General features: G+C 73.4%; 218 protein-coding genes, 3 pseudogenes and 1 riboswitch (2 of these 222 only partly in view). Of the genes and pseudogenes, 142 read left to right on the plus strand and 79 right to left on the minus strand.

The genetic code is table 11. The features are described 5' to 3' along the window. From fusA to ACLQ22_RS05600, 36 genes and pseudogenes are all read left to right on the plus strand, one after another. Positions 1-429, plus strand: partial view of an elongation factor G gene (gene fusA / locus ACLQ22_RS05425; protein ID WP_121399891.1) — the 3' end only. Its footprint begins 1,668 nt before the window's first position; 429 of the gene's 2,097 nt are visible here — the last part of the coding sequence; its start codon lies beyond the left edge, outside the window; the stop codon is at positions 427-429. 220 nt (positions 430-649) lie between these two features. After that, the gene (gene tuf / locus ACLQ22_RS05430) at positions 650-1,843 is read left to right on the plus strand and encodes an elongation factor Tu (RefSeq protein ID WP_425691309.1); all 1,194 of its coding nucleotides are present in this window, start codon (positions 650-652) and stop codon (positions 1,841-1,843) included. Between the two features lie 350 nt (positions 1,844-2,193). After that, a complete protein-coding gene (rpsJ, locus tag ACLQ22_RS05435) occupies positions 2,194-2,502 on the plus strand; it encodes a 30S ribosomal protein S10 (protein ID WP_007073037.1) in 309 nt (102 codons plus the stop codon). Positions 2,503-2,513: 11 nt separating this feature from the next. Then, positions 2,514-3,179, plus strand: coding sequence for a 50S ribosomal protein L3 (gene rplC / locus ACLQ22_RS05440; RefSeq protein ID WP_121399890.1), 666 nt, complete (start codon positions 2,514-2,516; stop codon positions 3,177-3,179). Then, on the plus strand, positions 3,176-3,826 hold the full coding sequence (gene rplD, locus ACLQ22_RS05445; protein ID WP_151453328.1) for a 50S ribosomal protein L4: 651 nt from the start codon (positions 3,176-3,178) through the stop codon (positions 3,824-3,826). Before rplC ends, rplD begins: the two co-directional genes overlap by 4 nt. Continuing rightward, the gene (gene rplW / locus ACLQ22_RS05450) at positions 3,823-4,125 is read left to right on the plus strand and encodes a 50S ribosomal protein L23 (RefSeq protein WP_088998352.1); all 303 of its coding nucleotides are present in this window, start codon (positions 3,823-3,825) and stop codon (positions 4,123-4,125) included. The genes rplD and rplW overlap by 4 nt, the downstream gene beginning before the upstream one ends. Positions 4,126-4,137: 12 nt before the next feature. Next, the gene (rplB, locus tag ACLQ22_RS05455; protein WP_425691310.1) at positions 4,138-4,977 is read left to right on the plus strand and encodes a 50S ribosomal protein L2; all 840 of its coding nucleotides are present in this window, start codon (positions 4,138-4,140) and stop codon (positions 4,975-4,977) included. 12 nt (positions 4,978-4,989) lie between these two features. Continuing rightward, on the plus strand, positions 4,990-5,271 hold the full coding sequence (gene rpsS, locus ACLQ22_RS05460; protein ID WP_088647003.1) for a 30S ribosomal protein S19: 282 nt from the start codon (positions 4,990-4,992) through the stop codon (positions 5,269-5,271). Between the two features lie 40 nt (positions 5,272-5,311). Next, a complete protein-coding gene (gene rplV / locus ACLQ22_RS05465) occupies positions 5,312-5,779 on the plus strand; it encodes a 50S ribosomal protein L22 (protein WP_091627711.1) in 468 nt (155 codons plus the stop codon). Next, positions 5,779-6,636: a 30S ribosomal protein S3 gene (gene rpsC / locus ACLQ22_RS05470; RefSeq protein ID WP_088998355.1), complete on the plus strand. Its 858-nt coding sequence runs from the start codon at positions 5,779-5,781 to the stop codon at positions 6,634-6,636. The genes rplV and rpsC overlap by 1 nt, the downstream gene beginning before the upstream one ends. Positions 6,637-6,639: 3 nt before the next feature. After that, positions 6,640-7,065 (plus strand): 50S ribosomal protein L16, encoded by a 426-nt coding sequence (gene rplP, locus ACLQ22_RS05475; protein ID WP_007465292.1) that lies wholly within the window; start codon positions 6,640-6,642, stop codon positions 7,063-7,065. Continuing rightward, a complete protein-coding gene (gene rpmC / locus ACLQ22_RS05480; RefSeq protein ID WP_007073028.1) occupies positions 7,065-7,301 on the plus strand; it encodes a 50S ribosomal protein L29 in 237 nt (78 codons plus the stop codon). Before rplP ends, rpmC begins: the two co-directional genes overlap by 1 nt. Then, positions 7,298-7,573 carry a 30S ribosomal protein S17 gene (rpsQ, locus tag ACLQ22_RS05485; RefSeq protein ID WP_121399889.1) on the plus strand — a complete coding sequence of 92 codons (276 nt, stop codon included), beginning with the start codon at positions 7,298-7,300 and terminating at the stop codon, positions 7,571-7,573. The genes rpmC and rpsQ overlap by 4 nt, the downstream gene beginning before the upstream one ends. Before the next feature lie 97 nt (positions 7,574-7,670). After that, entirely contained in the window at positions 7,671-8,039 is a 369-nt protein-coding gene (rplN, locus tag ACLQ22_RS05490) for a 50S ribosomal protein L14 (protein ID WP_007465279.1), read from the plus strand. After that, positions 8,036-8,356 carry a 50S ribosomal protein L24 gene (rplX, locus tag ACLQ22_RS05495; protein ID WP_007465276.1) on the plus strand — a complete coding sequence of 107 codons (321 nt, stop codon included), beginning with the start codon at positions 8,036-8,038 and terminating at the stop codon, positions 8,354-8,356. Before rplN ends, rplX begins: the two co-directional genes overlap by 4 nt. Then, on the plus strand, positions 8,356-8,925 hold the full coding sequence (gene rplE, locus ACLQ22_RS05500; protein WP_132230905.1) for a 50S ribosomal protein L5: 570 nt from the start codon (positions 8,356-8,358) through the stop codon (positions 8,923-8,925). Before rplX ends, rplE begins: the two co-directional genes overlap by 1 nt. A 1-nt stretch (position 8,926) precedes the next feature. Next, positions 8,927-9,112 carry a type Z 30S ribosomal protein S14 gene (locus ACLQ22_RS05505; protein ID WP_007465272.1) on the plus strand — a complete coding sequence of 62 codons (186 nt, stop codon included), beginning with the start codon at positions 8,927-8,929 and terminating at the stop codon, positions 9,110-9,112. 117 nt (positions 9,113-9,229) lie between these two features. After that, positions 9,230-9,637 (plus strand): 30S ribosomal protein S8, encoded by a 408-nt coding sequence (rpsH, locus tag ACLQ22_RS05510; protein ID WP_013288624.1) that lies wholly within the window; start codon positions 9,230-9,232, stop codon positions 9,635-9,637. Between the two features lie 16 nt (positions 9,638-9,653). Next, positions 9,654-10,196 carry a 50S ribosomal protein L6 gene (gene rplF, locus ACLQ22_RS05515; protein WP_121399887.1) on the plus strand — a complete coding sequence of 181 codons (543 nt, stop codon included), beginning with the start codon at positions 9,654-9,656 and terminating at the stop codon, positions 10,194-10,196. Beyond that, a complete protein-coding gene (gene rplR, locus ACLQ22_RS05520) occupies positions 10,193-10,582 on the plus strand; it encodes a 50S ribosomal protein L18 (protein WP_088998360.1) in 390 nt (129 codons plus the stop codon). The genes rplF and rplR overlap by 4 nt, the downstream gene beginning before the upstream one ends. 33 nt (positions 10,583-10,615) lie before the next feature. Beyond that, complete coding sequence (rpsE, locus tag ACLQ22_RS05525) at positions 10,616-11,230, plus strand: 30S ribosomal protein S5 (RefSeq protein WP_007073019.1); 615 nt, start codon at positions 10,616-10,618, stop codon at positions 11,228-11,230. Beyond that, on the plus strand, positions 11,230-11,412 hold the full coding sequence (rpmD, locus tag ACLQ22_RS05530; RefSeq protein ID WP_074314584.1) for a 50S ribosomal protein L30: 183 nt from the start codon (positions 11,230-11,232) through the stop codon (positions 11,410-11,412). The genes rpsE and rpmD overlap by 1 nt, the downstream gene beginning before the upstream one ends. Then, on the plus strand, positions 11,412-11,855 hold the full coding sequence (rplO, locus tag ACLQ22_RS05535; protein ID WP_121399885.1) for a 50S ribosomal protein L15: 444 nt from the start codon (positions 11,412-11,414) through the stop codon (positions 11,853-11,855). The genes rpmD and rplO overlap by 1 nt, the downstream gene beginning before the upstream one ends. Before the next feature lie 235 nt (positions 11,856-12,090). After that, the gene (secY, locus tag ACLQ22_RS05540) at positions 12,091-13,419 is read left to right on the plus strand and encodes a preprotein translocase subunit SecY (RefSeq protein ID WP_132230908.1); all 1,329 of its coding nucleotides are present in this window, start codon (positions 12,091-12,093) and stop codon (positions 13,417-13,419) included. Beyond that, positions 13,420-14,073, plus strand: coding sequence for an adenylate kinase (locus ACLQ22_RS05545; protein ID WP_091627746.1), 654 nt, complete (start codon positions 13,420-13,422; stop codon positions 14,071-14,073). It abuts the gene before it with no gap. 93 nt (positions 14,074-14,166) lie between these two features. Continuing rightward, a complete protein-coding gene (gene map, locus ACLQ22_RS05550) occupies positions 14,167-15,018 on the plus strand; it encodes a type I methionyl aminopeptidase (RefSeq protein WP_425691311.1) in 852 nt (283 codons plus the stop codon). Between the two features lie 416 nt (positions 15,019-15,434). Next, a pseudogene (locus tag ACLQ22_RS05555) lies at positions 15,435-16,010 on the plus strand (DUF1707 SHOCT-like domain-containing protein); the annotation flags it as partial. A gap of 348 nt (positions 16,011-16,358) precedes the next feature. Then, on the plus strand, positions 16,359-16,580 hold the full coding sequence (gene infA / locus ACLQ22_RS05560; protein ID WP_007073013.1) for a translation initiation factor IF-1: 222 nt from the start codon (positions 16,359-16,361) through the stop codon (positions 16,578-16,580). Between the two features lie 93 nt (positions 16,581-16,673). Next, positions 16,674-16,787: a 50S ribosomal protein L36 gene (rpmJ, locus tag ACLQ22_RS05565; RefSeq protein ID WP_012184307.1), complete on the plus strand. Its 114-nt coding sequence runs from the start codon at positions 16,674-16,676 to the stop codon at positions 16,785-16,787. A 263-nt stretch (positions 16,788-17,050) separates the two neighbouring features. Then, entirely contained in the window at positions 17,051-17,431 is a 381-nt protein-coding gene (gene rpsM / locus ACLQ22_RS05570; protein ID WP_088998365.1) for a 30S ribosomal protein S13, read from the plus strand. A gap of 17 nt (positions 17,432-17,448) precedes the next feature. Continuing rightward, positions 17,449-17,856 (plus strand): 30S ribosomal protein S11, encoded by a 408-nt coding sequence (gene rpsK, locus ACLQ22_RS05575; protein ID WP_014440747.1) that lies wholly within the window; start codon positions 17,449-17,451, stop codon positions 17,854-17,856. Between the two features lie 13 nt (positions 17,857-17,869). Continuing rightward, entirely contained in the window at positions 17,870-18,496 is a 627-nt protein-coding gene (gene rpsD / locus ACLQ22_RS05580) for a 30S ribosomal protein S4 (RefSeq protein ID WP_121399881.1), read from the plus strand. Positions 18,497-18,594: 98 nt separating this feature from the next. Continuing rightward, positions 18,595-19,617, plus strand: a complete 1,023-nt coding sequence (locus ACLQ22_RS05585) for a DNA-directed RNA polymerase subunit alpha (protein ID WP_013735931.1) — start codon at positions 18,595-18,597, stop codon at positions 19,615-19,617. A gap of 34 nt (positions 19,618-19,651) precedes the next feature. Beyond that, complete coding sequence (gene rplQ / locus ACLQ22_RS05590) at positions 19,652-20,212, plus strand: 50S ribosomal protein L17 (protein WP_132230911.1); 561 nt, start codon at positions 19,652-19,654, stop codon at positions 20,210-20,212. Between the two features lie 70 nt (positions 20,213-20,282). Beyond that, a complete protein-coding gene (gene truA / locus ACLQ22_RS05595) occupies positions 20,283-21,113 on the plus strand; it encodes a tRNA pseudouridine(38-40) synthase TruA (RefSeq protein ID WP_425691312.1) in 831 nt (276 codons plus the stop codon). A 140-nt stretch (positions 21,114-21,253) separates the two neighbouring features. Then, positions 21,254-22,306, plus strand: coding sequence for a P1 family peptidase (locus tag ACLQ22_RS05600; protein WP_425691313.1), 1,053 nt, complete (start codon positions 21,254-21,256; stop codon positions 22,304-22,306). Positions 22,307-22,405: 99 nt separating this feature from the next. Here the strand turns inward: ACLQ22_RS05600 and ACLQ22_RS05605 are convergent, their stop codons facing one another. Next, the gene (locus ACLQ22_RS05605; protein ID WP_425691314.1) at positions 22,406-23,569 is read right to left on the minus strand and encodes a hypothetical protein; all 1,164 of its coding nucleotides are present in this window, start codon (positions 23,567-23,569) and stop codon (positions 22,406-22,408) included. A 230-nt stretch (positions 23,570-23,799) separates the two neighbouring features. Between ACLQ22_RS05605 and ACLQ22_RS05610 the strand changes: the two genes are divergently transcribed. From ACLQ22_RS05610 to ACLQ22_RS05625, 4 genes are all read left to right on the plus strand, one after another. Further along, a complete protein-coding gene (locus ACLQ22_RS05610; protein WP_425691315.1) occupies positions 23,800-24,405 on the plus strand; it encodes a class I SAM-dependent methyltransferase in 606 nt (201 codons plus the stop codon). Positions 24,406-24,446: 41 nt separating this feature from the next. Beyond that, positions 24,447-26,126 carry an ABC-F family ATP-binding cassette domain-containing protein gene (locus tag ACLQ22_RS05615; RefSeq protein ID WP_425691316.1) on the plus strand — a complete coding sequence of 560 codons (1,680 nt, stop codon included), beginning with the start codon at positions 24,447-24,449 and terminating at the stop codon, positions 26,124-26,126. Next, a complete protein-coding gene (locus ACLQ22_RS05620) occupies positions 26,123-26,920 on the plus strand; it encodes a nucleotidyltransferase domain-containing protein (protein WP_425691317.1) in 798 nt (265 codons plus the stop codon). Before ACLQ22_RS05615 ends, ACLQ22_RS05620 begins: the two co-directional genes overlap by 4 nt. A gap of 183 nt (positions 26,921-27,103) precedes the next feature. Next, positions 27,104-28,066 carry an aldo/keto reductase gene (locus tag ACLQ22_RS05625; RefSeq protein WP_425691318.1) on the plus strand — a complete coding sequence of 321 codons (963 nt, stop codon included), beginning with the start codon at positions 27,104-27,106 and terminating at the stop codon, positions 28,064-28,066. 398 nt (positions 28,067-28,464) lie between these two features. Here ACLQ22_RS05625 and ACLQ22_RS05630 read toward each other — a convergent pair whose 3' ends face one another. Beyond that, positions 28,465-29,127, minus strand: a complete 663-nt coding sequence (locus ACLQ22_RS05630; RefSeq protein ID WP_425691319.1) for an endonuclease domain-containing protein — start codon at positions 29,125-29,127, stop codon at positions 28,465-28,467. 364 nt (positions 29,128-29,491) lie between these two features. Next, positions 29,492-29,600: riboswitch (TPP riboswitch) on the plus strand. Here ACLQ22_RS05630 and thiE point away from each other — a divergent pair. The 7 genes from thiE (at position 29,595) to thiC (ending at position 35,522) form a co-directional block, all read left to right on the plus strand. Then, the gene (gene thiE, locus ACLQ22_RS05635) at positions 29,595-30,221 is read left to right on the plus strand and encodes a thiamine phosphate synthase (RefSeq protein WP_425691320.1); all 627 of its coding nucleotides are present in this window, start codon (positions 29,595-29,597) and stop codon (positions 30,219-30,221) included. (Overlaps the previous riboswitch by 6 nt.) Beyond that, the gene (thiO, locus tag ACLQ22_RS05640; RefSeq protein ID WP_425691321.1) at positions 30,215-31,414 is read left to right on the plus strand and encodes a glycine oxidase ThiO; all 1,200 of its coding nucleotides are present in this window, start codon (positions 30,215-30,217) and stop codon (positions 31,412-31,414) included. Before thiE ends, thiO begins: the two co-directional genes overlap by 7 nt. After that, a complete protein-coding gene (thiS, locus tag ACLQ22_RS05645) occupies positions 31,405-31,605 on the plus strand; it encodes a sulfur carrier protein ThiS (protein ID WP_132230919.1) in 201 nt (66 codons plus the stop codon). The genes thiO and thiS overlap by 10 nt, the downstream gene beginning before the upstream one ends. Next, positions 31,602-32,381, plus strand: coding sequence for a thiazole synthase (locus tag ACLQ22_RS05650; RefSeq protein ID WP_425691322.1), 780 nt, complete (start codon positions 31,602-31,604; stop codon positions 32,379-32,381). The genes thiS and ACLQ22_RS05650 overlap by 4 nt, the downstream gene beginning before the upstream one ends. A 95-nt stretch (positions 32,382-32,476) precedes the next feature. Continuing rightward, positions 32,477-33,127: a thiamine phosphate synthase gene (locus ACLQ22_RS05655; protein ID WP_425691478.1), complete on the plus strand. Its 651-nt coding sequence runs from the start codon at positions 32,477-32,479 to the stop codon at positions 33,125-33,127. Next, positions 33,124-33,912 (plus strand): bifunctional hydroxymethylpyrimidine kinase/phosphomethylpyrimidine kinase, encoded by a 789-nt coding sequence (gene thiD, locus ACLQ22_RS05660; protein ID WP_425691323.1) that lies wholly within the window; start codon positions 33,124-33,126, stop codon positions 33,910-33,912. Before ACLQ22_RS05655 ends, thiD begins: the two co-directional genes overlap by 4 nt. A 17-nt stretch (positions 33,913-33,929) precedes the next feature. Further along, positions 33,930-35,522: a phosphomethylpyrimidine synthase ThiC gene (gene thiC / locus ACLQ22_RS05665; RefSeq protein ID WP_425691324.1), complete on the plus strand. Its 1,593-nt coding sequence runs from the start codon at positions 33,930-33,932 to the stop codon at positions 35,520-35,522. Between the two features lie 141 nt (positions 35,523-35,663). On the opposite strand, the gene ACLQ22_RS05670 is transcribed toward thiC, so the two are convergent. From ACLQ22_RS05670 to ACLQ22_RS05685, 4 genes are all read right to left on the minus strand, one after another. Next, on the minus strand, positions 35,664-38,231 hold the full coding sequence (locus ACLQ22_RS05670; protein WP_425691325.1) for a hypothetical protein: 2,568 nt from the start codon (positions 38,229-38,231) through the stop codon (positions 35,664-35,666). 76 nt (positions 38,232-38,307) lie between these two features. Then, a complete protein-coding gene (locus tag ACLQ22_RS05675) occupies positions 38,308-38,610 on the minus strand; it encodes a cupin (RefSeq protein ID WP_088998381.1) in 303 nt (100 codons plus the stop codon). Beyond that, a complete protein-coding gene (locus tag ACLQ22_RS05680) occupies positions 38,607-39,557 on the minus strand; it encodes an LLM class F420-dependent oxidoreductase (RefSeq protein WP_425691326.1) in 951 nt (316 codons plus the stop codon). Before ACLQ22_RS05680 ends, ACLQ22_RS05675 begins: the two co-directional genes overlap by 4 nt. A gap of 2 nt (positions 39,558-39,559) precedes the next feature. After that, positions 39,560-40,342, minus strand: coding sequence for an ABC transporter ATP-binding protein (locus ACLQ22_RS05685; RefSeq protein ID WP_425691327.1), 783 nt, complete (start codon positions 40,340-40,342; stop codon positions 39,560-39,562). Positions 40,343-40,609: 267 nt separating this feature from the next. Between ACLQ22_RS05685 and ACLQ22_RS05690 the strand changes: the two genes are divergently transcribed. Further along, positions 40,610-41,641: an ABC transporter substrate-binding protein gene (locus tag ACLQ22_RS05690; protein WP_425691328.1), complete on the plus strand. Its 1,032-nt coding sequence runs from the start codon at positions 40,610-40,612 to the stop codon at positions 41,639-41,641. Positions 41,642-41,740: 99 nt separating this feature from the next. Continuing rightward, entirely contained in the window at positions 41,741-42,586 is an 846-nt protein-coding gene (locus ACLQ22_RS05695) for an ABC transporter permease (protein WP_425691329.1), read from the plus strand. 109 nt (positions 42,587-42,695) lie between these two features. Here ACLQ22_RS05695 and ACLQ22_RS05700 read toward each other — a convergent pair whose 3' ends face one another. Beyond that, entirely contained in the window at positions 42,696-43,877 is a 1,182-nt protein-coding gene (locus ACLQ22_RS05700; protein WP_425691330.1) for an ABC transporter substrate-binding protein, read from the minus strand. A gap of 446 nt (positions 43,878-44,323) precedes the next feature. Between ACLQ22_RS05700 and ACLQ22_RS05705 the strand changes: the two genes are divergently transcribed. The 4 genes from ACLQ22_RS05705 (at position 44,324) to ACLQ22_RS05720 (ending at position 48,976) form a co-directional block, all read left to right on the plus strand. Then, the gene (locus tag ACLQ22_RS05705) at positions 44,324-47,515 is read left to right on the plus strand and encodes a sensor histidine kinase (protein ID WP_425691331.1); all 3,192 of its coding nucleotides are present in this window, start codon (positions 44,324-44,326) and stop codon (positions 47,513-47,515) included. Next, complete coding sequence (locus ACLQ22_RS05710) at positions 47,512-47,919, plus strand: roadblock/LC7 domain-containing protein (RefSeq protein ID WP_067359650.1); 408 nt, start codon at positions 47,512-47,514, stop codon at positions 47,917-47,919. Before ACLQ22_RS05705 ends, ACLQ22_RS05710 begins: the two co-directional genes overlap by 4 nt. A gap of 87 nt (positions 47,920-48,006) precedes the next feature. Next, positions 48,007-48,372, plus strand: a complete 366-nt coding sequence (locus ACLQ22_RS05715) for a DUF742 domain-containing protein (RefSeq protein ID WP_091627805.1) — start codon at positions 48,007-48,009, stop codon at positions 48,370-48,372. After that, positions 48,353-48,976 (plus strand): GTP-binding protein, encoded by a 624-nt coding sequence (locus ACLQ22_RS05720; RefSeq protein WP_088998389.1) that lies wholly within the window; start codon positions 48,353-48,355, stop codon positions 48,974-48,976. The genes ACLQ22_RS05715 and ACLQ22_RS05720 overlap by 20 nt, the downstream gene beginning before the upstream one ends. Positions 48,977-49,004: 28 nt before the next feature. On the opposite strand, the gene ACLQ22_RS05725 is transcribed toward ACLQ22_RS05720, so the two are convergent. Genes ACLQ22_RS05725 through ACLQ22_RS05745 form a run of 5 tightly spaced genes read right to left on the minus strand, consistent with a single transcriptional unit; the run spans position 49,005 to position 56,628 of the window. Next, positions 49,005-50,093 (minus strand): uroporphyrinogen-III synthase, encoded by a 1,089-nt coding sequence (locus ACLQ22_RS05725; RefSeq protein WP_425691332.1) that lies wholly within the window; start codon positions 50,091-50,093, stop codon positions 49,005-49,007. Then, positions 50,094-50,462 carry a nitrite reductase small subunit NirD gene (gene nirD / locus ACLQ22_RS05730; protein WP_425691333.1) on the minus strand — a complete coding sequence of 123 codons (369 nt, stop codon included), beginning with the start codon at positions 50,460-50,462 and terminating at the stop codon, positions 50,094-50,096. It lies immediately after the preceding gene. A gap of 34 nt (positions 50,463-50,496) precedes the next feature. Further along, a complete protein-coding gene (gene nirB, locus ACLQ22_RS05735; RefSeq protein ID WP_425691334.1) occupies positions 50,497-53,031 on the minus strand; it encodes a nitrite reductase large subunit NirB in 2,535 nt (844 codons plus the stop codon). Further along, positions 53,028-54,467, minus strand: coding sequence for an FAD-dependent oxidoreductase (locus ACLQ22_RS05740; protein WP_425691335.1), 1,440 nt, complete (start codon positions 54,465-54,467; stop codon positions 53,028-53,030). Before ACLQ22_RS05740 ends, nirB begins: the two co-directional genes overlap by 4 nt. Positions 54,468-54,504: 37 nt before the next feature. Further along, on the minus strand, positions 54,505-56,628 hold the full coding sequence (locus ACLQ22_RS05745; protein WP_425691336.1) for a molybdopterin oxidoreductase family protein: 2,124 nt from the start codon (positions 56,626-56,628) through the stop codon (positions 54,505-54,507). Positions 56,629-56,776: 148 nt separating this feature from the next. On the opposite strand from ACLQ22_RS05745, the gene ACLQ22_RS05750 reads away from it, so the two are divergent. From ACLQ22_RS05750 to glmM, 7 genes are all read left to right on the plus strand, one after another. After that, positions 56,777-57,472 (plus strand): class I SAM-dependent methyltransferase, encoded by a 696-nt coding sequence (locus ACLQ22_RS05750; RefSeq protein ID WP_425691337.1) that lies wholly within the window; start codon positions 56,777-56,779, stop codon positions 57,470-57,472. 51 nt (positions 57,473-57,523) lie between these two features. Next, positions 57,524-57,781, plus strand: a complete 258-nt coding sequence (locus ACLQ22_RS05755) for a DUF6364 family protein (protein ID WP_088998395.1) — start codon at positions 57,524-57,526, stop codon at positions 57,779-57,781. After that, positions 57,771-58,064, plus strand: a complete 294-nt coding sequence (locus ACLQ22_RS05760; protein ID WP_425691338.1) for a type II toxin-antitoxin system PemK/MazF family toxin — start codon at positions 57,771-57,773, stop codon at positions 58,062-58,064. The genes ACLQ22_RS05755 and ACLQ22_RS05760 overlap by 11 nt, the downstream gene beginning before the upstream one ends. 125 nt (positions 58,065-58,189) lie before the next feature. Continuing rightward, entirely contained in the window at positions 58,190-59,578 is a 1,389-nt protein-coding gene (locus tag ACLQ22_RS05765; RefSeq protein ID WP_425691339.1) for an MFS transporter, read from the plus strand. Positions 59,579-59,770: 192 nt separating this feature from the next. Further along, positions 59,771-60,214, plus strand: a complete 444-nt coding sequence (gene rplM / locus ACLQ22_RS05770; protein ID WP_088998398.1) for a 50S ribosomal protein L13 — start codon at positions 59,771-59,773, stop codon at positions 60,212-60,214. A gap of 20 nt (positions 60,215-60,234) precedes the next feature. Continuing rightward, entirely contained in the window at positions 60,235-60,702 is a 468-nt protein-coding gene (gene rpsI, locus ACLQ22_RS05775; protein WP_121399850.1) for a 30S ribosomal protein S9, read from the plus strand. Positions 60,703-60,812: 110 nt separating this feature from the next. Next, positions 60,813-62,168, plus strand: coding sequence for a phosphoglucosamine mutase (gene glmM, locus ACLQ22_RS05780; RefSeq protein WP_121399849.1), 1,356 nt, complete (start codon positions 60,813-60,815; stop codon positions 62,166-62,168). 202 nt (positions 62,169-62,370) lie between these two features. Here glmM and ACLQ22_RS05785 read toward each other — a convergent pair whose 3' ends face one another. Further along, on the minus strand, positions 62,371-63,117 hold the full coding sequence (locus ACLQ22_RS05785) for an ABC transporter ATP-binding protein (protein WP_425691340.1): 747 nt from the start codon (positions 63,115-63,117) through the stop codon (positions 62,371-62,373). A 2-nt stretch (positions 63,118-63,119) separates the two neighbouring features. Further along, positions 63,120-65,948 (minus strand): FtsX-like permease family protein, encoded by a 2,829-nt coding sequence (locus ACLQ22_RS05790; protein WP_425691341.1) that lies wholly within the window; start codon positions 65,946-65,948, stop codon positions 63,120-63,122. Between the two features lie 97 nt (positions 65,949-66,045). Here ACLQ22_RS05790 and ACLQ22_RS05795 point away from each other — a divergent pair, with 97 nt between their 5' ends. After that, positions 66,046-66,651: a helix-turn-helix transcriptional regulator gene (locus tag ACLQ22_RS05795; protein WP_425691342.1), complete on the plus strand. Its 606-nt coding sequence runs from the start codon at positions 66,046-66,048 to the stop codon at positions 66,649-66,651. Between the two features lie 65 nt (positions 66,652-66,716). Here the strand turns inward: ACLQ22_RS05795 and ACLQ22_RS05800 are convergent, their stop codons facing one another. Beyond that, positions 66,717-67,907, minus strand: coding sequence for a pyridoxal phosphate-dependent aminotransferase (locus ACLQ22_RS05800; protein WP_425691343.1), 1,191 nt, complete (start codon positions 67,905-67,907; stop codon positions 66,717-66,719). A gap of 204 nt (positions 67,908-68,111) precedes the next feature. Here ACLQ22_RS05800 and glmS point away from each other — a divergent pair, with 204 nt between their 5' ends. Continuing rightward, positions 68,112-70,025 (plus strand): glutamine--fructose-6-phosphate transaminase (isomerizing), encoded by a 1,914-nt coding sequence (glmS, locus tag ACLQ22_RS05805; RefSeq protein WP_088998405.1) that lies wholly within the window; start codon positions 68,112-68,114, stop codon positions 70,023-70,025. Positions 70,026-70,091: 66 nt separating this feature from the next. Here glmS and ACLQ22_RS05810 read toward each other — a convergent pair whose 3' ends face one another. Both ACLQ22_RS05810 and ACLQ22_RS05815 read right to left on the minus strand, forming a co-directional pair. Continuing rightward, the gene (locus ACLQ22_RS05810; RefSeq protein WP_425691344.1) at positions 70,092-72,011 is read right to left on the minus strand and encodes an alpha/beta hydrolase; all 1,920 of its coding nucleotides are present in this window, start codon (positions 72,009-72,011) and stop codon (positions 70,092-70,094) included. Further along, the gene (locus ACLQ22_RS05815) at positions 72,008-72,304 is read right to left on the minus strand and encodes a type VII secretion target (protein ID WP_425691345.1); all 297 of its coding nucleotides are present in this window, start codon (positions 72,302-72,304) and stop codon (positions 72,008-72,010) included. The genes ACLQ22_RS05810 and ACLQ22_RS05815 overlap by 4 nt, the downstream gene beginning before the upstream one ends. 175 nt (positions 72,305-72,479) lie before the next feature. On the opposite strand from ACLQ22_RS05815, the gene ACLQ22_RS05820 reads away from it, so the two are divergent. The 14 genes from ACLQ22_RS05820 (at position 72,480) to ACLQ22_RS05885 (ending at position 86,824) form a co-directional block, all read left to right on the plus strand. Further along, positions 72,480-72,848, plus strand: coding sequence for a holo-ACP synthase (locus ACLQ22_RS05820; RefSeq protein WP_121399845.1), 369 nt, complete (start codon positions 72,480-72,482; stop codon positions 72,846-72,848). Between the two features lie 49 nt (positions 72,849-72,897). Further along, entirely contained in the window at positions 72,898-74,367 is a 1,470-nt protein-coding gene (locus ACLQ22_RS05825) for an NAD(P)H-hydrate dehydratase (protein ID WP_425691346.1), read from the plus strand. Between the two features lie 99 nt (positions 74,368-74,466). Then, positions 74,467-75,585 (plus strand): alanine racemase, encoded by a 1,119-nt coding sequence (gene alr / locus ACLQ22_RS05830; protein ID WP_425691347.1) that lies wholly within the window; start codon positions 74,467-74,469, stop codon positions 75,583-75,585. Next, positions 75,582-76,673, plus strand: coding sequence for an alpha/beta fold hydrolase (locus ACLQ22_RS05835; protein ID WP_425691348.1), 1,092 nt, complete (start codon positions 75,582-75,584; stop codon positions 76,671-76,673). Before alr ends, ACLQ22_RS05835 begins: the two co-directional genes overlap by 4 nt. Further along, positions 76,670-77,152, plus strand: a complete 483-nt coding sequence (tsaE, locus tag ACLQ22_RS05840) for a tRNA (adenosine(37)-N6)-threonylcarbamoyltransferase complex ATPase subunit type 1 TsaE (protein WP_121399842.1) — start codon at positions 76,670-76,672, stop codon at positions 77,150-77,152. The genes ACLQ22_RS05835 and tsaE overlap by 4 nt, the downstream gene beginning before the upstream one ends. A gap of 60 nt (positions 77,153-77,212) precedes the next feature. After that, positions 77,213-77,914 (plus strand): uracil-DNA glycosylase, encoded by a 702-nt coding sequence (ung, locus tag ACLQ22_RS05845; RefSeq protein WP_425691349.1) that lies wholly within the window; start codon positions 77,213-77,215, stop codon positions 77,912-77,914. An 83-nt stretch (positions 77,915-77,997) separates the two neighbouring features. Next, on the plus strand, positions 77,998-78,849 hold the full coding sequence (locus ACLQ22_RS05850) for a maleylpyruvate isomerase family mycothiol-dependent enzyme (protein ID WP_425691350.1): 852 nt from the start codon (positions 77,998-78,000) through the stop codon (positions 78,847-78,849). A gap of 70 nt (positions 78,850-78,919) precedes the next feature. After that, complete coding sequence (gene tsaB, locus ACLQ22_RS05855) at positions 78,920-79,597, plus strand: tRNA (adenosine(37)-N6)-threonylcarbamoyltransferase complex dimerization subunit type 1 TsaB (RefSeq protein ID WP_425691351.1); 678 nt, start codon at positions 78,920-78,922, stop codon at positions 79,595-79,597. 114 nt (positions 79,598-79,711) lie between these two features. Beyond that, the gene (rimI, locus tag ACLQ22_RS05860; protein WP_425691352.1) at positions 79,712-80,167 is read left to right on the plus strand and encodes a ribosomal protein S18-alanine N-acetyltransferase; all 456 of its coding nucleotides are present in this window, start codon (positions 79,712-79,714) and stop codon (positions 80,165-80,167) included. Then, the gene (gene tsaD / locus ACLQ22_RS05865; protein ID WP_425691353.1) at positions 80,164-81,210 is read left to right on the plus strand and encodes a tRNA (adenosine(37)-N6)-threonylcarbamoyltransferase complex transferase subunit TsaD; all 1,047 of its coding nucleotides are present in this window, start codon (positions 80,164-80,166) and stop codon (positions 81,208-81,210) included. Before rimI ends, tsaD begins: the two co-directional genes overlap by 4 nt. A gap of 18 nt (positions 81,211-81,228) precedes the next feature. Next, positions 81,229-81,483 (plus strand): hypothetical protein, encoded by a 255-nt coding sequence (locus ACLQ22_RS05870; RefSeq protein WP_091627865.1) that lies wholly within the window; start codon positions 81,229-81,231, stop codon positions 81,481-81,483. Positions 81,484-81,586: 103 nt separating this feature from the next. Continuing rightward, positions 81,587-83,287 (plus strand): ABC transporter transmembrane domain-containing protein, encoded by a 1,701-nt coding sequence (locus ACLQ22_RS05875; protein ID WP_425691354.1) that lies wholly within the window; start codon positions 81,587-81,589, stop codon positions 83,285-83,287. Beyond that, entirely contained in the window at positions 83,287-85,068 is a 1,782-nt protein-coding gene (locus tag ACLQ22_RS05880; RefSeq protein ID WP_425691355.1) for an ABC transporter ATP-binding protein, read from the plus strand. Before ACLQ22_RS05875 ends, ACLQ22_RS05880 begins: the two co-directional genes overlap by 1 nt. A gap of 178 nt (positions 85,069-85,246) precedes the next feature. After that, positions 85,247-86,824 (plus strand): Na+/H+ antiporter, encoded by a 1,578-nt coding sequence (locus tag ACLQ22_RS05885; protein WP_425691356.1) that lies wholly within the window; start codon positions 85,247-85,249, stop codon positions 86,822-86,824. 496 nt (positions 86,825-87,320) lie between these two features. Here the strand turns inward: ACLQ22_RS05885 and ACLQ22_RS05890 are convergent, their stop codons facing one another. The 8 genes from ACLQ22_RS05890 to ACLQ22_RS05925 form a co-directional block, all read right to left on the minus strand. Then, positions 87,321-87,443, minus strand: a complete 123-nt coding sequence (locus tag ACLQ22_RS05890; protein WP_425691357.1) for a hypothetical protein — start codon at positions 87,441-87,443, stop codon at positions 87,321-87,323. A 152-nt stretch (positions 87,444-87,595) separates the two neighbouring features. Next, complete coding sequence (locus ACLQ22_RS05895) at positions 87,596-88,333, minus strand: DUF4142 domain-containing protein (RefSeq protein WP_425691358.1); 738 nt, start codon at positions 88,331-88,333, stop codon at positions 87,596-87,598. A 168-nt stretch (positions 88,334-88,501) separates the two neighbouring features. Next, positions 88,502-89,683, minus strand: a complete 1,182-nt coding sequence (locus ACLQ22_RS05900; RefSeq protein WP_425691359.1) for an ROK family protein — start codon at positions 89,681-89,683, stop codon at positions 88,502-88,504. A gap of 28 nt (positions 89,684-89,711) precedes the next feature. Next, positions 89,712-90,971, minus strand: coding sequence for a sugar ABC transporter permease (locus ACLQ22_RS05905; protein WP_425691360.1), 1,260 nt, complete (start codon positions 90,969-90,971; stop codon positions 89,712-89,714). After that, the gene (locus ACLQ22_RS05910; protein ID WP_425691361.1) at positions 90,968-91,789 is read right to left on the minus strand and encodes an ATP-binding cassette domain-containing protein; all 822 of its coding nucleotides are present in this window, start codon (positions 91,787-91,789) and stop codon (positions 90,968-90,970) included. Before ACLQ22_RS05910 ends, ACLQ22_RS05905 begins: the two co-directional genes overlap by 4 nt. 106 nt (positions 91,790-91,895) lie before the next feature. Then, positions 91,896-92,993: a sugar ABC transporter substrate-binding protein gene (locus ACLQ22_RS05915; RefSeq protein ID WP_425691362.1), complete on the minus strand. Its 1,098-nt coding sequence runs from the start codon at positions 92,991-92,993 to the stop codon at positions 91,896-91,898. Between the two features lie 194 nt (positions 92,994-93,187). Beyond that, a complete protein-coding gene (gene ybaK / locus ACLQ22_RS05920) occupies positions 93,188-93,667 on the minus strand; it encodes a Cys-tRNA(Pro) deacylase (protein ID WP_425691363.1) in 480 nt (159 codons plus the stop codon). Positions 93,668-93,742: 75 nt separating this feature from the next. Beyond that, entirely contained in the window at positions 93,743-94,984 is a 1,242-nt protein-coding gene (locus ACLQ22_RS05925) for a THUMP-like domain-containing protein (RefSeq protein WP_425691364.1), read from the minus strand. 249 nt (positions 94,985-95,233) lie between these two features. On the opposite strand from ACLQ22_RS05925, the gene groES reads away from it, so the two are divergent. The 3 genes from groES to ACLQ22_RS05940 all read left to right on the plus strand — a co-directional run bounded on the left by groES (position 95,234) and on the right by ACLQ22_RS05940 (position 99,000). Next, positions 95,234-95,548 carry a co-chaperone GroES gene (groES, locus tag ACLQ22_RS05930; RefSeq protein WP_121399825.1) on the plus strand — a complete coding sequence of 105 codons (315 nt, stop codon included), beginning with the start codon at positions 95,234-95,236 and terminating at the stop codon, positions 95,546-95,548. 70 nt (positions 95,549-95,618) lie between these two features. Further along, entirely contained in the window at positions 95,619-97,262 is a 1,644-nt protein-coding gene (groL, locus tag ACLQ22_RS05935) for a chaperonin GroEL (protein WP_425691365.1), read from the plus strand. Positions 97,263-97,374: 112 nt separating this feature from the next. Next, complete coding sequence (locus ACLQ22_RS05940; RefSeq protein WP_425691366.1) at positions 97,375-99,000, plus strand: molybdopterin-dependent oxidoreductase; 1,626 nt, start codon at positions 97,375-97,377, stop codon at positions 98,998-99,000. Between the two features lie 107 nt (positions 99,001-99,107). Here ACLQ22_RS05940 and ACLQ22_RS05945 read toward each other — a convergent pair whose 3' ends face one another. Continuing rightward, positions 99,108-99,491, minus strand: coding sequence for a WhiB family transcriptional regulator (locus tag ACLQ22_RS05945; RefSeq protein ID WP_089003203.1), 384 nt, complete (start codon positions 99,489-99,491; stop codon positions 99,108-99,110). 252 nt (positions 99,492-99,743) lie between these two features. Here ACLQ22_RS05945 and ACLQ22_RS05950 point away from each other — a divergent pair, with 252 nt between their 5' ends. Next, positions 99,744-100,568 carry a response regulator transcription factor gene (locus ACLQ22_RS05950; protein WP_425691367.1) on the plus strand — a complete coding sequence of 275 codons (825 nt, stop codon included), beginning with the start codon at positions 99,744-99,746 and terminating at the stop codon, positions 100,566-100,568. A 115-nt stretch (positions 100,569-100,683) separates the two neighbouring features. Here the strand turns inward: ACLQ22_RS05950 and ACLQ22_RS05955 are convergent, their stop codons facing one another. Continuing rightward, a complete protein-coding gene (locus tag ACLQ22_RS05955) occupies positions 100,684-101,094 on the minus strand; it encodes a DUF5319 domain-containing protein (RefSeq protein WP_132230961.1) in 411 nt (136 codons plus the stop codon). A 186-nt stretch (positions 101,095-101,280) separates the two neighbouring features. Between ACLQ22_RS05955 and guaB the strand changes: the two genes are divergently transcribed. The 4 genes from guaB (at position 101,281) to ACLQ22_RS05975 (ending at position 107,080) form a co-directional block, all read left to right on the plus strand. After that, on the plus strand, positions 101,281-102,843 hold the full coding sequence (gene guaB, locus ACLQ22_RS05960; RefSeq protein ID WP_425691368.1) for an IMP dehydrogenase: 1,563 nt from the start codon (positions 101,281-101,283) through the stop codon (positions 102,841-102,843). Between the two features lie 30 nt (positions 102,844-102,873). Next, positions 102,874-103,992, plus strand: coding sequence for a GuaB3 family IMP dehydrogenase-related protein (locus tag ACLQ22_RS05965; protein WP_416605807.1), 1,119 nt, complete (start codon positions 102,874-102,876; stop codon positions 103,990-103,992). Positions 103,993-104,041: 49 nt separating this feature from the next. Further along, entirely contained in the window at positions 104,042-105,451 is a 1,410-nt protein-coding gene (locus tag ACLQ22_RS05970; RefSeq protein ID WP_425691369.1) for a M1 family metallopeptidase, read from the plus strand. 171 nt (positions 105,452-105,622) lie between these two features. Next, entirely contained in the window at positions 105,623-107,080 is a 1,458-nt protein-coding gene (locus tag ACLQ22_RS05975; RefSeq protein ID WP_425691370.1) for a M1 family metallopeptidase, read from the plus strand. A gap of 53 nt (positions 107,081-107,133) precedes the next feature. On the opposite strand, the gene ACLQ22_RS05980 is transcribed toward ACLQ22_RS05975, so the two are convergent. Further along, positions 107,134-108,252: an LCP family protein gene (locus ACLQ22_RS05980; RefSeq protein ID WP_425691371.1), complete on the minus strand. Its 1,119-nt coding sequence runs from the start codon at positions 108,250-108,252 to the stop codon at positions 107,134-107,136. Between the two features lie 135 nt (positions 108,253-108,387). Between ACLQ22_RS05980 and ACLQ22_RS05985 the strand changes: the two genes are divergently transcribed. Next, positions 108,388-110,085, plus strand: a complete 1,698-nt coding sequence (locus tag ACLQ22_RS05985) for an FAD-dependent oxidoreductase (RefSeq protein ID WP_425691372.1) — start codon at positions 108,388-108,390, stop codon at positions 110,083-110,085. 44 nt (positions 110,086-110,129) lie between these two features. On the opposite strand, the gene ACLQ22_RS05990 is transcribed toward ACLQ22_RS05985, so the two are convergent. Both ACLQ22_RS05990 and ACLQ22_RS05995 read right to left on the minus strand, forming a co-directional pair. Further along, the gene (locus ACLQ22_RS05990; protein ID WP_425691373.1) at positions 110,130-111,221 is read right to left on the minus strand and encodes a Brp/Blh family beta-carotene 15,15'-dioxygenase; all 1,092 of its coding nucleotides are present in this window, start codon (positions 111,219-111,221) and stop codon (positions 110,130-110,132) included. A 4-nt stretch (positions 111,222-111,225) separates the two neighbouring features. Next, complete coding sequence (locus ACLQ22_RS05995) at positions 111,226-111,924, minus strand: bacteriorhodopsin (protein WP_425691374.1); 699 nt, start codon at positions 111,922-111,924, stop codon at positions 111,226-111,228. Positions 111,925-112,219: 295 nt separating this feature from the next. On the opposite strand from ACLQ22_RS05995, the gene guaA reads away from it, so the two are divergent. Next, positions 112,220-113,773, plus strand: coding sequence for a glutamine-hydrolyzing GMP synthase (gene guaA / locus ACLQ22_RS06000; RefSeq protein ID WP_425691375.1), 1,554 nt, complete (start codon positions 112,220-112,222; stop codon positions 113,771-113,773). Positions 113,774-113,780: 7 nt separating this feature from the next. Here guaA and ACLQ22_RS06005 read toward each other — a convergent pair whose 3' ends face one another. After that, positions 113,781-114,098: a PspC domain-containing protein gene (locus ACLQ22_RS06005; protein ID WP_121399812.1), complete on the minus strand. Its 318-nt coding sequence runs from the start codon at positions 114,096-114,098 to the stop codon at positions 113,781-113,783. A 144-nt stretch (positions 114,099-114,242) separates the two neighbouring features. On the opposite strand from ACLQ22_RS06005, the gene ACLQ22_RS06010 reads away from it, so the two are divergent. The 3 genes from ACLQ22_RS06010 (at position 114,243) to ACLQ22_RS06020 (ending at position 117,530) form a co-directional block, all read left to right on the plus strand. Next, entirely contained in the window at positions 114,243-115,190 is a 948-nt protein-coding gene (locus ACLQ22_RS06010; RefSeq protein ID WP_121399811.1) for an NUDIX hydrolase, read from the plus strand. 130 nt (positions 115,191-115,320) lie between these two features. Beyond that, a complete protein-coding gene (locus tag ACLQ22_RS06015; RefSeq protein ID WP_425691376.1) occupies positions 115,321-116,247 on the plus strand; it encodes an NUDIX hydrolase in 927 nt (308 codons plus the stop codon). Positions 116,248-116,609: 362 nt separating this feature from the next. Next, entirely contained in the window at positions 116,610-117,530 is a 921-nt protein-coding gene (locus ACLQ22_RS06020; RefSeq protein WP_425691377.1) for a CDP-alcohol phosphatidyltransferase family protein, read from the plus strand. Between the two features lie 67 nt (positions 117,531-117,597). On the opposite strand, the gene ACLQ22_RS06025 is transcribed toward ACLQ22_RS06020, so the two are convergent. The 3 genes and pseudogenes from ACLQ22_RS06025 to ACLQ22_RS06035 form a co-directional block, all read right to left on the minus strand. Further along, entirely contained in the window at positions 117,598-118,851 is a 1,254-nt protein-coding gene (locus ACLQ22_RS06025; protein WP_425691378.1) for a phosphatidylserine decarboxylase, read from the minus strand. A gap of 837 nt (positions 118,852-119,688) precedes the next feature. Further along, positions 119,689-119,872, minus strand: a pseudogene (locus ACLQ22_RS06030) (hypothetical protein); the annotation flags it as partial. Further along, entirely contained in the window at positions 119,869-121,542 is a 1,674-nt protein-coding gene (locus ACLQ22_RS06035) for a PspC domain-containing protein (protein ID WP_425691479.1), read from the minus strand. The gene ACLQ22_RS06035 and the pseudogene ACLQ22_RS06030, both read right to left, overlap by 4 nt. A gap of 172 nt (positions 121,543-121,714) precedes the next feature. Between ACLQ22_RS06035 and ACLQ22_RS06040 the strand changes: the two genes are divergently transcribed. From ACLQ22_RS06040 to ACLQ22_RS06050, 3 genes are all read left to right on the plus strand, one after another. Then, positions 121,715-122,983 (plus strand): PspC domain-containing protein, encoded by a 1,269-nt coding sequence (locus ACLQ22_RS06040; RefSeq protein WP_425691379.1) that lies wholly within the window; start codon positions 121,715-121,717, stop codon positions 122,981-122,983. Continuing rightward, positions 122,980-123,666, plus strand: coding sequence for a response regulator transcription factor (locus ACLQ22_RS06045; RefSeq protein ID WP_334607526.1), 687 nt, complete (start codon positions 122,980-122,982; stop codon positions 123,664-123,666). Before ACLQ22_RS06040 ends, ACLQ22_RS06045 begins: the two co-directional genes overlap by 4 nt. Before the next feature lie 190 nt (positions 123,667-123,856). Next, positions 123,857-125,017: a Cys-Gln thioester bond-forming surface protein gene (locus ACLQ22_RS06050; RefSeq protein WP_425691380.1), complete on the plus strand. Its 1,161-nt coding sequence runs from the start codon at positions 123,857-123,859 to the stop codon at positions 125,015-125,017. A gap of 75 nt (positions 125,018-125,092) precedes the next feature. Here the strand turns inward: ACLQ22_RS06050 and ACLQ22_RS06055 are convergent, their stop codons facing one another. Beyond that, positions 125,093-125,380: a PIG-L deacetylase family protein gene (locus ACLQ22_RS06055; protein WP_425691381.1), complete on the minus strand. Its 288-nt coding sequence runs from the start codon at positions 125,378-125,380 to the stop codon at positions 125,093-125,095. Between the two features lie 430 nt (positions 125,381-125,810). Between ACLQ22_RS06055 and ACLQ22_RS06060 the strand changes: the two genes are divergently transcribed. The 5 genes from ACLQ22_RS06060 to ACLQ22_RS06080 all read left to right on the plus strand — a co-directional run bounded on the left by ACLQ22_RS06060 (position 125,811) and on the right by ACLQ22_RS06080 (position 131,555). Then, on the plus strand, positions 125,811-127,454 hold the full coding sequence (locus ACLQ22_RS06060; RefSeq protein ID WP_425691382.1) for a peptide ABC transporter substrate-binding protein: 1,644 nt from the start codon (positions 125,811-125,813) through the stop codon (positions 127,452-127,454). Between the two features lie 149 nt (positions 127,455-127,603). Then, positions 127,604-128,530: an ABC transporter permease gene (locus ACLQ22_RS06065; RefSeq protein WP_425691383.1), complete on the plus strand. Its 927-nt coding sequence runs from the start codon at positions 127,604-127,606 to the stop codon at positions 128,528-128,530. Further along, on the plus strand, positions 128,523-129,500 hold the full coding sequence (locus ACLQ22_RS06070; protein ID WP_425691384.1) for an ABC transporter permease: 978 nt from the start codon (positions 128,523-128,525) through the stop codon (positions 129,498-129,500). The genes ACLQ22_RS06065 and ACLQ22_RS06070 overlap by 8 nt, the downstream gene beginning before the upstream one ends. Before the next feature lie 26 nt (positions 129,501-129,526). After that, positions 129,527-130,549 carry an ABC transporter ATP-binding protein gene (locus ACLQ22_RS06075; RefSeq protein WP_425691480.1) on the plus strand — a complete coding sequence of 341 codons (1,023 nt, stop codon included), beginning with the start codon at positions 129,527-129,529 and terminating at the stop codon, positions 130,547-130,549. After that, a complete protein-coding gene (locus ACLQ22_RS06080; protein WP_121399803.1) occupies positions 130,542-131,555 on the plus strand; it encodes an ABC transporter ATP-binding protein in 1,014 nt (337 codons plus the stop codon). The genes ACLQ22_RS06075 and ACLQ22_RS06080 overlap by 8 nt, the downstream gene beginning before the upstream one ends. Before the next feature lie 237 nt (positions 131,556-131,792). Here ACLQ22_RS06080 and ACLQ22_RS06085 read toward each other — a convergent pair whose 3' ends face one another. Together ACLQ22_RS06085 and ACLQ22_RS06090 are read right to left on the minus strand one after the other, a co-directional pair. After that, positions 131,793-132,185 (minus strand): chorismate mutase, encoded by a 393-nt coding sequence (locus ACLQ22_RS06085; protein WP_425691385.1) that lies wholly within the window; start codon positions 132,183-132,185, stop codon positions 131,793-131,795. 268 nt (positions 132,186-132,453) lie between these two features. After that, positions 132,454-134,304, minus strand: a complete 1,851-nt coding sequence (locus tag ACLQ22_RS06090; RefSeq protein WP_425691386.1) for a bifunctional metallophosphatase/5'-nucleotidase — start codon at positions 134,302-134,304, stop codon at positions 132,454-132,456. A gap of 220 nt (positions 134,305-134,524) precedes the next feature. Between ACLQ22_RS06090 and pcrA the strand changes: the two genes are divergently transcribed. After that, a complete protein-coding gene (gene pcrA / locus ACLQ22_RS06095) occupies positions 134,525-136,930 on the plus strand; it encodes a DNA helicase PcrA (RefSeq protein ID WP_366639623.1) in 2,406 nt (801 codons plus the stop codon). A 58-nt stretch (positions 136,931-136,988) separates the two neighbouring features. Here the strand turns inward: pcrA and ACLQ22_RS06100 are convergent, their stop codons facing one another. Together ACLQ22_RS06100 and ACLQ22_RS06105 are read right to left on the minus strand one after the other, a co-directional pair. Continuing rightward, positions 136,989-137,747 (minus strand): M23 family metallopeptidase, encoded by a 759-nt coding sequence (locus ACLQ22_RS06100; protein ID WP_425691387.1) that lies wholly within the window; start codon positions 137,745-137,747, stop codon positions 136,989-136,991. 273 nt (positions 137,748-138,020) lie between these two features. Beyond that, positions 138,021-138,737, minus strand: coding sequence for a M23 family metallopeptidase (locus ACLQ22_RS06105; protein ID WP_425691388.1), 717 nt, complete (start codon positions 138,735-138,737; stop codon positions 138,021-138,023). A gap of 431 nt (positions 138,738-139,168) precedes the next feature. On the opposite strand from ACLQ22_RS06105, the gene ACLQ22_RS06110 reads away from it, so the two are divergent. From ACLQ22_RS06110 to sucD, 3 genes are all read left to right on the plus strand, one after another. Further along, on the plus strand, positions 139,169-139,573 hold the full coding sequence (locus ACLQ22_RS06110) for a cobalamin B12-binding domain-containing protein (RefSeq protein WP_101412721.1): 405 nt from the start codon (positions 139,169-139,171) through the stop codon (positions 139,571-139,573). 527 nt (positions 139,574-140,100) lie between these two features. Beyond that, positions 140,101-141,279 carry an ADP-forming succinate--CoA ligase subunit beta gene (gene sucC, locus ACLQ22_RS06115; RefSeq protein ID WP_366639617.1) on the plus strand — a complete coding sequence of 393 codons (1,179 nt, stop codon included), beginning with the start codon at positions 140,101-140,103 and terminating at the stop codon, positions 141,277-141,279. 2 nt (positions 141,280-141,281) lie between these two features. Further along, a complete protein-coding gene (sucD, locus tag ACLQ22_RS06120) occupies positions 141,282-142,169 on the plus strand; it encodes a succinate--CoA ligase subunit alpha (protein WP_101412719.1) in 888 nt (295 codons plus the stop codon). 71 nt (positions 142,170-142,240) lie between these two features. Here sucD and ACLQ22_RS06125 read toward each other — a convergent pair whose 3' ends face one another. Next, complete coding sequence (locus ACLQ22_RS06125; protein ID WP_121399795.1) at positions 142,241-142,507, minus strand: hypothetical protein; 267 nt, start codon at positions 142,505-142,507, stop codon at positions 142,241-142,243. A gap of 159 nt (positions 142,508-142,666) precedes the next feature. Here ACLQ22_RS06125 and ACLQ22_RS06130 point away from each other — a divergent pair, with 159 nt between their 5' ends. Next, positions 142,667-143,941, plus strand: a complete 1,275-nt coding sequence (locus ACLQ22_RS06130) for a DUF6350 family protein (RefSeq protein WP_425691389.1) — start codon at positions 142,667-142,669, stop codon at positions 143,939-143,941. A 60-nt stretch (positions 143,942-144,001) separates the two neighbouring features. Here ACLQ22_RS06130 and ACLQ22_RS06135 read toward each other — a convergent pair whose 3' ends face one another. Continuing rightward, positions 144,002-144,643 carry a DUF4190 domain-containing protein gene (locus ACLQ22_RS06135; protein WP_425691390.1) on the minus strand — a complete coding sequence of 214 codons (642 nt, stop codon included), beginning with the start codon at positions 144,641-144,643 and terminating at the stop codon, positions 144,002-144,004. Between the two features lie 20 nt (positions 144,644-144,663). Continuing rightward, positions 144,664-144,963 (minus strand): CD225/dispanin family protein, encoded by a 300-nt coding sequence (locus tag ACLQ22_RS06140; RefSeq protein WP_425691391.1) that lies wholly within the window; start codon positions 144,961-144,963, stop codon positions 144,664-144,666. A gap of 182 nt (positions 144,964-145,145) precedes the next feature. Here ACLQ22_RS06140 and purN point away from each other — a divergent pair, with 182 nt between their 5' ends. Further along, complete coding sequence (purN, locus tag ACLQ22_RS06145) at positions 145,146-145,766, plus strand: phosphoribosylglycinamide formyltransferase (RefSeq protein ID WP_425691392.1); 621 nt, start codon at positions 145,146-145,148, stop codon at positions 145,764-145,766. Continuing rightward, a complete protein-coding gene (gene purH / locus ACLQ22_RS06150) occupies positions 145,763-147,334 on the plus strand; it encodes a bifunctional phosphoribosylaminoimidazolecarboxamide formyltransferase/IMP cyclohydrolase (protein ID WP_425691393.1) in 1,572 nt (523 codons plus the stop codon). Before purN ends, purH begins: the two co-directional genes overlap by 4 nt. A 46-nt stretch (positions 147,335-147,380) precedes the next feature. On the opposite strand, the gene ACLQ22_RS06155 is transcribed toward purH, so the two are convergent. From ACLQ22_RS06155 to ACLQ22_RS06175, 5 genes are all read right to left on the minus strand, one after another. Continuing rightward, on the minus strand, positions 147,381-148,409 hold the full coding sequence (locus tag ACLQ22_RS06155; RefSeq protein ID WP_425691394.1) for an ABC transporter ATP-binding protein: 1,029 nt from the start codon (positions 148,407-148,409) through the stop codon (positions 147,381-147,383). Beyond that, complete coding sequence (locus tag ACLQ22_RS06160; RefSeq protein ID WP_425691395.1) at positions 148,393-149,430, minus strand: ABC transporter ATP-binding protein; 1,038 nt, start codon at positions 149,428-149,430, stop codon at positions 148,393-148,395. Before ACLQ22_RS06160 ends, ACLQ22_RS06155 begins: the two co-directional genes overlap by 17 nt. A gap of 34 nt (positions 149,431-149,464) precedes the next feature. Then, complete coding sequence (locus tag ACLQ22_RS06165; protein ID WP_121399787.1) at positions 149,465-150,421, minus strand: ABC transporter permease; 957 nt, start codon at positions 150,419-150,421, stop codon at positions 149,465-149,467. A 96-nt stretch (positions 150,422-150,517) separates the two neighbouring features. Further along, on the minus strand, positions 150,518-151,456 hold the full coding sequence (locus ACLQ22_RS06170) for an ABC transporter permease (protein WP_121399786.1): 939 nt from the start codon (positions 151,454-151,456) through the stop codon (positions 150,518-150,520). An 87-nt stretch (positions 151,457-151,543) separates the two neighbouring features. Continuing rightward, positions 151,544-153,148 carry a peptide ABC transporter substrate-binding protein gene (locus ACLQ22_RS06175; RefSeq protein ID WP_425691396.1) on the minus strand — a complete coding sequence of 535 codons (1,605 nt, stop codon included), beginning with the start codon at positions 153,146-153,148 and terminating at the stop codon, positions 151,544-151,546. Positions 153,149-153,580: 432 nt separating this feature from the next. On the opposite strand from ACLQ22_RS06175, the gene ACLQ22_RS06180 reads away from it, so the two are divergent. Then, positions 153,581-154,441: a bifunctional methylenetetrahydrofolate dehydrogenase/methenyltetrahydrofolate cyclohydrolase gene (locus tag ACLQ22_RS06180; RefSeq protein ID WP_425691397.1), complete on the plus strand. Its 861-nt coding sequence runs from the start codon at positions 153,581-153,583 to the stop codon at positions 154,439-154,441. Between the two features lie 140 nt (positions 154,442-154,581). Continuing rightward, entirely contained in the window at positions 154,582-155,532 is a 951-nt protein-coding gene (mdh, locus tag ACLQ22_RS06185; RefSeq protein WP_425691398.1) for a malate dehydrogenase, read from the plus strand. Positions 155,533-155,589: 57 nt separating this feature from the next. Here the strand turns inward: mdh and ACLQ22_RS06190 are convergent, their stop codons facing one another. Further along, the gene (locus tag ACLQ22_RS06190) at positions 155,590-156,396 is read right to left on the minus strand and encodes an MBL fold metallo-hydrolase (RefSeq protein ID WP_425691399.1); all 807 of its coding nucleotides are present in this window, start codon (positions 156,394-156,396) and stop codon (positions 155,590-155,592) included. Positions 156,397-156,535: 139 nt separating this feature from the next. On the opposite strand from ACLQ22_RS06190, the gene ACLQ22_RS06195 reads away from it, so the two are divergent. Continuing rightward, positions 156,536-157,753, plus strand: coding sequence for an NADP-dependent isocitrate dehydrogenase (locus ACLQ22_RS06195; protein ID WP_425691400.1), 1,218 nt, complete (start codon positions 156,536-156,538; stop codon positions 157,751-157,753). 500 nt (positions 157,754-158,253) lie between these two features. On the opposite strand, the gene galT is transcribed toward ACLQ22_RS06195, so the two are convergent. The 4 genes from galT to ACLQ22_RS06215 form a co-directional block, all read right to left on the minus strand. Continuing rightward, the gene (gene galT, locus ACLQ22_RS06200) at positions 158,254-159,330 is read right to left on the minus strand and encodes a galactose-1-phosphate uridylyltransferase (RefSeq protein WP_425691401.1); all 1,077 of its coding nucleotides are present in this window, start codon (positions 159,328-159,330) and stop codon (positions 158,254-158,256) included. Beyond that, positions 159,327-160,151, minus strand: coding sequence for a DeoR/GlpR family DNA-binding transcription regulator (locus ACLQ22_RS06205; RefSeq protein WP_425691402.1), 825 nt, complete (start codon positions 160,149-160,151; stop codon positions 159,327-159,329). The genes galT and ACLQ22_RS06205 overlap by 4 nt, the downstream gene beginning before the upstream one ends. A 107-nt stretch (positions 160,152-160,258) precedes the next feature. After that, on the minus strand, positions 160,259-161,788 hold the full coding sequence (gene cysC / locus ACLQ22_RS06210) for an adenylyl-sulfate kinase (protein WP_121399779.1): 1,530 nt from the start codon (positions 161,786-161,788) through the stop codon (positions 160,259-160,261). A gap of 103 nt (positions 161,789-161,891) precedes the next feature. Further along, entirely contained in the window at positions 161,892-162,446 is a 555-nt protein-coding gene (locus ACLQ22_RS06215) for a DM13 domain-containing protein (RefSeq protein WP_425691403.1), read from the minus strand. Between the two features lie 210 nt (positions 162,447-162,656). Here ACLQ22_RS06215 and ACLQ22_RS06220 point away from each other — a divergent pair, with 210 nt between their 5' ends. The 5 genes from ACLQ22_RS06220 to ACLQ22_RS06240 all read left to right on the plus strand — a co-directional run bounded on the left by ACLQ22_RS06220 (position 162,657) and on the right by ACLQ22_RS06240 (position 166,860). Then, positions 162,657-163,571, plus strand: a complete 915-nt coding sequence (locus ACLQ22_RS06220) for an ABC transporter ATP-binding protein (RefSeq protein WP_121399777.1) — start codon at positions 162,657-162,659, stop codon at positions 163,569-163,571. Then, positions 163,564-164,445 carry an ABC transporter permease gene (locus tag ACLQ22_RS06225; RefSeq protein ID WP_425691404.1) on the plus strand — a complete coding sequence of 294 codons (882 nt, stop codon included), beginning with the start codon at positions 163,564-163,566 and terminating at the stop codon, positions 164,443-164,445. Before ACLQ22_RS06220 ends, ACLQ22_RS06225 begins: the two co-directional genes overlap by 8 nt. Then, positions 164,442-165,401, plus strand: coding sequence for an ABC transporter ATP-binding protein (locus ACLQ22_RS06230; RefSeq protein ID WP_425691405.1), 960 nt, complete (start codon positions 164,442-164,444; stop codon positions 165,399-165,401). The genes ACLQ22_RS06225 and ACLQ22_RS06230 overlap by 4 nt, the downstream gene beginning before the upstream one ends. 4 nt (positions 165,402-165,405) lie before the next feature. Next, positions 165,406-166,116 carry an ABC transporter permease subunit gene (locus ACLQ22_RS06235; protein ID WP_425691406.1) on the plus strand — a complete coding sequence of 237 codons (711 nt, stop codon included), beginning with the start codon at positions 165,406-165,408 and terminating at the stop codon, positions 166,114-166,116. A 93-nt stretch (positions 166,117-166,209) separates the two neighbouring features. Continuing rightward, entirely contained in the window at positions 166,210-166,860 is a 651-nt protein-coding gene (locus tag ACLQ22_RS06240; RefSeq protein WP_425691407.1) for a hypothetical protein, read from the plus strand. Positions 166,861-166,899: 39 nt separating this feature from the next. On the opposite strand, the gene valS is transcribed toward ACLQ22_RS06240, so the two are convergent. The 6 genes from valS to ACLQ22_RS06270 form a co-directional block, all read right to left on the minus strand. Then, entirely contained in the window at positions 166,900-169,515 is a 2,616-nt protein-coding gene (gene valS / locus ACLQ22_RS06245; protein ID WP_425691408.1) for a valine--tRNA ligase, read from the minus strand. A gap of 88 nt (positions 169,516-169,603) precedes the next feature. Continuing rightward, positions 169,604-171,190: a trypsin-like serine protease gene (locus ACLQ22_RS06250; protein WP_425691409.1), complete on the minus strand. Its 1,587-nt coding sequence runs from the start codon at positions 171,188-171,190 to the stop codon at positions 169,604-169,606. A gap of 129 nt (positions 171,191-171,319) precedes the next feature. After that, positions 171,320-173,191, minus strand: a complete 1,872-nt coding sequence (locus ACLQ22_RS06255) for an ABC transporter ATP-binding protein (protein WP_425691410.1) — start codon at positions 173,189-173,191, stop codon at positions 171,320-171,322. Next, entirely contained in the window at positions 173,188-175,005 is a 1,818-nt protein-coding gene (locus tag ACLQ22_RS06260) for an ABC transporter ATP-binding protein (protein WP_425691411.1), read from the minus strand. The genes ACLQ22_RS06255 and ACLQ22_RS06260 overlap by 4 nt, the downstream gene beginning before the upstream one ends. A gap of 48 nt (positions 175,006-175,053) precedes the next feature. Then, a complete protein-coding gene (locus tag ACLQ22_RS06265; RefSeq protein WP_366639569.1) occupies positions 175,054-175,554 on the minus strand; it encodes a methylated-DNA--[protein]-cysteine S-methyltransferase in 501 nt (166 codons plus the stop codon). After that, positions 175,551-177,086 carry a DNA-3-methyladenine glycosylase 2 family protein gene (locus tag ACLQ22_RS06270; RefSeq protein WP_425691412.1) on the minus strand — a complete coding sequence of 512 codons (1,536 nt, stop codon included), beginning with the start codon at positions 177,084-177,086 and terminating at the stop codon, positions 175,551-175,553. Before ACLQ22_RS06270 ends, ACLQ22_RS06265 begins: the two co-directional genes overlap by 4 nt. A gap of 141 nt (positions 177,087-177,227) precedes the next feature. Here ACLQ22_RS06270 and ACLQ22_RS06275 point away from each other — a divergent pair, with 141 nt between their 5' ends. Then, positions 177,228-177,710 carry a hypothetical protein gene (locus tag ACLQ22_RS06275; protein WP_416605883.1) on the plus strand — a complete coding sequence of 161 codons (483 nt, stop codon included), beginning with the start codon at positions 177,228-177,230 and terminating at the stop codon, positions 177,708-177,710. Between the two features lie 164 nt (positions 177,711-177,874). On the opposite strand, the pseudogene ACLQ22_RS06280 reads toward ACLQ22_RS06275, so the two are convergent. Then, positions 177,875-178,642, minus strand: a pseudogene (locus ACLQ22_RS06280) (EamA family transporter); the annotation flags it as partial. A gap of 93 nt (positions 178,643-178,735) precedes the next feature. Here ACLQ22_RS06280 and ACLQ22_RS06285 point away from each other — a divergent pair. From ACLQ22_RS06285 to ychF, 3 genes are all read left to right on the plus strand, one after another. Continuing rightward, positions 178,736-179,239, plus strand: coding sequence for a MarR family winged helix-turn-helix transcriptional regulator (locus ACLQ22_RS06285; protein ID WP_425691413.1), 504 nt, complete (start codon positions 178,736-178,738; stop codon positions 179,237-179,239). Between the two features lie 140 nt (positions 179,240-179,379). Further along, positions 179,380-180,114 (plus strand): Type 1 glutamine amidotransferase-like domain-containing protein, encoded by a 735-nt coding sequence (locus ACLQ22_RS06290; protein WP_425691414.1) that lies wholly within the window; start codon positions 179,380-179,382, stop codon positions 180,112-180,114. 172 nt (positions 180,115-180,286) lie between these two features. Next, the gene (ychF, locus tag ACLQ22_RS06295; RefSeq protein WP_425691415.1) at positions 180,287-181,372 is read left to right on the plus strand and encodes a redox-regulated ATPase YchF; all 1,086 of its coding nucleotides are present in this window, start codon (positions 180,287-180,289) and stop codon (positions 181,370-181,372) included. Between the two features lie 40 nt (positions 181,373-181,412). Here ychF and ACLQ22_RS06300 read toward each other — a convergent pair whose 3' ends face one another. Further along, positions 181,413-181,994 carry a Uma2 family endonuclease gene (locus tag ACLQ22_RS06300; RefSeq protein WP_425691416.1) on the minus strand — a complete coding sequence of 194 codons (582 nt, stop codon included), beginning with the start codon at positions 181,992-181,994 and terminating at the stop codon, positions 181,413-181,415. A 158-nt stretch (positions 181,995-182,152) separates the two neighbouring features. Here ACLQ22_RS06300 and ACLQ22_RS06305 point away from each other — a divergent pair, with 158 nt between their 5' ends. Then, a complete protein-coding gene (locus tag ACLQ22_RS06305; protein WP_425691417.1) occupies positions 182,153-182,608 on the plus strand; it encodes a hypothetical protein in 456 nt (151 codons plus the stop codon). Between the two features lie 118 nt (positions 182,609-182,726). Here the strand turns inward: ACLQ22_RS06305 and ACLQ22_RS06310 are convergent, their stop codons facing one another. After that, positions 182,727-183,221 (minus strand): GNAT family N-acetyltransferase, encoded by a 495-nt coding sequence (locus ACLQ22_RS06310; RefSeq protein ID WP_425691418.1) that lies wholly within the window; start codon positions 183,219-183,221, stop codon positions 182,727-182,729. A gap of 120 nt (positions 183,222-183,341) precedes the next feature. On the opposite strand from ACLQ22_RS06310, the gene ACLQ22_RS06315 reads away from it, so the two are divergent. Next, entirely contained in the window at positions 183,342-183,977 is a 636-nt protein-coding gene (locus tag ACLQ22_RS06315; protein ID WP_425691419.1) for a hypothetical protein, read from the plus strand. Between the two features lie 69 nt (positions 183,978-184,046). Here the strand turns inward: ACLQ22_RS06315 and ACLQ22_RS06320 are convergent, their stop codons facing one another. The 4 genes from ACLQ22_RS06320 to ACLQ22_RS06335 all read right to left on the minus strand — a co-directional run bounded on the left by ACLQ22_RS06320 (position 184,047) and on the right by ACLQ22_RS06335 (position 186,107). Beyond that, a complete protein-coding gene (locus ACLQ22_RS06320) occupies positions 184,047-184,442 on the minus strand; it encodes a hypothetical protein (protein WP_425691420.1) in 396 nt (131 codons plus the stop codon). Positions 184,443-184,483: 41 nt separating this feature from the next. Next, the gene (locus ACLQ22_RS06325; RefSeq protein ID WP_416605894.1) at positions 184,484-184,819 is read right to left on the minus strand and encodes a YnfA family protein; all 336 of its coding nucleotides are present in this window, start codon (positions 184,817-184,819) and stop codon (positions 184,484-184,486) included. 79 nt (positions 184,820-184,898) lie between these two features. Beyond that, positions 184,899-185,525, minus strand: a complete 627-nt coding sequence (locus ACLQ22_RS06330) for a superoxide dismutase (RefSeq protein WP_425691421.1) — start codon at positions 185,523-185,525, stop codon at positions 184,899-184,901. Positions 185,526-185,750: 225 nt separating this feature from the next. Further along, positions 185,751-186,107: a hypothetical protein gene (locus ACLQ22_RS06335; RefSeq protein WP_425691422.1), complete on the minus strand. Its 357-nt coding sequence runs from the start codon at positions 186,105-186,107 to the stop codon at positions 185,751-185,753. Positions 186,108-186,267: 160 nt separating this feature from the next. Here ACLQ22_RS06335 and ACLQ22_RS06340 point away from each other — a divergent pair, with 160 nt between their 5' ends. The 3 genes from ACLQ22_RS06340 (at position 186,268) to ACLQ22_RS06350 (ending at position 188,348) form a co-directional block, all read left to right on the plus strand. Beyond that, positions 186,268-186,729, plus strand: a complete 462-nt coding sequence (locus ACLQ22_RS06340; protein WP_425691423.1) for a hypothetical protein — start codon at positions 186,268-186,270, stop codon at positions 186,727-186,729. Next, complete coding sequence (locus tag ACLQ22_RS06345) at positions 186,716-187,222, plus strand: DUF3995 domain-containing protein (RefSeq protein WP_425691424.1); 507 nt, start codon at positions 186,716-186,718, stop codon at positions 187,220-187,222. Before ACLQ22_RS06340 ends, ACLQ22_RS06345 begins: the two co-directional genes overlap by 14 nt. Positions 187,223-187,325: 103 nt before the next feature. After that, a complete protein-coding gene (locus ACLQ22_RS06350) occupies positions 187,326-188,348 on the plus strand; it encodes a hypothetical protein (protein WP_425691425.1) in 1,023 nt (340 codons plus the stop codon). Positions 188,349-188,536: 188 nt separating this feature from the next. Here ACLQ22_RS06350 and ACLQ22_RS06355 read toward each other — a convergent pair whose 3' ends face one another. Next, positions 188,537-188,950, minus strand: a complete 414-nt coding sequence (locus tag ACLQ22_RS06355) for a GntR family transcriptional regulator (protein ID WP_425691426.1) — start codon at positions 188,948-188,950, stop codon at positions 188,537-188,539. Between the two features lie 155 nt (positions 188,951-189,105). Here ACLQ22_RS06355 and ACLQ22_RS06360 point away from each other — a divergent pair, with 155 nt between their 5' ends. From ACLQ22_RS06360 to ACLQ22_RS06370, 3 genes are all read left to right on the plus strand, one after another. Beyond that, positions 189,106-189,369, plus strand: coding sequence for a hypothetical protein (locus tag ACLQ22_RS06360; protein WP_425691427.1), 264 nt, complete (start codon positions 189,106-189,108; stop codon positions 189,367-189,369). A 76-nt stretch (positions 189,370-189,445) separates the two neighbouring features. Continuing rightward, positions 189,446-189,781 carry a YciI family protein gene (locus ACLQ22_RS06365; protein WP_425691428.1) on the plus strand — a complete coding sequence of 112 codons (336 nt, stop codon included), beginning with the start codon at positions 189,446-189,448 and terminating at the stop codon, positions 189,779-189,781. Beyond that, entirely contained in the window at positions 189,774-191,015 is a 1,242-nt protein-coding gene (locus ACLQ22_RS06370; protein ID WP_425691429.1) for an RNA polymerase sigma factor, read from the plus strand. The genes ACLQ22_RS06365 and ACLQ22_RS06370 overlap by 8 nt, the downstream gene beginning before the upstream one ends. Here ACLQ22_RS06370 and ACLQ22_RS06375 read toward each other — a convergent pair. From ACLQ22_RS06375 to ACLQ22_RS06385, 3 genes are read right to left on the minus strand one after another with little or no spacing between them, the layout of a single operon-like run. Beyond that, entirely contained in the window at positions 191,008-191,370 is a 363-nt protein-coding gene (locus ACLQ22_RS06375) for a PH domain-containing protein (RefSeq protein WP_121399755.1), read from the minus strand. The two genes, ACLQ22_RS06370 and ACLQ22_RS06375, sit on opposite strands and share 8 nt — an antisense overlap. A gap of 34 nt (positions 191,371-191,404) precedes the next feature. Beyond that, the gene (locus tag ACLQ22_RS06380; protein ID WP_425691430.1) at positions 191,405-192,142 is read right to left on the minus strand and encodes a class I SAM-dependent methyltransferase; all 738 of its coding nucleotides are present in this window, start codon (positions 192,140-192,142) and stop codon (positions 191,405-191,407) included. A 34-nt stretch (positions 192,143-192,176) separates the two neighbouring features. After that, positions 192,177-193,061 carry a LysR family transcriptional regulator gene (locus ACLQ22_RS06385; RefSeq protein WP_425691431.1) on the minus strand — a complete coding sequence of 295 codons (885 nt, stop codon included), beginning with the start codon at positions 193,059-193,061 and terminating at the stop codon, positions 192,177-192,179. 86 nt (positions 193,062-193,147) lie between these two features. Between ACLQ22_RS06385 and ACLQ22_RS06390 the strand changes: the two genes are divergently transcribed. Both ACLQ22_RS06390 and ACLQ22_RS06395 read left to right on the plus strand, forming a co-directional pair. Next, positions 193,148-193,510, plus strand: coding sequence for a DUF1801 domain-containing protein (locus tag ACLQ22_RS06390; protein ID WP_425691432.1), 363 nt, complete (start codon positions 193,148-193,150; stop codon positions 193,508-193,510). After that, complete coding sequence (locus ACLQ22_RS06395; RefSeq protein ID WP_151455030.1) at positions 193,507-193,899, plus strand: VOC family protein; 393 nt, start codon at positions 193,507-193,509, stop codon at positions 193,897-193,899. The genes ACLQ22_RS06390 and ACLQ22_RS06395 overlap by 4 nt, the downstream gene beginning before the upstream one ends. Positions 193,900-193,967: 68 nt before the next feature. Here the strand turns inward: ACLQ22_RS06395 and ACLQ22_RS06400 are convergent, their stop codons facing one another. Continuing rightward, the gene (locus tag ACLQ22_RS06400; protein ID WP_366639537.1) at positions 193,968-194,273 is read right to left on the minus strand and encodes a pterin dehydratase; all 306 of its coding nucleotides are present in this window, start codon (positions 194,271-194,273) and stop codon (positions 193,968-193,970) included. 183 nt (positions 194,274-194,456) lie between these two features. Here ACLQ22_RS06400 and ACLQ22_RS06405 point away from each other — a divergent pair, with 183 nt between their 5' ends. Then, positions 194,457-194,894 carry a (deoxy)nucleoside triphosphate pyrophosphohydrolase gene (locus ACLQ22_RS06405; RefSeq protein ID WP_121399752.1) on the plus strand — a complete coding sequence of 146 codons (438 nt, stop codon included), beginning with the start codon at positions 194,457-194,459 and terminating at the stop codon, positions 194,892-194,894. 76 nt (positions 194,895-194,970) lie between these two features. On the opposite strand, the gene ACLQ22_RS06410 is transcribed toward ACLQ22_RS06405, so the two are convergent. The 4 genes from ACLQ22_RS06410 to ACLQ22_RS06425 form a co-directional block, all read right to left on the minus strand. Further along, positions 194,971-196,068: a succinate dehydrogenase/fumarate reductase iron-sulfur subunit gene (locus ACLQ22_RS06410; RefSeq protein WP_121399751.1), complete on the minus strand. Its 1,098-nt coding sequence runs from the start codon at positions 196,066-196,068 to the stop codon at positions 194,971-194,973. A 4-nt stretch (positions 196,069-196,072) separates the two neighbouring features. Beyond that, positions 196,073-198,001 (minus strand): fumarate reductase/succinate dehydrogenase flavoprotein subunit, encoded by a 1,929-nt coding sequence (locus tag ACLQ22_RS06415; protein ID WP_311410711.1) that lies wholly within the window; start codon positions 197,999-198,001, stop codon positions 196,073-196,075. 12 nt (positions 198,002-198,013) lie between these two features. Further along, positions 198,014-198,820 (minus strand): hypothetical protein, encoded by an 807-nt coding sequence (locus tag ACLQ22_RS06420; RefSeq protein WP_425691433.1) that lies wholly within the window; start codon positions 198,818-198,820, stop codon positions 198,014-198,016. A 306-nt stretch (positions 198,821-199,126) separates the two neighbouring features. Then, the gene (locus ACLQ22_RS06425; RefSeq protein ID WP_425691434.1) at positions 199,127-199,675 is read right to left on the minus strand and encodes a Uma2 family endonuclease; all 549 of its coding nucleotides are present in this window, start codon (positions 199,673-199,675) and stop codon (positions 199,127-199,129) included. A 274-nt stretch (positions 199,676-199,949) separates the two neighbouring features. Between ACLQ22_RS06425 and ACLQ22_RS06430 the strand changes: the two genes are divergently transcribed. The 5 genes from ACLQ22_RS06430 to ACLQ22_RS06450 all read left to right on the plus strand — a co-directional run bounded on the left by ACLQ22_RS06430 (position 199,950) and on the right by ACLQ22_RS06450 (position 205,960). Further along, positions 199,950-201,005 carry an ABC transporter ATP-binding protein gene (locus tag ACLQ22_RS06430; RefSeq protein ID WP_425691481.1) on the plus strand — a complete coding sequence of 352 codons (1,056 nt, stop codon included), beginning with the start codon at positions 199,950-199,952 and terminating at the stop codon, positions 201,003-201,005. After that, positions 201,002-202,108 (plus strand): ABC transporter ATP-binding protein, encoded by a 1,107-nt coding sequence (locus ACLQ22_RS06435; RefSeq protein ID WP_425691435.1) that lies wholly within the window; start codon positions 201,002-201,004, stop codon positions 202,106-202,108. The genes ACLQ22_RS06430 and ACLQ22_RS06435 overlap by 4 nt, the downstream gene beginning before the upstream one ends. Next, entirely contained in the window at positions 202,105-203,106 is a 1,002-nt protein-coding gene (locus ACLQ22_RS06440; protein WP_425691436.1) for an ABC transporter permease, read from the plus strand. The genes ACLQ22_RS06435 and ACLQ22_RS06440 overlap by 4 nt, the downstream gene beginning before the upstream one ends. Before the next feature lie 12 nt (positions 203,107-203,118). Then, positions 203,119-204,105, plus strand: coding sequence for an ABC transporter permease (locus ACLQ22_RS06445; protein ID WP_425691437.1), 987 nt, complete (start codon positions 203,119-203,121; stop codon positions 204,103-204,105). Between the two features lie 109 nt (positions 204,106-204,214). Then, entirely contained in the window at positions 204,215-205,960 is a 1,746-nt protein-coding gene (locus ACLQ22_RS06450) for an ABC transporter substrate-binding protein (RefSeq protein WP_425691438.1), read from the plus strand. Positions 205,961-206,185: 225 nt separating this feature from the next. Here the strand turns inward: ACLQ22_RS06450 and ACLQ22_RS06455 are convergent, their stop codons facing one another. Continuing rightward, entirely contained in the window at positions 206,186-208,327 is a 2,142-nt protein-coding gene (locus ACLQ22_RS06455) for a prolyl oligopeptidase family serine peptidase (protein WP_425691439.1), read from the minus strand. Positions 208,328-208,414: 87 nt separating this feature from the next. Between ACLQ22_RS06455 and mshB the strand changes: the two genes are divergently transcribed. The 3 genes from mshB to ACLQ22_RS06470 all read left to right on the plus strand — a co-directional run bounded on the left by mshB (position 208,415) and on the right by ACLQ22_RS06470 (position 210,342). Next, positions 208,415-209,338 carry an N-acetyl-1-D-myo-inositol-2-amino-2-deoxy-alpha-D-glucopyranoside deacetylase gene (gene mshB, locus ACLQ22_RS06460; RefSeq protein WP_425691440.1) on the plus strand — a complete coding sequence of 308 codons (924 nt, stop codon included), beginning with the start codon at positions 208,415-208,417 and terminating at the stop codon, positions 209,336-209,338. A 17-nt stretch (positions 209,339-209,355) separates the two neighbouring features. Next, on the plus strand, positions 209,356-209,796 hold the full coding sequence (locus tag ACLQ22_RS06465; protein WP_425691482.1) for a hypothetical protein: 441 nt from the start codon (positions 209,356-209,358) through the stop codon (positions 209,794-209,796). Between the two features lie 78 nt (positions 209,797-209,874). Then, a complete protein-coding gene (locus ACLQ22_RS06470) occupies positions 209,875-210,342 on the plus strand; it encodes a hypothetical protein (RefSeq protein ID WP_425691441.1) in 468 nt (155 codons plus the stop codon). Positions 210,343-210,647: 305 nt separating this feature from the next. Here the strand turns inward: ACLQ22_RS06470 and ACLQ22_RS06475 are convergent, their stop codons facing one another. Further along, positions 210,648-211,607 (minus strand): GNAT family N-acetyltransferase, encoded by a 960-nt coding sequence (locus ACLQ22_RS06475; protein WP_425691442.1) that lies wholly within the window; start codon positions 211,605-211,607, stop codon positions 210,648-210,650. Between the two features lie 79 nt (positions 211,608-211,686). On the opposite strand from ACLQ22_RS06475, the gene fdxA reads away from it, so the two are divergent. The 5 genes from fdxA (at position 211,687) to ACLQ22_RS06500 (ending at position 215,550) form a co-directional block, all read left to right on the plus strand. After that, complete coding sequence (gene fdxA, locus ACLQ22_RS06480; RefSeq protein WP_091422126.1) at positions 211,687-212,013, plus strand: ferredoxin; 327 nt, start codon at positions 211,687-211,689, stop codon at positions 212,011-212,013. Beyond that, positions 212,010-213,116: a succinyldiaminopimelate transaminase gene (dapC, locus tag ACLQ22_RS06485; protein ID WP_425691483.1), complete on the plus strand. Its 1,107-nt coding sequence runs from the start codon at positions 212,010-212,012 to the stop codon at positions 213,114-213,116. Before fdxA ends, dapC begins: the two co-directional genes overlap by 4 nt. A 19-nt stretch (positions 213,117-213,135) precedes the next feature. After that, on the plus strand, positions 213,136-214,161 hold the full coding sequence (locus tag ACLQ22_RS06490) for a prephenate dehydrogenase (protein ID WP_425691443.1): 1,026 nt from the start codon (positions 213,136-213,138) through the stop codon (positions 214,159-214,161). Positions 214,162-214,252: 91 nt separating this feature from the next. After that, complete coding sequence (locus ACLQ22_RS06495; RefSeq protein ID WP_425691444.1) at positions 214,253-214,900, plus strand: SIMPL domain-containing protein; 648 nt, start codon at positions 214,253-214,255, stop codon at positions 214,898-214,900. Next, positions 214,900-215,550 carry a nucleoside/nucleotide kinase family protein gene (locus ACLQ22_RS06500; RefSeq protein ID WP_425691445.1) on the plus strand — a complete coding sequence of 217 codons (651 nt, stop codon included), beginning with the start codon at positions 214,900-214,902 and terminating at the stop codon, positions 215,548-215,550. The genes ACLQ22_RS06495 and ACLQ22_RS06500 overlap by 1 nt, the downstream gene beginning before the upstream one ends. A gap of 42 nt (positions 215,551-215,592) precedes the next feature. On the opposite strand, the gene ACLQ22_RS06505 is transcribed toward ACLQ22_RS06500, so the two are convergent. Together ACLQ22_RS06505 and ACLQ22_RS06510 are read right to left on the minus strand one after the other, a co-directional pair. Then, on the minus strand, positions 215,593-218,265 hold the full coding sequence (locus ACLQ22_RS06505; protein WP_425691446.1) for a hypothetical protein: 2,673 nt from the start codon (positions 218,263-218,265) through the stop codon (positions 215,593-215,595). Positions 218,266-218,368: 103 nt separating this feature from the next. After that, complete coding sequence (locus tag ACLQ22_RS06510; RefSeq protein WP_425691447.1) at positions 218,369-218,926, minus strand: sugar O-acetyltransferase; 558 nt, start codon at positions 218,924-218,926, stop codon at positions 218,369-218,371. Between the two features lie 98 nt (positions 218,927-219,024). On the opposite strand from ACLQ22_RS06510, the gene ACLQ22_RS06515 reads away from it, so the two are divergent. Further along, on the plus strand, positions 219,025-222,393 hold the full coding sequence (locus ACLQ22_RS06515; RefSeq protein WP_425691448.1) for a S8 family serine peptidase: 3,369 nt from the start codon (positions 219,025-219,027) through the stop codon (positions 222,391-222,393). Between the two features lie 53 nt (positions 222,394-222,446). On the opposite strand, the gene dapD is transcribed toward ACLQ22_RS06515, so the two are convergent. Next, positions 222,447-223,403, minus strand: coding sequence for a 2,3,4,5-tetrahydropyridine-2,6-dicarboxylate N-succinyltransferase (dapD, locus tag ACLQ22_RS06520; protein ID WP_425691449.1), 957 nt, complete (start codon positions 223,401-223,403; stop codon positions 222,447-222,449). A 119-nt stretch (positions 223,404-223,522) separates the two neighbouring features. Here dapD and dapE point away from each other — a divergent pair, with 119 nt between their 5' ends. Further along, positions 223,523-223,592 carry the 5' end (the start) of a succinyl-diaminopimelate desuccinylase gene (gene dapE / locus ACLQ22_RS06525; protein WP_425691450.1) on the plus strand. 1,004 nt of this gene lie beyond the right edge of the window, so only the first 70 of its 1,074 coding nucleotides appear in the window; its start codon is at positions 223,523-223,525; the stop codon falls past the right edge of the window.

A 223,592-nucleotide genomic window follows, 5' to 3' on the forward strand; every position in this document is an offset into this window, starting at 1 on the left:
GGCATCCTCGCCGGCTTCCCCCTGGTGGGCGTCAAGCTCACCCTGGTGGACGGCCAGTACCACGAGGTCGACTCGTCGGAAATGGCATTCAAGATCGCCGGCTCGATGGCGATGAAGGAGGCGGCCCGCAAGGCCGACCCCGCGCTCCTCGAGCCGATGATGGCCGTTGAGGTCACCACTCCTGAGGAGAACATGGGTGACGTCATCGGCGACCTCAACTCCCGCCGCGGCATCATCCAGGCGATGGAGGAGCGCAGCGGCGCCCGCGTCGTCAAGGCTCTGGTGCCGTTGTCGGAGATGTTCGGCTACGTCGGCGACCTGCGGTCGAAGACCCAGGGCCGGGCTAGCTACAGCATGCAGTTCGACTCCTACGCCGAGGTTCCGTCCTCGGTCGCGAAGGAGATCATCGCCAAGGCGACGGGTGAGTGACCCTCACCTGACGTGATCGATGATCCGGGGCGGTCGCGGGAGGGTGCTCCCCGCCCGCGGCCACCTCGGTCGGGATGCGTGAGACCGGGCCTGTAGGCTTCATCGCCGCAGAACCCACCAAAGCTCTCCGGCCGTCAGGCCGGAAAGGCTGTCGACAGAGTCCTAAGCGCCGACCGGCGCGCCGGGGCGAACGAACCAAGAATGTCCACAGGAGGACCCAGTGGCGAAGGCGAAGTTCGAGCGGACTAAGCCGCACGTCAACATCGGCACCATTGGTCACATCGACCACGGTAAGACGACGCTGACGGCGGCCATCACCAAGGTCCTGCACGACCAGTACCCGGACCTGAACCCGTACACGCCGTTCGACGAGATCGACAAGGCGCCGGAGGAGAAGGCCCGCGGCATCACGATCTCCATCGCGCACGTCGAGTACCAGACCGAGGCGCGGCACTACGCGCACGTCGACTGCCCCGGTCACGCCGACTACATCAAGAACATGATCACCGGTGCCGCGCAGATGGACGGCGCGATCCTGGTGGTAGCGGCGACCGACGGCCCGATGCCGCAGACCCGCGAGCACGTGCTGCTGGCCCGTCAGGTCGGCGTGCCGTACATCGTCGTGGCGCTCAACAAGAGCGACATGGTCGACGACGAGGAGCTCCTGGAGCTCGTCGAGCTCGAGGTCCGTGAGCTGCTGTCGAACCAGGACTACCCGGGTGACGACCTGCCGGTCGTCCGGGTCTCCGCGCTGAAGGCCCTCGAGGGTGACCCCGAGTGGACCGGCAAGCTGCTGGACCTGATGACCGCGGTCGACACCGCGATCCCGCAGCCGGAGCGCGAGACCGAGAAGCCGTTCCTCATGCCGATCGAGGACGTCTTCACGATCACCGGTCGTGGCACGGTCGTCACCGGCCGCGCCGAGCGTGGCGTGCTCAAGCCGAACGAGGAGGTGGAGATCGTCGGCATCCGCGAGAAGTCGATGAAGACCACCTGCACCGGCATCGAGATGTTCCGCAAGCTGCTCGACGAGGCCCGCGCGGGCGAGAACGTCGGTCTGCTGCTGCGTGGCATCAAGCGCGAGGACGTCGAGCGCGGCATGGTCGTCATCAAGCCGGGCACCACGACCCCGCACACGGAGTTCGAGGCGACGGTCTACATCCTCTCCAAGGAGGAGGGCGGCCGGCACACCCCGTTCTTCCAGAACTACCGTCCGCAGTTCTACTTCCGGACCACGGACGTCACCGGTGTCGTCACCCTCCCCGAGGGCACCGAGATGGTCATGCCGGGTGACAACACCACCATGACGGTGAAGCTGATCCAGCCCATCGCCATGGAGGAGAACCTCAAGTTCGCGATCCGCGAGGGTGGCCGCACCGTCGGCGCCGGGTTCGTCACCAAGATCCTCAAGTGAGCTAGGTAACCCCGATTAGACCCGCCGCCGGTCGTGCGGCATACTAGTCAGGTTGCGTAACGACAGTTCGCTGCCTGTGTTCGGCTTTCGCTGAACCTCCGGGTGGCAGAGCAGTCGAGCGTAGGGTGGTTGGCGGCCAGTCCGCCAACCACCCTCGCACGGCGTTCAGGTCGCGGTAGCGCGATCGACGCCTTGACCCACCGCGCGGTCAGAGTCGCTCCGGAGTCCCGGGGCGGAGCCTGGCCCGAGGGCGCGACACGCCCGACCGCGGGGGTCGGCGAAGTGGGCCTGTGCCAGCCGGTACAGGCGCCCGCAACACAGCGGCATCGAGAGAAGGAACAGAAGCCACCATGGCGGGACAGAAGATCCGCATCCGGCTCAAGGCCTATGACCACGAGGTCGTCGACTCCTCGGCTCGGAAGATCGTCGAGACGGTGACGCGTACCGGGGCGCAGGTCGCGGGCCCGGTGCCGCTGCCCACGGAGATCAACCGTTTCTGCGTTATCCGCTCGCCGCACAAGTACAAGGACTCGCGCGAGCACTTCGAGATGCGCACGCACAAGCGGCTGATCGACATCATCGACCCGACCCCGAAGACGGTCGACTCGCTCATGCGCCTCGACCTGCCGGCTGGCGTCGACATCGAGATCAAGCTGTAGGGACCGGACAAATGGACAGGCAAGTCAAGGGGATCCTGGGCGCCAAGCTCGGCATGACCCAGGTCTGGGACAACAACCGTGTTGTCCCGGTGACCGTGGTCGAGGCCGGCCCGTGCGTCATCAGCCAGGTTCGTAGCGCCGAGAAGGACGGTTACTCCGCGGTCCAGCTCGCGTACGGCACGATCGACCCGCGCAAGGTCAAGAAGCCGATCAGCGGGCACTACGCGAAGGCCGACGTCGCGCCGCGCCGGCACATCGTCGAGCTGCGCACCGCCGACGCGGCGGACTACTCGCTCGGCCAGGAGATCACGGTCGAGGAGTTCCCGGCCGGCGTCTCCATCGACGTGACCGGCAAGACCAAGGGCAAGGGCTACGCCGGCCCGATGAAGCGGCACGGCTTCCACGGTCTGCGCGCCAGCCACGGTGTCGAGCGCAAGCACCGCTCGCCGGGCTCCATCGGCGCCTGCGCCACCCCGGGTCGTGTCTTCAAGGGCACCCGGATGGCCGGCCGCATGGGTGGCGTGCGCTACACCGTGCAGAACCTGACCGTCCAGGCGGTCGACACCGAGAACAACCTCCTGCTCGTCCGTGGCGCCATTCCCGGCCCCAAGGGCGCGCTGGTCCTGGTCCGTACCGCGGCCAAGACCAAGGCGAAGAAGGGCGGTGCGGCCAAGTGACCACCGTTGACGTCCTCACCGTCGAAGGCTCCAAGAGCGGCTCCGTCGAGCTGCCCGCCGACATCTTCGACGTCCAGGCCAACGTCGCGCTGATGCACCAGGTCGTGGTGGCTCAGCTCGCGGCGGCCCGGCAGGGCACGCACAAGGTCAAGACCCGCGGCGAGGTCGCCGGTGGCGGCAAGAAGCCGTACAAGCAGAAGGGCACCGGTCGCGCCCGGCAGGGCTCGATCCGCGCGCCGCAGTTCGCCGGCGGTGGCGTCGTGCACGGCCCCGTGCCGCGCGACTACAGCCAGCGGACCCCGAAGAAGATGAAGGCCGCCGCCCTGCGTGGCGCCCTCTCCGACCGGGCCCGCGCCGGGCAGGTGCACGTCGTCGAGGCGTTCGTCTCGGGCGAGAAGCCGTCGACCAAGGCCGCCCTGGCCACGCTGACGAAGCTGACCGAGGCCCGTCGGGTCCTGGTCGTGCTGAGCAGCACCGACGAGCTGAACTGGGTGTCGCTGCGCAACGAGCCGCGGGTGCACCTGATCGAGGCCGGCCAGCTCAACACGTATGACGTGCTGGTGGCCGACGACGTGGTCTTCACCAAGGACGCCCTGGACGAGTTCCTGGGTGTTCCCGCCGAGACCACCGAGGAGGGTGGCAAGTGAGCACGATCGCCGACCCGCGCGACATCATCGTGGCGCCGGTCGTCTCGGAGAAGAGCTACAGCGAGCTGAACCGCAACTGGTACACCTTCCTGGTGCACCCGGACGCGAACAAGACCGAGATCAAGATCGCGATCCAGCAGATCTTCGACGTCCGCGTCCTGACGGTCAACACGCTCAACCGCCAGGGCAAGCGCAAGCGGACCAAGACCGGTTTCGGGCAGCGTAAGGCCACCAAGCGGGCGATCGTGAAGCTGGCTGACGGTGACCGTATCGAGGCCTTCGGCGGCCCGGTCAGCTGAGGGGTGTAGACAATGGCTATCCGTAAGTACAAGCCGACGACGCCGGGCCGGCGTGGCTCCAGCGTCGCCGACTTCGCTGAGATCACCCGGTCGACGCCCGAGAAGTCGCTGCTGGCTCCGCTGCCGAAGAAGGGCGGGCGTAACGCCCACGGCCGGATCACCGCGCGGCACCACGGTGGCGGTCACAAGCGCCAGTACCGTCTGATCGACTTCAAGCGGGTCGACAAGGACGGCGTGCCGGCGAAGGTCGCCCACATCGAGTACGACCCGAACCGCACCGCGCGCATCGCGCTGCTGCACTACGCCGACGGCGAGAAGCGCTACATCCTCGCGCCGAAGGACATGAAGCAGGGCGACCGCGTCGAGTCGGGTCCGGGCGCCGACATCAAGCCGGGCAACAACCTGCCGCTGCGCAACATCCCGGTCGGTACCACGATCCACAACGTGGAGCTGCGTCCGGGCGGCGGCGCCAAGCTGGCCCGCTCGGCCGGCGTCGGCATCCAGCTGCTCGGCCGTGAGGGCGCGTACGCGACCCTGCGCATGCCGTCCGGCGAGATCCGGCGGGTCGACGTCCGCTGCCGCGCCAGCATCGGCGAGATCGGCAACGCCGACCAGTCGAACATCAACTGGGGCAAGGCCGGCCGCATGCGCTGGAAGGGCAAGCGCCCGACCGTCCGTGGTGTCGCCATGAACCCGGTCGACCACCCGCACGGTGGTGGTGAGGGTAAGACCTCCGGTGGTCGCCACCCGGTCAACCCGCAGGGTAAGCCCGAGGGCCGCACCCGTCGTAAGGGCCAGCCGAGTGACCGGCTGATCGTCCGCCGCCGCTACGCCACGCGTAAGCGCGGCTGAGGGAGATAAGACATGCCTCGCAGCCTGAAGAAGGGCCCGTTCATCGACGACCACCTGCTCAAGAAGGTGGAGACGCAGAACGACAAGGGCTCGAAGAACGTCATCAAGACCTGGTCGCGGCGCTCGACGATCATCCCCGAGATGCTGGGCCACACGATCGCCGTGCACGACGGACGCAAGCACGTCCCCGTGTTCGTGACTGAGGCGATGGTCGGGCACAAGCTCGGCGAGTTCGCGCTGACCCGCACGTTCAAGGGTCACGAGAAGGACGACCGGAAGAGCCGTCGGCGCTGACGCCGCGGGCATACGGATAGAGGAACAAGGGGTTACAGCGATGCCAGGAAAGGGCGACGCTCCGGTGCTTCCGGGCGCGCGGGCGGTTGCGCGGCACGTGCGCATCTCGCCGATGAAGGCGCGCCGGGTGGTCAACCTCGTCCGCGGCCTGCCCGCGAAGGAGGCGCTCACGGTGCTGCAGTTCGCGCCGCAGGCTGCGAGCGAGCAGGTGTACAAGGTGCTCGCTAGCGCGATCGCCAACGCGGAGAACAACGAGCGGCTGGACCCCGACGCGCTGCTCGTCAGCGAGGCGTTCGTGGACGAGGGCCCGACCATGAAGCGGTTCCAGCCGCGGGCGCAGGGCCGGGCGTACCGGATCCGCAAGCGCACCTGCCACATCACCGTCGCGGTCGAGGCGGTGGCGCCGGCCGCGCCGAAGAAGGCGGCCGCGAAGAAGGCGGCCCCGGCGAAGCAGGCGGAGCCGGCCGAGACGGCCGAGACGCAGAGCAAGACGGAGGGCGCCGAGTAATGGGTCAGAAGGTTCACCCGCACGGGTTCCGGCTCGGCATCTCGACCGACTGGAAGTCCCGCTGGTTCGCGGACAAGCTCTACAAGGACTACATCGGCGAGGACGTCAAGATCCGCCGCATGATGTCCAAGGGCCTCGAGCGCGCCGGCATCTCCAAGGTCGACATCGAGCGCACCCGGGACCGGGTCCGCGTCGACATCCACACCGCCCGGCCGGGCATCGTCATCGGCCGTAAGGGTGCGGAGGCCGACCGGATCCGCGGCGAGCTCGAGAAGCTGACCGGCAAGCAGGTCCAGCTGAACATCATCGAGGTGAAGAACCCCGAGTCGGACGCGCAGCTCGTCGCACAGGGTGTGGCCGAGCAGCTCTCCAGCCGGGTCAGCTTCCGTCGGGCGATGCGCAAGGCCATGCAGTCCGCGATGAAGAACCCGGTCTGCAAGGGCATCCGGGTCCAGGTCTCGGGTCGTCTCGGCGGCGCCGAGATGAGCCGGACCGAGTTCTACCGCGAGGGCCGGGTCCCGCTGCACACGCTGCGGGCCAACATCGAGTACGGCTTCTTCGAGGCCCGTACGAGCTTCGGCCGGATCGGCGTGAAGGTCTGGATCTACAAGGGCGACGCGGTGCCGGGTCGGGAGACTCCGGCCGAGGCGCCGTCGCGTCCGCGCCGTGACCGTGGCGACCGCCCCGAGCGGCCGCGCCGTGGCCGGTCCGGCTCGTCCGGCACGACCGCCGGCGGTACCGAGGCCGGCCGGGCCGCCGCCGCGACGACCATCGCGCAGCAGGCCGAGACGCCGAGTGGGGACGCGGTGGATCCCGCCGCCGTCGCCGCCGCGGCAGAAACGCAGCAGGAGGGCTGACAGATGCTGATGCCGCGCAAGCCCCCGAAGGGCTTCCGCAAGCCGCACCACCCGGACCGCAGTGGCGCGTCCAAGGGTGGTAACCGGGTGGTGTTCGGCGAGTTCGGGATCCAGGCTCTCGAGCCGGCGTACGTGACGAACCGCCAGATCGAGTCGGCGCGTATCGCGATGACCCGCCACATCAAGCGTGGTGGCAAGGTCTGGATCACGATCTTCCCGGACCAGGCTCTCACCAAGAAGCCGGCGGAAACCCGCATGGGTTCCGGTAAGGGTTCGCCCGAGTGGTGGGTCGCCAACGTCAAGCCGGGGCGGGTTCTCTTCGAGATGTCCTTCCCCAACGAGCAGATCGCGCGAGAGGCGATGCGTCGCGCGATCCACAAGCTCCCGATGAAGTGCCGCATTGTTACGCGCGAAGTGGGTGAATCCTGATGGCAGCGGGCGTTAAGGCCTCCGAGCTGCGTGAGCTCTCCGAGGAGGAGCTGGTCACGAAGCTGCGCGAGGCCAAGGCGGAGCTGTTCAACCTCCGCGTGCAGGCCGCGACCGGCCAGCTGGACAACAACCGGCGGCTGCAGGTCATCCGTCGGGAGATCGCCCGGATCTACACGATCATGCGTGAGCGCGAGCTGGGTCTCTCGGCCGCGCCGACTGAGGTGACTGCATCATGAGCGAGAACACCACCGCCGCCGCGCGGGCCCGCCGCAAGGTGCGTGAGGGCCTCGTGGTCAGCGACAAGATGGAAAAGACCGTCGTCGTCGAGGTCGAGGACCGGGTCAAGCACGCGCTGTACGGCAAGATCATGCGCCGTACGCGCAAGTTGAAGGTGCACGACGAGCAGAACACCGCCGGCATCGGCGACCGGGTCATGATCATGGAGACCCGGCCGCTGTCCGCCACGAAGCGGTGGCGGCTCGTGGAGATCCTGGAAAAGGCCAAGTAGCGAAGGCTCGAGCTCGCCCGGCGTCAGTCGGGCGCGGGTTCCGCCAGGCTCCGGCCGCCGTGCGCGGCCGGAGAACCGGCAGACATAGGAGATAGACGTGATTCAGCAGGAGTCGCGACTGCGCGTCGCCGACAACACGGGTGCCCGGGAGATCCTGTGCATCCGGGTTCTCGGTGGCTCCGGTCGGCGCTACGCGAGTATCGGCGACGTCATCGTGGCCACCGTCAAGGACGCGATCCCGGGTGCCGGTGTGAAGAAGGGCGACGTCGTCAAGGCCGTCGTCGTTCGCACCGCCAAGGAGAGGCGGCGGCCGGACGGTTCGTACATCCGCTTCGACGAGAACGCCGCCGTCATCATCAAGGACGGCGGGGACCCGCGCGGTACCCGCATCTTCGGCCCGGTGGGCCGGGAGCTGCGGGACAAGCGGTTCATGAAGATCATCTCTCTCGCGCCGGAGGTGTTGTGACCGTGAAGGTCAAGAAGGGCGACACGGTCGTCGTCATCGCCGGCAAGGACAAGGGTGCCAAGGGTAAGGTCATCGCGGCCTACCCGCGGCAGGACAAGGTCCTGGTCGAGGGCGTGAACCGGGTCAAGAAGCACACCCGCATCAGCACCACCCAGCGTGGCGCCAAGACCGGTGGCATCGTCACCCAGGAGGCCCCGATCCACGTCTCGAACGTGCAGGTCCTGGACTCCGACGGCAAGCCGACCCGCGTCGGTTACCGGATCGACGACAACGGCCAGAAGGTCCGCATCGCGCGTAGCACCGGTAAGGACCTGTGATGACCACGGCTACCGAAACCAAGACCATGCCGCGCCTCAAGGAGCGGTACCGCAACGAGATCGTGGCGCAGCTGCAGGAGCAGCACCAGTTCGGCAACCCGATGCAGGTGCCGCGGCTGGTCAAGATCGTCGTCAACATGGGTGTCGGCGAGGCTGCCCGGGACGCCAAGCTGATCGACGGCGCCGTCCGGGACCTGGCCACCATCACCGGCCAGAAGCCGCAGGTGCGGCGGGCGACCAAGTCCATCGCGCAGTTCAAGCTCCGCGAGGGCATGCCGATCGGTGCGAAGGTGACCCTTCGCGGCGACCGGATGTGGGAGTTCCTGGACCGGCTGCTGTCGATCGCGCTGCCGCGTATCCGTGACTTCCGCGGTCTGGACGGGCGCAAGCTCGACGGGCACGGCAACTACACGTTCGGTCTGACCGAGCAGTCGGTGTTCCACGAGATCGACCAAGACAAGATCGATCGGCAGCGGGGCATGGACATCACGGTGGTCACGACCGCCACGACCGACGACGAGGGCCGGGCGCTGCTCAAGCTCCTGGGCTTCCCGTTCAAGGAGAACTGAGATGGCCAAGAAGGCGCTGATCATCAAGGCGGCCGCGAAGCCGAAGTTCTCGGTTCGCGCGTACACCCGCTGCCAGCGGTGCGGGCGTCCCAAGGCGGTCTACCGCAAGTTCGGTCTCTGCCGGGTCTGCATCCGGGAGATGGCCCACCGCGGTGAGCTGCCGGGCGTGTCCAAGGCTTCCTGGTAAGGGCGACCGCGTCCCGGCCTTCGGGCCGGGACCCCTTGCACCGATCACGTATTGCTCTTCGCCGTAGGCCCGGGCGCATCGCCTCGGGAACCCCGGCGAGAAAGGCTGACGAAATCCATGACGATGACCGACCCGATCGCAGACATGCTCACGCGTCTGCGTAACGCCAACCAGGCGTACCACGACCGGGTGACGATGCCCTACTCGAAGATCAAGGCGAACATCGCCGAGGTCCTCAAGGCCGAGGGCTACATCGCCACCTGGTCGGTCGAGGAGCCCGAGGAGGGCGCCGTCGGCAAGCGACTGGTCGTCGAGCTGAAGTACGGCCAGAACCGGGAGCGGAGCCTGGCCGGCATCAAGCGAGTGTCCAAGCCCGGTCTGCGGGTTTACGCCAAGTCGGACGGGCTCCCGCGGGTGCTCGGCGGGCTGGGCGTGGCGATCATTTCGACGTCCCAGGGGCTGCTCACCGACCGGCAGGCCCGCAAGCGGAGCGTTGGCGGGGAAGTCCTCGCCTTCGTCTGGTAACGGGAGACAGGTAGAAATGTCGCGTATTGGACGTAAGTCGATCCCGGTGCCAGCCGGCGTCGACATCACGATCGACGGGCAGACCGTCAAGGTCAAGGGCCCGAAGGGCGAGCTCTCGCACACCCTGGCCGAGCCGATCACGATCGACCGGGCCGAGGACGGACAGCTGAACGTCAACCGCCCGAACGACGAGCGCAAGGCCAAGGAACTGCACGGCCTCAGCCGTACCCTGGTCGCCAACATGATCGTCGGCGTCACCGAGGGCTACCGCAAGAGCCTGGAGATCGCCGGCACCGGTTACCGCGTGACCGCCAAGGGCCAGGACCTGGAGTTCGCGCTCGGGTTCTCGCACCCGGTGCACGTGGCGGCGCCCGCCGGCATCACCTTCACGGTGGAGAAGCCGACGCTGTTCCACGTGGCCGGCATCGACAAGCAGCTCGTCGGTGAGGTTGCCGCCAACATCCGGAAGATCCGCCCGCCGGAGCCCTACAAGGGCAAGGGCGTGAAGTACCAGGGCGAGGTCATCCGCCGCAAGGCTGGAAAGGCAGGTAAGAAGTGAGCGCCACGCTGCTCAAGCGCCGCCGCGGCGTCGCCGCCAAGCGTGCCGTCGGGCGTGCGCGCCGGCACTTCCGGGTCCGCAAGAACGTCAGCGGCACCGCCGAGCGTCCCCGCCTCGTGGTCACCCGCTCCCTGCGGCACATCGTCGCCCAGATCGTGGACGACACCAAGGGTCACACCCTGGCGTCGGCCTCGACCCTGGACGCCTCGCTGCGGGGCACGGAGGGCGACAAGAGCGCCCTGGCCGGCAAGGTCGGCGCCCTGCTCGCCGAGCGGGCCAAGGCCGCCGGCGTCTCCAAGGTCGTCTTCGACCGCGGTGGCAACCGGTACGCGGGGCGGGTCGCCGCGCTTGCCGACGCCGCCCGCGAAGCCGGGCTCGAGTTCTAGAAACCCCGTCACGAGAGAGAAGGAAGGCTGCTGATGCCAGGTCAACAGCGCCGTGGCGGCGGGTCCGGTGGCAACGAGGGTGGTCGCCGCGACAACCGCCGTGAGGGCGGCCGCGGAAACGCGCCCGTCGAGAAGACCCCGCACCTCGAGCGGGTCGTCGCGATCAACCGCGTCGCCAAGGTCGTGAAGGGTGGTCGTCGCTTCAGCTTCACCGCCCTGGTGATCGTGGGCGACGGCGACGGCACCGTCGGTGTGGGCTACGGAAAGGCCAAGGAGGTGCCCGCGGCGATCGCCAAGGGTGTCGAGGAGGCCAAGAAGCACTTCTTCAAGGTGCCGCGGATCGCCTCGTCGATCCCGCACCCGGTGACGGGTGAGGCCGCGGCCGGTGTGGTGCTGCTCAAGCCGGCTTCCGCCGGTACGGGTGTCATCGCCGGTGGTCCGGTGCGTGCCGTGCTGGAGTGCGCGGGTATCCACGACGTGCTCTCCAAGAGCCTCGGTTCGTCGAACCCGATTAACATCGTGCACGCCACCGTGGCGGCGCTGAAGGGGCTCGAGTCCCCCGAGGCCGTCGCCGCCCGTCGTGGCCTGCCGGTCGAGGACGTCGCGCCGGCCGCCATGCTGGCGTCGCGGGCGGGGGTGGCTTCCTGATGGCTCGCCTGAAGGTCACCCAGGTCCGGTCCGGGATCGGGACCAAGCAGAACCAGCGTGACTCGCTGCGTTCGCTCGGTCTCAAGCGGATCAACGACGTGGTGGTCAAGGAGGACCGTCCGGAGATCCGCGGCATGATCTTCACGGTCAACCACCTCGTGAAGGTCGAGGAGGTCGAGTAATGACGATCAAGGTCCACCACCTGCGCCCGGCGCCCGGTGCCAAGACCGCGAAGACCCGCGTGGGTCGCGGTGAGGGCTCCAAGGGCAAGACCGCCGGTCGCGGTACCAAGGGTTCCAAGGCCCGTAAGAACATCTCGGCGGCGTTCGAGGGTGGGCAGATGCCCATCCACATGCGCCTGCCGAAGATGAAGGGCTTCAAGAACAAGTTCAAGGTGGTCTTCCAGGTGGTCAACCTGGACCGGCTCGCCGAGCTGTTCCCGAACGGCGGCCAGGTCGGCCCGCTCGAGCTGGTCGAGGCCGGCGCGGTCCGCAAGGGCCACCCGGTCAAGGTCCTCGGCACCGGGGACCTGGGCGGGGTCGCTCTCCAGGTGTCGGCGCACGCGTTCAGCGCGTCGGCCAAGGAGAAGATCACCGCCGCCGGTGGCTCCGTCACCGAGCTGTAAGGGCTGCACGACCCGTGGCGCCCGCTCAGTTGTCGAAACTGGGCGGGCGCCATGGTCTGCCTGGCATGTGTGCGCCGGGTAACATCGGATTCGGTTTATGTAGCCGGGCACATCTGCCCGGACGGGGATCGGGCTGTTAGAGTCCCTTCCCAGCCATGGATATCGGGCACTCGCCCGGCACCCAACCCGCCCCGCCAGGGATCACCGGCGGCCCGCCTCGCGCAGGAGGAAGAAGTTGCTGTCCGCCTTTCTCAGTGCGTTCCGTACGCCTGACCTGCGCAAGAAGCTGCTGTTCACAGTAGGCATCATCGCGGTCTACCGGCTCGGGGCGACGCTGCCCAGCCCGGGCGTCTCGTACGGCAACGTCCAGAAGTGCATCGACGCCATGGAGAACGGCTCCACGGGCGTGATGAACCTGCTCAACCTCTTCTCCGGCGGCGCGCTGCTGCAGCTCTCGGTCTTCGCGCTGGGCATCATGCCCTACATCACAGCGTCGATCATCCTGCAGCTGCTGACCGTGGTGATCCCCCGGCTGGAGCAGCTCCGCAAGGAGGGCCAGTCCGGCCAGGCGAAGATCACCCAGTACACCCGCTACCTGACCCTGGGCCTGGGTGTCCTCCAGGCGTCGGCGTTCGTGGCGCTGGCCCGCTCCGGGCAGCTCTTCAACAACCAGTGCGACCAGTTCCCGATCATCCCCGAGGGGACCGGCATCCCGGACTGGCTGACGCTGAGCCTCCTGGTCATGACGATGACCGCCGGCACCGGCGTGGTGATGTGGCTCGGTGAGCTGATCACCGACCGGGGCGTCGGCAACGGCATGTCCGTCCTGATCTTCACCTCGATCGCCGCCCGGCTCCCCAGCGAGGGCTGGCAGATCAAGCAGACCGGTGGCTGGGGGAAGTTCCTGCTCGTCATCGCGCTGGTCCTGGTGGTCATCACCGCGGTCACCTTCATCGAGCAGGCGCAGCGCCGGATCCCGGTGCAGTACGCCAAGCGCATGATCGGCCGGCGGATGTACGGCGGCACCTCGACCTACATCCCGCTGAAGGTCAACCAGGCGGGTGTCATCCCCGTCATCTTCGGTTCCTCGCTGCTCTACCTGCCCCAGCTGGCGCTGCAGTTCTTCGACCAGAACAACCCGGGCAAGACGCAGGCGTGGATCCAGAACAACCTGGTGGACCCGACCAGCCCGATCTACATCGCGGTCTACTTCCTGCTGATCATCTTCTTCACGTACTTCTACGTCTCGATCACGTTCAACCCGACCGAGGTCGCGGACAACATGAAGAAGTACGGCGGCTTCGTGCCGGGTATCCGCCCCGGCAAGCCGACCGCCGACTACCTCGACTTCATCCTCAGCCGGATCACGCTGCCGGGCGCCCTCTACCTGGGCATCATCTCGATCCTGCCGAACTTCTTCTTCATCTGGCTGGACAAGCAGCAGTACCTGAACTTCCCGTTCGGCGGCACCGCTGTGCTGATCATGGTCGGCGTCGGTCTGGAGACCACGAAGCAGATCGAGAGCCAACTCATGCAGCGGAACTACGAAGGGTTCCTGCGGTAGATGAGACTCGTTCTGGTTGGCCCGCCGGGGGCGGGCAAGGGCACGCAGGCCGAGTTCATCGCCGCGCACCTCTCGGTTCCGAAGATCTCGACCGGCGACATCTTCCGGTCGAACGTCTCGCAGGGCACCCCGCTCGGCGTCGAGGCGAAGCGCTACATGGACGCCGGCGAGCTGGTGCCCGACGAGGTCACCATCAACATGGTGCGGGACCGGCTCGCCGAGCCGGACGCCTCCGAGGGCTTCCTGCTCGACGGCTTCCCGCGCACGACGCCGCAGGCCGCCGCGCTGGACAAGCTCCTCGCCGACCTGGGCACCGCGCTGGACCTGGTGCTGGAGCTGGTCGTCGACGACGACGAGGTGATCCGGCGGCTCTCCGGTCGGCGTACCTGCCGGGGCTGCGGCAAGATCTGGCACGTCGAGTTCGACGCCACCTCGCGTGAGGGCATCTGCGACCGGTGCGGCGCCGAGCTGTTCCAGCGCGACGACGACAAGCCGGAGACCATCGCCACCCGCCTGCGCGAGTACGCGGACAAGACCGCGCCGCTGGTCGACTACTACGGCGCCCAGGGCAAGCTGGTGGGCATCGACGCCACCGGCCCGGTGGAGGACGTCACCGTCCGCGCCATCGACGCCCTGCGGTCGTACGGCGGCTGACGTCCCGCCGGTTTCCGGCGGATAGAGTGCGAAGAGCGGGGTACGTCTGACGTGCCCCGCTCTTCGGCATCGGCAACGAAAGGTAACGGCTCCATGCGTCGTCCCCAGCTGGACATCCAGCTGAAGACCCCTGACCAGATCGAGAAGATGCGGGCCGCCGGGCTGGTGGTCGCCGAGGCGCTGCGTCGGATGCGGGAGGCGGTCGCCCCCGGGGTCAGCACCGCCGACCTGGACGCGATCGCCGAGTCGACCATCCGCGAGGCCGGTGCCGTCCCCTCCTTCAAGGGCTACCACGGCTTTCCCGCGTCGATCTGCTCGTCCGTCAACGAGCAGGTCGTGCACGCCATCCCGTCGGCGCAGCAGGTGCTCCGCGACGGCGACCTGATCTCCATCGACTGCGGTGCGGTGCTCGACGGCTGGCACGGCGACGCCGCCATCACCGCCGGCGTGGGCGAGGTCGAACCGGCGCTGCTGAAGATGGCCGCGGTGGCCGAGGACGCCATGTGGGCGGGCATCGCCGCGGCCGCCCGCGGCGCGGCCAGCGGCAAGGGCCGGCTCACCGACATCTCGCACGCCGTGGAGGACGCGGTCCGCAAGGGCGGGCGGTACGGCATCGTCGACGGCTACGGCGGGCACGGCATCGGCACCGAGATGCACCAGGACCCGCACGTGCTCAACCACGGGCGGCCGGGCAAGGGCCCCCGCCTGGTGCCGGGCATGGCGCTGGCGATCGAGCCGATGATCACGATGGGCTCGCCCCGGACGGTCGAGCTCTCCGACGGCTGGACCGTGATCACCCGTGACCGGTCGATGGCGGTGCACGTCGAGCACACGATGGCGCTGCTCCCGGACGGCGTCTGGGTGCTGACCGCGCCGGACGGCGGGCGCGCCCGCCTGGGCGAGCTGGTCACCTCCCGGCAGCCCGCGGACTCGCCGGCCCGCTGAGCCCCGCGGCGGCGTCCCGCCGGGCGCCCGCATCCCGTCCTCCCGCCCGCTGAGGCGCACACCAGCCGCCCCCCAGGTGCCCAGGCGGCGGACGGGGCACCGAGGCCGAGGCAGAGTGCCCTGGCGCACGACGCGGGCCCGGCACGTCCGGCTCCGACGCGACACGGCCTCGACCGCCGGCCCGGCCTTCGCTTGAGGCCGCCCGAGCTGCGGACCGGTGTCACGTCCTGGCCCGGCGCGCCGCCGCCTCGACGGCCGACACGGCCCGACCGTCGGCCCGGCCTTCGCCTGAGCCGCGGACCCGCGTCCGGGCCAGGAGGGCCGCCGCCTCGACCGCCGGCCGGGCTCCGCCCAGGCCTCGGGCGCCGAGCGGCGGGAGGGGCAGCGGCTGGTGGGGCGGTGGCATGCTTGCGGGCATGCAGGGACGCGACGGGATGCGGGCCGCCGACGCCGACCGCCAGGCGGTGGCGGAGCGGCTGCGGGTGGCCGTCGACGAGGGCCGGCTGGACCTGCACGAGTACGACGAGCGGTTGCAGCGGGCGTACGCGTCGCGCACGTACGGCGAGTTGGACGCGCTGGTGGTCGACCTGCCGGTGCCGGCCGTTCCGGCGGTGTCGGAGCTCGCCACGCGGCCGGAGACCGTCCCGTCGCCGCCGGAGGCTGTCCGGTCGTCGGTGACGGCCCGGTGGCTGGCCGAGGTCTGGCTGCCGTACCTGCGGGTGGTCGCGATCGTGGTGACCGTCTGGGCGGTGACGTCCGCGCTCTCCACGGATCTGCTCTACTTCTGGCCCGTCTGGGTGGCCGGGCCGTGGGGAGGGGTGCTCGTGGTGCGCACGGTCGCCGGCATCGTCGGCGGGGAGCCGCGGCGGCAGGCCGAGCAGCGGGACCGACGGCGCGAGCGCCGCCGGGCGAAGCGGGCGCGGAAGCGCGATCTGGCCGCCCCCGAGGAGGGGCGCCAGGACCCGGTGCGGGAACTGCCGGCAGCCGAGGGGGAGCGGCAGGACCAGGAGCGCGAGCTGGCTGCCCCCGGGGAGGACCGCCACGGGCCGGAGCGGGAGCTGCCGGCGGCTCAGCCGGAAGGCCGGCGCGGCGGGGCCGACGCCGAGGTCTGAATGGCCCTTTCCGTCCGGTTCGACGCACCGATTCCCGGCCGGTTTGGCGACGGCCCGCAGGCGGGCGTACACTTTCTGATCGGCGCACAGCGTCCACTCCGGCATGCCCACCCCGCGCTTCGGTGGGAGCCGGAGCCGCGGCTGGCGCGGGCAATCTGATCTTGATCGGTGGCCCGTGTAAGACGTTGTGGGCCGTCCGGAGTAACCGACGTCAGGACAGCGGAGGACATGCCGAAAAAAGACGGAGCCATCGAGATCGAGGGTCGGGTCATCGAGCCCCTGCCGAACGCCATGTTCCGGGTGGAGCTCGCGAACGGCCACAAGGTGCTGGCTCACATCAGCGGCAAGATGCGGCAGCACTACATCCGCATCCTGCCGGAGGACCGGGTCGTCGTCGAACTCTCGCCGTACGACCTGACCCGCGGGCGCATCGTCTACCGCTACAAGTAAGCCTGACGGCGGCCGGGACGTCCCCGTGTCCGTCTTCGACGTCCGGTGTCGCGCCTCGGCGCGTCGTCGGGCCAGATGGGAAGTAAGGCAACCGTGAAGGTCAAGCCGAGCGTCAAGAGGATCTGCAACAAGTGCCGGGTCATCCGTCGGCACGGCCGGGTCATGGTCATCTGCACCGACCCGCGCCACAAGCAGCGCCAGGGCTGAACCAGTTCCGGTCGACCGTATGACAACGGTCGGTCGAAATCGGTCCGGGCCGCGGATCCAGACAACGAATCACATGCTCGTCCCAGCCGCGGGCGGTGCGCGTCGCGTACCTCATCGTGGTTGACCCCCGGTCGGAGGCCGGGGCCCGCTCGGGCAGCGACCGTCTCCGGTCGCCGGCGCACGGCGCCGGTGGCGGAACGGTCGGTAGCGGGGTGGGACGGGTCCACACCTCCGCCAGAACATCACGAGGAGTACGCCCGCACATGGCACGTCTAGTCGGCGTCGACCTCCCCCGCGAGAAGCGGATGGAGATCGCGCTCACCTACATCTTCGGCGTGGGTCGCACCCGGGCCCTGGAGACGCTCTCTGCCACCGGCATCTCGCCGGACAAGCGCGTCCGGGACCTCACGGACGAGGAGCTGGTCCAGCTCCGCAACCACATCGAGGGCAACTACAAGGTTGAAGGCGACCTGCGCCGCGAGGTCGCCGCTGACATCCGCCGCAAGGTCGAGATCGGCTGCTACGCCGGCATCCGGCACCGCCGGGGCCTGCCCGTGCGTGGCCAGCGGACCAAGACCAACGCCCGGACCCGCAAGGGCCCGAAGCGGACCGTCGCCGGCAAGAAGAAGCCCGGCAAGAAGTAATAGGAGCGCACAGACTTATGCCACCGAAGGCTCGTGCCGGAGCCGCCGTCAAGAAGGTCCGGCGCAAGGAACGCAAGAACGTCGCCCACGGGCAGGCGCACATCAAGAGCACCTTCAACAACACCATCGTGTCGATCACCGACCCGACCGGTGCGGTCATCTCCTGGGCCTCCTCGGGCCAGGTGGGCTTCAAGGGCTCCCGCAAGTCGACCCCGTTCGCCGCGCAGCTGGCCGCCGAGGCCGCCGCGCGTCGGGCGATGGAGCACGGCATGCGCAAGGTCGACGTGTTCGTCAAGGGCCCCGGCTCCGGCCGGGAGACCGCCATCCGCTCGCTGCAGGCCGCCGGGCTCGAGGTCGGACAGATCTCCGACGTCACCCCGCAGCCGCACAACGGGTGCCGTCCGCCCAAGCGTCGTCGGGTCTGAGAGGTAGAGAGAGATGGCTCGTTACACCGGTGCTGACTGCCGCCGTTGCCGGCGGGAGAAGATGAAGCTGTTCCTCAAGGGCAGCAAGTGCGATGGCCCGAAGTGCCCGTTCGAGTCCCGGCCGTTCCCGCCCGGGCAGCACGGCCGCGGCCGCACGAAGGAGACGGAGTACCTGCTCCAGCTCCGTGAGAAGCAGAAGGCCCGCCGCGTGTACGGCGTGCTGGAGAAGCAGTTCCGCGGCTACTACGAGGAGGCCGTGGGCAAGAAGGCCAAGACCGGCGAGGTCCTCCTGCAGATCCTCGAGTCGCGGCTGGACAACGTGGTCTACCGGGCCGGCTACGCCAAGTCCCGGGACATGGCCCGCCAGCTCGTCAAGCACGGTCACTTCAACGTGAACGGCAAGAAGGTCGACATCCCGTCGTACCGCGTCAAGGAGCACGACATCATCGAGGTCCGGGGCAAGAGCAAGGAGCTCACCCCGTTCATCGTGGCGCAGGCCGAGGCCGGCTCGAAGTCGGTTCCGGCGTGGCTGGAGGCTATCCCCAGCCAGATGAAGGTGCTCGTGCACTCGCTCCCGGCCCGTCAGGTCATCGACACGCAGGTCCAGGAGCAGCTGATCGTCGAGCTCTACTCCAAGTAGTCGGAGCTCGTTGCGGTGGCCCGTCCTTCCGGGGCGGGCCACCGGAACAGTTTGTCGTGGGCGTCATATGGCGGGCGCCCCGGAAGAGAAGAGAAGACATGCTCATCAGCCAGCGACCGACTCTCTCCGAGGAGTCGATCAACGAGACCCGGTCCCGGTTCACCATCGAGCCGCTGGAGCCGGGCTTCGGCTACACCCTGGGCAACTCGCTGCGGCGCACGCTGCTGTCGTCGATCCCGGGTGCGGCGGTCACCTCGATCAAGATCGACGGCGTGCTGCACGAGTTCACCACGATCCCCGGTGTCAAGGAGGACGTGGTCGAGCTCGTCATGAACATCAAGGAGCTGTGCGTCAGCTCCGAGCACGACGAGCCGGTCAGCATGTACCTGCGCAAGCAGGGCCCGGGCGACGTGACGGCGGGCGACATCCAGCCGCCGGCCGGTGTCTCGGTGCACAACCCGGACCTGAAGCTCGCCACCCTCAACGGCAAGGGCCGGCTCGACATGGAGCTGACCGTCGAGCGGGGTCGCGGTTACGTCACGGCGGCGCAGAACAAGCAGGCCGGCGCCGAGATCGGCCGGATCCCGGTCGACTCGATCTACTCGCCCGTGCTGAAGGTGACGTACCGCGTCGAGGCGACCCGTGTCGAGCAGCGGACCGACTTCGACCGGCTGATCATCGACGTCGAGACCAAGCCGTCGATGGGCCCGCGCACCGCGCTGGCCTCCGCCGGCTCGACGCTGGTGGAGCTGTTCGGTCTGGCCCGGGAGCTGGACGAGACCGCCGAGGGCATCGACATCGGGCCGTCCCCGCAGGACGCCCAGCTCGCGGCCGACCTGGCGCTGCCGATCGAGGAGCTGGACCTGACCGTCCGCTCCTACAACTGCCTCAAGCGCGAGGGCATCAACTCCGTTGGTGAGCTCATCGGGCGTACCGAGGCCGACCTCCTCGACATCCGCAACTTCGGTCAGAAGTCGATCGACGAGGTCAAGATGAAGCTCGCCGGGATGGGTCTGGGGCTGAAGGACTCGGCCCCGAACTTCGACCCGGCGCACGTCGTGGACGCCTTCGGCGAGGCCGACTACGACACCGACGACTATCGCGAGACCGAGCAGCTCTAGTCCGCGCTGCCGCCACACCTGAGGAGCACCAAGCATGCCCACGCCCACCAAGGGCCCCCGCCTCGGCGGCAGCCCCGCGCACGAGCGGCTGATGCTGGCCAACCTGGCCACTGCGCTGTTCCAGCACGGCAAGATCAAGACCACCGAGACGAAGGCCCGGCGGCTGCGTCCGCTGGCCGAGCAGCTCATCACCAAGGCCAAGCGTGGCGACCTGGCGTCCCGCCGGCGGGTGCTGGGCGTCGTCAAGGACAAGGACGTGGTCTACGCCCTGTTCGACCAGATCGCGCCGCGGTTCGCCACCCGCAACGGTGGCTACACCCGGATCGTGAAGACCGGTCCGCGCAAGGGTGACAACGCGCCGATGGCGATCATCGAGCTGGTCGAGGAGCTTCAGGTCGCCGAGCCGAAGGCGAACAAGAAGACCGCCGCCCGCAAGGCCGCGCAGCAGGACAAGGTCGAGGCGCTCGCCCCGGCCGAGGAGGCCCCGAAGTCGAACTCGGGCGACCAGGACGCCGAGGCGCCCGTGTCGGCGTCCGGCGACACCGCCGCCGCCCGCGAGGACAGCGACGAGGCCGGCGAGAACGACAAGGCCTGATCCAGGCCACCGTCGGGCCCGGCACCCCCTCGTGGGGTGCCGGGCCCGACCCCGTGAGGCGGAGGTACGAGTGGACGAGCGCACCCGGCTGCGGCTGGACGTCGCGTACGACGGGTCTGGCTTCTCCGGCTGGGCCGCCCAGCCCACCCGGCGCACGGTCGCCGGGGTGCTCGTGGAGACCCTCGACCTGGTCCTCGGCACGGGTACGGCGACCGGCCTGACCGTGGCGGGCCGCACCGACGCCGGGGTGCACGCCAGCGGGCAGGTCTGCCACGTCGACCTGCCGACCGCCGTGTGGCGGGAGCACGAGGGACGGCTGCTGCGCCGACTGGCCCGGCTGCTCCCCACCGACGTCCGGGTACGCGCCATGGCCGAGGTGCCCGCCGACTTCGACGCCCGGTTCTCGGCCACCTACCGCCGATACGAGTACCGCGTGACCGACGCGCCGTGGGGCGCCGAGCCGCTGCGCCGGCACGAGATCCTGGCCTGGCCGAAGCCGCTGAACCTGGCCGCGCTGAACGCCGCCGCGGCGGGACTGGTGGGGGAGCACGACTTCGCCGCGTACTGCCGGCGCAAGGAGCACGCCACCACGCTGCGCGAGGTGACCCGGCTGGACTGGCGCCGGGACCCGGACGGGATCCTCGTGGCCACCGTGCAGGCCGACGCGTTCTGCCAGGCGATGGTGCGCAGCCTCGTCGGGGCGATGCTGGTCGCCGGGGACGGGCGCCGGCCGGTCGAGTGGCCGGGCAGCCTGCTGACCCGCCGGGAACGCTCCAGCGAGGTGACCGTGGCACCGGCGCACGGGCTCACCCTGGTCGCCGTCGGCTACCCCGAGGACCCGGCCGAGTACGCCCACCGCGCCGAGGCGACCCGCCGGCTGCGCGTACCCGTGGAGGGCTGACCGCCCGGGGCTTGCCTCCCGACCGCCGGCTGCCGCATCGTCGGGCCGGGGCGAGCGGCTGCGCCGGACCGGGCGGTCGCCCGGCGGGCCCGTGCGCCCGGCCCCGGCAGAGCACCGTCGACCGTCAAGGAGTGGAAGCCGTGCAGGAGCCTCGCCGTGGACGTGACCTCGGCATCGTCGTCGGGACGCTGCCGACGGGACCGCTGAACGCCGTCACCGACGTGCCCGGCGTACGGGTGGGCCACACGACGCTGGTCGACGGGGACAGCATCCGCAGCGGGGTGACGGCGGTCGTCCCGGACCAGCTGACCGACCGCCGGTCGCTGCCGGCGGGGCTGTTCGTGGGCAACGGGCACGGCAAGATGGTCGGTTCCACCCAGGTGGCCGAGCTGGGCGAGATCGAGACCCCCGTGGTGCTGACCGCGACGCTGTCGACGTTCCGGGCCGCGGACGCGCTGGTCACGTACATGCTCCGGCAGCCGGGCCGGGAGACGGTCGAGTCGCTGAACCCGGTGGTGGCGGAGACCAACGACGGGTTCCTGTCCGACATCCGGGCCCGGCCGGTACGGGCGGAGCACGTCCTCGCCGCGCTGGCGCAGGCCCGCGGCGGACTGCCCGCGGAGGGCGCCGTCGGCGCCGGTACGGGCACGGCGGCCCTCGGCTTCAAGGCCGGCATCGGGACGTCCTCGCGGCTCGCCACGACGTCCCGTGGCACCGTCACCGTCGGTGTGCTGGTGCAGTCCAACTTCTCCGGCGTGCTCCAGGTGTCCGGGGTGCCGATCCGGCCTGAGCAGGTGGGGGTGCCGACCCTGTCGCGCCCCGGCCGGCCCGAGCACCCGGGCAACTCCTGCGTCATCGTGGTCGCCACGGACGGCCGCCTCGACGCGCGGCAGCTGGGTCGCGTCGCCCGCCGGGCCATCTTCGCGATGGCGCGCGTCGGCTCGGACTTCGCCGGCGGCAGCGGCGACTACGCCCTGGCGTTCTCCACCGCCGACACGCAGGCACCGACGGCGCCGGAGTCCGACCTGGAGCCGGTCTTCGCGGCGGTGCTGGAGGCCGTGGAGGAGGCCCTGCTGAACTCGCTGTTCATGGCGCGCACCACCGTCGGCGTCAACGGACGCGTCAAGTACGCGGTCCCGCACGACCGGATGCTCGACCTGCTACGGGCCCACCGGGTCGCGCTGCGGACCTGAGCGGCCGGCGGCGACACGCGGAACGGGTACGCGGCCGTGGCCCACGTACCCGTTCGCTCACTCACCGTCGGCGGGCTCGCTCCCGCCCTCGCGACCCGGTCAGTCGCCCCCGTCCTGCGTGCCGGTGTCGCCCGCGCCATCGTCGGTCGGCTGGCCGGCCGTGCCGCCGTCCGCCCGGCGCTCCAGCACGCCCCGGTTGAGGTGCAGCTCGATCATGTCGAAGAGGATCTCCCGGGCCTTCGTGTCGCCGGACCTGATCGTCTCGCCGTCGCTGCGGGCGACCACCGCGTACGCGAGGTAGTGGCCGCGCACCTGCCAGCCGACGCGGGCCGGCGCGGTGGCGATCGCCGCGCTGTCCTCGTCGACCGCCATGCCCCGGAACCGGCCCTCCCGCTCGTCGAGCAGCAACCGGATCCGGTCCCGGGCGCGTTCGGCGTTGGCCCGGTCGGTCAGGTTGAACAACCCGGTGGTGACGAGGTGGCCGCCGTCGGGCGTCCGCAGCGTGGCCCGGACCACCTGGGTGCAGCCGAGACGGACCAGCAGGTCGGCGACCTCACCGGTGGCCGCCACCGCGCAGCTGGCGCTGGACTGGCTCTTCAACACCTTGTAGGCGGGCTCCCCGTCGGCGACGACGAGCTGCTTGCCGGGGAAGAGTTCCTTGGCGGTCAGCGGCGCCTGGTCGGTGTCCCGCGAGTCGAGGGCCTGCGCCCCGACGTCGGCGGACTCGGCCGCCTCCGGTTGGGACGTGGGCGCGGTCTGCGGCGTCCCGTCGCGCTCGGCCAGCAGGGCGGCGGCGCCGAGGCCGCAGAGCGCGAGCAGCGCGAGGACGGCCGCGCCGCCGACCACGACCTGCCACCACCGGCCGCCGCCACCCCGCTGCGACCGCCCGGCTGACAGCGGCGGTTCGACGGGCGGTGGCGGCTCGACCGGCGCGGGCGGCTGGATCGGCGGCGGCTCGACCGGCGCGGGCGGCTGGATCGGCGGCGGCTCGACCGGCGCGGGCGGCTGGGCCGGCGACTGCGCCTCGACGGGTGCCCGCACGTGGGCGGGCGGCGGTGGCGACACCTGCGCCGCGGCGCGGACCGGCTCCGGCGCGGCGGAGGGCAGCGCGACCCGGTTGGCGCGGGGCAGCGACGGCGTCGGGAAGCGGGACGGGGAGGGGCCGGCTGGGGGAGGCGGACCGGCACCGAGCACCGACCCGTCGGACCCGGGCTCCGGGTACTCCATGAATGCGTCCTCATCGGACTCGTACCGATACACCATGCCGCCCAGAGTAGGAGGCATTGTCCCTTTAGGTGTGAATAATGGGAAATTGCGGGCGGAGTCGTTTCGTCCCGTGCTGGGCACGCGCCGCCGTGCCGGGCCCACGCCGCCGCCGTGCCCGGCCTGGTGGGCCTGGCCGGCCTGGTCGTGCCGCCGTGCCCGCCGGGCCGGCCTGGTCGTGCCGCCGGGCCCGCGCCGGGGTGAGCGGCGGCGGTGCGAGAATTGCCGGCGTGACCGGCGAACACTACTTCACCGCTGAACCCACGACCGCCGCCAGCCCGCGCGAGGTCGAGTTCTCCGTCGCCGGCCGCGACTACGCCCTGGCGTCCTCCGCCGGCGTCTTCTCCGCCGCCCGCCTCGACCCCGGCACGGCGGTGCTGCTGCGCAAGGCCGAGCTGCCGTCCGCCGAAACCACCGGCGCCCTGCTCGACCTCGGCTGCGGCTTCGGCCCGATCACCTGCGTGCTCGCCAGCTCCGCGCCGTCGGCGACCGTGTGGGCCGTCGACGTCAACGAACGGGCCCGCGAACTCACCGCGGCCAACGCCGCGCGGGTCGGCGCGGCCGACCGGGTGCGCGTCGCCGCGCCGGATGACGTACCCGCCGACCTGACCCTGGCGGAGATCTGGTCCAACCCCCCGATCCACGTCGGCAAGGACGAGCTGCACGGGATCCTGCTGCGCTGGCTGCCCCGGCTCGCCCCGGACGGCGTCGCCTGGCTGGTGGTGGCCCGCTATCTCGGCGGGGACTCGTTGCAGCGTTGGCTGGTCGAGCAGGGCTGGCAGGTGGGGCGCCACGCCAGCCAGAAGGGCTACCGGGTGCTGCGGGTCACCCGGTAAATGGTTGGGCCGCCCGGCCCGTGCTCGGGCAGGATGCCGACGTGGGATACGTGGACGTGGCAGCGGTCGGGCACATCCTCCCCGACGGTCGGGAACTCTTCTCCGACGTGTCGTTCCGGGTCGGGGAGGGCGCCAAGGTGGCCCTGGTCGGGCCGAACGGCGCGGGCAAGACGACGTTGCTGCGGATGGTCGCCGGCGACCTGCCGGTGAAGACCGGCGCGATCGCGCGCTCCGGCGGGCTGGGCGTGATGCGCCAGTTCATCGGGATGATCGGCGACGAGTCGACGCTGGCCGACCTGGCCCTGTCGCTGGCCCCGCCCGCGCTGCGTGACGCCGGCCGCCGGCTGGTCGAGACCGAGGGGGCCATGCGCGCCGCCGAGGTCCGCGGCAAGTACAGCACCGCCGCCGGCAAGGCCCAGCTGGCGTACGCGGACGCGCTCGCGGCCTGGGGCGAGATCGGCGGGTACGACGCCGAGGTGCTCTTCGACACGGTCGCCACCATCGTGCTCGGTTTGCCCTGGGAGAGCGCCCGGGAACGGCCCGTCCGGACCCTCTCCGGCGGTCAGCAGAAGCGCTTCGCCCTCGAACTGCTGCTGCGCGGCCCCGACGAGGTGCTGCTCCTCGACGAGCCGGACAACTTCCTCGACGTGCCCGGCAAGCGCTGGCTGGAAGGGCGGCTGCGCGAGTCGACCAAGTCGGTGCTCTACGTCTCGCACGACCGGGAGTTGCTCGCCCACACCGCCGACCGGGTGGTCGCCGTGGAGGGCGGCAGCGCCTGGGTGCACCCGGGTGGCTTCGCGAGCTGGCACGAGGCCAGGGTGGCCCGGCACGCCCGCCTCGACGAGCTGCGCAAGCGGTGGGACGAGGAGCACCAGAAGCTGCGCGAGCTGATGCTGATGTACAAGCAGAAGGCCGCGTACAACGACGGGATGGCGTCGCGCTACCAGGCCGCGCAGACCCGGTTGCGCAAGTTCGAGGAGGCCGGGCCGCCGCCCGTACCGCCGAAGGACCAGGACATCCGGATGCAGCTCACCGGCGGGCGGACCGGCAAGCGCGCGGTGATCTGCGAGCAGCTGGAGCTCGACGGCCTGACCTTCCCCTTCGACCTGGAGATCTGGTACGGCGACCGGGTCGCGGTGCTCGGCGCCAACGGGACGGGCAAGTCGCACTTCCTGCGGCTGCTCGCCCGGGGCGGCACCGACCCCGACCCGGCGAACGGCCCGGTCGACGGCGCCGCCGCGCTCGCGCCGGTGGTGCACGACGGGGTGGCCCGGCTCGGCGCCCGCGTACGCCCCGGACACTTCTCGCAGACCCACGACCGGCCGGAACTGATGACGAAGACCCTCGTCGAGATCCTCTGGCGGGGCGACGAGCACCGGACCGGCATGGACCGGCACGCCGCGATGGCGGCGCTGAGCCGGTACGAGCTGGCGGGGCAGGGCGACCAACGCTTCGGCACCCTCTCCGGCGGTCAGCAGGCGCGTTTCCTGGTGCTGCTGCTGGAGCTGTCCGGCGCGACGCTGCTGCTGCTCGACGAGCCCACCGACAACCTCGACCTGGCCTCGGCGGAGGCGCTGGAGGCCGGGCTGACGGCGTTCGAGGGGACCGTGGTGGCGGTGACCCACGACCGCTGGTTCACCCGCTCCTTCGACCGGTTCGTGCTCTTCCGGGGCGACAACGAGGTGGTGGAGACCCCGGAACCGGTCTGGGACGTGGCGTGATCCCCGCCGACCTGGCCGACCGCCTCTGCGCGGTCGGCGGGGTCGTCGCCGTCGCCCTCGGCGGCAGCCGGGCCCGGGGCGAGCACCGGCCCGACTCCGACTGGGACCTCGGCCTCTACTACCGGGGCGAACTGGACGTGCCGGGCCTGCGCGCCGTCGCCGCGACCGTCGCCGACGAGGAGGTCGAGCTGACCCCGCCCGGCGGCTGGGGGCCGTGGGTCGACGGCGGCGGATGGCTGCGCGTCGGCGGGGCGGCGGTCGACTGGATCTACCGTGACCTCGACCGGGTGCACCGGACCTGGGCCGACTGCCGGGTCGGCCGGTACGAGATCGGCGTGCAGGCCGGGCACCCGCTCGGTTTCTACTCGTCCGCCTATGCGGGTGAGGTGGCGCTCTGCCGCGTGCTCGGCGACCCGACCGGTGAGCTGACCGCGCTGCGGGAGGAGACCCGCGCGTACCCGCCGGCCCTGGCCGACGCCCTGACCGCCGGCGGGTGGGAGGCCCGGTTCCTGGTCGACGGTGCGGCCAAGGCCGCCGTGGCCGGCGACGGCGGATACGTGGCCGGCTGCCTGTTCCGGGCGATCGGGGTACTCGCCCAGGTGCTGCATGCCCGGGCGGGGCGGTGGCTGGTCAACGAGAAGGGCATGATCGCCGCTGCGGGACGGCTGCCCGGCGCGCCGCCCGACTTCGCCCGGCGGGCGCAGGCGCTGCTCGGCGCGGTCGGGCACACGCCGGACGAGCTGGCCGGCACGCTCGCCGCCGCCCGCCGGCTCGTCGCCGACGTGCTCGACTGACGGTCCACGACGTACGCCGGACGGCTTCGCCGTCGGTGCGCGTGGTTCCTGCGTGGGCCTCGTGGTCCGCGGGTGCGTGGGTCGTGCCTGGGCCTTGCGGCCCGCGGGGCCTGGTTCGGCTTCGCGGTCCGTGCGTGTGGTGGGCTTCGCGGTCCGCAGCGTGCGCCCGGCGGCCGGCATAGGGTGGATCTCGTGACTGAGATGACCTACCGCCGGTTGGGCGACTCCGGGCTCGTGGTGTCCGTGGTCGGCATCGGCTGCAACAACTTCGGCCGCAAGCTCGACCTCGACGGCACCCGCGCGGTGGTCGACGCCGCGCTCGACGCCGGGATCAACTTCTTCGACACCGCCGACATCTACGGGGAGCCGCAGGGCGGCTCCGAGGAACTGCTGGGCCAGGCGCTCAAGGGCCGGCGCGACGACGTCGTGGTGGCCACCAAGTTCGGCATGGACATGAACGGCCTGAACGGCCCCGACTTCGGCGCCCGGGGTGCCCGTCGCTACATCGCCCGGGCGGTGGAGGCGTCGCTGCGCCGGCTCGGCACCGACCACATCGACCTCTACCAGATGCACGAGCCCGACCCGGGCACCCCGATCGACGAGACGCTCGCCGCGCTCGACGACCTCGTCCGGGCCGGCAAGGTCCGCTACCTGGGCAACTCCAACTTCGCCGGCTGGCAGATCGCCGACGCGGACTGGGTGGCCTCGTCGAACGGCCGGTCCCGGTTCATCAGCGCGCAGAACCACTACAGCCTGCTGGAGCGCGGCGTCGAGGCCGAGGTGGTGCCGGCGTGCGAGCGCTTCGGCCTCGGGCTGCTGCCGTTCTTCCCGCTGGCCAACGGGCTGCTCACCGGCAAGTACAAGCGCAACGAGGCCCCGCCGGCCGGCAGCCGCCTCGCCGGTGGCGGCCGGTACGCCCAGCGACTCGCCGCCGCCGACTGGGACACCATCGAGGCGATCGAGGCGTATGCCGCCGAGCGGGGGCTGTCGATGCTCCAGGTGGCGATCGGCGGGCTGGCCGCCCAGCCCGCGGTGACCTCGGTGATCGCCGGCGCCACCACGCCCGAGCAGGTACGCGCCAACGCGGCGGCGGGCACCTGGCAACCCGCCGACGAGGACCTGGAAGCCCTGCGCGCCGCCCTCTGAGCCACGTCGACACCGCCCCCGGCACCGCAGCACTGCGGCACCGGGGGCGATGCGCTGCCACCACGTCACCGCCGCCATCGGGGCACACCAACGCGACGCAAGTGCCGCGCGGCACCCACCGCCCCCGGGCCATCCCGCCACCCACACCCAGCGGTGGCTCGGTGGAACGGCACGAGTGTCACGCGTCCCCGGAAACACCCGCCATGTTCCACTGACGGTCGAGTTGCACGGTGCACCCCTACGCCGCGGTGCAATGGCGGGTGCCGCCGCGCGCGTGGCTGGGTGGAACGGCACGGGTGTCATCCAGTACCTGAAACACCCGCAGCGTTCCACCGAGGCCGGCGAGGTGGTGGTGGGTGGTGTTTCGGCGGGGTCGTCCACCGAGGGCGGTGGTCGGGTCAGGTGGAGGGGTGGCGTTCGCGGAGGGCCTGGTGCACCAGGGCGACGGTGCGAGTGGGGTGCCGGAGCACGTCGTCGGCGGTGAAGCGCAGGACGATCCAGCCGGCCGCGCGCAGGGCGTTCAGCCGGGCGACGTCCTGGCGGAAGTGGGCGCGTTCCCGGTGGTGGTCGCCGTCGTACTCGACCGCGACGCGCAGGGCGGGCCAGGCCAGGTCCACCCGGCCGACGAACCGCCCGTCGGCCTTGCGAACGTCGTGCTGGGCGACCGCTGGTGGCAACCCCGCGTCGAGCAGGAGCAGCCGGAGGCGGGTCTCCATCGGAGACTCGGCCAGCGGCTCCGCCAGCGCCAGGACCTCCCGAAGCAGGGGCAGGCCGGGCCAGCCGGACCGCGCGTCGGCGTACGCGCGCAACGCGGCGAGTTTCACCGCCCGGCGGTGCAGCAGCGCGTCGACGGCGACCAGGGCATCGTCCCGGGGAGCCCGGCGGCCCAGGTCGAAGGCGGTGCGCAGGGGAGTGGTGACGGGCAGCCCGCCGAGGCGCGTGCGATCGGAATCCGGCACCACCGACCGGTGCACCCGAAGACGGGGGTGGGCGCGCATCCGCGCGGCGCGTGGCAGCAGCACGGTGACCGGCGCGTTCCGGCTGAGCAGGTCGACACCCACAGGTACGCGGCGCTGCGGCCGGCGATCGCCCCGCCGACCGGCAGCGACAGTGCGACCGCATCGCACCACATCCGGTGGTCGTCCGGCCGGTAGCCGTCACGGTGCACGTGGACGTCGGGGAGGAGCCGCTGCCAGGACGGCCCGCGCAGCATCGTCCAGGTCAGCAGCCCTTCGGCGATGGCGGTGCTGGCCCGGAACGGCAGGAAGGCGAGGCGGGGCGGCACCCGGACGGCGGAGGGCATCCGGACAGCATCGCGTGACGGTACGGTCACGCGCCGCCCCGTCCCTCGGGTTCGGGCTGTCGGTGTGAAATCCGTAGCTCGACCTTGGCGGATCCGGCGATCCGTCGTACGGTGACACCCGCAAGTGACCCACGGGAGCCCGGTACACCGGGCTGAGAGGGGGGCTGTGAGCCCCCGACCGTCGAACCTGATCCGGGTAATGCCGGCGCAGGGAGGAGTGTTGCCGTGCCGTCCCTTGGGCGACTGCATCTCATCACCGACACCCGACCCGGGCGGGATCCGCTCACCGTGCTGCGGGCCGCCCTCCCGGTGGCCCGCGCGGAACTGGTCGTGCAGGTCCGGGTGACCGACGACGCCACGGACCGGGAGGCGTACGACCTGGCCCGCCGGGCGGTCGCGCTCTGCGCCCGGTACGACGCCACCTGCCTGGTCAACGACCGGCTGCACGTGGCGCTGGCCGTGGGCGCCGCCGGCGGGCACGTCGGCGCCGACGACCTGCCGGTCGGGGCCGCCCGCCGGGTGCTCGGCGCGACCGCCGTGCTCGGCGCGACCGCCCGGGAGCCGGGGACGGCCGCCGAGGCGGTCGCCGCCGGGGCCAGCTACCTGGGCGTGGGCCCCTGCCACGCCACCCACACCAAGACGGGGTTGCCGTCGCCGATCGGTCCGGCCGGGGTACGCGCCGTCGCCGACGCCGTGGACGTGCCGGTCGTCGCGATCGGCGGGGTGACCGCCGCGAGGGTGCCCGCGCTGCTGGCCGCCGGGGCGTACGGGGTGGCGGTGGTGGGAGCCCTCTCCGGAGCGGCGGATCCGGCCCGGGCGACGACGGAGCTGCTGGGAGCGCTGGGGTGCTGAACCGACCGGACGTCGCCGTGGTGGGGGCGGGACCGGTCGGGCTGGCGATCGCCTGGCGCTGCGCGCAGCGCGGACTGCGCGTCGTCGTGCACGACCCCGCCCCCGGATCCGGCGCGTCCCACGTCGCCGCCGGCATGCTCGCCCCGGTCGCCGAGGCGTACTTCGGCGAGCACGAGCTGACCGGGCTGCTGACCGCCTCCGCCGCCCGCTGGCCGGCCTTCGCCGCCGAGTTGACCGCCGCCACCGGCCTGGACGTCGGCTACCGGAGCGAGGGCACGCTGATGGTCGGGCTCACCGCCGACGACCTGGCCGAGGCGCGCCGGCTGTGGGCGTACCAGCAGGGGATCGGGCTGCCGGTGACGCCGCTGCGCCCGTCGGCGCTGCGGGACCGCGAGCCGGCGCTGGCCCCCCGGGTGCGCGGCGGGGCGCTCGCCGCCACCGACCACCAGGTCGACCCGCGCCGGCTGGTGCCGGCGCTGCGCGTGGCCGCCGAGCGGGCCGGCGCCACGCTGGTCCCCGTCGCCGTGCGCTCCCTGTCCGACGTGGACGCCCACGTCACGGTGGTCGCGGCCGGCTGCGGCGCCGCGGCCCTGACCGGGCTGCCGGTGCGGCCGGTGAAGGGGCAGGTGGTCCGGCTCCGCGCGCCGGGCGGCGGCGCGCCGGGCTTCCGGCACGTCATCCGGGGGTACGCCGACGGCGAGCACGTCTACCTCGTGCCCCGCGACGACGGGGAGGTGGTGGTGGGCGCGACCGTCGAGGAGCGCTCCGACACCGACGTGTCCGCCGGGGCGGTGCTGCGCCTGCTGCGCGCCGCCGTCGACCTGCTGCCCGAGCTGGCCGAGTACGACCTGGTCGAGACCCTCGCCGGCCTGCGCCCCGGCACCCCCGACAACGCCCCGATCCTCGGCCCGCTGGCGGGCCGGCCCGGCGTGCTCGCCGCCACCGGGCACCACCGGCACGGCATCGTGCTCACCCCGGTCACCGCCGACCTGATCGCCGAGCTGGTCGTCACGGGTGCGACGGACCCCCTGCTCGCCCCCTTCACCCCGGCCCGGTTCGCGACGCCGCCGACCGTTGGACCCGCCACCGACCCGGCCACCCCCGCAGGCCCGGCGACCTCCGCCGTCCCGGCCGCCGTCGCCCGGCTCGGGCACGACCCGTCCGCACCCGAGAAGGAGCACACGTGGAACTGACGGTGAACGGCGCCGGGCGCAGCCTGCCCGGCGGCTCGACCGTGGCGGACCTGGTCCGCGCGGTCACCGACCAGCAGCGCGGCCTCGCCGTCGCGGTCAACGGGGAGGTGGTGCCGCGTACGGGCTGGCCGGCGACCGTGCTGCGCGACGGCGACCGCGTCGAGGTGCTCAGCGCCGCGCAGGGCGGGTGACGGGGGTGAGCTTCGACCTGGGTGGCGTGAGCTTCAGGTCCCGGCTGATCCTCGGCACCGGCGGCGCGGCCAACCTGCGGGTGCTGGAGGACGCGATCCGCGCCTCCGGCACCGAACTGGTCACCCTGGCGCTGCGCCGGGTCGACACCGCCCCCGGTACCGCCGGCGGGCTGCTGGACCTGCTGGACCGCTGCGGCGTGCGGCTGCTGCCGAACACCGCCGGCTGCTACACCGCCGGCGAGGCGGTGAAGGTGGCGCACCTGGCCCGGGAGGCGTTCGGCACCGACTGGGTGAAGCTGGAGGTGATCGGCGACGAGCGCACGCTGCTGCCCGACGGGGTGGAGCTGCTGCGCGCCGCCGAGGAACTCGTCGACGACGGGTTCGTGGTGTTGCCGTACACGTCGGACGACCCGATCCTGGCACGCCGGCTGGCAGACGTCGGCTGCGCCGCGGTGATGCCGGCGGGCGCGCCGATCGGCTCCGGGCTGGGCGTGTCGAACCCGCACCACATCCGGCTGATCCGGCAGGGCGTCGACGTGCCGGTGATCCTGGACGCCGGCATCGGCACCGCCTCGGACGCCGCGCTGGCCATGGAGCTGGGCTGCGACGCGGTGCTGCTCGCCAGCGCGGTCACCCGCGCCGCCGACCCGGTGGCGATGGCCACCGCGATGCGGTACGCGGTCGAGGCAGGCCGGCTCGCGTACGGGGCCGGCCGGATCGCCCGCCGCTTCCACGCGCTCGCCTCCACCCCGGACGAGGGACGGCCGGACCTGTGACCGCCAGCCCCGGTCCCGCTCTCGCCGCTTCGGCTTTGGTGTCGGCTGCGGATCTTGGTACGGAAGGGCCCCTGGAGGGGCCGTTTCCCGCCAAGATCTCGGGCGGGCCGGCCGGCGTCGTGCTGTTGACGGACCGGTGGCAGGCGCGGCGGTCGTTGGTCGACGTCGTGGCGGGCGCGGTCGCCGGGGGAGTGCGGTGGGTGGTGCTGCGGGAGAAGGACCTGCCCCGGGCCGAGCGCGCCGCCCTCGCCGTCGAGCTGCGCGCGATCCTCGCCGAGGCGGGCGGCGCCCTGGTCGTCGCCGGCCCCGACCCGCTCGGCGGCGACGCCGTGCACCTGCCGTCGGCGGGGCCGTACCCGCCGCCGCGCCTCGGCCTGGTCGGCCGATCCTGCCACGACCGGGCGGAGCTGGCGCGACTGACCACGGAGGACTACGCCACCCTCTCTCCCGTCTACCCGACCAGCACCAAGCCCGGCCACGGCCCACCCCTGCGCCCGGACGGGCTCGGCGCGCTGATCGCGGCCAGCCCCGTGCCGATCCTGGCGCTCGGCGGGGTGCAGAGCCCGGACCAGGTGACCGCCTGCGTCGAGGCGGGAGCCGTGGGGGTGGCGGTGCTGGGTGCCGTCATGCGTGCCGACGACCCTGTGGCGGCAGCAGCCGCCCTCACGACAGCCGCCCGCACGGCAACCGCCACCGCGCAGGCCCGGCCCGAGCTCCCGTCCGCCACCACGGAAGAGGAACGATGACCCCGACGACCGTCCTCACCATCGCCGGCTCCGACTCCGGCGCGGGCGCCGGCATCCAGGCCGACCTGAAGGTCTTCGCGGCCCTCGGCGCGTACGGCACCAGCGTGCTCACCGCGGTCACCGCGCAGAACACGAGGGGCGTCGACGCCGTGCTGCCGCTGCCGCCGCGCACGGTCACCGAGCAGCTCGACAGCGTGCTCGCCGACTTCACCGTCCGCGCCGTCAAGACGGGTGTGCTCGGCACCCCGGCGGTCGCCGACGCGGTTGCGGGCGCCGCGAAGGACGGCCGGCTGCCGCACCTCGTCGTCGACCCGGTGCTCGTCGCCACCAGCGGGCACCGGCTGGGCGTGGTCGCCGCCGTGGAGCGGCTGCTGCCGTACGCGCAGGTGGCGACGCCGAACTGCGCGGAGGCCGCGGCCATCACCGGACGCCCGGTGACCACGGTCGAGGAGATGGTGGCCGCCGCCGAGGCGCTGGCGGCCGGCGGCCCGGCGCACGTGGTGGTGACCGGCGGTGACGTGGACGCCGACGGCGAGGCGGTCGACGTGCTGCACGCCGGCGGCGTCACCACCCTGCTCCGCGCGCCGCGGGTCGACACCCGGCACAACCACGGCACCGGGTGCTCGTTCTCGGCGGCGATCGCCGTCCGGCTGGCGCTCGGCGACCCGGTGCCGACGGCGGTCGCCGCCGCCAAGGAGTACGTCCTCCGCGCGCTGACCGGCGCGCGGGACTGGGAGCTGGGCGCGGGACGCGGCCCGCTGGACCACTTCGGCTGGTCCGCTTGATCACCAGGGAGGCTGTCATGCAGGCACGTCGCAAGGTGTACGTGAAGGGGTCCCGGCCGGACGTGCGGGTGCCGTTCGCCGAGGTGGAACTGACCGGAGACAACCCGCCGCTGCGTCTCTACGACACCTCCGGCCCCGGCTCCGATCCGGAGGTCGGGCTGCCGCCGCTGCGCGGAGGGTGGATCGCCGAGCGCGGCGACGTCGCACCGGTGCGGGGCGCGGGCACCCCGCTCGCCGGGACCGGCGGTCGCCGCCCCACCCAGCTCGCGTACGCCCGGGCGGGCGTGGTGACGCCGGAGATGGAGTTCGTGGCGGTCCGGGAGGGGACGGCGCCGGAGTTCGTCCGGGACGAGATCGCCGCCGGGCGGGCCGTGCTGCCGCTCAACGTCAACCACCCCGAGTGCGAGCCGGCGATCATCGGCAAGGCGTTCCTGGTCAAGGTGAACGCGAACATCGGCACCTCGGCGGTCACCTCGTCGGTGGCGGAGGAGGTGGAGAAGCTGACCTGGGCGACCCGGTGGGGCGCGGACACGGTGATGGACCTGTCGACGGGGAAGCGGATCCACGAGACGCGCGAGGCGATCGTGCGGAACTCGCCGGTGCCGATCGGCACCGTGCCGATCTACCAGGCGCTGGAGAAGGTCGGCGGCGACCCGGTCAAGCTGAGCTGGGAGGTGTTCCGGGAGACCGTCGTCGAGCAGGCCGAGCAGGGCGTCGACTACATGACGGTGCACGCGGGAGTGCTGCTGCCGTACGTGCCGCTGGCGGTGGACCGGGTGACAGGGATCGTGTCGCGGGGCGGCTCGATCATGGCGGCCTGGTGCCTGGCGCACCACGAGGAGAACTTCCTCTACACGAACTTCGCCGAGCTGTGCGAGATCCTGGCCCGCTACGACGTGACGTTCTCGCTCGGCGACGGGCTGCGCCCCGGCTCGATCGCGGACGCCAACGACGCCGCGCAGTTCGCCGAACTGCGCACCCTCGGTGAGCTGACGAGCCTCGCCTGGGAGTACGACGTGCAGGTGATGATCGAGGGCCCCGGGCACGTGCCGATGCACAAGATCAAGGAGAACGTGGACCTCCAGCAGGAGTGGTGCCACGAGGCGCCGTTCTACACCCTCGGCCCGCTGACCACCGACATCGCCCCCGCGTACGACCACATCACGTCGGCGATCGGCGCGGCGATGATCGGCATGTTCGGCACCGCGATGCTCTGCTACGTGACCCCGAAGGAGCACCTGGGGCTGCCGGACCGCGACGACGTGAAGGCCGGCGTGATCGCGTACAAGATCGCGGCGCACGCGGCCGACCTGGCCAAGGGGCACCCGGGCGCGCAGGCGTGGGACGACGCGCTGTCCAAGGCGCGGTTCGAGTTCCGCTGGGAGGATCAGTTCAACCTCTCGCTGGACCCGGAGACCGCGCGCTCGTACCACGACGCGACGCTGCCGGCGGAGCCGGCGAAGACCGCTCACTTCTGCTCGATGTGCGGCCCGAAGTTCTGCTCCATGAAGATCACCCAGGAGCTGAAGGAGTACGCGGCGCGCGGCATGAAGGACAAGTCGGAGGAGTTCCTCTCCTCCGGCGGCCGGGTCTACCTGCCGCTCGCCTGAGCAGCGCGACCGCCCGTCCGAGCCGGCGCCCGTCCGAGCCGCCCGTCCGGGTCGGCGCCCGGGAGGGGCGGACGTTTCGCAACGGCGGACGCCCGCCCCGGCTCCGGTTGTCCGGGGCGGGGCGGGCGTGGGCCGGTCGGGTCAGTCGCGGTGGTGGCGGCCGGTGGAGCGCAACGACCGCCGGCCGCTCTCCTGCTCGGGCTCGTTGTCCGGGACGGGCTTGCTCAGGCCGGTGACCCAGTCCACGTACTCCTCGTCCTGCGCCGGCAGCGGCTCGGACTCCCGGTCGGCCGAGGCGTCCTCGGCCCGGGGCCGGTTACGGCGGAACAGGCCCAGCCGGCCCCGATTCCGCCCGGTGGGCTGCTCGGCCTCTGCGGGCGACGGGGAGCCGGGCGACGGTGCCTCCGCCCGGGCGACGGGGATGCCGTTCTCCGGCGCGGGCTCGGCGGGCGCCGGGACGGGGCCGCCCCGTCGTGCGGTGGCGAGCGCCTCCCAGTTCGCCGCCCGGGTCAGGTCGGGCATCGGGGCCCGGTGGCGGGGCCGGGGCGTCGCGTCCGGCGCGGGTTCTGTGGCCGGCGGTGCCGCCTCGGCGGCGCCGTCGGTCTGGGGCCGGGGCAGTGCCGGCCACGCCGGGGCGGGCGGGGGCGCGCTGCCGGCGTCCGGCTCGACGGCCCGGCCGGGAGCCACCTCGCCGTCCGCCGCGAAGAGCGGTACCGCGCGAGGGCCGCTGCCGTCCGACCCCGACCCGACGGAGACCACTCCGGCCGTGCTGCCGGGCGCGGCTTCGGCGGTGGGGCCGGCTCCGGGGCCGGTCGTGGTGTCGGACCCGGCTTCGGCCGTGGGACCGGGTTGGGGGCCGGTCGTGTGGGGCCCGGTTCCGGTCGCGGTGTCGGATTGAGGGCCGGTCGTGTGGGGCCCGGTTCCGGTCGTGGTGTCGAGCTGGGGGCCGGTCGTGGTGTCGGGCGCGGCTTCGGCCGGGGGACCGGGCCGGGTGCTGGTCGTCGTGCCGGGTGCGGTCCTGCTGGTCGTGGTGCCGAGCGCGGCGGGGGCGTCCGGGGCTGGCGACGCGGGGGCGTCCGGGGGTGGCGACGACACCGCCGTGACCGGCGCGGTGGGCCCGGTCACCGGGTTGCCCGTGGCCTCGGGCGTCGGGCCCGCAGCCTCCCGTGCCACCGTGGCGGCGGGCTGACGTGTCGACCGGGGCTTACGGGTGCGGCGGGGCTTGGGCGCGCTCGGGACGGCCTGCTGTTCGGCGACCGCTTCTGCCGGCTGTCCGGCGGGCGTCGCCTCCGCGGCGGGCTGAGCGCCGGGCGTCACCTTCCCGGCGGGCTGCGCGTCGGGCGTCACGCTCCCGGCGGGCTGCGCGTCGGGCGTCACCTTCCCGGCTGGGGGCGCCTCGTCGGCGACCGGGGTGGCCGGGACGGTCGGTGCAGCCGGTGCCACCGAGGTGGACGGGGCGTGCTCGTCGGTGCTGTCCTGCGTGCGGGTGGGCTCCGGTTCGAGCGGACGGTCGACTGTGGGCAGGTCGCCGGGAGCCGAGGCCGGCGGCTCGGCCGTCCACCCGGGACCCGCGCCCGTCAGGGCGTCGGCGGCGGGAGCCGGGACGGTGCCTCCGTCGGCGGGCCAGTCCCAGTGCGGCGGAACAACCCGGGGCGCCGGGCCGTCGCCGGTGGCGGCGATGACCGCGCCGGAGCCTGTACCGCCGGCCTGGTCGGCGACGACCGGGCCGGCGTTGGCCAGGTCGACCGTCTCCGGCTCGTCGTCGCCGGTGGAGGCCGGGGTCCGCGGCAGGGCCGGGCCGGTGGGCAGCGGTCGGAGGATGTCGGTCGGCTCGATGGCCCCGGTGGGGGCGGTGCGCGTGACGAGCGGCCAGCGCAGCAGCGCGGCTGCGGCCGACCCGAGCGCGCCGGCGGCCACCGCGAGCAGCGCCGCGTAGTACGGCGTGAGTTGGTAGCGGTCGGCGGTGTCGCCCGGGCCGGCGGTCAGGTAGGCGAACGCGACCAGCACCGGGCCCGCCACCCCCGTCGCGCCGCTGACCAGCGGCGGATGGCCCCGCCACCGGGCCAGCCCGCCGGTCGCCGCGCCGGCCAGCAGCGCCACCAGCGGCAGGATCACCAGGGCCAGCCCCTGCGCCGCGCCGGCGTCGAGGGACGCCGGCTCCAGCACCCCCAGCCGTACGGTGTCCAGCGGCCCGGTCGAGACCAGCGACGGCGCCACCGAGACCAGGGCCAGCAGCCAGATCGCGCCCGCGATCGCCGCCACGTTCCATCCCACCGGCGGCTGGAGCAGTACGGCGAGGGCGGCGCCCGCGCCGACCAGTGCACCGAGGACCGCGCAGATGCCGACGGCCCAGACCGGGTCCATCGAGACGAGCTCGGCCGCCCTGGCCGGCTGCATGCAGAGCGGTGCGACGACGGTGGCGCCCAGCGCGGCGGCGCCGGCGACGGCGAGCAGGCGCCCGGTGCCGGCCAACCCTCCGTCCCGGCGGGCCAGGCGCTCGGTGAGCACCGCGCCCACCACGGCGGCGTTCGCCGCGAACCAGCCCGCCCAGACGAGCTGGGCCGGCCACTGGTTGACGGTGGTGCCGGTGAAGGTGCCGGAGAGCCGGACGATGCCGAAGCCGAAGGCGATGCCGAGCTGACCGGCCCCGGCCAGCAGGCTCACCCCGAGCGCGGTGAGCAGCAGTCTGCCCCAGGTCCGAATGGCCATGTCCGGCACGTTACGCACCTGTTGACCAGGCCGCCACCGGCGCGCCGCGAGTGGGGGGCGACCCGCCGGCCGGCGGTTACTTCAGTTCGACCAGCCTGGCCAGGTACGTCGTGTCGCCCACGTTGGTCAGCATGTGCACGGCCCCCGGGTCCCGGTAGACCACCCCGCCGGTCGGCTCGTCGGCGTCGATGAGGGTGCCGTCGATCGTCTGTACGACGTTCTTCGCCCCCTGGATCGCCACCACGAGGTACGGGTGGTCGTGCCGGTGCAGCGGCTGCCGCTCGCCCGGCTCCAGGCGGATGTGCCAGACCCGGACCCGGTCGTTCTCGTACACGATCTCCTGGCCCACCGGGCCGAGTTCGAGGTGCGCGTCGGTCATCGGGTTCCGTCCAGTCGGGGGAGCACCTCGGCGGCGATGAGCTCCAGGTGGTCGAGGTCGGCGAAGTCGATCAGCCGCAGGTGCACCCGGGTGGCGCCGATCGCGGCGAACTCGCCGATCCGGTCGGCGAGCTGCGCGGGCGAGCCGACCACCGGGTCCTCCGGTGGCAGCGCGCTCTTGACGTGCAGCGGGGCGGCGCGGCGGTGCGCCTCGGCGTCGGTGCGACCGATCGCTACCACGATCCCGGCGGAGAGGGTGAGCGGGGCGCGTCCCGACTCGGCCCGGCCGGCCCGGTCACAGGCCTCCCGCACCCGCTCGTACGCGGCGGCGGTCTCCGCGACGGTCTTGAACGGCATGTTGAACTCGTCGGCGTACCGGGCGGCGAGTTCGGGGGTGCGCTTCGGGCCGCGGCCGCCGACGATGACCGGCGGGCCGGGCACCTGCACCGGCTTCGGCAGCGCGGGGGCGTCCAGCAGCCGGTAGTGGTCGCCGGTGAAGCTGTACGTCTCGCCCGGCGGCGTCCGCCACAGCCCGGTGATGATCTCCAGCTGCTCGGCCAGCCGGTCGAAGCGCTCGCCGACGCCGGGGAACGGGATGCCGTAGGAAACGTGCTCCCGCTCGTACCAGCCGGCGCCGATGCCGAGCTCGACCCGGCCGCCGCTCATCTGGTCCACCTGGGCCACCATGACGGCCAGCGGGCCGGGCAGCCGGAAGGTGGCGGAGGTGACCAGGGTGCCGAGCCGGATCCGGCTGGTCTCCCGGGCCAGCGCGGCCAGCGTCAGCCAGGCGTCGGTCGGGCCGGGCAGCGCGGCCTCGTCCCCCATCGCCTGGTAGTGGTCGGCGCGGAGGAAGCCCTCGAAGCCGCCGTCCTCGGCGAGCCGGGCGAAGCGGAGCTGGTCGTCGTAGCTGGCGCCCCGGTGCGGCTCCGTGAAGACGGTGACCCGCATGCTCATCCCTCCGCGCCGGCTATCGCCGGCAGGTCCCGCTCCATGAGGAGTTCGTGCAGGTCGGCGCTGACCCGGGCGACGTCCGCCAGGTGCGCGTTGCGGCCGAGGGTGCGCGGTCGCGGGATGTTGACGTCGACGACCTTGCGGATCCGGCCGGGGCGGGGGCTGAGGACGACCACCCGGTCGGCCAGCAGCACCGCCTCGTCGATCGAGTGGGTGACGAAGACGACGGTGGCCCCGGACGTCATGTGCACGCGTTGCAGCTCGCCGGAGAGCTCCTCGCGGGTGAGCGCGTCGAGCGCGGAGAACGGCTCGTCCATCAGCATCACCCGGGGCTCGCCGATCAGCGACCGGCACAGCGAGACCCGCTGCTGCATGCCGCCGGAGAGTTCGTGCGGCAGCCGCTTCTCGAAGCCGCCCAGTCCGGCGAGGTCCAGCAGTTGCCGGGCCCGGTCGCGGTGCTTGGCCCGCTTCCAGCCGAACATCTCCACCGGGAGCAAGACGTTGTCCAGGACCGTGCGCCAGGGGAGCAGGGCGGGCCGCTGGAAGAGCATCGCGATGTCCCGGCGCGGCTTGGTGATCGGCGTACCGGCCACGGTGATCCTGCCCTCGCTCACGGGGAGCAGGCCGGCGATCAGGCGCAGCAGCGTGGACTTGCCGCAACCGGAGCGGCCGAGTACGGCGACGAACTCACCCGCCGCCACGTCGAGGTCGATGCCGCGCAGCGCCTCGACGCGGCCGCTGCGGCCGTCGAAGGTGCGGGACACCCCGGAAAGCTGGATCATCTCCGGCGGCCTCCCTGAGTCGGGGATCAGCGATCGCGGCCCAGGGTAACCGCCTCGTGTGGACAGCATGTCCTCCGGGGTGGACGCGAGGATTTTTCCGTAACGAAACCCATACGCCTGGCATTGTCGGGGGCGGTTTCTCGTACGCTGTGCCAGCTAAGAGTCCCCTCAAGACGGTTGGTGCCGGCTCAACCCCTCGGCCGGCCCGCCAGACAACCCCCTCCGGCGGCGGCGCGCCGCTCCGGTCGGAAAGGACATGGTGCACTGATGAGAAGGCTGACCCGTACGGTCGCTGCCGCTGCGCTGGCCACCGCCCTCGCCCTGGTCTCCGGGTGCAGCGGCGACTCGGACTCCGGCGCCGACGCCAAGGGCGGCAGCGGCGGGGCGCTGGAGAAGGTGACCTACCTCACCTCGTTCGGCAACTTCGGCCGTGACTCCTACGCCTGGGTGGCGAAGGAGAAGGGCTTCTTCAAGGAGGCCGGGTTCGACGTCGACATCAAGCCCGGTCAGGGCACAGGCGCGGTGATCCAGCAGGTTGTCGGCGGGCAGGCCCAGTTCGGCCCGATCGACCTCACCGGCGGCCTGCTCCAGCTCGGCAGCGGCCAGGCCAAGGACTTCGTCGCGGTCGCCGCGATCCAGCAGCGCACCATGGCGGCCATCGCCACCGTCGAGGGCAAGGGCATCGCGTCGCCGAAGGACCTGGAGGGCAAGAAGCTCGCCGACACCGAGGGCTCCGTCGTGCGGAACCTCTTCCCGACGTACGCCCGGATGGCCGGCGTGGACGCCAGCAAGGTGCAGTGGGTCAATGGTCAGGCCCAGGCCCTGATGGGCATGCTCGGCTCCGGCACGGTGGACGGCATCGGCCAGTTCGTCGTCGGCCAGCCGACCATCGAGACGGTGACCAAGCAGAAGGCCGTCATGCTGCCGTACAGCAACGTGATGCAGGACCTCTACGGCAACGTGCTGATCACCTCATCCAAGATCGCCAAGGAGAAGCCGGAGATGGTCAAGCGCTTCACCGGGGCCCTGATGAAGGGCCTGGAGTACGCGCTGACCAACCCGCAGGAGGCGGGCGAGCTGCTGAAGAAGAACGTCGACGCCGCCAACCCCGCCGCGGCCGCCGCCGAGCTCCAGCTCATGGCCGGCTACGTGCGCTCCAGCAACTCCGGCACCCAGCTCGGCACCCTGGACAGCGGCCGGGTCGCCAAGAGCATCGCGATCCTGCAGGGCGCCGGCGCGCTGAAGCAGAACATCACCCCCGACCAGATCATCGACTTCAGCCTCGCGCCGAAGGCCTGACGTACGCCGACCATGAGCACGGGGGTGCGGTCCACCCGGGGTGACCCGGGGGCCGCACCCCCGTCGCGTGCCGGCCCGGCCGGCAGGAGAGGAGAACCCGTGACGGAGACGACCGCTACCCGGTCCGGCCATGTCGGGAAGAAGCCCGCGGGCGCCGGCGCGCCCCCGCGCCGGTCCGGCGTACGCCCGGCGGCCGTCGGGCTGCCGCTGCTCGGCGCCGTGATCACGCTGGCCGCCTGGTGGCTGGTCACGTCGGGCCTGCAACTGGTGCACCCGGTGTCGCTGCCCCCGCCGCAGGCGGTGTGGCAGGCGATGGTCGCGGGGAGCGACGTGCTGATGCCGGCACTGGGCGTCACCACCATGATGACGGTGGTCGGCTTCCTGCTGTCGGCGGTGGCCGGGGTGCTGATCGGGATGGCCCTGGCCGGGTCCCGGCGCGTCGAGCGGATGTTCGCGCCGCTGCTGGTGGCGGTCAACGCGGTGCCGAAGATCGCGCTCGGCCCGCTGCTGGTGGTCTCGGTCGGCTGGGGTGCGAAGCCGATCCTGACCATGGTGTTCCTGCTCTGCTTCTTCCCGATCGTGCTCTCCACGGCGACCGGGCTCACCACCACCCCGAACGACCTGGCAGAGCTGGCCCGGTCGCTGAACGCCTCCTGGTGGCAGGCGTTCCGCAAGGTACGCTTCCCCGCCGCGCTGCCGCAGATGTTCGTCGGGCTCAAGGTGGCGATGCCGCTGGCCGCGATCGGCGCGGTGATCGGCGAGTTCTACTCGGACAAGCCGGGGCTGGGCTACCAGATCCTGCAGTACAACGGCGTGGGGGACACCGCGACCGCCTGGGCGGCGATCGTGCTGATCGCGCTGATGAGCATCCTGCTCTACAGCGCACTGTCCCTGGTCGAGCGGCTCGCCCTGCCGTGGGTCCGCGCCACCACGTCGGCCCGCTGACCCGCTGGAACGGTCCTTGGTGTGGCCCGCCGGGACACGGCGGGCCACACCAAGACGCTGGTCCGGTGCGCTGCCGCGCGCCGGAACCCCTTCGTTGCCGCCCGGCCGGTCAGCCCGCGAGGCGCCAGCGCCCGTTGCGCGCCACCAGGGTGGTGAGGGCCTGCGGCATCAGGCCGGAGTGGTTGTCCGGGGTCATCCGGATCGGCCCGGAGAGACCGTCCAGCTGGGTCGTCTCCAGCACGTCCCGGACGCCGTCGCGGTCGACCTCGCCGGGCTCGCCGCCCGAGCGCAGCTCGGCGTCGGCGATGAGCTGCACCGCGTCGGCCGCGAACGAGGAGGAACCGTTGTAGCCGCCGAAGCGGGCGGTGTAGTCCTGGAACCACTGGCGGCGGGCCGCCTTGGCGGGGGTGGTGGCGATCACGTCGTCGATCACCATGGTCTGGGTGAAGACCAGCGTGGTGCGTTCGGTCGCCCGGGACGCGGCGCCGAGGAAGAGGTCGCCGGCCGCCGCCGCGTCGAAGAAGAGCTCGCCCTCGAACTTGGCCTGCTGGGCGGCGGTGGCGGCGAGCGTCGCCTGCTCCGCCGGGGTCCACACGACCAGCGCCTCCGGCTTCTTCGCGAGCAGGTCCTTGACCTGCTGGCCCACCTCGGTGTCGGTGGTGCGCACGGCCTCCTCGCGCAGCAGCTTGACGCCGGCCTTCGCGAACTCGGCGCGCAGCGCGGTCAACCCCTCGCGGCCGTAGGCGTCGTCGCTGTGCAGCACGCCCGCCTTGCGGATGCCCTTGCGGCGCATCTCGCCGGCGAGGGCGGCGGCGCTGTCGGCCGCGTTCGGGGAGAGCTTGAACACGTACCGCCGTTCGGCGACCGGGGTGGACACGGCGCTGGACGCGGCGAGCGCAATGGTGGGAATTCGCTTCTCGTTGATGGTGCGGACGGCGCCGACGGCACATTCGTTGCAGCCGCCCATGATGATGGCGCTGACTTCGGAATCGCTGCTGAAGTCACCGATGTTGCGCAGCGACTCGCTCGCGTCCGACCGGTTGTCCTTCACCCTCAGCTTGACCTGCCGGCCGTTCAGCGCGCCGGAGGCGTTCAGCTGGTCGACCTTCAGTTCCAGCGCCCGCTGGTACGCCTTGCCGATGGGCGCCGACGCGCCGGAGAGTTCGAGGTCCGCGGCGATGACGATGGGGCTGGTGTCCTGCTCGTCCGCCCCGAACTGGCAGCCGGTGAGCGTGGTGGCCAGCACGGCCGATGCGAGCGCCGCGGCGGTCGCGGAGCGGATGGGGGTCAACTCAGTCCTCCAGATGCGGCCCGGGACGATGCCCGGTCACCGCCGGGTTGTCCGTCCTCAGTAGAGGAACGGGATCGGTCTGCCGTACGGTGTGCGCGAAGCCTGCAAAACCTTGCCAACGCCAGGCCCCGCGGTCAAGCGGAGCGTCCGAAGCGTTTCGGGACGCGTATCCCACATGGTGGGGCAACGGGAAGTTTGCAAACGCTTACTAATACGACACGGATGACCACTCTGGAGTTACATGCCCTGTTCACGGGCATGGAGAATTGAAGGTATTAGTTGACCGGATCACGGGATGCGAGCCGTCCGACCGTTTCCTACCCCGCCGCGACTTCCCAAACAGGATCAGTTCTGATGAAATCGCGGCCGTGCCGCGTGTGGCGCAGTCCGCTGCACCGGGCGCGAGTCGGCGGGGCAGGCGTGGAAGAAACGACGGAGGCGATGTCGTGAGCACCGGACCGACGACCCTGCCCGCGAGTGGCGACACCGAACAGCCCAAGCGGCGTCGGCTGCCCCGGCTCCGCGACGTGCGGATCCGCTCCAAGCTCGCCCTGATCCTGGTCGTGCCGGTCGCCGCGGTGCTCGCGTTGGCAACGGTCCGCCTCGTCGCCGTCGGTGAGAACACCTTCGACGCCAACCAGGCCCGGGCCCTGACGGCGCTCTCCGTCGACGTCTCCGCGCTGACGCAGGACCTGCACGCCGAGCGGATGGCCGCCGCCGCCTTCCTGTCGACGCCGCAGCAGAAGGCCGACGCCTACAACCTGCGGGTGCGCAGCACCGACGAGCGGGTCGAGGCGTACCGGGCGGAGCGCGGACGGGTCGGCGAGGTGCCGGCCGCCGTACGCGAGCGGCTGGCCACCATCGACGAGCACCTGGAGACGCTCGCCAGCACCCGGCAGGAGGTGCTGGACCGCCAGCAGATGGCGGTCGCCGAGGCGGCGCTCCGCTACGGGGTCATCATCACCGACCTGGTCGCGTACGGCGACGGGCTGGCCCAGCTGCCCGGCGACGAGCGGCTCTCGGACGCCCGGCGCGCGGTCGCCGCGTTCGCCCGTGCCAAGGCGGCCGTCGCCGAGGAGCAGTCGGTCGTCTACACCGCTCTCGTCGCCGGCAAGCTCGACGAGGAGCAGTTCTCCTCCTTCGTGGCCACGCTGACCAGCCAGCAGGAGGCGCTGGTCGCCTTCTCCCTGGCCGCCGACCCGACCCAGCGCGCCCTGGTCGACAGCACTGTCTCCGGTGACGCGGTCACCCTCGCCGACCGGGTGGCCGCCGACATCACCCGCTCGGTCGGGCAGACCTCGCCGGTGACGGCCCAGGACGCCACCGCCGCCATCGGCGCGGTCAACGACCTGATGCGGTGGGCCGAGATCCGGCTCCAGGACCGGCTGCTCAGCCAGGCCGACCAGGCCCGGTCGGACGTCATCCGGCAGGCCTTCATCGAGACGGCGCTGGTGCTGCTGACCCTCATCGTCGCGGTGACCCTCGCCGTGGTGCTGGCCCGCTCGCTCAACCACTCGCTGCGCCGGCTGCGGGAGGGCGCCCTCTCGGTGGCCAACCACGACCTGCCGGACGCGGTCAAGCGGCTGCAGAACGTCGGCAACGTCGGCGACGGCGGCGTCGAGGAGATCGTCCGGCAGGTACGCGACCCGATCAAGCTCAACAACCGCGACGAGGTTGGCCAGGTCGCGCTCGCCTTCAACGTCGTGCACCGCGAGGCGGTCCGGGTGGCGGCCGAGCAGGCCGCGCTGCGTACCAGCGTCTCGGCGATGTTCCTCAACCTGGCCCGGCGCAGTCAGACCCTGGTCGACCGGATGATCGGCGAGCTCGACGCGATCGAGCGCGGCGAGGAGGACCCGAAGCGGCTCGCGCAGCTCTTCGAGCTGGACCACCTCGCCACCCGGATGCGCCGCAACGACGAGAACCTGCTCGTCCTGGCCGGCGCCGACTCGGCCGTGCCGCGCCGTGACGACGCCCTCCTGGTGGACGTGCTGCGGGCCGCCCAGTCCGAGGTGGAGCTCTACAACCGGATCGAGTTCGGCACCGTCGACACCGACATCTCGGTCGCGGCGCACGCGGTCAACGACGTGGTCCGGCTCGTCGCCGAGCTGCTCGACAACGCCACCCGCTTCTCGCCGCCGACCACGACCGTGGTCGCCGACGGCCGGCGGATCCGGGACTACGTCCTGATCCAGGTCGAGGACCGGGGCCTCGGCCTGACCGACGACCAGCTCGACTCGCTCAACCGGCGACTGGCCGCCCCGCCGAGCGTCGACGTCGCGGCGTTCCGGCTGATGGGTCTGGCCGTGGTCAGCCGGCTGGCCTCCCGCTACGGCATCCGGGTGGAGCTGCGCCGCAACGTGGAGGGCGGCACCGTCGCCCAGGTGACGCTCCCCGCCGCGACGGTGGTACTGCCGCCCGTGCACAGCCGGGACCAGCAGATCACCCGGCCCCGGCAGCCCCTCGCGGTCGAGCAGAACCCGCTCACCCCGGCGGGTCTCGGCGAGCCGGCCGCCGGCGTGGGGCGTACCGCCTCGGCCACCCTCACCGACCAGTGGCGGTCCGCCGCCCCGGCGCCGTGGCAGGCCCCGGAGCAGGCGCGGGACACCGCGGCCCCGGTGCAGGCCGGCGGCCTGACGCCGACGCAGCCGGCCGCCCCGCCGGCGCCCCCGGCCCGGCCGGCCTTCGCCGGTGGAGGCGCCTCGGTCGGTACGCCGACCGTCGCGTACCCCACGGTCGACCCGCTGCCCAAGCGCGTTCCCGGCGGGGAGGCCTCGGCGCCGGGCGCGCCGGTCCTGCCGGTCGGCCCGATCGCCGGCTCGCCGGCCACCGGGCTGTCGGCCGGGTTCGCCGGCTCCGCCCGGGAGACCGGCTTCGGCACCGACCCGGGCGCCGGTCGCGGCCTCGGGGCCGGCCTGGCCGCCACGGCCCCGCCCGCCCCCGCCGCGCCGATCACCCCGCGCGCCGAGCTGCCGGCCGAGGCACCGATCTTCCGGGAGATGGAGGCGGTGTGGTTCCGGTCGCACGGTAACGACGCCACGGCCATCTTCACCCGCCCCGACTTCAGCCAGTCGGCCGCGGCCCAGCAGGCCGCCGGGGCGCCCAGCGCCGGAGCAACCGCCGTCGGGACGCCGGCCGCCGCCCAGTCGGCACCGGCGCAGCCCCGCGCGCCCCGACTGCCCACGCGTACGCCGGGCAGCACCGACACCGCCCCGCCGCCCGCGCAGTCGGCACCGCCGTCGTACACCCCGCCGCCGGCTGCGGCGCGGCCCAAGACACCGGACACACCTCCCGCGGCGCCCCCCGCCGCGCCCCCCGCGGCGCCGGTCGCGGAGCCGGCCCCGGCGGCGCCCGCGACCGACGCGGACGCCTGGCGGACCGCGGCAGACGAGGGCTGGACCCGGGCCAGCCAGGCGGCGGCCCCCGCCACCGCCGGCACCACCCGCTCGGGGCTGCCCAAGCGGCAGCCGCAGGCACAACTCGTGCCCGGCGGGATCGAGCCCCGGGGCGGCCGCGACCGCAGCCGGCGTACCCCGGACGAAGTTCGGGGCCTGTTGTCGGCCTACCACCGCGGCGTGCAGCGCGGCCGGGCGGCCGGAACGGACCAGAACAGCACCTCGACCAAGGAGACGAGTCGATGAACAGGCCAGCGGCCATGCAGGACATGAGTTGGTTGCTCACCAACTTCGCCGACAGCGTGGCGGGGATCGCCCACGTGGTGGCGGTGTCCGCCGACGGGCTGCTGCTCGCCTCCTCGCGGGACCTTCCCGCGGACCGGGCGGACCAGCTCGCGGCGATCACCTCAGGCGTGGTCAGCCTGACCGAGGGCGCCGCCCGGATGTTCAGCGCCGGCGGTGTGCTCCAGACGGTCATCGAGATGGACAGCGGCTACCTGTTCCTGATGTCGATCAGCGACGGCTCGTCGATGGCCGTGCTGGCGGCCCGCAGCTGCGACGTCGGTCAGGTGGGTTACGAGATGGCGCTGCTGGTCGAGCGCGTCGGTGCGGCGCTGGTGCCGCTGCCCCGGGACGCGGTGCGGTCCTAGCGGGCGCGACGCGCGGACGTGCGTCGCCAGGAACGAGAGGATCCGGTGCCCGACCAGGGGCCCGGCCGGGAGAGGAGGTGATCGTCGATGGACCAACGGCGCGTGGACCCACGTGGTGCGCTGGTACGGCCGTACGCGGTCACCCGCGGCCGGACCGAGGCCCGAATGGACATCGCCCTGGAGGCGGTCCTGACGGCCAGCCCGACCCAGGCTGCGGAGGCCCGCTTCGCGGGGCACGACAAGCACCGCATCGCCACCGTTTGTGAGGGCCGGGCGCAGTCGCTGGCCGAGATCTCCGCGTACACCCGGATGCCGCTGGGCGTCACCCGGGTGCTGGTCGCCGACATGGTGGCCGAGAGCCTGCTGACGCTACACACTGCCGCTCCCGCCGAGGGGTTCGAGGAGCGGATGGAAATCCTTGGAAGGGTGCTAAGTGGACTTCGCAGGCTATGACCCCGCCGGGGCCCGCCGAAACCGGGGAATCATCTCCGCGAAGATCGTGGTCGCGGGTGGCTTCGGCGTGGGCAAGACGACCCTGGTCGGCGCGATCTCGGAGATCACTCCGCTGAGAACCGAGGCGGTGATGACCGCGGCCGGTGTCGGCATCGACGACCCGTCCAAGGTGCCGGGGAAGCAGACCACCACGGTCGCCATGGACTTCGGCCGGATCACCATGGCCGAGGACCTGATCCTGTACCTCTTCGGCACGCCGGGCCAGACGCGGTTCTGGTTCATGTGGGACGAGATCATCAAGGGCGCGGTGGGGGCGGCCGTGCTGGTGGACACCCGCCGGATCACCGACGCCTTCGCGCCGCTCGACTACTTCGAGAACCGCAGGCTGCCGTACGTCGTGGCGTTGAACCGCTTCGACGGCGCGCCGCAGTACGAGCTGGAGGAGGTCCGCGAGGCGCTGGCCATCTCGCCGGACGTGCCGCTGGTGCTGACCGACGCCCGGCACCGGGACGCGGTCAAGCAGGTGCTGGTGACCGTCGTGGAGCACGCCATGCTCCGCCTCGAGGCCGAGCACGGCCGGGGCTACCCGGCGCCGGTCGGCTGAACGGGACGGCTACCGCCTCCGGGTCGCGTCAGTCGACCCGGAGGCGGTAGCCGCGCTTGACGACCGTCTGCACCACCCGGGGTGCGCGCAACCCGGCGCGCAGCCGGGCCACCGCCATCTCCACGGCGTGCTCGTCGGCGCCACGCGGCAGCGTCCGCAGCAGGGCGGTCCGGGACAGCACCCGACCCGGCGAGCCGCACAGCGCCCGCAGCACCGCCATCGGCGCCGGCGCGAGCGGACGCAGTTCGCCGTCGACCACGGCGGCGTGCCCACGCAACGTGAGCAGGTGACCGGCCACCTTCAGGGTGACCGTCCGGCGCGGCAGTTCGTCGACGATGGTCCGCACGAGGGCACCCAGGCGGGCCCTGGCCGGCGCGCTGACCGGCACCCCGCGCCGCAGCAGCGGCTCCGCGGTGACCGCGCCCACGCAACTGGCGAGCACGTCGCCCCGGAACGCGTCCAGCACGGCCTCGGAGCGGTCCCCGGCGGCGCGCAGCAGCGCCTCGGCCGCCGGGGCCGAGGTGAAGGTGACCGCGTCGACCAGCCGGCCGGCGACCAGGTCGATCAGCCGGTGCAGCGGGGCCGGGTCGGTCGGCGGCGCCCAGCGGTAGACGGGCACCTCGATCACGGTCGCCCCGGCCGCCTCCAGCGCCAGCGTGCACTCCGGCTGCCGCTCGCCGTGCAGCTGCATGGCGATCACCTGCCCGGCCACCCCGCGCCGGCACAGGTGCTCGATCACCTCCTCGCAGCTCTCCGAGTCGGGCGACCACTGGTCGTGCAGGCCGGCGGCCCGGATGGCACCGCGCGCCTTGGGCCCCCGGGCCACCACGTACGCGCCGGCCAGCACGCCGCGCAGCGGCTCGGCCAGCCCCCAGCCCTCGGCCGCCTCCAACCAGCCGCGCATGCCGATGCCGGTGTTGGCCATGAGGACGTCCGGCGGCCGTTCGAGGCAGGCCCGGGTGGCCTCCCGCAGGTCGGTGTCGTCGGCCAGCGGCACGATCCGCAGGGCCGGTGCGATCACCACCCGGGCGCCCCGCCGCTGGAGCAGCGCGGCGAGTTCGTCCCGCCGGCGGTCGGCGGTCACCCCGATGGTGAAGCCCGCCAGTTCGTCGCGCATTCACCCCTCCTGTCGCAGCCGCACCTCGACCAGGCCGTCCCGGCAGCGCACGTCGTGCCGGGGCACGGCGACGCCGGGCAGGTCCAGGCAGACCCCGGTGCGCAGGTCGTACACCTGCTTGTGCAGCGGCGAGGCGACCGTCGGCACCCCGCCCCGGCTGCCGACGATCCCGCGTGACAGCACGTACGCCCCGGCGACCGGGTCGAGGTTGTCGATGGCGAACAGCCCGTCGGCGGTGCGGAAGAGGGCCACCTGCACGCCGTCGACGAGCGCGGCGACGCCCCGCTCGGGCTCCAGCCGGTCGAGCGGGCAGACCGGCGTCCAGGTACGCGTCGCGGCGGGCGCCGTCGTCGTCATCGTGATGGTCATCGCCGTACCTCCAGCGGTCGGGGCGTCGTGGTGGTCATCGCCGCACCTCCGGCATGCCCAGCGCGACCTGCTGCCGGCCCTCGTCGGCCGGCGGCCGGCCCACCGGGACCGGTTGGCCCCGTTCGAGGGCGAACGTGATGGACGGGTCGGGCACCTCGGGGGCGTTGACGAAGGAGGCGAACCGGCGCAGCCGTACCGGGTCCTCCAGCACGTCGCGCCACTCGTCCGAGTAGGAGGCGACGTGCCGGGCCATCGCGGCGTCGAGTTCGGCGCACAGGCCGAGCGAGTCGTCCACGATCACCGCGCGGAGGTGGTCCAGCCCGCCCTCCATCGCCTCGATCCAGGCGGCGGTGCGTTGCAGCCGGTCGGCGGTGCGGATGTAGTACATCAGGAACCTGTCGATCAGCCGGACCAGCGCCTCGGTGGACAGGTCGGTGGCGAAGAGGTCGGCGTGCCGGGGCCGGAAGCCGCCGTTGCCGCCGACGTAGAGGTTCCACCCGGTGTCGGTGGCGATGATGCCGAAGTCCTTGCTGCGCGCCTCGGCGCACTCGCGGGCGCAGCCCGACACCGCCGACTTGATCTTGTGTGGGCCGCGCAGCCCCCGGTAGCGCAGCTCCAGGGCGATGGCCAGCCCCACCGAGTCCTGCACCCCGTACCGGCACCAGGTCTCGCCGACGCAGGACTTCACCGTGCGCAGCGCCTTGCCGTACGCGTGACCGGACTCGAAGCCGGCGTCGACCAGCCGGCGCCAGATCTGCGGCAGCTGCTCGACCCGCGCGCCGAACAGGTCGATCCGCTGCCCGCCGGTGATCTTCGTGTAGAGCTGGAAGTCCCGGGCCACCTCGCCGATCACGATGAGCTTCTCCGGGGTGATCTCGCCGCCCGGGATCCGGGGCACCACCGAGTAGCTGCCGTCGCGTTGCAGGTTGGCCAGGAAGTGGTCGTTGGTGTCCTGCAACGACGCCTGTTCCCCGTCCAGCACGTGCCCGGAGCCGAGGGAGGCGAGGATCGAGGCGACCACCGGCTTGCAGATGTCGCAGCCCCGGCCCCGGCCGTGCTCGGCGATGAGCTGCGAGAAGGTGCGGATGCCGCGCACCCGGACGATGTCGAACAGCTCCTGCCGGCCGGCGTCGAAGTGCTCGCAGAGCGCCGTGGACTGCCGTACCCCGGCCGCGTCGAGGAGCTGCTTGAGCATCGGTACGCAGGAGCCGCAGCTGGTGCCCGCCCGGGTGCACGCCTTCAGCGCCGGCACGTCCGCGCAGCCCCCGGCGATCGCGTCGTCGATGTCGGCGCGGGTCACCGCGTTGCACGAGCAGACCTGTGCGGCGGCGGGCAGCGCCCCGGCGCCCGCGCCGGTGGCTCCCTCGGGGGCGAGCAGCGCCAGCGGGGGAGCGGGCAGCGGGCCGCCGACGCTGGCCCGCAGCGTCGGGTACGCGCTCGCGTCGCCGACCAACACCCCGCCGAGCAGGGTCTGCGCGTCGTCGGAGAGGACCAGCTTGGCGTAGACCCGGGTGGCCGGGTCGGTGAACGTCACGTCGAGGCAGCCGGGCGTCGTGCCGTGCGCGTCGCCGAACGAGGCCACGTCCACGCCGAGCAGCTTCAGCTTGGTGGCGGTGTCCGCCCCGGGGAAGGTGGCCGCCCCGCCGACCAGCCGGTCGGCGACCACCTCGGCCATCGCGTACCCGGGGGCGACCAGGCCGTGGCAGGTCCCGTCGACGGCCGCGCACTCGCCGACCGCCCAGATCCGCTCGTCGGCGGTCCGGCAGGCGTCGTCGACCAGCACGCCGCCGCGCGGGCCCAGGGCGAGACCGGCGCTGCGGGCCAGCTCGTCGCGGGGACGGATGCCGGCCGCGACCACCACCAGGTCGGCGTCGAGCACGGTCCCGTCGGCCAGCTCCAACCCGGCGACCGTGCCGTCGGGGCCGGGCCGGACCGCGGTGGTGGCGACGCCCAGGTGGGTGGCGACGCCCAGCTCGTCGACGTACCGGCGGAGCATCGCGCCCCCGGCCGTGTCCACCTGCACCGGCATCAGCCGGGGCGCGAACTCCACCACGCTGGTGTCCAGCCCGAGCAGCCGCAGCGCGTTCGCCGCCTCCAGCCCGAGCAGCCCGCCGCCGACCACCGCCCCGGTGCGCCGTCCCCGCGCGTGCTCCCGGATCGCCTCCAGGTCGTCCAGCGTCCGGTAGACGAAGACCCCGGGCAGGGTCGCGCCGTCCACCGGCGGCACGAACGCGTACGAGCCGGTGGCCAGCACCAACGCGTCGTACGGGTGCTCGCCGGTCGCGGTGCGCACCAGCCGCCGCTCCCGGTCGATCTCCGTGGCCGGCTCGCCGAGGCGCAGCTCCACCCCGTCGTCGGGGGTGTGCAGGTTCAGCTCCTCGGCGCCCACCCCGTCGAAGAAGGCCGAGAGCCGCACCCGGTCGTACGCCGGGCGGCTCTCCTCGGCGAGCACGGTGACCCGCCACCGCCCCTCGGGGTCGCGGGCGCGCAGCGCGTCGACGAAGCGCTGCCCCACCATGCCGTTGCCGACGACCACCAACCTGCTGACCCGCTCGCCTCGCTCGTTCATCGCGTCACCTCCACCGAATCGACTTCGGACAGCCAGCCGACGATGCCGGCGACCGCGTCCCGGCAGCCGCCGCACCCCGTGCCGGCCCGGGTCGCGGCGACCACGGCGTCGACCGTCCGGGCCCCGGAACGCCAGCAGCCCACCAGCTCTCCCTTGCTGACGTCGTTGCACTGGCAGACGGTCGCCGCGTCCGGCATCAGCGCCGGGGTCGCGGCCTGCGCGCCCGCCGTCGCGCCGAACGCCCGGCCGAGCAGCAGGGAGCGCCGGTCGGCCGGCACCGGCTGGCCCCGGTCGAAGAGCTGGATGACCGTGCCGACCGCCGGGTTGTCGCCGAGCAGGATCGCGGCGGTCAGCCGCTCGTCGTGGATGCGCAGCCGGGCGTACGTGCCCCGGGCCGGGTCGGCGAAGGTCAGCTCCTCGCCGGTGCCGCCGTCGCCCGGGTCGCCCATGGCGGCGAGGTCGATGCCGGCCGCCTTGAGCCGGGTCACCGCCGGTCGGGGCCGGTAGCGGGCCTGCGGGTCCTCCCCGGTGAGCACCTGCGCCACCACCCGGGCCTGCGCCCAGGCCGGGGCGACCAGGCCGGTCAGGGCGCCGTCGTGCTGGGCGCAGTCGCCGACCGCCGAGATCCGCGGGTCGCTGGTGCGCAGCCGGTCGTCGACCAGCACGCCCCGCTCCACGGCCAGCCCGGCCGCGCGGGCGAGGGCGGTGTCGGGGCGTACCCCGCAGGAGAGCACCAGCAGGTCGGCGGTGAGCGACCGGCCGTCGGCCAGGTCGAGGCGGACCCCGTCGGCGTCCGCGACCACCCCGGTGGCCGCGACGGCCAGGTGGGTGGTCACTCCGAGGCCCGCGAGCGTGCCGGCCAGCACGGCTGCGCCGGCCGGGTCGAGCTGCCGTTCCATCAGGTACGGCACCGGGTGCACCACCCCGACGTCGAGGCCCCGGGCGGCGAGCCCGCGCGCCGCCTCCAGCCCGAGCAGGCCGCCGCCGAGCACCAGGGCGCTGCGCGCGCCGTCGGCCGCGGCGAGGATCCGCCGGCAGTCGTCCAGGGTGCGGAACGGCACCACCCGTGTCGGCAGCTCGGGCCCGTCCAGTCCGGGCAGCGGGGGCACCACGGCCCGGCTGCCGGTGGCGAGCACCAGATGGTCGTACGCGACGCGGTCGCCGTCGTCGGTGTGGACCGTGCCGGTGGCGCGGTCGATGGCGGTGACCGTCACCCCGGTGCGCAGGTCGACGCCCTGCCCGGCGGCCTCGGCCAGCTCCACGTCCGGCTCGCCGATCTTGCCGGCCAGCAGGGTGGAGAGCATGATCCGGTTGTACGCCCGGTGTGGCTCCGCACCGAGCACGGTGACCTTCCGGTCCCCGTCCCGGGCGTGCAGCTCGCCGGCCAGCCGGGAGCCGGCCATCCCGTTGCCGATGATCACCACGCGCTCGGTCATGGCGGCGTCACCGGGCTCCGCCGGACGATTCGCTCGCTCATGGTTCGTCCACCCTCTCCAGCCGGACGGCGCAGATCTTGAACTCCGGCATCCCGGAGACCGGGTCGACGGCGTCGTTGGTGACCGAGTTGGCCCGCGCGGCGCCGCCCCAGTGGAACGGCGCGAAGACGGTGTCCGGTCGGATGGCGGTGCTGAGCCGGGCCGGCGCGCGCAGTTCACCCCGCCGGGAGACCACCCGCACCGGCTCGCCGTCGCCGATGCCGAGCCGCCCGGCCAGGTCGGGGTGCAGCTCGACGAACGCGTCCGGGGCGGCCCGGCGCAGCGCGGCGACCCGGCGGGTCTGGGTGCCCGACTGGTACTGGGCGAGGACCCGGCCGGTGGTGAAGTGCAGCGGGTACTCGGCGCACACCTCCTCGGCGGCCGGCCGGTGCTCCACGGCGTGGAACCGGGCCCGCCCGTCCGGGGTGGGGAAGCGGTCGGCGAAGAGCCGGGGCGTGTCCGGCCCGTCCTCGGCCGGGCAGGGCCAGAACACCCCGTCGCGTTCGTCGATCCGCTCCCAGCTGACCCCGGCGTAGTCGGCGATCCCGCCGGCCGAGGCCCGCCGCAGCTCCGCGAACACGACCCGCGGGTCGGTGGCGTCCGCGCCGCCGGCACCACCCCGGAGGCGGGCGGTGAGATCGGCGAGGATCTCCAGGTCGGTACGGACGCCGGGCGGCGGCGGGCGCAGCGCGCGGCGGCGCAGCACCCGGCCCTCCAGGTTGGTCATCGTGCCGTCCTCCTCGGCCCACTGGGCGGTGGGCAGCACCACGTCGGCGAGCGCGGCCGTCTCGGAGAGCAGGAAGTCGGCGACCACCAGCAGGTCGAGGTCCCGTAGCCGGCCCTCGATCCGGGCGGCGCGCGGCGCGGAGACCACCGGGTTGGAGCCGAAGACCAGCAGCGCCTTCGGCCCGGCGGGCGTGCCCAGCGAGTCCAGCAGCTCGTACGCCGGCACGCCCGGCCCGGGCAACTCGTCGGCCGGCACCCCCCAGACCCCGGCGACGTGTTCCCGGGCGGCCGGGTCGTCGATCCTCCGGTAGCCGGGAAGCTGGTCGGCCTTCTGCCCGTGTTCCCGCCCGCCCTGCCCGTTGCCCTGCCCGGTGAGGCAGCCGTAGCCGGAGCCGGGGCGGCCGGGCAGCCCGAGGGCGAGCGCCAGGTTGACGAAGCCGGTGACGGTGTCGACGCCCTTGGCGTGCTGCTCGGCTCCGCGCGCGGTCAGGATGATCACGCGTTCGGCGGTGCCGAGGGCCCGGGCGGTCGCCTCCAGGTCGGCCACCGGCACCCCGGAGAGCGCCTCGGCGCGGGCCGGCCACCAGCCGGCCACGGCGCGGCGGACCGCCTCGAATCCGCTGGTGCGGTCGGCCACGTAGTCCCGGTCGATCCAGCCCTCGGTGAGCGCGACGTGCAGCAGCGCGTTCGCCACCGCCAGGTCGGTGCCGGGCAGGGGTTGCAGGTGCAGGTCGGCCTGGCGGGCGGTGGCGGTGACCCGGGGGTCGACCACGATCAGCCTGCCGCCGCGTTCGCGCTGCTCGGTCAGCCAGCGCACCAGCGGGGGCATGGTCTCCGCCGGGTTGGCGCCGACCAGCAGCAGCGTGTCGGCCCGGCCCAGGTCGGCCAGCGGGAACGGCAGACCCCGGTCGATGCCGAAGGCGCGCATCCCGGCCGCCGCCGCCGAGGACATGCAGAACCGCCCGTTGTAGTCGATGTGCCTCGTGCGCAGCGCCACCCGGGCGAACTTCCCCAGCGCGTACGCCTTCTCGTTGGTGAGCCCGCCGCCGCCGAAGACGGCCACCGCGTCGCGGCCGTGTCCGGACTGGACGGCGCGCAGGCCGCTGACGATCCGGTCGAGGGCGGCGGCCCAGCTCGCCGGGCGCAGCCCGCCGCCGGCCGGGTCCCGCAGCAGCGGGGTGGTCAGCCGTTCGGGGTGGTCGAGCAGTTCGGCGGCGGTCCAGCCCTTCTGGCAGAGGCCGCCCCGGTTGGTGGGGAACTGCCGGGGGAGCACCGTCGCCCGGCCGGACTCGTCGCGCAGCGTCATCCCGCACTGGAGGGCGCAGTACGGGCAGTGCGTCGCCACCTCCCGGGGCGTCCGCCCCGGTCCGGTCGCCGCGTGTGCACCGTCTGTCATGTCGGCAAAGCGTGCCGGGGGGCGATTTCCGGTCCGGGTCCCGTTTGTTTCGGTCCTGTCAAGAGCCGCTCACACCGCACGGCGGCGGCGGGCCGGCTCGCAGCGTCTACAATTCGGGAAACCAGTCCTATATTTCGGGAGGCGCGCGATGGACGTCGCCGAGGTCTTCGACGCGGTGGCCGGCAGCTACGACGAGGCCCGCCGGCGCCTGGTGCCCTGCTTCGACGCCTTCTACGGCACCGCCGTCGAGGTGGCCGCGCCGCCGCTGCGCGCCGCGCTCGCCGCGGGGCGTACCCCCGAGGTGCTGGACCTGGGCGCGGGCACCGGGCTGCTGTCGCTGCTGCTCGCCGCGGCGGTGCCGGGGGTCCGGCTGACCCTGGTCGACGCCGCGCCGGCCATGCTCGCCGTCGCCGCCGGCCACCTGCGCACCCGCGGGGTCGCCCACCGGACGGTCCTGGCCGACCTGGCCGACCCGCTGCCCTCCGGCCGCTACGACGCGGTCGTCAGCGCGCTGGCCGTGCACCACCTCGACGACGCCGGCAAGCGCGAGCTCTACCGGCGGGTGCCCGCGGCGCTGGCGCCCGGGGGAGTCTTCGTCAACGCCGAGCAGGTCGCCGGCCCCACCCCCGCGCTCGACCGGCGGTACCACGAGGTGTGGCTGGCGCGGATCGCCGCGCTGGGCTCCGACGCCGACGAGATCACCGCCGCCGAGGGCCGGATGGCGTACGACCGGCCGGCGTCGGTCGCCGCGCAGTGCCGCTGGCTGGCCGAGGCCGGCCTGGTCGACGTCGACTGCTTCTTCAAGCAGTGGCGGTTTGCCGTGTTCGGCGGCCGACGCGAATAGTCGGGGCCGACGGGATGACTGGCGGTCATACCGCTGGGTAGTCTCCACGGCATGACTGCCAAGGTGACCCTGTCGTTCTCGGACGAGACGATCGAGGAGGCCCGGCGGTTCGCCAAGCGCGAGGGGCTCTCCCTGTCGGCGTGGATGGACCAGGCGGCCCGGGAGAAGGCGCTGCGCGAGGTCTTCACCGCGCACGCCGCCGCCGTCGGCCGGGCCGGGCTCGACCTCGAAGCCGCCGCCCTCGCCGACGCCCGCGAGGTGGGCATGGTCGACGACGTGCTCTTCGGCGGGCGCCCGCGTGCTGCGTAGGGGCGAGGTCTGGCGCATCGACGGCGCCCGGGAACGGCTCGGACTGGTGATCAGCTCCGACGTCTACAACTCCACCGACGTGCCGATCGTGATCGTGGCCGAGGTGGTCGAGGAGGCGCTGCTGCGCGACTCGCCCCTGGCGGTGCCGATGGGCGCGTACGTGGTGATGCCCGACCGGATCTCCTCGCCGATGAAGAAGTGGTTCACCGAGTGCGTGGACGTCGCCGACACCGCAACCATGCTCCGGGTCGGCCGGGCGCTGCGCATCCTCCAGGAAATCTGACATCTCACCGGCGGCGTCCGCCCGCGGTGCGGTCTCCGTTTCCGGCCCGACCCGCGACGGGCACCGTCGGGTAACCCCCGGTTCCTAGCGTTCCTCCAGGTCGCACCCGACGAGGAGGAGTCGCCGTGAGCACACTCGCCCCCACCACACCCCCGGCCGAGGCCGCGCCGCCGGCCGCCGCCGGCCGCCGGCACCGCATCGACGACTGGCGGCCCGAGGACCCCGAGTTCTGGCGTACGACGGGGGCGCCGGTCGCCCGCCGCAACCTCTGGGTGTCGATCTTCGCCGAGCACGTGGGCTTCTCCGTGTGGAGCCTCTGGTCGGTGATGGTGCTCTTCCTCGGCCCCGAGTACGGCATCGACCCGGCGGGGAAGTTCCTGCTCACCGCCGTGCCGGCCGCCCTCGGGGCGGCGCTGCGGCTGCCCTACACGCTGGCTGTGGCCCGCTTCGGCGGGCGGACCTGGACGATCGTCAGCGCGCTGCTGCTGCTCGTCCCGGCAGTGCCGATGACGGTGCTGCTGGAGCCCGGCGTCTCCTACTCCACCCTGATGGTGCTGGCCTGCCTGACCGGCGTCGGCGGGGGCAACTTCGCCTCCTCGATGGCGAACATCAACCTCTTCTACCCGTCTCGGCTCAAGGGCCGGGCGCTCGGGCTCAACGCCGGCGGCGGCAACCTCGGCGTGCCGGCGGTGCAGCTGGTCGGCCTGGCGGTGCTGGCGACCGCGGGCGCCGCGTACCCCCGGCTGGTGCCGGCGGTCTACCTGCCGCTGATCGTGCTGGCCGCGTTCGCCGCGGCGCGCGGGCTGGACAACATCCCCGGGGCGCGCAACGAGCCCGGCGCGCTGCGCGAGGCGGCCCGCGACCCGCACACCTGGATCATGTCGCTGCTCTACATCGGCACCTTCGGCTCGTTCATCGGCTTCGGCTTCGCCTTCGGCCAGGTGCTCCAGCTCCAGTTCGCCGAGCGCTTCCCGACCCCGGTCGACGCCGCCTGGCTGACCTTCCTCGGCCCGCTGGTCGGCTCGCTGATCCGGCCGGTCGGCGGGCACCTCGCCGACCGCCTCGGCGGGGCCCGGGTGACCTTCTGGAACTTCGTCGCGATGGCGGCCGGCGCCTCGTTGGTGCTGTACGCCGCCCGCGAGCGGTCGTTCGGTCTCTACCTGCTCGGCTTCCTGTCGCTCTTCGTCTTCTCCGGCATCGGCAACGGCTCGACGTACAAGATGATCCCGGCGATCTTCCGGGCCCGGGCGACGGCCGAGGTGGACGCCGGTCGGCGGGAGGCGGCCACGGCGCAGCGCTGGGCCGGGCGGATGACCGGCTCGCTGATCGGCATCGCCGGGGCGGTCGGGGCCTCCGGCGGGGTGCTGGTGAACATCGCGTTCCGGCAGTCGTTCCTGACCGGGGGCAGCGCGGACGCGGCGTACGTCGCCTTCATCGTCGCGTACGCGGTCTGTTTCGGGGTGACCTGGCTGGTCTACCTGCGCCCGGGCCCGCGCCGGCTGACCGGGGTGTGACCACCGCCATGTATCCTCGGAGGGCCAGGCGGGGGCGGTACCCCGTTTTGACCTGCCGACGGGGCGGCGGGTATCGTTGCCTGCTGTTGTACGACATCCAGAGGCGTGCCGCCTGAGGTACGCTTGGTCGTTCGTGCGCGCCCGGTAACCTCGGCGCGCGACCCCAGACCGACGACGAGACAAGGTATACCTGTGCGTACGTACAGCCCGAAGCCGGGTGAGATCGAGCGTCAGTGGCACGTCATCGACGCCTCTGATGTCGTGCTGGGCCGCCTGGCCACCCACGCCGCCACGCTGCTGCGCGGCAAGCACAAGCCGACTTTCGCGCCGCACGTCGACACGGGCGACTTCGTCGTCATCGTGAACGCGGGCAAGGTCGCGCTGACCGGCAACAAGCGGCACACCAAGGTCGCCTACCGCCACTCCGGCTACCCGGGTGGTCTGAAGCAGGTCGGCTACGACGAGCTGCTGACCAAGCGTCCCGAGCGGGCCATCGAGCTGGCCGTCAAGGGCATGCTCCCGCACAACAAGCTCGGCCGTCAGCTCATCAAGAAGCTGAAGGTCTACGCCGGTGCCGAGCACCCGCACGGCGCGCAGCAGCCGGTGCCGTTCGAGATCAAGCAGATCGCGCAGTGAGCGCGGGCGAAGGAAACAGCATGACCGACATCACCGAGACCGAGGTTGCCCCCGAGGAGGCCACCGAGGCGCCGGCGCCCGTCGCCCGCGCGCCGCGTGGTGACCGCCCGATCCAGACCGTGGGTCGGCGCAAGGAGGCCATCGTCCGGGTGCGCATCGTCCCCGGCAGCGGCAAGATCACGTGCAACGGCCGTGACCTTGAGGCCTACTTCCCGAGCAAGGTGCACCAGCAGCTGATCAAGGACCCGCTGGTCACCGCCGAGAAGCCGGAGGCCTTCGACGTCATCGCCAACCTGCGTGGCGGCGGCACCACCGGTCAGGCCGGCGCGCTCCGGCTGGCCATCGCCCGGGCCCTGATCGTCAGCGAGCCGGACGACCGCCCCGCGCTGAAGAAGGCCGGCTTCCTCACCCGGGACGCCCGGGTCAAGGAAAGCAAGAAGTACGGCCTCAAGAAGGCCCGCAAGGCTCCCCAGTACTCGAAGCGCTGATCAACAGCTGCACGTTGTACTTCTGACGGACGGCCGGGTTCACCTCCCCTCGACGGGAGGTGGCCCGGCCGTTCGCCTTTCCTGGACCGTTTCATCGGAGGTTGGCGGGTATGGGCCGGTTGTTCGGCACGGACGGCGTACGCGGGCGGGCGAACGCGGATCTCACGCCTGAGTTGGCGCTGGCGGTGGCGGTCGCCGCCGCGCACACGCTCGCCGAGTCGGACCGGAGCCATCCCCCGTTGGCCGTGGTCGGGCGCGACACCCGGGCCAGCGGCGAGATGCTGGAGGCCGCCGTGGTCGCCGGGCTCACCAGCGCCGGCGCCAACGTGGTCCGGGTGGGCGTGCTGCCCACCCCGGCCGTGGCGTTCCTCACCGCCGAGGCCAAGGCCGACCTCGGCGTGATGCTCTCCGCCTCGCACAACCCGATGCCCGACAACGGGATCAAGCTCTTCGCCGCCGGCGGGCACAAGCTGCCGGACGAGATCGAGATGCGGATCGAGGCGGCCGTCGAGGCGAACGCCACCACCGCCTGGAAGCGGCCGGTCGGCGCCGGCGTCGGCCGGGTGCACGACCTGCTCGACGGCGCCGACCACTACGTGCAGCACCTGATCGGCACCCTGCCGCACCGCCTCGACGGACTCAAGGTCGTGGTCGACTGCGCCAACGGCGCGGCGGCCGAGGTGGCGCCGGTGGTGTACCGGGAGGCCGGGGCCGAGGTCGTCGCCATCTACGCCGAGCCGGACGGCCTCAACATCAACGACGAGTGCGGCTCCAACCACCTCGAGGCCCTGCGGGCCGCGGTGGTCGAGCACGGCGCCCACCTGGGCATCGCGCACGACGGCGACGCCGACCGCTGCGTCGCGGTGACCGCCGACGGCGACGAGGTCGACGGCGACCAGGTGATGGCGATCCTCGCGCTCGCGATGCGGGAGGCCGGCACGCTCACCGACGACACCCTGGTCGCCACCGTGATGAGCAACCTCGGCCTGCGACTGGCCATGTCCGCTCAGGGCATCCGCCTCCTCGAGACCAAGGTCGGCGACCGGTACGTGCTGGAGGAGCTGCGCGCGTCCGGCCTCGCGCTGGGCGGCGAGCAGAGCGGGCACATCGTCATGCCCGCGTACGCCACTACGGGCGACGGCGTGCTGACGGGGCTGCACCTGATGTCCCGGCTGGCCGCCACCGGGAAGTCCCTCGCGGAGCTGGCCACCGTGGTGACCAAGCTGCCGCAGGTGCTGATCAACGTTCCCGTCGGCGACCGTACGGTCGGCGCGGCCGCGCCCGCCGTCCGGGCCGAGGTCGAGCGGGCCGAGGCGGAGCTGGGCGAGACCGGCCGGGTGCTGCTGCGCCCGTCCGGCACCGAGCCCCTGGTGCGGGTCATGGTCGAGGCCGCCACCGAGCACACCGCCCGCGAGACGGCCGAGCGCATCGCCGAGCAGGTCCGCACCGCCAGCCCGACCGCCTGACCTCTCCCGGCTGCCCGGGCCTGCCGCTGGCGGGCCTGGGCAGCCGCCTTTCCCGGATCGCGCCGGCGCGGCAGGTGCCGTGCCGGCCGCGCCGTCAACTTGTTCGTGCCCAACGCCGACGCCACCGGCCCGCGCAGAGCCGTCGCGGCGACGACGTCGGCACCGGCCACGGCGCCGCCGAAACCGACGCCCGGCACCGGCCCTACAGGCGCAGGCCCGCGGCGCGCCGGAAGGTGGCCGCGGGATCCTCGCCGTCGGTGAGGTCCACGTCCTCGACGATCCGCCCGTCGCCGAGGCGGACCAGCCGGTCGCACCGGGCGGCCACCGCCCGCTCGTGGGTGGCGAGCAGGATCGTCATGCCGTGCCGGTCGCGCAGATCCAGCAGCAGGTCGAGGATCTGCCCGCCCGTGGCCGAGTCGAGGTTGCCGGTCGGCTCGTCGGCGAGCAGCAGCCCGGGGGAGCCCATCAGCGCCCGGGCGATCGCCACCCGCTGCTGCTGACCGCCGGAGAGCTGGGCCGGCAGGGCCCGCTCACGCCCGGCCAGGCCCACCGCGTCGAGCAGTTCCCGGGCGCGGGCGGCGTGGTCGGCCCGCCCCCGGCGGGGCAGCACCGGCGCGATCACGTTGTCCAGCGCGGTCAACGCGGGCAGCAGGTGGTAGCGCTGGAAGACGAAGCCCACCCGCTGCCGGTACCGCGTCAGGGCGGCGCGGCCGAGCCCGGTGATCTCCAGCTCGTCCACCGTGACCGTGCCGGCGTCGACCTGCTCGATCGCGCCGATCATGTGCAGCAGCGTCGACTTCCCGGAACCGCTGGGTCCGGTCAGCGCCACCACCGCCCCGGCCGGAATCTCCAGGGACACGTCGTCGACCGCGGTCACCTGCTGCGGGCCGGCCCCGAAGCGTCGGACCAGCCCGGCGACCCGGACCGTGCTGCCCACCGTCGTCTCCATCGTCACTCCTCCGCGAGCAGTCGTGCGGTCGGCAGCCGGCGCAGCAGCGCGGCCGGGACCAGGGCGGCCATCGAGGTGACCAGGACACCGGCCACCGCCACCAGCGCGGCGACCGTGACCAGGGTGCCGGGCAGGGCGCCGACCAGCCAGGCCGCCCCGCCCAGCCCGAGGCCGGCGCCGGTGACCGCGCCGAGCAGGCCCAGGGCCAGCCCCTCGTAGGCGATCAGCCGGCCCAGCGCGGCGTCGCTCCAGCCGACCGCGCGCAGGGTGGCCAGCTCGGCGGCCCGGTCCCGGATGTTCAGGTAGAGCACGTCGGCGACCGCGGCGGCCCCGAGCAGCACCGTCGCGACGGCGGCCATGGTGTCCGCGCCGCGCACGCTCAGCGACACCGTGTCGCCGAGCAGGCTGCCGACGATGGCGCCGCGGAACGCGTAGCCGGCGGCGGCGACCAGGGTCAGCGCGGCCACGCCGATGGCCAGCGCGCCGGCGCCGAGCAGGGTGCGGCCGGGCGTGCGGGCCAGGTTGGCCAGGGCCAGGCCGGCCAGGGTGCGTGGCCGGCGTACCCAGCGGGCCGTCGCCACGGCCGGGCGCAGCGCGGCGGCCGGGTGGGCGCGCGCGGCCCGTAGGGCCGGCGTCAGGCCCGCGACCAGCGCCAGCAGCAGTGCCACCGGTACGGCCAGCAGTGCCCGCCGCCAGCCCACGTCGATGCCGAGCACGGCCCCGAGGGGCACCGCCAGCACCAGCGCGAGCAGCCCGGCGGCCAGCCCGAGCGCGGCGACCTCGCCGAGGATGAGCGCGCCGATCCGCCGGGCGGGCCAGCCCAGGCAGGCGAGCACCGCCAGCTCGGACCGGCGGTCCCGGACGGCGGCGGCGACCGCGTTGCCGAGGAAGAGCGCGCAGACCACCAGCACCAGCACGAAGAGCGCGACGCTCTTGCGGTCCACCGCCTTCGTGATCACCGAGGCGACCCCGAGCGCCGACCAGTTCTCGGCCAGCCGTAGCGCCGGCCGGCCGAACGACCCGGCGGGCAGCTCCACGGCCTGCGGGGCGGGGGACGAGCCGAGCGTGATGTCGACGTCGAGCCCGGTGACCTGGGCGATCCGCTCGGCGACCAGCCGGACCTGCTCGGCGGCGCGATCGCTGTAGCCGCCCACGTCGGCGACCCGGACCCGGATCGCGCTGATCGGGGCGGTGAGCTGCGGGCTGCCGCCGCCCGCGAGCAGCTTCGGCACGCTGGCGAGGCTGGTCAGCAGCAGCGGCGGAGCCGATAGGTGACCGGCCGGGTTCCCGCCCGGCTCCAGCGGACGGCCGCCCAGGGCGTCCCTGCTGCGGGCGTCCGCGCCCTGTGCCGACGGCGGCTCGTACGTCTCCAGGGGCACCCGCCCGAGGTCGCTGAAGCCGGTCAGCTTCGCCGGGTCGAAGATCCCCACGGCCCGCCAGCCCCGGTACGGGTTGCCCGACCTGTCCGTCTTCAGCGGGACTTTGCGCAGCGACCGCGCCCCCGTGTCCTCGGCCAGCCAGGGACGCGGGTAGGGGTTGAACGTGAACTGGTCGCCGTACACCGTCGGGTCGGCCGCCGGGAGCGCGTCGACCCGCAGCGTGCCGTCGGGCAGCCGGTCGTAACGTGTCGGCCCGGCCTGCACCATCGTCTGGAGCTGGCCGAAGCAGCAGCCGGTCGGGGAGAAGCCCGCGGCGAGCCGGGCGCGCCAGCCGGTGGCGACGTCCTGGCGGGCGTCGCCGGCGGGGAGCGCGGGACCGCGCCCCAGGGCCCGCTCCAGCTCGACGAGGCCGACGCCGGCCGGCCGGGCCGCGGGCAGCCGCGTGAAGCTGGCGTGCAGCTCCTCGTCGACGAAGGGGCTGCTGGTCGCGAGCACCGGCACGGTGTGGAACTCCCCCGAGCCGGCCCGCCTGACGGTCACCGCGTCGTCCGGGTTCAGCGCCCGGCCGTCGACCACTGCGCCGCCGAGGCCCACGAGGCGGTCCTCGGCGGCCGGGTCGACGGCGGCGAGCAGGAACGGCACCGTCAGGTGGACCGCGATCCGCAGTCGGTCCGAGGTGGACGAGGAGCCCGACCCACCGTCGGCGAGGACGCCCGCGCCGGCCTCGAACCGGCCGTCGGCGAGCAGTCGTACGGCCACCAGCGACCATTCCTCCCGCTCGGAGTACGCGCCCGGGCTGCCCAGGGCGAACCGGGGGTCGCAGACGGCGCGGGTGCGGCCGTCGGGCAGCACCTCACGGGGCGCGGGCCCGCACGCGCCGGCCCACGGGTAGCTGCGCCCGTCGGTGTACATGGTGGCGTCGCTGGACTGTGGCAGGTCGTTGCGGGCGTAGATCAACGGGTGGGTGGTGACGTACACGAAGCGGGGCCGGCCGGGCGTGCCGGAGAGTCCGCGCTCGGCGACGAACCGGGGATCGACGCGGATGACCTGCCGGTCGAGCGACCGGTCCACCGCCCCGGTCAGGTCCAGCGGGGTCGGCACCGGGGCGGTGGAGTGGCCGAGCATGGCGATGGGGGCGGCGACGTCCACCCCCGCGACCGCCTTCACCTGGTCGTACTGCGCGGTGGTGATGCCGCCGAAGAGGCCGGAGAGGTAGTTGGGCTGGACCAGCCGGCGCTCGGCCTCCAACGGGGTGCGCGCGCCCTTCGGACGGACCAGGATGTCGTAGGCGGCCTCGGTGTTCCGCTCGACGGCGCCGGTGACCTCGAGTCGGGAGGTGGTGGTGGCGCCGGTCAGCACGACGAAACCGGTGGTCGCCACCAGTACGCCGAGCAGCAGCGCCACCGACCGCCCCGCACGGCCGCGAAGCTGCTTCCAGATGATGTCGAGCATGTCGCGCCTCCCCGTGTGCTGTGCACACTGTGCGCGATACATTGTGACAATGCAAGGCCCGGCCGGCGGCCGGCTCCGGGCCGGATCGGAGTAGACGGTGGCGATACAGCACGCGGTCCTGGCCCTGCTCGCCGGCGGCCCCAGCTACGGCTACCAGCTGAAGGGCGCCTTCGAGGAGGCGGTCGGCCCGCAGTGGGGGCCGCTCAACATCGGGCACCTCTACCAGATCCTCGACCGGCTCTCCCGCGACGGCCTGGTGGTGGCCGAACGGCATCCCCAGCCGGTCAAGCCCGACCGGGTGGTCTACGAGATCACCCCGGACGGCCGGGCCGAGCTGGAGCGTTGGCTCGGAGAGCCCAGCCCGCGCAGCGGCGGGTTCCGGGACGACTTCTTCCTCAAGGTGACCGCCGCGGCCCGCTCGGGCGAGCCGGCCACGGTGCGGACGGTGCTCGGCAACCAGCGCGGGCATCTGATGCGGGAGCTGCGCAACCTCGACGGGCTGCGCCGCCGGGCCGACGACCCGGTGGTCGGCCTGCTGCTCTCGGCGGCGAGTCGGCACGTCGAGGCCGACCTGGCCTTCGTCGACGACGCGGAGGGGGTGCTGCTCGCCGACGGCGGCGCGGTGCTCGCCCGGCTCCGGACGCCCCGCCCCGAGGAGGCACCGGCGGAGCGGGGAACCGGCCCGACCCGGGCGGCCGGCTGACGGTCAGGCGTACGCGTCGACCGGCGCGGCGCGGACGGCGTCGAGCGCGGACGGTCGCGGGAAGCTCAGGCCGCGGACAGCCGGCGCAGTCGGGTGACCGCCTCGGTCAGCACCTCGGGGCGCTTGCAGAAGGCGAAGCGGATCAGGTGTCGACCGGCCTCGGGGTCGTCGTAGAAGACCTGCGTCGGCACGGCGACCACCCCGCACCGCTCGGGCAGGGAGCGGCAGAACTCCACCCCGTCCCGCCCGCCCAGCGCGCTGACGTCGGCGGTGACGAAGTACGTGCCCTCCGGCGGGAGCACCTCGAACCCGGCGTCGGTGAGCCCGCCGACGAGCTGGTTCCGGCGGGCCTGCATGCCCTCGCGGAAGTCGGTGAAGTAGTCGTCCGGCAGGGCCAGCGCCACCGCGACCGCCGGCTGGAGCGGCGCGGCGTTGACGAAGGTGAGGAACTGCTTCACCCGCAGCACCGCCGAGACCAGCGTCGCCGGCCCGCTCACCCAGCCGACCTTCCAGCCCGTGCAGGAGAACGTCTTGCCGGCCGACGAGATGCGCAACGTCCGCTCGCGCATGCCGGGCAGCGTGGCCAGCGGGACGTGCGGGGCGGACGCGTCGGTGAAGACCAGGTGCTCGTACACCTCGTCGGTCACCGCGTACGCGTCGTGCTCCCGGCACAGCTCGGCGACCAGGGCCAGCTCGTCGGGGGTGAACACCTTGCCGGTCGGGTTGTGCGGCGAGTTCAGCAGCACCAGTCGGGTGCGCGGGCCGAACGCGGCGCGCAGGGCGGCGGGGTCGAAGGCGTACCGGCCGTCGGCGGCGGGACGCAGCGTGACCGGGCGCCGGACCGCGCCGGCCAGCGCGATCGAGGCGGCGTACGAGTCGTAGTACGGCTCGAAGCAGACCACCTCGTCGCCCGGCTCGCAGAGCCCGAGGATCGCCGCCGCGATCGCCTCGGTGGCGCCCGCCGTCACCACGATCTCGCCGTCGGGGTCGTACTCCAGCCCCCAGAACCGGCGCTGGTGCGCGGCCACCGCCGCGCGCAACGCCGGGACGCCCGGACCCGGTGGGTACTGGTTCTGCCCGGTGCGCAGCGCCTCCGCGGCGGCGGCGAGCATCTCCGGCGGCCCGTCGGTGTCGGGGAAGCCCTGACCGAGGTTGACCGCGCCGGTGCGCACGGCGAGGGCGGACATCTCGGCGAAGACGGTCGTCCCGAACGGACGCATCCGGGCCACCAGCGGATCCACGTCGGCGGTCGTCACGCCCGCCAGCCTACGGACTCCCGGCGCGGCTTCAACCCCTGGCGAGGGCGGCCCCGACCGTGCGGAACCGTCGCCGGCGGCGCCGTCGCCCGGCGGAGCTATGTCACGGAGAGTGCCGCTTCCCCTCCGATCGCTCAAGTTGGGTGATCGTTTACCCGGCTTTCGCGCACGCGCGATGAGTGGAACTAGGTTAGGCTGCGGGACATGTGTGGAATCGTTGGTTACGCCGGCGCGCGCCCGGCGCTCGGCATCGTGCTCGACGGACTGCGGCGGCTGGAATACCGCGGCTACGACTCGGCCGGCGTCGCCATCGTCTGCGACGGCGCGCTGCTGACCGAGAAGAAGGCCGGCAAGCTGGCCAACCTGGAGAAGGTGCTCTCAGAGCGGGCCGCCGAGGACCCCACGTCCTGCGCGGCCAGCCCCATCGGCATCGGGGACGGCACCACCGGCATCGGGCACACCCGTTGGGCCACCCACGGCGGCCCGACCGACCGCAACGCCCACCCGCACCTGGCCCCCGACGGCCGCGTCGCCGTGATCCACAACGGCATCATCGAGAACTTCGCGAAGCTGCGCGCCGAGCTGGAGGCCGACGGCGTCCAGTTCACCAGCGACACCGACACCGAGTGCGCGGCGCACCTGCTCTCCGCCGCGCTGGCCGACCTGCGCGCCGCCGGCCACCCCGACGGGCCGCAGCTGCTCGCCGCCGGCATGCGGGTCGTCTGTCAGCGGCTGGAGGGCGCGTTCACGCTGCTCGCCGTCGACGCCGCGGTGCCCGGCGCGGTGGTCGGCGCCCGGCGCAACTCGCCGCTGGTCGTCGGGCGGGGCGACGGGGAGAACTACCTCGCCAGCGACGTGGCCGCGTTCATCGAGCACACCCGCGAGGCGGTGGAGCTGGGCCAGGACCAGATCGTCCTGATCACCGGCGACACCATCGAGATCACCGACTTCGCCGGCCAGCCCGCCAGCGGCAAGGACTTCCACATCGACTGGGACTCCTCCGCCGCCGAGAAGGGCGGCTACGACTGGTTCATGCTCAAGGAGATCGAGGAGCAGCCGCAGGCCATCGCCGACACGCTGCTCGGCCGGCTCACCGACTCCGGCGAGATCATGCTCGACGAGGTCCGCCTCAGCGACCAGGACCTGCGCGACGTCGACAAGATCTTCATCGTGGCCTGCGGCACCGCGTACCACTCCGGTCTGGTCGCCAAGTACGCCATCGAGCACTGGACCCGGATCCCGTGCGAGGTGGAGCTGGCCAGCGAGTTCCGCTACCGCGACCCGGTCCTCGACCGGTCCACGCTGATCGTGGTGATCTCGCAGTCCGGCGAGACGATGGACACCCTGATGGCGCTGCGGCACGCCAAGGAGCAGAAGGCCCGCGTCCTGGCCATCTGCAACACCAACGGCTCCACCATCCCCCGGGAGTCCGACGCGGTCCTCTACACCCACGGCGGGCCGGAGATCGCCGTCGCCTCCACCAAGGCGTTCCTCACCCAGCTCGTCGCCTGCTACCTGATCGGGCTGCACCTGGCCCAGGTGCGCGGCATCAAGTTCGCCGACGAGGTGGCCGCCGTGGTCGCCCAGCTCCAGGAGATGCCGGGCAAGCTGCGCGAGCTGCTGGAGCGCATCGAGCCCGTCCGCGAGCTGGCCCGCGACCTGAAGGCCGAGCCGACCGTGCTCTTCATCGGCCGGCACGTGGGCTACCCGGTGGCCCTGGAGGGCGCGCTCAAGCTCAAGGAGCTGGCGTACATGCACGCCGAGGGCTTCGCCGCCGGCGAGCTGAAGCACGGCCCGATCGCGCTGATCGACAAGGGCACGCCGGTGATCTGCATCGTGCCGTCCCCGGTCGGCCGGGGCATGCTGCACGACAAGGTGGTCTCCAACATCCAGGAGGTGCGGGCGCGCGGCGCCCGGACCATCGTGATCGCGGAGGAGGGCGACGAGGCGGTCGTCCGCTACGCCGACCACCTGATCTACGTGCCGCGTACGCCGACGCTGCTCGCGCCGCTGGTCACTACCGTGCCGTTGCAGGTCATGGCGGCCGAGATCGCCGCCGCCCGGGGGCACGACGTGGACCAGCCCCGCAACCTGGCCAAGTCGGTCACGGTCGAGTAGCCGTACCGCCCCACGACGGGCCCCGTCCACCCGCGCCGGTGGACGGGGCCCGTCGCATTACGGGGGTCAGCGACCGAGCACCACCCGGGCCATCCCGTCGAGGGCCGGGTTGTCGGGCGCCCAGTAGCCCGTGTGGCCGTGCCGGCCGCTGGGGAACGTACGCCCGCCGAAGCCCGGGTGGGACGGGTCCTGCCCGAACCACAGCTCCCGCTCCGGCGCGCCGAGCAGCCCCCCGATCGCCGGGCCGACCGGCGACGCGCCCAGCAGGGACCGGCGGGCCAGCTCGTCCGGCGGCCGGGCCCACCGGATCACGTCGTCCGGCGCGGTGCTCGCCCAGACCTGCCCGGCCGGCACGCCCAGCTCGCCCGCGTGCGCGACCCCCACCCCGGGCGAGCCGACGAAGACCAGCGCGTCGGCGGCCAGCCCGTGATCGCGGGCGGCCGTGCCGACCACCAGCGAGCCGTAGCTGTGCCCGAGCACGGTCTGCCGGCCCGGGGGCCCGTCGTGGGTCTCCCGCAGGCACTCCTGGAACCGGTGCAGCGCCGGACCGGCGTCCCGGGCCTGACCCGGCCACGCCGCCTCGTGCAGGAAGTCGGGGGCGTCGTAGTCCAGCCAGAGCACCGCGGCGGCCTCCTCCTCGGGGGCGAGGACGGCGCAGCGGGACAGCACCCGGGCCGCCCGCCCCAGCTCGCCGGGCACGTCGTGCAGGCCGGCGGTCATCCCCGGCACGTAGGTCAGCACCCGGGCCGACCGGTCGGGGTTGCCCAGCGCCACCACCGCCCGCCCCTCGCCGGCCGTGCCCAGCCCCAGCAGGTACGCCCGGGGCTGCTCGTCGCCGGCCAGGCGGGCGGCCAGCGCGTCCAGCCCGGCCAGGGACTTCCCGATCCGCAACAGCCCGGCCAGCTCGACCGGCCCGCGCGGCACCCGTTCCAGCAGCCGTCGCCGCGCGGCCAGCAGTTCCTCCCGCCGCAACCCGAGCAGCAGCCGGTTGGCCTGGTCGCGGGCGGCCACCGGCACCCCGTCGAGGCGGCCGATGAGCCCCGGCTCGTGCGCGACGAGCCACCGGCGCTGCGCGGGGGTGAGCCCGGCCCACCAGGCCCGCACCGCGGCCGGTTCGGCGCCGGACGCCGGGCGACCGGGCGGTGGCGCGTCCGACCACGCCGCGCGGGCGGCGGCGGCCAGCGCGTCCAGCCGGCCCGCGGCCTCCCGGTCGGCCGCACCGGCCAGCTCCAGCGCCGCCCGGATCGCCGCACCCACCTCGGCCGCGCCCACCTCGCCTGCCCCGGACCCGGCCGCGCCGGACCCGGGCAGGTTCGCTCCGGGCGTGCCGGCCCCGGACGGGTTGGCGCCGGGCGTGCCGGCCCCGGACGGGTTGGCGCCGGGCGTGCCGGCCCCGGACGGGTCGGCACCGGATGCGCGGACCACGGGTGCGCCAGCTCCGGACGTGCCCGTTCCGGACGCGCCCGCCCCTGAGCGGGCGGTCGCCGGCGCGCGGGCGGGGTCGACGGTGACCCGGCCCTGCCGATCGACCAGCAGCCCGGCCGCGTCCGCGCGGGCCACCGCGGCGGCGAGCCGGGCCCTGGCGGCGGCCAGCCGGCCGGCGAACTCGGCCAGCACCTGGTCGGCCTCGATCAGGGCGGGGGCGGCGGAGGTCAGCTCGGTGCGCAGGGCCGCGAGCCGGGCGTCGGCGGCGACGGCCGCCCCGCCCGACCAGCCGGACCGCAGCGCCGCCGCGCCGGCGACCAGCCCGTCGGCCCGCCGCGCCACCGGTCCGGTCAGCCCCCGCCAGGCCACCCCGGCGGCCCGCCACGCCTCGGGATCGGCCGTCCACAGCTGCCGGTAGCCGACGTCCGCCGCGCGGTCGGCGGGGTGCGCCGGGCGCGTCGGAGGTGTCCGGCCCGCCGGGCCGGCGACCGGACGCGCCGGGCGTGCCGCGTGCCCGGCCGGTGCCGACCGACCCGCCGCCGGGGGTGCCGGCGCGGTCACCGGGACAGCGCGGTGAGCCGGCCGGCCGCCCGGTCGTCCACCGCCTCGTACGCCTCGGCGGCGGAACGGACCGCCCCGGACGTGTGGGCCACCCGGGCGCCGAGCCCGCCGAACCAGGCGTGCACGGCCGACTCCAGCCCGGCCAGCGCCGCCCCGGCCGACCACTCCGGGGCCGGCACCACGAGCCCGGACGCCCCGGCCAGCCCGTGCGCCAGCCGGTACGCGTCGTCGTCGAGCCCGCGCGCGGCCCGGCGCAGCGCGTCCGGTCGTACGGTCAACGGCTCCTCGGTCATCCCCGGCCCCCCGCCTCGCGAGAACATCGACGGACGCGACGCTAGGCGCCGTCCACACCCCCGCGCGTGGCCTGTGGACGACGGCCCGCCCGGCGTACGGCCGGTCGTCCACAGGCGTTGCCCCGCGCGGAAGCGGCGGCTAATGTGCGGCCGCCCGCGCCGGTAGGGTGAGCGGGTGATCGTCGCTGTCGGCATCGACGTCGTCCTCGTCGAGCGGTTCGCCAAGGCCCTGGCACGGACACCGCTGCTCGCCGACCGGCTCTTCACGGAGGCCGAGCGCTGCACCCGCTCCGGCAACCCGCGCTCGCCCGAGTCGCTGGCCGCCCGCTTCGCGGCCAAGGAGGCGGTCGCCAAGGCGCTCGGCGCCCCGGCCGGGCTGAGCTGGCACGACTGCGAGATCGTGGCGGACCCGGACGGCCGGCCCTGGCTGACCGTCTCCGGCACGGTCGCGGCGGCGGCCACCGAGCGCGGGGTCAACCGCTGGCATCTCTCGTTGTCCCACGACGGCGGGATCGCCTCGGCCATGGTGGTCGCGGAACGGTGATCGGGGCGTGCCGGTCGCGGCACGCCGGAATCGGACGGGACGGGGTGGCATGAGAGCGGTGTGGCGGGTCGCGGACGTACGCGCGGCGGAGGCGGGCCTGATGGCCACGCTGCCGCCCGGGACGCTGATGAAGCGCGCGGCGGCCGGGCTGGCCCGCCGCTGCGCGCTGCTGCTGGCGGACCGGGGCGGCGTCTACGCCGCGCGGGTGCTGCTGCTGGTCGGCAGCGGCGACAACGGCGGCGACACGCTCCTCGCCGGCGCGCACCTGGCCCGGCGGGGCGCGGCCGTGTCGGCGCTGCTGCTGTCCCCCGGCCGGGCGCACGCGGAGGGGCTGGCCGCGCTGCGCGCCGCGGGCGGGCGGGTCGTCGACCGGCCGCCGGGGACCGTCGACCTGGTGCTGGACGGCATCGTGGGGATCGGCGGGCGCGGCGGGCTCCGGGACACCGCCGACCAGCTCGCCGCCAGCCTCGTGCGGCACCGCGGGCGCGACGGCGCCCCGGCCGCCGTGGTCGCCGTGGACGTGCCCAGCGGGGTCGCGGTCGACACCGGAGGGGTGCCGCTGACCGCCTCGGGCCGCCCCAGCGCGGTGCGGGCCGACGTGACGGTGACGTTCGGCGGGCTGAAGCCCGCCCTGGTGGTGGGCCCGGCCGCCGCGCTCGCCGGTGAGGTGGAGCTGGTCGACATCGGGCTGGAGCCGTGGCTGCGGGGCAGCCCGGCGCTGGGCGTGACCGAGTGGTCGGACGTCGCCGACTGGTGGCCCCGGCTCGGCCCGGCCTCGGAGAAGTACACCCGGGGCGTGGTGGGCGTCGCGACCGGCTCGGCGACCTACCCCGGGGCGGCCGTGCTCTCCGTCGCGGGGGCGCTGGCCGGCCCGACCGGCCTGGTCCGCTACGCCGGCTCGGCCCGGGACGACGTGCTGCGCCGGCGCCCGTCGGTGATCGCGACCGGTCGGGTCGCCGACGCCGGGCGGGTGCAGGCGTGGGTCTGCGGCTCCGGCCTGGGCACCGGCGAGGAGGCGGCCGCGGAACTGCGGGCGGTGCTCGCCGCCCCGGTGCCGGTGGTGCTCGACGCCGACGCGCTGACCCTGCTGGTCGACGGCTCCCTCGCCGGCCGGCTGCGCACGCGGGACGCCCCGATCGTGGTCACCCCTCACGACCGGGAGTTCACCCGGCTCTGCGGGGAGGAGCCGGGCGCCGACCGGGTGGGCGCCACCCTGCGGCTGGCCGCCTGGATGAACGCGGTGGTGCTGCTCAAGGGCGACCGCACGGTGATCGGCACGCCGGACGGCCGGGCGTACGTCAACCCGACCGGCACCCCGGCGCTGGCCACCGGGGGCACCGGCGACGTGCTGGCCGGGCTGCTCGGTTCGCTGCTCGCGGCCGGGCTGCCCCCGGAGCGGGCGGCGGCCGCCGCCGCGTACCTGCACGGGCTGGCCGGCCGGGAGGCGGCCCGGGGCGGGCCGGTGACGGCGCCCGACGTGGCCGACGCCCTCCGCCCGGTCCTCGCCCGCCTCGGCTGACCCGGCGGCACCGGCGGCACCGGCGGTGGCTCCTGTGCCGGCGGCACCGGCTGCGCCGGCCTCGGCCAGGGAGATCGGCGCGGAAAGTAGGCTGGGGGCATGTGGCAGGCCGAGGTGCGCGTGGACCTGGACGCGATCCGCGAGAACGTGAGCCGGCTCAGGTCCGGCACCGCCGCCGAGCTGATGGCGGTGGTGAAGGGCGACGGTTACGGCCACGGCATGGTCCCGGCCGCCCGCGCCGCCCTCGACGCCGGGGCCGACTGGCTGGGGGTCTGCACCCTGGACGAGGCGCTGACGCTGCGCCGGGCCGGGATCACCGCGCCGGTGCTGGCCTGGCTCCTCGCGCCCGGGCTGCCGCTGCACGAGGGCGTCGCCGCCGGGGTCGACCTCGGCGTCGCCAGCCTGCCCCAGCTCGACGAGATGGTCGCGGCGGGCCGCGCCGCCGGTCGGCCGGCCCGGCTGCACCTCAAGATCGACACCGGGCTGGCCCGGGGCGGCGCGACCGTGGCCGACTGGCCGGCCCTGCTCGACGCCGCCGCCAAGGCGCAGGCCGACGGCCTGGTCGAGGTCGTCGGGGTGTGGAGCCACTTCGTGTACGCGGACTCGCCCGGCCACCCGACCATCGACCGCCAGCTCGCCGTCTTCCACGAGGGGATCGGCATGGCCGAGCAGGCCGGCCTGCGGCCGCGCTACCGGCACCTGGCCAACTCGGCGGCCACCCTGACCCGGCCGGACACCCACTTCGACCTGGTCCGGCCCGGCCTGGCCGTCTACGGCCTCTCCCCGGTGTCCGGCGAGAGCTACGGGCTGCGCCCGGCGATGACCGCCCGGGCCCGGGTGATGCTCACCAAGCGCGTCCCGGCCGGCTCCGGCGTCTCGTACGGGCACACCTACATCACCGAGCGGGCGGCGAACCTCGCGGTGGTGCCGCTCGGCTACGCCGACGGGGTGCCCCGGCACGCCTCGAACAGCGGCCCGGTGCAGCTCGGCGGCAAGCGCCGGACGATCTCGGGCCGGGTCTGCATGGACCAGTTCGTGCTCGACTGCGGCGACGACCCGGTGGCCGCCGGCGACGAGGTCACCCTCTTCGGCGACGGCACCGGCGGCGGGCCCACCGCCGACGACTGGGCCGAGGCGGTCGGCACCATCAACTACGAGATCGTCACCCGGTTCGGCAGCACCCGGGTGCCCCGCGTCTACGACGGCGAGCGCCCGTGACGACCCGTCCCCGCATCCCGCTGCCGCGTACCGGACACGCCAGGGCGGCCATCGGCGCGCTGGCCGCCGTCGGGGTCGCCGCCGCCGGGCTCGCGGCCGGCGTCGCCACCGAACGCGCCCTGGTCCGCAAGCTCAAGGCCGACCCCACCGACCGGTACGCCGGGGAGGTCTTCGGCGACCAGCGGTACAACGATTCCTTCCGGCTGGAGATGCCCGACGGCACCGACATCCACGTCGAGGTGGTGGAGCCGACCCGGCCCGTGCCCGGCAACCCGACCGTGGTGCTGGTGCACGGCTTCTGCCTGGACATGGGCACCTTCCACTTCCAGCGCAAGCTGCTCGCCGAGCGGGGCGGGCACCGGATCGTCGCGTACGACCAGCCCGGGCACGGCCGGTCGGGGCGGCTGGAGACGGGCGAGTACGACCTGACCGCGCTCGGCCGGACGCTGCGCGAGGTGATCGACCGGACCGCCCCGGAGGGGCCGCTGGTGCTGGTCGGCCACTCGATGGGCGGAATGACCATCATGGCCTTCGCCGAGTTGTTCCCGGAGCTGTTCGGCGACCGGGTCGTGGGCACCGTGCTGATGGCCACCTCGGGCGGCCTGATCGCCGAGACCAAGCTGGTGGCACCGGCCCTGCTCGGCCGGGTCGGCACGCCAGTGCTCTACATGGTCGGCAACGTCACCCGCTACGGCGGCCCGGTGATCGACCGGGCGCGCAGGTCCACCACCAACGTGGCGTGGCTGCTCACCCGCAAGTACGGCTTCGGCACCCGCCACCCCAGCCCCGCCCTGGTGTCGTACGTCGAGACGATGAACTCCCGCACCTCCGCCGACACGGTGACGCGCTACCTGCGGACGCTGGCCACGCACTCCCGGTTCCCCGCGCTCGCCGCGCTGGCGGACACCCCCGTGCTGGTGGTCGTCGGCGACAAGGACATGATCACCCCCGTGACGCACTCCGAGGAGATCGTCCGGCGGCTGCCGCACGCCGAGTTCGTCAAGATCACTGACAGCGGGCACGTGGTGATGCTGGAGCACGCCGACGAGGTCAACGAGGCGCTGGTCCGGTTCCTGGAGGCGCTGTGAGCCACGTCGTGAAGCTGCCGACCGTCGACGACACCCACGAGTTCGGGCGGCGGCTGGCCGGGCTGCTGCGCGCCGGCGACCTGCTGCTGCTGACCGGGCCGCTCGGCGCCGGCAAGACCGCGCTGACCCGGGGCGTCGGGGCCGGGCTCGGCGTGCTCGGGGACGTCACCTCGCCCACCTTCGTGATCGCCCGGGTGCACCGGCCCGACCCGGCCCGGGGCGGCACGGTGGCGCTGGTGCACGCCGACGCGTACCGGCTGGGGGACGCCGCCGACCCGCGCGCCGAGATCGACGACCTCGACCTGGACGCCTCGGTGGACGAGTCGGTGACCGTGGTGGAGTGGGGCGAGGGCCTGGTCGAGCAGCTCGTCGACGCCCACCTGCGGGTGCGCGTCGACCGGCGCGACGACGACACCCGGGTGGTCGAGCTGGAGCCGGTCGGCGGCGACTGGGCGCAGCGCCTGGCGGCCCTCGGCTGAGCGCTGTCGTACCGGCTGCCTAGAGTGCGCGGGACGGACCCGACAGGCGAAAGGTTGCCGATGCCCGACGACGCCCCCACCCTGGACCTGCTGGCGCTGCTGCCGGAGGACTGGCGTGCCGTGCTCACCCCGCACCTCGACCCGGCCCGCACCGCCGCGCTGGCCGAGTTCGTCGCGGGCGAGTACGCGACCCGCACCGTCTTCCCGCCGGTCGAGGACCTCTTCTCGGCCTACCGGCTCTGCGCGCCGGCCGACTGCCGGGTGCTGATCCTCGGGCAGGATCCCTACCACAAGGCGGGGCAGGCGCACGGGCTCAGCTTCAGCGTGCGGGAGGGCGTGAGCGTGCCGCCGTCGCTGCGCAACGTCTTCAAGGAGCTGGGGGAGGACCTCGGCGTGCCGAAGCCGCGCGGCGGCAACCTCAGCGGCTGGGCGGCGCAGGGCGTGCTGCTGCTCAACTCCGTCCTCACCGTCCGCGAGGCGACGCCCGGCTCGCACGCCAACCGCGGCTGGGAGGAGTTCACCGACGCCACCATCCGGGCGCTCGACGCGATGGACTCGCGGGTGGTCTTCCTGCTCTGGGGCGGCTACGCGCGCAAGAAGGCCGCCCTGGTGACCAACCCGCAGCACGTGGTGCTGGAGGCCGGGCACCCCAGCCCGATGAACCCGCGCGGCTTCCTGGGCAGCCGCCCGTTCAGCGCGGCCAACAAGGCGCTCGCCGACGCCGGCCTGCCGACCGTCGACTGGGAGCGCACCGCCAGCTGACGGCTGCGCACTTTCGCGGTCACCGCGCGGTGACCGTCCGTTGTAGCCTGTGCCTCGAGCGGTCGGCGAGCCGGGAGGCGGCGATGGCGGCGACGGTCAGCGACGAGCGGTGGCGGGTGGCGCGGACGGCGCTGGCGGACCAGACGGACCGCTTCCTCGACCTGGTCCGCGCCACCCCACCGGAGGCCATGGCCACCGCCCACTGGTCGGTGGCCGACACGCTGGCCCACGTGGGCTCCCTCGCGTGGTACTACGTGTGCCTGGTGGACCCGGAGCATCCACCCCTGCCGGTGCCGGGCCTGCTCCGGCAGCTCCCCGACGTCACCGTCGACACGGTGGCGGACTTCAACGACGTGCTGCTGCGGCACCTCACCGAGCGCGAGCCGCAGGCCCTGGCCGACCGGTTGCGGGCTGACGTGGGGCGGCTCCTCCTCGCCTGCGAGGGTCGGCGCCCCGACGAGACGGTGCCCTGGCTCGGCGGGGCCCGGGTGCCCCTCGCCGGCCTCTGCGCGCACCTGGTCAACGAGCTGCTCATCCACGGTCACGACGTCGCCCGCGCCACCGGGCGGCCGTGGTCGCTCCCCGGCCGGGACGCGGCGCTGTTCATGGAGCTGTTCCTGGCCGGGGTGGTCCGGCACGGCTACGGGCGGCTGATCGACGGCGGCGCGCCGCCGAGCGAACGCCCGGTCGTGGTCGAGTTCCGGTCGGCGTACGCGGCCCCGGTCCGGCTCCTGCTGCACCGGGGGCGGATGACGTTCGCCGACCCCGACGCCCGGCCCGACGCCCGGATCGACCACGATCCCGGCACGCTCAACCTGATGATGTTCGGCCGGGTCAGCCGGGCCCGGGCGGTGCTCACCGGAAAGGTGCGCGTCAGCGGGCGCCGCCCCTGGCTGCTGCCGGCCTTCCTGCGCAAGTTCCGCACCCCGAGCTGACCCCGCCCGCCCGCGCCGCCGGACGGGGCGTGACCGGGGGTGAGCACGGGGGCGACTAGGCTGGCTAACCGTGCTCGTACTGGTGGTGGACAGCTCGACCCCCGCGGTGACCGCGGCGCTGGTGGAGGTCGCGGCGGACGGCGTGGCGACCCGCGCGCACCGCTGCACCGTCGACGCCCGCGCCCACGGTGAACTGCTCGCGCCGCAGGTCGACGCCGTGCTCACCGAGGCCGGCGTCCGCCCGGCCGACCTGGGCGCGATCGTCGCCGGGCTCGGCCCCGGCCCGTTCACCGGGCTGCGGGTGGGGCTGGTCACCGCCGCCACCATCGGCCAGGTGCTGGGCGTCCCGACGTACGGTGTCTGCTCGCTGGACGCCATCGGCCACCCGGCGGCCGCCGGCGAGCCGGTGCTGGCGGCGAGCGACGCACGCCGCCGGGAGATCTACTGGGCGGTCTACGACGGCGCGGGCCAGCGGATCGTCGGTCCGGAGGTGTCCGTGCCGGCGGTCGCCGCCGAGCGCGCCCGCGGCCTGGCGGTCACGGCGGCGGTCGGCGACGGCGCGCACCGGTACGCGGACGCGCTCGGCCTGCCCGTGCGGGACGAGCCCCGCTACCCGGACGCGGGCGTGCTGGCGACCCTGGCCGCCGAACGCATCCGGGCCGGCGCCCCCTCGGAGGCGCTCACCCCGCTCTACCTGCGCCGCCCGGACGCCGTGGCGGCGACGGCCCGCAAGCCGGTCCTGCCGTGAGCGCGAGGAGTGAGCCGGTTCTGCGAGCCCCGCAGTCGCGAACCGAGGTGGCGCCGTGAGCGCGAGGAGTGAGCCGGTTCTGCGAGCCCCGCAGTCGCGAACCGAGGTGGCGCCATGAGTGTTCGGCTGGAGCGGTTCCGGTGGTGGCACGTCGACGAGGTGCTGCCGATCGAGGCGGACCTGTTCGGTGCCGAGCAGTGGTCGGCGGCGATGTTCTGGAACGAACTGGCCAACGGGCACTTCTACCTCGTCGCCACCGATGACGGGGACCTGCTCGGCTACGCCGGGCTCGCCGTGGCCCCGCCCGACGAGGCGTGGGTGCAGAACGTCGCGGTGCGCCGGGGCGCCCAGCGGCGCGGCGTCGGCCGGCTCCTGCTGGAGGCGCTGCTCGCCGAGGCGGCCCGGCTCGGCGCCCGCAGCACGCTGCTGGAGGTCGCGGCGGACAACGCGCCCGCCCAGAAGCTCTACGCGACGTACGGCTTCGAGCCGATCGGCGTGCGGCGCGGCTACTACCAACCGAGCAACACCGACGCGCTGGTCATGCAGCGCACCGCGGGAAGTGAGCGATGACTGACGAACCCCTGATCCTCGGCATCGAGACCTCCTGCGACGAGACCGGGGTCGGCATCGTACGCGGGCACACCCTGCTGGCCGACGCGCTCGCCTCCAGCGTCGAGCAGCACGCCCGCTTCGGCGGCGTGGTGCCCGAGGTGGCCAGCCGCGCCCACCTGGAGGCCATCGTGCCGACCATGGACCGGGCGTTGAAGGAGGCGGGAGTGACCCTCGCCGACATCGACGCGATCGCGGTCACCTCCGGCCCGGGGCTGGCCGGCGCGCTGCTGGTGGGGGTGGCCGCCGCGAAGGGCTACGCGCTCGCCGCCGAGAAGCCGGTCTACGGCGTCAACCACCTGGCCGCGCACGTCGCCGTGGACACCCTGGAACACGGCCCGCTGCCCGAGCCGGCGATCGCCCTGCTGGTCTCTGGCGGGCACTCCTCCCTGCTGCTCGTCGACGACCTGGCCCGGGGCGTCACCCCGCTCGGCGCCACCATCGACGACGCGGCCGGGGAGGCGTTCGACAAGGTGGCCCGGCTGCTCGGGCTGCCGTTTCCCGGCGGCCCGTACATCGACCGGGAGGCCCGGGCCGGCGATCCGGCCGCCATCGGTTTCCCGCGCGGCCTGACCGCCCCCAAGGACCTCGCCGCCCACCGCTACGACTTCTCCTTCTCCGGGCTCAAGACGGCGGTGGCCCGGTGGGTCGAGGCGCGGCAGCGGGCCGGCGAGCCGGTGCCGGTCGCCGACGTGGCCGCGTCCTTCCAGGAGGCGGTCTGCGACGTGCTGGTCCGCAAGGCGCTGGACGCCTGCCGGAGCAACGGCGTGGAGACGCTGGTGATCGGCGGGGGCGTGGCGGCCAACTCCCGGCTGCGGGCGATGGCCGAGGATCGCGCCGCCGCGCACGGCATCCGGGTCCGGGCGCCCCGACCCGGGCTCTGCACGGACAACGGCGCGATGGTCGCCGCCCTCGGCTCGCACCTGGTCGCCTCGGGTGTCGCGCCGAGCCGGCTGGACCTGCCCGCCGACTCCGCCATGCCGCTGACCACGGTCAGCGTGTGAACCCCGAGGATGGCTGACGTGATCGTGCGGATGTGGGAGGCGCGGGCGGAGCCGTACGGCGCCGCGGACCTGATCACCTGGGTGTGCGACACCGCGCTGCCGGAGTTCGAGCACGACCCGATGCACCTGTCCAGCGAGGTGTTCTCCTCCACCGACCACCGGGTGGTGGTCATCTCCAAGTGGCGCAGCAACCCGCGTCCGCTGCCGGAGCCCCCGGCGACGCTGCTGGCCCGCCCGCCGCACTCCTGGGACTTCACCCAGGTCGACCGCTGAGGCGAGGCCGGCCGCGCGACGGTGGAGGCTGCGTGAGCCACGGCACGCCGAGGCGGTAATTGGTTGGCGGGGTGACCCGCCCGCCACCTAGCGTCGGTGGGCCATGCGTTTCACACCGGCCGGGGATCCCGGCGTACCCGACAGCCGCTCGGCGACCCGCTACCTCGTGTGGCTGGCCGGGCGGCACAAGGTGCTGCTCACCGTCGGCATCCTGCTGGGCGTCGTCTGGATGGTCGCCCAGGCGCTGGTCCCGGCGGCCGTCGGCCGGGCCGTCGACGGGCTCACCCGCCGCGACGAGGCGGCGCTGCTCACCTGGGGACTGGCGCTGCTCGGGCTGGGCGTGCTCCAGGCGGTCGCGGGGATCCTGCGGCACCGGTGCGCGGTGCACAACTTCCTCGCCGGGGCGTACCGGACGGTGCAGCTGACCGTGGGCGCGGCGAACCGGCTCGGCGCCGCGCTGCCCCGCCGGGTCTCCGCCGGCGAGGTGGTGAGCATCGGCACGGCCGACATCAGCCAGATCGGCGCGGCCATCGACATCACCGCCCGGGGCGCCGGCGCGGTCGTGGCGATCGTGACCGTCGGGGTGATCCTGCTCGGCGCCTCGGTGCCGCTCGGGCTGGTCGTGGTGCTCGGCGTGCCGCTGCTGATGGCGGTCGTCGGGCTGCTCATCCGGCCGCTGCACCGGCAGCAGCAGGCGTACCGGGACTCGGAGGGGGCGCTGACCGCCCGGGCCGGCGACATCGTCTCCGGGCTGCGGGTGCTGCGCGGCGTCGGCGGCGAGCCGGTGCTCTCCGCCCGCTACCGGTCGCGCTCGCAGGCGCTGCGCGCCGACGGCCTTCGGGTGGCCCGGATCGAGTCGCTGCTGGAGGCGGCCCAGGTGCTGCTCCCGGGGGCGTTCCTGGTGCTGGTCACCTGGCTCGGCGCCCGGTTCGCGCTGCGCGGCGAGATCAGCGCCGGTGAGCTGGTGGCGTTCTACGGCTACACCGCGTTCCTGGTCAGCCCGCTGCGGCAGCTCACCGAGGCGGTGGACAAGCTGACCCGGGGGCACGTCGCGGCCCGGCGGGTGGTGCGGCTGCTGCGGCTCACCCCGGAACTGCTCGACCCGGCCCGCCCGACCGCCCTGCCGGACGGCCCCGGCGAGCTGGTCGACGTGGCCTCCGGCGTGACGGTACGGCCGGGCCGGTTCACCGCGCTCGCCGCCACCGCCCCCGAGGACGCGGCGGCGGTCGTGGACCGCCTCGGCCGGTACGTCGACTCGGACGCGACGCTGCACGGCGTACCGCTGCGGGAGGTGGCGCTGGCGACGGTGCGGGAGCGGATCCTGGTGGCCGACAACGACGCGCACCTGTTCACCGGCCCGCTGCGCGCGGAGCTGGACCCGCACGACCGGGCCGACGACGCGACGATCGCGGCGGCGCTGGCGGCGGCGAGCGCGACCGACATCGTCGAGGCCCTGCCGGCGGGGCTGGACAGCGCGGTCGCCGAGCGCGGCCGGGAGTTCTCCGGCGGCCAGCAGCAGCGGCTGCGGCTGGCCCGGGCGCTGGTCGCCGACCCGGAGACCCTGCTGCTGGTCGAGCCGACCAGCGCCGTGGACGCGCACACCGAGGCCCGGATCGCGGACCGGCTCGGCGCCGCCCGGACGGGCCGCACCACCCTGGTGTGCACCACCAGCCCGCTCGTGCTGCACCGCGCCGACCACGTGATCTTCGTGGAGGACGGCAAGGTGGTGGCCGAGGGGTCGCACACCGCACTGCTCGACGGCGAGCCGCGCTACCGGGCGACGGTCAGCCGGGGGGAGGACTGATGGCCACCGCCCTGCCGGTCGCCGACGGGCGCCAGGTGCGCCGCTACGCCCGCACGCTGGCCCGCCGGCATCCGAGGGCGCTCGGGGTCGCGCTCGGCCTGCACGCGCTGGCCGCCGCGGCCGGCCTGGTCGCGCCGTGGCTGCTCGGCGACCTGGTCGAGGGGATCTCCCGGGGCACGTCCGGCGTCACCGTGGACCGGATCGCCCTGCTGATCGCCGGGTTCGTGCTGGTGCAGTCGGTGCTGGTCCGCTTCGCCCATTTGGCGTCGGCCCGGCTCGGCGAGCGGGTGCTGGCCGAGCTGCGCGAGGAGTTCGTCGACCGGATCCTGGCGTTGCCGCTGGCGACCGTGGAACGGGCCGGCACGGGCGACCTGCTCACCAGGACGTCCCGGGACGTCTCGGCGCTGTCGCGGACGGTCCGGCTCGCGGTGCCGGAGACGCTGATCGCCGTCGTCACCGGCTGCTTCATTTTCGGCGCGCTGCTCCTGGTCGACCCGCTGTTCGCGCTGCCCTGCCTGCTCGCGGTGCCGCTGCTGTGGGCCGGCACCCGCTGGTACCTGCGCCGCGCCCCGGACGGCTACCTGCGGGAGAACGCCGCCTACTCCGACATCACCGACGGGATCAGCGAAACCGTCGAGGGTTCGCGGACCACGGAGGCGCTGCGGCAGCAGGCGCGCCGCCGGGCCCGCACCGACGCCGACATCCGCCGGTCGTACGCGGCCGAGCGCTACACCCTGCGGCTGCGCACGGTGTTCTTCCCGATCGCCGAGATCGGCTACGTGCTGCCGGTGGTGGCGACGCTGATCATCGGCGGCTGGTTCTACCTGAAGGGCTGGGTGAGCCTCGGCGAGGTCACCGCCGCCACGCTCTACGTGCAGCAGCTGATCGACCCGGTCGACCGGCTGCTCTCCTGGCTGGACGAGTTGCAGGTCGGCGGCGCCTCCATGGCCCGCCTGCTCGGGGTGGCCGACGCCGACCCGCCGGCCGGCACCCCGACCCGGCCCGCCGCTGACTCCCCGGGCCCGACCGATCCTCCGCCACCGGGGGACCGACGGCTCGCCGCCCGGGACGTCCGGTACGCGTACCGGGAGGGTCGGGACGTGCTGCACGGGGTGACCCTGGTGCCGGAGCCGGGGGAGAAGCTGGCCATGGTGGGCCCCTCGGGCGCCGGCAAGTCCACGCTCGGCCGGCTGCTCGCCGGGGTGCACGCGCCCCGTACCGGCTCGGTCACGGTGGCGGGTCGGCGCCTCGACGAGCTGCCCCTGGCGGAGCTGCGGACGCACGTCGCCCTGGTCACCCAGGAACACCACGTCTTCATCGGCACGCTGCGGGAGAACGTGGCGATGGTGCGACCGGGCGCCGACGAGTCGGCCGTCCGGTCGGCGCTGGCCGCCGTCGACGCGCTCGACTGGGCCGACGGGCTGCCGGACGGGCTGGACACGGTGGTCGGTGCCGGCGGGCACCCGCTGTCGCCCGCGCAGGCGCAGCAGCTGGCGCTGGCCCGGCTGGTGCTGGCCGACCCGCACACCCTGGTGCTGGACGAGGCCACCTCGCTGATCGACCCCCGCGCCGCCCGGCACCTGGAGCGGTCCCTCGCGGCCGTCCTCCAGGGCCGCACCGTCGTGGCCATCGCGCACCGCCTCTTCTCGGCGCACGACGCCGACCGCGTGGCGGTGGTGGAGGACGGCCGGATCGCCGAGATCGGCTCACACGACGAGCTGGTCGCGGCCGACGGCTCCTACGCGGCCCTCTGGCGCTCCTGGCACGGCACCGGCTCCTGACGCGCCGCGCAGCGTGCGGCGTGCCGTGTCCGAGGACGACGCCGTCGATGCCGGCGGGCAGGGGTGCCTGTTTCCGGGTTCGCGGGTGCCGCGCCGGACCGCCGTACCACGATGGTGGAGCGGCAGGCGACCGGCGCGTACCCGGCACCGTGGCGTCGGCCGGTGACGGGGGTGCGACGTGGGCGGTCTCGAACTGATCGTGGTGCTGGGCGTCACGGTGCTGGTCGGCACGACCCTCGGCGGGCGGTACAGCGTGGCGCCCCCGGTCCTGCTCATCACGATGGGCGCGCTGCTCGCGCTCCTGCCGCCGCTGTCCCACGTGGTGCTGGAGCCCGAGGTGGTGCTGCTGCTGTTCCTGCCGGCGATCCTCTACAAGGAGAGCATCACCACCAGCCTGCGTGAGATCCGCACGAACCTGCTCGCGATCGGGTTGCTCGCGGTGGGGCTGGTGGTGGCGACGATGGTCGCGGTGTCGCTCGTCGTGCAGCGGTTCGGCGTCGACCCGGCCGCCGCCTGGGTACTCGGCGCGGTGCTTGCGCCGACCGACGCGGCGGCGGTCGCCGGCCTGGCCAAGCGGATGCCGCGCCGGATCCTGACCACCCTGCACGCGGAGAGCCTGATCAACGACGGCACCGCGCTGGTGCTCTTCTCCGTCGGAGTGGGCCTGATCGTGGGCGGCACCGAGCCGGGGTTGCTCGGGCTGACCGAGCGGTTCGTCCTCGCGTCGGCCGGTGGCGTCGCCGCCGGCCTGCTGGTCGGCTGGGCGGTGATCCTGGTCCGGCGACGGCTCGACGACCCGCTGCGCGAGGGCGCGCTGAGCGTCCTCACGCCGTTCGTCGCCTTCCTTCTCGCCGAGTTCGTGCACGCCAGCGGCGTCCTGGCGGTGGTGGTCGCGGGCCTCATGCTGGCGTACGCCGCCCCCCGGGTCATCCGGGCCCGCTCCCGGGTGCTGGCGTACGGCTTCTGGGACCTCGCCACGTTCCTGATCAACGGCGGGCTCTTCGTGCTCCTGGGGATGCAGATCCCGCGCGCCCTGCGCGGGGTGACCAGCCTGTCGGTGATGCGGGCGCTGGTCATCGCGGTGGTGGTGACCGGCGTGGTCGTGCTGACCCGGATGCTGTGGATCCACCTGGCGGCGTTCGCCTTCCTGGTCGTCGACCGCCGGGCGGCGGAGCAGGACGAGCGGGTCAACTGGCGGGTGCGGACGGCGGCCGGGTGGGCGGGGTTCCGGGGTGCGGTCTCCCTCGCGGCCGCCCTCGCCGTGCCGGTGACCACGCCCACCGGCACACGTGTGCACGATCGCGATCTGATCATCTTCGCCACCGCCGTGGTCATCCTGCTGACGATGCTGATCCAGGGCACCACCCTGCCGGCCGTCGTCGGGTGGGCGGGCCTGGTCGGCGACACCCGACGGGTCGGCGAGCTGCGGCTGGCCCGGATGCGTGCCACCGAGGCCGCGCTGGCGGTGCTGCCCGAGGTCGCGGACCGGCTCGGCGCGACGCCGGACGCGGTCGACCGGATCCGGGCGGACTACGAGCAACACCTCGACGACGTCCGCTCCACCGACGAGGGCCAGTCGGCGGAGCAGGCCCGGGAACTCGACCGGCGGCTGCGGCTCGCCGTGCTCGAACACAAGCGGCGCGAGGTCACCAGGCTGCGCGACACGAACGAGATCGACGACATCGTCCTGCGGGAGTTGCAGGCGGTCCTCGACATCGAGGAGATCCGGCTGCTGGGACCGGAACTCAACGAGTAGCGGTCGCCGCTCTCCCCGGCCCCGGTCTCCCCGGCCCCGGTCTCCCGGCTCCCCGGTCCCCGCTCCTCCCGGTTCCCGCGGTCCAGCCGTCCCAACAGTCGCCCGGCTCTTTCCGCACGTCCGGGACGTCCGGACGTCCCGACAGGGGGTGGGCGTGGAGACCTCGCGCCGCCGGCGGCGAGGCCACCGCGGGTACTCAGCGTGACGAGACGAGCGGAAGGAGGCCGCCGGCACGCAGGGTAGTCACTCCCGCCCGGTTCTCGGGCGCGAGCGTGTCCGATTTCGGAGCGCAATCCCTTGACCAGGGGATTCTCGTCGCGGTGGCTGGACCTGCCACCTCACCCCGCGTCCCCTTTGCTCTGCAGCCGCCGACGCACCAGCCACGGTGGGTAGCTGGTGCGTGGATGGCTGCAGAGCAAAGGGGCGATACAGCTGACCGCTGGCGGCGGGAAGACTGCCTGTGGAGGTTACTGAGAGTCATCGACCGGCCCGGCCCTCAGGCGGCCGGAGCGGGTGCGGCGACCGTGTGCAGCCAGGCCACGGGCAGCCAGGCCACGGGCAGGCAGGCCATCGTGCGCAGCCAGGCCACGGGCCAGGCCGTCGTGGGCAGCCGGGCCACGAGCCAGGAACTGCGGGCAACCGGTCAGGGGACGGCCAAAGCGCCGGGCACCGGGACCGGAGCAGCCGGAGCAGCGGTCGGTAGGAGCAGCGGCCGGGTAGGAGCAGCGGCGGTAGGAGCCCGGCCGCGCTCTCCCCGGGCGCGGCGGTCGGTCAGGTGCGGCGCAGGATGCGGTACGTGGCGATGCCTCCCGTACCGAGGGCGGCGAGAAAGACCAGCCAGACCACCGTGCTGCTGACCCCGACCCGCGGGCCGGAGTTGGCGGAGGCGGCGGCGAGCAGGCCGTCGTCGCCCGGCGCGGGCAGGGCGGCCGGTGGCAGTTCCGGCCAGCGGACCAGCTCGGTGCTCTCCAGCATCTGCATGTGGTGCAGGACGAACCGGTTGGCGTCGTCGGCGAGCTTGCGGATCACCGGGTCGCGGGTGCTGGCGCGGACCGCCCCGATGACCGGGAAGATCTTGCCGTGGGCGACCCGGAGCCGGGTGACGAAGATCTGGTCGAAGCGAGCGCCGGAGGCGTTCTGCATCTCCGTCAGCCAGCCCTTCTGCTCGGCCGTCGGGTCGCTCGGGATGCTCGCCCCGAGCTTGTTGGCCGCCTCGACCGTGAGCCGGTCCAGTTCCTCGTGCTCGGTGGCGATGCCGGCGCCGATCTCGCGTACCTTCGCGCTCTGCCCCTTGTCGGCGGCCATCTGCCCGGCCGGCATCTCCCAGAGCCCGGCCAGGCGTACCCCGTTGAGCAGGGCGGCGTCGGCCGCGTTGAGCTGTTGACCGCCCGGCGCGGCGACGGCCGCGCCGGGCAGCACCCCGAGCCCGGCGGCGATCGTGACGAGCAGCGCCGCCAGGCGACTGCTGCGGCGTCCCTGCCGGCGACGGGCGGATCTGAGCGGTGCCATGTCCGTGGTGTCTCCTCGGTCCGGTCCGAAACGAGTCCGGGCCGGGCGACGCCTCCGCCTTCGCCCGTCCGCGCACTGGTACGGACGGGCCGACCGATCGGTTCACTCGGACCGGCCCGCCGGCTCCCGGACCCTGTCCACGGTCCGCCCGGGACGGGGCGGGACCGGTCAGCCGACGTCGAGGGGGTCGGCGAGCAGGCGTTCGAAGGCCAGTTCGGCGGCGCCGATGAGCGTCGCGTCGTCGCCGAGTTTCGGGGTGCGCAGCCGGACGTGCTCCAGGCAGGCCGGCAGGGCGATCGAGTTGAGCCGGCTGCGTACCTGGGCCGCCGCCGCGAGGTAGAGGTCCCGCATGCCGCCGCCGAAGATGACCATCTCCGGGTTGAAGATGTTCACCAGGTTGGCCACCCCGAAGCCGAGCCAGTCGCCGGCCTGGCGTACCGCCGTCTGCGCCCGCAGGTCGCCCCGGTCGGCGGCGTCGAAGACGGCCAGCAGCGCGTCGCGGCCCCGCGCGTCGGAGCGGCCGGCGGCGCGCAGCAGGGCGTACTCGCCGATCTCGGTCTCCCAGCAGCCCCGGGAGCCGCACTCGCAGGGCGCGCCGTCCCGGACGACCACCATGTGGCCGACCTCGCCGCCGTAGCCGCCGTGCCCGGTCAGCCGGCGCCCGCCGGCGATGATGCCGGCGCCGACGCCCACGTCCCCGTACAGGTAGATGACGTTGTCGCAGCCGGCCGCCGCGCCCCGGGCGTGCTCGGCGAAGGCCGCCACGTCGGCCACGTTGCCGACCGTGACGGGCACGTCGCAGCCCAGCTCGGCGCCGAGCGCCGCGCCGATCGGCTCGTCCACCCACCCGGTGGTCGGGCCCAGCCGGACCAGCCCGTCGTCGCGCCGGACCATGCCGCAGACCGCGACGCCCGCGCCGACGCAGACGGCGTCCGCCGGCGCGCTCTGCTGCATCTCCTTGACCGCCCCGGCCAGCAGGGGGGCGGCCTCCGTGGCGGTCAGACCCCGGGGACGGTCCAGCTCCCGGCGGTCGAGCACCGCGCCGCCGAGACCGATCCGCGCGGCCCGCAGCCGGTCCACCTCGATGCTGTACGCGTACGCGTGCACCCGGTCCGACTCGGGCCGGACGACCAGCGACGGTCGTCCGGCCCGGCCGGTCTCCTTCGGCGTCCCCTCGCTGACCAGCCCGGCGCCGGCCAGGTCGGCGGTCAGCGCGCCGATGGTGCTGCGGTTGAGCCCCAGCGTGGTGGTGAGCTCGGCGCGGGTGGTGGCCCCGTGCACGTGCACGTACCGCAGCAACGCGCCCAGGTTCTGCCGGCGGATCTCGTCCTGGCTCGGTCCTGCGCGCATCGCCGTCGTCACTTCCGGTGCCGCGCGGTCAACGGTTGCCGGTGGCGGTGGAACGCCGGCGGGAGAACGCGTCCACGCTCGCGGCGAGCAGCAGCACCACGCCGGTGACCACGTACTTCACCCCCGAGCTGTATCCCATCAGGCCCATCCCGTTGTCGATGACCGCGACGACCGCGCCACCGAGGACGGCGTCGAGCACCCGGCCCTTGCCGCCGAAGAGGCTGGTGCCCCCGATGACCGCCGCGCCGACCGCGTAGAGCAGTACGTCACTGCCACCCGTGTTGGGGTCCACCGAGTTGGCCCGGCTGGCGGCGACGATACCGCCGACGGCCGCCATCGAGGAGCAGATGACGAAGACCGAGATGCGGATGCGGTCCACGTTGATGCCGGCCCGGCGCGCCGCCTCCTTGTTGCCGCCCACAGCGTAGACGTGCCGGCCGTAGCTGGTGCGCTGGAGCACGAAGGTCCAGAGGACCAGCAGCACCGCGATGATCGGCACCACGATCGGCACGCCCTTGAGCGAGCTGATCACGACGTTGCGGCTGCGCTCCAGGTTGAGGATGAAGACCGCGACGCCGAGGACGAGGGCCAGCCCGCCGATCCGGGCGAACACCACCGCGATCGGGTCGGTCACCAGGCCCCGGGCGGCCCGCTTACGGTGCCGGAGCAGCTGCACGGCCGCGTAGCCGGCGACCGCCACCGCGGCCAGCAGCCAGCCCAGGACGGGCGGGAGGTTGCGGTTGGCGATGGCCACCAGCACCTCGTCGCGGACGGAGATGTTGGCGCCCTCCTCCATCAGCATCAGCACGATGCCCTGGAAGGCGAGGAACCCGGCGAGGGTCACCACGAAGGAGGGAATGCCGATCTTCGCGACCAGGAAGCCGAGGGTGGTGCCGATCGCCACGCCGGTGACGAGCGCGGCGAGCACGGCCACGTACCACGGGTAGCCGAGCACGGTGACCACATTGGCGAGGATGGCGGCGCAGACGCCGCTGGCGAAGCCGGCGGAGAGGTCGATCTCGCCGAGCAGCAGGACGAAGACCAGCCCCATCGCGATCAGCGTGACCGCGGCGCCCTGGGTGAACAGGTTGGCGAAGTTGCCGGCGCTGAGGAACGTCGGCTGCATGATCGAGAAGACCGTGCAGAGCACGACCAGGCCGAGTACGGCGGGCAGCGCCCCGATGTCGCCGCCGCGGACCCGGCCGACGTAGTTGCGGACGTGGCCGCCGAGGGTGGGCGGCGGTGTGACGGCCGCCGGGCCGTCCTTCTGCACGACGGTCGTGGTCATCGGACGCCTCCTGGGGTGGTGTCGGCCGGCACCGCGCCGTGCCCGTTGCCGCCGTTGGCCGGCTCGGCGAGCCCGAGACCGCCGGAACGGCCGGCGGTGATCAGCTCGACCACCTGCGAGTGGGTGATGTCGGTGGTCTTCACCTGCGCGACCATCTGGCCGAGGTAGAGCGCGGCGATCCGGTCGGAGACGGCGAAGACGTCGTTCATGTTGTGCGAGATGAGCACCACGGCCAGGCCGTTGTCGGCGAGCCGGCGGACCAGTTCGAGTACCTGGGCGGTCTGCGCGACGCCGAGCGCGGCGGTGGGCTCGTCGAGGATGACGAGCCGGCTGTTCCAGAGCACGGCCTTGGCGATCGCCACGGTCTGCCGCTGGCCGCCGGAGAGGCTGGAGACGTGCTGCCGCAGCGACTTCACGGTCCGTACGCTCAGCCCGGCGAGGGTGTCGGCGGCCATCTGCTCCATGGTCGGCTCGTCGAGCACGATGCCGCTGCGCTTCTCCCGGCCGAGGAACATGTTCTGCACGATGTCGAGGTTGTCGCAGAGGGCGAGGTCCTGGTAGACGACCTCGATGCCGAGCGCGGCGGCGTCGCGAGGGCTGTTGATGGTCACCGGCCGCCCGTCGAAGCGGAACTCGCCGGCGTCGGTGGGGTAGATGCCGCTGATGCACTTGACGAGGGTCGACTTGCCGGCGCCGTTGTCGCCGACCAGCGCGGTCACCTCGCCCGGGTGGGCGGTGAAGGCGACGTCGCGCAGGACCTGGACGGGACCGAAGCTCTTGTCGATCCCGCGTAGTTCCAGCAGGGGGGTTGCGGACACGGGGGTCTCCTTCAGGTGGAGGGGAGGTCTCGGATCCCGTCCGGCGCGAACCGCCGCCCGGCACAGGGTCCGTGCCGGGCGGCGTGCGCGTGGAATCGGGTACGGGTCAGCTGATGCCGGCGTCGGCGCAGAGCTTGGCGTACGCCCCGGCGCAGACCTCGTCCTTGGTGACGAAGCCGTCGGCGATGACGTCCTTGACGTTCTCCTTGAAGATCAGCTTCGGGGTGAGCAGCACCGCCGGGACGTCCCGGCCGCCCTCCGGGTCCTTGACCGTCTGACCGGTCTCCTTCTTCTCACCCTTGGCCACCGCGATGGCCAGGTCCGAGGCGGCCTTCGCCTCCTCCTTGATCGCCTTGTAGACGGTCATGCACTGGTCGCCGGCGAGGATGTTCTGCAGACCCTGCGGGGTGGCGTCCTGGCCGGTCACCGGGACCTTGCCGTTGAGCTTGTTCTTCTTCAGCACCGAGATGGCCGCGTTGCCGAGGCCGTCGTTGGCGGCGAGCACGCCGTCGATCTTGCCGCCGGTCTGGGTCAGCATCTGCTCGAAGATCGTGGCGGCCTGGGTGTTGTCCCACTCCGGCACGTTCTGGTCCGGGCCCTTGGTGTATTCCTTCGAGTCGAACTTCGGCTTGAGCACCGAGTCGTACCCGTTCTTGAACAGCGTGGCGTTGTTGTCGGTCGGGGAGCCGTTCAGGTAGGCCACGACCGGGTTCTTGGCGCCCTTGTCGGTCAGGCACTTGCTCAGGCCCTCGCCCTGGAGCTTGCCGACGACCTCGTTGTCGAAGCTGACGTAGTAGGTGGCCGAGCCGCCCAGCGTAAGCCGGTCGTAGTCGATGGTCGCCACGCCCTGGGACTTGGCCTTGTCGAGCACGGCCTTGCCGGTGCCGGAGTCCAGGTTGACGATCATCAGGGCGGTGACGCCGTTGGTGATCATCTGGTCGGCGATGGTCTGGAACGCCGTCTTGTCGCCCTGGGCGTTCTGGATGTCGTAGTCGACGCCGGCGGCCTTGAACGCCTCCTCCAGGAACTTGCGGTCCGCGCCCTCCCAGCGGGCGGAGGACTTGCTGTCCGGCAGGATCACGCCGATCTTCGGCTTCTTCTCGGTGGAGCCGCCGGCCTCGGAACCGGAGTCGTCGCCGCAGGCGGTCAGGCCGCCGGTGGCCAGCAGGCCCACGGCAGCGAAGGTGAGGAAGCCCTTGCGCATCAGCAGGGTCCTTTCGGGGGTGGGGGATGATGTTGGTTTGTTGTGTCCGGCAACGTATTCCGCGCGGCGGCGTGGGCACAAGAGCACCGAGGTCGCGAGTTTGTTGTCGGCAGTAACAATTCAGCAACGTCCCTGACACCTGCCCGTCGCCGAGCGGGGGAGCGCTCTCTCGTCGCCGCCGGGAGCGGCGCAGCTCAGCGGGTCGACAGCGGGGCCGTGGCCGCCCCGGTGAGCGTCACCAGATCCTGCGGGGCGAGCTGGAGCTGGAGGCCGCGCCGGCCCGCCGAGACGTAGACGGTGGGATGGTCGAGCGCCGACGAGTCGAGCACCGTGGGCAGCCGCCGGCGCTGGCCGAGCGGGCTGATCCCGCCGCGCACGTAGCCGGTGGCCCGTTCGGCCACCGCCCGGTCGGCCATGGCGGCCCGCTTGCCGCCGACCGCCGCCGCGAGCGCCTTGAGGTCCAGCTCGCCGGTGACCGGCACGACCGCCACCGTCAGCGCGCCGTCGACCTCGGCGACCAGCGACTTGAACACCCGCTCCGGCGGCACCCCCAGCGCCGCCGCGACCAGCGCGCCGTAGTTCGGGGCGTCCGGGGAGACGTCGTACGGATGGGTGCTGTGGGCGATCTTCCGCTTCGTCAGCAGCGCGGTCGCCGGAGTGCCCTGTCCCGCCATGACGGTCAAGCTAACCCGGCCCCGCGCGACCCGCGAGCCGAAAGCACGGAGGCGGCCGATGCCGGGCCCGGTGCGCTACCCGACCGGCCGGCAGAGCAGCACCGTCGGCGCCCCGGCGACCCGGGTCAGCACCAGGCTGGCCGCCTCGTCCCCGGCCAGCCGCAGGTCCCGGCGGAGCTTCTCCGGCTCCAGGGCGGACCCGCGCTTGAGGATCTCCACCCGCCCGACCCGACGCTCCCGCAGCAGCGCCCGCAGCCGCTTGAGCGAGAACGGCAGCACGTCGGTGACCTCCAGGCAGCGGGCGAACGGCGTCGGCGTCGGCGCGTCCGCGTAGAGGTAGGCGATGCTCGGGTCGGCCAGCGTCGCGCCCAGCGTCTCCGCCAGCTCGGCGACCAGGTGCGCGCGGACCACCGCCGGGTCGGGGTCGTACAGGAACCGGCGCGCCGGGCCGACGGTGGCCTCGGCGGCGCCGGAGCCGGTCAGCTGGCTGGAGCCGGCCGGCCGGTCGACGGGCCCCCCTCCCGCGCCGGAGGCGTCGACGGGGGGCCGTTGCCTGTCGCGCAGCAGGGTGGCGCGGCGGGGAACCCGCGCCAGCTCGCCGCACCACAGGGCCGCCTCGACCAGGTCGCCGTCGACGCTCACCCACTCCGCCTCGGCGCCCGCCGGGACCAGCGCGTGGTCGATGCCGGGCGCCACCTTCACGACGGTGTGCGGCACCCGCTCGGCCAGCCCGACCACGAAGTCCCAGGGCGGGGAGTAGGCGTTCGGGTCGAAGATCCGCCGCCCGGTGCCCGCCCTGCGCCGCGCCGGGTCGCAGAACACCCCGTCGACCCGGTCCACGTCGAACGCCGTGGCGTCGCCGCACTCCACCGTGAACAGCTCGGCCAGCCCGGCCGCCTCGGCGTTCGCGGCGGCCATCGCGGCGGTCAGCGGGTCGGCCTCCACGCCGTACACGCGGATGCCGGCACGGGCCGCGGCGAGCGCGTCCGCGCCGAGGCCGCAGCCGAGGTCGGCGAGCGTGCGCACCCCGGCGGCCCGCAGCCGCTCGGCCCGCCGGGCCGCGACGACGCCCCGGGTGGCCTGCTCCAGGCCGGCCCGGGTGAGGAACATCCCCGCCGCCGCCGGCCCGAACTTGCCGACCGCCCGGCGCCGCAGCTCGGCCTGGGTGAGGGCGGCCGACGCCAGGCCGGCCGGCAGCCCGGCCGAGCGGAGCGCGGCCGCCGCGGTCAGCGGGTCGCCGCCGGCCACCCGCGCGGCCGCGGCGAGCGCGGCCGACCCCTCGGGCGTACGCAGGGCGGCGAGTTGGTCGAGATCCACCCGGCCATTGTGGTCGGCGGACCCGACGCGCCGGCCGGCGGGTTGGCACTCTCCTTGACGGAGTGCTAGCCGAGGAATAACCTGCGATTAGCACTCTCACCCCGAGGGTGCCAGCTTCCGGGCCTCGTGGCCCGGGCGCTGAACGCCAGGCGGACCGGCACCCGCGACGACGGCCCCGCCCGGTGGCATGTGGCAGATTGACGCCGGTCGGCTCGCCGACCGGTAACGAAACCAGTACCCCAGGAGGGTATGCCCGTGACTACCGCGACCAAGGTTGCGATCAAGCCGCTCGAGGACCGGATCCTGGTCCAGGCGAACGAGGCTGAGACCACCACGGCGTCGGGCATCGTGATCCCCGACACCGCCAAGGAGAAGCCGCAGGAGGGCACCGTCCTCGCTGTCGGCCCGGGCCGGATCGACGACAAGGGCAACCGGATCCCGGTTGACGTCTCCGTCGGCGACACCGTCATCTACTCGAAGTACGGCGGCACCGAGGTCAAGTACGCCGGCGAGGAGTACCTGGTGCTCTCCGCCCGCGACGTCCTCGCGGTCATCGAGAAGTAAGCAACCGATCAGTGTCGTCGCCCCGGTCCGGCTCGCCGGGCCGGGGCGACGACGCTTCGAAGGGACATTCATGGCGAAGATCCTGAGCTTCTCGGACGACGCCCGGCACCTGCTCGAGCACGGTGTCAACGCCCTCGCGGACGCGGTCAAGGTCACCCTCGGCCCGCGCGGGCGCAACGTCGTCCTGGACAAGAAGTTCGGTGTGCCCACGATCACCAACGACGGCGTGACCATCGCCAAGGAGATCGAGCTCACCAACCCCTACGAGAACCTCGGTGCGCAGCTGGTCAAGGAGGTGGCGACCAAGACCAACGACGTCGCCGGCGACGGGACCACCACCGCCACCGTGCTGGCCCAGGCGATGGTCCGCGAGGGCCTGCGCAACGTCACGGCCGGCACCAACCCGGCCGGCCTCAAGCGGGGCATCGACGCGGCGGCCGCCAAGGTCTCCGAGGCGCTGCTCGGCCGCGCGGTCGAGGTCGCCGACAAGAAGTCGATCGCGCACGTCGCGACGATCTCCGCGCAGGACGCCACGATCGGCGAGCTGATCGCCGAGGCGATGGAGAGGGTCGGCCGCGACGGTGTCATCACCGTCGAGGAGGGCTCCGCCCTGCACACCGAGCTGGACGTGACCGAGGGTCTCCAGTTCGACAAGGGCTTCATCTCGCCGAACTTCGTCACCGACGTGGAGTCGCAGGAGTCGGTCCTGGAGGACCCGTACATCCTCATCACCACGCAGAAGATCTCGGCGATCGAGGAGCTGCTGCCGCTGCTGGAGAAGGTCCTCCAGAACAGCAAGCCGCTGCTGATCATCGCCGAGGACGTCGACGGCCAGGCGCTGTCGACGCTGGTGGTCAACTCGATCCGCAAGACCCTCAAGGTCTGCGCGGTCAAGGCCCCCGGCTTCGGTGACCGGCGCAAGGCGATGCTCCAGGACATGGCGATCCTCACCGGCGCCGAGCTGGTCGCGCCCGAGCTGGGCTACAAGCTCGACCAGGTGGGCCTGGAGGTGCTCGGCACCGCCCGGCGCGTCGTGGTCGACAAGGAGAACACCACGGTCGTCGACGGTGGAGGCAAGTCGAGCGAGGTCGCCGACCGGGTCGCGCAGATCCGCAAGGAGATCGAGGCCTCGGACTCCGACTGGGACCGGGAGAAGCTCGCCGAGCGGCTGGCCAAGCTGTCCGGCGGCATCGCGGTCATCAAGGTCGGCGCCGCGACCGAGGTCGAAATGAAGGAGCGCAAGCACCGCATCGAGGACGCGATCGCCGCGACCAAGGCCGCGGTCGAGGAGGGCACCGTCCCCGGCGGCGGCGCCGCCCTGGTGCAGATCCTGTCGGTGCTCGACGACGACCTCGGCTTCACCGGTGACGAGAAGGTCGGCGTCTCGATCGTGCGCAAGGCGCTGGTCGAGCCGCTGCGCTGGATCGCCCAGAACGCCGGCCACGACGGCTACGTCGTCGTGAACAAGGTCGCCGGCAAGGAGTGGGGCCACGGGCTCGACGCCGCCACCGGCGAGTACGTCGACCTGGCGAAGTCCGGCATCGTCGACCCGGTGAAGGTGACCCGCAACGCGGTCACCAACGCCGCGTCGATCGCCGGGCTGCTGCTCACCACGGAGAGCCTCGTGGTGGAGAAGCCGGAGAAGGCCGAGCCGGCCGCCGGTGGGCACGGCCACAGCCACGGCCACGGCCACCAGCACGGCCCGGGCTTCTGACCCTCGCCGTACGCCTCGTCGGGGCGCACCGTCCGCGTGACGGTGCGCCCCGACGCCTTTGCGGGCGCCGGCGCGACTACCGGCCGGCCGGTGCATCGGAAACACTGGCCCGATGAGCAGCACGACGCGCGGCTACGCCGCCCTGGCCGGGGTCACCGCCGCCGCGGTGGCGATCGGCTCCGCCGAGCTGGTGGCGGTGCTGACCGGTCCCCGTTCGGCGCCGCTGGTCGCCGTCGGGGGGCTCGTGGTCGACACGGTGCCCGAGCCGCTCAAGCAGCTCGGCATCGCACTCTTCGGCACGTACGACAAGATCGCGCTGCTGGTCGGGACGGGCCTGCTGCTCGCCGCCTTCGCCGCGCTGCTCGGCGTGCTCTCCCTGCGCCGGCTGGCGATCGGCTTCGCCGGCATCGCCGCCTTCGCCGCCCTCGGCGTGGCCGCCGCCGTGACCCGGGCCGGCGCCGGGCCCACCGACGCGCTGCCCTCGCTGGTCGGCGCCGGGCTCGGGGCGGCGGTGCTCTGGGCCTTCGTCGCCGGTCCGCTCGAACTCGACCCGTGGCCCTGGTCCCCGCCCACGCCACCGCCCACCGAGGCGCCCACGCCGCCGCCGCCCGCCGTGGCGCCCGCGCCGCCGCCCGCCGCGGCGCCTGCGCAGCCGTTGGAGCCCAGCGACCCGGCGTCGCGGCGACGGTTCCTGACCGGGGCCGGCCTGCTGGTCGGCGCGGCCGGGGTGGCCGGGCTCGGCGGTCGGTGGCTCGCCGGCCGGCGGGGGGTGTCGGCGGCCCGGGAGGCCGTCGCGCTGCCCGCGCCGGCGGCGCCCGCTCCGACGGTGCCGGCGGGGGCGGACCTGTCGCTGACCCAGCTCGCCCCGTACGTCACGCCGAACTTCGGCTTCTACCGGATCGACACCGCGCTGGTGCTGCCCCAGGTGGACCCGGAGACCTGGCGGCTGCGCATCCACGGGCGGGTACGCAACGAGATCGAGCTGAGCTTCGCCGACCTGCTCGCCCGCCCGATGGTCGAGCGGTACGTCACCCTCGCCTGCGTCTCCAACGAGGTGGGCGGGGACCTCGTCGGCAACGCGCGCTGGCTGGGCGTGCCGATCCGGGAGCTGCTCGACGAGGCCGAGCCGGAGGAGGGCGCCGACCAGGTCGTCGGCCGCTCGGTGGACGGGTGGACCTGCGGCACGCCGACCGCCGTGCTCCGGGACGGGCGCGACGCGCTGCTGGCGGTGGGGATGAACGGCGAGCCGCTGCCGGTGCGGCACGGCTTCCCCGCGCGGATGGTGGTGCCCGGCCTGTACGGCTACGTGTCGGCCTGCAAGTGGGTGACCGAGCTGGAGCTGACCAGCTTCGCGGACTTCGACGCGTACTGGGTGCCGCGCGGCTGGTCGGCGCAGGGGCCGGTGAAGACCCAGTCCCGGATCGACACGCCCCGCCCGCGCAACCGGCTCACCGCCGGCGCCGTCACGGTGGCCGGGGTGGCCTGGGCGCAGCACCGCGGCATCCGCCGCGTCGAGGTACGCGTCGACGACGGGCCGTGGCGCGAGGCGGAGCTGGCTCCCGTGGTCTCGGTGGACACCTGGGTCCAGTGGTCGTGGCGGTGGGACGCCACCCCGGGGGAGCACACCCTCTCCGTCCGGGCGACCGACGTCACCGGCGAGACGCAGACCGGGCGGCGGCAGGCGGTCGCCCCGGACGGCGCCACCGGCTGGCACGCCGTCACCGTCACGGTGCGCTGAGCGCCCTCCCGGGCCCCGGGTGCGGGGTGCCCGCGCGGCCGGGAACGCCGCGACGCCGCGTCCCCGGGCGGGGACGCGGCGTCGGTGTGGTCTCGAAGGCCGCCGGCTCAGGCGATCTTGCGCTGGGCGGGGACGGTCGACCGGTGCGGCTGGCCCAGGCGGGCCTCCAGTCGGGCCACGTCCACCCGGCTCTGGCGGCGGTCGGCCAGGTCCTCCCAGCCGACGGCGAGCAGCCGCAGCCGCTCCGACTCGCTGAAGCCGCCCCACACGCCGTACGGCTCGCGCACGGCGAGGGCGTGGGCGGCGCACTCGGCCCGGACCGGGCAGGCGCGGCAGACGGCCTTGGCGCCGGACTCCCGGCGCAGGCGGGACGAGCCACGCTCCCCGTCCGGGTGGAAGAACTGCGCGCTGTCCCGGCCCCGGCAGGCACCGAGCCGCTGCCAGTCCCAGAGGTCGACGATGGGTCCGGGCAGTCTGCGTACGTTCGACATCAGCACCCCTCCTCCCGCGCGGCACCGCGCAGATCCTGGTGAATCGGCGTCCGGGCGACGGTCCGCGCAGGCGCGCCGTTTCCGGCCTGGGACCTCCGTACCCGGGGCGTCGCCGGCTCACACACCTGTGATCGAAAACTTCCGGCAACTGGCGGCATATGCCCCACTTGTCGGAAAAGTTCGTTGGATTGCCCGAACCCCCTCGCGACCCGACCCGGTCATGGTCTGCTTCTGGACGGAGAGGAGACCACTGTGCGTACGGTTCTCGTGTGCGTTCGGACACCGCTCGCGGCGCAGCATCTCGCGTCCGCGGCGGCACGGCTCGGGCTGTCCGCCGTGGTGCGGACGGCGGTCTCCGATCCCGAGGTGATGCTGCGGCTGGCCGAGCGCCCCGCCGACGTGGTGCTCGCGGACACGGCCCTCACCCGGCCGGACAGCGCGGGCTTCGTCCGGCGGGTGCTCGCCCGCGCGCCGCAGGCCTCCGTGCTGCTGCTCGGCACCGAGGAGTCGGAGGCCGCCGCGGCCACCATCAGCGCGGGCGCCCGGGGCCTCATCCAGGGCGTCGACCAGGACCTGACCAGCGCGGTGGCCAAGGCCCTGCTGCTGCTCTCGTCGCCCGGCCGGGCGGCCCGGCGCCCGGTCACCGACCCGGCCCGGGACACCGCGGCGGTCGGCGGTCCCGCCCGTACCGGCCAGGCCGGCCGGCCGCCTGCCGAACCGGGTCCCACCTGGTCGGCGACGGCCCCCGACGGCCCGGGCGGCACGCCGACGGTGGTGCCGGCGCAGCGCGGCGACGACCCGGCCGAGCCCGCCGACGAGCCGGCGGAGGCCACGCCCCCGGGACGGCGGGGCGGGCCCGGCCCGCGCGGCGGCCGGTCCCAGGTCGGGCTCACCGAACGCGAACTCCAGGTGCTGCTGGGCATGGCGGAGGGCAAGAGCAACGCCGAGATCGGCCGGGAGTTGTTCGTCTCGGAGGACACCGTGAAGACCCACGCCCGGCGGCTGTTCCGCAAGCTCGGCGCGCGGGACCGCGCGCACGCCGTGGCGGCCGGCTTCCGCGCCGGCCTGGTGGCCTGAGCCGTACGGCCCCGGCGCGCGGCCTGGTGGCCTGAGCCGTACGGCCGGCCGGAGGGCCCCGGCGCGCGGAGCCGGGCGGGCGGCCTGAGCCCACCCGGTGCGGCCCCGGCCCGCCTCAGCGTTCGGCGTCGGGCTCCTCGTCGGCGCCCTCGGTCAGGGTGTCGTGCACCCCGTCCGCGTAGCCGCGGGCGTAGTCCCAGGTGACGTAGTGGTCCGGGTCGGGGTCGTAGGCCGGCTCGTGCACCCGGGGGCGCCCCGAGCTGAGCAGGTGACGCAGGTTGCCCCGCAGCAGGTCCCAGTCGAAGTAATGCGGCTCCCGGCAGTCCTCGCACTCGATGACCAGCCCGCGCACCCCGATCGGCGCCAGCAGCGCCTGGTAGATCTCCAGGTCGGCGAGATCCTCCAGCACGTCCTGTCGCTCGACGTCCGTCAGCGGGTCGAGCGGGGCGTCGTCGCCCGGATCGTGCAGGCCGGCGGCCGGATCAGCCGGGTCGCCGTTGAAGGGGTCGATGGGCTCGTCGTGCACCCCCTCACCGTAGACCCAACGCCAGGGCCGCGTCCGCCCCCGGCCGTCGGTGACCTGCGCCGCCACCGGCCGGAGTCGGCCCAGGTCGGTGGGTACGATGGGACGACGCGCCCGTCACCCGGCGTGTGCCGGTGCCCGCCCGCGCCACCTCGCTGAAGCCCGTCCGAGCAGCTCAGGGGAGCAATCGTGGAATTTTCGCCCAGCACCGATCTTCCGGCCGGCGCCGACAGCGGCGAGCTGGGCGGCCACCTGCCGGAGTTGCCCGCCGGTTCCGCCCGGGTGGTTCCGCTCGGGTTGACCTTCGACGACGTGCTGCTCCAGCCGGGCGAGTCGGACGTGGTGCCCAGCCGGGTCAACACCGTGACGAAGCTGACCCGCAACATCGACCTGTCGATCCCGCTGCTCTCCAGCGCGATGGACACGGTGACCGAGGCCCGGATGGCGATCGCCATGGCCCGCCAGGGCGGCATCGGCGTGCTGCACCGCAACCTCTCCCTGGAGGACCAGGCGCTCCAGGTCGACCTGGTGAAGCGCTCCGAGTCCGGCATGATCACCAACCCGGTGACCGCCAGCCCCGACGACACGCTGCGCGACGTCGACTCCCTCTGCGGGCGCTACCGCATCTCCGGCGTGCCCGTCGTGGACGGCGAGGGCCAGCTGGTCGGCATCGTCACCAACCGCGACATGCGGTTCGTCTCCGACCCGGCCACCCCGGTCCACCAGATCATGACCCGCACCCCGCTGGTCACCGCCCCGGTCGGGGTGAGCAAGGACGACGCCCTCGACCTGCTGCGCCGGCACAAGGTCGAGAAGCTGCCGATCGTCGACGACTCGGGCCGGCTGCGTGGGCTGATCACGGTCAAGGACTTCACCAAGAGCGAGCAGTACCCGAACGCCACCAAGGACGACGCCGGCCGGCTGCGGGTCGCCGCCGCCGTCGGGGTGGGTGACGACGCGTACAAGCGGGCCCGGGCGCTTGTCGACGCGGGCGTCGACGTGCTCATCGTGGACACCGCGCACGGCCACCAACGGGCCGTGCTGGACATGGTCCGCCAGCTCAAGAAGGACGTGACGATCGACATCGTCGGCGGCAACATCGCCACCTACGCCGGCGCCCGGGCGCTGGTCGAGGCGGGCGCCGACGGCGTGAAGGTCGGCGTCGGGCCGGGCGCGATCTGCACCACCCGGATCGTCGCGGGGGTGGGCGTACCGCAGATCACCGCGATCATGGAGGCGTCGCGTGCCGCCCGGCCGGCCGGCGTCCCGGTCATCGGCGACGGCGGCATCCAGTACTCGGGCGACATCGCCAAGGCACTTGTCGCGGGCGCGGACACGGTGATGCTGGGCAGCCTGCTGGCCGGCTGCGAGGAGAGCCCCGGCGAGCTGATCTTCATCAACGGCAAGCAGTACAAGGCCTACCGTGGCATGGGCTCGCTCGGCGCGATGCAGTCCCGGGGCCAGGGCAAGTCGTACTCCAAGGACCGCTACTTCCAGCAGGACGTGCTCGCCGAGGACAAGCTGGTCCCGGAGGGCGTGGAGGGCCAGGTGCCCTACCGCGGCCCGCTGTCCGCGGTCGCCCACCAGCTCACCGGCGGGCTGCGGGCGGCGATGGGGTACGTCGGCGCGGAGAGCATCCCCGAGCTGCACCGCCGCGGTCAGCTCATCCGGATCACGGCGGCGGGGCTCAAGGAGAGCCACCCGCACGACATCCAGATGACGGTCGAGGCGCCCAACTACCACTCCCGCTGACCATCCCCCCTGCGACAACTGGAGTCCCCCATGCGTGACGTGGTCGAGATCGGGCTGGGCAAGACCGCGCAGCGCGGCTACCACCTGGACGACATCGCCATCGTGCCGAGCCGCCGGACCCGGGACGTCGACGACGTCTCCACCGCCTGGCAGCTCGACGCGTACCAGTTCGGCATCCCCTGCGTCGGGCACCCCTCGGACGCGACGATGAGCCCGGCCTCCGCCGTCCGGCTCGGCCAGCTGGGCGGCCTCGGCGTGCTCAACGTCGAGGGCCTGTGGACCCGCTACGAGAACCCGACCAAGGTCCTGGAGGAGCTGTCCGGGCTCGACGAGGACGCCCGCACCACCAAGCGCCTCCAGGAGGTCTACGCGGAGCCGATCCGCCCCGACCTGATCGCCGAGCGGGTCCGCGAGCTGCGCGCCGGCGGCGGCACGGTGGCGGTGCGGGTCTCCCCGCAGCACACCCTGGCGCTGGCCCCGGTGATCCTCGACGCCGGCGTGGACATCCTGGTCATCCAGGGCACCATCGTCTCCGCCGAGCACGTCTCGACCACCGACGAGCCGCTCAACCTCAAGGAGTTCATCGCCGACCTGGACCTCCCGGTCGTCGTGGGCGGCTGCACCGACTACAAGACGGCGCTGCACCTGATGCGTACGGGCGCGGCCGGCGTCATCGTCGGCATCGGCGGCGACGAGTGGTCGACCACCGAGTCGGTGCTGGGCATCCGGGTGCCGATGGCGACCGCGATCGCCGACGCGGCGGCGGCCCGCCGGGACTACCTCGACGAGACCGGCGGCCGGTACGTGCACCTGATCGCCGACGGCGACATCCAGACCTCGGGCGACATCGCCAAGGCCCTCGGCTGCGGCGCCGACGCGGTGATGCTCGGCGAGCCGCTGTCGCTCTGCGCCGAGGCGCCGGCCGGCGGCGCCTGGTGGCACTCCGCCGCCAGCCACCCGTCGCTGCCCCGGGGCGCGTTCGAGACCGCCGGCGAGCCGCTCGGCTCGATGGAGCAGCTGCTCTTCGGCCCTGCCGACGAGCCGGACGGCCAGCTCAACCTCTTCGGCGGCCTGCGCCGCGCGATGGCCAAGTGCGGCTACCGCGACCTCAAGGAGTTCCAGAAGGTCGGCCTGGTCCTCGACCGCTGACCTGCGCAAGCAGCACCACCCGCACCGGCCGCGCCGATAGGCTCGGCCGGTGCGTCGTACCCGCCGTCGGATCCGCCCCGCGCTCGCCGTCGCCGTCGTCGCGGCCCTGGTGTTCGCGGCCTGCACCGAGGGCGACGAGCGGGGCGGCTTCCGGCCGGGGGCGGCCGACCTCGCCGACCCGTACGTCCCGGGGGCCGGCAACGGCGGCTACGACGTCGCGGGCTACCGCCTCGCCGTGCGCTACGACCCGGCGACCGACCGGCTCTCCGGGCGGGCCGCGCTGACGGCCACCGCGACCGCGGCGCTGTCCCGGTTCAACCTGGACCTCGCCGGGCTGGACGTGTCGCGGGTGGCCGTCGACGGCCGGCCGGCCGGGTCCGCCCGCGACGGCGACGAGCTGGTCGTCACCCCGCGCGACGGCCTTCCCGAGGGCGCCCGGTTCATCGTCGAGGTGGACTACTCCGGCGTGCCGGCGGCGAAGGCCGACGGGCAGCTCGGCAGCGGCGGCTTCCTGCACACCGCCGACGGCGCCATCGCCCTCGGCCAGCCCTGGTCGGCGGCCACCTGGTTCCCGGTCAACGACCACCCGTCCGACAAGGCCACGTACGACATCGAGGTGACCGTCCCGGACGGGCTGGCCGCGTTGAGCAACGGGGTGCCGGGGGAGCGGACGAGCGCCGCCGGCTGGACCACCTGGCGCTGGGCCGAGCGGTCGCCGATGGCCAGCTACCTGACGACCCTGGTGATCGGCGACTACCGGGTGCGCAGCGGCACGCACGCCGGCAGGCCGATGGTCACGGCGGTCCCGGCGAGCCTGCCGGCGACCGGGCCGGAGGCCGCCTCGCTGGCCCGCACCGGCGAGATCGCCGACTTCCTGGCCAGCCGGTTCGGGCCGTACCCGTTCGACTCTTACGGCGGGGTCGTGGTCACCGACGGCCGGATCGGCTACGCGCTGGAGACCCAGTCCCGGCCGGTCTACGGGCCGGGCTTCTTCCGTGGCGGGCGGCCCAACCCGGGGGTGGTCGCGCACGAGCTGGCCCACCAGTGGTTCGGCAACAGCGTGGCGCTGAGCCGGTGGCGCGACATCTGGCTCAACGAGGGCTTCGCCACCTACGCGGAGTGGCTGTGGGAGGAGCACGACGGCGGTCGCACCGCCCAGCGCACCTTCGAGCTGGAGTACGCCGCGACCGACTGGTCCCGGCCGTCCGTCGACCCCGGACGGTCTGAGTTGTTCGGCTCGGCCGTCTACAAGCGCGGCGCGCTGGCCGTGCACGCGCTGCGCCGCACGGTCGGCGACGACACGTTCTTCCGCATCCTGCGGACCTGGACCGCCGAGCGGCGCGACGGCAACGCCACCACGGACGACCTGGTCGCGCTGGCCGAGCGGGTCGCCGGGAAGCCCCTGCGTCCGCTCCTCGACGCCTGGCTCGTCGGCGGGAGCGCCCCCGCGCTGCCGTGAGCCGGGCGGGCAGGGCCCGGGCTTCCGGCGGCGCTCGGTAGGCTGCCCGCCGGACCCCGGCGCCGCACCGGCCGCTTCCGCGCGGCCGGCCCGGGCGAGCGGCACCCGCCGGGCGCGGGTCCGCCAGGGGGCCGCCGGTGGGCAGCCGGCGGCGCAGGGAGGGACGAGGCGATGACGCTGTCGCGGCGGACGCTGTACGCGGGCACCGGCCTGCTGCTGGCCGGGACGCTCGGGCTGGCCGGATGCGGGTCGGCCGACGAGCCGGCCCCGACCCCGGGCGCCCCCTCGCCCGGGGCGTCGCGCCAGTTCACGCCGGGGGCGGCCGGCGCCGGCGACGAGTACTTCCCGACCTACGGCAACGGCGGGTACGACGTCAGCCGCTACACCGTCAAGGTGCGCTACGACCCGGCGGAGGACCGGCTCACCGGGACCACCACCGTGCAGGCGGCGGCGACCGGCGACCTGTCCGCGTTCAACCTGGACCTGGCGGGGCTGACCGTGCGGTCGGTGACCGTGGACGGGGCCCCGGCGAAGCACGCCCGCAAGGGCGACGAGCTGGTCGTCACTCCGGCCCGGGGCCTGATCGCGGGCAACGGCTTCGTCGCCGAGATCGCGTACGAGGGGGAGCCGGAGCCGCTGCGCAACGAGGCCCTCGGCGTCGGGGGCTTCCTGCACACCGACGAGGGGGCGATCGCGCTCGGCCAGCCCGAGTCGGCGAGCACGTGGTTCCCGGTCAACGACCACCCCTCGGACAAGGCCACCTACGACTTCGAGATCACCGTGCCGAAGGGGCTGACGGCGGTCAGCAACGGTGTGCCGGCGGGGAGGAGCACCACCGGCGGCTGGACCACCTGGAAGTGGGCCGAGCGCAGTCCGATGGCCAGCTACCTGAGCACCGTCGTCATCGGGAAGTTCCGGATCACCGAGGGCGAGCACAAGGGACGGCCGGTGTTCCACGCGGTCACCACCGACCTGCCGGAGGGCGCGGCGGACCGGTCGATCGCCGACACGGTCGAGGTGGCCGACCACCTGGAGAGCGTGTTCGGGCCGTACCCGTTCGGGGCGTACGGCGGCGTGGTGGTCTCCGACGCCCGGATCCGGTACGCCCTGGAGACGCAGAGCCGCCCGGTCTACTCGGCGAGCTTCTTCTCCGGCGGCGAGAACACCGGCGTGGTCGCCCACGAGCTGGCGCACCAGTGGTTCGGCAACAGCGTGTCGCTGGCGAAGTGGCAGGACATCTGGCTCAACGAGGGCCTGGCCACGTACGCCGAGTGGCTGTGGGCTGAGCACGACGGCGGGCGCACCGCCCAGCAGGCGTTCGACGCCCGCTACGCCGGCTCGTCCGGCCAGGTGTGGCGGACGCCGCCGGGCGAGCCGGGGGCGGAGAACCTGTTCAGCGAGTCGGTCTACCAGCGCGGCGGGATGACCGTGCACGCGCTGCGGGTGACCGTCGGCGACAAGGCGTTCTTCGAGATCCTGAAGACCTGGGCGGCGCAGAAGCGCGACGCCAACGCGACCACGGCCGAGTTCGTCGCGCTGGCCGAGCGGGTCTCGGGCGAACAGCTCGACGACCTCTTCGAGGCGTGGCTGTACGGCACGCAGCGCCCCGCCCGCCCCGAGCGCCGGTGACGGCCCCCCGCCGTCCGAGCGCCCTCCGCCCGCACGAGCGCCGGTGACGGCGCTCAGCGGGTGACGCGCAGCTTCGGGTTGGCGGCGAGGTAGGCGTCGGCCCGGCCGGCGCGCAGCTCGGTGAGGAACTTCCGCCCGGTCGACGTGAGCTCCTCGCCCCGGTAGCCGCTGCCCTTGCCGACGCCCGCGCCGGGCAGGTCGACCAGCACGAACCTCTCCGGGGTGAGCCCGCCGAGGGCGTACGCGACGTCCACGACGCGCGGCCCGCCCGCGTAGACCAGGGTGTCGCCGAGCGCGTCGACCACCTGCTGGACGCGCTCCGGCTGCCGGGCCAGGTCCTCGCCGAGGATCTTCGTGGCCAGCGCCTTGATCAGCTGCTGCTGGTGGCGCTGCCGGGCGTAGCCGCCGCCGGTGACGTAGCGCTGCCGGGCGTAGTCCAGCGCCTGCCAGCCGGTGAGGTGCCGCTCGCCCTTCTCGTAGACCATCTGCGGCCCGACGTAGCCCCCGCCGCCCGGCGCGGGCTCCCGGTGCCGGCCGTCGGGACGGCGGTGCAGCGAGACCACCCGCTGGTCGACGTAGAGGTCCACCCCGCCGAGGGTGTCCACCAGCCGGTCGAAGCCGTTGAAGGTGAGCACCGCGCCGGCGTCGAAGCGCAGTCCCGTGTAGCCGCTGACCGTGCTGCGCAGCAGCTCGTACCCCTGGGCGGTGCTCGGCTGCCTGGGCTTGCCGGGCACCCGGCTGCCGTAGCTCATCGCGTGGGTGAGCTTGGTCCTCCCGCCGCGGTAGCCGGCCTTCGGGAAGGCCGGGATGTCGACCAGCAGGTCGCGGGGGAGGGAGAAGAGGTACGCCCGGTCGAGGCCCTTCGGCACGTGCAGCACCAGCACGGCGTCGCCGTGCGGCTCCCAGCCCGGCACGCTGACCCGGGTGTCCACCCCGACGAGCAGGAGGTTGAGCGGGCCGGTGATGCCGGCACCCGGCGGCGCGGTCGGGCTGGGGGTGGGGCTGGCCTGCGGCGTCCCGGTGCCGCCCGTCGGCCCGATCGCGCGCCGCGGCCCGTCGTCGCGGACGAGCCGGGTGACCACCAGGGCGCCCACGGCCACCAGGACCACGGCCGCCAGGGCGGCGAGCCCCAGCACCCATCGCGGGCGTGGCGCCCCTGTCCGCTGAGTCATGCGACACCCCCGGTGATGACAACGCCCCGACGGGGGCACCGAGTTGCGGGCGGGTGCCTCCGGATCGCGGACGGGAGCATGATCCCGCGAAATCGGGCGCTGGCGCGATGGCTACCGAGCGGTAATGATGCGGTCATGCGGTACGACGTGCTCGTCATCGGGTCCGGCTTCGGCGGCAGCGTCACCGCGCTCCGGCTGGCCGAGAAGGGCTACTCGGTCGGGGTGTTGGAGGCCGGGCGCCGCTTCGCCGACGACGAGTTCCCACAGACCTCCTGGCGGCTGCGGCGGTTCCTGTGGGCGCCCCGCCTCGGCTGCTACGGCCTCCAGCGGCTCACCCTGCTGCGTCCGGCCGACCGGAAGGCCGGCGGCGGCGTGCTGGTGCTCTCCGGCGCCGGGGTCGGCGGCGGCTCGCTGGTCTACGCCAACACCCTCTACGAGCCGTTGGACGCCTTCTACACCGACCCGCAGTGGCGGGACGTCACCGACTGGCGCGACGAGCTGGCCGGCCACTACGACCAGGCGAAGCGGATGCTCGGCGCCACCACGTACCCCCTCGTCACCCGCGCGGACCGGGCGATGCGGGCGGTGGCCGACCGGATGGGGGTGGGGCACACCCACCACGCCACCCCGGTCGGCGTGTTCATCGGCCGGCCCGGCCAGCGGGCCACCGACCCCTACTTCGGCGGCGCCGGGCCGGAGCGCACCGGCTGCACGCACTGCGGCGCGTGCATGACCGGCTGCCGGCGGGGTGCGAAGAACACGCTGGTCAAGAACTACCTGTGGCTGGCCGAGCGGCTCGGCGCGCGGGTGCACCCGCTGACCACGGTCACCGCCGTCCGCCCGGCCGACGGCGGCGGGTACGCGGTGCACACCGTGCGCACGGGGGCCTGGCTGCGCGCGCGGCGACAGGTGATCCACGCCGACCAGGTGGTCTTCGCGGCCGGGGCGCTCGGCACCCAGCGGCTGCTGCACACGATGAGGGCGGAGGGCGCCCTGCCCGCGCTCTCGCCCCGCCTCGGCGAGCTGACCCGGACCAACTCGGAGGCGATCCTCGGCGCCTCGGTGCCCCGGCGGCGGGCCCGCGCCGAGGGGCTCGACTTCACCGAGGGCGTGGCGATCACCAGCTCGTTCCACCCCGACCCGCAGACCCACGTCGAGCCGGTCCGCTACGGCCGGGGCTCGAACGCGATGGGCCTGCTCCAGTCGCTGCTGGTCGACGGCGGGCCGCGCCGGCTCCGCCGCTGGGTGGGGGTCCTGCTGCGCCAGCCCGGCACGGCGGCCCGGCTGCTGTCGGTGCGCGGCTGGTCGGAGCGGACGGTGATCGCCCTGGTCATGCAGTCGGTGGACAACTCGCTGACCACCCGGCTGCGACGTGGCCCGTTCGGCCGCCACCTGGTCTCCGGGCCGGGCCACGGCGCGCCCAACCCGACCTGGATCCCGGCCGGCAACCAGGCGGCCCGCCTGCTGGCCGAGGAGATCGGCGGTACGCCCGGCGGCGCCCTGACCGAGCCGTTCGACATCCCGATGACCGCCCACATCCTCGGCGGAGCGGTGATCGGCGCCACCCCGGCCGACGGCGTGATCGACCCGTGGCACCGGGTGTTCGGCCACCCGGGGCTGCACGTGGTCGACGGCGCGGCGGTCTCGGCGAACCTCGGGGTGAACCCGTCGCTGACCATCACCGCCCAGGCGGAACGCGCGATGTCCTTCTGGCCCAACAAGGGCGACGTGGACCCGAGGCCGCCGCTCGGTGCGCCGTACCGCCGGTTGGCGCCGGTGGCACCCCGCCTCCCGGCGGTCCCGCCCGACGCCCCCGGCGCCCTGCGGTGGTGACCGGACCCGGTGCCCGGCGGTGGTGACCGGGGCCCGGTGCCCGGTCAACCGCGGCGCCGGGCACCCCGGCGGGGGAGCAGCCCGTCACCCGCCCGGCGTGGCGGCCGGGGCGCGCGTCGGTCCGCCCAGGCGACCAGCACCGCGTGCGGGAGGGTCAGCGCGGCCAGCACGGCGAACGTCGCGGGCAGCGGGTCCGCCCGGTGGCCGGGCCAGGTGAGCAGGGCGGTCAGGGCGGCGAGCGCGACCGCCGTGGGAGCCGCCGCCTGCCGGGCGAAGCGACGCAGCGGCGGCCCGACCCGTCCGGCCGCCAGGTCTGCCGTGTTGCGCGGGTCGTGCCGCAGCAGCCGGGCGACGTGGCGGCAGGAGTGCCAGGCCGCGAAGTACGCCCCGACGGCCAGGGCCGGCGGCACGGTACCGAACAGCCCGGCGAGCAGGACCGGTTGGACGGCGTCGCGGACGCGTCCCGCTCGCACGTCCCGGATCGCGGTGACCGCGACGGCGCCCAGGACCGTGGCCAGTGCCAGCGCCCGCACCTCGTCGGTGAGCAGCGCCGGCGCCTGAGGGGCCACCGCCGCCAGCAACGGGTCGACCTGCTCCCGCCACAGCGCCAACGGGACGACCACCGGCGGTCCCCCGTACGCGAGCACGGCCGTCACCCCCGGCCGGACCGGCCGGCGGTCCCGCTCGGCGTGGAACGCCACGTCGGCGGTGCCGAAGTGGACGACCGACACGATGAGGAACCCGACCAGCGCCAGGTCCGGCGCGGCCCGGAAGACCGTCAGCCCGGCGCCGGCCACGGCGGCGTAGGCCGCCAGCAGCGCCACCCGCGCCGACAGCGGCCGGGCGCGCGCCGACAGCCGGGCGGGCACGAGATGGTCGACCGCGCCGTGCGGGAGCCCGAGGAGCAGTCCCGCGACCAGGAAGGCCGGCGAGCCGCCCGGCCCGGCGGCGTCGATCAGCGGGGACGACGCCAGCAGCCCGGCGAGGGCGAGCTGCGTCGCCGTGCCGACGCGCCGCAGCAGCCGGTCCGGCCGCCCCGGGCCCTCCGCCGTGCCGGTCGTGCGCGCCGGCGCCCGTCGGGTCCGGGCGGGCGCCCGGTCGTCCGACACCGGCACCCGGGGGCCGACCCCGGGCACCGGGTCAGACGACGGTGAGCCGACCACGGGTGGACAGGGCGCGCAGCCGACCGAGATCGAGGATGCTCCAGCCCACCTTCGACACGATGGACAGCACGACGAGGAGCAGGCTGGTGGTGGCGGAACTGAGCAGGCCGACGCCGGACGGGCCGAGAATCCAGAACACGGGATAGCCCGCCCAGAGCGCGCTGAGCAGCAGCGCGGCCTCCGTGTACACCCCCGCGATCTCTTCCGGTTGGCGGTGCGCGTGGGCGCGCAGCGGTCCCCAGATCAGGGCGTAGACCGCGAGCAGGGCCAGCACCCCGATCGCGTACAGGGTGTAGCGGGCCACGCCGTCGGGCGTGAGGTCGGCGAGCAGGCCGCTGAGGATGACCACCACGTTCGCCCCGGCGAGGACGCCCATCAGCCGCCAGCAGCGCCCGGGCAGGGAGTGCGTCGCGGTCAGCATCAGGGCCACCAGCAACAGCGGGGCGGTGACCACCCAGTCGACGTACCGCGCCCAGTAGAGCGTGTGGCCGGCCACCTCCGTGCGCCCGCCGCCCAGCGCCATGAGCAGGTACCAGGAGCCGGACCAGAGCGGGATGGCGATCGCCACCCGGTACTCGCTGCGCGGAACGCCCCGCGGGTCCGCGCGCCACCGGCTGAACAGCACGACCCCGCCCGCCATGGCGGCGACGTACATCCACAGCCACCACTCGGTCATGCCCACCCCTCGGCCGACTCCCGGCGTCCCGCGCCCGCCGGCTGCCGCTGCTGACGACCCGGGCGTACGGCCGGGCACCGCCCGAACCTGTCGGAGTCCCGTACGTGCGCCGGTGGCCGGGCGGTACGGACACCGTATACAGATCAAAACGCGCATACAGGTCTAATGGCTCCCACCGGAAGGGCGGTAGCGTGCCGGACCGCCCGTACGGTGGCCGACGTCACCTCCGCCGCGACGGCGGCGTGAGGGCGGACCGGCGGGGGACCCGGCGGCGCCGTCGGTAGGATTTGCTGCCATGAGCACGCCTCGCCCCGTCCTCGTGGTGGACTTCGGAGCCCAGTACGCCCAGCTCATCGCGCGTCGGGTGCGTGAGGCCAACGTCTATTCCGAGATCGTGCCGCACTCGATGCCGGTCGCCGAGATGCTGGCGAAGGACCCGGCCGCGATCATCCTCTCCGGCGGCCCGTCGAGCGTCTACGCGCCGGGCGCCCCGCAGATCGACGCCGGCATGTTCTCGTCCGGGGTGCCGGTCTTCGGCATCTGCTACGGCTTCCAGGCGATGGCCCAGGCGCTCGGTGGCACCGTGGCCCGCACCGGCAACCGTGAGTACGGCGGCACCCCGCTGCGCGCCCGCCCGGAGGCCGGGGTGCTGCTGCGGGAACTGCCGGACGACCTGCCGGTCTGGATGAGCCACGGCGACTGCGTGACCGAGGCCCCGGCGGGCTTCACGGTGACCGCCGAGTCGGCGGGCGCGCCGGTCGCCGCGTTCGAGGACCTGGCCGGCCGCCGGGCCGGCGTGCAGTTCCACCCGGAGGTCGGGCACACCGCGCACGGCCAGGAGATGCTGCGCCGCTTCCTGCACGACATCGCCGGCATCGAGCCGACCTGGACGGCCGAGAACATCATCGACGAGCAGGTCGCCCGGATCCGCGAGCAGGTCGGCGACAAGGAGGTCATCTGCGGCCTGAGCGGCGGGGTCGACTCGGCCGTCGCCGCCGCGCTGGTGCACAAGGCCGTCGGTGACCAGCTCACCTGCGTCTTCGTCGACCACGGCCTGCTGCGGGCCGGCGAGGCCGAGCAGGTGGAGAAGGACTACGTCGCCGCCACCGGCATCAAGCTCAAGGTGGTCGACGCCCAGGAGCGGTTCCTCGACGCACTGGCCGGGGTGACCGACCCGGAGCAGAAGCGCAAGATCATCGGCCGGGAGTTCATCCGGGTCTTCGAGGCCGCGGCGCGGGAGGTCGCCGCCCACGGGGACGTCGAGTTCCTCGTCCAGGGCACCCTCTACCCGGACGTGGTGGAGTCCGGCGGCGGCACCGGCACCGCCAACATCAAGAGCCACCACAACGTCGGCGGACTGCCGGAGGACCTGAAGTTCGCGCTGGTGGAGCCGCTGCGCACGCTGTTCAAGGACGAGGTCCGGGCGCTCGGCCTCCAGCTCGGCCTGCCCGAGGCGATGGTCTGGCGGCACCCGTTCCCGGGCCCCGGCCTGGCCATCCGGATCATCGGCGCGGTCGACCGGGAGCGGCTCGCCCTGCTCCGGCGGGCCGACCTGATCGCCCGCGAGGAGCTCACGGCCGCCGGCCTGGACCGGGGCGTCTGGCAGTTCCCGGTGGTGCTCCTGGCCGACGTGCGCAGCGTCGGGGTGCAGGGCGACGGCCGCAGCTACGGGCACCCCGTGGTGCTGCGGCCGGTCTCCAGCGAGGACGCGATGACCGCCGACTGGTCCCGGCTGCCCTACGAGGTGGTCGCCCGGATCTCCACCCGGATCACCAACGAGGTCGCCGAGGTCAACCGCGTGGTGCTGGACGTGACGAGCAAGCCGCCGGGCACGATCGAGTGGGAGTGATCCCGCCTCACGCCGCCGGCGGGTAGGTCGGCGGCGTGGGCTGCGCCACGGTCGGCTGCGCCACCGTGGGCGGCGCGGCCTGCGCCGGGTGCGGCCAGGCGGGCGCGTCGGCCGGCTCCTCGGGCATCAGGAACCACATGATCGGGTACGCGAGCAGCGCGAGCCCGCCGGTGAGCAGGCCGGCGACGGCGAAGACCACCCGGACCAGGGTGGGGTCGACGGCGAAGTACCGGCCGAGGCCGCTGGCCACGCCGGCGATCATCCGGTCCGTGACGGGCCGACGGAGCTGCTTGTACGGGGGCTGGGGAGGGGCGGTGTAGGTCATGTCTCCACGGTCCGCGCCGGTCGTCGGACCGGCCTCGGTGACCGCCCGGATCCCTACCCTGACCCACCCCTGAGGCGCGAGCATTCAGTCAGGAATCTGACTCTTTTCGATGGAGGTAACCCGGGCCGGGGAGAATTTGGCCCCGTGACCACCATGCTGGAGCCGCTCCGCAGGATCGCGGCATACGCAGTTTGTGCTGACTCAGTCGGCCGGGTGTTGCTGGTCCGCGCATCGGAGCGCTCCGGCACCCCCGGCACGTGGTCGCTGCCCGGTGGGGCGGTCGACCACGGTGAGGACCCGCACCACACCGTCGTCCGGGAGACCGCCGCCGAGACCGGCCTCTCCGTCACCGTCGCGGGCCTGCACGACGTGCTCGCCGACATGCGGGCGCTGCCGGAGCGGGGCATCACCATCCACACCGACCGCCTGATCTACCAGGTCTCGGTGCGCGGCGGGACGCTCGCCGACCGGGTCGACCGGCCGACCGACCTGGCCCGTTGGTTCACCCCGGAGGAGGCCAGCGAGCTGCCGCTGCGGTCGTTCACCGCGCGGGCCCTGGGCCTGCCCGCCTCGTCCGCCGACATCGTTCCCGACGAGGCGCCGGAGTTCCCCTCGTTCTACGCCGTGCCCGGCCCCGACGGGCTGCACCGGGCCCAGCGCTTCGCCGCGTACGCCGTGGTGACCGACCCGGACGACCGGGTGCTGCTCACCCGGGTCTCCGACGGCTACCCGGGGGCGGGCTGCTGGCACCTGCCCGGCGGCGGCACCGACTACGGTGAGCAGCCCGGCGCCGCCCTGATCCGGGAACTGGTCGAGGAGACCGGGCAGACCGGCCGACTCGTCGAGCTGCTCGGCGTGGCCAGCCACCGGGACGCGGCCTCCCTCGGTCCGGAGGGCTATCCGATCGACTGGCACGGCGTCCGCGCCTTCTACCGGGTCGTGGTCGACAAGCCGGCCCCGCCCACCGTCGCCGACGTCGGCGGTTCCACCTGCGAGGCCCGCTGGTTCGGCCGCGAAGAGCTGGGCGCCCTCCCCACCGACCGCCTGACCGAGGTGACGGCGGAAGCCGTCCAGGCCGCCCGCCTGGCCTGACCGCCCCGCCCCCCGAGCCCCTCCCTCCCCGTTCGTCGATCATGAGGTTGACCGGGCGACACGCCGGACCCGCTGCGGCTAACCTCATGATCGACGGAACGGGTCGGCGCGGGCGGGGGAGTGCGGGCGGGTGGAACAACGGCGGCGGGTCGGCGCGTACGGGGTGTGTCGGGGCCCGGACGGGCGGGTGTTGTTGGTCCGCGGCTCGGGCTCGTGCCCGGTCCCGGGCGTCTGGCAGATTCCCGGGGGCGGCGTCGAGCACGCCGAGCATCCGGCGCACGCGGTGGTCCGCGAGTTCGCCGAGGAGACCGGCCTCACGGTCGAGGTGACCGGGCTGCGGGCGGTGTTCGCCGACGTGACGACCTTCCGTGACGCCGGCGTCGCGGTGCACACCGACCGCGTGGTCTTCGACGTCACCGTGCGGGGCGGCGAACCCCGGCCGGAGCCGGCCGGCGGCAGCGACGAGCTGGCCTGGTTCACGACCGCCGAGGCGGCGGCGGTACCGCTGATGCCGTTCACCGCCGAGCTGCTCGGCCTGCCCGTGTCGCCCCTGCCGCCGGATCTGCCCCGCTCGCCGCAGGAGGGGCCGGTCGCCCCGCTCCCGCCCGACCGGAGGCAGCGCTTCGGGGCGTACGGCCTGGTCACCGACCCCGCCGGCCGGGTGCTGCTCACCATGATCGCCGACGGTTACCCGGGCGCCGGCCGGTGGCACCTGCCCGGCGGCGGGACCGACCACGGCGAGCAGCCGGTCGCCGCGCTGCTGCGCGAGCTGGTCGAGGAGTCCGGCCAGCTCGGTCGGGTGGTCGAGCTGATCGGCGTCGACAACCTGCACAACCCGGCCGCGCTGGGCCCGGAGGGGCGACCGCTCGACTGGCACGGCATCCGGGTGGTCTACCGGGTGGCGGTGGACACGCCCACCGAGCCGCGGGTGACCGAGCTTGCCGGCGGCTCCACCGCCCGCGCGGGCTGGTTCACGCCGGAGCAGCTCGCCGGGCTGCCGCTGAGCGGGATCGCCGCACTGGCGCTGGCCAAGGCCCCCGCCGACGACCGTCCGTAACCGGGCATCGGAGTCGCCGGCGCCCGCTCGCCGAGCCGGTGGAGACGGGGTCCGGTACATTCGATGTGGGGTTGGTGGAGGAAACGGGCGATGGAGCCCGAGATGGGAATAAGAGAGCGGTTCGCGCGGTTAGACCAGATATAAGTACCGCCGGCAGCTATCGCCAACCCCCGTTCCCCTATGCGATGGTGTACTCCGCAAAACGGCTGCCGGGCCAGAGAGGTCCGGCACGAGACAGCCGGACACCCGCCCTCGCGGCGGTAAACCGATCCGGTGATGGAGGAAACGTGCCGAGAGCCCCATGGCGCCGGCGTCGTACCACTGACAGTCCGCGTCCCGCAGGGCGTCGCTGGGCGGGCCCGTTGCGCCGCAGCAGCACGCTCGCCCGGCAGGTGCTGCTGGTCCGGGTGGGGCGCCGCGACGGTGACCTGCACGCGACCAGCGACCTCTCGATGCCCGAGCACCGCTACGCCGACCGGCCGCGCCGCCGCTACGGACTCGACCGGGTCGAGCGCGCCGACGTCGCCTCGATCGTCCCGGTCAGCCCCGCGCTGGGCCCCACGACCCCGGTCGACGACGATCCGGCGATGTCGATCCCGCTGCTCCCGGGCGAGCGGACGGTCGCCCGCCGGATGAAGTTCGCGGTGGTCAACGCCTGCACACTCAGCAGCCTGATGCTCGGCATGCTGGCCATCTTCCTGGCCATGCAGGGCGAGGTGCGCGTCGCCGCGCTCTGCCTGATCGCCTGCGTCGTCTTCGACGGCCTCGACGGCGCGCTCGCCCGCAAGTTCGGCGTGGCCAGCCCGTTCGGCGCGCAGATGGACTCGCTGGCCGACATGTGCTCGTTCGGCCTGGCCGCCCCCGTGGTGGTCTACGCCTCGCTGGCCGGTTCGGTCTCCACGCCGGCCGCCGCGGTGGCCTGCGCCCTCGTCGCGGCGTGCGCGGCGATCCGGCTCGCCCGGTTCAACGTCTCGCCGAAGGACGGCAGGTTCTTCTGCGGCGTGCCCACCACCATGGCCGCCGCCGTGCTCGCCCTGACCGTCGCCATCGGGCTGCCCGTGCCGGGCATCGTCCTGGTCGCCGGCGTCGCGCTGCTCGCCTTCGCCATGGTCTCCAGCTTCCCCTACGCGAAGCTCGCCCGGCTGGTGAAGCTGCCGCCGTGGCTGTGGCTGGCCCCGGTGATCGGCGCACTGATCGACATCCGGCTCACCTTCGCCCTGATCGTGGTCGGTTACCTGGTCAGCGGCCCGGTGCTCTGGCTGCGTCAGCGCCGCACCGCCTGAGCCACGTACGCGAGAAGGGGCGCCGCGATCCCGCGGCGCCCCTTCTTCGTGTCGTCCGGACGGGTCCTCAGCGCCAGCGGGCGATGACGGTCGCGCCCCCGACGACCTTGTCCCCGGGGCCGACCAGCGGCTCCGCCGCGTCCGCCGGCAGGTAGACGTCGGTGCGCGAGCCGAACCGGATCAGGCCGAAGCGCTCGCCCCGGGCCAGCAGCGCGCCGATCGGCGCCCGCTGCACGATCCGCCGGGCGATCAGGCCCGTGCGCTGCGCCACGACCACCGTGCCGCGCGCGGTGTCCAGCACCGTGTACGCGGCAACGTTGTGCTCCGCCGCCGGCTTCATCGCGTTGGCGAAGCCACCGTCGGCGACGAAGTAGTCGACCACCTTGCCGGCCACCGGGGCACGGTTGACGTGCACGTCCAGCACCGACAGGAAGACGGCGATCCGCAGCCACTCGCCCTCGCCGAAGCGCTCGTCGTGCAGCCGCTGCACGGACAGCACCCGACCGTCGGCCGAGGCGACCACCGCCGACGGGTCCTCCGGCACGTCGCGCTCCGGGTCCCGGAAGAAGGCGGCCACCGGGGCGGCGGCCAGGGCCGGCAGCAGCCAGAGCTTCGACTTCGGCCGGGTCGCCCGGGCCACCGCGGCGAGGCCCAGCGCGATGCCGGCCGCGGCCACGCCGTTGGAGTCGATGTGCATCCCCCGGGTCAGCGGGACGCTGGACGGGCGGTACGCCGGGGCCAGCCGGGCCGCCGACGCGGCGTCGGCCGGGGTGTAGCGGAGCCGGTACACCCGCAGCGGCGGCGTGTTGCGCAGCACCAGATCGACCCCGACGCCGTACAGCGCGCCCTGCCGGTCCAGTTCGGCGGCGGCGCCCGCGGTACGCCCCGGCGTGGCGGTCGTGGCCACACTCAGCACCGCGCCGTCGGCGAGGTACTTCGTCAGGCCCTCGACGGCGGCGCGGGTCTCGTCGGCCGTGCCGGTCAGTGGCTCCCCGGCGACGACCACCGCGGCCGGCTCGGCCTCGGCGAGGGTGTCGACCACGCGGACCCGGTCGGCCACCCAGCGCCCCTGGGTGGTGACGTGCTCCCGGAGGGCCGCCGGGGAGGTCGACCCGGCGGGCACCAGGGTGAGGGTGTCGCCGGGCAGCAGCGCGTCGATCGCCGCGGCCAGCACCGCGGACTCCGGCGTCGCGCCGACCAGCAGCGCGGCCTTCGGGTCGTTGATCCGGGCGAGCTCGGAGACGAGGGTACGGGCGGCTCGCTCGCCGATGCGGACCGGACCGGACCGGCCGAAGGTGCGCACGGCGGGGGACTGCGTCATGTCGGACGGACTCCTGACGGGTAGAGACGGGAATCGCGGCGGGACCGCCACGGCGGCGCGGTCCGGCCGGCGCGGCGGCCAGGTCGGCGCGGCGGCCAGGTCGGCGCGGGCCGGCCGGCGGAGGCGAGTTCTCCACGGCCAGCATAGGCCGCCGCCGACGGCGGCCGCACCGCTGTGGTCAGCCGCGCGCGCGCTCCTCACCGGCCGGCGGCCCGTCGGTCCGCCGGGTCAGGGCGTCCTCGTCGGCGGCGTGGTCCTCGACCGCCTCGGTCCGGACGTCGGTGACGGCCTCCGTCGGCCACTCGTCGGCCTCGCCCCCGGCCCGGGATCCGGTCGTCGCCGGTCCGCCCAACGTCGGTTCGTCCAACGTCGGTCCGCCCAGGATCGGCCCGTTCGGCGCCGGCCCGTCCAAGGTCGGTTCATCCAACGTCGGTCCGCCCTGGGCCGGTCCGCCCTGGGCCGGTCCGCCCTGGGCCGGTCCGCCCTGGGCCGGTCCGCCCTGGGCCGGTCCGCCGGTCGTCGGCGCGGCCACGTCCCACTCGGACCGCCCGCCCCAGTCGGAGCGTTCGCCCCAGTCGGACCGTCGGCCGCCCCAGGCCGTCGGCTCGTCGGCCGGCGCGGGCCGGTCGAGGTCCCAGCGGGTCGGGGCCATCTCGGTGGTCTGCCGGTCCGTCGCCCGGGCCGCCGGTCGCCCGCCCGGCGGGGTGGAGACAGGCTCGACCGCGTCCGGGGCGAGCGCGTCTTGGGCGTCGGAGGCAGCGGCGTCGGAGGCAGCGGCGTCGGAGGCGGCGGCGTCGTCGGAGGGAGCGGCCCCGCCGGCCTTGGCCGCGCCGGCGGACCGCCCGGAGCGCAGCGCGCCCACCAGGCCCAGCAGGCCGATCAGGATCAGCGCGCCGGCCAGGAACCAGCCGACCGGCGGGAGGGCGAGCCCGAGCAACTGGGCGAGCAGCCACCAGGCGGCGAGGCCGAGGAAGATCAGCCCGAAGGCGAAGGACACGATGTCGGTGCGGTGGGCCTTCACCGGGTCACCTCCAGGTTGCCGGCGTTGACGTGGATGTAGAGGCGCAGCGTGCCGCCGCCCGGGCCGTCCGGACCCAGGTCGGCCGCCTCCCGCAGCTCGCCGGCGAGCCCGCCGGAGCGCTTGCCGAAGACGACCGCGTCACCGGCGTTGACGTCGGCCACCGTGGTGACGTCGACGTTCGGCGGCACCACCACCGTGCACTCGCCGAAGTTGACGGAGACGGTGATCTCGGTGTTCTTCTTGTCGAAGTCGACCGCGCGCAGGTCCAGGACCGTGTCGCCGAAGCTGTTCTCGTACCGCAGGGCGAGGTCGCGGTGGTCGGTGGGCGCCCAGGTGACGTTGCCGTCGACGCCCCGGATCCGGTCGTAGGACTCCGCCACGGTGGCCACCCCGAGGGCGGCGGCGGCCACCACGCCGAGCGCGATCAGCCACCGGGCCCGCCCGAACCACGTGCCGACCAGCAGGCCGAGCCCGATGGTGGCCAGCGTGGCCGCGAAGTACGCCGACGCCCCGACCTCGAACACGTCCAGCAGGTCGACGACGGCGACCACGCCCAGGGCGAGGAAGATCAGCGAGAACGTCACCGCGCCGAGCGGGGAGCGCTCACGCGGTCGCTTCGGCGGCTTCGGCGGCTTGCGCGGTGCGGGCGGCACGACGGTCTGCCCGGCGTACGGGCCGTGCGGGGCGAACGGGGGCCGGTAGCCCGGGGGCGGGGACGACGGGTGGCCCGGTCCCGGCGCGCCCGAGGTCGCGGCGGGCCAACCGGAGGTGGGCGCTGCCGGCGGCCAGCCGACGGTGGGCGTACCCGCCGGTGGACGGGCGGGCGGGGCCGGGGCGGCCGGCGGCCAGGCGGGCAGCTCGGCGGTCGGCCCGGCGGTCGGTTGGGGGACCGGGGCGCTCCAGGTGGCCCGGGCGACGGTCGCCGGCGGGGCCGGTACCGGACCCGCGCCGGGGGCCACGGCAACGGTCGGCGGGGCCGCGTACGCGACCGGTGCGGGATGGCCGACCGGTGGCACCGGCCCGGGCGGGGCGGTGGGCGGCACGGGCGGGACGGGGCCGACCGGCGCGCCCTGGGCGGCCCTGTTGTCGCGGTTCAGCAGCAGCGCGCCGCCGATCAGGATCGTGGCGCCGAGCAGCACCGCCCGGAACGCGTCCGTGACGATGTAGCCGAAACTGATCGCGACCAGGATGCTCAGCACGATCACGGTGACCGGGGACATGCTGGACCGGCCCCGGCCCAGCATGGACTCGACGGGGGAGGCGCTGTCCCCCTCACCCGGGATGATCAGCCAGGCGGTGACGTAGACCAGGATGCCGATGCCGCCGAAGAAGCCGAGCACCGCCAGCAGCACCCGCCAGAGCACCGGGTCGGTGTTGGTGGCCCGACCGATCGCCGCGCAGACGCCGGCCAGGTAGCGGCCGTCGCGGGGGCGCACCAGCCCGTACCGCGAGGTGAAGCCGGCGCCGCCGAACGACGGCTGCGGTCCGGGGCCCGGTCCGGCGCCGGGCGGCGGCGTCCCACCCGCGTCTCCGGCGGCGGCCGGCGCTGCCACGGGCGGCGGCGTTCCGGTGCCGGCGGGCGTGGGCCCACCGGGCGGTGTCGCGGTGGGGGGTGGCCCACCCGGCTGTGCCGCCCCGGGGTTGGCGGACTGGGCAGCTTCCTCGGTCATGCCTCGATCCTGCTGCCCCGACCCGCCGGACGGCCTCAGGACCCGACCCTGACCCCACCCTGAGATCCCGGCGGCCCGAATGTCGGGGGCGTCCCCGTGGTCGGGCGGCGGTGTGCCGTGTGACGATCGACCCGACGCCGGCAACGGGCCGTCGCCCGCTTTCGTGCCCGCCGTGACCAGGGAGTCTCCGATCAGCGCCGTGACCCAGCCACCCCGCCTCTACCGCGCCCCCGAGCACCGGATGGCCGCGGGGGTGGCCGCCGGCATCGCCGACCACCTCGGCATCTCGGTGCTGCGGGTACGGGTCGCCTTCATGGTGCTGCTGGGGCTGAGCGGTCTCGGCCTGCTGCTCTACGCGGCCTTCTGGGCGGTCGTGCCGCTGCGCCCGGGCGACACCGCCGTGCCGGCCCGCAGGGACGTCGCCCAGCTGCTGCCGTTCGTGGCGATCGGCCTCGGCGTGCTGCTGGTGCAGGTGATGGTCTTCGACTCGGTCGGCGCGGCCGGCACCGCCGGCTGGCTGGTGGCGATCATCGCGGTCGGCGCCGGGGTGATCTGGCACCAGTCGGCGCCGGAGCGGCGGCGGCAGTGGGGCGACTCCATGCCGGTGCCCTGGCTGGGCGCGGTGGTGGAGGAGAGCGACCGACGGGCGTTCGTGCTCCGGTTCATCGGGGGCGGGGTGCTGGTCGCGGTCGGCATCATCGGCGTCGCCGCGGTCTACTCCCCGGCGCAGAACTTCGACGCCGTGCTCAACGGCGTGATCTTCGCCCTGGTGGGGCTCGCCGGGGTCGGCGTGGTGGCCGCGCCGGTGTTGTGGCGGACGTACAACCAGCTCCGGTCGGAGCGCGAGGGGCGCATCCGGGAGCAGGAACGGGCCGAACTGGCCGCCATGGTGCACGACCAGGTGCTGCACACCCTGGCCCTGATCCAGCGCAACGCGAGCGACGTGAAGACCGTCCAGCGGCTCGCCCGGGGGCAGGAACGCTCGCTGCGCAACTGGCTCTACAAGCCCACCGGTTCGCCCACCGAGCGGTTCGCCGCCGCCCTGGAGCAGGCCGCCGCCGAGGTCGAGGACACGTTCGCGATCACGGTGGAGGCGGTGGTGGTCGGCGACCGGGAGACCGACGAGCGGGTCGGCGCGCTGGTGGCGGCCGCCCGCGAGGCGCTGGTGAACGCGGCCCGGCACGCCGGGGTGCAGACCGTCTCGCTCTACGCCGAGGTCGAGCCGGATCAGGTCAGCGTCTTCGTCCGGGACCGGGGGAAGGGCTTCGACCCGGATACGGTGGAGGATCACCGGCACGGGGTCCGGGGTTCGATCATCGGGCGGATGAGGCGGCACGGCGGCCGGGCGGAGATCCGCTCCGGGCCGGGGGAAGGGACCGAGGTCCGGTTGATCCTGCCGATCACCCGGGACCCGGCAACGGCGGAAAGGGACAAGTCATGACCGAGCAGTCGATGGAACCGGTCGAGGGGGCGGCAGCCCGCGCCGAGCGGCTGCGGGTCTTCCTCGTCGACGACCACGCCATGTTCCGCGCGGGGGTCCGCGCCGAGTTGGGCGCGCACGTCGAGGTGGTGGGCGAGGCGAGCACCGTCGGCGAGGCGGTCACCCGGATCGCCGCCACGCTGCCCGACGTGGTGCTGCTCGACGTGCACATGCCCGACGGCGGCGGCCGGGCGGTGCTGGAGGCGATGCGGCGTACCCACCCGCAGGTCAAGTTCCTGGCGCTGAGCGTCTCGGACGCGGCGGAGGACGTGATCGGGCTGATCCGGGCCGGCGCGCGGGGTTACGTCACGAAGACGATCTCCCCGGAGGAGCTCGCCGCTGCGGTCCGCCGGGTGGCCGACGGAGACGCCGTGTTCAGCCCCCGGTTGGCGGGGTTCGTGCTGGACGCGTTCGCGGCCCGTCCCGACGCCCCGGTGGCCGACCCGGAGCTGGACCAGCTCACCAACCGCGAGCGCGAGGTGCTGCGGCTGCTCGCCCGGGGGTACGCCTACAAGGAGATCGCCAAGGAGCTCTACATCTCCATCAAGACGGTGGAGACGCACGTGTCCAACGTGCTTCGCAAGCTCCAGATGTCCAACAGGTACGAGTTGTCCCGCTGGGCGGCCGACCGTCGGCTCGTGTGATCCATTTCTTTTCCCCGTCATATGGGACGGAACCGACGAATGTGGCCCACAGGGGCTGACAAGCGATCAACTCCCGTCACATAATGCCCCGTCGCGTTCTCGCGTGCGGGTGGTGCACATCCCGCGGGAACGGCGGCTTCACGCAACCCGCCGTGCGCGGGTCACCCCTGGGGAGAGGTGCACGAATCTGATGTTCGGAAAACGAGGACGGCGCTGGGCGCGGATCGCGCTGGCGACCGTCGCCGGTGGCGCGCTGGCAATCGGCGCGGTCGCGCCGGCCGCCGCCGCCGACAAGACCGGCGTCGCCAAGTCGGTCAAGGGCAGCAACGTCACGCTCATGCTCAACGGGCAGCCGAAGAGCACCGGTGCGCTGGCACTCAAGATCGACGGAAAGCTCGTTCCCGCCTTCTGCATCGACTACCACACCAACGTGGCGATCGACGGCAAGTACAAGGAGGGCACCTGGGACGAGTCCCAGGTGAAGAACCTCGGCAAGGTGCAGTGGGTGCTGACCCACGGCTACCCGAACGCCGACTCCGCCAAGCTGCTGGCCGCCGCCGGCGCCACCGCCCCGGCGAAGGCCGAGGTCGACAACCTGCTCTACTTCGGCACCCAGACCGCCATCTGGAACTTCAGCGACGGCGTCAAGCTGGGTGACTGGGTCGACAACCAGAAGCTGCTCGGCAAGAAGCAGTACGACGTGGTCAAGAAGGTCCACGACTACCTGGTGGCCAACGCCACCGACCAGCCCGAGCCGAAGGCCGAGCTGAGCGTGGACCCGGCGAGCGCCAAGGCCACCGTCGGCGAGAAGGCCGGCCCCTTCACCGTCAAGGGCCCGGCGGGCGAGATCACCGTCGCGGTCGACGGCGGCTCGGCGGTCGACGCCGAGGGCAAGCCGGTGACCACGACCACCAACGGCGGCCAGTTCTGGCTGACCGCGGACGGCGCCGGCGAGGTGAAGGTGACCGTTTCCGCCCAGGACTCGGTCTCCTTCGGCCGGGTGTTCCTCTTCACCGGCCAGCGTGCCGCCCAGAAGCTGATCCTCGGTGGCAGCACCGGCTCGACCGTGACCGCCAAGGCCGAGGCCGCGTTCGCCGCCGCCCCGGCGGAGTCCCCGTCGCCGAGCGCTCCGGCGGAGTCGCCCTCGCCGAGCGCCCCGGCGGAGTCGCCGTCGCCGAGCGCCCCGGTCGAGAGCCCGGCCCCGTCGACCTCGCCCGCGAGCAGCGGCGGGGACCTCCCGCTGACCGGCTCCCCGATCGCCGCCTCGATCGCCGCCGGCGTGGCGCTGCTGGCCGCCGGCGCGGTCGCCGTGCTGCTGTTCCGCCGTCGCAAGCTGCGCTTCACGGCCTGATCGACGCCCGCTCCACGGCTCCGGCCCCGGTACCGCCCCGCGCGGTGCCGGGGCCGGAGCCGTTCGCCCCCGGGCTCAGCCGGTGCGCAGCACGGTGAACGCCTCGGCCATCCGGCCGGCCGGCAGCCCGGCCGCGTCGGCCGTCGCGGTGAGCTGGGTCCCGCACCCAGGTCGCCACGCCCCCACCTCGGCGCACTCTCCGGAGTCGCCCCGGGTGACGAGCAGGTACGAGACATCGACACCCTCGTCCACCCAGGTGGCGATGGTGCCCGCACAGCCGAAGTCGACATCGTCCGGATGGGCAAAAACGGCCAACGCGCGGACGACGTCGGACAGCACCGGAGCGGACGCGGGGAAGCTCACAGCCGCCGAGCCTGTGCCGGGGTCGGACCTCCTCCGAACCGTATCTTTCCTGCTCAGAGCGGTACGACCGGCCTAGATCATGATCTTTTTTCGGGTATCGGCAACGTGGCGACCAACTAACGGCTTGATAACGGCACCTTCACGGAACGGGCCGGTGGGTGTCACAGTGGCAGCACCTCACCCCTCATGTGAGGCACTCCGTACGGCCTGACGACCATGGGCTCCGCCTGTTGACGGTGCTCCGTGGTGGTCACGTGTGCGCGGTGCCGAGCGCGGGGGGCAAGGTGGCCCGGCGGATCGGTACATCATTCTTGTCCCGAATTCACTGCGGTGAAACCGGCTCCCGCACTGCGGCTCGCCGGACGTGTCACCCCCATACGTGCGTGAAACCCACGACGGATCCAGGTTCAGAAAGAGGAGGCCCCTCGGAATGAGAGTCTCGAAGCGGGCAAGCAGCGCGGTCGCGCTGGGCGCGGCGTTCGCGCTCGTCGCGTCCGGCTGCTCGAGCAGCGACAGCGACGGTGGCGACGCCGGCGCCAGCAGCGACGGCGCGATCACCATCGACGGCACTCAGCCGGAGGTCGGCCTGGTCCCGTCGAACACCACCGAGACCGGTGGTGGGTCGATCATCGACTGGATCTGGACCGGTCTGGTCGAGTACCCGAACGACGGCAGCGCGCCGCGCAACGCGGTCGCCGAGTCGATCGAGACGACCGACTCCAAGGTCTACACGATCAAGATCAAGAAGGACACGAAGTTCCACGACGGCACCGTCGTCAAGGCCAAGAACTTCGTGGACGCCTGGAACTGGGGCGCCTACTCGCCCAACGGCGCGCAGAACGGCAGCTTCTTCTCCGACATCCAGGGCTTCGACCAGGTCCACACCGAGGACCCGGACGGCGCCGAGGGCCCGAAGAAGGCCCCCGAGCCCGCCGCCAAGGAGATGTCCGGCCTGAAGGTCGTCGACGACTTCACCTTCGAGGTCACCCTGGCCGCGCCGACCGCGGTGTTCCCGACCAAGCTCGGCTACAGCACCTTCATGCCGCTGCCGGACGCGTTCTTCACCCAGGGCGCCGAGGCGTTCGGCAAGAAGCCGATCGGCAACGGCCCGATCAAGTTCGTGTCGTGGGAAGACGACGTCCAGATCAAGCTGACGCGCTTCGATGACTACGCCTTGAACGACAAGATGAAGATCAAGGACGTAAACATCAAGCTCTACCAGGACGACACGGCGGCGTACAACGACCTGCTCGCCGGCAACCTGGACTTCCAGCAGCAGGTTCCGGTCTCCGCCATCGCGGGCGACAAGTGGAAGAACGACCTGGGCGAGCGGGCCATCGCCTCCACCACCCCGTCGACCGGCATCATCGCCTTCCCGATCTACGACAAGCGCTTCCAGAACCCGAAGCTGCGTCGCGCGATCTCGATGTCGATCAACCGCCAGGAGATCAGCGACAAGATCTTCTTCGGTTCGCGCAAGCCGGCCGACAGCTGGGCCAACCCGCTGACCCCGGGCGCCAAGGCCGGTAACTGCACCGCCTGCCAGTTCAACGTCGACGAGGCCAAGAAGCTCCTCGCCGAGGCCGGCGGCTTCACCGGCGAGCTGGTCATGTTCTACAACGCCGACGCCAGCCACAAGGAGTGGATGGAGGCCGTCGCGCAGCAGGTCAAGACGAACCTCGGCATCAACGCCCGCGCCGAGGGTGTGCCGACCTTCGCGGTGTTCCGCCAGAACATCAACGCCGGCAAGATGACCGGCATGTACCGCGCCGGCTGGCAGCAGGACTACCCGGACGTGGAGAACTGGGTCGGCCCGCTCTACGTGACCGGCGGTTCCTCGAACGACGGCGGTTACAGCAACCCGCAGGTCGACGCGCTGGCCAAGGAAGCCGCCTCCGCGCCGAGCCTGGAGGCGTCGCACGCCAAGTACGCCGAGGCGGTCGCCCTCATCGACCAGGACGCCCCCACGGTTCCGGTCTACTTCGGTGGTCAGCAGTCCGGCCACTCGGAGAAGATCAAGAAGATCGAGCTGAACAACGTCGGCGAAATCGACCTCACCTCGGTCGAGCTCTGATCCGAACGGTCTGACCCCGGGTCGGGCTCACCTACCGGTGGGCCCGACCCGGGCCGTTCCGTGAGGTTGGTGTCACCACACCGCCTCGCCACGTCTGTCATCCCCGTGTCGGCCGTCCGACGCGCGCCCCCTGTCTGGAGGACCACCCCATGGGCCGTTATCTGTTGAGACGGCTGCTCCAACTCATCCCGGTCTTCATCGGGACGACGTTCCTGATCTACTGGCTCGTGTGGTCGGTGCCCGGTGACCCGTTCGCGGGCAAGTGTGGCGAGCGTCCCTGCCCCGACAGCTTCGTCAACATGATGACCGAGAAGTTCAAGCTCGACGAGCCGCTCATCGTGCAGTACGGCAACTACATGAAGAACCTCTTCCAGGGCGACTTCGGGCAGACGTTCGGCGGCCGGGAGATCGGTGACATCATCGCCACGGCGTACCCGAACACCCTGAAGCTGGCCCTGGTGGCGCTGGCCATCGAGGCGGTCATCGGACTCACCGCGGGCGTGCTGACCGGCCTGCGCCGCAACGGCTTCCTGGACAACCTGGTCCTGGTCTCCAGCCTCTTCCTGATCGCCCTGCCGATCTTCGTCATCGGCTTCGTGGCCCAGTGGCTGCTCGGCGTGCAGTGGGGCATCGTCAAGCCGACGGTCTCCAGCGAGATGCGGCTCTCCGAGCTGATCGTGCCCGGCTTCGTCCTGGGCAGCGCCTCGATGGCGTACATCGCCCGGTTGGCCCGCACGAGCATCGCGGAGAACCGGCGGGCCGACTACGTGCGTACCGCGATCGCCAAGGGTCTGCCGATGCGTCGGGTGGTCGGGATCCACCTGCTGCGTAACTCGCTCATCCCGGTGGTGACGCTGCTCGGGACCGACCTCGGCGCCCTGATGGGCGGCGCGATCGTCACCGAGGGCATCTTCCAGGTCAACGGAATCGGCCGACAGGTCTACCGCGCGATCATCACCAAGGAGAGCGCTACCGTTGTCTCCATCGTGGTGGTCCTGGTGCTCGTCTACCTGCTGATGAACCTGCTGGTCGACCTGCTCTACGCCGCCCTGGACCCGAGGATCCGCTATGAGTGACCCGAGTGCCGCCTCGATCGTCAGCACGCCGCCCGCGCAGGCCCCCGACGAGATCGGCGCGCCGACCAACGCGGGCCTGCCGGAGAACGCCCGCAAGGAGAAGCCGCGCGGTCTGCTCGGCGACGCCTGGCGCGACCTGCGCCGCAAGCCGCTGTTCTGGATCTCCGCGGGGTTCATCGTCCTCTTCATGCTGATGACCGCGTTCCCCTCGCTGTTCACCTCCGGCGACCCGGAGAACGGCAACCTGCAGAACAGCCTCGTCGGCCCCTCGTCGGAGGCATGGTTCGGCTACGACTTCCAGGGCCGCGACGTCTTCGCCCGGGTGATCTACGGTGCCCGCGCGTCGATCGTGGTCTCCCTCATCTCCGTGCTCGGCGTGCTGGTCTTCGGTGGCGCGATGGGGATCGTGGCGGGCTACCGGGGCGGCTGGGTGGACGCACTGCTCTCCCGCATCGCCGACGTCTTCTTCGGGCTGCCGTTCGTGCTGGGTGCCATCGTCATCCTGACGACCTTCAACGGGTCGGGCACGAGCAACAGCAAGGCCGAGATCATGGCCCTGGTGAGCATCTCGCTGATCGTGCTGGGCTGGCCGGTCGTGATGCGGCTGATGCGCTCCTCGGTGCTGGCCACCAAGGAGGCGGACTACATCGTCGCCGCCCGCGCGCTGGGTGCCGGCACCGGCCGGATCATCCTCAAGCACCTGCTGCCGAACTGCCTCGCGCCGCTGCTGGTCTACGGGACGATCCTGGTCGGCTCGTACATCGGCGCCGAGGCGACGCTGTCCTTCCTGGGCGTCGGCCTGAAGAGCCCGGTGGTCTCCTGGGGCATCATGATCAACGAGGCGCAGAACCTCCTCCGCGTCGCGCCCTACCTGCTCTTCTTCCCCGCCGCGTTCCTCGTCGCCGCCGTACTGAGCTTCGTGATGCTCGGTGAGGCGGTCCGCGAGGCCCTCGATCCGAAACTCCGCTAGGGGAGATTCAGTTGTCCGACATTCTGGTGTCCGAGCAGTCCGCGGCCGGCGCGTCCGGCCGCCCCTCGGGCAGGTTGCTCGAGGTGGACGACCTCCGGGTGGAGTTCCGAACCCGGGACGGCGTCGCCAAGGTCATCAACGGGGTCACGTACCACGTCGACGCGGGGGAGACCCTCGCCGTGCTCGGCGAGTCCGGCTCCGGTAAGAGCGTCACCGCGCAGACCATCATGGGCATCCTCGACACGCCGCCCGGCTTCGTCACCGGCGGTCAGGTCCGCTTCCAGGGCAAGGACATGCTCGGCATGTCCTTCGAGGAGCGGCGCCGCATCCGCGGCGAGGGCATCGCGATGATCTTCCAGGACGCGCTCTCGGCGCTGAACCCGGTCTTCACCGTCGGGTTCCAGATCGCCGAGCAGTTCCGGGTGCGGCGCGGGATGAGCCGCTCCGACGCCAAGAAGCGCGCGATCGAGATGCTCGACCAGGTCAAGATCCCGAACGCCAAGGGCCGGTTCAGCAGCTACCCGCACCAGTTCTCGGGCGGCATGCGGCAGCGCGCGATGATCGCGATGTCGCTCGCCCTGGACCCGGAGGTGCTGATCGCCGACGAGCCGACCACCGCGCTCGACGTGACGGTGCAGGCACAGATCATGGACCTGCTCGCCGAACTCCAGCGCGAGCGGCAGATGGGCTTGATCCTGATCACCCACGACCTCGGCGTGGTTGCCGACGTCGCGGACCGGATCGCGGTCATGTACGCGGGCCGGATCGTCGAGGAAGCCAACGTCTACGACCTGTACGCCAAGCCGGCGCACCCGTACACGATCGGGCTGATCAACTCGATCCCGCGGCTCGACGAGAAGGGGCAGCAGCTCCGGACGATCAAGGGCCTCCCGCCGAACCTCATGAACATCCCGCCGGGCTGCCCGTTCAACCCGCGCTGCCCCATGGCGCAGCCGGTCTGCCGGGAGAAGGTCCCGCCGCTGCTGCAGGTCGGCGCCGGCCGGGCCAGCGCCTGCCACTTCGCCGAGGAGCTGGTGAACCGTGACTGAGAACATCCTCGAGGTCCGTGACCTGGTCAAGCACTATCCCGTGACCCGGGGCGTGGTGTTCAAGAAGACCATCGGTCACGTCAAGGCGGTCGACGGGGTCTCCTTCGACCTCAAGGCCGGCGAGACCCTGGGTGTGGTCGGCGAGTCGGGTTGCGGCAAGTCGACGCTGGCCCGGGTCCTGATGAACCTGGAGAAGCCGACCGGCGGCAGCGTCCACTACAAGGGCCAGGACATCTCCAAGCTGTCCGGCCCGGCGCTGCGTCGGCTGCGTCGGCAGATCCAGCTGGTGATGCAGGACCCGTACACCTCGCTGAACCCGCGGATGACGGTCGGCGACCTGATCGGCGAGCCGTTCGAGATCCACCCGGAGGTGGCGCCGAAGGGCAGCCGCCGGGACAAGGTCAAGGAACTGCTCGACCTGGTGGGCCTCAACCCGGAGCACATCCACCGGTACCCGCACCAGTTCTCCGGCGGGCAGCGGCAGCGCATCGGCATCGCCCGCGCGCTGGCCCTGCGGCCCGAGATCATCGTTTGCGACGAGCCGGTCAGCGCCCTGGACGTGTCGATCCAGGCGCAGGTGATGAACCTGCTGGAGAAGCTCCAGAACGAGCTCAGCCTGTCGTACATCTTCATCGCGCACGACCTGTCGGTGGTCCGGCACCTGTCGGACCGGGTCGCGGTGATGTACCTCGGCAAGATCGCCGAGATCGGCAGCGAGGACGAGATCTACGAGCGGCCGACCCACCCGTACACCCAGGCGCTGCTCTCGGCCGTGCCGGTGCCGGACCCGACCGTGCGGGACAACAAGGCGATCATCCGCCTCACCGGTGACGTGCCGTCGCCGGTCAGCCCGCCGTCGGGCTGCCGGTTCCGGACCCGGTGCTGGAAGGCGCAGGACGTCTGCGCCGAGCAGGTCCCGCTGTTGGAGATCCGCAAGGGCTCGGACCACCCGAGCGCCTGCCACTTCGCGGAGAAGCGCGAGATCGTGCAGACGCACGAGGCGTGACCCCCACGGAACCGCCTGCCGACGTCATCGCGACGACGGCAGGCGGTTCCGTCGTTTCCGGGGGCCGGGACGACCCGCCCCGGCCCCGTCCGCACAGGGGGCCGTTGGCCGGCCCCCGGCCGCACAGGGGGCCGTTGCCGGGCCCCCGTCCGCGCAGGGCGCCGTTGGCCGGCGTACGCCGGCCAGGGCCGCCCGTTGCCGGCGCCCGCGCGCAGGGGACCGTCGCCGGCGTACGCCTCACAGGGGGCCGCGGCCGGCGCGGAGCAGCAGCAGCGCGAGCTGCGTGCCGTCGGCGCCGAGGGCGTCCCGGAAGCGCTCCAGGATCTCCCGCTCCCGGGACAGCACCAGCCGGGTGCCGCCGGAGGCCATCCGGGTCACCCCGACCTCCTGGGAGAGCCGGGCCCGTTCCTGCCACAGCTCGATCAGCGCCCGGTCGATCTCGTCGATCCGCTCCCGGATCTCGACGATCCGGGCGGCCGCGGTCGGCTCCGGGGTGCCGGTGCGCGCCTCCGGCTTGGCGTCGTCGGCGCCTCCCGGCGCGTCGACCGGGGACCCGGAGGCACCGGGGCCGGGCCGGCCCGCCTCGGGTCGCGTCAGGCTGCCGTTGGACTCCACCACGTCTGTCATCATCGGGTACCCCTCGCCGTCAGGTGCCCGGTGCCCGGATCCCGGGACGGAGAAAGCCCCGGGCTCCAGGAGCCCGGGGCTTTCTCGTAGGTCTGATTGATCAGGCGCGACCTACGGCTGCCGGACTCCCGGTGCCGTAGTAAAAGTAGAAGCGCTGACCGAACATGTCGTCGAGTATGCCGACCCCCGACCGGCCCGCGCAAGGATTCGGCGTAACCCGTGCCCGGACGGGCGGTCCCGGTGCCGTCGTGACGCCGGGACCGCCCGCGCCTCAGCCGAGGCGGGTGATCCGGTCGGCGGGTCCGGGGGCGACCGGAGCGCCGGCGCCCAGGTGGGCGATGAGCGCGTCGACGTCGAAGCCGGGGGCGGTGGCCCGGTCCGTGCCGGCCCGCAACTCGGTGAAGCCGTCCCCGCCGTTGGCCAGGAAGTCGTTCGTGGTGACCCGGTAGCTCGCGGCCGGGTCGACCGGCGCGCCGTCGAACGCCAGGGCGCTCACCCGCGAGCCCACCGGGGCGGTGCTGTCGTAGGAGTAGGTCAGCCCGGCCGAGACCTGGAGGATGCGCTGGGTGGTCTGCCCGTTGAAGCCCACGAACTGCTGCTCGAGCACGTTGCGCAACTGCGCGCCGGTGAGGGTCTGGGTGACCACCAGGTTGTTGAACGGCTGGACGGTGAACGCCTCGCCGTAGGTGATCTCGCCAGGGTCCTCGTCGCCGGGGGAGGCCGCGTACGACAGGGAAGCCCTGATGCCGCCCGGGTTCATCAGCGCGATCTGCGCCCCGTTCGCGCGGGTGTACGCGAGCTGCGCGTCGGCGATCACGTCACCGAGCGGGCTCTCCCCGCTGGGGCGGGTGTCGCGGACGATGTCGGCCGAGATCCGGCCCACCACCCGGTTGGCGATGGGCGCGACGGCCGCGCGGTACTTGTCGGCCAGCGCCTTGGCGCCCGGGTCCACCAGGTCGGGGTTGCGCACGTACGTTCCCGGCGCGCTCTCCTGCCAGCTGCCGTCCGGGTTGCGTACGCCGTTCTCGACCACCACGTTGCGGGCGGAGATGCCGGTGAACCGGCCGGTGCGCCGGTCCAGCGAGTAGTCCACGTCGGTGATCAGCTGGCCGTTGTTGCCGGCGCTGGTGACCACGCTGCGCGCGCCCGAGGAGTTCGGCAGGGAGCAGGAGTAGAAGCGGTGGGTGTGGCCGGAGACGACCAGCCCGAACTCCGGCCGCAGGCCGCGGACGATGTCCACGATCGGGCCGGAGAAGTTGGCGCAGTCCGAGACGCCGGGCGTGGCAGGCGGCGCCGACTGGGCACCGCCCTCGTGCACCAGCAGCACCATGGCCTTGACGCCGAAGAGCTTCAGCAGGCCGCCCCACTTGTTGGCGGTCGCCACCTCGTCGGTGAACTTCACGGAGGCGATGCCGGCCGGGTTGACGATGCCCGGGGTGCCCTCCAGGGTCACGCCGACGAAGCCGACCGGCACGCCGCCGACGAACCGCACGTCGACCGGGGGGAGGATCGGCAGGCCGGTCTTCCTGCTGACGGTGTTGGCGGCCAGGTACGTGAACTTCGCGCCGGCGAAGCCGTCCCCGTCCTGGCAGCCGTCGACCGGGTGGCAGCCGCCCTTGTTGATCCGGATCAGCTCGTCGACGCCCTCGTCGAACTCGTGGTTGCCGACGGAGCTGACGTCCAGGCCGATCTCGTCCATCAGCTCGATGGTCGGCTCGTCGTGGAAGGCGGCGCTGACGAGCGGGGTGGCGCCGATCAGGTCGCCGGCCCCGACGGTGGTCGTGGTCCGCCCCTCGGCCCTGGCCTCGGCGCGCAGCTTCTTCAGCCAGGTGGCGAGGTACTCCACGCCGCCGGCGGGGGTGCCGTTGACCGCCGCGCCGCTGCCGCCGGGCGGGTCGATGGCGCCGTGGAAGTCGTTGTAGCTCAGGAAGTTGCCCTTGACCTCGCCGCCGGTCGGGGCGGCGTAGGAGACCGCGACGGGGGTGAGGCCGGCCCCACGGTCGTCGGCGGGGTCCGGCGCGGGCCGGGAAGCGGGGGACAGCGTGGCGACGACGGCCAACGCGAGGGTGGGCGCGGCGAGGTGGCGCAGCACCGCCCGACCGCGCGAACGCGGCTGAGTCATGGTCGTTCTCCCAGTCGTGTACGGGGGAGGAGCCGGATTTTCACCGTCATCGTTCTGCATGGGGGACGGCGGCACCAGACGCGACAGGGTGACATCTTCGTCTCGACGGAGGTGCGGAGGGACCTTTCCGCGCATCCCGGGGGGACGCGGGGCCGGCTCGGACGAGCCGACGGTGCGCGGCGGGGGAAGTGTCCGCCCGGCGGCATAGACTCGCCGTGCGATGCATCCTCTCTTCGACATCCCCGCGTCCCCGCCCGCGCCGGCGCCCGCCCCGACCTCGCCGCACCGGCCCAGGTCGGCGGCCGTCCACCTCGATCCGCAGGCCCTGGTCGAGGGCCTCAACGGGCCGCAGCGCGACGCCGTCACCCATGCCGGCTCGCCGCTGCTGATCGTGGCCGGTGCCGGCTCGGGCAAGACCCGGGTGCTCACCCACCGGATCGCCTACCTGCTGGCCGCCCGGGACGTGCACCCCGGCGAGATCATCGCGATCACCTTCACCAACAAGGCCGCCGGCGAGATGAAGGAGCGGGTCGCCCACCTGGTGGGTCCCCGCGCCCGCCTGATGTGGGTGTCGACGTTCCACTCCGCCTGCGTGCGCATCCTGCGGGCCGAGCACGAGCACGCCGGGCTGAAGTCGACCTTCTCCATCTACGACGCGGACGACTCCCGCCGGCTGATGCAGATGGTCGCCAGGGAGCTGGACCTCGACCCGAAGCGCTACCCGGCGCGCGGGCTGGCCGCCCAGGTCTCCAACCTGAAGAACGAGCTGGTCGACCCCGAGGAGTTCGCGGGCCGGGCCAAGGGCCCCAACGAGCGGGCGCTGGCGGAGGCCTACACGCTCTACCAGCGGCGGCTGCGCGAGGCGCACGCGCTGGACTTCGACGACCTGATCATGACGACGGTGCACCTGCTCCAGTCCCACCCGCACGTCGCGGAGAGCTACCGTCGGCGGTTCCGGCACGTGCTGGTGGACGAATACCAGGACACCAACCACGCCCAGTACACGCTGATCAAGGAGCTGGTCTCCGGCACGGAGGGGATCGAGCCGGCGGAGCTCTGCGTGGTCGGTGACGCCGACCAGTCGATCTACGCGTTCCGGGGCGCCACGATCCGCAACATCCTGGAGTTCGAGCGCGACTTCAGCGACGCCCGGACGATCCTGCTGGAGCAGAACTACCGCTCCACCCAGACCATCCTCAACGCGGCCAACGCGGTGATCGACCGGAACACCTCGCGCAAGCCGAAGCGGCTGTGGAGCGAGGCGGGTGCCGGCGAGCCGATCGTCGGCTACGTGGCCGACACCGAGCACGCCGAGGCCGACTGGGTGGCCCGCGAGATCGACCGGCTGGTCGACGCCGACGAGACCCGCCCCGGCGACGTGGCCGTCTTCTACCGCACCAACGCCCAGTCCCGGGTCTTCGAGGAGGTGTTCATCCGGGTCGGCCTGCCCTACAAGGTGGTCGGCGGGGTGCGCTTCTACGAGCGCAAGGAGGTCCGCGACGCGCTGGCCTACCTGCGCGCGGTGGTCAACGACGACGACACGGTCAGCCTGCGCCGGATCCTCAACACCCCCCGCCGGGGCATCGGCGACCGCGCCGAGGCGTGCGTGGAGGCGCTGTCCAGCCGGGACCGGGTCTCCTTCGGGGCGGCGCTGCGCCGGGCGAAGGACGCCCCGGGCATCTCCACCCGGGCGGCCAACGGCATCGCCGACTTTGTCGCCCTGCTCGACGGCGCCCGCGAGCTGGCCGAGACGGGCACCCCGGAGGAGGTGCTGGAGGCGCTGCTGACCCGCTCGGGCTACCTCACCGAGCTGGAGGAGAGCCTCGACCCGCAGGACGCGGGGCGGGTCGACAACCTCCAGGAGCTGGTCAGCGTCGCCCGGGAGTACACCGAGCGGATCGAGGCGATCGGCGAGGAGGGGGAGCGGGCGACCCTCGCCGGCTTCCTGGAGCAGGTCGCGCTGGTCGCCGACGCCGACCAGGTCCCCACGGACGACCCGGACCACCAGGGCGTGGTCACCCTGATGACGCTGCACACCGCGAAGGGCCTGGAGTTCCCGGTGGTCTTCCTGACCGGCCTGGAGGACGGCGTCTTCCCGCACCTGCGCTCGCTGGGCGACAGCCGGGAGCTGGAGGAGGAGCGCCGGCTGGCGTACGTCGGCATCACCCGGGCCCGCCAGCGCCTCTACCTCTCCCGGGCGGTCACCCGCTCGGCGTGGGGGCAGCCGGCCTACAACCCGCCGTCGCGGTTCCTGGAGGAGCTGCCGCCAGAGCTGGTCCGCTGGGAGCGCACCGAGGGGTCGTACACCTCGTGGGCCGGCGGGGGCGGCGGCGTGGGCGGCCGCGCGGACCGCGTGCCCGGCGGGCGTGTGGGCTTTAACGGCGGTACGCCCAAGGCGGCCCAGCTGGCGAAGCGGCTGGGGGTCGACGCCAGCCGCCTGACCACGGCGAGCGAGCTGCCGCAGGGGCCGAAGGTGTCCGCCGGCGACCGGGTCAACCACCAGCGCTACGGCCTGGGCCGGGTGCTCGCCGTCGAGGGGCACGGCCCGGGAGCGCGGGCGCAGATCGACTTCGGCGACCAGACGATGTGGCTGGTGCTCCGGCACGCCCCGATCGACAAGCTCTGAGACCGGCTCGGCCCGGCCCGGCGGCGCGCCGGACCGGGCCGTTTCCGGTGGCTGTGGGTCAGCAGGCCACGTCGATGCCCCGGGCGCGCAGGAAGGGCGCGGGGTCGATCTGGTTCCACATCTGACCCTGGTGCACCTCGAAGTGCAGGTGCGGGCCGGTGGAGTCGCCGGTGGACCCCTCCAGGCCGATGGTCTGCCCGGCGGCGACCTTCTCACCCACGCCCACCTTGGTGGTGCTCAGGTGGGCGTAGTGGGTCAGGTAGCCGTTGCCGTGGTCGACGAAGACGGAGATGCCGTACCCGTCGCCGACGTCGCCGGCCTTGGTGACGGTGCCGCCGAAGGCCGCGCGGACCGGGGTGCCGGCGGGCAGCGCGAAGTCGATGCCGGCGTGCTGGGTGCCCCAGCGCGGGCCGTAGCAGGAGGTGATCGCCGCTCCCTTCATCGGGATGACCCAACTGGGCTTCGGCTTGCTGGTCTTCTTCGGCTTCGGCTTGGCGGTGGTCGCCTTCGGGCTGGGCTTCGCCGACGGGCTGGCCTTCGTCGGGCTGGGCGTCGGGCTCGCCGAGGGGGTGGCCGGGGCGGTCGTGGACCGGGTGGAGCGGTCGGCGCGGTCGGCGGTTTCCGCGCGGGCCTGCGTGTCGACGGCGGCGGCCGGTACTGCGGGTTCGTCGTTCCCGTTGGCCGCGAACGCCGCTCCGCCGAGGCCGAGGCCGGCCAGGGCCGCCGCGGCGATGATCACGCGGGTGCGGCCGCCGATGCGCCTCCGGTGCCGGACGGGGGCGTCGGGGGTGTTCTCGTTCCGAATGTCTTCCTGCACGGCGGACCTTCACTGATCGAGGGGGCACTTGACCTCGAAATACTGGTGTCGACACGCGGCGTGACGGGTAGTGGGACGGAGTCTCGACGGACCGGCGACGGCCGACGCCGCCCGGTGCGTCCCCGTTCGGGGTTTTCGATCGCAAAAGTGATCATGCATGGCGATGGCGCCGGTCACAGTCGCTCCTGTGACCCGGCTCACTTTGGCTGGCGGCGGCAGACGAAAAACCGCCCGGATCGGCAGATCCGGGCGGTCAACGGGCGATGCGCAGCGTCAGGACGCGGCTACCTCGCTGTAGTACGCCTCGACTTGTAGCTTGATGTCCACTCCGCGCTCCTGGAGCCACGGCACCGGGTCGAGCGGCTCGCCCTTGACATGCACCTCGAGGTGCAGGTGGGAGCCGTAGGAGTGGCCGGTGTTGCCCACGAGGCCGAGCTGGTCGCCCGCCTTCACCTGCTGCCCCTCCTTGACGCTCAGCGCGGAGGAGTGGCCGTAGATCGCCTCGCTGCCGTCGGGGTGTTGGACGATCACGGTGTGGCCGTAGCCGCCGAACCAGCCGGCCTTGGTGACGGTGCCGCCGTGGATGGCGACGTAGGGCGTGCCCTCGGGGGCGACCAGGTCGACGCCCGTGTGCAGCTTGCCCCAGCGCATCCCGTAGGGCGAGTTGAACTCGTAGCCCTGGAGGGGGAGCAGCCAGACCTCGGACTCGGCGGACTGGTCGCCTCCGGCGCGGTCGCTGTCGCGGCTGGCGCGGTCGGCGTTGTCACCACGGGCCGCGACGTCCTGGTTGACGGCCGAGGCAGCCTTGAGCTCGTCGAGGACCGACGGGTTGACGCTCTTGGCGTCCGGCAGGGCGCCCGCGCCGATCGCGACGATGCCGGCGCCGACGAACGCGGTGGTGACGACCGCTGCGTAGCGGCTACGCGGGGGAGTGGGTACGCGGCGGCGACCGCGATATCGATCGGGCTCAGACGACAGGCGCTGGCGCACGCACACCCTCCGTTGTCGGGGATCCGAAGCGGCTTCCTCGACGCCCGTGAAGCTCGGGTGAACGTCGGCTGGCCGCGTCGTCACCCGTCCGTGGACCTGATGACAACCGTGGACACGTTAGCCAACCACCAGTCCCGTCACAAGCCGAAGCGCCGAATTGCTGCCGCGTTCTGTCCCTTTGCGTCCATGATTGTCATGGCTCGTACCCCTCGAACGGTGCCCCCCTAACTGCCCGTTCGTCGCGCAGGGTGACCGAACGGCGGAGTCGTCCGGCTTGACGCGGGGGGTCGCCGCGGTCCGCCGTACGGGTGCCGACGGGAACCCGGCGCGGCCCGCGTGCCGTGAGGTTCGCCGCCCGGATTTCCCGGGCAGGGGCGGGCGGGTTACCGTTCGTTCAGTGAAGCCGCGGAGCCGGTGAAAGGGATGCGCTGATGAGCTCTCGTGTTCGGGTCGTCGTCGCCAAGCCGGGCCTGGACGGCCACGACCGTGGCGCAAAGGTCGTCGCGCGTGCCCTGCGGGATGCCGGCATGGAGGTCATCTACACCGGCCTGCACCAGACCCCGGAACAGATCGTGGAGACCGCGATCCAGGAGGACGCCGACGCGGTCGGGCTCTCCGTGCTGTCCGGGGCGCACATGACGCTGTTCCGGCGGGTGGTGGAGTTGCTCGGTGAGCGCGACGCCCGCGACATCGTCGTGTTCGGCGGCGGCATCATTCCCGACGCCGACATTCCGGAGCTTCAGCGGATCGGGGTCGCCAAGATCTTCACGCCGGGCGCGACGACCCAGTCGATCGTCGAGTGGGTCCGGCAGAACGTCGCCCAGCCGGTCGCCTGACGGCGGTCGCGGATCCGGGTCGGCCGCCTGACGGCGGTCGCAGGCCCGGTCCGGTCGCCTGACGGCGGTCGCGGTCCGGCTCGGTCGCCTGACGGCGGTCGCGGCATCGGGGCCGGTCGGTGGCCGGATCCGGGCAGGGGGAGGGGCCGGACGCACCCCTCACACGTCCGGCCCCTCTATGCACGATGCCCCGCCGCCACCCCTCGACCGACAGGGCATCGGCCGCTCCCGTCGCCGCGCTGTATCAGCGCTCCGACACCTGACTCAACGACGCCCCCACGGAGGGGTTACGCGCCCCCGGCAACATCGCCCGGACGGCTGACATCGGGCCGAAGTCGCGGAAAGGCCGCGCGACGCCGCCGATTGTGCATTACCACACAACGTGCACCCGCTCGGTTGCCGGCGGTGTCCACCTCGCTAGGCTGCGCCCAATGGCCTGTTTCGAGTGATGACAGGCGTCAAACTGTTTTCCATACGCTGGTGGCGGCGCGACGGCGCGCCGCGGAGACGGGACGGGACGCGCAAACGTGGACCTGTACGAGTACCAGGGGCGGGACCTGTTCGAGCGGCACGGCTTGCCCGTGCTCGCCGGCGGCGTCGCCACGACCCCGGAGGAGGCCCGCGCGATCGCCGAACGCCTCGGCGGTCGGGTGGTCGTCAAGGCGCAGGTGAAGGTCGGTGGCCGAGGCAAGGCCGGCGGCGTGAAGCTGGCCGAGGGCGCCGAGGAGACGGTGGCCCGCGCCACCGACATCCTCGGCATGGACATCAAGGGCCACACCGTCCACAAGGTCATGATCACGGTGACCGCGGACGTGGCCGAGGAGTACTACTTCTCCTACCTGCTCGACCGGGCGAACCGCACCTTCCTCTGCATCGCCAGCGTCGCCGGCGGCATGGACATCGAGCAGGTGGCCGCCGAGACCCCGGAGAAGGTCGTCAAGGCCCCGATCGACGCCAACACCGGCGTCGACGAGGCGAAGGCGCGCGAGATCGTCGCCGCCGCGAACTTCCCGGCCGAGGTCGCCGACCAGGTCGTCGAGGCCGCCGTGGGGCTGTGGAAGGCCTTCGTCGCCGAGGACGCCACGCTGGTCGAGGTGAACCCGCTGGCCAAGACCGGCGACGGCAAGCTGCTGCTGCTCGACGCCAAGATCACCCTCGACGAGAACGCCGCGTTCCGGCACCCGGACCACGAGGCGCTGGTCGACCAGGCCGCGGTGGACCCGCTGGAGCAGGCCGCCAAGGAGAAGGACCTCAACTACGTCAAGCTCGACGGCGAGGTCGGGATCATCGGCAACGGCGCCGGCCTGGTCATGTCGACCCTCGACGTGGTCGCGTACGCCGGTGAGCGGCACGGCGGCGTCAAGCCGGCCAACTTCCTCGACATCGGCGGTGGCGCGAGCGCCGCCGTCATGGCGAACGGACTGGAGATCGTCCTCTCCGACCCGTCGGTGAAGAGCGTCTTCGTCAACGTCTTCGGCGGCATCACCGCCTGCGACGAGGTCGCCAACGGCATCGTGCAGGCGCTGGCCCTGCTCGAGCAGCGCGGCGAGCAGGTCACCAAGCCGCTGGTCGTCCGCCTCGACGGCAACAACGCCGAGGCCGGCCGGGCGATCCTCGACGGCGCGAACAACCCGCTGGTCCAGCGGGTCGACACGATGGATGGCGCGGCCGAGCGGGCCGCCGAGCTGGCGGCTGCGGGGGTCTGACAATGGCTATCTGGCTGACCAAGGACTCGAAGGTCATCGTCCAGGGGATGACCGGTTCCGAGGGTTCCAAGCACACCCGGCGGATGCTCGCCGCGGGCACCAACGTCGTCGGCGGCGTCAACCCGCGCAAGGCGGGCCAGACGGTCGACTTCGACGGCACCGAGCTGCCGGTCTTCGCCAGCGTCGCGGACGCGATGGCGCAGACCGGTGCGGACGTGACCGTCATCTTCGTGCCGCCGCAGTTCACCAAGGGCGCGGTCGTCGAGGCGATCGACGCCGGGATCGACCTGGCCGTGGTGATCACCGAGGGCGTGCCGGTGCACGACACCGCCGCGTTCTGGGCGTACAACGTGGCCAAGGGGGAGCGGACCCGGATCATCGGTCCGAACTGCCCGGGCATCGCCTCGCCGGGCGCCTCCAACGCCGGCATCATCCCGGCCGACATCACCGGCACCGGCCGCATCGGCCTGGTCAGCAAGAGCGGCACGCTGACCTACCAGATGATGTACGAGCTGCGTGACATCGGCTTCTCGACCTGCGTCGGCATCGGCGGTGACCCGATCATCGGCACCACCCACATCGACGCGCTCGCCGCGTTCGAGGCCGACCCGGACACCGACGCGATCGTCATGATCGGTGAGATCGGCGGCGACGCCGAGGAGCGGGCCGCCGAGTTCATCAAGGCGAACGTGACCAAGCCGGTGGTCGGCTACATCGCCGGCTTCACCGCGCCGCCCGGCAAGACCATGGGGCACGCCGGTGCGATCATCTCCGGCTCGGCGGGCACCGCCGACGCCAAGAAGAACGCGCTGGAGGCGGTCGGCGTCAAGGTCGGCAAGACCCCGACCGAGACCGCCAAGCTCATGCGGGAGATCATGTCCGCGGGCTGAGCCAGACCGACGTACGACCGGAGGGCCGACCGTTCGCGGTCGGCCCTCCGGTCGTCGTGGCGCGGGCGGCCTCAGTCGTTGTAGAGCGGGTAGTTGCCGCCGGCCCAGAGGATGCCGCTGCCGATGATGTTGAGCACGCCGAACGCGATCGCCAGGTAGCCGAGCACGGGCGACTGGCCGAAGCGCTTGGCGTCCCGGATCGACAGGTAACCGAAGACGATCCCCAGGATGCCGCAGCAGAGCAGGCCGAGGATGATGCCGAGCACGCCCCAGAGGACCGTGCGGTCGCTACCGGCCGCGGACGGTGCGGGCGGGGGCGGCGGATACGGAGTGTTCACGGCTCTCCTCCGGACGTCGGTGCCGCGACCCTACAGTCGCGTCCCTGCGCCCGAGGCTAGACCGGATCGGGGGCCGGAGATGGTGGATCACGGAACTCGTCGCCGCTGCGGGGCGGTATCGGACTGCCACCGCCGGCCCGGCATGCCAGAGTAGACGCGATGTCCTCCGTCACCCCTGATCAGCCCAGCCGTCCCGGCGCCGACGTCGGCCCCGGCGCCCGGCCGGCCGCGCCCGTCGGGCCGAGCCGGCGGGTGCCCGCACCGCGCGCCGGCGAGCCGCGCCGCAGCCGCGCCCCGCTCGTCGTCGCCGCCGGGGTCGCCGCCGGGTGGGCGGCGCTCACCTCCTGGCTGCCGGTCGTGGTCGTGCTCTGGCTGTTCCAGCTCAGCGAGGGTGCCGCCTCCGTGCCGGGCGCGCTGCGCGCCGGGCTGGCCGGCTGGCTGCTCGGGCACGGCGTGCCGCTGGACACCGCCGCCGGCCCGCTCGGGCTGGCCCCGCTGGCGTTGACCGCGCTGGTGGTCTGGCGGCTGACCCGGGCGGGCGTGCACGCCAGCCGGGCCATCGGCGCGCGGGGCGGCCGCTCACCCCGGCAGGCACTCCTCGCCGCCGGCGCGGTCGGCGTCGCGTACGCGCTGCTCGGGGTGCTCGGCGCGGTGCTGGTCGGCGCGTCACCGGTCCGCGCCGGCCTCACCCTGGTGGTGCTCGGCACGCTCGCGGCCCTGGTGGGCTCGGTCCGGACCACGCGCGTGGCCGGGCTGCTCGCCGCGCGGTCCCCGGAGTCGCTGCGCGACGGGATCCGCACCGGGCTCGTCGCCGGGCTGCTGCTGTTCGGCGCGGGGGCCGGTGCGGCGGGGCTCGCCGTGGCCACCGGGGGCGGGGACGCCGCCGACCTGATCGGGGCCTACCGCACCGGGGTCGCCGGCCAGGCCGGGATCACGCTGGTCAGTCTCGCCTACGCGCCCAACGCGACGGTCTGGTCGGTCAGCTACCTGCTCGGCCCGGGTTTCGCCGTCGGCACCGACACGGCGGTACGCACCAGCGAGGTCTCCGTGGGGGCGCTGCCGGCCGTACCGCTGCTGGCCGGGCTGCCGCGCGGGCCGGTCGACGGGCTCGGCGCCGGGCTGCTCGCGGTGCCGGTCCTCGCCGGGATGGCCGCGGGTTGGCTGCTGGCCCGCCGGCTGCTCCGGCTCGCCGCCGACGACCGGGCGCCGCTGCGCTGGGGGCCGCTGCTCGGGGCGGCGGCGCTCGCCGGTCCGGTGGCCGGTCTGCTGCTGGGCGCCGCCGCGGCCGCCTCCGCCGGATCGCTGGGCGGCGGCCGGCTGGCCCAGGTGGGGCCCGTCGCCTGGCAGGTGGCGGCGGTGGCGACCGCGGTCGTCACGGTCGGGGCGCTGATCGGCGCCGCCGCGACCCGGGTGCTCTCCCGCGCGCCCCGCTGAGGGCCGTCAGACGCCGAAGGGGCGCCCCGGACGAGCCGGGACGCCCCTGTCGCATGGCGGTCAGGGCTGGTTGGGCAGCGTGAAGCTGAAGCCCAGCAGGATGACCTGGAGCAGGCCGAGCACGACGCCGATGGCGCCGCAGATCAGGCCGGCGAGGGCCTGACCGTTGTTGTCGGCCAGCCCCTGGGCGGCCTTCTGCTTGCCCATCCACCCGGTCACCAGCGCACCGATGCCCAGCGGGATGCCGAGGTAGCAGCAGACCAGCGGGATCGAGGCGATGCCGAGGATCATGGACACCAGACCGAGGGTGTTCTGCTGCTGCCCCGGCCCCTTCGCGGCGAACCCCGCGTTGGGGTACATGGGCGGCTGCGGGTACGCCTGCTGGCCGTACGGGTCCTGGTACGGCTGCTGCCCGTACGGCTGACCCGGCGCCGGCTGCCCGTAGGGCTGGCCGGAGGTGGGCGGCTGCCCGTAGGGCTGGCCCGAGGTCGGCGGCTGGCCGTAGGGGTCCTGCTGGCCGTACGGGTTCTGCTGGCCGTACGGGTCCTGCGGCGCGGCGTACGGGTCCTGCGGCTGCCCGGAGACGGGCTGCTGACCGTACGGCGCCGCCGGCGGCGGGGCGTACGGGTCGTGGTGCGGCGCGGTCGGATCCTGGTGCGGCTGCTGGCCGTACGGATCCTGTCCGGGGTAACCGGGCTGCATGCGACTCCTCGTCCGATCTGTCAGTAGCTGCTGGTGGAGGTGCTGCCGCCCATCACACCGGCGAGCCCACCGAGCAGGCAGCACACCAGCACGATCACGTACCAGCTGATGCCGACGATGAGCGCCCACTTGGACCACTTCTTCGACTCGGCGGCGGCGGCCTGGGCCCCGGCGTAGTCACCCTGCTGGAGCAGCGGGTTCACCTTGGAGGCGTTCATGATCGCCGGGATGGCCAGCGGCCAGAAGAGGAAGATGGCGACGATCGACATCGTCATGTTGTTGTTGACCTGCGGCTGCTGCGGCTGGTATCCGGGCTGCATCTCGGCGTACTCCTCATTCCACTCGACACCCCCGCGGGGCGTCGGATCACTGACGGGTGCGGGCCGGACGCGCGCCGGGCCCGAGCGACCGGCAGCGTACCTGGTCCGGACCATTCACGTCGTCGGTGAATGTCGCAATGCCCAGCGGATGGACCGGCCGGCACGCCCGATAGGGTGGCCCGGTGACCGAGCCCGCGTCCGTCGCCCGCATCGTCGTCCTCGTCTCCGGCTCCGGGAGCAACCTCCAGGCCCTGCTCGATGCGAGCGTCGATCCGGCGTACGGGGCCCGGGTGGTGGCCGTCGGCGCCGACCGGGACGGCATCGCGGGTCTGGACCGGGCCGCCGCGGCCGGCGTGCCGACCTTCGTCGAGCGGGTCGCCGACCACCCCACCCGCGAGGACTGGGACGCCGTGCTGACCGCCCGCGTCGCCGAGCACCGGCCCGACCTGGTCGTCTCCGCCGGTTTCCTCAAGCTGGTCGGCCCGCACTTCCTGGCCGCCTTCGGCGACCGCTACCTGAACACGCACAACACCCTGCTGCCGGCGTTCCCCGGCATCCACGGCCCGCGCGACGCCCTCGCCTACGGCGTGAAGGTCACCGGGGCCACGCTCTTCTTCGTCGACGCCGGTATGGACACCGGCCCGATCGTCGCGCAGGTCGCCGTGCCGGTGCACGACGACGACGACGTCGAGACGCTCACCGAGCGCATCAAGGAAGCCGAGCGGCGCCAGCTCGTCGAGCAGGTGGGCCGCCTGGTCCGTGAAGGTTGGACGATCACCGGAAGAAAGGTCACGGTCCCGTGAGTTCCACTGAGGACGAACGCCGCCCGATCAGGCGGGCGCTGGTCAGCGTCTACGACAAGACCGGCCTGGTCGAGCTGGCCCGGGCGCTGCACACGGCCGGGGTGGAGATCGTCTCGACCGGCAGCACGGCCTCGGCCATCGCCGGCGCGGGGGTGCCGGTGACCCCGGTGGAGACGGTGACCGGCTTCCCGGAGATCCTCGACGGGCGGGTCAAGACGTTGCACCCGAAGGTGCACGGCGGGCTCCTCGCCGACCTGCGCAAGGACTCCCACGTCGCCCAGCTCGACGAGCACGGCATCGCGGGGATCGACCTGCTGGTGTCCAATCTCTACCCGTTCCAGGCCACGGTCGCCTCCGGCGCCGGCGTCGAGGAGTGCGTGGAGCAGATCGACATCGGCGGTCCGGCGATGGTCCGGGCGGCCGCCAAGAACCACGCCTCGGTCGCCGTGGTGACCGACCCGGCCGCGTACCCGGCGCTGCTCGCCGCGCTCGGCGAGGGCGGCTTCACGCTGGCCCAGCGGCGCGTGCTGGCCGCCCGCGCCTTCGCCGTCATCGCCGAGTACGACGTGGCGGTGGCCGAGTGGTGCGCCGCCACGCTCGCGCCCGAGGAGGACGGCTGGCCGGACTTCGCCGGGCTGTCGCTGCGCCGCTCGGCGGTGCTGCGCTACGGCGAGAACCCGCACCAGCCGGCGGCGCTCTACGTCGACCCGTCCAGCCCGGCCGGGCTCGCCCAGGCCGAGCAGCTGCACGGCAAGGAGATGTCCTACAACAACTACGTCGACGCCGACGCGGCGTGGCGGGCGGCCAACGACTTCGCCGGGCAGCCGGCGGTGGCGATCATCAAGCACGCCAACCCGTGCGGCATCGCGGTCGGCGCCGACGTGGCCGAGGCGCACCGCAAGGCGCACGCCTGCGACCCGGTGTCCGCGTACGGCGGGGTGATCGCGGTCAACCGGCCGGTCTCGGTCGAGCTGGCCCGGCAGGTCTCGGAGATCTTCACCGAGGTGCTGGTGGCACCCGGGTTCGACGAGGGCGCGGTGGAGATCCTCCAGGGCAAGAAGAACATCCGGCTGCTGCACGCGCCGGCCTTCGACCCGCTGCCGGCGGAGTGGCGGCAGGTCACCGGCGGCGTACTGGTCCAGATGGCCGACCGGATCGACGCCGAGGGCGACGACCCGGCCAACTGGCGGCTCGCCACCGGTGCGGCCGCCGACGAGGCGACCCTGCGTGACCTGGCCTTCGCCTGGCGGGCGGTGCGCGCGGTGAAGAGCAACGCGATCCTGCTGGCCAAGGACGGCGCGACCGTCGGCGTCGGGATGGGCCAGGTCAACCGGGTCGACTCGGCGCAGCTCGCGGTCGCCCGCGCCGGGGCGGACCGGGCACGTGGTTCGGTCTGCGCCTCGGACGCGTTCTTCCCGTTCGCCGACGGCCCGAAGATCCTCATCGACGCCGGCGTCCGCGCGATCGTGCAGCCGGGCGGCTCGATCCGGGACGAGGAAGTGATCGCCGCCTGCAAGGAGGCCGGCATCACCATGTACCTGACGGCCACCCGCCACTTCTTCCACTGACCCCAGCCCTCTCCTTCCACCCGCCCCGCGGGAAGGGCGGAGGGGGTCAGGGGGTGGGGCGGAGTTCGGCGAAGTGGCAGGCCGAGGGGTGCGGGTCCGCCGCGCGGAGGACCGCGTAGGGCTCCTGGGTGGCGCAGACCTCCTGGGCCTTCCAGCAACGGGTGCGGAAGTGGCAGCCGCTCGGCGGGTCGGCCGGGCTCGGCACGTCGCCGGTGAGCCGGATCATGGTGCGCCGGTCGCGGGCCTCCGGGTCCGGCACCGGCACGGCCGAGAGCAGCGCCTGGGTGTACGGATGGGTGGCGCGCTCGTAGATCTCGTCCTCGGTACCGATCTCCACGATCTTGCCGAGGTACATGACCGCGACCCGGTCGGAGATGTGCCGAACCACCGACAGGTCGTGCGCGATGAAGACGTACGACAGGCCGAACTCGTCCTGGAGCTTCTCCAGCAGGTTGATCACCTGGGCCTGGATCGACACGTCCAGGGCGCTGACCGGCTCGTCGCAGACGATGATCTCGGGCCGCAGGGCGAGCGCGCGGGCGATGCCGATGCGCTGGCGCTGGCCACCGGAGAACTGGTGCGGGTACCGGTTGATGTGCTCCGGGTTCAGGCCGACCACGTCGAGCAGCTCCCGTACCCGGGTCCGCCGGCTGCCCTTCGGCGCGGCGTCCGGGTGGATCTCGAACGGCTCGCCGATGATGTCGCCCACCGTCATCCGCGGGTTCAGCGAGGTGTACGGGTCCTGCATCACCATCTGCATGTTGCGCCGCAGCCGGCGCAGCTCGGCACCGGAGGCGGAGAACAGGTCCCTGCCCTCCAGGGTGGCCCGGCCCGCGGTCGGCGTCTCCAGCCGCATCAGCAGCCGGGCCAGCGTCGACTTGCCGCAGCCCGACTCGCCGACCACCCCGAGGGTCTCGCCGCGGCGCAGCTCGAAGCTGACCCCGTCGACGGCCTTGACGGCGCCGACCTGCTTCTGGAAGAGCACGCCCCGGCGGATCGGGAAGTGCTTGACCACGTTGTCGACGGCGAGGATCGTCTCGCCGCGCACCTTGGTCGGGCTAGCGGGCGCTGTCATCACGGACCTCCTGGGCGAAGTGGCACGCGCTGGTCCGGCCGTCGCCCAGGACCAGGTCGTGCGGCACCACGTCGACGCAGACCTGCTGCACGTACGGGCACCGGGGGTGGAAGGGGCAGCCGGACGGGATCCGCATCAGGTTGGGCGGCAGCCCCTTGATCGTGGAGAGCTCCTGACCCCGTACGTCCAGCCGCGGGATCGACTCCAGCAGCCCCTTGGTGTACGGGTGGGCCGGCGCCCGGTACAGCGAGCGGACGTCGGCGTGTTCGACGATCCGGCCGGCGTACATGACGGCGATCCGGTCCGCGACGTCGGCGACCACGCCGAGGTCGTGCGTGATCAGGATCATCGCCATGTCGAGGTCGCGGCGCAGGTCGGCCAGCAGGTCCATGATCTGGGCCTGCACGGTGACGTCCAGGGCCGTGGTCGGCTCGTCGGCGATCAGCACCTTCGGGTCCATGGCCAGCGCCATCGCGATCATGACGCGCTGCCGCATGCCGCCGGAGAACTGGTGCGGATAGTCGCCGATGCGGCCGGCGGCGCCGGGAATCCGCACCAGGTCCATCAGCTCGACGACCCGGGCGCGGGCATCCGCCTTGGACATGCCCTCGCGCTGGCGCAGCGTCTCGCCGATCTGCCAGCCCACCGGGAAGACCGGGTTCAGCGCGGAGAGGGCGTCCTGGAAGATCATCGCGATCTCCTTGCCGCGCACCTGCCGGCGCTGCTCCTCCGGCAGCTTCAGCAGGTCCCGCCCCTGGTAGCGGACCTCGCCGGAGCGGATCACGGCCGGGGGAGTGTCGAGGATGCCCATGATCGCCTGGGCGGTGACCGACTTGCCGGAGCCCGATTCGCCGAGCACGGCGAGCGTCTCTCCGGGATCCAGGTGGTACGAGACCCCGTTGATCACCTTGGCCACGCCCTCGCCGGTGCGGAACTCGACGTGCAGGTCCCGTACGTCCAGCAGGTGCCCGCCCTCGGGCGTCGGGGAGGCCGGCGTGGGTCGGACGGCGGACTGGCTCACGGTCCTGCCTTTCGCTCGTGACGGGTGGGTGGGGTCAGCGCAGCTTCGGGTCGAAGGCGTCGCGGATCGCGTCGCCGAGCATGATGAACGCCAGCACGGTCAGCGCGAGGAAGACCGAGGGGACCAGCAGGGGGGTTGCCGACTCCCGCATGTGCACCCGGCCGGCGTCGATGTCGATGCCCCAGGAGATGGTCGGCGCCTTCAGCCCGATGCCGAGGAAGCTCAGCGTCGCCTCGGCGGCGATGAACGAGCCGAGGGCGATGGTCAGCACCACGATCGCCGGGGCGAGCGCGTTGGGCAGGATGTGCCGCAGCATGATCCGGCCGTCGCCGGCGCCCAGCATCCGGGCCGCCGCGACGTAGTCCTGCTCCTTGGCGGTGATCACCGAGGAGCGGACGACGCGGGCGGCGGTGGTCCAGCCGAGGATCGCCAGCACGAAGATGACCGCGCCGATCCGGACCGCCGAGCTGTCGCTGTTGACCCGCTTGAGCAGCACGATCGCGGCGAGCAGGAGCGGGATGCCGAGGACGATGTCGATCACCCGGGAGAGCACCGCGTCGACCCAGCGGCCGAAGTAGCCGGCCAGCATCCCCACGGCGAGCGCGATCAGGCCGGTGAGCAGCGCGGAGAGCGCGCCGACCAGCAGCGACGCGCGGGCGCCGTACACCGCCCGGGCGTACGTGTCGCAGCCCTGGAAGTCGTACCCGAAGATCGCCCCGCCGGACGGGCCGGCGTGCTGGCGGGCCAGCACGCAGTCGCGCGGGTCGTTGGCGGTGAACAGCCCGGGCACGGCGGCCATGGCGGCGACCAGCACCACCAGGGCGAGGCTGACCCAGAAGATCGGCTTGCGGCGCAGGTCGCGCCAGGCGTCGCCGGCCAGGCTGCGGGGCTTCTGCGGTACGCCGACCTGGTTCGGGGCGCCGGGCTCACCCGACGGCCCCCGCCGCGCGGCCTGGTTTTCGCTCGCGGCGACGGTCTCGAAGTCACTCATGCCCGCACCTCGCTGCGCGCTGTCGGCGCTTCCCCTCGCTGCGCTCCGGGGCGCGCCGAGCCGCGAAACACTGCGCTGCCGATTCGTTCGCTGCGCTCACTCATAGCGGATCCTCGGGTCGAGTACGGCGTACAGGACGTCCACCACCAGGTTGGAGACGAGGTAGACCACGACGAGCACGCTGACGATGCCCACCACCAGGGGGCCGTCCTCGGTGCGGATGCCGCGGAAGAGGTTGAAGCCGACGCCGGGGATGTTGAACACGCCCTCGGTGATGATCGCGCCGCTCATCAGGTTGCCCAGCTCGACGCCCAGGAAGGTGACCACCGGGATGAGCGAGTTGCGCAGCACGTGGACGCTGACGATCCGGCGTTTGACGAGGCCCTTCGACCGGGCGGTGCGGACGTAGTCGGCGCGCAGGTTCTCGGCCACGGACGTCCGGGTCAGCCGCAGCGCGGTGGCCAGCGAGAGCGAGCCGAGCACGATGCCCGGCAGCAGCAGCGCGTACAGGTCCGGGTCGGCGCCGGCGGTGGCCGGGAAGAGCTGCCACTTGACGCCGAGGAGGTACTGCGCCAGCGGCGCGAGCACGATCGTCGGGATGCCGAGCACCAGCAGGGTCAGCAGTAGGGTCGAGTTGTCGAAGATGCTGGCCCGCCGGATGCCGGCGAGCACGCCCGCGGTGACGCCGAAGAGAATGGTGACCGCCATGGCGATCAGCGCCAGCTTGACCGTGACCGGCCAGGCGGCGGCCAGGATGTCGCCGATCGAGCGTCCGGTGAGGGACTGCCCGAGGTCACCCTGGAGCAGGTTCTTGAGGTAGTCGAAGTACCGGTAGAAGAAGCCGCCGACCCCGGTCCGGTCGAGGTGGAACTTCTCCGTCAGGTATGCCCGCTGCGCGGCCGTGACCGGGCGTTCGCCGGCCAGCGCCTGGATGGGGTCGCCCTGGCCGGCGAACATCAGCGCGTAGACGATCAGCGTGGTCCCGAAGAACGCGAGGACCATCTGGAGCAGACGCCGCAGAACGAAGCGGAACATACTTGGCAGTCTCTCTGAAAAAGGGCGAAGAGGATGCCGGGTCGGGCCACCGTCCGCCGATGGCCCGACCCGTCAAGCCGCGTGGTGTTACTTGACGGCCTCGATCTTCAACAGGTCGATCCGGTCGAAGAGATCCATCTCCACGTTCGTCACCTTGGTGGAGTGGCCGAAGTTGTTCTGGCCGTACCGCAGCGGGATCACCGGCAGGTCCTCCGCGAGCAGGTCCTCGGCCGCCTGGTACTTCTTGATCGCCTCTTCCTCGTTCGCGGCGCTGGTGCCCTCGGCGACCAGCTTGTCGAACTCGGGGTTGCTGTAGCCGTAGTAGTTCGACGAGCCGTTGCTGCTGTACAGCGGGCCCAGGTAGTTCTCCATGGACGGGTAGTCCATGACCCAGCCCATCCGGAACAGGCCGACCGGCTGCTTGGCCTTCACCTTGGTCAGCAGGTCCGCGAACTTCGGCTCGGCGGTGCCCACGCAGTCCACGCCCAGGTTGGTCTTGAGCTGGTTGCAGGTCGCGTCGATCCAGTCCTTGTGGCCGCCGTCGCCGTTGTAGGACAGCTCGATCCTCGCCGGGCCGCCCGCGGCCTGGTACAGGCTCTTGGCCTTGGCCGGGTCGAACTCGCCGGCCTCGCCGATGGTGTTGTCGCGGTAGCCCGCGACGACCGGCGAGACGAACGAGCGGGCCGGCTGCTGCGAGTCCTTGAAGATCGACTTGGTGATCTCGTCCCGGTCGATCGCCATCGAGATGGCCTTGCGCACGTCCGGGTTGCTGAACTCCTTCTGGAACGTCGGGAAGGCCAGCACCTGGAGCGACGAGGCGGAGCTCTGCTTGAACCGGTCACCGAGGTCGGTGCCGGCCGTCGAGAGGTTCTCGGTCGGGACGGTCTTGATGACGTCCAGGTTGTCCGAGAGCACGTCCGCGTACGCGGCGGTCGGCTGCTGGTAGATCCGGAACTCGACGCCGGCCACCTTCGGCTTCTCGCCGGGGAAGGCGTCGTACTTCTCGACCTCCACCTTGGCGTCGTGCTGCCAGGTGCCCTTCATCTTGAACGGGCCCTGACCGACCGGCGCCTGCTCGTACCCCTCGGCCAGCACGCCGGGCGCGGAGAACGCGGCCTTCGGCATCGGGTAGAAGGCGGTGTAGCCGAGCATGGTCTTGAACTCGCTGTACGGCTGGGACAGCGTGACGGTGAAGGTCAGGTCGTCGACCTTCTTCAGCCCGCTGAGCGTCTTGGCCTTCGGGGTCTCGCCCTGCACGTCCTCGTAGCCGGCGATCTTCTCGAAGAAGTAGCTGGAGTTCTGGCCGTTCGGGGCGTAGGCGCCGTAGTTCCAGGCGTCGACGTAGTTGTCGGCGGTGACCTTCTCGCCGTTGTGGAAGGTGTAGCCGTCCTTCAGCTTGACCGTCCAGGTCGTGTTGTCCTCGGACGTCACCGACTCGGCCGCCACCTCGTAGGGCTTGTTGGCCTCGTCGTAGTCGACCAGCGGGCTGAACAGGGCGGCGAGCACCTGCGAGCCGCTCGTCTCGTTGGTGTTGGTCGGCACCAGGTGCTGCGGCTCGGCGATCTCGATCCGCACGGCCGCGTCGGGGTTGCTCTCGCCGGATCCACCGTCGCCGCCCGAGCCGCAGGCCACCAGGCCCAGGGTCACCGCGAGCGGGAGGGCGGTCCAGGCAGCGAGCCTACGAACACGCATGTAGCCTCCTCATCTCCTCACGCTGCGCAGTCAGGCCCGGCGCTGGGTTTACGCTGCGCAACGTTGGGCAACGGTAGGTCGCCGGCCGGCGATCGGCAACGGACGGGTTGCGAACCGGTAACGGAGTCACCGCCGGGGCCTTGTCGTGTCGAGCCGGGTCTGCTAATGCCGTGCGGCCCGCGAATGCGGCGTGGAACTGCGGTAACTCTCGACGCGGCCGGCGTCCGTCGCGACCGCTCCGCCCCGCTGCGCCGTCCCGGCCCGACCGTGTCGGCCCGCCCCTCGGATCGCCCGGACGTCCGGATCCGGGCGGGGTTTCGACGGCCGATGCGTCACTCAGAGTGATTAAGGGCACGTCACCCTTCGTGGTCACATTGCGGGCTTGGCGCAGGTCGTCGGATCGCCGGCCGTCGACCGTGAGACGATCTGGGCGTGACGGCGACGCTTCTGGACGGCAAGGCGACCGCGGCCGAGATCAAGGACGAGCTGCGGACACGGGTCAAGGCACTGGCGGAACGCGGCATCACCCCCGGGCTCGGCACCGTCCTGGTGGGTGCGGACCCCGGCTCCCAGGCGTACGTCAACGGCAAGCACCGCGACTGCGCCGAGGTGGGGATCGCCTCGATCCGTCGGGAACTGCCGGCCGACGCGACCCAGGAACAGGTCGACGGCGTGCTCGCCGAGCTGAACGCCGACCCGGCGTGCCACGGCTACATCGTCCAGCTGCCGCTGCCGGGCCACCTCGACACCCAGCGGGTGCTGGAGCTGATCGACCCCGACAAGGACGCCGACGGCCTGCACCCGGTCAACCTCGGCCGGCTCGTCCTGGGCTACGACGCCCCGCTGCCCTGCACCCCGCGCGGCATCGTCGAGCTGCTCCGCCGGCACGACGTGCCGCTGCGCGGCGCCAAGGTCGCCGTGGTCGGTCGCGGCAACACCGTCGGCCGTCCGCTCGGTCTGCTGCTCACCCGGCGCAGCGAGAACGCCACCGTGACCCTCTGCCACACCGGCACCCTCGACCTGGCCTCGCACACCCGGGCCGCCGACATCGTCATCGTGGCCGCCGGCGTGCCGGGCCTGCTCACCGCCGACATGCTCACGCCCGGCGCGGTCGTGGTCGACGTCGGCATCACCCGGGTCATCGGCCCGGACGGCAAGGGCCGCTACACCGGTGATGTCGCCCCGGACGCGGCGGAGGTGGCCGGCAAGCTGGTGCCCATGCCGGGCGGAGTCGGCCCGATGACCCGCGCGATGCTGCTGACCAACGTCGTGGAGCGGGCCGAGCGCGACTGAGCGCCCGCCGGGCCCCGCCCGGAGCCGGACGGCGGTGACGTTCGCCCCATCCCGGCGATGGCCGCCGCCCCTGGCCTGTTCGGTGCCAGGATGACTGATACGGTCCGGAAAACCGACTGGTAGCAGGGAGTGGGACGACCATGGGTAAGAAGGTCACTGTCGTCGGGGCCGGCTTCTACGGCTCCACCACCGCGCAGCGCCTGGCCGAGTACGACGTCTTCGACACCGTCGTGATCACCGACATCGTGGAGGGCAAGCCCGCGGGTCTCGCCCTGGACCTCAACCAGTCGCGCGCCATCGAGGGCTTCGAGACCAAGGTGGTCGGCGCGACCACCGGCCCGAACGGCGAGGGCTACGAGGCGATCGAGGGCTCGGACGTCGTGGTGATCACCGCCGGCCTGCCGCGCAAGCCGGGCATGAGCCGGATGGACCTGCTGGAGACGAACGCCAAGATCGTCCGCCAGGTCTCCGAGAACGTCGCCAAGTACGCCCCGAACGCCGTCGTCATTGTCGTGTCCAACCCGCTCGACGAGATGACCGCGCTGGCCCAGCTCGCCACCCAGTTCCCGAAGAACCGGGTGCTCGGCCAGGCCGGCATGCTGGACACCGCCCGGTTCACCAACTTCGTGGCCGAGGCGCTGGGCGTACCGGTGAGGTCGGTCAAGACGCTGACCCTCGGCTCGCACGGCGACACGATGGTGCCGGTGCCGTCGCAGAGCACCGTCGACGGCAAGCCGCTGCGTGAGGCCATGCCGGCGGAGCAGATCGAGGAGCTGGTCGTCAAGACCCGCAACGGCGGCGCCGAGGTGGTCGCGCTGCTCAAGACCGGTTCGGCGTACTACGCGCCGTCGGCCGCCGCCGCCCGGATGGCCAAGGCCGTGGCGGAGGACTCCGGCGAGGTCATGCCGGTCTGCGCCTGGGTCGACGGCGAGTACGGCATCTCCGGCGTCTACCTGGGTGTCGAGGCCGCGATCGGCGCCGAGGGCGTCAAGCGGGTCGTCGAGACCGACCTGGACGCCGACGAGCTGGCCAGCCTGAAGGAGGCCGCCGAGGCCGTCCGCGCCAAGCAGGGCGACGTCGCCAGCATGTGATCCACCCGTCGAGGGGGCACGCCGGGTCGCCGGCGGGCCCCCTCGCGTCGTGTCCGGCTACAGCGTCACGAACGCCTCGCCCAGGTGCGGGGTGGCGAGCACCGTGGAACCGCGCGCGGCCAGGTCGCGCAGCAGCCCCACCCGCGAGGCACGCGCCGCGGCGGCGTCCTCCTCGTGGGCGTACGCCAGCTCGGGGTCGACCAGTTGCACGGCGTGCACCAGCAGATCGCCGGTGAGCAGCAGCCGCTCGTCGTCGACCTCCAGCAGCACCGACTGGTGCCCGGGCGTGTGTCCCGGCGTCGGCAGCAGCCGTACGGTCGGATCGAGCCTCTCCGCGCCGTCGACCACCCGGAGCTGGCCGGCGGCGCGCAACGGCGCGACTAGGCCGGCCGACAGCCCCGGGTTGAGGTGCCCCACGGCGGCCAGCTCGGCCCGCTGGAGCACGTAGTCGGCGTTGGGGAAGTACGGCGTGCCCGGCGAGCCGGTGACCGCCCAGCCGACGTGGTCGCTGTGCAGGTGGGTGAGCACCACCGTGCGCACGTCGGCCGGCGCGATGCCGGCGGCGGCGAGTTCGGCCGGCAACCGGCCGGGCACCGGCGCCCAGCTCGCGGCGGGGGAGCCGGCCGGGCCGATCCCGGCGTCGACCAGGGTCGCCGGCCCGTCCCCGGCGCGGATGGCGAAGCTGCGGAACGGCAGCCACCACCGCCCGTCGGCGGTCACCGCGCCCGGGTCCCGCCGGTCGGCCGCGCGCCAGTGCTCCGGCCCGGCGTCGGGGAACGCCTCGGCGCGGGGCTGGAAGAACGGCCCCTCGCCGTCGGTGAGCGCGGTGACCGTGATAGACCCGAGGATGCGGCTAGACGGCATCCGGTGATCATGCCAGCGGCCCAGTACGCCGTGCACGTCGTCTTGTTCCGGCCCGACCGAGGCCGGCTGGGGACTGCCGATCAGTTTCCAGTACGCTCGTACTGCTTGAGCACGAGTCCCCCGAGAGGAGCGCCGGCCGATGGCGAAGATCAAGGTAAACAACCCGGTCGTTGAGCTCGACGGCGACGAGATGACCCGGATCATCTGGAAGCAGATCCGGGAGCAGCTGATCCTGCCCTACCTCGACGTCGACCTGCACTACTACGACCTGTCGATCCAGCACCGCGACGAGACCGACGACCAGGTCACCGTCGATGCCGCCAACGCCATCAAGGAGCACGGCGTCGGCGTCAAGTGCGCGACCATCACCCCGGACGAGGCCCGGGTGGAGGAGTTCGGCCTGAAGAAGATGTGGCGGTCGCCGAACGGCACGATCCGCAACATCCTCGGCGGCGTCGTCTTCCGCGAGCCGATCATCATGTCCAACGTGCCGCGGCTGGTCCCCGGCTGGACCAAGCCGATCATCATCGGCCGGCACGCCCACGGTGACCAGTACAAGGCCACCGACTTCGTCGTCCCGGGCCCGGGCAAGGTGACCGTCACCTACACCCCGGCCGACGGCGGCGCCCCGATGGAGATGGAGGTCGCCAACTTCTCCGGCGGCGGCATCGCCATGGGCATGTACAACTACGACGAGTCGATCCGGGACTTCGCCCGCGCCTCGTTCCGGTACGGCCTGGACCGCAACTACCCGGTCTACCTGTCCACCAAGAACACCATCCTCAAGGCGTACGACGGCCGGTTCAAGGACATCTTCGCCGAGGTGTTCGAGAACGAGTTCAAGGCCGAGTTCGACGCCGCTGGCATCACCTACGAGCACCGGCTCATCGACGACATGGTCGCCGCCGCGCTCAAGTGGGAGGGCGGCTACGTCTGGGCCTGCAAGAACTACGACGGTGACGTGCAGTCCGACACCGTCGCGCAGGGCTTCGGCTCGCTGGGCCTGATGACCTCGGTGCTGCTCTCCCCGGACGGCCGTACGGTCGAGGCCGAGGCCGCGCACGGCACGGTCACCCGGCACTACCGGCAGTGGCAGAAGGGCGAGAAGACCTCGACCAACCCGATCGCGTCGATCTACGCCTGGACCCGGGGCCTGGCCCACCGGGGCAAGCTGGACGGCACCCCGGCGGTCACCGAGTTCGCCAACACCCTGGAGCAGGTCATCGTCGACACCGTCGAGGGCGGCCAGATGACCAAGGACCTCTCGCTGCTCATCTCGCGGGACGCCCCGTGGCTGACCACCGACGAGTTCATGAACGCGCTCGACGAGAACCTGGCGCGCAGGCTCTCCGCCTGATCATCGTCCACCGGGGCGGCACGCAGCGCCGCCGCGTCGCACAGGAGCCCGCCGGCACCCGCCGGCGGGCTCCTGCCGTTCCGCCGCTCGCTCCCCGCTCGCTCCCCGTTCCCCGCTCCCCGCTCGCCGTCGTCGGCCGCGGTGCGGCCGTCGCGCGTTTCGGATCTTGGTACCGGAGTGCCCTTCCGGGGGCCGTTTCCTGCCAAGATCCGCTCGGTTCTCCGCAGGTGGCGGCGTGTCGGCCGGGGACACGCCGGTTGCGTCACCTACCTCGGCGCGCCTCGTTGACCTGGGTGGACGAGATGCCAGTCGCGTCCAGGAAGGTTGACCGCGGTCGCCTCGCGGCAAGCGTGCCGATCAGCCAGCCTTCCCGGCTGTCGCGCGCAGCCAGCCGTCCCTTCCCTGCGGGGGGCCCTGTCCCGGGCCCCCCGCGCCCTGTCTCCACCCGCCTTGTCTCCACCCGCCCGCGTCATGGCCGGTCAGCCAGGGCGCCCTTTTCCCTACCGGGCGCGGAGGAGTTCGGCGGCGCGCTCGGGGGCGATGTCGTTGATGAAGACGCCCATCGCGGACTCCGAGCCCGCCAGGTACTTCAGCTTGTCCTTCGCGCGCCGAATGCTGAACAGCTGCAGGTGCAGGTGGCCCAGCTCGCGGTCGACGCGTACCGGCGCCTGGTGCCAGGCGGCGATGTAGGGCATCGGCACGTCGAACAGCCCGTCGAAGCGGCGCAGCAGGTCCAGGTAGAGCGGCCCGAAGGCGTCCCGCTCGGCGTCGTCGAGCGCGGGGATGTCCGGCGCCGGCCGGTGCGGGGCCACGTGCACCTCGAACGGCCAGCGGGCTGCCGCCGGGACGTACGCCGTCCAGTGTTCGTTGGCGGCGACCACCCGGTCGCCGGTGGCCCGCTCGGCGGCGAGCACGTCGGCGTAGAGGTTGCGCCCGCCGGTGCCCTCCGCGTGCCGGCGGGCGGCGGCCAGCAGCGCCCGGGTCCGCGGGGTCACGAAGGGGTACGCGTAGATCTGGCCGTGCGGGTGGTGCAGGGTGACACCGATCTCCACGCCCCGGTTCTCGAAGCAGAACACCTGCTCCACCCCGGGCAGCTCCGCGAGCGCCGACGTGCGGTCGGCGAGCGCGTCGAGGACGGTGCGCACCCGGTGCGGCGGGAGGGACCCGAAGGACGCGTTGTGGTCGTCGGTGAAGCAGACCACCTCGCAGCGGCCCAGGCCGGGCCGGACCGGGGTGAACGGGGTGATCTCGGCGGGTTCCTCGGCCACCCGGCCGCTGAGCGAGGGGAACCGGTTCTCGAAGACGGCGACGTCGTAGTCGGGCGCCGGGATCTCGCTCTGCCGGCCGTCGGTGCTGGGGCAGAGCGGGCACTGGTCGGCCGGCGGGAGGAAGGTGCGCGTCTGCCGGTGCACGGCGACGGCCACCCACTCGTCAGTCAGCGGGTCCAGGCGCAGCTGCGACGCGGGCGGTGGCGGGGGCAGCTCGCGCCGGTCCGGCTGGTCCCGGACGGCGTCGTCCCGTTCGTCGAAGTAGATCAGCTCCCGGCCGTCGGCCAGCGCGATCGCGGTGCGCTTCACCTCGCCATCCCCTCATCTGTCGTCGTGGCCGTCCGTCCCGCGCCCGTGGCGGGGGGCACGACCACCAGTTCGCCCACCCGGTCGTCGAGCGCCCGCCGCGCGTCGGGGGACAGCCGGTCGTCGGTGACCAGCACGTGGGCGGCGGAAAGCTCAACGATCGAGGAGATGCCGACGGTGCCCCACTTGGTGTGGTCGGCGAGCACGACCAGCCGGTCGGCGGCGGCCACCAGGGCGCGGTCGGTCTCCGCCTCCATCAGGTTCGGGGTGGTGAACCCCGCCCGCTCGGTGATCCCGTGCACGCCGAGGAAGAGCAGGTCCAGGTGCAGCGACCGGATGGCGGCGACGGCCAGTGGCCCGACCAGCGCGTCCGACGGCGTACGCACCCCGCCGGTGAGCACCACGGTCTGGTCGGACCGGCCGCCGGCGTGCAGGATCTCGGCCACCGGCAGCGAGTTGGTGACCACGGTCAGGCCCGGCACGTCGACCAGTCGACGGGCCAGCTCGGCGGTGGTGGTGCCGGCGGAGAGGGCGACCGCCGCCCCGGGCCGGACCAGCTCGGCGGCGCGGCCGGCGATGGCCGCCTTCTCCGCCAGTTGCCGCACCGACTTGGCCCGGAAGCCCGGTTCGTCGGTCGAGCCGGGGCCGGCCGCCGTGGCGCCGCCGTGCACCTTGGCCAGCAGGCCGCGTTCGTGCAGCGCCTCCAGGTCGCGGCGGATGGTCATGTCCGAGACGCCGTACTCGGCGGCCAGCTCGGTGACCCGCACGCCCCCGGTGGCGCGGACCCGGTCGAGGATGGCCGCCTGCCGTTGCTGAGCGAGCATCCGCGGGTACCTCCGTGCCAGCCGCGTACCGTCACGCGGTCGAACGTGTTCGAACAAAGATGAACACTAGCGCGAAGGAGGGGACCGCCGGTAGGCGGAGGGCCCGATCAGATCGACTGGAGCCGGGGTTCCACCCAGCCCGTCTCGTTCAGGTGGTGCAGGACGGCCTCGACCGCCTCGTCGATCGTCAGTTCGCTGGTGTCGACCACCAGGTCTGCGTCGGTCGGCACCTCGTAGGGGTCGTCGATGCCGGTCATCCCGGTGAGCAGGCCGGCCCGCGCCCGGGCGTAGAGGCCCTTGCGGTCGCGCTGCTCGCAGACCTCCAGCGGGGTCGCCACGTGCACCAGCACGAAGCCCGCACCAGCGGCCAGCGCCATCTCCCGGGCGGTCGCCCGAGCCTGGGCGTACGGGGCGATCGGGCAGCAGATGCCCACACCGTGGTGCCGGGCGATCTCCGCCGCCACCCAGCCGATCCGCCGGACGTTGAGGTCCCGGTCGGCCTTGCTGAAGCCCAGCCCGGCGGAGAGCTCGCGGCGCACCACGTCGCCGTCGAGCAGCGTGATGCTCCGGTCGCCCTGCTCGCGCAGCACGTCGGCCAGACCCCGGGCGATCGTCGACTTGCCGGAGCCCGAGAGCCCGGTCAGGAAGACCACCAGGCCCCGGTGCCGCCGCGGCGGCCGGGCCCGGGCCAGCTCCTTCGCCACCGCCGGCGGGGTGTGCCACTCGGGCAGCGGGAAGCCCCGGTCCAGCAGGTCGTCGATCTCCGGCTGGGTCAGCGCCAGGCGCCGGTTGCGCGGCGGGATGTCCTCCCGCCAGCGCCACTGCCCGTCGCGGTTGTCGTAGGCCAGCTCGCGCGGCACCAGCACCCGCAGGCCGGCGCCGGAGAGCATCTCGCCGGTGGAGAGCAGGTGCGTGACGCCGTACGCCGCCGACACCCGGGCCCGCAGCAGCGCGTCGCTGATCTCGTCGCGCCGGCGGGACAGCGGCACGGCGACCAGCGTGGCCGGCGGCATCCGGTCGCGCGCGGCGAAGACGCTGCGCACGAGCGCCTCCGGCGGCAACCCGCCGAGGCCGTCCTCGCCGACCGGGATCATCACCAGCAGGTGGGCGCCGAGCGTGCGGACCGCGTGGGCGATCTGGGCGAGCTGCGGCCGGTGCAGCGGGCGGTCGGCGATCACCCCGAGCACCCGACCGGACGGCAGCAGCGGGCGTACCTCCTCCGGGGTGCGGCGCAGCCGCTGGAACGGGCCGTGGCCGCCGTCGCCGAGCCGGCGGACCGTGCCCCCGACGCCCGCCACCCCGTCGCGGACCTGCCACGCGTCGGCGACCTCCAGCGCCGCGACCGGCGCGCCCTCCCCGTCGGTGAGCACCAGGGTGCGGCGCGCCTCGTCGCGCGGGTCGAGACCCTGGGCGAGCGCCGTCGGCACCTGGAGGGTCACCGGCACCGGCCACGGCGAGCCGTCGGCGAGCCGGCCCCGCCGACTCACCGAGACCAGGTCGGCGCGGGTCATGAAGCCGGCCAGCGGGGCGTACGCCCCGATCAGCAGCAGCTCCAGGTCAGCCAGCTCGCCGGGGCGCGGCGTGTACGCCGGCGCGTCCCGGAGCACCTCGTCGGGCAGCACCCAGCTGTTGCTCATCCATCCCCCAAACGACACTGACCGGCACACAGTTTCTCAGCCGGCCGGCGATCGGTCGAGAGCGCCACTCCACCCCGCGCACGCCGGTAGGGGGGCCGGTGGGTCAGCGGGGCGCGGCCAGGGGTGCGGCCCCGAAGGAGACGGCGAACCGCTTGCACCAGATGGAGACGCTGGTCAGGCCGGTCAGGTCGACGTCGGCCGGGATGTCGTAGCCCTGGTCGCCCCGGTTGCCCTTGAGCCGGCCCAGCTCGACCCACCGGCCGTCGTCGAAGACCCGCCAGCCGGCGGTGCCGTTGCGCACCGGCTGGTCGGTGAGCCAGACCCGCAGGTCCGGGCCGTTGGAGGTGGCCAGACCGACCAGTTCGAGCCGGTGCCGCCCGTCGGGGGCGCGGACGATCCGCGCACTGCCCGACGTGTCGTGCTCGTGGGTCACGAAGTCGCCCTGCCCGACGAGGACCGGCCCGGCGGGAGCCGGCGCCGCGCCCGTGGCGGAACCCGTCGGCGCTGGCGTGGCCGCCACGCTCGAGAGCGCCTCGTCGACCTCGGCGTCGGTCACCAGCTTCCACGGCTGGAACCAGTAGAGGCCGAGCGCGGAGCCGGCGGCGAGGACGACCACCACCACCCACGTCAGCGGCGCGCGGAACAGTCGGGTGCCCATGGGGACAGTGTCTCCGTCCGAGCCGCGCCTGTCTGCCCCGTGCGGCGTGGGGACGTCGAAGCGTCCCGGCGGTGCCGGGCCCGCGCCCGCCAACGCCGGGGGCCGCCGTCGCCCGCCGGGGACCCTAGGGGACGCGGACCGCCAGGATCAGGGAAGCGCCCGGGGGCGAGCCGCTGCCCAGGGCGGTCGTCGCCTCCTACGCTGTACGACGTGACACTCATCGCGACCGAGTCGCTGACCAAGACGTACGGGGGTGGGGTCACCGCGCTGGCCGACCTGACCGTCGCGGTCGAGCCGGGGATCATCGGATTGGTCGGCGCGAACGGCGCCGGCAAGTCCACCCTGATCAAGATCCTGCTCGGCCTTCTCGCCCCGACCAGCGGCCGGGTCCGGGTGCTCGGCCTCGACCCGACCACCGACTCCGCCCAGGTCCGCGCCCGGGTCGGCTACATGCCCGAGCACGACGCCCTGCCGCCGGACCTCTCCGCCGCCGAGCTGGTCACCCACCTCGGCCGGGTCAGCGGCCTGCCGCGTACGGTCGCCCGGGAACGGGCCTCCGAGGCGCTGCGGCACGTCGGGCTCTACGAGGAGCGCTACCGCCCGGTCGGCGGCTACTCCACCGGCATGAAGCAGCGGGTCAAGCTCGCCCAGGCGCTGGTGCACGACCCCGACCTGCTGCTGCTCGACGAGCCGACCAACGGGCTCGACCCGGCCGGCCGCGACGCCATGCTGGCGCTGGTGCACCGCATCGGCACCGAGTTCGGCATCTCCGTGCTGGTCTGCTCGCACCTGCTGGGCGAGGTCGAGCGGATCTGCGACACCCTGGTCGCCATCGACGGCGGGCGGCTGCTGCGCGCCGACCACATCTCCGCCATGACCTCGGCCACCGACGTGCTCGCCGTCGAGGTCAGCGAGGGCACCGACGAGTTGGCCGCCCGGCTGGCCGCGCTCGACCTGCCGGTACGCCGGGACGGCCGGCTGCTGCTCGTCGAGCTCGCCGACGACGCCACCTACGACCTGATCCTCGGCGCGGTCGCCGAGCTGGACCTGCCGCTGCACCGGCTGGACCAGCGCCGGCACCGGGTGGCCGAACTCTTCGCCACGAGGGAGCCCAGCCATGCCTGAGCCGACCGGCGTCATCCACGACATCGGCTACCAGCGCTACACCGGCCCCCGGCTGGGCCGCCGGGCCGTCTTCGGCGCGCTCTACCTGCACGGCCTGCGGACGGCGTTCGGGCTGGGCCGCAGCCCGAAGGCCAAGATCTTCCCCTGGCTGGTGGTCGCGATCGTCACCGTGGTGGCGGCCGGGCTCGCCGCGGTGCGCAGCCAGGTCGGCGAGGTGGTGCTGACGTACGCCCAGTTCGCCGACAACATGAGCTGGCTGGTCATCTTCTTCGTCGCGGTGGTCGCCCCCGAGCTGGTCTCGCGGGACCTGCGCAGCGGGGTGCTGCCGCTCTACTTCTCCCGGCCGCTGCCGCGGTCGGACTACCCGCTGGCCAAGCTGCTGGCGCTGGCCACCGCGCTGTGGCTGCTGCTCGGCGGGCCGCAGCTGGTGATGTTCCTGGGCGCCGCCTTCACCACCGGCGAGGGCATGCGCGGGGTCTGGAACGAGCTGCTGGACCTGCTGCCCGGGCTGCTCTACGCCGGGCTCTGGGCGGTGGTCTTCGCCTCGGTCGGCCTGTTGGTCGCCTCCCTCACCGGCAAGCGGGCGTTCGCGGCCGGCGGGATCGTGGCCGTGTTCCTGATGACCACCCCGATCGTCGGCACCCTGTCGATCATGCCCTCCCAGACGGTCAACGAGCTGGCCTTCCTCGCCTCGCCGTCGACGCTGGTGGGCGGCGTGGGCGCCTGGGCGCTCGGCGACCTGCTGGTGCCCGAGGGCCAGGGCGGAGTGCCGATCGGCGACTTCGGCCCCGTCTACGCGGTCGCCGCCGTGCTGCTCGTGACCGGCTGCGTCGCCCTGCTGATGCTGCGATACCGGAAGGTGGCCGCCCGATGACCACGATCAGCGTCGACCAGGCGGCGGGGAGACCGACCGCCGCCGCCAGCACCCTCGACCTCGCGGGCGTCTCCCGCTGGTACGGCAACGTGGTGGCCGTCAACGACGTCAGCATGAGCCTCGGCCCCGGCGTCACCGGGCTGCTCGGCCCGAACGGCGCGGGCAAGACCACCCTGCTGCACATGATGGCGGGCTTCCTGGCCCCGTCCCGCGGGGCGGTCAGCCTGGACGGCCGGCCCACCTGGCGCAACCCCGAGGTCTACCGCCGGCTCGGCCTGGTCAGCGAGCGCGAGGCGGTGCACACCTTCCTCACCGCGTACGAGTTCGTGCTGGCCAGCGCGAAGCTGCACCGGCTGCCGGACCCGGCGGAGGCGGCCCGCCGGGCGATCGCCCTGGTGGAGATGGAGGGCGCGCAGGACCGCCGGATCGGCACGTACTCCAAGGGCATGCGGCAGCGCGCCCGGGTGGCCGCGGCGCTCGTGCACGAGCCGCAGGTGCTGCTGCTCGACGAGCCGTTCAACGGGATGGACCCGCGCCAGCGGCTGCACATGATGGAGCTGCTGCACCGCCTCGGCGACGCCGGCCGCACCATCCTGTTCAGCTCGCACATCCTGGAGGAGGTCGAGCAGGTCTCCGGCACCGTCCAGGTGATGGTCGCCGGCCGGCTGGCCGCCTCCGGCGACTTCCGCACGATCCGCCGGCTGATGACCAACCGGCCGCACGTCTTCGCCGTGCACTCCACCGACGACCGGGCGCTCGCCGTCGCGCTGATGGCGGAGGCGTCGGTGACGGGGGTGGAGCTGGGCCGCGCCGGGTTGACCGTGCGGGCCGGCGACTACGGCGCGTTCACCCGCGTCCTGCCGAAGATCGCCCTGGCGGAGGGCATCCGGGTGCGGCAGTTGGTGCCCGAGGACGAATCCCTGGAGAGCGTCTTCTCCTACCTCGTGGAGGCCTGAACCCATGTCTACCGTTTCCTGGATCACCGTGCGGGGGCTGTTCGGGCGTCGCCGGTTCCTCCTGCTGCTGCCGCTGCCCGTGGTGCTGGTGCTGCTCGCCGTGCTCTCCCGCGCGCTCGGGGTGGACCCGGGCGAGTGGGGCGAGCCGGTGCTGGTCGGCCTCGGCCTGGCCGTGGTGCTCCCGGTGGTCGCCCTGATCGTCGGCACCGGCGTGCTGGGCGCCGAGATCGACGACGGCACCGTCGTGCACATCCTGACCAAGCCGCTGCCGCGCTGGCAGATCGTGCTGCCCAAGCTGGCGGTGGCGGCCGGCGTCACCGCGGTCACCGTCGCCGTGCCGATCTACGTGGCGGGCGTGCTGGCCGACTCCGTACGACTCGGACTGGCGCTCGCCGCCGCGTCGGCGGTCGGTGCGCTGGCGTACTCGGCGCTGTTCGTGGCGCTCAGCCTGCTCACCCGGCGGCCGGTGCTGCTCGGCCTGGTCTACGTGCTGATCTGGGAGGGGCTGCTCGGCAACGTCGTCAGCGGCACCAAGGTGCTCTCCATCCAGCAGTACGTGATCGCCCTCGCCGACCGGATGGCCCCCACCGGGCTGCTGGAGGCCGGCGTCTCGGTGCCGGTGGCGGCGGTGATGGCCGCGTTGATCAGCGCGGGCTTCACGCTGCTGGCCATCGACCGGCTCCGCTCCTTCAGCGTGGCCGGCGAGACGAGCTGAGCCCTGACCTGACGGCCCATCCGGGCAGCCCGGCCTCGCGATGGTAGGGCTGCCCGGATGGACCGGGCCGGGCGGCTGGGCGAGGCTGTCGGCGTGAGCGCGGAGACGGGGCTGGTGATGTCGCGGGAGTCCTATCCGGGTGCCGGCCGGCACTGGATGGTCAGCCTGGCGGTGGCCGGGCTGGCGGCGGCGGCGACCACCACGGCCGCGCAGTCCACCGGGCACTTCCACTGGTGGGCGGGGTTCGTGCTGATCCCCGGCGCGCTGATCGCCGCCACCGGGGGGCCGCTGCTGGCCAGGGGCGGCGGGCGGGCCTTCGCCGGCTACGTGGTCGCCTGCCTCGGCGCGCTGGTGTTCGCCGTCGGGGCGCTGCTGATGTTCGGCGTGTTCGGTCGGGGCTGGCCCCTGATGGTCGTCCTGCCCTGCCTGGCGGTCGCCGGCACCTACCGCTGGTGGCTGATCCACCCGCTGGCCCGGGGGCTGCACCGGACGGTCTCCCTGCTGGCGTTGGCCGGCGCCCTGCTGCTCGGCGGGACGCTGCAACTGACCCGCGTCGACCTGGTCGACGTCGACGCCGCCCCGATGTGGGGCGCGTTCCTGATGCTGGCGGGGGTGATCGTGCTGGGCAACGCGGTGGAGCTGACCCGGCACCGGATGCCGTACCGCCTCCAGGCGATCACCCTGCTGGTCGGCCCCGCCGTCGTCGCCTTCCTGCTCGGCCTGCGCCTGCTGCGCGGCTGGTGAGCCCCGCCGCGCCGTAGGGGGCGCGGCGGGGCGCCACGGTCAGAACGCGCAGGCGATCACGAGTTCCGGGGTGCGGTCGGGCAGCAGGTCCAGCTTCGTGATCCGGCCGGCGGCCCGGACGTCGTCGGCGACCACGGTCAGCTGTTCCAGCAGGGCCGCCGGGCCGAGCGCCTCGGCCAGCGGCACCTCCGCCTTCATCGACAGTTTCCGCTCCGACTTGGCCCGGCGCACCTGGCTGAGCGCGTCGGCGGCCAGCCGCAGCAGCTCCGGTTCGCCGGCGCCCTGGATCGCCCGGTCCACCTCGTACGTGGTGGGCCAGGTCGCGCGGTGCACCGAGCCGTACCGCCACCACGACCACACCTCCTCGGTCGCGTACGGCAGCACCGGGGCGAACAGCCGCAGCTGCACCGAGAGCGCGGTGGCCAGCGCCGCCCGGGCGGAGTCCGCCCCCGGCCCGGAGCCGTAGGCGCGCTCCTTCACCAACTCGATGTAGTCGTCGCAGAACCGCCAGAAGAAGCCCTCGGCGACCTGCAACGCCGCCGTGTGGTCGTACGCCTCCAGCGCCGACGTCGCGGCGGCGACCACGCCGGAGAGTTCGGCGAGCATGGCGCGGTCCAGCGGCTCGGTGGCCGGCGCCCGCAGCGCGTCGGCGGCGCCCAGCCCGAGGGCGAACTTCGACGCGTTCAGCAGCTTGGTCGCCAGCCGCCGGCCGACCTTGATCTGGGCCGGGTCGAAGGCGAGATCCATGCCCGGCTTGCCGTTGGCCGCCCAGTACCGCACCGCGTCGGAGCCGTGCTGCTCCAGCAGCGCCATCGGGGTGACCACGTTCCCCTTGGACTTGGACATCTTCTTCCGGTCGGGGTCGAGGATCCAACCGGAGAGCACCGTGTCCCGCCAGGGCAGCACCCCGTGCTCCAGGTGCGAGCGGACCACGGTGGAGAACAGCCAGGTGCGGATGATCTCCTGCCCCTGCGGGCGCAGGTCCATCGGGAAGACCCGGGCGAACAGGTCCGGGTCGGTCTCCCACCCGCCGACGATCTGCGGGGTCAGCGACGAGGTGGCCCAGGTGTCGAGCACGTCGGGATCGCCGACGAAGCCCCCCGGTCGGCCCCGCTGCGACTCCTCGAACCCCGGCGGGGCGTCGGTGGACGGATCGATCGGCAGCGCGGACTCCGCCGGCGTGAGAGGCTGGGACCAGTCCGGCTCGCCAGCGTCGTCGAGCCGGTACCACACCGGCACCGGCACGCCGAAGAAGCGTTGCCGGCTGACCAGCCAGTCGCCGGTCAGGCCGCCCACCCAGTGCGCGTAGCGGTGCCGCATGTGCTCCGGCACCCAGCGCAGCTCCCCGCCCCGGGCCAGCAGTTCCTCGCGCAGGCCCGCGTCGCGTCCGCCGTTGCGCAGGTACCACTGCCGGGTCGAGACGATCTCCAGCGGCCGGTCGCCGCGCTCGTAGAACTTCACCGGGTGGGTGACGGGTCGCGGCTCGCCGACCAGGTCGCCGGCGTCGGCCAGCAGCTCCACCAGCGTCCGCCGGGCGCCGTTGACGGTCTGCCCGGCCAGCGCCGCGTACGGCTGCGCCGGCACGCCGGCCGGCGGCTCGGGCAGCAGCCGGCCGTCCCGGCCGATCACCACGCGGGTGTCCAGCCGCAGCTCCCGCCACCAGGTCACGTCGGTCAGGTCGCCGAAGGTGCAGACCATCGCGATGCCCGTGCCCTTGGCCGGGTCCGCCAGCGGGTGCGCCCGCACCGGCACGTCCACCCCGAAGACCGGCGTGCGCGCGGTGCCGCCCACCAGGTCGGCGTACCGCTCGTCGTCGGGGTGGCAGACCAGCGCCACGCAGGCCGGCAGCAGCTCCGGTCGGGTGGTGTCGATGAGCACCTCCCGCCCGCCCGGCCCGGTGAACCGCAGCCGGTGGTACGCCCCGGGCCGCTCCCGGTCCTCCAGCTCCGCCTGGGCGACGGCGGTGGCGAAGCCGACGTCCCAGAGCGTCGGCGCCTCCGCCTGGTACGCCTCGCCCCGGGCCAGGTTCCGCAGGAATGCCCGCTGCGAGGCCGCCCGGGCCGCCGCGCCGATCGTCGTGTACGTCAACGACCAGTCCACGGAGAGCCCGAGCCGCCGCCAGAGCGCCTCGAAGACCTGCTCGTCGGCGACGGTCAGCCGCTCGCACAGCTCGATGAAGTTGCGCCGGGAGACCGGGGTCGGATCCTTGCGGGCGGCCTCCCCCACCGGCGCCTCGGGGGCCTGCCAGCCCGGGTCGTACGGCAGCGCCGGATCGCAGCGCACGCCGTACACGTTCTGCACCCGGCGCTCGGTGGGCAGGCCGTTGTCGTCCCAGCCCATCGGGTAGAAGACCGTCCGCCCGCGCATCCGCTGGAACCGGGCCACCACGTCGGTGTGCGTGTACGAGAAGACGTGCCCCATGTGCAGCTCGCCCGATACGGTCGGCGGCGGGGTGTCGATCGCGTACACGTCGCCGCTGCGACCGTTCGGGCTCGGCGCGTCTGACGCCGCGCTGCGCCCCCGAACGGTCGCCTTCGCGCGGTCGAACGCGTACGTGCCGTCCTCCTGCCAGCGGCGCGCCCAGGTCTCCTCGATGCCGTCCAGGCTCGGACGTTCGGGGACGCCTGCGCGGGCCGTCCTCTCCGTGTCGGTCATCCGTCGATGGTAGGCAGCGGCCGGGGGCCGGACCACGGGATAACCCGCGTGCCGCGACGGATGCCCTCCGACGCGCCCGGTCGACGGGTCAGCGGATGGCCGGCCGGGCCAGCGGGGGGACCGGGCCCTGGGTGGCCAGCCGGAGCCGCAGGCCCCCGTAGGTGCGGGCGTTCGCCCGATCGAGGATCGTGGAGACCGGGGCGTAGGAGTTGCGCTCGTTCGGGTTGGTGCAGGGGCCCTGTCCCGGGTCGCCGTGCGACAGGATGCCCAGCGCCTTGCCGTCGGCCTCGGTGAAGAGCGGGCCGCCGCTGTCGCCCGGGCGGGCACAGATGCGCACGTCGATGCCGCCGCTGCTCTTGCCGATGATCTCCCCGCAGCGGGTGCCGGGCACGTAGCCGGCGCCCGCGCCCGAGTCGACGTACTGCTCGCCGGCCTTCGGGGTGTACGCCGCTCCGGTGGCGCAGACCACCCAGCCGGGCTGGATGGCGCTCCACGGCACGTGCCCGGTGATCGCCACGTCGCGGCTGCCCCGGGTGGCGCAACCGGTGCTGTCCGGCACGCACCAGTAGTTGACCAGGCTGGGCACCTGCGTGGCCCCCGCCGGGTACGCCCACAGCCCGGTCGCGCCGGCCTGGTACGGCATGATCGCGTAGTCGTACGGGTAGGCGTTCTCGGCCAGCCCCGGCCTCGACGACTCGACGGTCACCGGCACCTTCGGGCCGAGGAACTGGTGCCAGGTGCGGTCCACCAGCTGGTGCCGCCCCCCGACGACACAGTGCCCCGCCGTCAGCACGTACGCGTCGCGCAGCCCGGCGACCACGTTGAAGCCCGTCGTGCAGCCGCCCACGGTGTCGTCGTCGCGCGGCACGTCCAGCCGGATGCCGCCGCGCATCGGCGCCTGCGCGCAGTAGCGCGGGTCGCAGGCCTTCCGCACCACGGTCTCGGCGATCCGGGCCTGCGCGCGGGCCGGCACCCCGGCGGCGCGCAGCGCCCCGGCCAACCGGGGGTCGTCGGCGGCGATCCGGTCGCCGGTCAGCACGACGACCTCGTTGGCCCGCTCGTCCACCAGGACGTCGGCGCCGGCCGTGGCGTCGAGCGTGGTGGACAGCCGGGTCGCCGCCTCGGTGAGCTGCCGCAGCGGACGACGCACCGGCACCACCCGGACGTGCGCCGCGTCCGGCATGCCGGCCAGCGCCGCTCGGACCGGCTCGACGCCGGTGGCGGCGACGGTCAGCACGCCGCCGGCGGCCTGGTCCAGCCACATCCCGCCGTACGCTTCGGGGAACTCCGTGGCGAGCCGGGCGGCCAGCGGCGCGGACAGCTCCTGGAGGGCGAGCCGCCGGGCCGCCTCGTCGGCGTCGACCCGGTAGCGGTCGCGCAGGTAGGTGACCGAGGCGGGGCTGTCGGCGGCGACCTCGGCGGCCGGCCGGGCCCGGAGGGTCGCCGCCGCGCCGGGCGTGGCGCCGCCTCGGGGGCGGCTGCCGAGCCCGCTGTCGGCGCGGACCGGCGCGCCCGTCGGGGCGGCGTCGTCACCCGGCGACACCGGGGTCTCCCCGGCGGTGAGCGTGGCCGGTGTCCGGCCGGCGTCGCCGAACGGCATCCCGGCGACCGCCGCCGCACCCAGCGCACAGGCGGTGACCATCCCGGCCACCGTCACCCGTCGTCCGAACCGCACGTCGCAACCCCCCTCGTCGCCGCCGTCGGGACGACCACCCGGTGGACCGCTCCGCTCGGCGCGGTGAGTCTAGTGGCATCGACGATCATCGGGGGGCCCGTCGACCGGCGGGCGCGACCGACCGGGGTCTCACACCAGGGAGTCGCGCCACTGCCGGTGCAGGGCGGCGTACCGGCCACCGGCGACGGCGAGCCGGGCGGGCGGGCCGTCCTCGACGATCCGCCCGGCGTCGAGCACCAGCACCCGGTCGGCCGTCTCCACGGTGGAGAGCCGGTGCGCGATCACCAGCGCGGTGCGGTCGGCCAGGATGGTGCCGAGGGCGTGCTGCACCAGCCGCTCGGTGGGCACGTCCAGCGACGAGGTGGCCTCGTCCAGGATCAGCACCGTCGGGTCGGCCAGGAACGCCCGGGCGAAGGCGACCAGTTGCCGCTGCCCGGCGGAGAGCCGGCCGCCGCGCCGTTGCACCTCGGTGGCGTACCCGTCGGGGAGGGCGGCGATGAAGTCGTGCGCGCCGATCTCCCGCGCGGCGGCCTCCACCGCGGCGTCGTCCGCGCCGGGACGGCCGAACCGGATGTTCTCCGCGACCGTGCCGCCGAACAGGTGGGTCTCCTGGGTCACCAGCACCACGGCACGCCGCAGCTCCGCGTCGGCGACCTCGCGCAGGTCGACCCCGTCGAGGGTGACCGCGCCCGAGAACGGGTCGTGGAACCGGGCGAGCAGCTTGGCGACGGTCGACTTGCCGGCGCCGGTCGCGCCGACCAGCGCCACGGTCTGGCCGGCCGGGACGGCGAGGTCCAGCCCCGCGACGATCGGCGCGTCCGGCCGGTAGCCGAAGGTGACCGCCCGGAAGACGACCGCCCCGCGCCCCGGCCCGGCGGGCAGCGGCACGGGCCGCGCCGGTTCGGCCACCGACGGCCGTTCGTCGAGCACCCCGGCGAGCTTCTCCAGCGCGGCCGTGGCCGACTGGAGCGAGTTGTAGAACTGGCTCAGTTCCTGCATCGGCTCGAAGAACCGCCGCAGGTAGAGCAGGAACGCCGCCAGCACCCCGATCCCGGTCGCCCCGCCCAGCACCCGCCAGCCGCCGTAGCAGAGCACCACCGCCACGGTCACGTTGCCGATCACCTTGATCCCCGGCGAGTACGTCGCGATCAGCCGGAACGCGTCCCGGCTGGCCCGCCGGTAGTCGTCGCTGACCGCCCCGAAGATCTGCTGGTTGCGCGGTTCCCGGCGGAACGCCTGCACGGCCCGGATGCCGCGCATGGACTCGACGAAGTGGACGATGACCAGCGCCACCGTCTCCCGGGTGCGCCGCCACGCGTCCGCCGAGGCCCGCGCGAACCAGCGGCTCAGCCAGAACAGGAACGGGAACGCGAGCAGCGTCACCGCGGCCAGCGGCACGTCCAGCCAGAGCAGGATGCCGGCGACCGACAGGATCGACAGCACGGCCAGCACCAGGCCGTCGATGCCGCCGCCGACCAGTTCGCCGATCGAGTCCAGGTCGCTGGTGAGCCGGGAGACCATCCGGCCGGAGGTGTACCGCTCGTGGAACGCCACCGACAGGCGCAGGAAGTGCGCGTACACCCGCTGGCGGAGGTCGAGCAGGACGGCCTGGCCGATCCGCGCGGAGAGGGTGAGGAAGCCCCGGCGGGCGGTGTACTCGACGGCGGTGGCGGCGGCGAACCCGGCGGCGACGACCACCAGCGGGCCGGGCTCGCCGGCCCGCAGCGGCGCGATCGCCCGGTCGATGCCGAGCATCACCAGGTAGGGCCCGGCCATCGCGGCGGCGTTCTGGCCGAGCAACAGCGCGACGGCCAGCGCGAGGCGGCGCCGGTGCGGGCGCAGCAGGTCACGCAGCAGCACCCGGCTGCGGGCGCGGAGCCGGGCCACCGCCTCGGGGTCGGTGTCCTCGGCGCGGCTGCGGTCCGCGTCCGGGTCGGTGGCGACGCCGCGCCACCGGGCGAGGTCCGCCCCGTTCGTGCGCCGGGCGGCGTCGCCGGTCACGAACGCACCAGGCCGCGGGCGCCGGGCGGCACGGGGGTGGGCTCGGCGGAGAGCACCGCGCGGTACGCCGGCACGCCGGCGAGCAGTTCCGAGTGCTGCCCGACGGCCGTGATCCGGCCCTCCTCCAGCAGCGCCACCCGGTCGGCGAGGGCGATCGTGGAGGGCCGGTGCACGACCAGCAGGGCGGTGGTGGTGCGCAGCACCCGCTTCAGCGCGGTCTCGACCAGCGCCTCGGTGTGCACGTCCAGGGCCGACAGCGGGTCGTCCAGCACGAGCAGCGCGGGGCGGCCGAGCACCGCCCGGGCCAGCGCCAGCCGTTGCCGCTGCCCGCCGGAGAGCGACAGCCCCTGCTCGCCCACCCGGGTGGCCAACCCCCACGGCAGCTCGTACGCGAAGTCGGCCTGGGCGAGGGCGAGCGCGGCGCGCACCTCGTCCTCGCCGGCCTCCGGCCGCCCGAGCGTGAGGTTCTCCCACACCGACATGGAGAACAGCGTCGGCTCCTCGAAGGCGACCCCGACCAGCCGGCGCAGGGCGGACAGCCGCAGGTCGCGCAGGTCGTGCCCGTCCAGCGTGATCCGCCCGCCGGTCACCTCGTGCAGCCGGGGCACCAGGGAGAGCAGGGTGCTCTTGCCGCAGCCGGTCGCCCCGACCAGGGCCAGGGTCTCGCCCGGCTCGACGGTCAGGTCGATCTCCCGCAGCACCGGCGCGGCGGTGCCCGGGTAGCGGAACGAGACCCGCTCGAAGCGGAGCCGCCCGCGTACGTCGGCGCGGCGCAGGGCGAGCGCGTGCGGGGCGTCCACGATGGCCGGCGGGGTGTCCAGCACCTCGCGTACCCGGTCGGCGGCGGTGGCGGCCTCCTGCCCGTTGGCGATGATCCAGCCCAGCGACTGCACCGGCCAGATCAGCATCAGCTGGAGGCTGACGAAGGCGACCAGCTCGCCGATGGTCAGCACCCCGCCCGCGGCGGCCGCCGCGCCGGCGACCAGCACCACGCCGAGCGTCAGGTTGGGCACCAGGTCGAGCAGGGCGGAGGTGCGGGCCAGCAGCCGGCCCTTGCCGACCCCGGTGTCGTGCAGCGCCCGCGCGCCGGCGGCGAAACGGGCGGCGAGTTCCGGCCCCCGCCCGTACGCCTTCATCGTGCGCAGCCCCTGCGCGGTCTCCTCCACCAGCGTGGCCACGTCGCCCTGCTGGTCCTGCATCCGCCGGGAGGCCGCGTGGTAGTGCCGCGCGAAGCGCCGGCTGATCAGGAACAGCGGCACGGCGCTGCCCGCCACCAGCAGTCCCAGCGCGGGGTGCAGCCGGATCAGCAGCGTCACCACGGCCAGGTAGGTGACGAGGTTGAGGATCAGGAAGAAGAGGCCGAAGGAGAGGAACCGGCGCAGCACCGACAGGTCGCTGGTGACCCGGGAGAGCAGTTGGCCGGACTGCCAGCGGTCGTGGAAGCTGGTCGGCAGCCGTTGCAGGTGGGCGTAGACGTCCTCGCGGATGGCCGCCTCGATCCGCATCGAGGACGACGACTGCACCCAGCGTCGGATGAAGATCAGCAGCGCCTCGACCAGGCCGAGCAGCAGCGCCAGCCCGGCCAGCCGGAACAGCCCGGCCGGGTCCTGCCGGGCCACCGGGCCGTCCACCACCCGCTGCGCGACCAGCGGTACGGCGATGCCCGCCCCGGTGGCGGCGAGGCCGGCGAGCAGCAGCCAGCCGAACTCGGCCGCGTGCGGGCGCAGGTAGTGGCGCAGTCGCCAGAGGTTGTGCAGCGGGTGCCGGCCGGCATCGACCGGGCAGGCCGGGTCGCCGTCACCTTCCGCAGGCACTACCCGACGGTAGCCTCAAACGGGGCCGGCGCAGGTGTCGGCTTCCCGTCATGGCCGCTCGTGCCCGAGAAGCCACTTCTTCACGTCCAGCCCCCAGCGGTAGCCGCCGAGCGTCCCGTCGGTACGCAGCACCCGGTGGCAGGGGACGAAGAGGGCGGCGGCGTTGCGGGCGCAGGCCGCCGCGGCGGCCCGTACGGCGGCGGGGCGGCCGGCCAGCCCGGCGAAACCGGTGTAGGTCACCGGGTCTCCCGGTTTCACCTCGCGCAGCACCTGCCAGGCGTGCGCCATGAACGCGCCCCCCGTGTGCTGCTCCACCGGCACGGCGTCGATGGCGGCCAGCTCGCCGTCCAGGTAGGACGCCACTGCGACGGAGACGGGGCCGAGGTCGGCCCGGTGCCGCAGCGGCGCCCGCAGGGCCGGGTGCATCAGGGGGAGCAGGCTCTCCGGGTCGCCGGTGAAGCCCGCCGCCCGGACCGCGCCGTCCGGGCCGGCCACGATGCTGAGCGGGCCGGCGGGGGTGTCGATGACGGTGCTGTCGTTCATGCTCATGCTGCTCTCCATAGTCGGATCACCGCGTACGAGCGCCAGGGGCGCCAGCGGTCGGCGTACGTGTCGAGGGTCGTGGGGGCGTCGGGGAGGCCGAGGGCGGCGGCGCCCCGCCGTACGGCGAGGTCGGTGGGGAGCAGGACGTCCGGGTCGCCGAGGGCGCGCATGGCGACGTAGCCCGCGGTCCAGGGCCCGATCCCGGGCAGCGCCAGCAGCCGCCGGACACTCTCCTCGCGGTCCCCGCCGGGCGCCAGGTCCAGCGACCCGTCGGCGACGGCACGGGCCAGCCCGCGAATCGTCTCCCGCCGCCCCGCCGGCATCCCGAACACCTCGTCCGGCGCCCCGAGCACCTCCTCGGCGCCCGGAAACCCCCGCAACCGGCCCACCCTCTCCGCGCTCCCCGCCCCCTCGGCTGGTCGATCAAGAGCTTCGGGCTCCCGAGAGCGCTCCCCGGGCGCCCGGACCTCTTGATCGACGCCAGCGGGGGTGGGGGCGGCTGGGCGCAGGTGGGTCAGGAGGCGGGTGAGGGTGGTGCGGGCCGAGCGGACGGAGACCTGCTGGCCGACGATCGCGCGCACGGCCATCTCGAAGCCGTCGACCGAGCGGGGGAGCCGGATGCCCGGCTCGGCGGCGACCACCCCGGCCAGTGCCGGGTCGGCGGCGAGCGTGCCGTCGACGGCGGTCGGATCGGCGTCGAGGTCGAGCAGGCGCCGGCAGCGGGCCACGGCGGGGGCGAGGTCGCGCATGTCCGTCAGCCGCAGCGTCGCCGTCACGTGCCCGTCCGCCGGGGTCAGGGCCGCCTCGCCCGGGCCGTGCGGCAACCGCAGACCCCGCCGGTACGTCCCGTCGCGCACCTCCTCGACGCCGGGCAGCGCGCGCAGCGCGAGGAAGTCCAGCAGCGCCTCCGCGTGCAGCGGCGGGCGGTACGCGAGCCGCAGCGTGATCGTGCCCGCCCCGCCCGGAACGGGGTGCTGGCGGCGGGCGGAGCGCAGCTCGGACGGAGCCGCCCCGAACACCTCCCGGACCGTGTCGTTGAACTGCCGCACGCTGCCGAACCCGGCGGCGAACGCGACCTCCGCCATGCCCAGCCCGGTGGTCTCGATCAGGGTGCGGGCGGTCTGCGCGCGCTGCGCCCGGGCCAGGGCCAGGGGGCCGGCGCCCATCTCGGCCCGCAGCATCCGGTGCAGGTGCCGTTCGGTGTAGCCCAGCCGGGCGGCCAGCCCCGGGATGCCGTCGCGGTCCACCACCCCGTCGGCGATCAGCCGCATGGCCCGACCGACGACGTCGGCCCGTACGTCCCACTGCGGGGAGCCCGGGGCGGCGTCCGGCCGGCAGCGCCGGCAGGCGCGCAGCCCCGCCGTCTGGGCGGCGGCGGCCGAGGGGAAGAACCGGACGTTCTGCCGCTTCGGCGTCATCGCCGGACAGGACGGCCGGCAGTAGATCCCGGTCGACGTGACGCCGGTGTAGAACCAGCCGTCGAACCGCTGGTCGCGGCTGTCGACCGCCCGGTAGCACCGCTCGAAGTCCAACTCCACGTCACCGATGATGCCCCTGCTCGACGGCCCTGGCTCGCGGGAATCGGACCTGGCCGTGCGGGCGTGAACGGGACGTCCGGAGCCGAAAGTGTCGGTTGTGGCCGGTACCGTCCGGCCACCAACTCAAGAAGGGGTGCGGCGATGGCGAGCGTGGCGGGTCGGCGGGCGGCGTCGACACGGGACGGGCACCCTCCGCTGGACGGCGTGGTGGTGCAGCGCTTCTACGACCGGATGCGCGCGGTCGCCCCGGCCGCCGTCGGCGCGATCGAACGGGACCGGGCCGGCGACCCGGGGCGGGCGTTCGGTGACACCGCCTGCGGCCGGCTGGTGCGGTCGCTCGACGCCGACGGCCTGCGCGCGCTGGGCATGTGGGTGCACCACTGGTGCATGCGGTTCTACGACGACGACACCCGGGTGGCGCTGCGCCTGGTCCGGGAGATCGCCGGCCGCGCCGGGCTGGGCTGGACGGCCGACGAGGTGCGCTGGATGCTCCGCGAGTCGTACGCGGCCGGTCCCGCCGCCGAGGCCCGCTTCACCCTGCCGCTGGCCGCCGCCGGGGAGCTGGCTCCCGGCGCCCTGCCGATCGAGGCAGTGGTTCCCCGCCAGGCCGGGCCGCGCGACTGACCCACCGGGGCGGGCGACTGACCCACCGGGGCGGGCGACTGACCCGCCGGGCCGCGCGACTGACTGACCGGGCCGGGCCGGCGCACCGGCAGCTGCCCGGCCACGGTGGCGCCGACCGCCACGGCGAAGCCGGCGAGCTGCCAGCCGGTCATCGCCTGCCCGAGCACGGCCCAGCCGAGCGCGGCGGCCGTCAGCGGGCTGAGCGCGCCGAGCAGCGAGACCTGGGTGACCGGCAGCCGGGCCGCGCCCCGGAACCACAGCGCGTACGCCAGCGCCGTCCCGACCAGCGTCAGCCACGCGTAGCCGGCCAGTGCCGGCGGGTCGGGCACGGGCGGCGTCCTCTCGACCAGCAGGGCCGCCGGCACCACCATCAGCCCGCCGGCGGTGAGCTGCCAGCCGGTGGCGGTGAGCGTGCCGACGCCCGGCGGGCGGCCCCAGCGACGGGTCAGCACCAGGCCCGCGCCCATCGCGGCGGTGGCGGTCAGCCCGGCGGCGACGCCGGTCGGGTCGAGGCCCGCGCCGGGTCGCAGCACGACCAGGGTGACCCCGGCGAGCGCCGCGAGCGCGGCGGCCAGCGCCCGGGGGTGGGGCCGCTCGTGGAGCACGAGCACCGTCAGCCCCGCCACCAGCAGCGGCCCGGTGGCGCCGAGCACCGCGGCGGCGCCGCCGGGCAGGTGGTACGCGGCGAAGAAGAGCAGCGGGAAGAACGCCCCGATGTTCAGCGCGCCGAGCACGGCCGCGCGCCACCACCAGGCGCCGTGCGGGCGGTGCCGGGTCAGCGCGAGCAGCAGCAGGCCGGCGGGGAGGGCCCGGATCGCGCCGGACCAGAGCGGCCGGTCGGGCGGCAGCAGTTCGCTGGTGACCAGGTACGTCGTGCCCCACGCGGTCGGCGCGGCGGCGGTGAGCAGGATGTCGAGCCGGCGTCGGTCCACGGTTCCTCGCTAACTCTTGTTGCTAAGTATCTTGCCACTAAGCTACTTCGTAGCGAGTAAAAGCGGGAGTGCGAGGTGCGGCACAATCCGGGGGTGACCGAGCGGGACGACGTCGACGGCATCGTCGAGCAGTGGCAGCGCGAGCGGCCCGGGATGCGCCCCGAGCCGATGGCGGTCTTCGGCCGGATCTACCGGCTGGCCCGGCTCGTCGGCGACGAGCAGGAGCGCACCTACGCCCGCTGGTCGATCAGCCGGGGCGAGTTCGACGTGCTCGCCGCCCTGCGCCGCGCCGGCGCCCCCTACACGCTGGCGCCGAAGGCGCTAACCGCCTCGCTGATGCTCACCTCCGGGGGTATGACCGGCCGGCTCGACCGGCTGGAACGCGCCGCGCTGCTCCGCCGCTCACCCGACCCGGCGGACCGGCGCGGGCTCCAGGTCACGCTCACCCCGGCCGGTTTCGAACTGGTGGAGGAGGCCGCCGAGGCGGGGCTGGCCGTCCAGCGGCGGTTGCTCGACGCGCTACCCGCCGACGACCAGCGGCGCCTCGCCGACCTGCTGCGTACGCTGCTGGGCGCGGTCACCGACGGCGGGCGGTGACCGGCGGCGCGGACCCTGGCGGCGACGGCGGCAGCCCCGGGCCGGCGGCCGTCCCGGGCGGGCCCGCGTGGCGGGCGCTGAGCGGCAGGGGAGCGGTCTCGGGCAGGATGGGCCTCGCCGACCCCGACGGAAGGACGACCGTGCCCGCCAGCGAACCGACCATCCTCGCCACCAGCATGGGCATCTACGCGCCGCGCCACGAGGGCGAACCCCGACGGGTCAACCCCGTCTTCGATTTCGCCGCCGAGCTGGCCGAGGCCGGGCCGGAGCCGAGGATCTGCTTCCTCAACCAGGCCGAGGGGGACCAGCCGACCACGCTCGCCCGGGTCTACGAGGCGTTCGCCGGCAGCCGGTTCCGGATGACGCACCTGGCGCTGTTCCCGATGCCGAACGTCGACGACGTCCGCGCCCACCTGCTCGCCCAGGACGTGATCTGGGTGGGCGGCGGCAGCGTCGCCAACCTCTGCGCGGTCTGGCGCGTGCACGGCCTCGGCGAGATCCTGCGCGAGTGCTGGGAGGCCGGCGTGGTGCTCGGCGGCGTCTCCGCCGGCTCGATCTGCTGGCACGCCGGTGGGGCCACCGACAGCTTCGGCACCACCCTGCGCGGCTTCACCGACGGGCTGGGCTGGCTGCCCTACGGCAACGGTGTGCACTACGACAGCGAGGAGCAGCGCCGTCCACTGATGCACCGGCTGGTCGGCGACGGCACGCTGCCGACCGCCCACTGCACCGACGACGGCACCGGCCTGCTCTACCGGGGCACCCGCCTGGTCGAGGCGGTCGCCGACCGCGAGGGCCCCTCGGCGTACGAGGTCAGCCGCGCCGAGGACGGCACGGTGCGGGAGACCCCGATCCCGCCACGCCTGCTCGCCTGACCCGACCCACCCGACCCCGACCCGGCCCTCCGGGCCGGCCCGGTCCTCCGGCCGATCTTGGTACGGGAGCGCCCCTGGAGGGGCAGTCTCGTACCAAGATCGGTCGGGCGTGGGGCCGGTGCACCGGCCTGCCTGAATCGGGGTGCGGGGCATCGGCGTAAGCTGGCTCGTCGTGAGTCTCACCATCGGCATCGTCGGCCTGCCCAACGTCGGCAAGAGCACCCTGTTCAACGCGCTGACCAAGAACGACGTGCTCGCGGCGAACTACCCGTTCGCCACCATCGAGCCCAACGTCGGCGTCGTTGGGCTGCCGGACGAGCGGCTGCACACGCTCGCCGAGATCTTCAGCTCCCAGAAGGTGCTGCCCGCCCCGGTGTCGTTCGTCGACATCGCCGGCCTGGTGCGCGGCGCCTCCAAGGGGCAGGGCCGGGGTAACGCGTTCCTGGCGAACATCCGCGACGCCTCGGCGATCTGCCAGGTCGTCCGGGCCTTCTCCGACCCGAACGTGGTGCACGTCGACGGCAAGGTCTCCCCGGCCGACGACATCGAGACGATCAACACCGAGCTGATCCTCGCCGACCTTCAGACCCTCGAGAAGGCGCTGCCCCGGCTGGAGAAGGAGGCCAAGCTCCGCAAGGACCGGGCCGCCGCCGTCGCCGCCGCCAAGCAGGCCGTCGAGCTGCTCGACACCGGCGTCACCCTCTACGCGGGGGCCAAGGACGCGGGCATCGAGCTGGAGCACCTGCGCGAGCTGCACCTGCTCACCACCAAGCCCTTCCTGTACGTCTTCAACGTCGACGAGGCCGAGCTGGGCAACGCCGAGTTCCTCGACGAGCTGCGCGCCCTGGTGGCGCCGGCCGAGGCGGTCTTCATGGACGCCAAGATCGAGTCCGAGCTGGTGGACCTGCCCGACGAGGAGGCCCGCGAGCTGCTGGAGTCGATCGGGCAGAACGAGCCGGGCCTGGACCAGCTCGTCCGCGTCGGATTCCGCACGCTCGGGCTCCAGACGTACCTCACCGCCGGCCCCAAGGAGGCGCGCGCCTGGACCGTCCCGGTCGGCGCGACCGCGCCGGAGGCCGCGGGGGTCATCCACTCCGACTTCCAGCGCGGCTTCATCAAGGCCGAGGTGGTCTCCTTCGGCGACCTGGTCGCGGCCGGATCGATGGCGGCGGCCAAGGCCGCCGGCAAGGTCCGGATCGAGGGCAAGGAGTACGTCATGCAGGACGGCGACGTCGTGGAGTTCCGCTTCAACGTGTAGTGACGTTCCGCTTCAACCTCTGACGGAGTCGGCGCCCGGCTCAGCTCTTGCGGCCGGGCACCAGCCCATCCAGATCGAGCTTGATCGTGAACGGCGTCGTGGTGCGCAGCTCGTGTCGATGAATTGCGGTCGGCACGTACGACCGAGTGGGCCCGTCGAGTTCGTAGGCGTGGACCACCGGTGATCCACCCTCCTCCTCGATGCGCCAGTAGTTGGCGATGCCGGCTTCCGCGTATTTGCGCAGCTTGACCGTCCGATCGCGGTGGGCCGACTCCGGAGAGACAACCTCCACGACCAGAAGAGTCTCCTCAGGCGTGTAGAAGGTTCGGGACGGATCGTAAGGTGCCGTCGTGGCCAGGAGATCGGGCTCGGGACGATTCCACCTGTCGAGCCGAATCGTGATCTCCCTGTCGACCTCGATGCCCGGCGGTGCCTGGTCCGTCAGGCTGTTCACCAGCGCGGTGACCATCCGGGCGTGCCAGACCCGCTGGGGAGACATCATGAAGACGAGTGCTCCATCGATGAGTTCGGTGTGGCGCGGTGCTTCGGCGAGCTTGTCAAGATCGTCGGCGTACCACCCCTCGGGGCGAGGCGGCCGCATCCACTCGGGCACCGCAATCATGCGGTCACCGTAGCATTCGGTAATCGCGGCTCCGGCCCGCTGCGCCCGGCCATCCTGCCGCTGCGCGACGACGGAATCCGGTGGAGTTCGGGCCCTATGGTCGGGATCACGGCGAGGACCTGTCCGAGGACTTCTCGCATCCCCTACCGTCACTACCCATGGCTCACCCGTACCAGGTGCCCCAACCGCCGAAGCGGCGCACGCTGCGCACCGTGTTGGTCGTCGTCGGCGTGGTCGTCGTGCTGTGCTGCGGCGGCGCCGGCATCGGAGGCTTCTTCCTGTACAAGGGGGCCAAGGGCGCGACGGACCCGGCGCGGCAGGCCGCCGAGTCGTTCGTGAGCCACCTGGAGGCCGGCGATCCGGACGCGGCGTACGAGCTGTTGTGCGGCGACACGCGCGGCGGGTACACGAGGGAGGCGTTCGCCCAGGGCGTCGCCCAGCAGCCAAGGATCCACAGTCACAAGGTCAACGGCGTCAACGTGTCGAGCGTCAACGGCCGCACGTCGGCGACGGTGAACATGGCCCTGACGCTGGGCAGCGGCTTCACCGACCAGCACACGTTCATGCTGGTGAAGGAGGACGGGGCCTGGAAGGTGTGTGGCCAGCCGTACTGAGCCCGCGCGCACCGGGCAGCCCGACGCCGCCGGGCTGAATGGCCGTGCGTAGTGACCGCGCCACCTCCGCGCGGGCGGCCGGCGGGTGCCGTCGATCGCCCGCGACGATGCCCGGCCGCTAGCTGACGAGGCTCTTGGTCAGGATGTGCTCCCGGCGCACCCCGTCGGGCATGAGGTCACCCAGCTCGCCCGTGTCCTGGAAGCCGTGCCGCTGGTAGAGCGCCCAGGCGTTCCGGTTGCCCGCCGCCACGGCCAGCCGCAGCGTCTCCGAGCCCACCTGCCGCGCCCACTGCTCGATCGCCCGCACGAGGTGGTCGCCCACGCCCCGGCCACGTCCCGCCGGCGCCACGTACATCGAGATCAGCTCGACGACGCCGTCCTTCCCGGTCGGCACCCCGCTGGCCATCCCGACGGGCTGCCCGTCGAGCGTCACCAGGATGTTGCGGGAGCCGGGGATGGCCAACCGGGCGCGCCAGCGTTCCTCGCGGTCGCCGTTGCCCTGCCAGTCCGCCAACTGGGAGCCGAACGCGTACGCCGCCTCCGCCAGCGCGGCGAGGCGCAGTTCCCGCCACGTCCTCCAATCGTCCTCGCTGAGTACGTGCGTCTCGATCATGCGATGGAGGCTGCCGCAGGCACGGGGAGCACGCAACCAGGTATCCGGTGACCTGCCGCCGCGACCAGAACCTGCCGGCCGGCGAGTCCGACTTCCAGCCGGGGGTGGATCATGAGAAGCATGAACGCCTCCCGACCGGTCGCGTCCGAGGCCCTCGCCGACGCCGTCCGGGGCGAGCTGGTCGCCGCCGGCCTGTCCGTGCTGCCTCGCGACGCTCATCAGGACGGCCCCGGCGGCGGCGCGTCCGTCTTCCACGGCTGCGGGGACGATCCCGGGGTGTGGGTCGGCTGGGTCGTCGGCGATGTCCTGCGCGACAAGGCCGTCCGGGCGCTGGAAGCGGGCGCGTACCGGCACGACGGCTCGGAGTTCCACCCCGCCATGCGACACCACTGGGCCGTCAGGGAGGCGATGGCCGCCGCGATGGCGCAGGTTCTCGGGTCCGCCGGATTCCGGGTGGAGCGGAACGCCGACGATCTCCAGCCGGGTGCGTTGCTGGTCCGGGACCGGCTGCCCGGCCCCACCTGGCGCGACCCTGTCATGCCACCGCTCGCCGGCTCGGCCGGTTACCTCCCCGGCGTGCGGGTGCGACTGGTCGAGGGCGATCATGCCGGGTACCTGACCACGGTGGTGGGGGCGCGCTGGCGCACCCTCCCGCCGGACGGGTTACCGGACGCCTATCGCGTCGTGCATCCGGAAGGTGCCGGTGAACTCGACGTTCCCGCGACAGCCGTCGTGCTGGCCGACGAGGTCGGGTGACGGCCGCTTCCGTCGCCGTCGCGCAGCCGGTCTGTTGCACCGCCGCCGACGAAGGCCGGCGGCGCGGCCCTACCAGTCGCGCCATTCGTCGGTGAGTTCGTGACGTTCGACGCCGCGCCGGGCGGTGAGCGCCTCGACGTCCTGGCCCGCGCCCGTCAGCACGACGTCGATGTGCTCGCACAGGTCCTCGCGTTCCCCCGTCTCGATCCTGCCGTGCTCGTCGTTGACGGCGTTGAGGGCGGTGACCACCCGCTCCACGGCGGCGAAGACCTCCTCGTCGGACGGCGAGGAGAGCGAGCGTACGTCCGCTTCGTAGGCGTCGAGAACGGTGTCGACGGCGGTGATGAAGGGTTCGGGCCAGAGGCGGAGCGCGTACGCGGCGGCCTCGGTGAGGGTGCCCGCCGCGATCGCGGTCCGCTGCTCCCGCACACTGCGGCCCCACTTCTCGGTGGGTCTTGTGATCATGGCGCGCAGCCTAGTGGCGGAGTCCGACACCGCCGCGTGGTTCAGCCGCTGCGCGGGGCGTACATGATGACGGCGACCCCGACCAGGCAGAGGGCCGCGCCGACGAGGTCGTAGCGGTCGGGGCGGAACTTGTCGACGACCATGCCCCACGCGAGGGAGCCGGCGACGAAGACGCCGCCGTACGCGGCCAGGATGCGGCCGAAGTTCGGGTCGGGCTGGAAGGTGGCGACGAAGCCGTAGAGCCCGAGGGCGATGACCCCGGCGGCCACCCACAGCAGCCCCCGGTTCTCGCGCCAGCCCTGCCACACGAGCCAGGCCCCGCCGATCTCGGCGAGCGCGGCGAGCAGGAACAGCAGGATGGAGCGGGCCACCGTCATGGGTCGAAGGCAGCCGGAGCCTCACCTGGTCATCGGGCAGGCGACCCGCCGCTGAGGGCCGACCCCGGGTCGGCCGCCATCAGGGCGCCACGGTGAGCGGGTTGCCGGCGGCGCGCGCGGCGTCGAAGCGCCTGGCGACGTCGGCCCAGTCGACCAGGTCCCAGAGGCGGTCGACGTAGTCCGGACGCACGTTCTTGTACTGAAGGTAGTAGGCGTGTTCCCAGGCGTCGAAGACCAAAATCGGCGTCGAGCCGTGGCCGACGTTGCCGTGGTGGTCGTAGACCTGTTCGACGATGAGGCGCTGTGCCAGCGGCTCCCATGCCAGGACGCCCCACCCGGAGCCCTGCACGCTCTTCGTTGCGGCGGAGAGCTGCCCGGCGAAGCCGTCGAACGAGCCGAAGTGGTCCTGAATGGCGGCGGCCAACTCGCCGTCGGGCCGGTCGCCGCCCTCCGGGGAGAGGTTGTTCCAGAAGATCGAGTGCAGGACGTGCCCGGAGAGGTTGAAGGCGAGGGTCTTCTCCAGGCCGACCAGCGCCGAGTAGTCGCCCTTGTCACGGGCCTCGGCGAGCTGGTCGAGGGCGTCGTTGCTGCCCTTGACGTACGCGGCGTGGTGCTTGCTGTGGTGCAGCTCCAGGATCTGACCGCTCATGGCGGGTTCGAGCGCCCCGTAGTCGTAGGGCATGTCGGGGAGCTTGTAGACGGCCATGGGGACCCTTTCGCGAGTGGAGGCTCTTCCGGTCAGTATGCCTTATTGCAAAGTCGTGGCAACTGCGGAATATTGGCAACTGGAGCGGATCGCACGGGATCCCTCCACGGCCGACACCGTCGGCAGGGCGCGCCTCCACGCCGCGATGATCACCGGTGGAGGCGCGCCCTCACGTGCTGTCGCGGCCCTGCCGTCACCACCGCCGTGGCAGACCGGCCGCCCCGGTCACCGTCCGCCCGCCGCTGTCGCCGCCCGGTCGGCGAGGCCGTCGAGCACGTCGACGTGTGCCGCCGGTACCCGGATGTCCAGCGTCAGCGCATCCGGGTCGGTCCGGGAGAGGTCGAACGCGAAGAACGAGCAGCACGCCGACTCGCGCGCCGTCAGGTCTCGTGCCGTCTGCTCCGCCTGCGTCGTGTCCGTGAGCCGCAACCGCAGGTGCCGCGCGGAGAGCCGCGTGACGTCGCGTACCGCCTCGCGGAAGAACCGGTCGAACTCGGCGAGTCGCAGCGGTCGCGCGGCCGTCGGCAGTGTGCACGCGTCCGGCACCCAGGCGGCACCCGCCGCAGAATTATGATCGTCCATGTCTCGACGGTAGCCCTCCGGCCGGTGCGAGGTGCGGGCCGTGAACGGGCGCCGGCCCGGGCCGTGCCCGGCCTGACCCACCGCGCTCCCTCCCGCGGGGGAGGCGGTCCCCTCGCGCTCGGGAGTCGGCGTGCGGCCCGTGGGACCTAGCGTCGAGGCCATGGACGCTTCTCCTGGTGCGCGGCGATGGCCGGCCTACGCGGTGGCGGTGCTCTTCCTCGCGTACGCCGCGGGCAAGGCCGCCTTCGCCCTCGACTCCCGGCTCGGCTTCCCGGGCGGCCCGGTCGTCCCGGCTTCCGAGCACGAACGGTACGCCCGCGACGTGATGGCCGTGACGACCGCGCAGTGGTCGGCGACCGCGTCGGGGGTGGCGGGCGCCTGCCTGGCCCTCGCCACGGTCACGGCGCCGGGGCGCCGGGTGCCGAGGCCCCTGATGCTGCTGGCGCTGGCGGGCATGCTGTTGGCCGTCGGGGCCGGCGCGACGATCATGGTGGTGGACGGGTTCGTGGGCCTCGGCGTGGGCTGGCGGTGGTACCACGGGGTCCTCGGGCTCGTCATGATCGGGCTGCTCGTGGCGATGATCCGGTCCTACGTGGTCGTGACGAGACGTGCCGCGCACTGACCGGGCGCGGGTGGGCGCGTACGGCGCGGCGGCGTGCGCCTCGGCCTACGGGGCGATGAAGCTCGCGCAGGCGCTGGGGGCAAACGCACTGGCCGACAAGGACCCGCTCCCGCCGGAGCTGCGCGAACGGCTCCTCGCCCGTGATCCGCTGTTCGTGGCGAGCCACTGGGTGCTGGCCGCCGCCGCGGTCGTCGGCGTCGTGGTCGCGCTGGCCACCCTGCGTCCGTGGCGGGCCACCCTGCCGCGCCGGCTGCTGCTGGCGGTCACCTGGACGCTCGGCATCCTCATGATCGCCCGTTCGGTCGGGGCGCTGGGACACGGCCTGGTCGGTGACGCGCTGCTGCTGACCGGTGTCCGGCCGCCTCCGGTCGGGCACGCCGCCCTGGCCCGCGACCTGGCGTGGTGGGACCTGTTGCTGTGGTCGCCGTTCTTCCTGCTCTGGGGGACGTGCTGGACCGCGGCGGGATGGCGGCTGGGCAGGCGGCACCGCTGACGCCGCCGTGCGGGTGGCGCGCGTCGCGGGCCGGTGGTGACACCCCCTGCGACGTCGTCGGCGCCGGCTGACCGCGCGACCGTCGGCGGCCTACGATCTCGCCATGATCACCCCGCCCCTCCCGCCCGACGTGCTCGCCCGCTACCCCGGGCTGGAGAAGCTCGGCCGTACGGCGACCCGGCTGCACCCCCGCCCGTGGGCGGTCACGGCCGCCGGGAGCCACGTCGGCGGGCCGCTGCGCTGGCCGGCCGACGAGCCCTGGCCCACCTGCGCCACGCCGCACATGGTGCACGAGGAGGTGCCGATCCCGGCCGAGCTGGTGAACCGGATGCGGGCGGCGGAGCGCGGGCGCAGGCAGTCGCACGTCCTGGCCGAGGGCGAGGTCGAGCTGCACCGGGAGATCGCCACCCTGGTCGGCCCGGGTTTCACCGGCTGGGGCTCGCGCGGGGGCGGCCCGGTCGTCGGCCACCGGTACGTGCCGCGAGCGCACCCCGTACCGAACCCGATGGTCGCGCTGGCGCAGCTGCGCGCGCAGGATGTCCCCGACCTGCCCCGCCCCGGCGGGGCGGACCTGTTGCAGGTGTTGTGGTGCCCGTTCGAGCACTCCGAGGGCCCGTGGGGGCCGACGGTGGAGCTGCGCTGGCGGCGGGAGGCCGACCTGACCGAACTGCTCGCGGAGCCGCCGCGCGGCGAGGTCGGAAACGACGAGTACGTGCCCCGGCCGTGCCGGCTGTACCCGGAACAGGTCGTCGAGTACCCGTACCCGCAGGAGCTGCCGGCGGGCCTGCGGACGCTGGTCGACGAGCAGGACGAGGAGGGCGAGTACGACGACAACTACGTCGAAACCTTCATGGCGCCCGGCTGGAAGGTCGGCGGCTACGCCGACTGGAGCCTCACCGACCTACGCCCGACGCCGTGCCCCCGCTGCGCCGGCCCCACCACGCTGGCCCTCGTCGTCGCCTCCTCCGAGCGGGGCACCGGGCGCTGGCAGCCGACGCGGACGGACGGCGAGCCGGACGACGACCCGTACGAGCCGACCGGGGTGGTCGTGGGCCGACACGGCGCGCTGCGCGTCTTCGTGTGCCTGAGCTGCCCGGACGTGCCGTTCCTGCTCGACCAGCAGTGAGGAGTGACCGCGCGGCCGACGGGCCTCTGGCTCTCCGGGCCGACGCCCACAACGGTGGCGGTGCCGGCTGCCTCGTAGCTCGGCGCTGCCCGGACGAGTGGAACCTCATGGGTGTCAAACAGGTGTGGTGACGTTCATGGTGTTCCACTCGCGGAGTATCAGGACGCGCGGCCCGCGTCGAAGGTGGGTCAGCCGGCGGGGCGGGTCAGCTCGATCTGGTCGCCGGCCAGCACCTCCGTGGTGCCCTCCGGGTGGCGAACCTCCAGCACCGGCACGCCCTCGTCGAGTTGCATGCTCCGCCGCTCCTCGCCCGTGGGCATCCGCGCGACCACCGTGGCGCCGGGAGGCACTTCGACCGGCCGGCGCACCGGCGTCTCCCGAACGTGGGTGCCGTGGCCCCGCACCGTGCTGACCAGTCCCTCGGACCGCAGCAACGAGATGGCCATGCGCACGGCTTCGCGGCCGATTCCATACTCCTGCGTCAGCCGCGTCTCGCTCGGCAAGGTCGTTCCGGAACCGAACTCGCCCGACTCGATGCGCTGCCGGAGCAGGTCGGCGAGCTGCACGTAGACCGGGGTGTGCGAGCGCGGATCGATGGTCATGGCGCATAAGCCTTGTTCCCCCGTCGGTAGGTCTGGTTGTGCCCCTGAGCCCCTGTGTCTATAGTTCCAGTGACGCTGAGTGGTCGGGCGGAAATCCTCCGCCACCTGCGGTCGACCCGCCGACATCCCGTCCTACTCGCCGGAGGTCAACACTGATGAGAGCTGCCCGGGAGCGTTTCGTCATCCACCTGCCGGTCATCACGAGGGACCTGCTCTCCGCCGTACGGCTGGCTCGGGTGGTGGCGCGGTGGGCGAGCGTGCTCGCGCAGACCGACCCCGGCGAGACCACGGTCTCCGCCGAGGACGCGCAGCACCTGCGGCACCGGGTCTTCTGTGACACGCTGCTGCCCGAGGGGCGGCGCTGCCTGCTGCGGGCCGACCACGACGGTCCCTGCACCCGCCGCCCGGCGAGATTCTGAGATCGGCGGTCGCACCTTGTCCGGAACCGGGGCGCCCGTTCGTCACCCCGGTGAGAACCCGACATCGAGGAGCGGCATGAAGTACCTGATGTTCGTCTGCACCGACAGCGAGCCGGACACCGACCGGGCCGACTGGCCGGACGTCGAGGCGTGGGCCGCGGAGAACGACGCCCGGGGCCGGCGGCTGACGGGTGACGCCCTGGCGGGGACGACGGCGGCCACCACGGTCCGCGTCCGCAACGGGGAGTTGCTGGTCTCCGACGGTCCGTTCGCCGAGACCAAGGAGGCGATCGTGGGCTTCGACCTGCTGGAGTGTGCCGACCTGGACGAGGCGATCGAGGTGGCGCGCGCCCACCCGATGGCCCGCGAGGGACGGCTCGAACTGCGCCCGATCGTCAGCCTGGATGGCTGACCGCCCCACCGAGCGGCTCGCGGTGGCCGACGCCGTCGCCGCCGCGAGCACCGTGTCGTACGCCCGGATCGTCGCGACGCTGATCCGGGTGACCGGCGACTGGACCCTGGCCGAGGACTGCGCCCAGGAGGCGTCGGCGCTCGCGCTGACCCGGTGGCCGGTGGAGGGCGTGCCCGCCAACCCGGGCGGCTGGCTGATGACGGTGGCCCGCAACCGCGCGATCGACGTGCTCCGGCGCTCCTCGGTCGAGCGGCGCAAGCTACGTGAGCTGGCCGTCCTCGCGCTGACCGGGCCGGAGTCGGAACCGCAGCCGGGGACGGCGGGGGAGGGGGAGATCGTGGACGACCGGCTGCGGCTCGTGTTCACCTGCTGCCACCCGGCCCTGGCGTTGGAGGCGCGGGTCGCCCTGACGCTGCGTACGGTCTGCGGGGTGCCGACCGCCGACATCGCGCGGGCCTTCCTGGTCACCGAGTCGACCATGGCCCGGCGGCTCACCAGGGCCAAGGCGAAGATCGCCGCCGCCGGCATCCCGTACCGCGTGCCGACCGGTCCGATGCTCGCGGAGCGGCTCCCCGGCGTCCTCGCCGTGCTGTACCTGCTCTTCACCCGGGGCTACGACGCCGACGGCGAGCCCGCCTTCGCCGACGAGGCGATCCGCCTGGCCCGCCTGCTCGACCGGCTGATGCCGGGCCAGCCCGAGGTGGCCGCCCTGCTGGCCCTCTTCCTGCTCCAGCACTCCCGGCGCAACGCCCGGCGCGACCGCGCCGGCAACCTGCTCACCCTCGACCGGCAGGACCGCGCCCGCTGGGACCACGCCGCGATCGCCGAGGGCGTCGGCATCCTCGCGCGGGTCCCGGCGGACGGCCCGTACGCCCTCCAGGCCCGGATCGCCGCGTGCCACGCCACCGCCGCGTCCGCCGGGGCCACCGACTGGGCCGCGATCGCCGGGGCGTACGACCGGCTCGTCCGGTGGCAGCCGTCGCCGGTGGTCGAGCTGAACCGCGCCGTCGCGCACGGTTACGCGCACGGGCCGGCGGCGGGGCTGGCGCTGCTGGCCGCCGCCCGGGCCGGCGGGGCGCTGGACGGCTACCCGCTCGCCGTGGCCGCCGAGGCCGAGCTGACCGCCCGGCGGGGCGACCGCGAGCGGGCCGCCGCGCTGTTCCGACGGGCCGCCGACGCCCACGGTGGGGCGGAGCGCCGCGCCCTGCTGGACCGCGCCGACCAGCTCAGCTGATGTGGTGCAGGATCACGTTGTGCACGTGGTGGCTCTTGTCGGAGCCCCGGAACTCCACCTCGTAGGTGTGCGTGCCGACGTGGATAGCGATGGCCCCGGTGGAGAAGAACGAGCCGCCCCACGACTTGTTGCTGACCACGCTGACGCTGGTGATCTTCGAGTACGGGATGCTGGTGATGGCGTACCGCTTGCCGACGAACGAGCGGTCCTGGATGATGACGCGCCGGTCGGTCAGGCCGATGAAGCCGGTGCCGGTGCCGACGGCGTCGTAGACGGCGATGATCTGTTCTCCGTGGAGCAGGCCGCTCTGGATCTGCTGGAACTGCTCCTTGCGGTCGTACGTCGCGTTCGCCATGTCCCCACGGTAGGCAGGGCGCGCCAACCGGAGATCACTGCCGGCGGGCGAGGACGAGGAACTCGCCGTCGCCCCGGCCCACCGGCTCCCCGCCCCAGCCGCCGTGGATCCGGTCCACGACGAACCCGGCCGAGCGCAGCGGGCCGCGCAACTCCTCCTCGGTGCGGAAGCGCAGGGTGGCCGAGCTGAGCAGCTCCTCGCCGTCCGGGAAGAGGTAGTGGTGGGTGAAGTCCACCCGCCCGCCGGCCGCCGTGTGGACCTCCGTCCACGCCCGGACCACCTCGCCGTCGGGCAGCGTGATCCGTCGCCGCGAGTCGACCGGGTTCCAGCGTTCCCACCGCCGGTCCGCCGGGTCGCGCGAGTCGAACGCCAGCCGGCCGCCGGGCACCAGCGCCCGGGCCAGGTCGGCGAGCGTATGCGCCCACTCGTCGTCGTCCACGAGGAACTGCGCGACGTGGCTGGTCAGCACCGCCACGTCGAACGACCGGTCCGGCAGCGCCGCCGAGGTGCCCTCGACCCACGTCACCCGGTCGGCGCCCGGCTTGGCGCGGGCGGCGTCCAGCGACGCGCCGGCCGGGTCGACGCCGGTGACGGCATGGCCGGCCTCGGCCAGGGCGAGGGCGAGCCGCCCCGTGCCGCAGCCCAGGTCGAGGACCCGCGCGGCGGGCGTACCGCCGACGACGGCGAGGAACCAGTCGTCGTCACGCGACCAGGGGCACTCGGCGTCGTAGACCGCGACCAGCCGTGGGTGGCGGAACTCCCCGTGCCTCATCGACGTCGATCATGCCAGTGCGGTCGGGCACCCGTCAGGCCGTGTTCGCGTCGGTCGCGGCCCGGACGAACTCGTGGACCCGGGCCGTGCCGTTGCTCTCCCGCCAGACCAGGCCCCGTCGGATCGGTGGCGCGTCGCGGATCGGCACGTACGCCACGTCGGGGCGCGGGTAGTAGCGGCGGGTGTGCTCGCCCACCGGCAGCACCCCTCGCCCCATCGCGACCAGCGTCAGCATCTCGGAGAACGTGTTGCCCGCCGGCCCCTTCGGCACCGGCCGCCCCGACGGGGTCCGCTCGGGCGTGCGGTCGCGCTTGAACTCCGCCGAGGTCACGGCCGGGTACTGCACCACCGGGTGGTCGCCGAGCGTCTCCAGGGAGACGGACTCCTCCCGGGTCAGCGGGTGCCCGGCGGTCACCGCGAGCAACCGCCGCTCCTGAAGCAGCGCCGGCCCGCAGGCCATCCCGTCGAAGGGGTACGCGGCCATCAGGACGTCGACGGAGCCGTCGAGCAGGCTCTGCCGGGAGTTGAAGAGCTGCACCTCCCGCACCTCGACCTGGCAGTCGGGGTGGCGCCGCGAGAACAGGGCGACGGCCTTGAGCAGCGTCGGGGCGGTCCACTCGCCGAGGAAGGCGACCCGCAGCCGCCCGGTCACGCCCCGCCCCGCGTCGACGGCCCGGCGTACGGCGTCGTCGATGCCGGCGACCAGCGGCGCCAGGTCGTCGGCGAGCTGTCGCCCGATCGGGGTGAGCTGGACGACCCGGCTGGTACGGGCGAAGAGCGGGGCGCCGACGCGGCGTTCCAACTTCCTGACCACCTGGCTGATCCGCCCGGTGGTCACCCGCAGGCGCTCCGCCGTCCGGCCGAAGTGCAGTTCCTCGGCGAGGGTCAGGAAGGTCTCCAGCTCGTGTCGTTCCAGCACGTCCCGCCCCATCGTTGACTCCGGCTCAACGATGGTAGTGCGATCGCGTCTTGGTCGGCCTCGCCGGCCGGCGGATCGTGAGGGGCATGGAAACGACGACAGTCACCGACTACCTGGCCGATCTCGACGCCCCGCTGCGGGAGATCGGCGAGAAGCTGCGCCCCGTCATCGAGGCGGCCCTGCCGGGGACGACCGGGGCGATGTGGCACGGGCACCCGGTCTGGGGGCTCGGCGAGCGACCGGGCCGGCGTCCCGTCTGCCTCGTGAAGGCGTACGGCGCGTACGTCACCTTCGGGCTGTGGCGCGGCGGCGAGGTCACCGACTCCTCGGGGCGGCTGGTCGCCGGCGCCCGACAGATGGCCTCCGTGAAGCTGCGGACCCTCGCCGACGTCGACCCCGCCCTGTTCACCGACTGGCTGCGCCAGGCCCACGCCCTGGAGACGAGGTGAGCGCGGTGCGGGTCACGGGCTTCGACCACCTGGTGCTCAACGTGACCGACGTGGAACGCGCGCTGGACTTCTACTGCGGACTGCTCGGCCTGGCCCCGGTGCGGGTCGACCAGTGGCGGGCCGGCGCCGTCCCGTTCCCCTCGGTACGGGTCGACGCGGGGACCATCATCGACCTCGTCCGCCGGGACCGGGGCGAATCCAACGTGGACCACTTCTGTCTGGTGGTGGAGCCGCTGGACTGGGCGGAGGTCGTCGCGTCGGGCGCCTTCACGGTGATCGAGGGGCCGGTGGGTCGGTTCGGCGCGCGGGGCAGCGCCACCTCGCTATACGTGCGGGACCCGGACGGCAACTCCGTGGAACTGCGTTGGTACCCCCAGGACGCCGCCTGAGCGGCCGACGCGGCCTCGGCCGCGCCGACCCCGGCCGGAGCGAGACGCCGGGCCGGGTGGAACGGGGGTCAGGGCTGGGTGACCGCGCGGTAGGCGTCCTCGATGCGGGCGGCCAGCAGGACCTCCCCCTCGGTCAGCGGCGCGTTGCCGTGCCCCACCCGGATCTGGGTCTGGTCGGCCCGGCGGCTGATCTCCGGACGCAGGTGCAGCGCGTCGGCGACCACCTTCACCCGCTCGGTGAGGGCGGCGTGCTGCGAGTCGTCGATGACGAGGGTGCGTCGGATCTGCTCACCCTCGCGGATCCAGCCGGTGAGGAGGGTGAGGGCGTCGCTGAGGTAGTCGTGCTTGGATCGACTGCTGAACAGCGCGCGCATCACCGCACCTCCCAGGCGCCGTTGCCGGCTTGTGGCCAAATCGTCGCCGTCCCGTGTCTTGTCGGTGCCTTCTAGTCTGTCCTCGCATGCTGGGTGTGTCCACGCCCACACTTCCGGGTTCTCCTGCCCTGACGGTCGGCCACGCTACCCAAACCGCCGATTGATCTGGCACGCTGGACGCCCGTGCGGACCGAACGGGCTAATGGCGGCGGGCAGGCCGAGAGACGGGACCTCAGGGTGATCGTCGGGGCGGCGATCATCAGGGACGGCCGGGTGCTCGCCTGCGCCCGTTCCGCCCCGCCCGAGGTGGCGGGCATGTGGGAGTTCCCCGGCGGCAAGGTGGAGCCGGGCGAGAGCGAGACCGCCGCGCTCGCCCGCGAGTGCGCCGAGGAACTGGCCGTACGCGTGGAGATCGGCGACCGGGTGGGCCGCAACGTCCGGATGGCCCACGGCCGCTCGGTGCTCAAGGTGTACGCGGCCCGCCTGCTGCACGGTGACCAGCCGCGGGCCCTCGAACACTCCGCGTTGCGCTGGCTCTCCGCCGACGAGTTGGACACCGTCACCTGGCTCCCCGCCGACGCACCCATCGTCGCGGCCCTCCGACCCATCCTGACCGCCTGAGCGAAAGCGGACATCCGAGCCGAAAGAGGACGGGGGCCGACGGCATCAGCCGCGGCCCCCGTCATCGTCAGCGCACTCAGTGCTTGTCCTGCTCCGGGTGGGCGAAGTTCAGGTGCTCCGGCGGCAGCGGGAAGGTCACATCGTCGCCGAACGGCGACGGCGCCGCCGCCCGGTCGAACGTGAGCTCCGTCAGCGGCAGCTTGCCGTGGTCGTCGACGGCCGGCGCGGTCGGCCTCGGCACCTCGCGGTCCCAGTTGACGCCGCGCTGCGCCTGCACCTCGGCCCGCGGGTCGTGGGAGCCGCCCGCGTGCGAGTGCACGCCCCCGTGCGCCGCGCTGCCGCGCACCGCACCGCTGACGTGTTCGCTGGTCACGCTGGTCTGAGGCACCTGACCCCTCCGGAAGATCTTGCTACCAAGCCACACAAGGGGATCGTACCTGCGGTCGACGACCCGCTCCTTCATGGGGATGATCCCGTTGTCCGTGATCTTGATGTGCTCGGGGCAGACCTCGGTGCAGCACTTGGTGATGTTGCAGAATCCGAGGCCCTGCTCGGCCTGCGCGTACTCCTTGCGGTCGCTCTTCGCGTCCAGCGGGTGCATGTCCAGCTCGGCCGCCCGGATGAAGTACCGCGGCCCGGAGAACGCCTGCTTGTTCTCCTCGTGGTCGCGGATGACGTGGCAGACGTTCTGGCACAGGAAGCACTCGATGCACTTGCGGAACTCCTGCGAGCGCTCCACGTCGACCTGCTGCATCCGGTACTCGCCGGGCGCCAGGTCGGCCGGCGGTGCGAACGCCGGCGTCTCCCGCGCCTTCTCGTAGTTGAACGAGACGTCGGTGACCAGGTCCCGGATCACCGGGAAGGTGCGCAGCGGGGTGACCGTGACCGTCTCGTCCTCCGTGAAGGTGGACATCCGGGTCATGCAGCTCAGCCGCGGCTTGCCGTTGATCTCCATCGAGCAGGAGCCGCACTTGCCGGCCTTGCAGTTCCAGCGGCAGGCCAGGTCGGGGGCGTCGGTCGCCTGGAGCCGGTGGATGACGTCGAGGACCACCTCGCCCTCGTTCACCTCCACCATGTAGTCCTGGAGGTCGCCGCCGTTCTCGTCGCCGCGCCAGATGCGGAACTGGCGCTTCGCGCCCGGCTTCCCGGGCCCCTGGGGGTTCTGGTTACCCATTGCGTCAGCGCTCCTTCTCGGTCTCGACGTCGGCGACCTGGGCGTCGAACTCGGCGAGTTCCTCGTCCGTGAGGTACTTGGCCAGCTCCGCGCGGTCGAAGAGGCCGATCAGCTCCGGGCGCATCCTCGGCAGCGGCTTGCGCTCCAGGCGCACCGTGTCGCCGTCGAGGGAGCAGACCAGGTTGACCCGACGCCACGCCGGATCCATCGCGGGGTGGTCCTCCCGGGTGTGCCCGCCGCGCGACTCCCGCCGCTCCAGCGCCGCCTTCGCGGTGCACTCCGAGACGACCAGCATGTTGCGCAGGTCGAGCGCCAGGTGCCAGCCCGGGTTGTAGCGCCGGCCGCCGCTCGCGCTGACCTTCGCCACCCGCTCCCGCAGCTCCGCCAGCCTGCCCAGCGCGTCGACCAGCTCGCCCTCCCGGCGGATGATGCCGACCAGGTCGCCCATCACCGCCTGGAGGTCCTGCTGCAGGGTGTACGGGCTCTCGCCGGTGTCCCGCTGCAACGGGGCCAGGGCCGTCTCCACCGCGGCCTCCACGGCGGCGACGCCCACCTTGGGGCGCGCGGGGAGGCTGTCGGCGTACGTGGCGGCGTGGCCGCCCGCGCGCTTGCCGAAGACCAGCAGGTCGGACAGGGAGTTGCCGCCGAGCCGGTTCGAGCCGTGCATGCCGCCGGACACCTCACCCGCGGCGAAGAGCCCCCGCACGTGGCCGAACGCGGCCCCGCTGTCCGGGTCGACCTCGACGCCGCCCATCACGTAGTGACAGGTGGGCCCGACCTCCATCGGCTCCTTGGTGATGTCGACGTCGGCCAGCTCCTTGAACTGGTGGTACATCGACGGCAGCCGGCGACGGATCTCCTCCGCGGGCTTGCGGGAGGCGATGTCCAGGTAGACGCCGCCCGCCGGCGTGCCCCGCCCGGCCTTGACCTCGCTGTTGATCGCCCGGGCCACCTCGTCGCGGGGCAGCAGCTCCGGCGGGCGGCGGTTGTTGTCCGGGTCGGTGTACCAGCGGTCCGCCTCCTCCTCGGTCTCCGCGTACTGCTTGCGGAAGACGTCGGGGACGTAGTCGAACATGAACCGCTTGCCGTCGGAGTTCTTCAGCACGCCGCCGTCGCCGCGCACCGACTCGGTGACCAGGATGCCCTTCACCGACGGCGGCCAGACCATGCCGGTCGGGTGGAACTGGAGGAACTCCATGTTGATCAGCGTCGCGCCGGCCCGCAGCGCCAGCGCGTGCCCGTCGCCCGTGTACTCCCAGGAGTTCGAGGTGACCTTGTAGGAGCGGCCGACGCCGCCGGTCGCCAGCACCACCGCCGGCGCCTCGAACAGGACGAACTCGCCGGACTCCCGGTAGTAGCCGAACGCGCCGGCGACGCGGTCGCCGTCGAGCAGCAGCTCGGTGATCGTGGTCTCGGAGAAGACCTTGATCCGGGCGTCGTACGAGCCGTGGTCGCGCTTGTCCTCCTGCTGGAGCGACACGATCTTCTGCTGGAGGGTGCGGATCAGCTCCAGGCCGGTCCGGTCGCCGACGTGCGCCAGGCGGGGGTACTCGTGGCCACCGAAGTTGCGCTGCGAGATCTTCCCGTCCTTGGTGCGGTCGAAGAGCGCGCCGTACGTCTCCAGCTCCCAGATCCGCTGCGGCGACTCCTTCGCGTGCAGCTCGGCCATCCGGAAGTTGTTGAGGAACTTGCCGCCGCGCATCGTGTCGCGGAAGTGCACCTGCCAGTTGTCCCGGCTGTTCACGTTCCCCATCGCGGCGGCGGCGCCGCCCTCGGCCATCACCGTGTGTGCCTTGCCGAAGAGCGACTTGGAGATGATCGCGGTCTTCTTGCCGGCGAGGCGGGCCTCGATCGCCGCGCGCAGGCCGGCGCCGCCGGCCCCGATCACGACGACGTCGTAGTGGTGTCGTTCGATTCGCGTTGTGTTGGTCATGTCAGGGGCCCTCTAGTTGATGAACCGCAGGTCGTTGAACCAGCCGGCCGCGACCGCCATGACGTAGAAGTCCGTCAGGGCCAGCGTGCCGAGGGTGATCCAGGCGAGCTGCATGTGCCGGACGTTCAGGGCCGAGACGAAGGTCCAGGCCCGGTAGCGCACCGGGTGCTTGGAGAAGTGCTTGAGCCGCCCGCCGATGATGTGCCGGCACGAGTGGCAGGAGATCGTGTACGCCCACAGCATGACCACGTTCAGGAGCAGGACGATGTTGCCCAGCCCGAACCCGAACCCCTTGGGGGAGTGGAAGGCCAGGACCGCGTCCCAGGTGTTGATCAGCGAGATGATCGCGGCGGCGTAGAAGAAGTAGCGGTGCAGGTTCTGGCCCAGCAGCGGGAACCGGGTCTCGCCGCCGTAGGACTTGTGCCCGTCGGGGACCGCGCAGGCGGGCGGCGACAGCCAGAACGACCGGTAGTAGGCCTTGCGGTAGTAGTAGCAGGTGAGCCGGAACAGCAGCAGGAACGGCAGCGTCAGCGCCGCGTCCGGGATGATCCACCAGCCGGGCAGGAACCGTCCGAAGTGCGCGGCCTCCGGCAGGCACCGGTCGGTCACGCAGGGGGAGTAGAACGGGGTCAGGTAGTGGTAGTCCTCGACCCAGTAGAAGTCGTGCATGAAGACCCGGACCGTCGCGTACGCCACCCACGCGCCGAGACCGATCACGGTGATCAGCGGGGCGAGCCACCAGCGGTCGGTTCGCAACGTCTTCGCCGCGATGGCGGCGCGCGCCCGCGCTCCCCGCGGCCTCGTTGCCGTTGATGTCATTAGAGTCGTCTCCCTGACAGGACCCTCACGGGCGGATCAAGTTCCGGTCGGCAACGCGGACCGGCAGACCCGCACCCGCTTGCCACGTCATGCGCACACCAACGACCGCGCCGGTGATACGGCGCAGCTAAGTGACACACGTTACGCCGATCTTCGCGAGCCGTCCGCGCAAGGCAGTGTCCCGTGTGTCCCGGCCGGTGGAAAGCCCCGCACGATGATCGATGTCCGGATGTTAAGAACCTCACCCGGCGCCTGTCCGGCGTACCGGAGCGGCTCACCCGAACAGCGTCCCGCGGGGGTGGCCCGTCAGGCGAGCAGGTCCGCCGGCCGGATCGTGGCCCGGACCGGCTCGGTCAGCTCCAGCGTCTCGCCGGCCTTGGTCACCGACCGCTCGACGTAGTGGGCGCCCTGCCGCTGGTAGACGTGCACGCTCAGCGTCTCCTGCTCCACCAGGAGATACCACTCGATGCCGGCCGCCGCGTAGTAGTGCATCTTGAGCACCTTGTCGGTGGCCGCGTTGCCCGGCGAGATGATCTCGCAGACCAGCTTCACGTCGGCCGCCTCGATCCAGGGGTCGTCGAGGTCGATCGGGGCCGTGACGACGAGGTCCGGGATGGGGATGCGCCCCGGCCGGAGCCGGACGTTCACCGCTTCCAGCAGCTCCAGCCCGAGGGCTTCGGCAGCGGGTTCGAGGATGTTGCCCAGCCTGCGTGAGAGGCGCTGGTGGCGGGGCGTGGGGGCTGGGGTCACGTGAAGGCTCCCGTCGAAGAGTTCGACGCGCTGCTGCGTCTCGCCGAGGGCGAGGTACTCCTCTTCACTCCACGGGCCGTCGTGGTCGAACACCGCCGCGGTCATCGTCACCTCCACCTCGTGCCGGGGGACATCCTTGCGGGACTGCCGCGCCCATCGTCGCACCCGCTGTCCGGGCGCGGGAGGTCTACACCGGTGAATGCCGAGGTGAGGGCTGTTCACGCCCGTTGCAGAGTCGTTACGCTGTGGCCCGCTGACAGCTCCGGTTATGTAGCTTATTTTCACCCTCAGTGCTTTCCTGTAAGTTCTCTTCGTCACTGAGGGAGGGGTCGTGGACAGGCCGGAGTCGGCGCCGTCCGGGAAACCGGACCGCCCCAGCGTGCCGGAGCAGCGCTCCGGCCAGGACCCCTACCTGCGGGTGAGCGACCTGCGGGTCCGGTTCGACACCGAGGACGGCGTGGTGCGCGCGGTCGACGGGGTGTCGTTCGAGGTGGCGCGGGGACGCACCCTCGGCATCGTCGGTGAGTCCGGCTCGGGCAAGAGCGTCACCTCGCTGGCCATCCTCGGGCTGCACGGCGCCAAGCGGACCACCATCACCGGCGAGATCTCCGTCGGCGGCCGCCAGTTGGTCGGCCTGCCGGACGAGGAGCTACGCCGGCTGCGCGGCCGGGACATGGCGATGATCTTCCAGGATCCGCTGTCCGCGCTGCACCCGTACTACACGGTCGGCCGGCAGATCGCCGAGGCGTACCGGGTGCACCACCCGAAGGCCGGCAAGCGCGAGGCGCGCAAGCGCGCGGTGGACATGCTGGGCCGGGTCGGCATCCCGCAGCCGGCCCGCCGCTTCGACCAGTACCCGCACGAGTTCTCCGGGGGCATGCGGCAGCGGGCGATGATCGCCATGGCGCTGGTCAACGACCCCGACCTGCTGATCGCCGACGAGCCGACCACCGCCCTGGACGTGACGGTGCAGGCGCAGATCCTCGACCTGCTGGCCGACCTCCAGGCCGAGTTCCACTCCGCGATCATCCTGATCACCCACGACCTGGGCGTGGTCAGCCAGGTCGCGGACGAGGTGCTGGTCATGTACGGCGGGCGCGCCGTCGAGCACGGCAGCGTCGAGCAGGTGCTGCGCCGGCCGCAGCACCCGTACACCTGGGGTCTGCTCTCCAGCGTGCCCTCGCTGCACGGCGACGCCGACGCGGACCTGATGCCGATCAGGGGCAACCCGCCGAGCCTGATCAACCTGCCGTCCGGCTGCGCCTTCCACCCGCGCTGCCGCTACGCCGACCGCAACGGCGACCGGTCCCGCACGGAGGTCCCGGAGCTGCGCCCGGCGGGCGCGCCCGGCCATTTGGTGGCCTGCCACCTCTCCGCCGACGACCGGACCCGGCTGTACGCGGAGGACATCGCACACGTGGGGGTGGCCCGATGAGTGCCCAGGCCGACACCGTGCCGGTGCGACCGGCCGAGACCGCTGAGCCGCTGCTGCGCGTGCGCGGGCTGGCCAAGCACTTCCCGGTGCGCAACGGCCTGCGGCGCACCGGCCTGGTCCGGGCCGTGGACGGGCTGGACTTCGACGTGCGGCCGGGCGAGACGCTCGGCCTGGTGGGCGAGTCCGGCTGTGGCAAGACGACCACCGGGCGGATGCTGGTGCGCCTGCTGGAGCCCACGGCGGGCAGCATCGAGTTCGCCGGCCGGGACATCACCCACGCGGGCCGCCGCGAGCTGCGGGCGCTGCGGCAGGACCTCCAGATCATCTTCCAGGACCCGTACGCGTCGCTGAACCCCCGGCACACCGTGGGTCGGATCGTGGCGATGCCGTTGCAGGTCAACGGGATCGACCCGCCGGGCGGGGTGAAGAAGCGGGTCCAGGAGCTGCTGGAACTGGTCGGGCTGAACCCGGAGCACTACAACCGCTACCCGCACGAGTTCTCCGGCGGCCAGCGGCAGCGCATCGGCATCGCCCGCGCGCTGGCCCTGCAACCCAAGCTGATCGTCGCCGACGAGCCGGTCTCCGCCCTGGACGTGTCGATCCAGGCGCAGGTGGTCAACCTGCTGCGCGACCTGCAACGCGACCTCGGTCTGGCGTTCGTCTTCATCGCGCACGACCTGGCCGTGGTGCGGCACTTCTGCCAGCGGGTCGCCGTCATGTACCTGGGCAAGGTCGTCGAGATCGGCGACCGGGACGACATCTACGAACGCCCGCAGCATCCGTACACCCGGGCCCTGCTCTCGGCCATCCCCGACGTCACCCAGCTCGGCGCGGCGGGCCGGATCCGGCTCTCGGGGGACGTCCCGACGCCGCTGGACCCGCCGTCGGGTTGCCGCTTCCGCACCCGGTGCTGGAAGGCGCAGGAACGGTGCGCCACCGAGGAGCCGGCGCTGGTGCCGCGCGGCGGCGACCAGGCCACCGCCTGCCACTTCCCCGAGACGGGGCCGGTCGGCGCCACCACGGGACCGGTCGGTGACGACGCGCGGCCGGCGGACCCCGGGACGGCCGGGGTCGGCACGACCGCCGAGGAGGTGTCGAAGTGAGCTTGTCCCCGGTCGAGGGCACGGCGCTGGCCGAGATCGAGTCCGGCGGCGACGCCGGCGAGCCGAAGACGCTGGTCGGCCGCTCGCCGGGCCAGCTCGTCCGCAGCCGGCTGCGCGGCGACCGCACCGCGCTGGTGAGCGGCGTGGTGCTGGTCTTCTTCGTGCTGCTGGCGGTGGGCGCGCCCCTGGTCCAGCGGCTCTACGGGGTGACGCCGAACGAGCAGTTCGGCGAGCTGCTGGACAGCACCGGGATGCCGCTGGGATACGTCGGCGGGATCAGCGGCGACCACTGGTTCGGCCTGGAGCCCGGCCTGGGCCGGGACATCTTCATGCGGATGATCTACGGCATCCGCACCTCGCTGCTGATCGCGCTCGGCGCGGCCCTGATCACCACCACGATCGGCGTGGTCCTCGGGATCGTCGCCGGCTACCTCGGCGGGGTGGTGGACGCGGTGATCAGCTGGATCACCGACGTGGCGCTGGCGATGCCGTTCCTGATCTTCGCGTTGGCCGTGGTGCCGACGTTCTCGCTGCGCTTCTACGGCCCGCGCGACGAGGTGCCGACCTGGTTCGCGGTCACCACGCTGATCGTGGTCTTCACCGCGTTCGGCTGGACCAGCACCGCGCGGCTGGTCCGCGGGCAGGTGGTGTCGCTGCGCGAACGCGAGTTCGTGGAGGCGGCCAAGGCCAGCGGCGCGGGGCTCGGGCACATGCTCTTCCGGCAGTTGCTGCCGAACATCTGGGCCCCGATCCTGGTGTCGTTCTCGCTGCTGGTGCCGTCGTACGTGACCAGCGAGGCGGCGCTGTCCTTCCTCGGCGTCGGGCTGCCCGAGTCGGTGCCCAGCTTCGGCCGGATGATCTACCGGAGCATCGACTACCTGCAGACCGACCCGGCATACGTCTTCTTCCCCGGCATCACGATCTTCGCGCTCGTGCTGGCGTTCAACCTCTTCGGCGACGCGTTGCGTGACGCGCTCGACCCGAAGTCGTCACGGTAAGGGGTACTGCGCATGGTGCGCTTCCTGCTGAAGCGGGTGCTGCTGGCGATCTCGGTGCTGTTCGCGGTAAGTGTGGTCAGCTTCCTGCTGTTCTTCGCGCTGCCCGCCGACCCGGTGACCGGCATGTGCCCGAAGAACTGCAACGCCGAGCGCCTGGAGCGGGTGCGGACGGAGCTGGGGCTCAACGAGCCGAAGGTGCAGCAGTACGCCGACTACATGAAGGGCATCTTCGTCGGCCGCGACCTGGGCAGCGCGCAGGGCGGCGAGTGCGCGGCGCCCTGCCTCGGCTACTCGTACGTCAACAGCGAGGCGGTCACCGACACCTTCGCCCGGGTGCTGCCGGTGACGTTGAGCATCGTCCTGCCCGCCGCGGTGCTGTGGCTCGCGATCGGGGTCGGGCTCGGCATGGTCTCGGCCCTGCGGCGCGGCTCGCTGCTGGACCGGATCTCGATCGGCCTCACCCTGACCTTCGCCTCGCTCCAGCTCTACTTCGTCGGCGCGGTCCTGTTGCTGATCTTCGTCTACACCCTGCGGATCCTGCCCACACCGCGCTACACGTCGCTGTTCGAGAATCCCGTGGAGTGGGCGCGGGGGCTGGTGCTGGCCTGGATCACCCTGGCGCTGCTCTTCTCCGCGATCTACGCCCGGCTGTCCCGGGCCCAGATGCTGGAGACGCTCTCCGAGGACTACGTGCGTACCGCCCGGGCCAAGGGCATGCCGAAACGCAAGGTGTACGGCAAGCACGCGCTGCGCGCGGCGATCACGCCGATCGTCACCATCGCCGGTCTCGACGTGGGCACGGCGCTCGGCGGCACGGTGATCACCGAGACCACCTTCGGCATCCAGGGGCTCGGTCGTACGGCGGTGGAGGCGGTCAGCCAGGGGGACCTGCCGACCATCATGGGCACCGTGCTGATCGCCGCGCTGTTCGTGGTCGTCGCCAACATGCTCGTCGACCTGCTCTACGCGTTCATCGACCCCCGGGTGCGCCTCGGCTGACCCGCGGCGTGCGGGGTGCCGATCGTTGTAGCCCCGTTATCTGCTCGAAATTTACCGTCATTGAAGGCTAGGCGAAGCTTTCCTTCATCGGCGATCCGGAGGAGTGAGTATGCGAGCAAGACGCGTCACCGCCCTGGGCGGTGCGATCGCACTGATGGTTTCCCTCGGTGCGTGCAGCGAGAACACCGGTGACGACACCGGCGGGGTGGACACCACCAAGCCGCGCACCGGCGCCATCGCCACCGACCCCAAGGACTCCCTCGGCCCGGCGCCGGAGGTGCCCGGCGCGGCCAAGGGCGGCACGTTCTACATCCTGCGGGAGAACAAGATCTCCCACATGGACCCGCAGCGGATCTACTCGTTCGCCGGCCTGATGGGGAGCCAGCTCTACGCCCGCTTCCTCACCACGTTCAAGGACGACGGCAAGGGCAACGTCACCCTGGTCGGTGACCTGGCCGAGACCCCCGGCACCAACGTCAACAACGACTGCAAGGTCTGGGAGTTCAAGGTCAAGCAGGGGGTGAAGTTCGAGGACGGCCGGCCGATCACCAGCAAGGAGATCGCGTACGGCATCGCCCGGTCCTTCGACCCGGACCTCACCGGCGGCCCGACCTACCTCCAGGAGTGGCTGGTCGACAGCCCGCAGTACGACACCAAGTGGGACTTCAAGGCCAACAAGACCTCGCTGCCGCCGGGGCTGACCACGCCGGACGAGCGGACCCTGCGGTTCGAGTTCAACAAGCCCCGCTGTGACCTGCCGTTCGCCGTCTCGCTGCCGGCCACCGCGCCGCTGCCGGCCGACAAGGACACCGGCGTCAACCTGGACAACCAGCCGTTCTCGTCGGGCCCGTACAAGTTCGCCAAGCACACCCCGGGCGTCGAGATCGTGCTCGAGCGCAACGAGCACTGGGACCCGGCCACCGACGCCGTGCGCCACCAGTACCCGGACAAGTTCGTCTGGTCGCTCGGCGCGGACCAGGCCGCCCAGACCAACCGGGTGCTCGCCGGCACCGGCAACGACGCGGCGGCGGTCGCCACCGGCGGTGTCCCGTCGGAGCTGATCGCCAAGGTCACCGGCGACCCCAAGCTCAAGGAGCGGATGATCGTCGCGGCCACGCCGAACGCGTACCGCCTGAGCATCAACACCGCCCGGGTCACCGACCTGTCGGTGCGGCAGGCGATCAACCACGCGATCGACCGCACCAGCATCACCAAGAACCTCGGCGGCCCCTACGGCGCGGTGCCGATGACGACGCTGCTGCCGCCCACCACGCTCGGCTACAAGCAGTTCGACGCCTACCCGGCCGGCGACGGCGGCAACCCGGAGAAGGCCAAGGAGCTGCTCGCGGGCAAGACGCAGAACCTGGTGCTGCTCACCTCCGACGTGACCAGCTCCCAGGAGCGGGCCACGCAGATCAAGAACGCGCTGGAGAAGGCCGGCTTCACCGTCACGATCAAGACGATCCCCGAGGACGGCTTCCTCGACACGGTGAAGAAGAAGGACAACCCGTACGACCTCTGGGTCGACTCGTGGGCGGCCGACTGGCCCAGCGGCGCGTCGATCCTGCCGGTGCTCTTCGACGGCCGTGGCATCAAGGCCGAGGGCAACAGCAACACCTCGCAGCTCAACAACGAGGCGCTCAACGCGGAGTTCGACCGGATCCTCGCGCTCGACCCGGCCAAGCAGGCCGACGAGTGGAGCAAGATCGACGAGCGGCTGATGAAGGAGACGGCGCCGGCGGTGCCGCTCTACGTCGAGGTGGTCTCCATCGCGCACGGCGAGAAGGCCGGCGGCGTCTTCATCGGCAGCATCTTCGGCTGGCCGAGCTTCGTGGACGCCTACGTCAAGCAGTGACACCACCCGTGAGGCGATGACACCCCAGCGGTGACACGCACGGACCGACCCCCGGTCGACAACGTCGTCGGCCGGGGGTCGCCGTGTCTGTGGGCCGCCCACCCGTGACCTGCCCGGCGGCGCACCTCGGCGACCACCCCGACCGGGTGCTGGCGCCGGGGGTGGAGATCGGCTGTCCGGCGGGAGCCGGCCGGCCCGCGGCGGGGACGGCCAGGTCGGGCGCGCCTAGAGGTGGCGGCGGACGAAGTCGAGTTCGAGCCTGAGCAGGCGTTCGGCGGTGCCGCCGGCGGCCATGTGGGTGGCCCCGGTCAGCGGGAGCACCGAGTGCGGCCGGCCGGTCGCCAGCAGCGCCGCCGACAGCCGCAGCGTGTGCGCGGCCACCACGTTGTCGTCGACCAGGCCGTGCACCAGCAGCAGCGGCCGGGCCTCCTCCGGCCGCTGCACCGGCTCGCCGGCCAGCTCCACCAGCGAGTGGTGCGCATAGATGTCCGTGCCGTCGTCCGGCAGGCCCAGGTAGCGCTCCGTGTAGGCCGTGTCGTACAGCGCCCAGTCGGTGACCGGCGCCCCCACGATGCCGCACCGGAACAGCTCCGGGTGCCGCAGCACCGCCAGCCCGGCCAGCCAGCCGCCGAACGACCAGCCGCGCACCGCCACCCGCTCCAGGTCCAGGTCGGGATGCTTGCCGGCCAACGCGGTGAGCGCGTCCACCTGGTCGAGCAGGACGACGTCGGCCACCCGCCGGTGGATCGCCTTCTCGAAGGAGGGGGCCACGCCCGGCGTGCCCCGGTTGTCGATGGTGACGACCGCGAAGCCGGCGTCGGCCCACCACTGCCGCTCCAGCCACGCCCCACGAGCCGCGAGCACCTCCTGGTGCCCCGGTCCGCCGTAGACGTCCAGCAGCACCGGCAGCCGCCGGCCGGTGACGTAGTTGTCCGGGTAGAGCACGGCCGTCGGCAGCCGCCGGTCGGTGACCCGCTCCAGCAGCGGCAGCGGCGCGTACGGCGGGGTGGCGGCGAGCGAGCGCAGCACGGCCACCTCCTGATCGCCCCGCCACACCGTCCACCGGGTGCCCGCGTGGTCGAGTGAGGCGCTCCCCACCACCAGCACGTCCCCGCCCACGGCGGCGGTGTGCCAGCCCGGGTCGGTGGTGATCCGGCGCGCGTCCACGCCGCCGCCGATGGTCGTGCGCACCCGGAACAGGTGCCGCTCGCTCGGCTCCCCGTCGCTCGCCTCCACCAGCAGGTCGGCCGGGCCGCTGCCACCGGGCAGCCGCCCCACCACCCGCCGGACGTAGAGCGACGGCGGGGTGAGCAGGGTGCCGTCGGCGAAGAGGCAGCGCGCGTCGTACCCGTCGTGGGCGAGTTCGCCGCCGACCAGCACCCGGCCGTCCGGCAGGTGCGCCGGGGTGCCGGGGATCGGCTCCACCCAGCGCGGGTCGGCCAGCTCGGCGTGCACCTGGGTCTCGCCGGTGCGCGGGTCGATCGCCAGCACCAGGCCGTGCTGCTGGGAACGGCGCAGCACGGTGATCAGCGGGCCCCCCTCGGCCCAGTGCACGGCCGCCAGGTACGGGTAGGTCTCCCGGTCCCAGTGCACGTCGACCCAGCCGTCGTCGAGGTCGAGCAGGTGCAGGCTGACCTCGGCGTTCGCGGTGCCCGCCCGGGGGTACGCGACGGTGGTCGGCGGGCTCGCCGGGTCGGCCGGGTCGTGCAGGTGCCAGCGTTCCACGCGGGACTCGTCCACCCGGGCGGCCAGCACCGATCGACCGTCCGGCGCCCACCAGTAGCCGCGGAAGCGGTGGAACTCCTCGGCCGCGATGTGCTCGGCCAGCCCCCAGGTCACCCCGGAGTCCTCGCCGGCCAGCAGGGTGTCCGTGCCGTCGTGTTCGACCACCCGAAGCTGCCCCCGACGGACCCCCTCGGCGGCGTCGGTGACGTATGCCAGACGCTGACCCGTGGGATCGGGCCGGGGGTCGAGCACCGGGCCGACGGTGGCCACCTCGACCACGTCGCCGTGCACCAGGTCGGCCCGGAACAGCCGCCCGGCCAGCGCGAAGACCGCCACCCGGCCGGCGCCGTCCAGCGTGTAGGAGCCGATGCCGGAGGCGCTCAGGCGCAGCCGCTCGCGCAGCGCGCGCTCGCCGGGGCTCAGCGCGTCGGCGGCGGCGTCGGCCCCGAGCAGCGCCGCCGGGTCGGCGACGAGCCGCTCCTCGCCGGTCGCCACGTCGAGCAGCCAGAGCGCGTCGGCCGGGTCCTCCGGGCCGGCCGACCGTAGGAAGACCACCCGGGAGCCGTCGTCGGCCACGGTGACCGCCCGCGGCGCTCCGCGGCTGAACCGGCGGGTGCGGGCGGCCAGCTCCGGAAAGTCCACAGACCAGATCGTAGAGCGGTGACCGGGGGTGATGTGGCCGACCTGCGCGGACGCGTCGGGGCCGGCGGAGGAGAACCGCCGGATAGAGTGACCGGCGTGACGACGCTGCCCGACCGCCGCCTCCTGCTGGTCCACGCGCACCCCGACGACGAGTCCATCGGCACCGGCTCGACGATGGCGCACTACGCCGCCGCCGGCGCCCACGTCACCCTGGTGACCTGCACCCTCGGCGAGGAGGGCGAGATCCACGTGCCGGCGCTGGCCCAGCTCGCCGCGGCCGAGGCCGACCAGCTCGGCGGCTGGCGGATCGCCGAGCTGAACGCCGCCTGCGCCGCGCTCGGCGTCACCGACCACCGCTTCCTCGGTGGCGCCGGCCGTTACCGCGACTCCGGCATGATGGGCCTCGCCACCAACGAGCACCCCCGCGCCTTCTGGCAGGCCGACCTTGACGAGGCCGCCGGGCACCTGGTGGAGATCATGCGGGAGGTACGCCCGCAGGTCATGGTCACGTACGACGACAACGGCTTCTACGGGCACCCGGACCACATCCAGGCGCACCGGGTGGCGATGCGCGCGTACGAGCTGGCCGGCGCGGAGGGCTTCGCCCCGGCGAAGGTCTACTGGACGGCGATGCCGCTCAGCGTGCTGGAGGCCGGCCTGACCCACTTCGCCGAGTCGGCGGACAACCCTTTCGCCGGCATCCAGGACACCTCGGAGCTGCCCTTCGGCACCCCGGACGCGCAGATCGCCGCCCGGATCGACGCCACCGACCAGCACGCCGCCAAGGAGGCGGCGATGCGCGCGCACGCCACCCAGATCCCCGACGCCTCCTGGCTCTACTCGATTGCCGGCAACTTCGGCAGCGAGTTCATGGGCGTGGAGTACTACACCCTCGCGGTGGGCGAGCGGGGGCCGGGCAGCGGCCCGAACGGCTGGGAGGACGACCTCTTCGCCGGGCTCGACGTCGCCGACGGCCCGGACCGGTCTCCGGTCAGGGCCGGTATCCGGTGACCCTGCCCGTCGCGTCGATGTCGGCCGCCCCGCAGGAGACCGCCCCGCCGCCACCGTCCGGGCGGTCCCGACGGCTGCTCGACCTCGCCCTGCGGGTGGCCGGCGGGCTGGTCGCCGTCCTCGGTGGGATCCTCACCGCGGTGCTGGAGCTGCTGCTGGCCACGCTCCGGGTCGGCGGGCAGCTGATCGGCGTCTCGGTGCTCGTCGCCATCGGCGCGAACATCGCCCTGAGCTGGTTCGCGCACGAGGCCGTCGGTCGCCGGTGGGCCGTGGCGCTGCCCGCGGCGCCCTGGTTCGTCCTGATGGCGGTGGCGGCGGTCCGCACCGCCGAGGGGGACCTGCTCGTCACCGGCGACAACTGGGTCGGCCTGGCGATGATCGTGGCCGGCGCGATGACCTTCGCGGTGATGGGTTTCCGGCAGATCCTGGCACCGCCACCGGTCCGGTCGGAGGACTGACGGCGCACAGGTTCCGGTGGTAGACATTCCTGCCAGGAAGCCCGCTGCTGGAGCGGGCGGTACGGCGGGAGGCGTGCGATGAGTGAGCGGTGGCGCGCGACCGGGGTTCTCGCGGTCGCGCTGTTCGCGGTCAACGTGGTCGCCCGGCTGGTCACCCGGTTCGGCTTCGACGGCGACGACACGGCCGCCGCCGACCGGGTGTCGCTGGGGATGTTCGCGGTGATCGGGCTGGTCCTGGCGGCGGTCGCCTTCGTGTGGGGCAGGCGCCGGCCCGTCTCGGCCTGGGGCGTCGACCTGGCCGCCGCGGTCGGGATCGCGCTGCTGCTGACGGTGCTGGTCGGGCCGCTGCTGGTCGGCGACAACCCGTTCGGCGGGGGCGCGGGCACCTTCTTCGCCCAGATCTGGCTCTACCTCGCGGCGGCCGGCGTGGGCGTGCTGCTCGGCTACCTGCTCCTCACGGCGCTCGGCCTGGACCACCGCTCGCAGTCGCTCAAGCGGTACGCCGAACTCAGGGCCACCAAGCCCCGCCGCGTAGTCCGCCGCTGACCACCCACCCCACCCCACGTCACCCCACCCACCCCGCGCCCGGCCCCCGGGCCCTCCGGCCCCGCGCCCGGCCCCTCCGCCGCGTGCCCGGCCCCGCGCCGCGCCTCCGCCCCCCGCCGTGAGGTCGATCATGAGGTTAGCGCCCTGGAACGCGCTTTCCGAGTGCGCTAACTTCATGATCGACGACGCCGGGGGGGCGGGAGGGCGCGACGCCAGCGGGTGGGAGGGCGCGACGCCAGGGGGCGGGAGGGCGCGAGGCGGGGCGGCGGGGGCGGGCGGGGCGGGGAGGGCAGGGCCCGGGTGGGTCAGGGGGGTGGGGTGCGGGTGAGGTAGGTGTGGTGGGTGGTGAAGCCGAGGGTGCGGTAGAGGGCCACGGCCGGGGTGTTGCGCTGCTCGACCTGGAGGAAGGCGCGCGAGGCGCCGGTCGCCACGCCCCAGTCGGCGAGCGCCCGGATGATCCGGCCCGCCAGGCCCTGCCGCCTCGCCTCGGGCAGCACCTCGACGAGGCTGAGCCCGAGCCAGCGCCCCTGCCCGGTGACCGTGCCCCGACCGATGCCGAGCAGCGTGCCGTCGGCGTACACGTGGGCGAAACGGACCTGGTCCACGGCGGTGAGCACGTGCCGGGCGGCGTCCGGCAGGCCGCCCTTGCGACCGGCGGCGACGGCGAGCCAGTCGTCCGACGGACCGGCGGCCAGCTCGACCGGCGGCGCTCCGGCGCGCTCCGGCCCGGCCGGCGGCAGCCCCGCCAGCGGCACGGTCTGCACCAGCACGGGCGGCCTGCCGACCCAGCCACGGGCGTCCAGCTCCGCGCCGACCGGGGCGGCGAGCGGCAGCGGGGTGTTGACCATCGGCGGTTGACCGAGGTCGGCGTACCAGCGCTCCACCGCGTCGAGCGCGGCGGGCAGGGGCCGGTCCGGGTCGCCCACGGGCAGCGCCGAGTTCGCCCGGCCGGTCCAACCGTCGGCGGCGCGCAGCCGCCAGTCGCCGAGCCGCCCCCGCACGGCGGCGGGCCACGCCTCGTCGGCGGCCAGTTCCAGCTCGACCACGGCGGCGGCGGTGGGCCGGCGGGCCGGCGGCACCCGCTTGGCCCGGTGCACCTCGGCCACGGGGACCCGGAGCCGGCCCTGCGCCGTGGCGAGTGTGAGATGGGTTTCGCTCAGCTCGACCAGCTCGCCGAGGGCGTCGGAGAAGAGCGGGCGACCTTCGCGAATCCCCACGATCCGGCGCACCACGATCCGATGTCCCACATCCTGCTGTCGGAGCACGATCGACCCCCTCCCCGGCGAGATACTAGGCTCTAACCGTCGCGGGTGATCGCGGCGTGTCTTGCGGAGGAGAAGACCGGTGACCTACATCATCGCCGAACCGTGCGTGGATGTGCTCGACAAGGCTTGCATCGAGGAATGCCCGGTCGACTGCATTTACGAGGGCAACCGGATGCTCTACATCCACCCCGACGAGTGCGTCGACTGCGGTGCCTGCGAGCCGGTCTGCCCGGTCGAGGCGATCTTCTACGAGGACGACGTCCCGGAGCAGTGGAAGGACTACACCGGCGCCAACTACGAGTTCTTCGAGGAACTGGGTTCGCCCGGCGGCGCCTCGAAGATCGGCAAGGTGGAGAAGGACGCGACCTTCGTCGCCGCGCAGCCGCCGCGCGGCGAGGGCCACTGAACCGGCCCGCGCCGGTCTCGTCACGGCTGCCGGAGTTCACCTGGGACACCCTGGACGCCGCGGCCGCACTGGCCGCGGCGCACCCTGAGGGCCTGATCAACCTCTCCATGGGTACGCCGGTCGACCCGGTGCCCGAGGTGATCCGGCGGGCGCTTGCCGACGCGTCCGACGCCCCGGGCTACCCGCTGACCGCCGGCACGCCGGTGTTGCGCGAGACGATCGCGGCCTGGGTGGCACGGGCCTGCGGAGCCGGCGTCGACGGCCTCGGCGTGCTGCCGACGATCGGCTCCAAGGAACTCGTCGCCTGGCTGCCGACCCTGCTCGGGATCGGTCCCGGCGACGTCGTCGTGGTGCCCTCGATCGCCTACCCGACCTACGAGGACGGGGTCCGGCTCGCCGGCGCCACCGTCGTACGCGCCGACTCGCTGACCGCCGTCGGGCCCACCTCCCGGGTGCGCCTGGTCTGGGTCAACTCGCCGGGCAACCCGACCGGCCGGGTGCTGCCGGCGGCCCACCTGCGCAAGGTGGTCGACTGGGCCCGGGAGCGCGGCGCGGTGGTCGCCAGCGACGAGTGCTACCTGCCGTTGGGCTGGGCCGCCGAGCCCGTCTCGGTGCTCTCGCCCGAGGTCTGCGGCGGGTCGTACGACGGGGTGCTGGCCGTGCACTCGCTCTCCAAGCGGTCCAACCTGGCCGGCTACCGGGCGGGCTTCGTGGCGGGCGACCCGGCGCTGGTGGCGGAGCTGCTCAAGGTCCGCAAGCACGCCGGGATGATCGTGCCGGCGCCGGTGCAGGCGGCGATGGTGGCCGCGCTGCGCGACGAGCGGCACGCCGACGAGCAGCGGGAGCGCTACCGGGCCCGGCGGGACACCCTGCACGCCGCGTTCACCGACGCCGGCTTCACCGTCGAGCACTCCGAGGCCGGGCTCTACCTCTGGCTGACCCGGGGCGAGGACTGCTGGGAGACGGTCGACTGGCTGGCCCGGCGGGGCATCCTCGCGGCGGCGGGCGTCTTCTACGGCCCGGGCGGCCGGCAGCACGTCCGGGTGGCGTTGACCGAGTCCGACGAGCACGTGGCGGCGGTCGCCGGCCGGCTGCGCGCCTGAGCGACCGCCGAGGCGCGTGATGGTGGACAGTTCGCGTGGGCGACCCCGGGTCGCCGTGGTGGGCACCGGCCTCATCGGCGGGTCGGTCCTGCTCCGGCTGCACGAGGCGGGGCTGGACGTCGTCGGCTGGGATCCGGACCGGGCCACCCGGGCGGACGGGCGCGAGCGCGGCGTGACCTTCCCCGACGACCTGGGCGAGGCCGTCCGCGACCGTGACGTCGTGTTCCTCTGTGGCCCCCTGCCGAGGCTGCCGGAGACCCTGCTCACCGTCGCCGAGCACGCCGGGGACGGCTGCGTCCTCACCGACGTGGGCAGCACGAAGGGCGCCGTGGCCGCCTTCGCCGCCGCCAACGGGTTGACCGACCGGTTCGTACCGGGCCATCCGATGGCAGGCACCGAACGCTCCGGGCTCGCCGCCGCCGTGCCGGCGCTGTTCGAGGGGGCCGCGTGGGTGCTCTGCCCGGCGGCCGAGGGCATCGGGCCGTTCCGGATGCTGGCCGGCCTCGTCGTGGACGTCTTCGCCGCCCGGGTGGTGCCGATGTCGCCGGCGGTGCACGACTCGGTGGTGGCGCTCTCCTCGCACATCCCGCACCTGCTTGCCGGCAGCCTCGCCGGTGCGGTGGCGAAGTCGGATCTCCGGGACGCCGTGCTGGGCCTGGCCGCGGGCAGCTTCCGGGACGGCACCCGGGTCGCCGGCACCCCGGCCCGGCGTACGGCCGACATGCTCTTCGACAACCGCGAGCAGGTGGTGCGACAGCTCGGTCAGGTCAGCGCGTTCCTCGACGGGCTGGCCGCCGCGCTGCGCGCCGAGGACATCGACGCCCTGGTCGGTCACTTCGAGCAGGCGCGGGACGTGCGTACCGTCCTCTTCGACCGGGACCTGCTCGCCCACCGGCAGGAGTTCCCCGCCGACGGCGACCACCGCGCCGAGGTGGAGTTCCTGATGGAGTTGGGGGCCGCCGGCGGCTACCTCACCGAGTGCCGGGTCGACGGCGACCGGGTCGGCTACACGGGCCACCTCCCGGCGACGGTCCACGCCGGCTGAGCCGGACGGGCCCGGGGCCGGGGCGTCGAGCCCCCGGCGGTGTGCGATCGGACGGCGGGCGGGCCGGCGGACGCGCGGTTAGGGTGAGGGCATGGTGGACGGGCCGGTGGTGGCGGTGCGCGGCGAGGCGTACCGGGAGGTGGCTCCGGAGATCGCCCGGTTCGCGGTGACGGCCAGGGCGCGCGACCGGGACCGGGAGGCCACCCTGAAGCGGCTGGCCGAGCGGGCCGCCGCCGTCCGGGTGCTGCTTGACGGCGAGGGCCCCGGCATCGACCGGCGGGAGACCGGCGAGCTGCAGGTCAGGCCGGAGACCCGGCGTTCCGGTGAGCGGGTGGTGGCGTACAGCGGCAGCGTGACCACCACCGTGACGGTCAGCGACTTCACCGCGCTCGGCGAACTGATGCTGCGCCTCGCCGACCAGGACCAGATCGAGGTGGCCGGGCCGTGGTGGTCGCTGCGGCCGGACAGCCCGGCCCACCGGGAGGCCCGGCACGCCGCGCTCGCCGACGCCCTGCTGCGCGCCCGCGAGTACGCGGAGGCCCTCGGCGCCCGGGTGACCGCCCTGATCGAGCTGGCCGACGCGGGTGCGGCGGAGCAGCCGATGATGAGCCGGATGGCGTACGCGATGGGCGACGGCGCCGAGAGCGGCCCGCCGGAGCTGGAACTCGACCCGCAGCCGCAGACCGTGCACGCCGCGGTGCAGGCGCGGTTCGCGATCAGCGAGCCGGTCCTCGGCTGATGGCCGGCGCCCGGGTCGTCGGCACCGACGAGCTGGTGGCGCGGGCGCGGACCCTCGCCGAGGCCGGCCCGCGGCAGCTGCTCGGCATCGCCGGGCCGCCCGGCGCGGGCAAGTCGACGCTGGCGGAGCGGATCGTCGAGGCGGTCGGCCCGACCGCCCGGCTGGTGCCGATGGACGGCTTCCACCTCGCCCAGGCAGAGCTGCACCGCCTGGGCCGGGCGGAGCGCAAGGGCGCCGTGGACACCTTCGACGCCAACGGCTACGTCTCGCTGCTGCGCCGCCTGCGCCGCCTGGAGCCGACGGCGGTCTACGCGCCGGCCTTCCGGCGGGACCTGGAGGAGCCGGTGGCCGGCTCGATCGAGGTACCGCCGTCGGTGCGGCTGGTGGTCACCGAGGGCAACTACCTGCTGCTGACCGGGACGCCCTGGGACGAGGTGCGGCCGCTGCTGCACGAGGCGTGGTTCCTCGACCTGGACGCCGAGCTGCGGCTGCGCCGGCTGACCGCCCGGCACGAGGCGTACGGGCGGTCGGCGGAACAGGCCCGGGCGTGGGCGACGGGCAGCGACGAGGCCAACGCCGCCCTGGTGGCCGGCACCGCGCACCGCGCCGACCTGGTCGTCCGGCTCGCCGAGCCGCCGCCGTCACGCTGAGGGCGGCGGCGGCCCGCCGCGTGCTGGTGGCCGCCGTGCGGGTCAGCCGGTGCCGCGCCTCGGCGCCGGTACGCCCCGGCGCAGCAGCCACGCCACCCGCGAGCGTTCCCGGTGGAACTCGGGCGCCTCCGGGTAGCCGCTGTGGTTGCGGATCGGGGGATCGGCCACCTCGCCGTCGTCGGGGTGCAGCGCCTCCGGGTCGTGTACGGCCAGGTTCCGTTCCCCGGCGGCGACGGGCCAGCCGAGCGGGTCGGTGTCCCGCCAGAAGTTGGTCCAGCGGATCGGGCCACCGGGCGGCGTCAGCGCCTCGGCCAGCACCGGCAGCCGCTCCGGGCCGAAGTAGCCGGGGAAGACCCGCCCGTAGAGCCGGGTGAGCTGGCAGCCGTACGAGAAGAACCAGATCCGCCGGCGCGAGCGGGCGGGCAGCTGGAGGAGCACGGCCGCGCAGATCACCGTGCCCTGGCTGTGTCCCGAGAGGATGATCCCGTCCACGCTCCGGGGATCGTCCTCGGCGAGCGCCAGCAGCCCGGCGGTGCGGGTCTGCAACTCCGGTACGGCCCGCTCGGCGTAGCTGGGCGGGGCCAGCGGGTGCGCGGTGCGGGGCCAGAAGGTGCCCACGTCCCAGACCACACCGACCGTGCGGCGGACGACGTCGTTGCGGTAGACCAGCAGGCCCACCGTGGCGATCAGCACCGGCAGCCAGCCGAGCAGCCGCCCGCCCACCTCGGAGATCCACTCGACCACCGCGGCGCCGCCGGTCGCGACCGGCGGGTGCGGCGGGCTGCCGGAGAGCAGGGCGGCGCAGCCGAGGGTCGCCAGCACGGCCGACGCGGCGGCGTAGCAGCCGACCAGTCGTACGGCGTGCTCGCCGATCAGCCGGTGCAGCGCCCGCCACGTGCTGACGTCACGGCAGCGCCGCAGGTCGTGGGCGGAGAGCGGGTCGTCGGTCCGTGCCGTCGCCCGCGCGTACTCGTGCCGGCGCAGGCGGAGGTGGAGCAGGCCGGCCCGGGCGACCGTGACGGCGAGCGCGAGCAGGGCGACGGCGACGACGAGCCCGGCCCACAGCACCGGGACCGGGGGCACGACGGGGGAGCGCCCGCCCGGTGCCGGGCCGCCGTTGAGCCGGCCGGTGACCCAGTAGAGCAGACCGGCGCTGTAGGAGACGCAGAGCAGCCAGCCGAAGCCGGCGACGACCGCCGGCGCCCGGCCGCCCCAGGCCAGGTCGCTGCGGGGCTCCGGTGGCGGTCGCCCGGCCGGCGACGGGACGCGCGGCAGCAGCAGGCCGGTGGCGGCCAGGGCGACGACCGGGACGACGACCGTCCAGAACTCCAGCGCCGCGGGCGGCGGCGGCCCGGGCAGCCAGCCGGTGAACCAGGCGAACCCGAGGACGAGCAGCAGGACCGCCGCCGCCGGCGCGGCCAGCGCCCGCCGCCCGGACCGGGCCACCGACCCGATCGCGATGAGCAGCAGCAACTGCCCCGTGCCCAGCCAGGCGACGATCCAGTCGAGGCCGGGCAGCGACCGGTCCGCCGGACAGAGCGGCGCGACGGCCTGCCGGGCGCATCCGGGCGTCGGGCGCAGGTCGGCCAGGGGCGTGCCCGCGGGGCCATCGGGCAGCAGCAGGACCAGCACCGTCCCGGCCAGCCCGACGGCGGTGAGCACGGCGACCGTGACGCTCCATCCGCCGAGCGGGGTGGCCCCGGCGCGCCGGGTCAGCCCGGGCCGCGCGAGCGCCACGACCGCGACCAGCACGACGGCGGCGAGCGCCGCCACGGTGGGCCAGGCGACGGCCGCCCGGCCGCCTCGGGGCGGGTCCAGGGCGAGGACCGCACCCAGCGGTACGGCGGCGGCGACGACCACCCCGGTGCACAGGTGCAGCACGGCGCCCCTGCGCAACTGGCCTTCGCCGGCCCAGAAGGTGCGGTCCTGCAACGGGTTGCCGGGCGGCGGGTCGGGCGCGGCCGGATCCGCCCCGGGTCGTTCGCGCCCGTCCGCCGGGGCCCCGAGCGGCTGCGCGGCGTGCGCCGGGGTCCCGACCGGCTGCGGGGCGTCGGGCGGGGGGACCGGTTCGGCGGGCATCTGCGCCTCGTACTGGTAGGTCCGCCAGCTCACCAGTCCGAGCAGGGCCAGCACGCCGAGCGGCACGAGCAGGCCGACGGCCAACGACCGCGCGCCCTCGCTCCACCAGCCGTGTCCCAGGAACTCCCAGGGGCCGGGGATCCGGCGCAGGCAGTCGTCGTCGACGCACTGCCAGCCCACGAGGTCGACCCCGACGGCGGTGAGGGTGAGGGCGAAACTGTCGGTGAGGCTCAGGCAGAACAACCGGATCAGCCACGCCGTGATCCCCGAGGTGCTGTGCCAGCGTTCGGTCGCGGGATCGGCCGGGACGGACGGCCGGGCGTGCAGCGCGACGTTGGCCAGCGTGAACGGGAGCAGCAGCGTCCACAGCGCGCGCTCGACGTCCCGTGCGGTCCGCGCGCCGGAGGTCAACTGCCCCCAGCTGTACGCCTCGACGACGACCGGGTCGGCCGGCTCGGCGGTCGGGTCGGCCGGCTCGGCGGCCGGGGAGCGGTAGAAGCCGGTGACCGGGCCGCCCGCGACGAGCCACGGCGGGGCCGGCGCGTCGGTGCCCGGTGCCGGGCGCAGGCCGAGGATCTGACCGGGGGGCGTGTTGGAGACCCCGTGCACGCGCAGTTCGAGCACCCGACCGACCATCCCCGCCTCCCGGTGACGACGTCACCACCCACAGTGCCGTGCGCCGGTCCGGTCGCGCCAGTGGCGGGAGGGTGTTTGTGCAGGTGGCGGGCGTGATGGTGGCTCAGTCGAGCTGACGTACGACGCGGGCGGGGTTACCCACGGCGACGACGTTCGCCGGCAGGTCCTTCGTCACCACGGCGCCCGCGCCGACGACCGTGTTCTCCCCGACGGTGACGCCGGCGAGCACGATGGCCCCGCCGCCGAGCCAGACGTTGTCGCCGATGGTGATCGGCTTGGCCGCCTCCCACTTGTCGCGGCGGGGCCCGGGCTCGACGGGGTGGGTGGCGGTGAGCAGCTGGACGTTCGGTCCGATCTGGACGTCGGCGCCGATGGTGATGGGGGCGACGTCGAGGAGGACCGCGTTGAAGTTGACGAAGCTGCGCGGCCCGATCCGGACCTGCCAGCCGTAGTCGACGTGGAGCGGCGGTCGGACCCAGGCTCCCTCGCCCACCTCGCCGAGCAGGTCGCGCAGGGCCGCGAGCCGGGCCCCGGGGTCGGCGGCCGGGCCGGTGTTGAAGCGTTCCATCAGCCGCGCCGCCCGGTCCAGGTCGGCGGCGATCTCCGGATCGTCGGCGATGTAGGGCTCGCCGGCCAGCATGCGTTCCTTCATGGATGTCACCGGTCGATCATCTCCGAGGATCGGTCCTGTTCGTTGGCTGCTCCGTCATCTTTGTGTCTTCACTTTGCATACTCGGTATGCAACTCTGATGACTGTCAATGCGTCTCTCCCTACAGGTAGTAACGCCCGACGAGGAGGATCCGTTGCAGCGAAGAAGAAAACTGGTCGGTCTCGGTCTGGTGCTCGGGATGGTGCTCGGCACCCCCGGCATGGCCGTCGCCCAGAAGCCCGCCGAACCGGCAGCCCGTCCTGACGCGACCCCGTCGACCCGGTTGGGGGGCGCCGGCAGCCGCCCGGTCACCGTCACCCTGCTCACCGGCGACCGGGTCACCGTCAGCGGCTCCCGGGCCAGCGTGCGACCCGCACCCGGGCGCGAGGACGTCCGCTTCCTGACCCGACGGGAGCGGGGCCACGTCTCCGTCGTGCCCGAGGACGCCGTGGCGCCCATCCGGGACGGGCGGATCGACCGGCGGCTGTTCGACGTCACCGAACTGGTCGCCGCCGGCTATGACGACGCCCGGCGCGACCACCTGCCCCTGCTGATCACCGGCGGCACCGGCGCGGCCCGGCGCTCCGCCGTGCCCGCCGGGGTGACGGTCACCCGTGAGCTGCCCGCCGTCGGCGGGCTCGCCGCCACGGCGAGCAAGCGGCGGGCCGCCGAGGTCTGGGCGGCGGTCACCGCCGCCGGCGCGAGGGTCGGCGCGGCAGGGGGTGCCGACCGGATCTGGCTCGACGGCCGGCGGCAGCTCACGCTCGACCGCAGCGTGCCGCAGATCGGCGCCCCGGAGGCGTACCGGGCCGGGTACACCGGCCGGGGCGTGCGGGTCGCCGTGCTGGACACCGGGATCGACGCCACGCACCCGGACCTGGCCGGCCGGGTGGCGCAGGTGCGCAACTTCACGGAGGAGTCCGCGCCGGGCGACATCGTCGGGCACGGCACCCACGTCGCCTCGATCGTCGCCGGCAGCGGCGCCGCCTCGGGCGGCCGGATGCGGGGCGTGGCCCCGGACGCGACACTTCTCGACGGCAAGGTCTGCGAGACGTTCGGCTGCACGGAGTCGGCGATCCTCGCCGGCATGCAGTGGGCCGCGGTCGAGCAGCGGGCCAACGTGATCAACCTCAGCCTCGGCGGCTTCGACACCCCGGAGGTCGACCCGCTGGAGGAGGCCGTCAACACGCTCACCGCGCAGACCGGCGCCCTGTTCGTGATCAGCGCCGGCAACTCCGGCCGGTTCGCGCCGGTCAGTTCCCCCAGCACCGCCGACGCCGCCCTCTCGGTGGGTGCCGTCGACCGGGACGACAGCCTCGCCGACTTCTCCAGCCGTGGTCCCCGCACGGGTGACGACGCGCTCAAGCCCGACATCACCGCCCCGGGGGTGGGGATCGTGGCGGCGCGCAGCCGGGACGCGGTGATCGGCGACCCGGCCGGCAACGGATACGTCTCGCTCTCCGGCACCTCGATGGCGGCCCCGCACGTCACCGGCGCGGCGGCGCTGCTCGCCCAGAAGCACGGCGGGAAGGCCGACCGGCTCAAGGCCCTGCTGATGTCCTCGGCGAAGCCGCACGCCGAGCTGACCGCGTACGAGCAGGGGGCCGGGCGGGTCGACGTGGCCGACGCGATCTGGCAGACCGTGACCAGCGACCCGCCGAGCGTGTCGCTCGGGCGGGCACTCTGGCCGCACGGCGACGACACCCCGGTCACCCGCACGGTGACCTGGCGCAACGACGGCGCGACCACGACCGACCTGGACCTGGCCGTCGAGGCGACCGGCCCGGACGGCAGGCCGGCCCCGGCCGGCATGTTCACCCTCGGCGTGAGCCGGCTCGCCGTACCGGGCGGCGGCACGGCGAGTGCCACCGTCACCGCCGACACCCGGGTCGACGGCCCGGACGGTCACTACACCGGCCGGATCGTCGCCCGCTCCGGCGGCGCGGTGGTGGCCGTCACCCCGCTGGCGGTGCACCGGGAGGTGGAGAGCTACACGGTGACCGCCCGGCACCTGAACCGCGCCGGCGCGCTCGCCGCCGAGCACAGCACCACGCTGGTCTCGCTGGACGAGCTGAACCCGTACGACCTGTACGACCCGGACGGCACCGCCGAGCTGCGGGTCCCCAAGGGCCGGTACGGGCTGGTCAGCTACGTGTTCGACGTGGACGGCGACGAGCTCACGGGGGCCACCCAGCTCGTCCAGCCGGAGCTGGTGGTCGGCGGGGACACGCGGATCACCCTCGACGCCCGACGGGGCAAGCCGGTCAGGATGAGCGTCCCGCAGCGCTCGGCCACCCCGGCGCTCGTCGTCACCGAGGCGAGCTTCCTCGCCGAGACGGGCAGCTACACCTTCGGCCTGCTGGACTCCGACTTCGACGGTCTCTTCACCGCCGGGCTCGGGCGACCGGTGCCCGCGGAACGGTTCATCGCCTCGGTCAGCAGCCAGTGGGCCGACCTGAAGGCAGCGAGCAGCCCCTACCTCTACGCCCTCAACGAGGCCGTGCCGGGCCGGATGCCGACCGGCTTCACCCGGCACTACCGGGCGAAGGACCTGGCCACCGTCACCCACCGGTTCAACGGCGGCAGCCCGGGGCTGGCCACCGACCGCCTGGTCTTCGCGCACCGGGAACCCGACCTCGGCGGCTGGGCGGTCGGCCTGCGCACCGCCACTCCGGGACAGCGGGTCGAGCACTACAACACGCGGGACGTGCGGTGGTCCTCCGAGCTGGACTTCGGGGTGCCGACCGACGACGGCTGGCTGGATCTCAAGGCGATCCTGTTCTCCGAGGAGCGGAGCCTGCGCGCCGGGCGGCACTACCGGGAGAGCTGGAACAGCGCGCCGTACGGGCCGTCGTTCCCGGCGGCGGGGATCACCCGCCAGGGCGACCGCATCGGGGTGAGCCTGCCGCTGCACAGCGACGCCGAGGGCCACCCCGGCGGCTCGGTCGCCGACACCGCCCGCACCGCCCTCTACCGCAACGGGGTGCTGGTCGGGGAGAGCGAGGAGCCGGCGTACGGCGGGTTCGACGTGCCGCCGGGCGCGGCCGACTACCGGCTGGAGGTGTCGTCGAAGCGGAGCTTCACCGACCTCTCCACCCAGGTGGCGGCCACGTGGACGTTCCGGTCCCGGCACGTCGCCGGGGACGACCCGGCCGTGCTGCCGGCGTCGGCGATCCGGTTCGCGCCCCGGCTCGACCGGGACAACGCCGCCCCGGCGGGCCGGAGCTTCGCGATCCCGGTCCAGGTGCAGCGGCAGCCGGGCGCGCCCTCGGCGCGGGTCGCCGCGCTGACCGTCGACGTCTCCTACGACGGCGGTAAGACCTGGCAGCCGGCCCGGGTCCGCGGCGGCGGAGACGGCTGGACGGCCACCGTGCGGCACCCCGCCGACACCGGACACGTCTCGCTGCGGGCCACCGCCCGGGACACCGCAGGCAACACGGTCACCCAGCGCGTCATCCAGGCGTACCGCCTGCGCTGAGGCGTACCCCCGCCGGGTCCGCGGCCGACCGCGGGCCCGGCGGGGGGCGACCGTCAGTCGTTGGCGTGCAGCGCGGCGTTCAGCTCGATGCCCCGGCCGCTGCGCGGCTTCGCCTCCAGCGCGCCGGTGACGGAGTTGCGCCAGAACAGCAGGCCGTCCATCCCGGACAGCTCGCGGGCCTTGACCACCCGGCCGTCCGGCAGCGTGACCTTGGAGGCGGCGGTGACGTAGCAGCCGGCCTCCACCCGGCAGTCGTCGCCGAGCGAGATGCCCACGCCGGCGTTCGCGCCGATCAGGCTGCGCTCGCCGATGCGGACCTTGTCGGTGCCGCCGCCGGAGAGGGTGCCCATGATCGAGGCGCCGCCGCCGATGTCGGAGCCGTCGCCGACCACCACGCCCTGCACGATCCGCCCCTCGACCATGGAGGTGCCGAGCGTGCCGGCGTTGAAGTTGCAGAAGCCCTCGTGCATGACCGTGGTGCCGGCCGCCAGGTGCGCGCCGAGCCGCACCCGGTCGGCGTCGGCGATCCGCACGCCCGACGGCACCACGTAGTCGGTCATCCGGGGGAACTTGTCCACCCCGTACACGGCCAGGTGGCGGCCGGCGGCCCGCTCGATGACCCGCAGCTCGTCGACCCGCTCAGGGGGGCACGGCCCGGCGGAGGTCCAGGCCACGTTCGCCAGCTTGCCGAAGATGCCGTCGAGGTTGAGCTCGTTGGGTCGCACCAGGCGGTGGGAGAGCAGGTGCAGCCGCAGGTACGCGTCGGCGGCATCCTTGATCGGGTCGTCCAGCGAGCCGATCACGGTGACCACCTGGACGGTACGCAGCCCGGGCAGCGCCCGGTCGCCGACCGCCCCCGGCGGCAGGTCCAGCACGTCCGCCTCGTCCTCGCCGGCGACCAGCGGCAGCTCGCCCAGGCCCAGCTTGCCCGTCGGATACCAGGTGTCGAGCACCTGGTCGTCAGCGGTAACGGTGGCCAGGCCGATGCCCCAGGCGGATTCGGACGTCACTGATTCACCCTCTCGTTCGTGCTGCGGGCCGGCGAGCCCTCCGCGCCCCGCGTCCCCCGCGGGCCGCCCCGGAACGCTCGCTCCTCGCGCTCGCCGGATCTGACGGTACCGTGCGAACCATGGAGAACCCGCTGACCCCCGAGGTCCTGGCCGATCCGGTGGCGCTGACCCGCGCGCTGGTCGACATGG

It is taken from the genome of Micromonospora sp. DT178 (assembly GCF_049841695.1).
Lineage (GTDB): Bacteria > Actinomycetota > Actinomycetes > Mycobacteriales > Micromonosporaceae > Micromonospora.

Excerpts from the sequence above, each read along its gene's own strand:
- rplQ (WP_132230911.1), top strand. The coding sequence starts at position 19,652 with ATGCCCACGCCCACCAAGGGCCCCCGCCTCGGCGGCAGCCCCGCGCAC.
- glmS (WP_088998405.1), top strand. The coding sequence starts at position 68,112 with ATGTGTGGAATCGTTGGTTACGCCGGCGCGCGCCCGGCGCTCGGCATC.
- ACLQ22_RS05745 (WP_425691336.1), bottom strand. The coding sequence starts at position 56,628 with ATGACAGACGGTGCACACGCGGCGACCGGACCGGGGCGGACGCCCCGG.
- ACLQ22_RS05995 (WP_425691374.1), bottom strand. The coding sequence starts at position 111,924 with ATGACCGAGTGGTGGCTGTGGATGTACGTCGCCGCCATGGCGGGCGGG.
- ACLQ22_RS05965 (WP_416605807.1), top strand. The coding sequence starts at position 102,874 with ATGCGTGACGTGGTCGAGATCGGGCTGGGCAAGACCGCGCAGCGCGGC.
- nirD (WP_425691333.1), bottom strand. The coding sequence starts at position 50,462 with ATGACCATCACGATGACGACGACGGCGCCCGCCGCGACGCGTACCTGG.
- ACLQ22_RS05915 (WP_425691362.1), bottom strand. The coding sequence starts at position 92,993 with ATGCGCAAGGGCTTCCTCACCTTCGCTGCCGTGGGCCTGCTGGCCACC.
- ACLQ22_RS06310 (WP_425691418.1), bottom strand. The coding sequence starts at position 183,221 with ATGATCGAGACGCACGTACTCAGCGAGGACGATTGGAGGACGTGGCGG.
- ACLQ22_RS06265 (WP_366639569.1), bottom strand. The coding sequence starts at position 175,554 with ATGAGCATGAACGACAGCACCGTCATCGACACCCCCGCCGGCCCGCTC.
- ACLQ22_RS06060 (WP_425691382.1), top strand. The coding sequence starts at position 125,811 with ATGAGAGTCTCGAAGCGGGCAAGCAGCGCGGTCGCGCTGGGCGCGGCG.
- infA (WP_007073013.1), top strand. The coding sequence starts at position 16,359 with ATGCCGAAAAAAGACGGAGCCATCGAGATCGAGGGTCGGGTCATCGAG.
- ACLQ22_RS06425 (WP_425691434.1), bottom strand. The coding sequence starts at position 199,675 with ATGACCGCGGCGGTGTTCGACCACGACGGCCCGTGGAGTGAAGAGGAG.
- nirB (WP_425691334.1), bottom strand. The coding sequence starts at position 53,031 with ATGAACGAGCGAGGCGAGCGGGTCAGCAGGTTGGTGGTCGTCGGCAAC.
- ACLQ22_RS05505 (WP_007465272.1), top strand. The coding sequence starts at position 8,927 with ATGGCCAAGAAGGCGCTGATCATCAAGGCGGCCGCGAAGCCGAAGTTC.
- ACLQ22_RS05790 (WP_425691341.1), bottom strand. The coding sequence starts at position 65,948 with ATGCTCGACATCATCTGGAAGCAGCTTCGCGGCCGTGCGGGGCGGTCG.
- ACLQ22_RS05905 (WP_425691360.1), bottom strand. The coding sequence starts at position 90,971 with ATGACCACGACCGTCGTGCAGAAGGACGGCCCGGCGGCCGTCACACCG.
- guaA (WP_425691375.1), top strand. The coding sequence starts at position 112,220 with ATGAGCACGCCTCGCCCCGTCCTCGTGGTGGACTTCGGAGCCCAGTAC.
- rplV (WP_091627711.1), top strand. The coding sequence starts at position 5,312 with ATGCCAGGAAAGGGCGACGCTCCGGTGCTTCCGGGCGCGCGGGCGGTT.
- ACLQ22_RS06230 (WP_425691405.1), top strand. The coding sequence starts at position 164,442 with ATGACCACGATCAGCGTCGACCAGGCGGCGGGGAGACCGACCGCCGCC.
- ACLQ22_RS06410 (WP_121399751.1), bottom strand. The coding sequence starts at position 196,068 with ATGGGTAACCAGAACCCCCAGGGGCCCGGGAAGCCGGGCGCGAAGCGC.
- ACLQ22_RS06155 (WP_425691394.1), bottom strand. The coding sequence starts at position 148,409 with ATGACAGCGCCCGCTAGCCCGACCAAGGTGCGCGGCGAGACGATCCTC.
- rpsK (WP_014440747.1), top strand. The coding sequence starts at position 17,449 with ATGCCACCGAAGGCTCGTGCCGGAGCCGCCGTCAAGAAGGTCCGGCGC.
- rpsH (WP_013288624.1), top strand. The coding sequence starts at position 9,230 with ATGACGATGACCGACCCGATCGCAGACATGCTCACGCGTCTGCGTAAC.
- ACLQ22_RS05750 (WP_425691337.1), top strand. The coding sequence starts at position 56,777 with ATGGACGTCGCCGAGGTCTTCGACGCGGTGGCCGGCAGCTACGACGAG.
- ACLQ22_RS05850 (WP_425691350.1), top strand. The coding sequence starts at position 77,998 with ATGGCGGCGACGGTCAGCGACGAGCGGTGGCGGGTGGCGCGGACGGCG.
- ACLQ22_RS06375 (WP_121399755.1), bottom strand. The coding sequence starts at position 191,370 with ATGGCGAACGCGACGTACGACCGCAAGGAGCAGTTCCAGCAGATCCAG.
- rplF (WP_121399887.1), top strand. The coding sequence starts at position 9,654 with ATGTCGCGTATTGGACGTAAGTCGATCCCGGTGCCAGCCGGCGTCGAC.
- rpsQ (WP_121399889.1), top strand. The coding sequence starts at position 7,298 with ATGAGCGAGAACACCACCGCCGCCGCGCGGGCCCGCCGCAAGGTGCGT.
- ACLQ22_RS06505 (WP_425691446.1), bottom strand. The coding sequence starts at position 218,265 with ATGGTCGGTCGGGTGCTCGAACTGCGCGTGCACGGGGTCTCCAACACG.
- ACLQ22_RS05680 (WP_425691326.1), bottom strand. The coding sequence starts at position 39,557 with ATGCGGGTCACCGTCTTCACGGAGCCGCACCGGGGCGCCAGCTACGAC.
- ACLQ22_RS06205 (WP_425691402.1), bottom strand. The coding sequence starts at position 160,151 with ATGCTCGCTCAGCAACGGCAGGCGGCCATCCTCGACCGGGTCCGCGCC.
- ACLQ22_RS06165 (WP_121399787.1), bottom strand. The coding sequence starts at position 150,421 with ATGAGTGACTTCGAGACCGTCGCCGCGAGCGAAAACCAGGCCGCGCGG.
- rplO (WP_121399885.1), top strand. The coding sequence starts at position 11,412 with ATGACGATCAAGGTCCACCACCTGCGCCCGGCGCCCGGTGCCAAGACC.
- ACLQ22_RS06235 (WP_425691406.1), top strand. The coding sequence starts at position 165,406 with ATGTCTACCGTTTCCTGGATCACCGTGCGGGGGCTGTTCGGGCGTCGC.
- ACLQ22_RS05945 (WP_089003203.1), bottom strand. The coding sequence starts at position 99,491 with ATGTCGAACGTACGCAGACTGCCCGGACCCATCGTCGACCTCTGGGAC.
- valS (WP_425691408.1), bottom strand. The coding sequence starts at position 169,515 with ATGACCGACACGGAGAGGACGGCCCGCGCAGGCGTCCCCGAACGTCCG.
- ACLQ22_RS05675 (WP_088998381.1), bottom strand. The coding sequence starts at position 38,610 with ATGACCGACGCGCACCTCGAACTCGGCCCGGTGGGCCAGGAGATCGTG.
- ACLQ22_RS06420 (WP_425691433.1), bottom strand. The coding sequence starts at position 198,820 with ATGACATCAACGGCAACGAGGCCGCGGGGAGCGCGGGCGCGCGCCGCC.
- rpmC (WP_007073028.1), top strand. The coding sequence starts at position 7,065 with ATGGCAGCGGGCGTTAAGGCCTCCGAGCTGCGTGAGCTCTCCGAGGAG.
- rplE (WP_132230905.1), top strand. The coding sequence starts at position 8,356 with ATGACCACGGCTACCGAAACCAAGACCATGCCGCGCCTCAAGGAGCGG.
- rpsI (WP_121399850.1), top strand. The coding sequence starts at position 60,235 with ATGACCGACATCACCGAGACCGAGGTTGCCCCCGAGGAGGCCACCGAG.
- ACLQ22_RS06130 (WP_425691389.1), top strand. The coding sequence starts at position 142,667 with ATGTCCTCCGTCACCCCTGATCAGCCCAGCCGTCCCGGCGCCGACGTC.
- ACLQ22_RS05585 (WP_013735931.1), top strand. The coding sequence starts at position 18,595 with ATGCTCATCAGCCAGCGACCGACTCTCTCCGAGGAGTCGATCAACGAG.
- ACLQ22_RS05825 (WP_425691346.1), top strand. The coding sequence starts at position 72,898 with ATGAGAGCGGTGTGGCGGGTCGCGGACGTACGCGCGGCGGAGGCGGGC.
- sucD (WP_101412719.1), top strand. The coding sequence starts at position 141,282 with ATGGCTATCTGGCTGACCAAGGACTCGAAGGTCATCGTCCAGGGGATG.
- ACLQ22_RS06035 (WP_425691479.1), bottom strand. The coding sequence starts at position 121,542 with ATGACCGAGGAAGCTGCCCAGTCCGCCAACCCCGGGGCGGCACAGCCG.
- ACLQ22_RS06315 (WP_425691419.1), top strand. The coding sequence starts at position 183,342 with ATGAACGCCTCCCGACCGGTCGCGTCCGAGGCCCTCGCCGACGCCGTC.
- rpsE (WP_007073019.1), top strand. The coding sequence starts at position 10,616 with ATGCCAGGTCAACAGCGCCGTGGCGGCGGGTCCGGTGGCAACGAGGGT.
- ACLQ22_RS05605 (WP_425691314.1), bottom strand. The coding sequence starts at position 23,569 with ATGGTGTATCGGTACGAGTCCGATGAGGACGCATTCATGGAGTACCCG.
- ACLQ22_RS06110 (WP_101412721.1), top strand. The coding sequence starts at position 139,169 with ATGAGCTCTCGTGTTCGGGTCGTCGTCGCCAAGCCGGGCCTGGACGGC.
- ACLQ22_RS05715 (WP_091627805.1), top strand. The coding sequence starts at position 48,007 with ATGGACCAACGGCGCGTGGACCCACGTGGTGCGCTGGTACGGCCGTAC.
- ACLQ22_RS05725 (WP_425691332.1), bottom strand. The coding sequence starts at position 50,093 with ATGCGCGACGAACTGGCGGGCTTCACCATCGGGGTGACCGCCGACCGC.
- ACLQ22_RS05785 (WP_425691340.1), bottom strand. The coding sequence starts at position 63,117 with ATGGAGACGACGGTGGGCAGCACGGTCCGGGTCGCCGGGCTGGTCCGA.
- ybaK (WP_425691363.1), bottom strand. The coding sequence starts at position 93,667 with ATGGCGGGACAGGGCACTCCGGCGACCGCGCTGCTGACGAAGCGGAAG.
- ACLQ22_RS06065 (WP_425691383.1), top strand. The coding sequence starts at position 127,604 with ATGGGCCGTTATCTGTTGAGACGGCTGCTCCAACTCATCCCGGTCTTC.
- ACLQ22_RS06175 (WP_425691396.1), bottom strand. The coding sequence starts at position 153,148 with ATGCGTGTTCGTAGGCTCGCTGCCTGGACCGCCCTCCCGCTCGCGGTG.
- ACLQ22_RS06365 (WP_425691428.1), top strand. The coding sequence starts at position 189,446 with ATGAAGTACCTGATGTTCGTCTGCACCGACAGCGAGCCGGACACCGAC.
- ACLQ22_RS06305 (WP_425691417.1), top strand. The coding sequence starts at position 182,153 with ATGGCTCACCCGTACCAGGTGCCCCAACCGCCGAAGCGGCGCACGCTG.
- ACLQ22_RS06070 (WP_425691384.1), top strand. The coding sequence starts at position 128,523 with ATGAGTGACCCGAGTGCCGCCTCGATCGTCAGCACGCCGCCCGCGCAG.
- ACLQ22_RS06335 (WP_425691422.1), bottom strand. The coding sequence starts at position 186,107 with ATGGACGATCATAATTCTGCGGCGGGTGCCGCCTGGGTGCCGGACGCG.
- ACLQ22_RS06090 (WP_425691386.1), bottom strand. The coding sequence starts at position 134,304 with ATGACTCAGCCGCGTTCGCGCGGTCGGGCGGTGCTGCGCCACCTCGCC.
- ACLQ22_RS06135 (WP_425691390.1), bottom strand. The coding sequence starts at position 144,643 with ATGCAGCCCGGTTACCCCGGACAGGATCCGTACGGCCAGCAGCCGCAC.
- ACLQ22_RS05815 (WP_425691345.1), bottom strand. The coding sequence starts at position 72,304 with ATGACCGAGGAGCCGTTGACCGTACGACCGGACGCGCTGCGCCGGGCC.
- thiC (WP_425691324.1), top strand. The coding sequence starts at position 33,930 with ATGCAGGCACGTCGCAAGGTGTACGTGAAGGGGTCCCGGCCGGACGTG.
- ACLQ22_RS06140 (WP_425691391.1), bottom strand. The coding sequence starts at position 144,963 with ATGCAGCCCGGATACCAGCCGCAGCAGCCGCAGGTCAACAACAACATG.
- rpsJ (WP_007073037.1), top strand. The coding sequence starts at position 2,194 with ATGGCGGGACAGAAGATCCGCATCCGGCTCAAGGCCTATGACCACGAG.
- ACLQ22_RS06320 (WP_425691420.1), bottom strand. The coding sequence starts at position 184,442 with ATGATCACAAGACCCACCGAGAAGTGGGGCCGCAGTGTGCGGGAGCAG.
- ACLQ22_RS06445 (WP_425691437.1), top strand. The coding sequence starts at position 203,119 with ATGGTGCGCTTCCTGCTGAAGCGGGTGCTGCTGGCGATCTCGGTGCTG.
- ACLQ22_RS06275 (WP_416605883.1), top strand. The coding sequence starts at position 177,228 with ATGGCGAGCGTGGCGGGTCGGCGGGCGGCGTCGACACGGGACGGGCAC.
- ACLQ22_RS06360 (WP_425691427.1), top strand. The coding sequence starts at position 189,106 with ATGAGAGCTGCCCGGGAGCGTTTCGTCATCCACCTGCCGGTCATCACG.
- ACLQ22_RS06495 (WP_425691444.1), top strand. The coding sequence starts at position 214,253 with ATGGTGGACGGGCCGGTGGTGGCGGTGCGCGGCGAGGCGTACCGGGAG.
- ACLQ22_RS06005 (WP_121399812.1), bottom strand. The coding sequence starts at position 114,098 with ATGACCTACACCGCCCCTCCCCAGCCCCCGTACAAGCAGCTCCGTCGG.
- ACLQ22_RS06045 (WP_334607526.1), top strand. The coding sequence starts at position 122,980 with ATGACCGAGCAGTCGATGGAACCGGTCGAGGGGGCGGCAGCCCGCGCC.
- ACLQ22_RS06490 (WP_425691443.1), top strand. The coding sequence starts at position 213,136 with ATGGTGGACAGTTCGCGTGGGCGACCCCGGGTCGCCGTGGTGGGCACC.
- ACLQ22_RS05900 (WP_425691359.1), bottom strand. The coding sequence starts at position 89,683 with ATGCGCGCAGGACCGAGCCAGGACGAGATCCGCCGGCAGAACCTGGGC.
- alr (WP_425691347.1), top strand. The coding sequence starts at position 74,467 with ATGTGGCAGGCCGAGGTGCGCGTGGACCTGGACGCGATCCGCGAGAAC.
- ACLQ22_RS06300 (WP_425691416.1), bottom strand. The coding sequence starts at position 181,994 with ATGATTGCGGTGCCCGAGTGGATGCGGCCGCCTCGCCCCGAGGGGTGG.
- ACLQ22_RS06050 (WP_425691380.1), top strand. The coding sequence starts at position 123,857 with ATGTTCGGAAAACGAGGACGGCGCTGGGCGCGGATCGCGCTGGCGACC.
- map (WP_425691311.1), top strand. The coding sequence starts at position 14,167 with ATGCGTCGTCCCCAGCTGGACATCCAGCTGAAGACCCCTGACCAGATC.
- cysC (WP_121399779.1), bottom strand. The coding sequence starts at position 161,788 with ATGAGCAACAGCTGGGTGCTGCCCGACGAGGTGCTCCGGGACGCGCCG.
- ACLQ22_RS06170 (WP_121399786.1), bottom strand. The coding sequence starts at position 151,456 with ATGTTCCGCTTCGTTCTGCGGCGTCTGCTCCAGATGGTCCTCGCGTTC.
- ACLQ22_RS06465 (WP_425691482.1), top strand. The coding sequence starts at position 209,356 with ATGTCGGCCGCCCCGCAGGAGACCGCCCCGCCGCCACCGTCCGGGCGG.
- ACLQ22_RS06350 (WP_425691425.1), top strand. The coding sequence starts at position 187,326 with ATGATCACCCCGCCCCTCCCGCCCGACGTGCTCGCCCGCTACCCCGGG.
- ACLQ22_RS05940 (WP_425691366.1), top strand. The coding sequence starts at position 97,375 with ATGAGCAGCACGACGCGCGGCTACGCCGCCCTGGCCGGGGTCACCGCC.
- ACLQ22_RS06025 (WP_425691378.1), bottom strand. The coding sequence starts at position 118,851 with ATGACGCAGTCCCCCGCCGTGCGCACCTTCGGCCGGTCCGGTCCGGTC.
- ACLQ22_RS06355 (WP_425691426.1), bottom strand. The coding sequence starts at position 188,950 with ATGACCATCGATCCGCGCTCGCACACCCCGGTCTACGTGCAGCTCGCC.
- ACLQ22_RS05985 (WP_425691372.1), top strand. The coding sequence starts at position 108,388 with ATGCGGTACGACGTGCTCGTCATCGGGTCCGGCTTCGGCGGCAGCGTC.
- ACLQ22_RS06215 (WP_425691403.1), bottom strand. The coding sequence starts at position 162,446 with ATGGGCACCCGACTGTTCCGCGCGCCGCTGACGTGGGTGGTGGTGGTC.
- rpsS (WP_088647003.1), top strand. The coding sequence starts at position 4,990 with ATGCCTCGCAGCCTGAAGAAGGGCCCGTTCATCGACGACCACCTGCTC.
- glmM (WP_121399849.1), top strand. The coding sequence starts at position 60,813 with ATGGGCCGGTTGTTCGGCACGGACGGCGTACGCGGGCGGGCGAACGCG.
- ACLQ22_RS06470 (WP_425691441.1), top strand. The coding sequence starts at position 209,875 with ATGAGTGAGCGGTGGCGCGCGACCGGGGTTCTCGCGGTCGCGCTGTTC.
- rpsD (WP_121399881.1), top strand. The coding sequence starts at position 17,870 with ATGGCTCGTTACACCGGTGCTGACTGCCGCCGTTGCCGGCGGGAGAAG.
- ACLQ22_RS05670 (WP_425691325.1), bottom strand. The coding sequence starts at position 38,231 with ATGGCCATTCGGACCTGGGGCAGACTGCTGCTCACCGCGCTCGGGGTG.
- rpmD (WP_074314584.1), top strand. The coding sequence starts at position 11,230 with ATGGCTCGCCTGAAGGTCACCCAGGTCCGGTCCGGGATCGGGACCAAG.
- pcrA (WP_366639623.1), top strand. The coding sequence starts at position 134,525 with ATGCATCCTCTCTTCGACATCCCCGCGTCCCCGCCCGCGCCGGCGCCC.
- ACLQ22_RS05980 (WP_425691371.1), bottom strand. The coding sequence starts at position 108,252 with ATGACTCAGCGGACAGGGGCGCCACGCCCGCGATGGGTGCTGGGGCTC.
- groES (WP_121399825.1), top strand. The coding sequence starts at position 95,234 with ATGCCCGTGACTACCGCGACCAAGGTTGCGATCAAGCCGCTCGAGGAC.
- rplB (WP_425691310.1), top strand. The coding sequence starts at position 4,138 with ATGGCTATCCGTAAGTACAAGCCGACGACGCCGGGCCGGCGTGGCTCC.
- ung (WP_425691349.1), top strand. The coding sequence starts at position 77,213 with ATGCCCGACGACGCCCCCACCCTGGACCTGCTGGCGCTGCTGCCGGAG.
- ACLQ22_RS05740 (WP_425691335.1), bottom strand. The coding sequence starts at position 54,467 with ATGACCGAGCGCGTGGTGATCATCGGCAACGGGATGGCCGGCTCCCGG.
- ACLQ22_RS06500 (WP_425691445.1), top strand. The coding sequence starts at position 214,900 with ATGGCCGGCGCCCGGGTCGTCGGCACCGACGAGCTGGTGGCGCGGGCG.
- ACLQ22_RS05545 (WP_091627746.1), top strand. The coding sequence starts at position 13,420 with ATGAGACTCGTTCTGGTTGGCCCGCCGGGGGCGGGCAAGGGCACGCAG.
- thiD (WP_425691323.1), top strand. The coding sequence starts at position 33,124 with ATGACCCCGACGACCGTCCTCACCATCGCCGGCTCCGACTCCGGCGCG.
- ACLQ22_RS06390 (WP_425691432.1), top strand. The coding sequence starts at position 193,148 with ATGGAAACGACGACAGTCACCGACTACCTGGCCGATCTCGACGCCCCG.
- rplP (WP_007465292.1), top strand. The coding sequence starts at position 6,640 with ATGCTGATGCCGCGCAAGCCCCCGAAGGGCTTCCGCAAGCCGCACCAC.
- rpsM (WP_088998365.1), top strand. The coding sequence starts at position 17,051 with ATGGCACGTCTAGTCGGCGTCGACCTCCCCCGCGAGAAGCGGATGGAG.
- ACLQ22_RS05880 (WP_425691355.1), top strand. The coding sequence starts at position 83,287 with ATGGCCACCGCCCTGCCGGTCGCCGACGGGCGCCAGGTGCGCCGCTAC.
- ACLQ22_RS05690 (WP_425691328.1), top strand. The coding sequence starts at position 40,610 with ATGAGAAGGCTGACCCGTACGGTCGCTGCCGCTGCGCTGGCCACCGCC.
- mdh (WP_425691398.1), top strand. The coding sequence starts at position 154,582 with ATGGGTAAGAAGGTCACTGTCGTCGGGGCCGGCTTCTACGGCTCCACC.
- tsaD (WP_425691353.1), top strand. The coding sequence starts at position 80,164 with ATGACTGACGAACCCCTGATCCTCGGCATCGAGACCTCCTGCGACGAG.
- ACLQ22_RS06450 (WP_425691438.1), top strand. The coding sequence starts at position 204,215 with ATGCGAGCAAGACGCGTCACCGCCCTGGGCGGTGCGATCGCACTGATG.
- ACLQ22_RS06330 (WP_425691421.1), bottom strand. The coding sequence starts at position 185,525 with ATGGCCGTCTACAAGCTCCCCGACATGCCCTACGACTACGGGGCGCTC.
- groL (WP_425691365.1), top strand. The coding sequence starts at position 95,619 with ATGGCGAAGATCCTGAGCTTCTCGGACGACGCCCGGCACCTGCTCGAG.
- rimI (WP_425691352.1), top strand. The coding sequence starts at position 79,712 with ATGAGTGTTCGGCTGGAGCGGTTCCGGTGGTGGCACGTCGACGAGGTG.
- ACLQ22_RS06085 (WP_425691385.1), bottom strand. The coding sequence starts at position 132,185 with ATGATGACAGACGTGGTGGAGTCCAACGGCAGCCTGACGCGACCCGAG.
- ACLQ22_RS06435 (WP_425691435.1), top strand. The coding sequence starts at position 201,002 with ATGAGTGCCCAGGCCGACACCGTGCCGGTGCGACCGGCCGAGACCGCT.
- ACLQ22_RS06400 (WP_366639537.1), bottom strand. The coding sequence starts at position 194,273 with ATGCGCGCGCTGTTCAGCAGTCGATCCAAGCACGACTACCTCAGCGAC.
- ACLQ22_RS05875 (WP_425691354.1), top strand. The coding sequence starts at position 81,587 with ATGCGTTTCACACCGGCCGGGGATCCCGGCGTACCCGACAGCCGCTCG.
- ACLQ22_RS06340 (WP_425691423.1), top strand. The coding sequence starts at position 186,268 with ATGGACGCTTCTCCTGGTGCGCGGCGATGGCCGGCCTACGCGGTGGCG.
- ACLQ22_RS05755 (WP_088998395.1), top strand. The coding sequence starts at position 57,524 with ATGACTGCCAAGGTGACCCTGTCGTTCTCGGACGAGACGATCGAGGAG.
- ACLQ22_RS06380 (WP_425691430.1), bottom strand. The coding sequence starts at position 192,142 with ATGAGGCACGGGGAGTTCCGCCACCCACGGCTGGTCGCGGTCTACGAC.
- ACLQ22_RS06190 (WP_425691399.1), bottom strand. The coding sequence starts at position 156,396 with ATGCCGTCTAGCCGCATCCTCGGGTCTATCACGGTCACCGCGCTCACC.
- ACLQ22_RS05895 (WP_425691358.1), bottom strand. The coding sequence starts at position 88,333 with ATGGCACCGCTCAGATCCGCCCGTCGCCGGCAGGGACGCCGCAGCAGT.
- ACLQ22_RS06195 (WP_425691400.1), top strand. The coding sequence starts at position 156,536 with ATGGCGAAGATCAAGGTAAACAACCCGGTCGTTGAGCTCGACGGCGAC.
- ACLQ22_RS06325 (WP_416605894.1), bottom strand. The coding sequence starts at position 184,819 with ATGACGGTGGCCCGCTCCATCCTGCTGTTCCTGCTCGCCGCGCTCGCC.
- rpsC (WP_088998355.1), top strand. The coding sequence starts at position 5,779 with ATGGGTCAGAAGGTTCACCCGCACGGGTTCCGGCTCGGCATCTCGACC.
- ACLQ22_RS06225 (WP_425691404.1), top strand. The coding sequence starts at position 163,564 with ATGCCTGAGCCGACCGGCGTCATCCACGACATCGGCTACCAGCGCTAC.
- ACLQ22_RS06515 (WP_425691448.1), top strand. The coding sequence starts at position 219,025 with ATGCGTCTCTCCCTACAGGTAGTAACGCCCGACGAGGAGGATCCGTTG.
- ACLQ22_RS06370 (WP_425691429.1), top strand. The coding sequence starts at position 189,774 with ATGGCTGACCGCCCCACCGAGCGGCTCGCGGTGGCCGACGCCGTCGCC.
- ACLQ22_RS05975 (WP_425691370.1), top strand. The coding sequence starts at position 105,623 with ATGACGCTGTCGCGGCGGACGCTGTACGCGGGCACCGGCCTGCTGCTG.
- ACLQ22_RS05685 (WP_425691327.1), bottom strand. The coding sequence starts at position 40,342 with ATGATCCAGCTTTCCGGGGTGTCCCGCACCTTCGACGGCCGCAGCGGC.
- rplC (WP_121399890.1), top strand. The coding sequence starts at position 2,514 with ATGGACAGGCAAGTCAAGGGGATCCTGGGCGCCAAGCTCGGCATGACC.
- ACLQ22_RS06415 (WP_311410711.1), bottom strand. The coding sequence starts at position 198,001 with ATGACCAACACAACGCGAATCGAACGACACCACTACGACGTCGTCGTG.
- ACLQ22_RS05710 (WP_067359650.1), top strand. The coding sequence starts at position 47,512 with ATGAACAGGCCAGCGGCCATGCAGGACATGAGTTGGTTGCTCACCAAC.